The following is a 230,686-nucleotide window of genomic DNA, read 5'->3' as shown; positions in this document are numbered from 1 at the left end:
CCAATATCGTTGGTTTGCTCAAAACCTAACCTAAAAGATGGTAAAATGTTTGTTTCTGAAGATTTCTTAGATGCTTTTCCTTTAAAAAAAACAGAGTTACTACCATCCTCTACCTGAAAAGCTCTCATCGAATTATTCATTACCACTGTCGCCGAACCGGGTACACCAGATTCATTTGCGTTTACGAAAAAACCTTGCCCCACTGCAATGTATTGCCCCGGTACATCACCCGAACTACTGCCCAAACCACCTATACCTGATGGAGCAACTGCTGCAACACCGCCTCCAATATTCCTAACTGCATACCCTCCTTGATAATTGGATTTATAGTGACCTTCATTTCCCTCAGCGGAGACCTCTCCATTATGTTCCCAGAAATAGATACTACCATCAATATATGGATTTGTAATGCTATTATAAGTAATAAAGGCATCTGCATCTAATGCCGATGGATACGGGTTTCCTAAGAGAAAAACATCACCATTTGACACTGCAAAACTATACTCACCATCATTAGGTGACCCTACAAAAGTATAATTTTGAATCGCTCCAGGACCTTTCATCGTATAACCTTCTCCTACATTTAAAGTTCCACTACTGCCGGCATGGCTCCAACTATTATTAAACTTATACAACCAATAATTAGGAACTGTAATTGGACTTGTAGTATGATCACCATCATAACCAGAAGAAAAATTAATTGAAGGTGGAGCTGAACTTGCCGAAGTTACTGTAGTACCATCTTTCATAACTGCCCCAACGGTATATGTTCCACTTCCAGAAGAAACAGGTGACGACCAATAATTATATCGATATTTACTCGAATTTGTTCCTTGCTGATCCATGTACAAACTTCCTACCCCCGAATTAGCACCAAGACCTGTATGGGTTTGAACCAATTGAGAAGTACCAATCATTCGAATATCTCCATTGTTTTCAATTCCATCAGTCACTTGTAATCTAATGCCAGAATTCACTACCAGCTTACCACCACTTTCTACCTCAACTTCCCTTACGTCGGCATTTTCTGTAAGAGTCGGACTACCATCTGCAGAATTTTTAACTAACAACTTATAACAATCATCTGTGGTATCCGGAACATTACCTGCACCTGAACCATTATAAAACTGCGTTGCATCAACCACAATTTTCTCTTTGTATTGTAGTGTAAAATAATAGTTATTTCTAATATTGATATCCTCTATTCTATAAAGTCCTCCTCCAATACCAGTAAGAGAATATGTTCTCCAAGGACTTGAGAAATCACTATTATCATCAATTATTAATTCGATATTCTCACAAGATGGCAACCCTGAAAGATCCACTCCTGAAAGATCAAATGTTACATCTATTCTTCCTGGATTATTTCTTCTACTAGCTCTAAATGTTGTATTTAAACGCTCCAAATAAACGCTTTCATCTGTTTCAAAGGCTATGTCTAACTTATTATTTCTTCCCCAAAATAGATATTCATCGTTTGCCAATCCTCTAGGGTTGTTTATCCTTACAATACCCGTTCCTTGAGAATCGGTATGATTAGAACCATCTGTCGCCTGACCGATACCTGCCACATCATAATCGAAATCTCCATTTGCTGAATTATCTTCATCATAAAAATCATTTAATGATAACGTTCCATCGAATTTTGCTTGTAGATAATTTTCAATAATAATTTTTTGTGCCAAATTGATGTTTTTTGAAAAATAAATAACCTCACCGTAATCCCCTATCGTATATTTATTTTCTGTAATTCTTTTCCCTATACCTATGAGATCAAAATTAAAAGATTCTGTAGAGGAAACACTCGTTCCTGCAACACCATCCAATCGAATCGTATTTTCCACACCATCATATTCAGAATTCATAATTTTAACATCATCTCCGGCTAATCCATTAGTTACAACAGACATCACTCCATTCCTATGAGATTCAATATCATCAGTTCCATCATTTCTATTTAAGAACACCACATGATCGGTAGTATTCCAATCTAATACCCCACTCTTTGAGCCAGATAATATACCTGCCCATGTAGCACTATAACCCGTAATCTTACCCGTAAAAAAAGCAGATGCCGTTGTTCCTGTATTACTAGTTACAGCACTTTGAAAATAATCATTTCCATCTAAAGAAATTACCCCATTACCATTAATCGCAGCCGTATAAGTAGGATCTCCGCCGATCAAGGAAACGTCATTTCCGTTTCCACTTTCATCCAACCATGCCGTCACTACATCACTTCCATCACTTGTTACGTTAGAATCTCCACGTAACCATAACTCAAGTGCTGTACTACCATCTGTATTTCCTACACCTCCTGGCCCCAAATATCCAATAACATCAGATGATTCGGTTCCTCCAAGTAAAAATTCTTGATTGACTCCAGTATTTCCAGTTTCAGTTAGGGTATTATTACTAACATTGAGCGTTGATGATAATAAACTCCATGAAGTTGATGTATTATCAGTTCTATTATACATTTCTACATTCGGTTCAGCTGCCGCTGCAACAGCATATAGACCATAATCATAAACCGTAGTATAGGTTGCTGAAGCATCCCCCGCAAGAAACACTCCATAGTAGATATCATTGCCCCCTAAACTATTGGAAATCCCCGAAACAAAATTTGGAGTTTCATCTACTCTATAAATATGCACTCCATCAGGTGTACCAGATATTGTATTAATTTCAATATCTCCTTTATTTACCGAACTTAAAACTAACTGTTCACCAGACCAACTCCCTGTATACAAAAAACTAGAGGCGTCACCTATTGGTGCTCCAGAAATAACCCAATCAGAAGCCGAATCCATATTCGTTAAAGTTCCATCAACATTATTAGAAGTTTCATCCGTTGCGGTGGTACCTGAATTATCATTAAATTTCCAATATCCTTCTAAGCCTGTTTCAGAACCCGTTAATTTTTGACACATATAGGTTTTCAATTCTGTCTCTGACCTTGTTGTAGACCAAATCCGAACCTCATCAATTTTCCCTCTAAAATAATTATCCACACGACCAATCCAACGTACAGGATCAATAGGTGAACCAGAAACACCCGTTTTGGTTGTTACTAATACCCCATTAACATAGATTTTTATCTCAGAACCTTGATAAGTCATTGCAACATGATTCCATTGATCAAGAGTAAGGGTATTAGAATCTGTATTTCCTGATTGCCAAGAGGAACCATTACCGAACCCGAAATGTACCCTTGAATTATTAAGAACCCACATTCCAGGAGCCCTATTTGATGTAGCACCTGCTTGATTTCCTATAAAACCGTTCCAAGAAGAATTTCCTTGATCTACAGGATAAATCCAAGTTTCTAAAGTAAAATTAGTCCCTAATGCAATTCCAGTACTTCCTAAATCCACATAATTAACAGCCCCATCAAAATCCAAAGAACTCTCTGAACCTTGCGAAAAAACAGTTGTTATTGAGAAAACAACCATACATGCTATTTTGTAAAAAATATTTTTCATTATTTATGTGGATAATTTAAATGTAGCAATTTTACCAGAATTCTTACAAAAAGAGATAAAATTATAAACGAATGTTAAAAAAGAAGTATATATAAGACTAAGAACAGAAGTCTTTTATCTAATTATCAATATTTTTTTTGAAATAACACCTGCGCTCGTTTCAAGTTGAACAATATGAACACCTGGTTGTAAACTTTGTATATTAATATTGTGTTCTGTAGTTCCATTTTCAAATTCAACCACTGAATAATGTAGATTTCCATAAACATCAAATATTTTCATCTGTAACAATTCAACAGAACTATTACTGTTGATTACCAATTGTTCTTCGGAATTATTAACATACACTAGTAATCTATCTTTTAAAGTTATTTCATCATCAATATCAAGCGTAGAATCTTCTTTAAAAGTCAAATAAAATCTATTAGAGTGTACCCCTTTCTCTAGCAACAAAGAAATTTTGTTTCCATTCAAACCATAATATATATCGTTCACCTTATCATGTAAATAAACTTTATGATTGATCGCATACTTTTCTAACACTTCAAACGATACAACAGCCTGTTTATCCATTGACACTTCTATTGCTAGTTCTTTATCTACAGAAAATTCACTTCTACCAGTAATCACATATTTATCTGTGTCATTCGTTACCCAATAGGCGTCATTTTTCTGCGTATCATACAAACTACTATCATAACCATTATCATAATCTTCTGTAAGTCCTTCTTTAAAAACAGCCAACAACTGACGTCTTAACAAAACCCCATCTTCATTCTCTTGATCAAAACCTAATCTCACTGATGGCAATCTATGATCCTTCTCATCCGTTTGATTTTTTTTCTTTTTTCCATTTTTAAAGAATACAGACTCAGAACCCTCTTCTTTAAATGCACGCATGGAATTATTAAAAACAACCTCTCCATCCTTCAAGGCATTTACAAAGAAACCTTGACCGACTGCTATATATTGACCTGGTTTAACTCCAGAACCATTCCCTATTCCGTTGACTCCTGGTGGGGCAACCGCAGCAACACCACCTCCTTTATTCCGAATCGCATAGCCACCTTGGTAATTAGACTTATAATGTCCTTCATTCCCATTAATGGAAACCTCTCCATTATGCTCCCAGAAATAAATACTACCATCAATAACTCCATTAGTCTCATTATTTAGCGCAAGAAAAGCATCTGCATCTATGGCTGATGGGTAAGGATTTCCAACTAAAGTAGAATTATCTTTAGTAACATTAATTTTGTATTCTCCATCATTTGGCACCCCAACAAAAGTGTACCTCTGAATTGCCCCAGGGCCCTTCATGGAATACCCTAGACCTGGATCAATTTCTCCATTAACCCCTAATTGAGCCCAACTTGCATTAAACTGATAAATCCAATAGCTAGATATCGTAATTGGACTTGTAGTTGCATCTCCATCGTATCCATTAGTAAAATTAACTGAAGACGGCTGTGTATCCTTAGAGGTCGGAGTTGACCCATCTTTTAAGACAGCTCCAACACTATATTTAGAATTTCCAACTGGAACTACAGGAGACGACCAGTAATTATATCGATATTTACTCGCGTTTGTCCCTTGTTGATCTACATATAAACCCCCCGAGTTACCTGAATTTTTTGTTGTTCCTGAATGAATTTGTAGCAACTGAGAAGTACCCATCAATCTGATTTCTCCACTATTGTCAATCCCCTCTGCTACCTGCAATCTTGTTCCTGTTGAAACTACTAATTTCCCTCCAGACTCAATTTCAACCTCTCTTACATCTGCATTTTCACTAATTGTTAAATCCCCAGTTGCTGAGCTTTTCACTAATAACTTGTAACAATCATCTGTTATATCAGGAACACCACTAGCACCTGACCCATTGTAAAATTGCACCCCATCAACTACAATTAAATCATGATATTCTAGTGTAAAATAATCTCCATCGTTAAAAACCACATCAGAAGCCGTATAAACACCACCCATCAAAGATAAATCATAGCTGGTTTTATTTGAAAAATCAGAAGAATTACTCACTATTAATTTAGGATTATTACATCCATCTGATGCGTTAAAGACTATATCCGAAGCATTGACAGAAAAAGCAACCGTACCAACGGATCCACTTTTAGAAACACGCCAATTTGTATTCAAACGGGACAAATAATTGGTTGCAACTGAAGCTTCTAAAAACTCATAAGTAGCATTTATCTGATCTTCTCCCCAAAACAAAAAACTATTGGAACTAAGTGATGATGGAGTATTAATCCTCACGATACCTGTTCCCTGAGAATCTGTGTGCTGACTGTTATCTGAAGCTTTTCCTATTCCAGCAACATGATAATCAAAATCACCATTCGCACTATCATCTTGTGTATAAAAATCGTTTGCTACAAGTGAAATTCCATATTTTGCAGCCAAATAATTTTGAACGATAATTCTTTCCGCCAAATTTAAAGTTTCGTCAAAAGCAATTATCTCAGCTATTTCACCTGTAAAACTTCTTCCAGCATAATAGCCACCCACATACAAATTATTTGTGTAAGAAGTTGGTCTGTCTTGCTGAATAATATGAAGAGAATTATTATGAGTCCCCCCATTATTTGTGGATCCATTTACATAAGAACCTCCTGAAGTACCAGACCATGTATCATTATTTACACCATCGCCTCCTCCAGCATATTGCCATACATTATCAGTTGCACTTGGTCTTCTAATACCTTTATCCCCCTCAAACCCAATCAAACCACTAAAATTAGTTCTTTGACTAGGTATATTTACTGCAATCAACGTTTGAGCTTCTACAGCGCTAGAAGTCACAAAATCCCGATCTAATGCCACAGCATTTAAAACTGGGTTTCCATTCACCAAACTGGAAGCATCTGCTTCATAGGTAGCTGAACCTGAATTTGATATTGTTTTACCATTCCCTGAATTATCCAACCACGTAGCAATTGTATTCCCATCATTAGGAGAAATATCACCACTCGCTCTTAGCATCGTTGGTAAATACCAAGCTGACAAATTTGAGACACCATCAGTATTCCCTACCCCCCCAGGTCCTAAATATCCTGACGTAGTATTTGGTGCTGAAGTTCCAGTTACTTGAATATTATCCAAAGCCCACCACCAGTCCCAATCTCCTGTATAAGTAAATCTAATCTTTGCATTTGAACTATTTCCGACCTCCGTTGTGATATCTATAACTACATTTGAAGCCCCATTAAAATTGTCACCAGAATTTGTTGTATAATTTGCAACAGTTGTCCATACAGAACCATTATACACCTCAACAGTACATGATTCCGGTGATCTGTAATCACGATACTGATAATCATACACTAAGGTAACTGCATCAAAATTTGAAGTATTAAAACTAGAAGTTTCTAAGGTAGCATTTTGAGAATTATTTCTACCGTAATGATCACTATCTAGAATGGCGTAATTTCCGTTAAAATTTCCAGCGGAAATATTTCTATTCCCTGGATCATCAAAACTCCATACATCACCCGCGGGACTACTACCATTATCAATATTGGACCATCCTGAAGGTAACCCTCCTGAAAAATCCTCATCAATAAGAATTGTTTGCCCATATTGTTGGTTTATAAAAACCAAACAAAAAATCACCGATATGTATGTAAATTTCTTCATCACAACTACTTAGCAATTATAAAAGTAGTAATCAGAACACAAAACTTACAAAATACACCTCATCCCTAAACAATAGTTAACACATCAAACAACAATACGTTAAGTACTTAACATATATTTACAAAAAAACCTCTTATGAAATCATAAGAGGTTTGTTATTTACTATTTGTTTTTTTTAATATGCTCTTTTATTTTTTCCTTCATAGAAATTAATAAAAGCCTCATTTACAACTCTTTTTCCACCATTGGTTGGATAATCACCACTAAAATACCAATCTCCTGTATGATCAGGACAAGCTTCATGCAGACCTTCAATTGTTTGGAAAATCACCTCTACATCTGCTTTTACAGAAGATGTTTTTAACATTTCAGCAATCTTATCAGAAATTTGCACTGCAGTAAAAGGAGCATAAATTTCTTTTACAAAATTTTCTATACCTGCATCCTCCTTAACGCGTTGCTTCATACATTTTTTATATACGTCCGTTACGATATGATATTGATCTGTATCTTTTAATAACTCTAACGCCGCTCTAAAAGCAATAAAGTCACCAATTTTTGCCATATCAATTCCATAACAATCAGGATATCTAATTTGTGGAGCTGAAGAAACTATCACAATTTTCTTAGGGTTTAACCTATCTAAAATTTTAATAATACTCTTTTTTAACGTTGTTCCTCTTACGATACTATCATCAATAATAACAAGGTTATCATTCTTCTTAACCACACCATAAGTAATGTCATAAACATGCTCAACAAGATCATCACGACTATTATCATCTGCAATAAATGTTCTAAGCTTTACATCTTTTACAGCTATTTTTTCAACACGAGGTCTTTCTGATAAAATTTCATTCAATTTTTCAGGTGAAATTTCTCTTTTCCCCTTTAAAATTTTAGACAACTTCTGTTGGTTTAAAAAATCTTCTGCAGCCTCTCTCATCCCATAAAAAGAAGTTTCCGCTGTATTTGGAATGTAAGAAAAAACAGTATTCGAAATATTATTATCAATCTTTTTCAAGATCTCTGGAAAAACAATTTTCCCTAAATTTTTACGCTCAGTATAAATATCAGCATCACTTCCTCTAGAGAAATAAATGCGCTCAAAAGAACATGATTTTTTTGGTAATTGCTCTAATATAGGAGCTACTGTAATTTTACCTGATTTCTTAGCAATAATCGCATGCCCTCTATCCAATTCCTTTACTGACTCTAATGGCACATTAAATACCGTTTGAATCACTGGACGCTCAGATGCGACAACTAAAACTTCATCATCTTGATAATAAAATGTAGGTCTAATTCCTGCAGGATCTCTCATTACAAAAGCATCTCCATGTCCTAATAAACCGGCCATTGCATAACCACCATCAAAACTTTTAGTTGCTCTTTTTAATATTCTTTGAATATCAACTCTTTCTGCAATTAAAGGAGAAGCATCTTTTTTACTTACCCCACCTTTCATGTCTTGGTATAAGCTTTCCACTTCGTTATCTAGGAAGTGTCCAATCTTTTCCATTACGGTAACCGTATCAGTATTTTCTTTTGGATGCTGTCCTAATTCTATCAATTCTTCTAACAACTGAGAAGAATTAGTCATGTTGAAGTTACCCGCAACAATTAAATTTTTATGTCTCCAGTTACTTTGACGTAAAAATGGATGCACATTTTCAATACTATTTCCACCAGAAGTACCATAACGTACATGTCCTAAAAACAAGTTACCGATGTATGGTAAATTTTCTTCTTGCCAAGCAACATCATCTACCTTATCTGGGTTTTCAACTAAACCTTGATTCAAACGATCATTAATTTGACCAAAAATATCTTGAATAGGTTGTGATTGATTAGATCTCACCCTACTGATATAACGAGTACCCGGACTCGCATTAAATTTTAAACTTGCAAAACCAGCACCATCTTGTCCACGGTTGTGTTGCTTCTCCATTAACAAGTACATCTTGTTAATTCCGTAAAATGCAGATCCATATTTTTCTTTGTAAAACTCAAGAGGTTTTAACAAACGAACCATTGCGATTCCACATTCATGTTTAATAGCATCACTCATAATATAATTCTCTTTTGGTGTTATTAACTAACTACCGTTTGTACTAATGATTTATTTTTTTGAAGGAATTTCCATTTCATATTTTGTTAAATTTCTAAAACTTAACAAACGTTCATTAATCTCAGTTTCTGTTACATTTTGCATGCGCTCTGTACCAAATTTCTCTACACAGAAAGAAGCTAAGTTTGAACCGTGAATCAAAGCATTTTTCATATTTTCAAAAGACACATCATCGGTTTTTGCTAAATACCCAGAGAATCCACCCGCAAACGTATCTCCCGCTCCCGTTGGATCAAAAACTTCTTCTAATGGTAATGCTGGTGCAAAGAATACCTGGTCTTTATGAAACAATAAAGCTCCATGCTCTCCTTTTTTAATCACAACATATTTAGGCCCCATTGCTTGGATTTTTTCTGCTGCAACTAATAAAGAATACTCTCCACTTAATTGGCGCGCCTCTTCGTCATTAATAGTAATTACATCTACTTTTTTAATCACTGCTTTTAATTCTGGCATTGCAATATCCATCCAAAAATTCATAGTATCTAGAACTACTAATTTTGGTTTTTCTGTCATTTGCTCTAATACTGCATTTTGAACCAAAGGATGTAAATTTCCTAACATTACTATTCCTGCATCCTTATATTCAGCTGGCACTACAGGGTTAAAGTTTTCTAAAACATTCAACTCTGTAGCCAAAGTATCTCTAGTATTCATATCGTTGTGGTACTTTCCTGACCAAAAGAATGTTTTTCCTTCTTTAACGATTTCAACACCAGTAGTATCTACTTTTCTGTCATTCAACATATCTAAGTACTCTTGAGGAAAATCTCCCCCTACAACAGATACGATCCCTGAATCTACATTAAAGTTAGCAGCAGACAAACCAATATATGTTGCAGCTCCTCCTAAAATTTTATCAGTTTTCCCAAAAGGTGTTTGTATTGCATCAAATGCAACGGTACCAACGATCAATAATTTACTCATTTACTTAATTTTTAGTCATTTAAAAAGTTAGAATCTTTTGTATAAAATTCTTTAAACCTCAGCGTGATTCAATAACTTTGCAAAAATAAGTTTAAAATATGACTATCAAAGAAATACAAGAAGAAATTATTGATGAGTTTTCTATGTTTGAAGATTGGATGGAGCGCTATGAGCACATAATTGATCTTGGAAAATCATTACCTATTATAGATGAAGCATTTAAAAAAGATGAGAATTTAATTAAAGGCTGTCAATCTAAAGTTTGGTTACATTCTGAATTGAAAAATGACACTTTATTTTTTACTGCAGAGAGTGATGCCATTTTAACTGCTGGTATTGTAGGACTTCTTTTACGAGTTTTTAACAATCAAAAACCTGAAGATATTATCAATGCAGATATGTCCTTTATTGATCAAATTGAATTAAAAGAACATCTATCTCCAACAAGAGCTAATGGTTTGGTATCAATGATCAAACAAATCAAACTATACGCATTAGCTTTTCAAAGCAAATCAAACTCGTAAGGTTCAGAATTAATTACGAACAAAGCACTGAGAAGTATAATTAGTATCTTTGTCATCAGAAAAATAAAACATAATAAAATGGAAGAATCTCAAATTACAGATATAGGAGAAAAAATTGTTCAGGTATTGAAAACAATATTTGATCCTGAAATCCCAGTAGATATTTACGAATTAGGTTTGATCTATGACGTAATGGTTAACGACCATAAAGAGGCTAAAATTTTAATGACCTTAACTTCACCAAACTGTCCGGTTGCAGAAACACTTCCTAAAGAAGTTGAAAATAAAATAGAACAGCTTGAAGAAATTGATAGTGCAGAGGTTGAGATTACCTTTGACCCTACATGGACTCAAGACATGATGAGTGAAGAAGCCAAACTAGAACTAGGTTTTCTATAATTCATTAACTAAAAAAATGGGAGAAATTGTAAATAAAGTTGCCAATAGCAAGTTGGTTACTATTGACCTAGAAGACTACTATCCTGCTGGAGAACGAGTTTTATTTGACATAAAAAAGTGGCTTTTTCAAGAACTTATTTTAAAAGAAAAAGACTTTCGAGCTTCTATTGAATCTTTTGATTGGTCAACATTGCAAGGTAGTTATGTTGCCTTGACTTGCTCTGTAGATGCTATTATTCCCTCATGGGCCTATTTATTAATCACCACAAAAGCAGCTCCTTTTGCTAAAAAAATAGTAGTTGGAGATTTGACTCTTTTAGAGACAACTCTTTATCAAGATATTATTAAAAACATAGACACAAGCAGTATTGAAAATAGACCAGTTATAATAAAAGGCTGTGCTAATAAACCGATACCTGCAAGTGCATATACGCAATTGATTGAAAAAATACTACCAATTGCAAACTCAGTCATGTATGGTGAAGCCTGTTCTACAGTTCCATTATACAAAAAACCTAAATAACATTATCTTTGACACTTTTAAAAACCTAATTATGAAAAAAGTATTACTCTTTGCTGCTTTCCTAACAAGCACAATTTTATTTGCTCAAGAAAAAGAAAAAGAAGGAAACTGGAAAACAACTGGAAAAATCAGTTTCTTAATGAATCAATCTTCATTTTCTAACTGGCAACCAGGTGGTGACAACGCCTTCTCAGGAAATGTTAGTTTGAACTACGACTTTAACTACTCTAAAAACGGATGGGTATTTGACAACAAATTAATTGCAAGTTTAGGTGTAAATGCCATTGAAGGAGAAGACACTAAGAAAACCGATGATAGATTTGAGTTTAACTCCATTTTAGGTAAACAGTTTACTAAAACATGGAATTTCTCATTCTTCGCAAACTTCAAAACGCAATTCGTTAATGGTTATGATTATGATGATGACTTTTTAGGTGACAACTTAGCCTTTCCTACTTCTGGTTTCATGAAACCTGGTTACTTAAGTTTTGGTCCCGGTTTCTTCTGGAAAAAGAGCGACAATCTATCTGTGAATATCGCTCCAATTACTTCTAAATTCACATTCTTAACAGGAGAAGTATTTACTTTAAATGATGACAAAACGCAATACGAATCTAGTAACGACATTGAAACATACGGTGTAAAGCCAGGAGAATCTGTACGTTATGAATTTGGTTTGAATATGCGTGGTTACTATAGAGTAGACTTAATGAAAAACATCAATATGGAGAACATCCTTACTATTTTCTCTGACTATATTGAAAAACCTCAAAACGTAGATTTTGACTACACCATGAACTTAGTAATGAAAATTAATGATGTATTCTCTACAAACCTAACAGTACAAACTGTTTATGATGATAATGCATATAGCGCATTACAAGTAAGACAAACTTTTGGTGTTGGAATTAGCTACAACTTCTAATACAACACACTAAAATTAAAAAAGCCCTTTGAGATTCTCAAAGGGCTTTTTTAGTATTTATTCTTTCTTAGCTTTCTTCCGTATACTCCTCGTATAAAAAACTGTTGTAAGGAAAACGTTTGATATGAATTTTCTTTACCTCTTCATATACTTTAGATTTAAAGTCCTCTAAATTCTGTTTGTGAAGAGCAGAAATAAACACACAGTTATTTTCCATCTTAGACATCCATGATTTCTTTAACTCCTCCAGCGTATAATGCGCTTTGGTTTTTTCAGTCACCAAATCATCATCGTCTATGGTCTCGTGTTCATAAGCATCAATCATATTAAAAACCATCATTACAGGCTTGTTTGAACTTTCAATTTCAGCTAAAATATTATTTACAGAATCTATATGATCCTCAAAATTTTTATGTGAAATATCCACTACATGCAATAACAAATCCGCCTCACGAACCTCATCTAAAGTAGATTTAAACGACTCTACCAACTGGGTTGGTAATTTTCTAATAAACCCAACAGTATCAGTCATTAAAAAAGGCAAATTCTTAATAACCACCTTCCTAACCGTAGTATCTAGTGTTGCAAACAATTTATTTTCTGCAAAAACATCAGACTTACTGACAACATTCATCAAAGTAGATTTCCCTACATTGGTATAACCAACTAAAGCAACACGAACTAATTGCCCTCTGTTTTTTCTTTGAATCGCCATCTGCTTATCAATCGTTACGAGTCTTTTCTTTAATACACTGATTTGATCTCGTACGATACGTCTATCCGTTTCAATTTCAGTTTCCCCAGGTCCACGAAGTCCAATACCTCCTTTTTGTTTATCAAGGTGGGTCCACAACTTAGTTAACCTTGGCAGTAAATATTGACATTGGGCCAAAGCCACTTGTGTTCTTGCATAACTTGTTTGTGCACGCTGGGCGAAAATATCAAGAATTAAATTTGTTCTATCCAAAATCTTACAATCCAACACTTTCTCGATATTACGCAATTGTGCTGGCGACAACTCATCATCAAAAACTGCTGTTCCTATATGATGTGTATCTATATACCTTTTTACTTCCTCTAACTTACCACTACCAATAAAGGTTTTAGGGTGTGGTTTTTCTACATTCTGCACGAATCTCTTAACAGAAACTCCTCCAGCAGTTTTTACCAAAAATTCTAGCTCATCTAAAAATTCTTTCGCTTTAGCATCATTTTGATGTTGCGTAACAACCCCTATAAGAACCGTTTTTTCAGATGTAACTTTTTTCTTATCAATCATGCTACAAATGTACGATTTTTGTTAAAGAGCATAACCAAATAACAACGACTTCCTTTCTATTGATTTAATTCACAATTAAACACCCCTGCTTGATTTAATTATGTACTTTAGATTTTTACTCACAATACTACTTAATGACCATATCTCCCCTTTCAATAGCCTTTTATAATGTTGAAAATTTATTTGATACAGAAGACAGTCCTCACACCCTAGATAGAGAATTTACACCCAAGGGTAAAAAGAAATGGGGACCTTATCGCTATCAATTAAAAATAGAAAAGTTGGGAAAAGCTATTACGCGAATTGGAGAGGATTACTCCCAACTTCCGCCTATTTTTATTGGGCTTGCCGAAGTAGAAAACAGCATGGTGCTTGACAACCTACTGAAATCTGATGCCTTACAGTATTTACCATATGATTATGTGCATTATGATTCTCCTGATGAAAGAGGCATAGACACTGCTTTTTTATTCAATAAAGAACAATTTCAACTATTAGACTCCAAAGCAATTCCGATCATTGTTTATGACTCCAACAACGTTAGAGACTACACAAGAGACATCTTATATGTTAAAGGAAAACTGGACAATGAAATTATTCATATCTATGTAAATCACTGGCCTTCTAAAAGATCTGGTTTTGATGAAACCCGTAAAAAAAGAATAGAGATAGCCTCCATATTGCATCAAGAGATGGCAAATATTGACGAAATAGATCCTAAAATTGTTATTATGGGTGATTTCAACGACAACCCGGATGATGATAGTATTCAAAAACATTTGGTGACGTCTAACTTTAGAAACCCAAGTTTAAAATTATATCAAAACAATCAAGGAGCTTCTAAATTTTACGGTAAATGGATGCTGTTTGATCAAATAATTCTTTCTGAAAATTTTTTCGAAAATACACCAAACAATTACTCCTATCAAGCAGCCCATATTTTTAATGCTCCTTTTCTGACAAACCCGAGAGGCAGACACAAATCAGAACCTTTTAGAACCTATTCAGGAAAATACTATCAAGGTGGTTATAGCGACCATTTCCCTGTGTTTGTATTACTCGCAAAAACTAAAAATGCATAAAAAAACCCGAACTTTATTTTTAGTTCGGGTTTTATGCGTTATTAACTTTTTTTACTTTTTTATTACCTTAACCGGTATAGAAAACTTCTTATTTTTCAACTCATCAGACGCTTTTACTACTGACTGGTAATTCAACCTTGATTTGATAAAATTTATAATTTTCTCATCTTGTGAATCAACCATAAGGACCACTATTTCCCCTCGCTGATTTACTAAAAATTCAACTTTCGCTGAAATAATTCTTTCATTTTCTAAAAAATCAGGATGATCTAATAATCTTTCGATTTCACTTCTTAATTTTTCATTGATTGTCATTGTTTCTGGATTTGCTGCAATCGTTGCAACGGTTCCTAAAACTAGGGCGAACATTACTAAAATGATTTTTTTCATAATTTCTAATTTCTATTACAAAGATACTTTCAATGCAAAAATAAAATTGAAAAAAACACTTCAACAAAACCTCTTCTTTTGGTTAACACAACATCAAACAAGGATTCTATTAACCAAATATTCACATTGAGAATTTTATAAAAATCAAACTCTCTTTTCACTATTATCTATAAATAAACTCCTTTTTTTGACAGTTTAAAAGAGTCATAAAGATTAATCATCAATACCATAAATCAGAAGCTTTTTAAATGTTACCTAAATGTAAATTTAATGCAAAAACAATAAACCTGCCCTCTAAATTCTATGAGATCTTACAGCATAAAAAAGAATTCCAATTCTCAATAATTTCTATTTTTAGTCATTACTTTTACATTAACAAAATTCAAATCATTCGAGCATTCATCATTAAAAATGATTATGCATTACGCTAAATAATTATTACCCATAATAAGTGGAATCTAGTATACAAAAATCATTGAACCGAAAAAAAAACATAATTATATTAGTCACACTAATCTTCCTGCTCATGCTACCTAATATATTATTTATTTATTATGGTGAAGACTCTGCAGTAGTGACAAACCTAAAAAAAATAGTTTTTTTCAACTACACAACGGCATTACTATTACTACCCTTATCTTTTTTAAAACCTAAATCATATTTCCTATTTTTAACAATTACGATTCCGTTTGCAATTACTGATTTATTTGTACTTACCTTAAGCAAAACGCAATCTACAACAATGCATCTCCTTGCACTCTATGAAACACACACAAATGAAGCTTTAGAACTAATTTCAGGAAATGTTTGCTATGTTAGCATAGCAATAATATACATTACTCTCTACATATATCTTTCCAAAAAACTAAATTCTCACTTCTCAATAGGAAAAAACGGAAAAAAAGTAATAGCAATTTTTTCTTTATCCTTTATATTACTAATATTAGCAAGAGATATAAAGATTGCCTATACTTTCTCAAAAGGTCAGATAATAGAAGCAACATTAAACCAAACAACGGTAAAATTAAAAAAAACTTTTCCTGTAGGCTCTTTTCTCAAACTAAAAGAAACTATTAAACAAACTCATCAAAAAAATAGTTTTGACAAAAAAAACCAGTATTTCACTTACAAAAACAAAACCCTAAACGAAAACGAAGATCAGACTATTATCCTTGTTATAGGAGAAACTGCAAGAAGAAAGAATTTCCAAATTTACGGTTACGAAAGACAAACAACACCTTTTCTTGTAAAAGAAACCAACCTCATACCATTCTCCCAATTTACCTCTTGTGCAAATTTTACACTTGCAAGCTTTACACAAATACTTTCCAGCATTAGTCCTAGTACACATAAAAATGCTCATGATGAGCTAGGACTCATACATGCTTTTAAAGAAAACAGTTATAAAACCTACTGGATTACTAACCAACCTTACTCTATAGCCTCAACATATAACTTATACTCAAAGCAATCAGATTATATATTTAATACATCTACTAGTTTCGACATGGAAAACAACGACTTGGTAGTTCTTCCTAATCTAAAAAGTATTCTTAAAAAAAACCATTGCACAAAAAAACTTATTGTTATTCATTGTATAGGCAGTCACTATAGATACAACTTAAGATACCCTAAAAAGTTTGCGGTTTACCAACCAGAACTAAAAAACTCCCTTTCCCTATCTGAGAACAATATTTCTCATAGGCAAGAGTACCTAAACTCTTACGATAACTCTATTTTGTTAACGGACTATTTACTACATAATATAATCTCACTCTTAAAAGAAACAAAAGAGAAATCATTAATGCTTTATGTATCTGACCATGGAGAAAATCTTTTCGATGATGATCGCGAACTATTCCTCCACGGAACAGCAACTCCAAGCAAATACGAATTAGAGATACCTATGCTAATTTGGCATTCGGACAACTACAACAAAAAACGTGTCGAAATTCTAAATTCAAAAAAAGACGAAAAACTTTCTTCTGAAATAATATTCCACACACTATCAACTCTTGGTGGATTCAGAACAAAACTCCACAATCCAAAACATGATTTATTTTCAGACAGCCTATTAGTTGGCAATAGAACCGCTATCAAACCAGATGGTACAGTTATGAGAATCGACAAATAAAAATCATCTTATCCAAGGAGAAAAATTTTGTGGGGAAAGCTGTTTATGACCACTAGTTTTAGATAATATTTCCCATTCCGATAAATCAAAATGATTACTTGCTGAATCTACTTCTAATTTCCTAACTGCCTTCCCATCCAAATACTCCCAATTGGTGCTGGAACCATCTTCTCCCCTTACACCATAAACATCATGCACTTGCCCATCTGAATCTTCTAATTCATATACATCGTCTCCATTACCAGATATATAATTCGTTACAAAATCTGCAGTCATATCAAAATCTACTTCGAAACCTTCATTAGCAATGATAAAGAATTCTTTTGCCTCCATTATATAACCTGATAAATCCACACCTCCAGAACTAGCATTACTAGAACCGTTTAAATATTTCTTTAATTTCCAACCACTTAAAGACACTGCTGAATCTCCGGCATTATATAGCTCCACAAACCTTGACCCAATATTGTTTTCAGGATCAGCCACTTCGGTTATTAGTATATTTATTTCAACCTCCTCACATGTTTCATAATCCTGATCAAACTCAACATCTTCTAAAGAACGTATTTGCATTTTTAATTGCTCCCCTTTGCGATACAATACCCCAGTAATTTCACCTTTCTTAATCGGAACTTTATTATTTGCAAAAGAAGCACTCCCTAAAGTTTCTAGCTCAATAAAATGAGATTCTTCACATGCTGAAAATTTCCTAGAAGCACTTTCAGTGCCTGAAAAATAGGCAAATGCTTTGCCTATTTCATTTTCTTTTAACTGAACCCCTTGAACCGTTACCAACGTATTTTGATATTTTTCTAAAGTCAATTCATCTAACCTCCTTTCTATCGGAATCATTTCATAATTTTCAGCAACCGTTTGTATATACCTATCTAAATTTTCCCCTTTAATAGGTCCAACGGTACCATCATCAAAAATTCCTATTGAAAATTGTCCATTTACCTTATCCAGGTACAAATAATTTAATTCCAAATAGACCTTATCCCCAACAGAAAATTTTTCAAAAAGATTCTCTTCGTCTATCAAAATTTTAAACCCTCCTTCAGGACTTTCAAATTCATCCTGTATGTAAAGTGTATTTGCAAAATTACCCTCTTGATCTGACGATATAACATATCCTTCAAAAACAAGATTTTTATCAACCCCAAATTCTACCACCTCATCTGTATACTTTGAAATAATTTCTTGATAAGATATTGTTGCAGCTGTTGATCTTATAATAGAGCAACGTTCATCGGTTAATTTCACATCATTTTCATCTCGCAAAGACAATTGAAACTCAGAATAATATTTTGTTAGCACCCCCTGTACATTACCTTTCCTATTTGGGATTTCAAAATTTTTAAAATCTGAAAAACCACTAATATTTATTTTTATTTTTCCGACAACATCACAACCATCGTTCACTTGGTATAATTGTCTCTCTTTATTTTTAGTTGAGGTGACATCTCCAAAGGACTTCCCAATATCTTCCTCTCCGAATTGTACTTTCTCCAACACTACCAATTTCTGAAGATGACTTTCGTTAATTTGTGATATCTGAATCGGCTGAGGCTCCACACTTTCAACCTCACAACTCCTTGTAAAATGATTAAATATTTCAGAAGACGGTATTCTCTCTATTTCACCAGCCACTGCTTTTCCTATTTGTAAAACACCTCTTCCATATCCAATAGAAAGGCCTTTTAATTTCACAAACACCTTTCTACCAACAGGGTAATGAGCATATAGGTTGCTTTTATCAATAGAGAATTGAATCCCGACCATGGGATTTCTTGGCGCATCTTGAATAGATAAAATTTTATACATATTTCCGGAAGCATCACTACTCACAACATAACCTGCCACAATTATTTCCGATTCGAATGTTGTTATCCCATATCCGGCCATCTCTAAAACCTGTATCATCGTATGTGTTTCTTTTATATTTTGATTTTCGCAAATAATATCCGGAACCTCGTGATGAACATCACAACTAATCAATAACAAACTAAAAATAAACACATATTTTATCATAACTAATAATTTTAGAACCTAACACTCAATATCATATAGTAACCTGTTCCGTTTTGTACCCAATACTTAGAACCAAACTGAGGCTGTTTCAACAAACTATCCTCCTTTAACTCTTGATAATTGGCTTTTCTGGCCTGCTCATAACCTCCCGTTTTATATAACTCCCCTAAAACATTTGTTAGACTCACAAAAAGTCCAATATATTTGTCTTTCAATTTCCAAGATTTCCCTCCCACCAAATTCAACAAGAATAAATCATCAAATTTCTCTTGTTCTAACAATTCAGAAATTTCGTCTTTTGTGATTTGCTCAGCATTATCACCCTCTGTAAACGGCACTCCATCTCCATCTAAATAAAAATTAGAAGTTCTTAACAAAGGCGAAATGGACAAGTAATGATTTTGTAAAAAATTTCCATTTACCGCTACCCACCAATAATCTGGGTTCCTATAATTGATGCCTAAAGAAAAAGCCTTTTCTGGAGTTCCTCCAATATGATATCCTTTCAAATAAGCACTCCCTAGATCCCCTTCATGAGAATCAAATAAATCCGTTTCAATTTTTAAATTCGGATTATTAGCATAAGTAAAACTCCCTATCGCTGAAACTATGTTTAAAGAAACCTCACTTGACAATTCTAAATCAATTCCTAATTCTAATCCAACATGACGTTTAGAAATATTGGCTAGAGACTGTCCAACAAAATCAGAATTATCTCCCTTCAAACCTTCAGCAAACAGAAATGAATTTTCAGTTCCCTGTGAGAAATAACTATAATATGCTGTTATTCTTGATTTAATTCTAGGAGCCCTATATTGATAATTAACATCCAACGTATTAATTTTTTCACTGGATAGATCACTGGTTATTTGGTTGCTTACCCTTACATTCGCATATACATTTTTTAAAGTTGGCGCTCTAGAAATAAAGGCAATATTGGAATACAACAAATGCCTACCTGAAAACTTATAAAGTGTGTTTAATTTTACGCTAAAATCATCAAAAAATATTTTACCTCCTGTTCCGTAAGACGAATTGGGATACTTTCCATTTTTAAAAAAACCCGTTCGCTCAAAACCAGTCTTAGCATAATTAACTGCCCCAACGAATTCAATTTTCTCTAATTTATAAGACGATTGCAAAAAAAGCTCTAACTCAGAAAAATTCACTTTGTAATTGTAGGAAAAAGAGTCTCCTAAAACGACTCTTCTATTGCTACTATTTAAATTATTTTGTGCCTTATCTCCCTGTTCAAAAGCATCTACATCCAAAAAACCACCACCCCCTAAATCATCAATTACTTTCGCATAATTAAAACTTACCAAAGATCGATAACCAACCCCTCCTTCGATTTTACCTTGCTCGCTAATCGTTTTTTTAAAAACAGAACGAAAATAAAATTGCTTGTCCTCTGTTCTATCCTCATACAAATAATAACTTGAATTTTGTACGGTTTGGTTTACACTATACAATTCAGACCAGTTTACTTGCCCATCTTCAACAAAGGTTTCTGACAGCCGATATGCCTCACCAAAATCACCAAAGCTCAGTGCAGCACTTGGTAAATATTTATAATAAGAAGGATCTGGACTGTTGACATTTGCATACCCCAGCCTACTAGCACTTACATAACCAAACTGATAAGAAATACTTGTATCCCATTGTGTGGTATTATTCACTTTATAACGGTGGGTACCTATTATAAGAGGCTCATTTACTTTCTGAATTCTAGAATTCCTAACTTCACCTTGTTGTCCTCCCCAATAAGAATTATATCTTCCTCCCTTTAAACCTATTACCTCCTGAGTATTTGCAGAAGACCTACCCCTTTGATTAAAAGCACTGATAAGGGTAAGCCCAACATAATGTGCAGCATTTATTTTTTTATCAATACTAACAAAGGCTGAATACGCAGAATAATTTGTACCCTCTATAGCCCCGCTATTGGCCGAGCGTGTGGAAAAAGAAAAAGCAAAAGACCAATTATTTTTCAAAAGCCCAGTGGCATGAGAAACCATAAATCTATTTTTATAACTACCATTACTCGTTGCATAAGACAATGAACTACTTGGTCTATACTCAGAAGCATTTGTTTTGAAATTCGTGACCCCTAAAACAGAACCAAAACTAACAGCTGAAGGCGCTACACCATAACTGAAACTAAAATTTCTTAGCACATCATTCAAGCCACCCCAATTACTCCAGTTAGGCCTACCTGTTTGAATTTTATTCATTTTTATTCCGTTGATCAAAACCGTCCCCTCACGACTGTCATATCCGCGAATTTTAAAACGAGCTTGTCCAAAATTAAAGGCGGCTGTGCGAACAAATACGTCTTTTGAAGACTGCAACAAACCTGTAATAATATTTGCCCCTCCAATATCATTATCTAACAAATCATCTTCTGATAGCTCCAATGTATTAGAATAGACAAACTCTTCCTCTTTAGGGATCAATGCAATAGTCCCTAAATACAGCTTGGAAGTCTGTGTGTTTTTTAATGAAAAATACTGAGTTTCAAAACCCTTTAGGATGAATTCTAAAACCAAATCACTCCGATCTTCAAGCTCCATAGAAAACTTACCTGAAACATCAGAATAAACATATATCCCTTGATTTGAAGCCAAGCGAATCAAAACAGAATCTGCGGCCGTATTGGAACGTGATTTTACAACAACTCCTTCAATTAATATTTTTTTTTGAGCATGAAAAACAGACACAAAACAAAATAAAAAGCAACAACAAAACACCTCACAACAAGATGAAGACCTTATCTTTTTCATATATTTTTTTAAATCATAGCTTATTTAAGTTACGAAAAAAAAATCCTAACTTTAATAGAAAAGCCAATGAGAAAAAAAATTTTATTCTTGATTTTTATACTATCGACTCAAATAAATTTTGGTCAAAAAAAGAAATACACCGTCCACACCATCGCTTTTTATAATCTAGAAAACTTATTTGACACCATTAATAATCCTTTAACCAATGATGAAGCGAGCCCGATAATGGAAATCAAAAGAAACCGGTCAAAAATTTATTTCAAAAAAATAAAAAATCTACAAAAAGTAATTTTAGAAATAGGTTATGAGAACACTAAAGCACCGCCAACTCTTTTAGGTGTTGCAGAAATAGAAACAAATTCTGTTTTGCATGATTTGATAAACACAAACCAAACCCTAAAAAACCAATACAACTATATTCACTATGACTCCCCTGACAAAAGAGGAATTGACGTTGCTTTAGTTTACAACAAAGAAAAATTTATTCCCATACATCATCATTCGTATGAATTAAAATTGTGGTCAAACAACGGATATAGAATCTACACAAGAGACCAGTTATTAGTTTCTGGCTACCTTGAAAACGAACTTACCCATATCATTGTAAATCATTGGCCCTCTAGAAGAGGTGGTGAAAAAAAAAGCAGAATTTTAAGAGAAAAAGCGGCCTTGCTAAACAAAAAAATATGTGATAGTATTTTCTCAAGTCACCCCAACTCAAAAATTATTTTAATGGGAGATCTCAACGACAATCCAACCAACTCAAGTTTAAAAGAAGTTTTAAAAACCAAAGAAATTAGCAAAACACCTAATGATACCCTTTTCTACAACCCTTATGAAACTCTTTATAAAAAAGGATTCGGAACTCTTGGATACAGAGACAACATACATCTATTTGACCAAATTATCATAAACGGTAAATTCCTATCAAAAAAATTCAAAACGCTAAACTTCTACCAGGCCCATATTTTCAATCCAAGTTACCTCACACAGCAAACCGGTAAATACAAAGGATATCCTTTTCGAAGTTTTGGCAATGGGAATTTTACAGAGGGTTATAGTGATCACTATCCTGTTTACATTTATTTAATCAAAGAACTAGAATAAAAACGCTAGTTTTACAAAAAAAGCTATGATAAAATACCTTTACAAAATCGCGTTTTTCGCGTTACTTATTGTTTCTTGTAACAATGATGAAAACTCTGGGAATGAAAACAACCTAATCGAAATTAGTAAAAAAATAAATGCCTTAGACCCTTCCGTTATTGGAGAGAATAACAATTCGCAAACCGCAGAGAAACTAAGACTACAAAAAACATCAATTGATTGTCAGCATACAGAAACTTATACTGAGAACCATAACGGTGTGACATATTCTTCCTCAATTTCTTATTTTGATGAAAACATGAATACCGCAACTAATTGCATCCAATACAACCAAGGTTCATTTTTACTATATTACACAAAAGAGAGTCACATAACTACGGGTCCAGACTTTGAATATAAATTCAACAGCACTAAAGAACGTAGACAGGAAATCAACACCAATTTGATCGAAATAACATCTAATGAAAACTTAACAGGAACACTAAACTTTGATGGAAGTATTTTTAACATCCTTGAAGGAAGCTATTTACACCTGTTCTACTCATTTAACCTAACTGATGTTTCTGAAGAGTTTGATCCACAAATAAACATCAAGTACCTCTTTGAATTTGAAGCAAAAAACTCTACATATCATTTTGAAATGATAGTGAATTATCAAGACTTTTTAGAAATTGAAACTTCTGAAGAATTAGAGCTTACAATGGACTACCCCTTATATGATAGAACAAATACTCAAATCGGAGTTATCACCTATGTATCAGATTTTGAAACTGAAAAAGAATACTTCAGACTTTACGATTTAGACGGAAATTTAGTAGAATAGTTTTACTCCTGAAACCATCATTAAAAAGCCTTTTCTAAACACAGAAGAGGCTTTTCTGTTTTTTGTTATTCAAGCCCACTGTTATCGTGCAAATTTGTACTTTTGTAACTTCATTTTTTAAATGAACCTAAAAAATATGGATACCGCAAAAAAAATATTAATTAAAATTGGCTCTAATGTGCTTACACTTGCCTCTGGCTTGCCAGACAAGGAACGTATTGCTCATATTGTAACACAAGTAGCTGATTTAAAAAAAGCGGGATTTCAGGTTATTTTAGTTTCTTCTGGAGCGGTAGCCGCGGGGAGGAGTATTGCAAATGTAAAAAGCTCAAATGCCGTTAGCCAACGTCAGGTTTTAGCATCCATCGGCCAAATAGAGTTAATGGGAATTTACAACAAAGAGTTTATTCATCATAACCTTCTATGTTCTCAGGTATTGGTTACTAAAGAATCTTTTAGAACGCGCCAGCATTATCTGAACATCAAAAACTGTTTGGATGCTTTGTTAGAAAATAACATCACTCCAATTATCAATGAAAACGACGTGGTTTCTGTTACAGAATTAATGTTTACAGATAATGATGAGTTATCTGGACTGGTAGCTTCTATGATTTCTGCTGAGAGTTTGATATTGCTGTCTAATGTAGATGGAATTTTTACTGCTCACCCTAATGAACCTGGAGCTGAACTCATCAAAGAATACAAAGATGAAACCGTTGATTTAGAAAATGCAGTATCAGATATCAAATCGGAATTTGGACGTGGAGGAATGCTTACCAAAGCGAATACCGCTAAACAAATAGCAAGTCTTGGTATCGATGTTTATATTGGAAATGGTAACAAAAACAATATTGTAAACGCCTTATTACAAAAAGAAACAGGTACTTTTTTCAAAGCCTCAGAATCAAACACTTCTCCAATAAAAAAATGGGTAGCCCAAGCCGGAGACTTTAGTGAAGCTAAAATTATCATTAACAAAGGAGCCAAAGAAGCCTTATTATCTTCCAATGCAAGTAGTGTTCTTCCCGTTGGGGTAGTAGCAATTGAAGGCTCTTTTAAAAAAGGAGACGTTATCAACATTGTTGATGAGGACAAAAATAATATTGGCCTAGGAAAAGTAGCATACGATTCCGAAGAAGCTAATGCATACATTGGACAAAGAGATCATAATGCACTTGTACATTACAATTATCTTTTCCTGAATTAAAACCGAGTTCTATAACTCAAATGCAATTTATTGCAGTAAAAAAACATTAAGATGAACACACAAGATACATTTAAAGCCGTAAAAAAAGCCAGTAGAGAGTTGGTTTCATTATCTACGGAAACTATCAATACAGTTCTACAAGAACTTGCCGAATTAGCAGTTGCTAGGACTGAAGAAATTTTAACAGAAAACAAAAAAGATTTAGACAGAATGGATAAAAACGATCCTAAATACGATCGTTTATTGTTATCTGAAGAAAGAATAAAGGGAATCTCTCAAGACATTATCAATGTTTCTAACTTGACTAGTTCTGTAGGAGAGATTTTATCTAAAAAAGAACTTGAAAACGGTCTGAAAATCTCAAAGGTAAGAGTTCCTATGGGAGTTATCGGAATCATTTATGAAGCGCGTCCAAATGTTTCTTTTGATGTTTTCTCACTTTGCTTTAAAACACAGAATGCATGTATTTTAAAAGGAGGTAGCGATGCAGAATTTTCTAACAAAGTAATTGTTGGCATCATAAAAGAAGTTTTAGAAAAACACAATATAAACACAGATGTGGTTACGTTGTTACCAACAGACAGAAAGGCTACTGCAGAAATGCTTGAAGCTACTGAATATGTTGATTTGATTATTCCAAGAGGAAGTCAAGGTTTGATCAACTTTGTAAGAGATAACGCAAAAGTACCGGTTATTGAAACGGGAGCAGGAATCGTTCATACTTATTTTGACGCGAGTGGAGATATTGAAAAAGGTAAAAATATTGTTGTAAACGCGAAAACCAGAAGAGTGAGTGTTTGTAACGCCTTAGATTGCCTTTTGATTCATGAAAACAGATTGGAAGACCTAACTACCATCACCAATGCACTGATTGAAAAGGAAACAGAAATCTATGCTGACGCAAAAGCCTTCGAAAGCATTAAAGGATCATACCCAGAAAATTTATTACATATTGCTGATGAAACCCATTTTGGTACAGAATTTTTGTCGAATAAAATGTCTATCAAAACCGTAGCGGATTTAAATGAAGCTGTGAGTCATATTGCTGACTATAGCTCTAAGCACAGTGAAGCTATTGTTGCCGAAGATGAAGCCGTAATAGAAACCTATCTAAACAATGTGGATGCGGCAGCAGTGTATGCAAATAGTTCAACCGCATTTACTGATGGTGCTCAGTTTGGACTCGGTGCAGAAATTGGAATCAGTACACAAAAATTACACGCACGTGGACCAATGGCATTAGAGGAAATTACAACCTACAAATGGATTGTAAGAGGCGACGGTCAAATAAGAAGCTAAGAAGTATAATTTAAAATACCCGCAATTCTGTTGCGGGTATTTTTTTTGATGTTTATCTTTACTTAAAAAAGATGCATTTTTTCTTAGACCATCATGAATCAAAATTACCGGATGTAAAAACAACTATTTTTACAACCATGAGCCAGCTGGCTAAAGAAAATAATGCCATCAACTTATCTCAAGGGTTCCCTGATTTTGATTGCCCTAAACTACTTCTTGAAGAAACACAAAAGGCTCTCATGTCAAATCACGATCAATATGCCCCGATGGCAGGATCTATGGCCTTAAGAGAAGAAATTTCAAAAAAAACAGAAACCTGTTATCAGCAATCCTATTGCCCAGATTCTGAAATAACCATTACGGCAGGTGCCACTCAAGCACTCTACACTGCCATTTCTGCTTTTATAAAACCAAAGGACGAGGTAATTGTCATAAAACCGTCTTACGACTGTTATGAGCCAGCTATTCAAGTAAATGGTGGTATTACCATAAAATTTCAACTTTCAGCCCCGAACTACAAGGTAAACTGGACAGAGTTTTCAAAAAAAATAACAGCACAAACAAAAATGATCATTCTAAATAGTCCCAACAACCCCAGTGGTACTATTCTTGAAAAATCTGATCTGTTAGCTTTAGAGAAAATCGTAAAAAACACCTCCATTCTTTTACTTTGTGATGATGTTTACGAACATATTATTTATGACGGAAATCAACATCAAAGTGCTTGCATGTTTCAAGAGCTAAAAAAAAGAGCGATTATATGCTCCTCATTTGGGAAAACCTACCATATCACTGGTTGGAAAATTGGATATTGCATGGCTCCCAAAGAACTGATGCAAGAATTCAGGAAAGTACACCAATACAATGTTTTTAGTGTGCATCACCCCTCTCAAGTAGCTTTGACAAATTTTTTAAATAAATCTGACGATTATCTATACCTTCATGAGTTTTACCAAGAGAAAAGAGATTTCTTTTTAAATCTCATCCAAGGATCAAATTTTGAGTTCACGCCAACAGAGGGAACTTATTTTCAATTATTAAATTACTCTAAAATCACAGATGAAAATGATATGGAATACGCACAGCGGCTTGTAAAAGAGCATAAAATTGCAGCCATACCATTTTCTCCTTTCAATACAGTATCAAACCATAAAGTGTTACGATTTTGCTTTGCTAAAAAAAATGACACTTTAGAAAAAGCGGCAGAAATATTATGCAAGATCAATTAAAAGTACATCTTATCCAATCCGACACAATTTGGAAAAACATAACAGAAAATCTAGAAAACATTAGCCAAAAAATCAGTCAGATTACAGAACCTACTGATATTATTATACTACCTGAAATGTTTAGCACTGGGTTCGTTATGAACCCTTCGGAAGTTGCAGAACCCATGGATGGCATTGCCGTTACTTGGATGATTGATACTGCAAAATCAAAAGATTGCGCAATTGCAGGAAGTTTAAGCATCAAAGAAAAAAACAAATTTTACAACCGTTTCGTTTTTGTTTTCCCTTCAGGAAAAATTGAATACTACGACAAAAAACACTTGTTCTCTCATGCCGGAGAAAACAAGATATACACCGCTGGAACGGAAAGAAAAATAATTGAATACAAAGGATGGAAAATTGCGCCTTTTATTTGTTATGATTTACGATTCCCAGTTTGGTCTAGAAATACCGAAAATTATGATATTGCAATTTATGTAGCAAACTGGCCTAAACCGAGAATTAATGCATGGGACCTATTATTAAAAGCAAGAGCCATTGAAAATATTTGTTACACTATTGGCGTAAACAGAATTGGTACAGATGCAAATCACCTTGAATATATTGGACATTCCCAAATAATAAACCCTCTAGGGAACCACATAAAAAAATCTAGCATTCCTGTAGAGGAAATCATATGTACCACTCTGTATAAAGCTGAAATTTTAAAATGCAGAAAGGATTTCAAATTTTTGGAAGATAGAGATCAGTTTCAATTAAAAGAATAGCATATGTACCAATTAAGCAATAATAATATTCAGATCAAGATTAACAAAACGGGAGCCGAATTATCCAGTATTGTATCTTTAAAAAACAACAAAGAATACCTTTGGAGAGGTGATGCAAAATTTTGGGGAGGACAAGCACCTATTCTTTTTCCTTTTGTTGGAAGGTTAAAAGAAGATACTTTTATTGAAAACAACCGAAAATACTACCAAAAACAACACGGATTTTTTAGAAGAAGTGATGCTATAGAATTCATTGACAAAACAGATTCAAAAATAACATTCTCTTTAAAACATTCAGAAAAAACCCTAGAGGTTTACCCCTATGAATTTGAATTTAAAACAAGCTATCATCTTGTAGAAAACAAAATCCAGATTCAGCATACGGTTACAAACCTTGGAAACAAAAACATGTATTTTTCTATCGGAGAGCACCCAGCTTTTAACTGCTCTCTACAAAATTCAGATGAAAGTTATGAAAACTGCTTTTTAGAATTTGAACATCCTGAAACAGACAGTACATGGAACATAAATGAAGATGGCCTTTTAGATGGAACTACCAGGAAATTTTTAAACGACACAAAGATATTACACCTTAATAAAAATACTTTTGATAAGGATGCGCTCGTTTTTAAAAACTTAAGATCAAACAAAGTAACTATAGGGAATAATGCAGAAGGCGCATTAATTACAGTTGAATTTAATGACTTCCCTTATCTTGGAATTTGGTCTAAGCCCAATGCTCCTTTTGTGTGTATTGAACCTTGGCAAGGTTACGCAGATTCTAGTCAAAGCAATCAAAAAATTGAAGATAAAGAAGCCATAACTATGCTAGAACCAGGAAAAGAACATATTGCCCGCTTCTCGATAGAAATTCACATTTAAAGCAATAAAAAACCCTTACTAAATCAGTAAGGGTTTTTATGTATTATTTTACAACCAATGGATTCATCCACTTGAATTTGTAATCCGTATCAGGCACCGTTATTCTTTGTGCTATTCTCATCATTCTCTCAGGCAAACGCATTAAATAAGTTCTAGCTTTATCAGCCTCTGGAGTCAACCCAGTAAACTTATCGATTTCCCAAGCTTTTAATAATTTCTCCAAAATATCAATATAATCAAATGCTGAATAAACACCTGAACGTTGTGCTACATCAGAAAACTTATCAAACAAAGAGGCTTTTTGACCATAAGATTCTCTTAAGTACATTGCCGGCATTTCAATCTTATGTTTCATCATATCACAAAATGCAATCATCATTTCTGATGGATCCACTGCAAATATTTGGCGGATAAATTCAACATAAGCCAAATGATGTCTCATTTCATCTCCTGCGATAATTTTTGACATTTTTGCCAAACCTTTCATTCCCGCTTTACGAGCAATTTTTGCCACATTGTTATGAGAAACATATGTTGCTAATTCTTGAAAACTTGTATAAACAAAAGTTTTATAAGGATCTCTTGCAGTACCAATATCAAAACCATCTGCTACTAAATGCTGTGTTGTAATTTCAACTTCACGCATATTTACACGACCTGAAAGATAAATGTATTTATTCAAAACATCTCCATGTCGATTCTCTTCAGCAGTCCATCTACGAATCCAACTAGACCAACCTTTTTGTTCTCCATGCTGATCTATACCGTCCAAATCTAACAACCATGACTCGTACGTTGGTAACGCCTCTTCCGTAATCATATCTCCAACCAAAGACACCCAAAAATCATCATCTAAATCCTTAGATAACTCTCTAATTTCCTTTACTTCATCAATAAAAGTATCTGATTGAGGGTTTGGTAAAAAATCTGTAGGCTGCCATATCTCTTCCGGAGAAATCAAAAACTTACCAAAAGTAGTTTCGATATCTTTTTCCAGAGTTAACATAACCTCTTTACGAACGTTGTTTATTGACATAATATTCTTTTAAATCTGCTTATAGCTTACAAAGTTACTGAGTTTTTTATAGTTTCCTCTACTTTTTGAAATAAATCATTAAATTCCATAGATTTCACAGCAATAGGCTCATGAGTTTCCAAGGTCATATGAACCCCAATACCTAATGGAAATGCTCCGTTTCTAACCAACTTCCAAGAATTATTTATGGTTAAAGGTACTACATATGCAGAGGGAGCATACTTGCTAATTATTTTCAAACCATTGACCGAAAATGGCTTTGGTGTTCCGTCTTTACTCCTAGTACCTTCAGGAAAAATAACACCCGCCCAATTATTCGCTTCCAGTTTTTTTCCGAATTTAGCTAATGCAGTAAGTGCTTGTTTAGGATCGTCTCGATCAATCAACACAGATCCACCATTTCTTAAGTTAAAAGACACACTCGGAATTTTTGCACCTAATTCTTTTTTAGAAACAAATTTTGTGTGGTATTTTCTGAAGTACCATGATATTGGTGAAATTTCATGTGCACTTTGATGATTAGAAACAATGATCAAAGGAACTCCTTCAGGAATTTCTGCCTTTTTAGTAAAAGTAATCCTTGTACCCAAGACGTATAAAGTCCACAATAAAAAATAATTTAGCAGATCTACTGATTTTTTATGTGCAGTATATCCAAATACATTCAAACAAAACCATTGAATGGGATGAAATATACAGATAATAAAACCGAACAGTAAATAATGTATTACTGAAAGGGGATATGCAACTATTTTTTTCATTCTAATCTAATTTATTCCACATCTATTAGAACCACTGGCCCCATGGAATTCTCGTTAAAATCAAGACTAAAGCCACCCCATAAAATATTACAAAGGTTTTGAATTTAGAAGCGTCTTCTGTTTGTTTCTTATGCTTAGACCAACCTACTGTTATCAAAGCAATCGCTAAAATCATTGTAATTGGATGCTCTACAGCTAACAATCTAGTTTCAGCATTTTTCATAATCGTACCCATACCAGTAACTTTCATTGCTTTATATACAGGAGACATAAAATACCACCCTAAACCAATTAATAATTGAATGTGTGAGACGATTAATGTAAACAAACCTAAACGAAGGTCTTTGTCTTTAAATTCCTTTTTAGAAGTGTAACCAATTATTGCATTTACAACTGCTACAACTAAAATTAACAATACTAAATAAGCCCAATAAGAATGTACTTGTTTCATAATTTTTTTAAATTTTTCTGATTACAAATGTACTAAAAAGTAGTTTGCTATATTTTTAATTTAACTGAAACATTTTTTTAAAAAAACACTTGTAAAAAAGGCTCAAAAGGTGATGCATAAATGTTTGTATTTTCATTATACAAAACATCATAACGCACCCCTAAAATTACATTTCCCATACGATAACCTGCACCAAAGAACAAAGCTTGATAGTTATAATTATCTTTGAATTCCTTGCCAGCAAAGTTTCTTGTTTGAGTTACAAAAACCTGTTCCAACTCTGTTGACAATTGAATTTGACGAATCGGAGTATAAAACGCTAACAGTGAACCTCCATAATTTATCAAACTAACATCCACTTCTTTGTAATCTACAAATCCAAAACTAATTGCGGCACCTGCAGCAAATTTCTCATTGAATTGATAAATCGCGGCTGGCGCAACCGTAATACTAGTGGCATTGCTTGAAAACTCTAAACCTAACCTACCTCCATATCGCATATTATCCCATGAAAAATCATTACTTGATTTATTTTGGGCCATGCTTACAGTAGCTACCATTAAAAACAAAACTCCTAGAAAAACTTTCTTTTTTACAAACATCTCTTTTTTTTTGCGCAATATCAACATTCTTAACCTTACAGAAAAACGATTTCAAATTTAAAATGTATCTTTAGTAGACACAATAAAAAAGCTACCATGAAAATATTCTACACAAACTTTTTTTACATTTCCCTACTGATCCTTTCATTTGGCTGCTCAAAAGACTCTACTGAAACTGACCCTCCAGAAATAGTTTATGAAACCGCCACATTGCATACTCATAACTTTATCAATTCAGATATAAATATTGACTGGCATCAAGACTCAAAACTTTTGGTCGAGAATCAAGCCTACGCATTTGGTGGTACAACAGACATTAAATGGGAAGAAAATAAAAATAGTTTTTCTATTGCCACATATAACAATGCAGACGAATCCGTAGTTGCAACTGTACAAGCTACAGTTTCCGAAGGAAATAGCTATTCTTGTTATGCATATGGAACGGCAGGAAACGAATCTATTTTGTTCAGTGAAAATAACACTACACAACCACAATCCGGAAGTGTTCGCGTACAATTCATGAACCTTTACCATAATTTAGGTGGTGTAGATATTTATATTGGAGGAGAAACTACAAATCACAAAGTAGTGACCAATTTGACCTATGGTGGTAAAAGTGATTATTTTGAATTTACGAAAGCCACAATAGATGCTAGAATTATAGTTACAAACACGGGAGTTGCACCAAACACAGATACCAATTTAATCAATATTGTCAATAATGATGGCCACACAGTTGATAAAATATATATTGATGTCTTGGCAGGAATAAATTTTGACAGTACTTCAAAACTCAGTTTTTTTGAAACACCACAAAACTAAAAACAAAAAGGCTTTCAAATAAATGAAAGCCTTTTTTTAATTCTTTAATTTATTAAGAATTGTATTTTTCAGCATAAATTTTATTTGCTAAAACCTTACCTAATTCTACTCCCCATTGGTCGTAGCTATAGATATTCCAAACAATCCCTTGCACAAATATTTTATGCTCATACATAGAGATTAATTTCCCTAAAGATGCTGGAGTCAATTTTTTGATCAAAATTGAATTACTTGGTTTGTTTCCTGCAAATACTTTAAATGGTACTACTGCATCCGCTGTTTTACCTTCTGCTACAACTTCTTCTTTGGTCTTACCATTACACAAAGCTTCTTGCTGTCCGTAGTAATTAGACATTAATTTGTTATGGTGTTCCGTTTTACCGTATAAAGACTCTTCATATCCAATAAAATCACAAGGAATTAATTTAGTCCCTTGGTGTACCAATTGCATAAAGGCATGTTGCATATTTGTACCTGTACTTCCCCAAACAATAGTTCCTGTTTGGTAATCTATGGTGTCTCCATTTCTATCAACACTTTTTCCATTACTTTCCATGATCGCTTGTTGCAAGTATGGAGTTAATTTTTCTAAATATTGAGAATATGGTAAAATCGCTTCTGACTCTGCTCCGTAAAAATTATTATACCAAACGCTTAATAAAGCTAATACCACTGGTATATTTTCTTCAAAATCTGCAGTTTCAAAATGAGTATCCATCTCTTCAGCACCTTCCAATAACGATTTAAAGTTATCAAAACCGATCGCCAAACTGATAGACAATCCTACGGCACTCCATAGAGAAAAACGACCTCCTACCCAGTTCCACATTGTGAAAACATTAGAAGCATCAATACCAAAATCAGCAACTGCTTGCGCATTTGTAGAAACTGCAGCAAAATGTTTTGCAACATCTGCCTCGGTTGCAGACTCTAAGAACCAGCTTTTGATTGTTTGAGCGTTCGTTATTGTTTCTTGTGTTGTAAACGTTTTAGAAACTATTAAAAATAATGTTGTTTCTGGATTTAAGTTTTTGATCACTTCAGAAACATGATCCCCATCTACATTAGATACAAAATGTACATCCAATGGAGTTTTATAATATTTCAAAGCATCTACAACCATTTGAGGTCCTAAATCAGATCCTCCGATACCAATGTTCACAACATCTGTAATCGATTTTCCAGTATACCCTTTCCAGTCACCAGAGACTACAGTATTTGTAAAGTCTTTTATTTTAGACAAAGTTTCTTGTACATCTTCAACAACATTCTCACCTTCAACAACAACTGCTTTATCTGCTTTGCATCTTAATGCCGTATGCAATACTTCTCTACCTTCTGTTGCATTGATTTTTGCACCACCAAAATAGCTAGAAATGGCACCTTTTAAATCAACCTCATCTGCCAACTCTACTAACAATTTCATTGTTGTAGCGTCAATTCTATTCTTTGAGAAATCAACATTGAAATCATTGTTCTCAATAGAAAATTCTTCTTTCCTGTTACTGTTCGCAGCAAACAGCTCTCTCAAATGAACATCTTTGGTGTCATTATAGTGTTTTGCTAATTTTTCCCATGCTTGGGTTTTCGATGGATTTACATTTTTTAATGCCATAATTTCGAATGTTTACTTTGTTTTGATTTTTTATTCCTCAAATTTCATATCATCCAATTCTTCTTTTATTGACTCGATGAATTCTAAATAATGAGGTTTTATTGATTTTTTCATTGGCTCTGCAGCCGGTAATTTTTGTTTCAAAGGATCAACTTGTACGCCATTTTTCCAAAAACGATAACACACATGCGGTCCTGAAGTACTTCCTGTCATTCCTACAGTTCCAATAACCTGTCCTTGTTTCACATAATCCCCAACCTTCACTTTTCGTTGTTTCATATGCAAATATTGGGTTGAATAGGTTGAATTATGTCTTATTTTCACATAATTACCATTGGCACCCTTGTATCGAGATTCAATAACCCTACCATTTGCTGTACTCATAATTGGACTTCCAACTGGAGCTGCAAAATCAGTCCCTTTATGCGCCTTAACTCTTCCGTAATGCGCTATTTTTCTTTTTAAATTATACCTTGAAGATATTCTACTAAATTTTAAAGGAGCCTTTAAAAACGCGCGTCTCAAGTGATGTGCCTCTTCATCGTAATATTCTTCAATTTGCATGATAGAATCCGCCACATAGCTAAATGCATAAAAAGGTTTCCCGACATGTTCAAAATATGCTGCTTTGATATTCCCTATTCCAGCAGGAATTGTATCATCTATAAATTTTTGTTCATAAATTACTTTAAACTTATCATTCTTTTGCAACCTGAAAAAGTCAATCGTCCAAGCATAAATCTCCGACAAATCATTAGCAAGAACAGGGTTTACACCTTGAGAATCTAAAGATTGTGACAAAGAACTTGTGATGACTCCTTGTCCCTTTTTTATAATCGTGGTAACTTTTCTTTTTCCTTTTTCGGCTGTTATCACAGAATCTTTAAAATCTACTACTGTATAGTTTATCAAATCATTTTGATAAATAAACACCTGCGCTTTTTCTGTAGAGTCTTTTTTTGCTAAAATTGTATAAGGTTTCCCTGCTCTCAAACGACGTACATCGAAAGTGCTTTTAATTTTTTTAGAAATTTCTAGAATTTTAGGATACCAAATATGATGACGATCTAATATTTCTCCAAAGCTTTCACCATGGTTGATCGTATCATGAATTACCTTATAATTATCTAGATTGTACCCAAATTTAATCGTTGGTTTTTTAACTTCTTGAGCAACCTCAGGATCTTTGGAACTAGAAGTCTCATCAGAACATGAAATAAAAAAAATTGCGGCGATTAAAAATAAATACGAAAATCTCAAAAGGTAACTTTTTAGTAAGGCGCAAATTTACGTTTTTTCTATTTATTTTTCAGGAAAAGAATGACTCAATCCTTTGTAACTTGTTAAATCCATTTTCGCTGAACCAACTGCTAAAGAGGCTTTCATTCTAATCGGAATTTTATTCTTATCTGCCGATATCCAAATAGTTAAACTTTCGTTCTCTTTAAATATTCTTCCCTTCTGCACATAAGGTCTAAATTTATAACAAGGTATTTTTCCATATTTTGAAGAAACAACCTCATTGCCCAATAATTTTAATTTAAAAGCAAACATCTCTCCATCAATAAAAATTTTCAACTTGATGGATTCGCCCACCTTCATCGTATCAATTTTAGTGGCCCTCATTTTATAAAATGCCGATAATATATCTTGCACATCCGCAATAGGATAATTTTTTGTGGTATTGTATTTATGATCCTCAACCCTAGCGCTGTCTTTTTCATAATCAAAATAGATATCTCTACTTAACTTATAACCGCCCTCTTTTACTCTTCGCACAAAATGATCCGGTGCAAGTGTCTTTTTATTCACAAAAGACTCGTACTGATCTCTTACCTTAAAGAACATGTTTGTGACACCAACAGTCCATCCTTTTCCTACAAAATGATAAGCATCATCCTTCTCAGAAACCGCCAAAGTAGCATAGCCTGCATTTACAAAACCATAGTGTACACGATATTTTAACTCTTCTCCATCCTGAAAAACTTTTTCTTTGTTTTGAGAACGAGCAAAAACAGCCAAGAACAAGAATATGGTAACTATAAATTTCTGCATAATGATTTCATTTTCCATAACTATGGCAATTTCAATGCCAAAATTAAAAAGGCTTAACGAAGTTATCGCTAAGCCTTATAAATATATAATTTTTGTTTTTAAGAAAATCTTAAAATTACATTATGCTACTAATATCAATTACTTTTTCTATTTGAGGTGCATGCTTTTTAACAGAAGCCTCCACTCCATTTCTAAGTGTCATTTGATTGATTGAACATCCAACACATGCTCCTTCTAACTTCACAGTTACTATATTATCCTCTATAGAAACTAGAGATATATTCCCTCCATCAGAAATTAAAAAAGGACGAATTTCTTCCAATGCTTTTTCAACCGTTGCTGTTAATTCTTGTGTTTCCATTTTTATATTTTGATTTATATCTAATTATTTTTTCGGAGAACACCCGCTCATTGTTGTAATTTTCACAACTTCTGTTTCAGGTAACTCTTCATTTCTTATCAATAACTGAGATAACATATTCTTTGTAATCTCATTGAAAGCTGTTTCTAAAACTGTATTTTCTTGCAATGCAACTGGACGTCCTACATCTCCCGCCTCTCTAATGCTTTGCACTAAAGGTACCTCACCGATAAATGCAGTATCAATATCCTCTGCTAAGTTTTTAGCTCCATCTTGTCCAAAGATATAATATTTATTTTCAGGAAGCTCCGCTGGAGTAAAATAACTCATATTCTCAACAATTCCCAAAACGGGTACTTTGATATTTTTTTGTTGAAACATTGCAACCCCTTTTTTCGCATCTGCCAACGCAATATTTTGAGGTGTGCTCACTACAACAGCTCCTGTAATTGGTAATGCTTGAACAATTGATAAATGGATATCCCCTGTTCCTGGAGGCAAATCAATTAACAAAAAATCTAATTCTCCCCAAGCAGCATCAAAAATCATTTGATTCAACGCCTTGGAAGCCATAGGACCTCTCCAAATAACTGCTTCATTTGGATTTGTAAAAAACCCTAGAGAAAGTAGTTTTACTCCGTAGTTTTCAACAGGTTTCATTTTAGAACGACCATCAACGTTTACAGAAATCGGCTTCTCTTGGGCCACATCAAACATTAAGTGCATAGAAGGCCCATAAACATCGGCATCTAAAACACCTACTTTGAATCCCATTTTTGCTAAAGAAATAGCTGTATTTGCAGTAATCGTAGATTTACCTACTCCACCTTTACCTGATGCTATTGCGATGATATTTTGAATACCTGGTAATTTTTTACCTTTAATTAAATTCGGATTTTCCTGTTCCTCTTTTGTTTTTTCAACGGCTTTTGTTGCAACATTCACTTTTACAACCGCCTTTTCTGAAACATTTTCAACAATTACTTTCGTAATTTCTGACTCAATTTTCTTCTTTGCTTGTAAGGTAGGATTTCCAATTTCTACATCTACTACTACCTCTTCTCCAAAAATAACAATGTTCTTAACATTATTATTCTCTATCAAACTTTTCCCCTCACCAGGTGCAGTGATTGTTTCTAATACCTTTTGTATATCTTCTTTAAGAATGCTCATATTTCTGAAAATTTATGAGTGCAAAGATAGCTTGAAAACTTTAAAAATGAATACTCACATGCAACTATTCTTACCCTACTAAAACCTGGTCGTTGTAGAAATAAAAATAACTAGCTATTCAATAAACAAGTCAGGTAACTCTTCTGACGGATCCCAAAATACTTCTTTGAAGTTTTGAATTTGCAATTCCTTCACTTCTATTCCTTCACTTTCCAATAGCTGTTGCATCAGATTCGTTCCCTCAAAATGATGTTTCCCTGTAAGCACTCCTTTTCTATTTACAACTCTGTGTGCTGGAATAGAAATATCCCCGTGAGAAGCATTCATAGCCCAACCAACCATTCTAGCCGATCTTGCAGCTCCCAAATATTTGGCTATAGCCCCATAACTTGTAACCCTACCAAAAGGCACTTTCTTTGCAACGAAGTAACATTTTTCAAAAAAATTTAAATCCTTCATCTATTCTGCAAATACTAGTTCATGATCAACCAACAAAGGCTCATTGTTAAAGCGTAAAAATAATTGAGCTACAGCAATCGTATCTTTTTCACAGTATTTAGCAATCCTCTCAAGGTTCTTCTCTTGATAATATACATTTGCAACCTGACTGCCATCAATATCATCTTTAGGTGATGGAATTTCTAAAATCGTAGTTAATAGTTTCAGGGAGGTATAATGTTTAAAATCCCCAAACTTCCACATTTCCAAGGTATCTAGATGAGGAACTTCCCATGGTTTTTTTCCAAATAAATTCAATTTAACAGGAAGTTCTATACCCTTAATTATCATGCGTCTTGCAATAAAGGGAAAATCAAATTCTTTACCATTATGACCACATAACAAATGTTTTGGCCCATTGAAATGATGCTCTAACAACTCTTTAAAATCTTTGAGCAGTACCTCCTCATCATTTCCGTAAAAAGACTTTACCCTAAAAGAACGCTCAGAATTTTGACTGACGAAATAACCAACCGAAATACATACAATTTTACCAAACTCCGCCCAAACTCCAGCTTTCTCATAAAATTCCTCCACCGGAATTTCTGTCTCTAAAGAAGTTTTAGGCTTCCTTTGATAATTAGTTTTAAGAGCAAATAATTCTTTTTTGATATCGGACAGATCAGAGAACTTCTCTACCTCTGGAACAGTTTCGATGTCTAAAAAAAGTATATTTTCTTTGGATACAGGAAGATTCATAGCACGTTTTCTATTAAAGCTACAAATTTACATTGTTTAAACAAAACACCTCTTGCTACAAAAGAGAATTTATTTTTTCCCTCCTAACATTAAAAGTTCATTTACAACAACCTCAGAAATAAATCTTTTATTCCCTTCTTTATCATCATAACTCCTGTTTGTCAACTTGCCTTCTATTGCTATTTCATCACCTTTCTGAACATAATTTTCTACCACATTGGTAAGCTTACTCCAAACGACTAAATTATGCCACTGTGTATCTTCCACCTTATCCCCATTAGCATTCGTGTATTTTTCATTTGTTGCCATGGTTAACTTCACTAACTTTTTACCAGATTCTAAATTAATTACTTCTGGTGCGTTTCCTACATGTCCGATTAACTGTACTTTGTTTCTTAAATTACTCATAACGTTTCGTTTTAATTACATCAAAAATCATTAGTTCTTTTCGACATTGCAAAGTAAACCCACATTGAAATGGCTAATTGGTTCGAAAACGGTTACTTTCGTATGTAATCAATTGTAGTCGTTTACATTCAATTAAAACACAACGCAAAAAAAAGCCTGACACTCAAAAGCATCAGGCTTATTTATACGTTATCTATGTTCTACTCGGCAGCGTCTTCTGACGCTTTATTCGCTTCATAATACTCTTGTAACAAGTTCATCGTACCCGTTAACAAATCTTTTGTTTCTAGCAATAGCCCGAAATATAAGGTAGTATTTTTTGGACTCGACTCTTCAGTACGCGTTCTTTCAATTTGACTTTGAATTTTATCGGACAAAATATCAAAAGCCGTTTTGTCATTTAAAATATCAGCAATTTTATCGAAAGATCTCTCTTCAAAAGCATCTTGTGTTGCATTAAACACAACTAACAAAGCAGCCTCTACTTCTTTCAATTCTTTTATCTGACTTAATTTTAATTTTTTATGATTGTTATTTACGTGTTTATTTGTTGCACGTACTATAAATTCTAAAGACTGTGTTATATCTTGTAAATAAGACAACAAGTTGATATAAAAACTACTTGCTGTAACACTAGACTCATCTAAATTTTTAATAAAATAAAAAATATTATCTCTTAGCTCATCAATCTCATTCGATAATTTTTCTATGGTTTTCTTATTCTTTTTAAGCAATAGTAAATCTTGCTTTGCTAATCCTTTTACAGAAGCTCCATAAATTTTACCACCACGTTTTACAACAGAAGCAATTGTAGCAGCACTTTCTTGAATCACCCCTTGAACCGAAGTACTCTCTGCTTTATTCAATACATCGTCTACTTTTTCTTCTTGAGCTTTTTTTCTATGTATTAAAAAGTTTCTCAACAATAATCCTATGGCTAAAACAAGCAACAAAGGAAACATTACCTTGAGATTCAAGTTCAACAAAAACGCTACTAAAGCGGCAGCAGTAAATGCACTAAAGGCAGTAAAAAACCATCCTCCAATTACATTAATTACCCCAGCAACTCTATACACTGCACTTTCCGCTCCCCAGGCTCTATCTGCCAACGAAGTACCCATTGCCACCATAAAAGTTACATAGGTTGTAGATAGCGGTAATTTATAAGAGGTTGCTATGGAAATTAAAACAGCTGCAACCATTAAATTCACCGCAGCTCTCACCATATCAAAAGCAGGTAATTCATGCACCTTTTCCTTTGATAATGCGATTACAGGAGGTGTAAACTGCTTTTCAATTTTTGTTGACCAAGATTTTGGAGTTACCATTGAAAACCCTTCTGAAATAGCCATGGCTGCTCTTACAATTCCTCTTGATAAAAAGTTTGGTTGAAAACGTTCCTTTGTAGCACCTTGACTTGATAAATCTAAAGACGTTTGTACCACATTCTTCGCTTTGCTTGAAAACCATAAGGTAATTACCATGATCAAACCAGCAAGCACTAATAATAAATTATTTGTTGGTACTTTCTTCGCTAAAATATTCATACTAAATTCTTGTGCCGCCATTCCCGACTCAGACCAAGCTTCATAAGAATTCCAAGCTGCAATTGGAACTCCAATAAAATTCACCAAATCATTTCCTGAAAAGGCCAATGCTAAAGCAAAAGTACCTACCACAATCACTAATCTGTAAATATTGGTTTTTACAAAATTGATCAATACAAACGAAATAGCAGACCAAACAATAAAGCTTACCCAAATAATCCCTAAAACTTCATTCTCTAAGAATTCTTTCATAGTTCTACCTCCAAGAATCTCAAAAGATTCCTTGGCATATGAAGTTCCTTTCAAACCCTTCATAAAAATAAAATAGGTAATCGCTGTCAAAGCAAAGCCTCCAAACAAAGCACCTACCCAATTGGCTTTTGCTTCAAACTTGTATGATAATAATAAACGAGTAATCCATTGTACCAAAGCACCAATTGAAAAAGCGACTAGTACAGATAATATAATTCCGAATATAATTTTAGTAGCTGTTTCAGTATTTATATAAGTAATCAAATCTGAAATCTGCTCTGTACCTCCGTCAGTATTAAATATTTTCAACAAAGCCATAGCAACTGCGGCACCAAGCAATTCAAAAACAATGGAAACCGTGGTGGATGTAGGCATACCAATGGTATTGAAAAAATCTAGCAACAGAATATCAGTAATCATCACAGCCATAAAAATGATCATGATTTCATTAAAATAAAACTCTCCCGGATTGAATATACCTTTACGAGCAACTTCCATCATTCCGCTAGAGAAAACTGCCCCAACCAGAACACCAACACTGGCTACAATCATAATTGTTTTAAAACTAATAGCCTTAGAGCCAATTGCAGAATTTAAAAAATTAACCGCATCATTACTAACTCCTACTACTAAATCTGCAATTGCCAAAAGAGCAAGTGCAACAATCATTAGCATATAAATATTATCCATAATTTAATTTTAAAATCTAAATACCTCATTTTAAAGGTCGACAAATATCCTAATAAATGAAGGTTCGAACGTTACCGAATTGTTATATCTAATTTTAGAACCTTCATTTCCGATGTCAAAAATAGATTTTTAAATTGATACAAATTCAGATATAACAAAAAAAAAGGCTACCATAATGGTAGCCTTTTTTAATAATTCTATAAAAGATTATTCGTTTCCGATGATCTTTGCATCAGCACCGTGAATCTGTACATTAGAAAAAGCACCTTCGTCTTTGAAGTCAATCTCTAAATCATGACCCTCTAAATACAAGTTCGTAATAGTAGCTCCAGATTCCTTTTTAAATTGCAAAGCAGTACCTCCAGTTTCTGATATCGCAGTTACATTCGTAAAAGTAGGATTTGCATTATCTTTATCTCCTTCAAACACTGTTGAGAACCCTTGTACATCATGGAATATATATACATTTTCGATTCCACCATCCCAAGCTTCAGTCCAGTCAACTGCATCATCAAGATTATTTTTCAAATAAACATTTGTAGCCTCAACTGAACCTCCGTAAAACTCAACACCATCATCTCCACCATTTGTAACAGAGATATTGTTAATTGTTGTTCCTGAACCGACAGCACAGAAAGAAATTCCATTTGTTTGAGACTCAGCATCAATTTGAGCTCCTGAACCTTTTAACACTAAGTACGAAATTGATCCTGAATTGTCAGCAGCATCTGTTCCTCCATATAAATAATTTCCTACTTCAAACTCTACATCAACACCTGCAGAAGTAATTCCATTTCCACAAATGATCAAACCACCCCAATCAGCAGCCTCTGCATTAACAGAAGATAAAATCACTGGCTCAGCAGCAGTACCGTTTACAACAATCTTACCACCTTTTTGTATTACAATATTGGTTTCAAAAGCAGAAACTCCTTGACCTGGGATTGCAACAATCTCAGTCCCTGCCTCAATAGTTAATGTAGCACCATCAGCAACAACATATGTTCCTGTTAATTCATAATCACCATTTAAAGTTACATCAGAAGTTATTGTTCCAACAAGTTTATTTGTACTTGAAGTAATTGTTAAAGAAGCATCTTTCCAAGTCCAACCTGAAACATCTAATGCAGTACCAATAGTGTAATCCAATTTACCTTTATAAAGAATATCAGCAGGTGGATCAACTACTTCTCCATCATCATCAGTACAGCTTGCAAAAATTGATAATGCTGCGATAAAAGTTACTTTTAAAATTGAGTTTTTCATTTTTATTAAAATTTAATTAATTGTTTCGATTATTTTTCTTCGGCAAAGAAAGCACATTTACTTCATCGGTATATTACGATAGTGTTAATGAATTATCACCAATAAGTGAAGTGTACAGCAATACTAGTAACATAGATTTAACAAACAAAAAAGGGATAACAACTAAGTCACCCCTTTATCATATAAAATTAAAAATCTCTCTTAAAAAGCATACTTTACAGAAAAACTAACGGTGGCACCTTTTCTATAACTACTCACAACGTAATTCGTTTCAACACCTCTAGAATTTACAACCTTTTGTGTTTGTTTAATTTCTGCATCTAATAAGTTTTTACCAACCAATTTTAGAGACAAATTTTCTGAAAGTTTTTTACTTAAAACCATATCCAAAGTCCAGAATCCAATTTCAACGATTTCATCGTTATAGTTTTCTAAACTATTTTCAAAATCTTCCGGAGAACCAAGATAAGCCAATTTATCTGAAGCATAATTTACCGCAACAGTAGAAATAAATTCCTTTTCTTCAATCGTACTAAAACTAAAAGCAGAATTGAAAATTAAATCTGACGCCCCTTGTAGTTTAGATTCTGTTCTTCCTTTAAACTGAAACTCTGGCAATAAATCTTGGTTAGTCGTCATAGCTGTCACATTAAATGTAGCATCTAATTTTGATTTTTCTACTTCAAAAACATTCATTTTCCCTTCAACTTCAATCCCTAATACATCTGCTTGATTTCCTGAATTAGAATACGTAAAATATCCTGAAGACCCTCTTTTTAATGTTCTATTAATTGGGTTTAAAATTTGTTTATAAAAACTTGTAACAGATATCAACTCACCAGCATCTGGAAAGAACTCCCATTTTAAATCTAAATTATAATTATCCGATTTTTGTAATTCTGGATTACCTGTTGTTACACGACCCGTTGGGGCAACATAGTTAAATGGTGCCAACTCCTTAAATTCAGGTAAAGTAATAGTTTTACTTGCTGCAAAACGAATTGCATGCTCCTCAGCAACCTCATATTTTAAATTCACACTTGGTAAAAAGTTTTTGTACTCATTTGACAAATCTCCAATTCTAGGAACATTTGTAACAGGGTTTTGATAATTCTTTACATCCCAATCAACATCAATATTATCAACCTCGTATCGCAATCCAATATTTCCACTTATTTTATTTTTAGAAAAAGTTACATCCGCATAACCCCCAATAGAATTTAAATCACCATTGTACAAGTCAGGTCGTTGCTCAACTAAGTCGAAAATTCCATCTTCAAAGTTCTTTAAAACAAAAGCGTCCGATAAATTATCTACAGAACTTACTGTATATCCACGATTCGCAGTTGTCAAAGCAGCTGCAACAAACAATGAGTTAAATTTTCTTTGTTTATTTCTATAATTCAAACCAACATTTAACTTCAAAATATCATCTGAAAGATCATCATTAAAAGTAATTTGATCCTCTAGAAAACCACTTATTTCAGAATCCTCGATATATTGTTCTGTTTTCCTTTGATCAAACCCACCAACGTTAATTATCTCAACATCCGTTCCTGGAGTTAAAATATTTACCTCATTTCTAATTCTATTTGGCTCTTTGGCATCTACTAAGTTAAATCCTGTACCCCAAATCAACTTATTTGCATCTGTCAAATGATGTTTCCCTAACAATTGATTCACCAAAATAGTAGTTTGTTTCAAGTTCTGATCTCTAACAAAAGCACCCTTATCTTCTTGATCCGGAGGAGTAATTCCTGAAGGAGGTCTTTGATCACGAACCTCACCTAAACCATTTCTACCTTGCTCAAACAAGTCATCTCTTGTTTTGTTGATATAAAGTAAATTATAGCTTATACTGTTCCCATTTCCAAAATTATAATTTAGATTAAGTAATCCAGTTGTATTCACTTTAACACTATAAACCTCTGTATCAGAAAATGAATTATTCAACGTGTTATTTCTAAAACTTTTAAATGATCCCGTTAAATAATCAAATTTTGAAGAATGAGATAACGACGCGAACATAGAAAGAGTATTATCTCCAACATCAAACCTCTTTCCTCCAGAAAAAGCAACCCCGTAATTAGCAAACACATTTTTCTTATGTGAATCCCATCCTTGATTTTCAGAAATAATATTCTCTTGAATACTTCTCTTTTTCTTGTAATAACCAAAAGTCATGTCCTGATTATTCTCAGAAACCCTAAAATCACGACCTACAACATTAGTTGATATACCTGTTCCTAACTCAACTTCAAACTCATCTTTAGAATACTTCTTAGAAGAAACATCTACACTTCCTGAAGCTTGATCCCCTGAACCGTTAGCTGAATATGTTTTACTAATACCAACATTTTCAATTATGCTAGTAGAAAACAAGTTCAAATCAATATTTTTATTTTCAATATCATCAGACGGTACTGGCAACCTATTTAAAGTTGTTGACAAATATCTATCACCTAAACCACGAATAAAAATCGCAGAAGAACTTTCACTTTTTGTAACTCCCGCTATTTTTGTAGTAGCACCAGCCGCGTCAGAAACACCAACCTTTGATAAAGTTGTTGCACCAATACTTTCTTTTATAACAACCGCTTTTTTCTGTTCAACCAACAAAGCAGTAGCAGATTCTTTTGAAACAGAAGCCTTTACAATAACTTCATCCATTAAAACTCCCTCACTAGCTCCTACTGCTTGGTTTACTGTATAATTCATACCTGCCTCTACAGTTATAGTTTGTTCTGCAGGAGAGTACCCAACAAAACTAAAAACGATTACATGCTCTCCTTCTTCTAAAGACAACGTGTAATTTCCATCAAAATCGGTTGTAGTACCAATTGTTGTTCCTTTTACAAATACATTTGCAAAGGGAAGCGACTCATTATTCATCTCCTTGTCTGTCACCTTTCCTGTTACCGTTGCACGTTCCTGAGCACCAACCGATAAACTAAACACTAGTACGAATAAAACTAATAAATTTCTCATTATATTTATATCTTGTTTTGAGCTGCAAAAGTCCATATAAAGAGTGAGCAAGAAGTTACCAATAGTTTACTGTTATGTGAACTTAATGTTAAGATTAAACAAAAAAGTTAAAAGATTGTAAAGTAAATCACAGCATCCTTTATATTGATTAGCTTTGTTCCACAAGAAAATTGATTCTTTATGAAAACAAATGATATAAAAATACTTCTAGTAGACGATGAGCCAGACATTTTAGAAATTGTAGGTTACAATTTAAAAAACGAAGGTTATACGATTCACACAGCAAATAACGGTTTAAAAGCTATTGAAAAAGCAATCAAGCATAAACCGCATTTAATTCTATTAGATATCATGATGCCAGAGATGGATGGAATAGAAGCTTGTGAAAAAATAAGAAACACAGAAGGATTAGAAAACACTATTATTTCATTTTTAACAGCTCGTGGAGAAGACTACTCTCAAGTAGCTGGTTTTGACGCCGGTGCAGATGATTACATCACAAAACCTGTAAAACCAAAAATTTTAGTTAGTAAAGTAAAATCTTTATTAAGACGTGTAAAAGAAAGTTCTGCTGAAACTGATCAAACAACACTTGGTGATATCACTATTGATAGAGAAGCATATTTGGTTATTAAAAATGGCGAAAAAATTGTTTTGCCTAGAAAAGAATTTGAATTGTTCTCACTTTTAACCTCTAAACCAGACAAAGTATTCAAAAGAGAAACTATATTAGATAGGGTTTGGGGTAATGAAGTTGTTGTAGGAGGAAGAACAATCGACGTACATATCAGAAAACTTAGAGAAAAGTTAGGAGATAACCTATTCAAAACCGTTAAGGGTGTGGGTTACAAATTTGTATTGAATGAAAATTAAAAAAACATACGCATTTGCATTTATAACTTCCGTTCTGTTTACTTTGTTAACAGTCGGGGGTTTTTCTTTTTTATTATATTTTAAATATGATATTATTGACATAAAATCTATGTTATACGGAACAGCAATTGTTTTTGCTGTTTTATTTATTATCCTTCAAAAAAGGGTGGAGCAGTTTATCTATAAAAGAGTTCTAAAAATTTATGAAGATGTCTCACTACTAGACCTCAACAATTTTAACAAAACCAGTGTTACACCAGATATCGAGTCGTTGTCTAAAGAAATGCAAAAATTTGCGGAAGACAAACAGTTAGAAATAGAATCTTTAAACGAACGTGAAACCTACAGAAGAGAGTTTCTTGGAAATGTATCCCACGAGTTAAAAACCCCTCTTTTTACAGTTCAAGGTTATATTTTAACCCTAATGGAAGGAGCTGCTGACGACAAAAAAATTAGAGAACGCTATCTAGAAAGAGCCAATATTGGAGTAGAAAGACTTGCGGCGATCGTGAAAGATTTAGACATGATTTCTAAACTAGAAAGCAACGATTTAAACCTTACCATACAACCTTTTAACTGCTTGGAAATGATTCAAAACGTATTTGAGTTATTTGACATGAAAGTTAAAAAGAAAAACATGACGTTGAGATTTGACAAATTATATGAATTCCCAATATTTGTTATGGGAGATGCCGCAAAAATTGAGCAAGTTCTAATCAACCTTATAGAAAACTCCATAAAGTATGGAAAAATAGGCGGAATTATTATGGTGAGCGTCGTGTCTTCAGGAAAGAACAAAATTGCCATTAAAGTCAAAGACAACGGAGAAGGAATCAAAAAAGAAAATATTCACCGAATTTTTGAACGCTTTTACAGAGTTGACAAAAGTAGATCCAGAGATCAAGGTGGTTCTGGTTTAGGATTATCAATTGTAAAACACATCATTGAAGCTCACAAACAAACCATTACCCTAGAAAGTGAATATGGAGAAGGGTCTGAATTTAAATTCACATTGGAAAGAGCTTAAACACGTTTAAATAACACTAACAATTCAGGTTTCAAATCAATTTTATAATCCACCTGAAATCCTGAATAATCTTTTACTTTTAAAATATCAGCCATACTAAATTGCTCTTGTTGACAAAACGGAGCAATTTTTTTTTGCTTCAAATATTCAGCTAAATATTGCTGCTCTGACTGCCCAGGAGTAGGAATAAAAAATGCTTTTTTACGCAATTTAGCTACATCCATAATGGTACTATATCCAGATCTAGCAACAATCAAATCCGACGCATTTATAGCATCTTGCAACAGACTGGTAGTTAAAAAATTTACAACATCAATCCCTGAAACCACCTCTCTTATTATTTTATCTTGTACAATTCCTCTCACCAAAAGAACGCTACCTTCAAAACCGGCAAACTCCTTAAAAAAAATAGACTCTAAAACGCTTCTTTGCGGCTCCGGACCAGAAATCAACAATACTACATCATATTGTTTTTCCTTTTTTTCATAGCTTAGCCTACTTAAATTTCCCAAATACTTCAAAGGTATGTCAATCCCATTTGTATGTGACAAACCTCCCGACAAAGCATTCAGACCAACTGTATCCGGAATCCAACATGCTTTAAATTTTGATATAATTTTTTGATGAATTATAGAAGTAAAGAAAGTAGTTAAACCTGAAAAAACCTGAAGTTGATGGGTGATATACACAGAAGGTATTCGTTTACTGATAACACCAAATCTATTATCAGAGATAACCCCGATGAAAGAAGTATCTAATATTTTATCGACTACGGCCCTCTCTTCTTTTACTGCTTTCATTATTGAAAAGACAGAAAACAACAAGCTCCATTTGGTCCAAAAACCATATTTAGAGTACTTAATATTATAAGAAGGCAGCTCAATGGTTTCTACTTCGGGAAACTCTTCTTTCAACAAAGAAAGTGCCATGCCATCGCTTGCGATAACGGGAGTGCAATTCTGCTCAATTAAAAAATGAATGATTGGAATACAGCGCGAAGCATGTCCTAAGCCCCAATTTAATGGGGCTATTAGAACTTTATTTTTACCTGTCTCGCTATCGGAGACATGGAAAGGTAATTTAATTGTAGTCATTAGTATAGAGTAAGATATAACTTAACATCTATAAAATGAAATTTATAAGTTTTTTAAATCGAATCCGATATCTTTTCGGTAATTCATATCTTCAAAACTTACTTTAGCGATACTTTTATAAGATTTCTCAAGAGCTTCCTCCATTGAATCACCTAAAGAAGTAAACGCCATTACGCGCCCTCCATTGGTCTCAATTTTATCACCATTGATTTTTGTACCTGCATGAAAAACAGTAGTTCCTTCAACAGCATCCAATCCTGTAATCACCTTTCCTTTTTCATAAGCTTCTGGATACCCTCCAGCAACAGTCATAACCGTTGTCGCAGTTTTTGAAGTAAGTTCAAAAGATTTTTGATCTAAAGTTTGTGTTGCAACACCCTCAAACAAATCTAACAAATCAGATTCGATACGCGGGATAACAACTTCTGTTTCTGGATCGCCCATTCTAACATTATATTCAATTACAAAAGGATTCCCATCAATATTCATCAAACCAATAAAGATAAATCCTCTATAATCAATACCATCTTTTTGCAACCCTTCAACCGTTGGAATTACAACTCTTTCTTCCACTTTTGAAAGAAAATCTTGATCAGCAAAAGGCACTGGAGAGATTGCTCCCATTCCCCCTGTATTTAAACCTGTATCTCCTTCTCCAATTCTTTTATAATCTTTTGCAGAAGGCAACACTTTATAGCTCTTACCATCAGTCAATACAAAAACTGACAATTCAATACCATCTAAAAACTCTTCAATAACAACCTTAGAAGATGCTTCTCCAAATTTATTGTTTGTTAACATATCTGCAAGTTCAGCTTTCGCTTCCTCCAATGTTTCTAAAATCAAAACACCTTTTCCTGCAGCCAATCCATCAGCTTTCAAAACGTAAGGAGCTTTTAAGGTCTCTAAAAAAGCTTGCCCCTCAGCTAACGTTTCTTTTGTAAAAGCATCATAACCTGCAGTAGGAACATTATGACGTTTCATAAATTTTTTCGAAAACTCTTTACTACCCTCTAATTCTGCTCCATCCTTTTTTGGACCTACAACTGGAATAGATTTTAGATCAGCATCCTGCAAGAAAAAATCATGCACACCAGCAACTAAAGGAGCTTCTGGGCCAACAATTACCATTTCAATATTGTTATTTAACACAGCTGCCTTTACTGCAGTAAAATCAACAGGATCAATATCTAGGTTTGTTGCGCAATTCGCCGTACCAGCATTTCCTGGAGCAACGAAAAGATTTGATAATTTTTCACTTTGTGAAAGTTTCAATGCAAACGCATGCTCTCTTCCACCAGAGCCTAAAATAAGAATATTCATGGTGTAATTATTTATTTTCCTTTTCCTTTGATCACGACAATTATCGTGTAAAGAATAATTTTAATATCAGTTAGCAAAGATACGTTATCTATATAAACTAAATCATATCTTGCTCTTAATTTCATTTGATCAATACTGTCCGCATAGCCATATCTAATTTGACCTAACGAGGTAATTCCAGGTCTCAGTTTTTGCAGTTCTTTATACCTAGGAATATGTGATATAATAGTATCTAAAAAAAATTGTCTCTCAGGTCTTGGACCAACAATACTCATTTCACCCATCAACACATTAAAAAACTGAGGAAACTCATCTATTCTATATTTCCTTAAAAATCGTCCAAAATGTGTTATTCTAAAACTTTCTTCATCTGATAGCAAAGGATCATTAACCGGAGGAACCCCTTTCATACTTCTAAATTTATAGATCTTAAAAAGTTTTCCGTTCATCCCAACTCTTTCTTGACGATAAAAAGGTCTTTCTCCTGTGGTTACAAAAATAATTATTGCCACAACAGGAACCAACCATATCAATATCGTTAGGATTACAATGAATGAAAAAATAATATCACCTCCTCTTTTGAGCATCTTTTTCTTTTTTGTAAAAAATTAATTTTCAGCAATTTTTTCATGAAACTTTTCCGCTAGCTTTTTCATTTTAGAAGCTAACTTTTCTTGAGTCCATTCTTTCCCATCTAAATATAAAAACATCGCAATATATTTGTCCTCAACCCCCTCAGAAAACTCAAACTTATTAAACCTATACACCTCTCTAAGAATCCTTTTTACACGGTTCCTATCCACCGCACTATGAATACGTTTTTTAGGGATAGAAATCCCTAATTGAATAGGAAACTCTCCTTGATGCTCCTTTTTTAAAAACACCATTCTTAAGGGATAAGAAGACACAGAAACTCCTTCAATAAACAATTGTTCAATTGCTTTTTTGCTTTTCAATTTGTCTTGTTTTCCGTAGGTAAATTTCATTCCGACAAAAATAGAAATAATAGTTGGAATGATAAGAAAGGAATTGAAAATCTAATTCTTATAGCTTTTCAAATATTTTTTTAAAATAAATATCGTACTGATGCCGAAAAATTTCTGCCCGGAGCACTAATTCCTGAAGCGAACTCTTTATAATGTCGATCAAAAATATTTGTTGTTCTAAACTGTAATTCTAAATCTCTAGACACCTCATAGAAAACCGAAAAATTAAACAACTCCCAACTTGGCGTTCCCGCATATTTATTTATTTCAGAATCCGCATTTTCATTAATTATAGGAGTTTGATCTATGTTATCTATCCCTTCATCAATATTATAATCACCCGGCTTTTTAGCTCCATTGAATTCATACTCAACATCAAAATCAAACTTCTTTATTTTGTAAGTAACACCCAAATTCCCAAACAACGGAGGAATTGAAGACATATTTTCTCTTGTGTCATATGTTTTTCCTTTGGTATAATTTACACCTCCCCTTATCAGCCAATGCTCATTAAACTCACCTCTAAAATTAACTGCGCCTCCATAAATGTAGGCTTTCCCTCTATTTACATTCGCAAAAACTTTGGCCATTTCTCCATCGTATTCAATTTCAGAATCCCCTTCTTCTTGAGTATTGATATCGTATGGAGCTCTTATGATATAGTTATTCAGGAAAGTATAATAAATATTTGCACCAACACTAAAGAGCCTATTATTAAAAAATTGCAAAACACCTATTTCAGAATTATAGGCAAACTCTGGCTTCAGAACAACATTTGGCACAGTAACATTACCTGCTTTTTCTCTAATCTTCCCTACATCATCTACATTTGGAGACCTAAACCCAGAAGACAAAACAGCACTAAACTTCGTGTTTCTTGTCGGCTTATACACGTGACCTAAAGTAGCGGTTAATGCTGCATTTTTCAGAGAAATATCAGAGTCTGGCAGCGTAATAAATGAATCATCAATCCATTTTGCATTTAACTGTGTACCTGTAAATCTCAAACCTGTATTTAAGGTATTCTTATTATTTAAATCTTGTCGATATTCTGCATAAACTGCTTGGGTAGAATAATCTGAACCACCATCGGGATACCTTGATTGCACGTTATAATTACTTGCAATCCCTGTAATTAGATTCGTATTTGGATCAATTATCAAATTATCTCCTTTCGATTTACTATGAACTTTATTATACACTAATTCAAATCCATATGAAAATATCCTATCTTTTCTTGCCGTAAGGCCCACAGAAAAATCTCCATTAATACTGAATACATCAACATTTTCGTTTCTATAAGACCTTTGGTCAATCTCACTAAATTTTCTTTGAATTCTTGATTCTGAAATATCCTGATAAGCCGCCGTAATAGTTCCACTATCAATCCAACTATTGATTTCAGACAACAGAACCTGACTTGAAATCATAAATCTCTTTTGAGGTCCGTATGACCATTCTGCGAATTTTAAACTCCCAGAATCCGTATATTCTGTAAGCCTATCAAACCTTGGAATATTTGATGACTCAGAATACTGAACGTTAAACAACAATTCTAAATCATTAGAAATAGGAATAAATATTTTCTGAAGTACATCTAACTGAGAAAAACCCGTATTTTTTTGCAAAGTAGGATCCTCATTAATCACCGAATTTGAATTTGCGATAGTCTTTGAATTATTTGAATACTCAAAAACCTTACCCCAATCTTCATAGCCATGTTTTCTATTCTTCCCCATTTTTAAATCTCCAAATTTGCTATAGGAAACACTGGTATAAGATGCCCACTTTTGAAAACTCAATTCAGTACCTAAACTTGTAGTTATTTCATTATTCACAGAACTATATCTAGAAAAAATCGAAGATTCTACATCGTTAAACTCAGAGGTTTTTAAGGATTTTGTATAATAATGTATCACACCTCCCAAAGCATCAGAACCATACATAACCGCTGAGGGCCCAAATAATACCTCAACCCTGTCTAAGATAGAAGGCGAAACTGTGATACCATTTTGTAAATGCCCCTTACGATAAATAGCATTGTTCATTCTAACCCCATCTACAACCAATAAGACTCGATTGGCTTCCATCCCTCTAAGTACAGGACTCCCTCCACCAAATTGGGATTTTTGCACCTTAATACTTGGTATTTTAGCTAATAAATCTGCAGAAGACTGTGGTGCAATATTTTTAATATCCCTAGAACTAACCACTTCTATTTGTTCGGCAATTCTATTCTTCTTTTGTTTACTTCTTGTTACAGAAACGACAACCTCTTTTAAAGCCTCCGTCAATCGATCTAAAATGATCTCATCGGTTTTCTTAAAATTTGATTTTGATACTTTTTCTTTTAGGTACAAATGATGATAAAAAAACAAATCTACCCCTTCTTGAAAAATGGAAACATCAACTTGCCCATTCTTATCAGAATACAAAACAATTGATTTATCCTTATTTGAAACCGAAACCCCTTTGATTGGCAATGCAGAGTCACTACCCAAAACAGTCAAACTTTGAGAAGTTAACTGAGCGGAACTCAAAAACAAAAGAACAAGAACAAAAATTCTATTCATTACACAAACAAGTTTTTCAAAACTTCTATAGATTTAGGTCTCCTAAAATTAACTAAATGCAATTCGTAATATTTCAACAAAACGTCCAATAAGGCCTGTCTAGAACTTACATTGAAGGATAACATATGTGCCTTATCAAATTTTATGCCTAAAACTTGCCTGAACAAGTCTAAATCCTCTCCAACCAAAGAAGGTCCTAAAAAGGCCTGATTTGTAAAAACTCCATCCATTAAATTAAAAGAAGTAGCATCGATAAATGTTTCATCAGGATAAAAGCCTAAATAACGAGTAAGGTTCATCAAGAAAACCAAATGAAAATTAGATACTTTATCGTGAATATCCAACCAATTTATCGAAGTCTCTATAAACGTGTACAGATCGGCATTCTGTTCCTCTTCTTTTACTACATTATACAGCATTTCAGAAATAAAAAATACGATAGATTGCTTTACAAAATCAGAATGAAGGCTTGAATAATTATGGTAAACTGTTGCATCTTTGATAGAGTTTAACGTCCCCTTGTTAGAGTGACTTGCAACTAGGTCTAATTGTGTCAATGGCAGAAAGTAAGCAGGTCTTAATTTTCCTTTTTTTGACTTCAACAAACCTCTGAGCATATAGCTTTTCATCCCAGATTGAAGCGTAAAACAATGCACGATTAAACCTGTATCCCCATATTTTAAGGAAGCCAAAACGATTGCTTTTGTTTGTACTTGCATTAATTTACAATCGCAATTTTTGTAGAAGAAGTTTGCTGTCCTTCTACATTGTAAAGCAACACAATATAAACGCCTGAAGCCACTTTAGACCCTGCTAGATTTCTTTTATCCCATACAAATTTCCCTCCATATTCAGATTGCTCTGATACTGCGTTTGTTTCGAAAACCAAATTCCCAGCAACATCTAATATTTTTATATTGGTTCCTTCAGGTAAATTCTCTCCTTTTCCAACAATTGTCACTTTACTATGGTTTTTTAATACAGGATTTGGATAAGCATACACCTCTGTCAATTCAGAACCATACCCTACTACTCCTGCCGTGTAGGAAACTATTCCATTTTCAGTACCAAAATAAACCTCACCAGCTTCATCATCTATTCCAATTGACAATACGTTATTTGAAGGCAATGGCGAATTATCCGTATTAAAACCTCTTAATGTATTTTTTCCTGTAGCATCCGTTTGCAAAACCCCTCCTGAACCAGTTGCAAACCATACATTTCCGGCTCCGTCTACTTTGATATCATTTATCAAAAGCCCATCTAATAATTTAGAGGCACCATCCGCCGCATCAATAATAACGGGCTCCGGATACACAACTTCATTCTCAAATACATTATCTACATCAGAAAACAAGACAACACCAGACCCTGTACCTATCCAAACATTATCATCTAACCCAACACCAACACATCTAACATTATCATTAGGAATACCCTGTACCTCTCCAACAAAAGATACGCGTTTATCTTTAATTTCATTATAGACATAAACACCTGTCTGACGAGAAGAAATCCAAATATTATCAAATCGATCAATATCAATACTTGAAAAATTTAAATACTCATTAACCGGACTATGACTAGTCCAAACACCATCAGTTGATAGCTTTTTCAAAATTCCAGTCCCATCATTAACCAACGAGTTTACAATCCAAAAATTCCCATTAGAATCAAACGAAGAACCATAAACTCTTGTTGTTGTATAATTTGGTGGGTTACCTAGCGTAACATTAGTCAATCCACTATTCAATCCCTCATTCGTATTCACTGCATTCCAAAAATCAAAATATGTATCATCCTTTAAAACTAACACGCCCCCCGCCTCATTCGTATCAACAACACCTGTGCCTTTCGATGCCCATGAACTAACGTATACCAAGTCTTTATCATTTGGATCGACCGTAACATGCAATAACCCTGCCGCTTTATCTACACCTGTTTCAACTCCATATGGAACCTCAACCCAACTGGATCCATTAAAATGACTGATGCCTTGACGAGTATTCAACGGAGCAAAAGAACCAGCAATTCCACCATAAACCGCCCAAACTTGATTATTCTCAACCGTTATTGAAAATAACTTATTAGAAATAGGCCCATCAGGAGAAATTTCCTCATAATCATTAATTAAAGAAAATGAGCTAGAAAGCACCCCGTTTTCTTGACTTCCAATATAGACATCACTGTTATGCAAAATCAAAGAGGTAAAATTATAAGTTACAGCATCAGAAGATGTCACTAAATTTAAATCAACATCATAAATAAAAGATTGTTTACTTGTAGCAAGAGCTATGTTTACATCTGTATGAGCGACATCAATGATATCAGAACCCAAAGTATTTTTGGCCACTAACGAATTATCAACTAAAACTTCATAAAGTATCTTTCCCTTTGTTACGAATATCTTGTCATTAAAATTAGTTAGATTAGAAAAAGCTCCGTCCGAAAATTTCAACCAATTCTTAGAATCATTTAAATTATCCTCAAGATTGGCAATATAGATTCCGTCTAGTGAAGTTGCATAAATCTTATTATCAACTACTAAAACATCGGTTACATTAACGGAAGTAGAATTTTCACCAATAAAATAGGTGTCTCCAAACTCTAAACCCAACAAATCGTATACTACAATACCGAACTCTAAAGCTAACAACAAAGTGTTGTTATAACTTACAATTCCATTTACTCGTTTTTCTAAAGAGATATCGGAAATCTCAATGTCAACAATTTTTTTAACGCCTCCATCATTAGAAATCAACTCTAACAGTCCGCTCTCGTAACCTATTGCAAGTACATCATTGGCATCATCATAATTAATTGCAGAAGTATTCTGACCTGATAATCCATTTACTGAGGATATTTTGTCTAATTCATCGGTACCAAATTCATAGGTAAAAACAGCGTTTTCAGTCAAAGCATAGATAGAAGTAGCACTTTTATCCAAAGCCAACACCTGGTTATAAGAAAACAAATCTTTCCACTCAGAAGAATAATCCACCTGAGCATTAGATAAAACGACAGAAAACAATGCAACTAGCCAACAAACAACTCTCATACTTCTAGATAATTAAAAATAATTATGATAATTTAAAATCTCTTTCTTTTCCTAATTTACATAAGATTTGTCAAAGATAACACTAACTAAATGATTTTATATATATTTACCCTTAGACTTAACAAAATTCGACGAAATGCCCATTGAAATTGAACGTAAATTCCTAGTAAAAAGCAAAACTTTTATAACAGATTCATTTCAAAAAAAATATATCAAACAAGGTTTTTTAAATACCGATAAGAAAAGAACTGTCCGAGTTCGCATCAGTGATGACAAAGGGTATATTACAATTAAGGGAATCACAAATAGCACGGGTATGAGCCGCTTTGAATGGGAAAAACAAATCACTAAAGAAGAGGCTAGTAAATTATTAATGTTATGTGAAGAACCCCCTATCGAAAAACACAGGTATTTAATTAGAAATGAAGACTACATTTTTGAAGTTGACGTGTTTTCAGGTGTTAACAAAGGCCTTATCATTGCAGAGATCGAATTAACCTCTGAAAAAGATAAATTTGACAAACCTGAATGGCTAGGAAAAGAAGTTACCGGAGAAACTAAATATTATAATTCTATGCTAAGCAAAACCCCTTACAATAAATGGTAAAAAAAGCTTAGGCCCACAAATTAATGTGAGCCTAAGGAATAAATAAATCCTACCCCTAAGATTTATATTATAAATATTTTACTGTAATTTACTTTTTATTTTCTTATCGACAAAACATTTTCACCAAAAAACACTAGTAAAAACGTAACTATCTAACTTTTAGACTGCAAATATACACAAAGCTTACATTTTATCATTTAAATTTTATTTTTTTTTGGGTTATTAAAACGAATTGTAACATACTAACAATAAACGGGATTAATTATTAGTTTAAAGGAAATACAATCGTAACCCTTGTCCCTGAATCTGTGTTTGACAAAATATTACATGTTGAAATATGAACCGAATTCTTCGGGTGCATCAATTTTATTCGTTTTTCAGTCGCATAAGAACCAAAAAACTTTCTTTTTGAAGAAACTCTGTTTTGCTCCTTAACGGCACTATTAATACCAATACCATTATCCTCAACAAGTATTACTAGATCTAGACTTTCCTTTCTAATTTTTATAACAATTTTCTTCTCGCCTACTTTACTTGCTAAACCATGCCAAATTGAATTTTCTATAAAGGGCTGTAAAAAAAGAGGTGGCACCATAATTTCATGTAAATTCAATTCTTCATCTATTTCTTTAACATACTCGAAACCTCCTTGCAATCTAGTTTTCTCCAAGGAAACATACATCTCCAACACCTCCAACTCTTCTGCCAAAGAAATCTCTATACTTTCTGAATTTTTTAAAATTTTTCGAACCAACTTTGAAAAAGAAGTAATATAATCAGAAGCTTCCTCTTTTTCGTTTTTTAGAATAAAATTATTTATTGAGTTCAGGGAATTAAATAAAAAATGCGGGTTCATTTGACTTTGTAACGCCGTCATTTTTAACTCTGCTGCCTCCTTTTGTTTCAACGCATACTGCACTTTTAAATTGGACTTTTTTTCTAAGATTTGCTTGAATATTTTACCCATTATATTTGTAAACACAAGTGCTTCAATCATTACACCGATATACACAAATAAAAGAGGATCAAAATTAATTGTATCCAAACGATTTCTAAAAGCAATATTAAAATAAGATCCAATATTGGCTAACAACAAAAATGAGGCGGACCCAAAAATAAAAAAATGAACACTTCTTTCTTTTATTTTGGAAATAACAAAATAAGTTCGCACAACAAAAAGACTCAAGCAACTTGAGAAGAAAAATACCTCAACAGAAAGAACATCCTTCCCAAAGAAATAATACACAATGGGAAAACTAATGGAAAAAAATAAAACTGCGTATTTTTTAATAATAAAATAACGATCCCAATCAGGAATCGTATACCTACTAGACAACAATACTCTTTCGAACTCGGCATAGAAAACAAAGCCAATAAAGAACACTGAAAACTCAAAATACTCGTAAAAAGAATCCCAGGCTCCAGACACAACTGGCTTGAGAAAAAAGACGAACATGCAAAACAAATAAAGACTATAATTTAAAAAAAGTCTTTTCTTATTCTGAAAATAAAGTCCAAAATTAATTAGAAAAAGCAACAGAATCGCACCTCTAATCCATGAAAAGAACTCAGAATTTAAATCATTAAACATTCAATTGAAGCTTTTCTATCAATTCGCTTTTTTTATTTCTACTTACACTTGCGGTAAGTTCATTTGTCAAAATCAATTCACCTCCATCTCTTTTCAAATATTCTTTAACATGATCTAAATTTACCAAGTAAGAATTATGAACACGATAAAAGGAATTCATATAAAACTTTTTCTCTACCTCTTTTAGTGTTTTTGAAACCACTATTTTTTTATTTGTTACTAGATAAATTGTAGTATAACTTTTATCTGATTGTAACATTACTACATCTTGCGCTTCTAAAAAATAAATTTTCCCATCTGCAGATATATTAATTTTAGGTGTTGAGGGTTTCATTGAATACAGCATAGCATCAACTTTCATTGCTAAACTATCTCGGTATACATTATTCCTCGCCTTTTCAACAGCCGCAATTAACTCCGCTTTATCAATAGGTTTCAATAAATATGCTATTGCATTTTCTTTTATTGCCTGTAAAGCAAACTCATCGAAAGCTGTTGTAAATATCAACTCAAAATTTCTGGCAGGTAATTTTTCAAGAAAACTAAATCCATTCATTTCTGGCATCTGAATATCTAAAAAAACAATATGCGGATTAATTTCTGAAATCAATCCAACGGCTTTTTTTGCACTGGAACAAGTAGTAATTGATATATTAGATACATACGTTTTAAGCTTCCATTCTAAAACTTCCAACGCATCTGGCTCATCATCAACAATTAAAATCTTTAACATTTTTTTCAATTTTTAAATACGAAAATACGGAATATTTCAAAATATCTCTATCAAAAAACACATCTATATAACCATGTTAATATTCTCACAGAATATAAAAATAAATTCCGAGAAAATGGAACAGACTTCCGAACAGAACAAACCCATGAAAAACAGCATGATTATAGGGCACTTTTTTAAACGAGAAAAACAAAGCTCCGATAGAATAAGAAACGCCTCCATAAACAAAAAGCATTAACCCAAGTGAATCAAATTTTTCTACTAAAGGTTTAATTGCAAAGACAACCATCCATCCCATAGCAATATAAGTTCCGATAGAAATCAATTTAAAACGACCAATGAAATACACTTTAAATAAAACCCCTAAAAGTGCTAGTACCCACGACAAACCAAAAATAATCCAACCTATTCTACCCTGCAGCACCACTAAAGCTATGGGAGCATAAGTTCCTGCTATTAAAATATATATTGCGGAATGATCGAAAATATTTAAATAGTATCTAATTTTCCTTTCATATGTAGCATGGTATAAAGTAGAAGCGGAATACAGTAGAATCAAACTCAAACCATATATCACAACACTTAAAACAACAATTGGATTCTGTGAATAGGATGCTTTTATTACTAAAAAAGGAAATGCAATGATGCTTAATGCAGCACCAAGACCATGAGAAATTATATTCAAGCGCTCCTCTAGTTTTGGATAATATGTCACCTCATATTTCATAAGAATCTTATTTATCGATTCTATATAAAATACAAAAGAAGCATCACTTTATGAAGGATTTGAATAATTAATTAAATCCTTTTCTATCAGATCAAAGCAACGATCTTTTAATTGTGTAACAGCTCCTAAATCCAAATCAACAACAGGAACAAAAGAATGCACTTTTACACGTAACACCCCAGGAGATCCGCTAAAAAAAGTATAAGAAAATCTTTTTTTACAATCATAAAAGCTCATAGGCACCAAGGGAAGTTTATGTTCAATAGCCAACCGGAAAGCACCTTTTTTAAATTCAGACAAAACTATAGACTCGTCCTCTGGTACCAAGCCCTCCGGAAAAATACAAATACTCAAGCCTAAATTTATTCTTCTTTGCGCTTCTTTAAAAACCTTTTGTTTGCTTTTAGAATCTCCTCTATCTACAAGTATACAGGTTCTCTTATAAAAAAAACCAAACACAGGCACTTTTGCTAATTCCTTCTTTCCTACAAATACAAAAGGGTTCTTTACAATAGAAAGCATCAACAAAACATCTAAAATAGACGTATGGTTTGCAATAAACATATAACTACCCTCCTTTTCTGTTTTTTGTAATTCATTTTTTCGCACCCAAAATCCTGTAAAAAAAAGCGTTGTTTTAGCCCAAAACCTAGCGAGCTTAAAAAATATAGGATACCAATCTTCTCTAGAAGTTACCAACAACAATATAGGAGCGAACAAAAATACCATTCCTGCAAAAAGAATATAAAACCAAATTCTCCATAGCAACCGGAGCACATTTTTCAAAAAGTCAATCATGCATCAAATTTACCCAAATTAAATTCAAAAGCAGTTGCATTCAGTATCTTAACAAAACTTTCTAATTTTTAAAGCAAGAACCGAAATAAAATCATTATGCTTTCCTTATTTTTGCTTTTCAAAACAAACAAAATGTCAAGAATATTAACAGGAGTTCAAAGTACGGGAACGCCACATTTAGGAAATTTACTTGGGGCTATAATACCGGCTATTGAATTGGCAAACGACCCAGCAAATGAGTCTTTTTTATTTATTGCTGATATGCATTCGCTTACACAAATAAAAGACGGAAAAACATTAAAAGAAAACACATATAGCACAGCTGCTGCTTGGTTGGCCTTTGGTCTAGATGTAAATAAAACTGTTTTTTATAGACAAAGTGATATCCCAGAAACAACTGAATTGACTTGGTATTTAAATTGTTTTTATCCTTATCAAAGATTAACCTTAGCACATTCCTTTAAAGACAAAGCAGACCGTTTAGAGGATGTAAATGCCGGATTATTTGATTATCCAATGTTGATGGCCGCAGATATATTATTATATGATGCCGAAATTGTACCGGTTGGAAAAGACCAACTACAGCACCTTGAAATGACAAGAGATGTAGCAGGTAGATTTAACCATCAAATGGGCGAAACTTTTATTTTGCCTGATGCAAAAATTCAAGAAGGAACCATGTATGTTCCGGGAACCAACGGCGGAAAAATGAGTAAGTCACAAGGGAATATTATTGATTTATTCCAAACAGATAAAAAACTCCGCAAACAGGTAATGAAAATCCAAACGGACAGTACTCCTATGGAAGATCCTAAAGATCCCGATACATGTAATCTTTTCGCACTTTACAAATTAATTGCTTCGGATGAACAAATTGCTACAATGAGAGCAAATTACGAAGGCGGTAATTACGGTTACGGTCATGCCAAGCAAGCCTACTACGAATTATTAGTAGAAAAGTATGCGGTTGAAAGAGAGCGTTACAATCACTACATCAATAATCTTGATGAAATAGACAAAGCACTAGCTATTGGAGCAGAAAAAGCTAAAAAAGTGGCCACAGCCGTTTTACAAAGAACGCGAGCAAAACTAGGTTACTAAAAAAAGAAATTACGATAAATCCAACCTCTTTAAATTTTATTTAAAGAGTTTTTTTTATTGCTGTGTATAGGTGTGAACACTGGTTTGAGCTACAGGTAAATAATTTACACCAAACCAACACACCAACAACACCACAAAGGCCAAAGCTAAAATACTCAAAGACTGTTTGGTTTTATGTGTATGGAAATAACGATAATGAATATAAGTCAAATATCCCATCCAGGTTAAAAACGCCCATATCTCCTTAGGATCCCAAGTCCAATAATGTCCCCAAGCCTCTTTAGCCCACATGGCTCCAAAAAGCAAACCAAGTGTTAAAAAAGCAAAACCTATATAGACTAAGTTGTCTGCTAATTTTAAAGTTTCTGACGATAAAACCCCTTTAGAATAATCATAAATCCCTTTCATTGCAACTATACTTGAAGCCGCTAATACCGCATATGAAAATAAGTAAACCAACACATGAGGCACAAACCAAGGACTTTGCAACGCTGGCATTAATGTTTTAGAATAAGTTTCTGGGTTTAAATAATTAATGATCAAAAAAACCGAAGATAATATCACACTATAGGCTAAAAACCATTTGTACCTCCATCTAAAATAGGTTACAAATCCAACAAAAGGCAAAAATGTAGCATACCAAAGTCTTGTTTCTCCCAAGGTTCTCATTGGGGGTCTATCTAACTCTACCCAAAGTTTAGCCACAAATAACAAAAGCACACCCCAACCTAAAAACAAAATCGGCAAAGCAACTTTAATGTAGGATTGTTTTGTGTATGCAAGAAATAGAAACACAAGTCCTATCAACCAAATAGAACCAATAATTCCACTATATAAAGGAAAATCTATCCAAGTCATCTCAATCTTCTTTATTTATTTTATTCCCCAACCAGAACATATTCATAGCACCTATGATCATCATAAAAATCCCTGAATAAATCACTGGTAGCCATGGATCTCTTACCAACTCCACCACACTCAAATCAGACCATTTACCCATTTTTTCATCATAACTTAACTGATAAATATCCCAACCTTTGTAGTAATAAGCCTCATTCACTAGTAAGGTTGTATTGATACGTTCTCCTTCTTTTGTTAAAATATCTATATCAGAGCTAAACTCCTTAGGTTCTGGAATAGTCATAACAATTGAAAAATCATCACTAATCTTTAAAGACTGATATGGATATCTAAAACTCCCACTACTAATCCAACCTTTCACAATGCTCCCATCTTCATTGTTTGTAACGGTTACTTTAGCTGCCGGAGGTGAGCCAACTTCATTGACGAAAAAATAATTAACACCATGTTTTCCTGCATTTTCAAGATAATCATCAATATGTACTTGATAATTCTTAAAATAGTAGGTTTCCTCTTTTTCTACTAAATATAAATTCTTACCATTATTATGTGCGATGCTTCCAGTTTTATTATCTACCAAAGCCAACTTAGGGTTGTATTCTTTAATAATAAAGTCGTTCAAATAAATAGCAAAAGGCAACTCAACCTCCTCCTCATTATCATTATAAGCCATAATACTTGGCTTACCTTCATATACATTTAGAGACAAACGCTCTAAATCTCCACTTCCAAGTACTCCAGCAACGATTGCAATAAACAGCCCTAGGTGACTTACTACGAAACCAAAATTAGACCAAGAAAACTGCATGATTCGCTTTACAGTAACCAAACCCAAACAAGTTAAAAACTGTAAAAGAATCAATAAAAATGCCCAATGCGTAGTGATATGATTCAACCCTAGTTTAGAAATCGTTGCATTCTCCGATGGTATTTGTGGAACTATCCCCATTATCATTACCATAAAAGTAACCAATACTATAGAAGATATGGACGCCGGAACTTTTGTCAACCAACGGATTAATTGAATATCAGAAAACTTGAAATACGCAATAAATAGGATACCTATATATCCTAATAAAAAAATAACATTATATGGATAAGATATAAGAAACTCTTCTTTAGACGGAAAGAAAATCTCCATCATAAAACCAGTTAGGAGCAACCCTATGCCAATGAAAAATGATTCCATATAGCTCCAAGGATGCTCCCAAAAGTCTCTTCTTTTTTTCTTTAAAGATTGTTGTGTCATAAACAAGATCTAAGCAAAGCCAATATACTAATATTTAGCTTCTCTTTGCTTAGCTTCTTCATCCCATTTAGGTAAAACATTCTTTCTAAACTCAGCTTTTTCTTGCTCTAGTTTTTCCATTGGCAATCCAATATATTTCTGAGCAGCAGCCTTCGTTTCAATTGGTGGATATGCTACTTCTCCATCAAAACCTAACTTCATCAACAATTTTCCTAATTTGATACGTGTTTCTTGCGTAATATCAATTCCTTTCCCTATTACTCTTCCTAATTCTACAGGGGCATGGAAAGAACCTCCATGAGAAGCCGCAGCATAATCCCATCTCCATTGTCCTAATCTAATTCCATGTAAAATATCTTTCATTTGCGCCTCTGTAGCACCTAAATCCCAACACTTTTTAGCCTCAACATGTGCTCTCACCAACAATCTTTCTAATTGATCTCTGTTTTCAAGAATTCTATCTTGATTGTCATATACATTCTTTACCAATACATCCTTTTCTTCACGGTGACATACCTGACAAGAATTTGCTACATTATTTAATGGAGATTGAATATGGTGATCTGTAAATTTCTGTCCTCCTTCTGTTTTATAAGGCATATGGCAATCCGCACAAGAAACACCTCTTTGACCATGAATTCCCATTTTGTACACTTCGTAACCTGGGTGTTGTGCTTTCAACATAGGTGCTCTACTTAACTTATGCACCCAGTCAACATGCCCCACTCTGTCGTAATATACTTCCATATCTTCTACAGTTTGTCCATCATCCCAAGGAAAAACTAAATAAGGGGTTCCTTCTTTGCCAGGTAAATTTTTGTTGAAATAATATTCAACGTGACATTGTGCGCATACCAAAGAACGCATTTCATTATGGGTTGCTTTTTTGATGTCTTTCCCTTGTCTTTCAAAAGCTTCAATTAAAGCGGGTCTTGTAACCTTTAAATTCATTGTTTCAGAATCGTGGCAATCTGCACAACCAATAGGATTCACAATTTCAGCACCTAATTTCCCCCATTTACCTTTATAAAACTCTTCTACACCTTGTTCATTCATAATTCTTGGAACATCTGGTGATTTACAAGTCCAACACGTAGAAGGCATCGGTCCGTCATCTTTACCCGTTGGGCCACCTGTTCTTAAAGAGTTTCTTAAATCTTCTACTGCATAATAATGACCACGTCCTTGATTGTAGTCTTTAGAAAAACCATATCCTGCCCAAAGAACAACCAAGCGAGGATCTACCTCTAACATATCTATATTGGCATTACCATTATGTTTAGATTTAAAAGTAGAATCGGCAGTTCTATAATACGATTCAAATTCTCTCGGAAAATTTTCACCCCAAACTTCATTTCTAGGCTCACCTGGTTTTATTTTATTTACAGGTGTGTATGCGTATTTAGCTTCTGTTTTTCTTTCTGTAATTGTTGAAACTAGAAGTCCTAGTAAAAAAACAAGTACCATAGATGCTAAAAATAACACCCAATTTTTCCAAGGTTCTCTTTTTGTGCTCATAATTATTCTTTTGGTTTTGTATCTAAATCTTTCATATATTTTTTAAGCCAACCCGGAACGGTTTCTTGATGTTCCTGAGGGACTTTCCCGTAATATTTTACTGATGACAAACTGTGTATTTTACCATGAGGTACTTCTTTATGGCATTCCCAACATTTTCTATCGGTCATATTTGCTTTATGATTATCAACAGTACTAGCTAATTTAGCATCTACTACTTGATCTTGATGGCAACGAATACAATTATTATGCACCACCTCTACTCCAGCTTCCTTCATTCTAATTACTTCAGGTTCACCACGGGTAGTAAATACGTATCCATGATACATTCCGTCTTTGGCCTTAAAAAAATATTTATTGAAAACATTGTCCTGCGGAACATGACAATCATTACAAGTAGCCCACTCTCTATGGGAACTATTCAACCAAGTTGTATATTGTGGAGTCATCACATGACAATTCACGCAGGTTTTAGGATCATCAGACAAGTAAGAAACCGCTTTGGACTCAATCATTGCATACAATGTAAGTCCAAAAATTGCACCTAACAAAATAACTACTGGCGTGCGCCATTCTTTAGGTGGAATAATTAATCTAAGCAACTTACTCATGATTCGCAATTTTTAAGTTCTGTCCTATTCGTTAAATTTAACACAAATTTATGGTTCTCCACAAATAAAAATATGACCGTTGTCATTTTTTTAAGATTTAATAAAAAAAAGCCGTGCTAAAAAACACGGTTCCAAGTCGTTCTAAATCCTTTTATGGCGCAGGGTTGGGCTGCAAATTATGTATTTGATCTATCTCTAAAAGTAATTCTTCTGTTAAGTTTACGTCAATTGTTGCAATATTTTGTTTTAACTGCTCCATAGTAGTTGCGCCAATAATAGTTGAAGTCAGAAAAGGTTGTGCTTCGATAAAGGCTAAAGACAACTCAACCAGACTTAAATTATTATTCTTTGCAAGTTCATTATATTTCTCAGCTAAAAACATAGCTTGTTTATTACTGTATCTAGAGTAATTTGGAAACAACTTTAGTCTTGATTTCTCAGGTAAGTTATCATCAAAATATTTTCCGCTTAACACCCCAAAACCTAACGGTGAATACGCTAATAAACCTACATTTTCTCTCATAGAAACCTCAGCCATTCCAATCTCATATGACCTGTTCAATAAAGAATAAGGATTCTGAATAGTTTTACAGCGAGTTAAATTATTTTTATCAGCTTCATTAAGATGCCTCATTGTTCCCCAAGGTACTTCATTCGACAATCCATAATGACGAATTTTACCAGCTTTTACAAGTTCATCCATAGCCTCCACTAATTCAGCTATTTTATCCTCCCATTTTTCTTCGCTATTATGCTTATAGTTTAACTTACCGAAAAAATTAACATTCCTATCCGGCCAATGCAATTGATACACATCAATATAATCCGTATTTAACCTTTGTAAGTTTTTCTCAACGGTTTCTAACACCAATTTTTTAGTGAATTGTTGAGGCTCTCGAATATAAGATAAACCAGGATTTGGTCCTGCAATTTTACTTGCAATTACAAAATCTTCTCTCTTTTTATTTTGCAACCAAGAACCAATAATTCTCTCTGAATTACCTTGTGTTTCTTTTCTTCCTGGAATAGAATACATCTCAGCAGTATCTATAAAATTAACACCTTTTTCAGCAGCATAATCGAGTTGTTCATGCCCTTCTGCTTCCGTATTTTGCTCTCCCCATGTCATGCTCCCTAGACAAAGTTTTGAAACTTTAATGTCTGTATTAGGTATCTTCGTGTACTTCATTATTCTATAATTTTTTGGAAAATAAAAGTACAAAAAAAAGCTTTCCCATAATTTCAATAATCCGTCAAAAAAAGGATTTATTCAAATATTGAATCATCTAGTGTGAATATCAATTTTAGTAGCTCAAATTTATCATGAAAAACAAAAAAGCCTTACTAAAATTAGTAAGGCTTTTTAAATATTATTTATAAGTATTAAGCTTTCAAAGCTGCAATACCAGGTAATTCTTTACCTTCCATATATTCTAATAAAGCACCTCCACCTGTTGAAACATATGATACATCATCACCAAAACCTAAATTGTTGATTGCTGCGGCAGAATCTCCTCCTCCAATTAAAGAGAAAGCACCATTTTCTGTTGCTGCTTTTACTGCTTTGGCAACTTCAATAGTTCCTGTTGCATACAAAGGAATTTCAGAAACTCCCATTGGTCCATTCCAAATTACAGTCTTAGAATCTTTAATGATTCCTGAAAATAAATCAATAGTTTGTGGTCCAATATCAAATCCTTCCCACTCGTCAGGAATTTGTCCTCTTAAAACAACTTGTGTATTTGCTGTATTAGAGAAGTCGTCACCTAGTAGATTATCAATAGGGAAAATCAACTTAACTCCTTTCGCTTTTGCTTTTTCTTCTAATTCAAGAACGTACTCTAATAAATCATTTTGACATAAAGATTTTCCGATATTTCCACCTTCTGCTTTTGCAAAAGTATAAGACATACCACCACCAATAATAATATTATCAGCAACATCTAATAATTTCTCAATGATTAAAATTTTATCAGAAACCTTTGCACCACCCATAATAGCAGTAACTGGCTTGTCTCCTCCTTTTAAAACTTTATCAGCATTTACTAATTCTGCTTCAATCACATAACCCGCAACTTTTTCTTCAAAAAATTGAGCTACAATTGTAGTAGAAGCATGTGCTCTATGCGCAGTACCAAATGCATCATTTACATAAACATCACCTAATTTAGACAACTGCTTAGAGAACTCAAGATCACCTGCAGTTTCTTCTTTATGAAAACGTAAATTTTCTAAAATCAAAACTTCTCCTGGTTTCAAATCTGCAACTGCTGCTTCAGCATCTGCTCCAACACAAGAATCTACAAATTTTGCTTGTACTCCTAATACTTCACTTACTTTTTCAACAATATGACCTAATGAAAACTTAGACTCTACTCCTTTTGGACGACCTAAATGCGACATTAAAACTGCTGCTCCACCATCTTCTAAGATTTTGATAATCGTTGGTTTTGCTGCTTTAATTCTGGTAATATCAGTTACATTAAAATCTGCATCTAAAGGCACATTAAAATCAACACGAACTAAGGCTTTTTTACCTTCAAAATTGATGTCTTTAATTGTTTTCATTGTTTGTTTAATTAAAATTTGTAAGCAAATATACTTAATTTAAATACTCGTTTTTAAAAATCTAAAAAAAGCTACTACAACGTTTTTGTTAGCGCCAATAAAAGTTCCTTTTCATCAATTTCTCAATTTTAAGAAATTTTCCTGTGTTTCTCTTTTTTGATATCCCTATATTTGTCCATGCTTTTTTCAGATATAATAGGTCAAGAACACATCATCAATCATTTAAAAACCTCTGCCGACAATGGACGCATTCCGCATGCGCAGTTGTTTATTGGAAAAGAAGGTTCAGGTACTTTACCAACAGCAATAGCCTATGCACAATATTTGCTATGTAGCAAAAATGAAGATGCCTCTTCTTGTAATATAAAATGTGAAAATTTAGCACACCCTGATCTTCATTTTGCTTTTCCTGTAGCAACAAATGACAAGGTGAAAAAACATCCTGTAAGCAATCTGTTTTTAGATGATTGGAGAACTTTTATTAAAGAACAACCTTATGGTAGTTTGTTCAATTGGTTTCAGCAAATTGGTATTGAAAATAAACAAGGGCAAATTGGTGTTGATGAAGCGGAGCAAGTTGTAAAATCTCTTCAATTAAAATCTTACGAAGGTGGTTACAAAATCATGATCATATGGATGGCTGAAAAAATGAACATTTCCGCAGCAAACAAACTTTTGAAACTCATAGAAGAGCCGCCTGAAAACACCATTTTTATTTTAATCGCCGAGGATCAAGAACAGATTATTAATACTATTCTATCTAGATGTCAAGTATTAACATTCCCAATTTTAAGTGAAGCCGATATTGCAGACGCTTTAATTAGTAGAAACAATTCTTTTCCTGCGGAAGCTTCTAAAATAGCTCACCAATCTGAAGGTAATTTTAACAAGGCGGTTCATATTTTAAAACACGATTCCAATGACATCATTTTTGAACAATGGTTTGTTACTTGGGTAAGAACTGCATTTAAAGCCAAAGGAAATGCGGCTGTGATTCAGAATTTAATTGAATGGAGTGAAACCATTGCCAAATCTGGTAGAGAAACCCAAAAAAGTTTTCTTCACTATTGTTTGCAATTTTTTAGACAAGCACTTCTACAAAACTATGGTGCCCAAGAATTAGTGTTTTTAGAGACAGAAACTCAAGGGTTTTCTCTGGCGAAGTTTGCACCTTTTATTCACGGAGGCAATATTATGGAAATTGAAAAAGAAGTAGGAGATGCATTATACCACATTGAAAGAAACGGTAATGCAAAAATTATTCTTTTAGATTTATCTATTAAATTAACACGACTTCTGCATGCTAAAGAAAATGTTTAAAAATCTACTCTAAAAACCAAGTTCGGAGTAAATCCTATTGATATTTGATCTGTTTCTACCAAGGTACGTTCTGCAGCTGGACCACGCCCATCTAATTTAATTTCATATCCTCTATCCAAAATATTTTTGGTGTTGAAAATATTCATCAATGACAATCCCAATTTACCCTGTGCTTTTCCTTTCTTAGAGAATTTAAACTTATAGGTTGCCGAGAGATCTACTTTTTTATAAATCGGTAATCTATTTGCATTTACTTCATCTTCATAAACAATTCTATAGTTACCTCTTGGGGTTTGCTCGATAGACAATCCTTTGGTATAAGGTGTACCAGATCTCAATTTAAAACCAAGTGAAAATTCAAATCTTTTAACACCGTAAGTATGTGACCAAACTAAAGAATGTGGAATATCGTATTCTCCATCAAATTTCTCACCTTCATTTAACTCATCGTACTGAAATTTTGTTTTAGATAAGGTATAGCTAACCCAAGTTCTATAATTTCCAAAACGTTTTTTTAATAAAAAATCAACCCCATTTGTTGTGCTAATTCCTGCTAAATATTGCGGAACTTGATTTGCTACATCTTCTGTAAGTAAAGTAATTCCATTTATTTTTCTGTTATAAAAATCTACATCTAAATTCCATCCCATATGCTGAACTAAAAACCCTGCGGAAATTTGATAATTTTTTAAAACAGGAATTCTTTGACCATCAGACAAGGCCCAAATATCATTTTCTAAACCGAAACCATTATTTCTAAATTCAATTAACTGACTGATGACTTGATTTTTTATTTCTGCAGAAAACTTCAACTGAAAAGCCTCCGTTATTTGATTTGACAAAAAGAATCTAGGTTCCAAATAAAACTCCTCTACTACGGTAAAATAATTTACACGTAATCCAAAATTCATGTTCCATTTCTCATCCGTATGTACCGCATATTCAGAAAAAAAAGAGTGGGTCGTATTTTCTGAATTATCTGATTCAAAAACCTGATCTACACTATTGTCATTACTATTATCAAAAATATAACTCACATTTTTTTTGGATAGTTGATAACCATGCGACCATGAAACAAAATCATTAATATCATTTTTAATCTCTACTTTTAATCCAAGGTCATCAACATTGTTGTGCTTTTCAAAGGTTTCAGTAACATTATTCTCAGGGTTTCTTCTTGTAATGGTGCGAATTCCTTGGTAATCTAATAAATACTCAGATTGGTTGAATTCTATATTCCCAGAAAATTTATCACTCCAATACCGCGACCATTTTAAATTTGACCCTCTATTTTTAATTTGTAGATTATCAGTATTAGTCTCACTAAAACGTTCATTTTCTGAATAGTACTCTAAATTATTTTTATTATATAAATTACTAAATACTAACTTATCTTTTTTAGAAATATCTGCTATGACTTTTAAATTATAATCATGGAAAAAGAAACTATTATTTACGTTAGTTATATCGTTTGCTCCCTCTGTTTCGTCCTGAACGATACGTGTATTTTGGAACACACTTTCTGAAAATTTTTGATAAGTTATGGTATTCCAAAAATCCGTTAAAGAACGTCTTCCTGACAAAATAACACCTACTTTATTATTAAACAAAGGAGCTTTTATATAAGCATCGGCATGTAATAAATTCAATCCAAAACCAGCCTTAAATTCCGGTACAGCCTCACCTGAGCTAATATCCAACACCCCTCCTATTCTTTCTCCATACCTAGCACTCGTTCCACTTCTATAAAACTCAATTTTTTTAGTGATGTAGGGATTAAACGAAGAAATCAACCCAAAAAAATGACCGCTCTCATACATTTTTATTCCATCAAATAATATCAAGTTTTGATCTGGTGTACCTCCTCTTACATGTAAATCAGAAGCTGTTTCTCCTGGACTTTGTACTCCTGGAAGCATTTGTAAACTTTGCAGTACATCTGGCTCTGTTAATCCTGGTAAGATTCCTAGATTATTTGGAGAAACACGAATCGCTCCGTCTCTTTTTTTAGACATTCCTTGTGTAAGGTAATCACTTATCAATACCTCTTGTAGTTCTTCATTTGTTTCAGAAAGCTTTATTTTTTTACAGTTATCATGCTGCATTTTAAAAACGGAACTTTCTACACTGTAATACCCCAAATAATCTACTCTTACAATCCAATCTGATTGTAATTTTTTCAATTCGAAATACCCTTCGGAATTTGAGGAAACCCCTATATTTTTGTCTTCCACCCAAATTGTGGCATTGGCAATAGGCATCCCAGAGTTTTCATCAACAAGAAAACCACAAACAACATTGTCTGTGGTAATTTCTTTTTGTTTTATAATGATATACCTATCGTCTAGGTTTTCAAAAATTAAATTGGTTTCTTCTTCGAGATATAATAGTACCTCTTTTAGGTTTTGATTCCCTTTTTCCGGGAATATGGTAAATTCCTCAATCAAACTAGCATCATAAGAAAAACGAACTTTATATTCCGTTTCCAAGGAAACTAAAATTTCTTTTAGCGCTTTGGTTTCATTCTTATTGTCTGGAATTTGCTGTTGTGCTTTTCCAATAGTTATGAGTACAAAAAAAAGTATTAAAAAATAATATGTTTTACTTTTCACTAAGCGTTATTTTACCTGATTCACCAATCGTATATGCGATTTGTAAAGGTATAAAAACTGTTTGTAAAGCAATTTCTTTATTTTTATTTGTAAAACTTCCAGAGTATAACTGATTCTGATTCACTTTTTCAGAATCGATCGTAATATGATACTGTTTTTCTAATTCCTTTAAAACGTATTTTAAGGGAGTACTCACAAAAGAACTTTCTCCTGAAACCCAAGCCGGTTGTTGTAACTCAAAAGTGGTATTCTGTGCTGCTTGTCCCTTTATTTTTGTAAAACCTTTTCCGGGAGTTAAAATAGCTTCATCAGCATTGCTTACTACCTTTACTCTTCCTTCAAAACATTTTACATCAAAGAAATCCTGTGTTCTTTTTACATTGAATTGCGTCCCTAAAACGCTCACAGATCCTAAATCTGTAGCTACAGTAAATTTTGAACCCTTTTGTACTTTAAAATATCCTTCACCATTTAAATTTAGGTTTCTTTTTCCTTGTTCCCAATCTTTCTCATTCAAAGTAAGCTTTGACTTTGCATTTAATTGAACTTCAGATCCATCAGGTAATACAATCGCAAGTTGTTCTCCATAAGAGGTTTGGTAAACTGTTTCTTTATCTACAAAATAAAAGATACCAAACAACAAAGTTATGGATGCAGCTACTGCATAAAACCAACTAGGTACCATTTTTCTAACTTTTTGCTTCGGCTGTTGTATTTTATTCTGTATTGCCTTTAAAGTCGCTTCTTGATTAAACTCTGGGGCTTTAAAAAGCTCCATTTTTTTTACAATTTTTGAGTACTCTTTAAAATCTTCGGTTTTTTCAAAAGCAATGCGTTCCTCTTCATTGAGGTCTTTATTTAGCCATCTTGCTAAAAAAGTATCGTCTGTGTATTTTTGCTCCATAATTATATCCTTTATTAGTAAAACAGTTTTATTTTAAACTACCCTACCTCTTTTTTATTTTATTAACATTTGATAACAAAAAATGTTATAAACATGATTCTTAATTTATTACCTATATCACAGACTTAAAATTTTCCGCTGATTTTTTCACGCATTTTTAAAAGTGCTCCGTGCATTCTTTTTTCTACAGCTTTGACAGATATATTTAACAACTCAGCTATTTCTTTGTAACTTTTTTTATCAATTCTACTCATTAAAAAAACCTCTCTTTGACCGTCAGTTAAATCAGAAATCGCGTTTTGAAGCTTCACCATAAATTCTTTTTCTTCCAAAATAAACTCAGGGTCTTCATTAGTAGCATCTGTTGTTGGAATCTGATTATACTTTAAAACCACTTTTTTATGCGCTACTTCGTTTAGAAACATATTGTTTGCTACCGTGTATAAAAAGGATTTTGCTTTTTCAAAAATAACCTTAGCACAATTGTTCCACATTTTTATAAAAGCTTCTTGCACCAAATCTTCAGCTTGATCTTGGTTACCGCATTTATAATAAATAAAGTTATATAGAGATTTGGAATGGCTAGAGTAAAGGCTTTCAAACACCTTAGACTCACATACCGATTTTTCTTCAGACATATTTTGTGCTCATTTTATATTCAAAAATAACCATTTTTTTTATGTATATCACATCAAAAAAAACATGTATTAATAGTAAGAAACAGAATTAATTTTCAACAAATTATCATGTATCTTTGATTTTACCTAACATCAATAAAACTATGAAAAATTATTACTTCCTAGCCTTACTAAGTTTTCTTTTTATCTCAAGTTTTAACGCCTCTTCTCAGGACTTAAAATTGGCTTCTGATATTTGGCCTCCTTTTACAAACGCTGCAAAGGAAAAATCTATTGCTTTAGAAATTGTACAACAAGCACTTTCTCAATCCAATATAAAAAGTAACACCTCTATTTTAAATTTTAAAGAGGTTATCGATGGAATAAAAACAAATACTTATGATGGTAGTGCTGCATTGTGGAAAACTAAAAAAAGGGAAGAGACCATGTTATTTTCGGACCCCTATCTGCAAAACCAACTTGTATTGGTTTCTAATAAAAACCAAAACGTAAACAACCCTAATTTAAATGGCAAAAAATTAGGACTGATAGAGGGTTACGCTTACGGAGATGAAATTACGGAGAACAAAAAAATTGAATTTGTATTCAGTAAAAACAATCAAGAAAATTTAGAAAAATTACTTTCAGGAGAAATAGATTATTTTTTAGTAGATAATTTATTAATTCAATACCTGCTGGAATACCAAGTAAATGATGTCAATAAATATTTAGAAATTTCTCAAAAGCCATATTCAAAAAAATCATTGCATTTTGCTATTCATAAAAATGTTCCCAATGCTAAAAAAATAATGGCCGATTTCAATATGCAAATAAAAAAAATGATGAAGGATGGTAGTTATAATGACATTATGCAATTAGATCGAATAAAAATTGATGTTGATAACGATGGAGTTTCTGAAATTATTTTAAGTTCAAATCTAGTTGTAGAAAAAAACTCAAATCGGGCTTATTCACTTTTCTACGACGAAACAAAAACAGAAGGTTTTTATTTCAACAACAAACATTATCCAGATTGGGAAAGCTTACCAGAAGTTTATAAAAATAATATTCCTGCTCAAAAAAATGAACTACCAAAACCAATTGGATTACAAATAAAAATTTAATAATTTTTATCTTCAGGATATTTAGCCATAAACTCTTCTGCTTTCTCCACCATTTTAGTGGTTCCACAAAAAATAGGAACTCTTTGATGTAACTCTGTAGGCTTTAAATCCATGATTCTCACATACCCATCTGTAGCTTTCCCATTGGCTTGTTCTGCTAAAAAAGCAATGGGGTTACATTCATACAACAATCTTAATTTTCCTTGTGGCGATTTTGAACTTGTAGGATATAGATAAATTCCTCCTTTAATCATATTTCTATGAAAATCAGAAACCAAAGAACCTATATACCTAGAAGTATATGGTCTGTCTTCTTTTTCTTCTTGACAATATTTTAAATAATCTTTAACTCCTTGTGGGAAATGAACATAATTTCCTTCGTTTATAGAATATATTTTACCTGAATCAGGAAATTTCAAATCGGGATGTGACAAATAAAATGTTCCTAAAGCAGGATTTAAAGTAAAACCATTAACCCCATGGCCTGTTGTATACACTAACATTGTTGAAGTACCATACACAATATATCCTGCAGCAACTTGTTCATTTCCTTTTTGCAAAAAATCTTCAATCTGAACTGGTGTTCCCTCTGGGGTAACCCTTCTATAAATTGAAAAAATGGTTCCTACAGATACATTAACATCTATATTAGAAGACCCATCCAAGGGGTCAATCAAAACAACATATTTATTTGAATGACTATTTTCTTTTCCTTCAATAGTCACAAAATCATCTTCCTCTTCACTGGCAATACCACAAACAATTTCTCTGTTAATCAAGGCCGATTTAAAAACATCATTTGCATATACATCCAACTTTTGCTGATCTTCTCCTTGAATATTTCTTTCTCCAGCCTCGCCAAGGATATCCACCAAGCCTGCTTTATTAACTTCGTGGTTCACAATTTTAGCAGCCAATCGAATGGAATTGATCAACCTAGATAACTCTCCAGAAGAATATTTAAACTGTTTTTGATTTTCAATAATAAACTCTCCTAAGGTAGTATGTTGTAAATTTTCCATGATATAGAATTTTTAAGTCTAATTTACATATTTATTTCTTTTAAAAACCTACATAAGCACAGGCAAATACTTTTTTTAAAAAAAAATTAAATTTTTAGGTAGGGTTATTTAAAAGATGCTTGTTTTATATACAGAGACCATAAATATTAAACTTAAAAATTCTATATCATGAAAAAATTCACCAACACGGTTGCAGCATTATTTATCGCAATGGGAGTATTTACTTCTTGTGACCAAAGCCTAACTGAAGAGATCATTGCATCTGAAAATTCAACTGAATTATCAAATGAAGACATCAAATCTGCCGTTGAAACACTTTCATTTAAGTATTCAATTACTGCAGTAAACGACGACGATACGGAAGTAGTTATTTCTAATGATGAAGAATTAACTGAATATGGAAACAAAAATGCAAGAGCTAAAATTGTTTATCCAATAGATATTACAGTTGATGGAGAAACCATCACTGTAAATAACAAAGAAGAAATGAAAGCCTTGATTGGTAAAAAGAAAGGAAAACACAGAAGACCTCCTTTTGAATTAGTATTTCCTGTAAATGTTGCCACTTCGGAAGGTGAACTTGCTATAGACGATAAAGAAGCTTTTAAAGCTTATAGAGAATCATTAGAAGAAGGTGTGAAACCAGCTTTTGTATATCCTATATCTGTAATTATGGATGAGGAAACAATCGTTGTGAATAGCGAAGAAGAATTAGAGGCTTTGAAACCAGAAAGAGGTGAAAGACCTGCAAGACCTGAATTGGTATTCCCTGTTTCTGTGGTAACTGCAGATGGTGATTTGGAAATTGCAGATGCTGATGCCATGAAAGCATATAAAGAAACTTTAGAAGAAGGAACTCGTCCAGAATTTGTATATCCAATTTCTGTAATTATTGACGAAGAAACAATCGTTGTAAACAATGCTGATGAGTTACAAGCCCTAAAACCAGAAAGACCAAGCAAACCACAATTGGTATTTCCAGTTTCTGTAGTAACTGCGGATGGTGATTTAGAAATTGCAGATGCTGATGCCATGAAAGCATATAAAGAAACTTTAGAAGAAGGAACTCGTCCGGAATTGGTATTCCCTGTTTCTGTAATTGTTGAAGAAGAAACAATTGTAGTAAATAATGAAGATGAACTTAAAGCTTTAATGCCTAAAAAAGGTAGAAAAAAATAAATTACCCCTAAGTACCTAGCTCTATAGCATCTTTAAAATAGAGCTAGTAACACATACCTTACATTACGAAGGTTAAAATTAGTAGTAGTAGTAATAGGGTTAAAACCTCTGAAGGCATCGTGCTGACAGGGGTTTTATATTTTATAACATCAATTTTTAGGTTTCATTTAAAACACAAAACCCACAATGAGAACATTGTGGGTTTTGCTAAAATTTTAATCATATATTCTTTAAAACTACATTGGCTTATACACTCGAATCCAATCTACTTTCATTTTATTTTTATTTGGGTTTTTTAGATCCTCATCAGAAGGAGTTCTACCTGCTTTTACATGCCAGTCTTGGGATTCTAAATTGATAATAATATTCAACGGTTTGGTATACCCCTTACCATGTTGATATTCATACGGATCAATAATACTTACTTTAGAAATGGCATTTGCCTTTTCTAATTCTTCAAACGAATATTCAGTACTAGTATTTGTTATTGTAATTTTTTGTTTTCCCTTGGTAACATCCAATTTTCCATTTGTCATCGTTGGATAACCATATTCCCAAATACCTTTCACCTTTGTGGCTAGTGCTTTATCATGTAACACACGAATCAACTCCCCATCAATATAATGCTCAAAATGGAATGGGCTTTTCCAATAAACCCCAGTTCTTACATCTCTTCTTTCTCCGTTATTATAGCAATATTCTCCCCATCCGGTAACCCCTTCTCTTTGGTACCATGCTCCTTTGTCTCTTGGCTGATAATCTGTAAAAGGTTTTCTAATAAATGAATGATGACTTACATGAATAGATTTTGCGAAATAAGAATTCCCTGGTTCTTTACCTCCATAACATTCCATGATATCAATTTCTTGTGTTGCATCTGGACTTAAAAGCCAAACATCAGAAGCCAAAACTATATTTGCAACATTCGACTTAGACTCAATAAAAACGGGATACACAACCTTATCTATTGAAGAAATACACCCAGCATTGATTCCTCCATTAGGTTTATTCATTTTATTGGGTTTGGAAGAAACAGGATTGAACTCTCCTTTTGCTTGCCACCTTGAAGACTTAATTACCAAATCAGAACCATCTACAGCTACATGATTGTATTTCCAATAGGTGGTACCGGGTCCGTCCCAATTGCTATGATAAAAATTTACCCACTTCCCACTTTTTCCAAATTTTGCTTTTTTATTTTGCGCTTCGAAGTTATAATTAAACTCATCAGAAACACTTTCTTGCAATTTCCAGTCGTTTACATTCTTAATTGCTAACGGTAAATCATGGTTGATTTCACTTTTTTCTACAGGTAACTTTAATGCCGAAATTTTTTCTTCTTTTGCAGATTCTTGTGGTTTCTCTTTTAAATTACCAGTACCACAAGAAACTAAAATTCCCGCCACTATAACACCTACATATTTTACTTGTTTCATCGATCTATATTTTATTTCTAACAAAAATAAAACATAGAAAAGAGCGGTTAAATTTTTTACACTATACTTAAACTGTACAAAAAAAACTCAAAAAAAAACCTACAACCCCCTGTAAAGTCTCATAAAAACATCAAAAAATCAAGTTTTAATCTATTTTAATAAAGCTCTAAAAATTATTCGTTTTTAGAGCTTTATGTAATATTTTTTAATTGAGTAAAAATTTTACCGTAATGTTAGTTTCAATTAGAATCTTTTCAAATTCAAAAGTTTCAGGACTAGATTCCTTTTTTGCTGAGCCATATCCTATCACCACAACTTCATCTAGATTATTTGCTCTATACCTATTATGCTGTTGATTTCTATCCATTATATAAATAGCCTTTCCTATTTCTTGCCCCAATGGTAGTGTTAAATATTTTGCTTGTTTTTTTGCTTTTTGAATAGCTTTTGTTTTTAAAACAAGTTCTAATTCATCCATTTTTGAATATTCAGTTTTCTCTAAATAAACATTTGAAATGCCAACCTTTTCTAATGCTAATAATACATTTTGAGCAGTTGAAGCGTCATGTAACAATAACGAATAAGATTTACTTTTGTGAATATCTTTATCCTTTAAAAAGTATTTTTTAAAATTACTAGACATATCTCTTAACTCTAAATCTTCCTTTAAATTAACATTAGAATTTTCCAGTACTTTTTGCATTTTTTGCTCCAAATTCTCTAAAGATATTTTCCCTTTTGAATCTTCTTCTTGTAAAATAATCGTTAGATAAATTCGATCTGGCACCACCAACGTATCCACTTTTGCCGAAGTATCAATATAAGGTTGATCAATAAAATTTTTAGTCTGTGCATTTCCTAACCATACACTAAGCATAATCATAATAATTCCAAGTTTTTTCATAATGTTCTAATTTTAATTTCTAATTATAATAATGAGGCCATTTCTACCAATCTGATAAACTCTGCTCGGTATCCATTGGCATCAATCCCTTTTGATTTTTTTGCTATTTTTTCAATTTCTTTAAACGTTATCTCCTCAAAATAATCTGAATTTTTTAACAACATTCCAAAACCAGCCACAGCACTAGAAAACTGAAAATTGTCGGAAGTTTTTCCAAAACTCGTAACTTCATTTTTTATAGGCATTTCAATCAACTTACTTTTTATTCCCATTGGGTTTTTATACCTAAACTTTACTGTCGCTACTTCTAAATCAAAAGCTGTTTTAGAAACTTTTGAAACCTTCTGATATTTTAAATCTGTATCTAATTTTTTAGTACTTGATGTTGGGATGATTTCATACAAAGCTGTTACGGTATGACCTGCTCCTAACTCACCAGCATCTTTTTTATCATTTTGAAAATCCTCATCATTTAATAATCTATTTTCATAACCAACCAGTCTATATCTTTTTACAAGAGCTGGATTGAATTCTACTTGAATCTTTACATCCTTAGCAATGGTAAATAGCGTTCCTCCAAACTCGTTTACAAATACTTTTTTAGCTTCTAGAATATTATCTATGTAACTATAATTCCCATTCCCTTTATCGGCTATTATTTCCATTTTTTTGTCTTTATAATTCCCCATTCCAAAACCAGTAACTGAAATAAATATTCCTTTGTCTCTATTTTGAATAATCATTTTTTCTAAATCACTGTCACTAGATTGACCTACATTAAAATCTCCATCTGTGGCCATAATTATTCTATTATTTCCTCCGTCAATAAAATTTTCTTCAGCTATTTGATACGCCAATTTTAAACCTTGTGCACCCGCAGTGCTTCCTCCTGAATTTAATTTTTCTATCGCATTTATTATTTCTTTTTTTCTGTCTCCAGTTGTTGAAGGTAACACCACTCCTGAACTTCCCGCATACACCACAATTGCTACTTTATCTGTTTCTCTTAATTGTTCAACCAACAAGGCATAGGCTTTTTTTAGAAGGGGTAATTTATTTGAACTCGACATAGAACCAGAAACATCAATTAAAAAAACTAGGTTGCTAGACGGTGCATTTTTTATATCCAACTGCTTTCCTTGCAAGCCTACATGCAATAATTGGTTTTCAGAATTCCATGGACAGTCAGAAAGTTCATAGTTGATTGCAAAAGGATCTTTTGATTTTGGTTGTTGGTAATCATAATCAAAATAATTGATCATCTCTTCTACTCTAACGGCATCTGCAGGTGGCAAAGTTCCATTGTTGATAAACCTTCTTACATTGCTATACGATGCAGCATCTACATCAATTGAAAAAGTAGATAACGGATTTTGAGTTGGGTTTTTAAAACCATTTTCTTGTACAGAGGCGTAACTTTCATCATTTATAAGTTCATATTGGTCTTGTACAGCTATTCCTGAAACTCTTCCCATCAATGCTTCTTCTACAGTAACAGAATGCATAGCACCCGTTAGATTTTTCTTTTTCTGGGTACCGTAACCTATTACCACAATCTCTTCTAAACAATCTTGACTTGCAATTAATTGAATTGTGATCCTATTGGATTTTCCAACTTTATTTTCAGAAGTGAGATAACCAATATAAGTAGTGACCAAGATATCTCCAGACTTTGCTTGAATATTAAAAGCTCCGTCAAAATCGGTAATACAACCTATTTGGCTTCCTTTCACTAAGATTGAAGCGCCTGGCAAGGGATCACCATTTTCATCAATTACTTTTCCGGTTATAGTTTTGGCTGATGCAAACATTGATACTAATAAAATACAAAGTGTAATTAGGTTTAATTTTTTCATGATTTTTTTATTTAAATGAAACATTGTTTTCTAATAAGATGCAGATGTCACTAATATTCCATAAAAGTTTTTTGTTTTTTTTTTAATGTGTACTTTAGACTTGTGATATTTTCCTCTCAAAAGTCTGATAAACTAGGCGATTCCGACTTAGTAAAAAAATTTCAAAAAAATCATGATTTAGAAATTTTAGGCGTGTTATTTAATAGATATACACATCTTGTTTATGGCGTTTGTTTGAAATATTTAAAGCAACGAGAGGATAGTCAAGATGCCGTTATTCAAATTTTTGAAATACTTGTTCATGAAATTCAAAAACATGAAATCCGAGAGTTTAAAAGTTGGTTACATGGTGTAACTCGCAATTATTGTTTGATGGAATTGCGCAAAAAATCTTCTCAGAAAAAGCATATAGAAAAATATAGTTCCGATTTTTTTATGGAAACTGTTCAAGAAATGCACCCTATAGATAGAGAAGACAATACTATGGTAAATGGTGCTTTAGAAAAATGCTTGCAAAAGTTGAAGGAAGAACAAAAACAATGCATCTCTTTATTCTATTATCATGATAAATGTTATAAAGAAATTGCCATAGCATTAAACTTAGAAGAAAAAAAAGTGAAAAGTTATATTCAAAACGGAAAAAGAAATTTAAAAATCTGTCTTGAAAATTAGATTGAATTATGAAAAAATCTACAAACACATATTCAATTTTTAAAAATTATCTGTTAGATAAATTAACAAATAAGGAAAGGCATGTCTTTGAAAAAAATGCTACGAAAAGTAATTTCGAAACTGAGGCTTTAGAAGGATTAGACATATTAGAGGAACATGAATATTTAACAGATGTAGAAAAATTAAAGACACAAATTTCTAACAAGAAAAATAAGAAAAGTATTGTGGTGCTTTTGAGAAAATACAACGCTGCAGCCTCCTTAGTTTTAATTATCGGAATGGCGAGTTATTTTTATCTTACCAATAGACCAGATCTACCGAAAGAAAATATCTTTCAACCACCTCCATTTCAAGAATTAAAACTGCAAGAAAATAAACTTCAATTAGAAAAAAAAGAACCAATTATCCTTGAGCGAGAAATCCCTATAACACCAGAAGAATCTGTAAAAAATGTTCCTGAGATATCTGTAGAAGAGGAAATTATTATGGAAGAAGTTGTCACAACCCAACCACAAATAAAAGGACCATCGAAGCAAAATTTAAGACTTAAAAAAAACGTTGTTCCGGAATCCAACTTAAATGAAACTATCATCATATCCATCGCCGAAGAAGAAGATGATGATGATGAAATTTCAAACAGTATCATCGGTACTGTTTTAGGGGAAGATGGGAACCCCTTACCTGGTGTTAATGTACTCGTTGAAGGAAGTAATACTGGAAGTATTACAGATTTTGATGGAAACTTTAAAATAGAAGGAGATAGCACCGCAACCCTGGTTTTTGATTATTTAGGCTTTGAGCAAGCAGTAAAACCTGCCACAGATTCTATGCTTGTTGTGATGCAAGAAGATCAAGAAAGTCTTGAAGAGGTTGTGGTAATAGGTTATGGTACTCAGAAAAAAAAGGAAGTAACAGGTTCTGTTACTCGTATTAAATCTAAAGACCTAGAAAAAAATATACATCCAGATTTAGCAACAGCACTCTCTGGAATTGTGGCGGGAGTATCCATACATAAAGACTCTATTGGATCTATTTTATCTCTGCCTCCACAAGGAGATTTAGAAGACTTTACGGATTGGATTATTGATTCTTTTGATGAAAGTCTTGTATCTGATGATGAAACCGTCAGAGTTTATTTGGAATTCAAAATTCAGGAAAACGGAAAAATTTCTAACATAAAATTTAGAAATAAAGTCAGAAGAAAAATTAGAAAGGAGATTACCCGCATCCTAAAAACATCAGAAAATTGGGAACCTTCTAAGTTTGATAATTTACCTATAGACGAAAAAATTCTAATTAAATTTGAGGTCTACTAAACTGTTACTTTATGAACATCCATCATCCTTATTTACCACAGCTGTTAATACTTTTATTTTTACTGATCACATTCGTCATTTCTGTAATTGAAAAATTCAGTGATTGGCAAGGGACCATTTCCTATATCTCCGAAACTTTTAAAAACACTTTTATTAAAAGCTTTATAAAACCATTGATCGCATTTTTGGTTTTACTTGAAGTTTTAACGGTCTATTTTATTAGTGTCGGGATATACCAACTATTTATAGATCAAGAAAAAGAAACTGCCTTATTGGGCTCAACATTTTCGTGTATTTCAATTTTATACATGTTGATAGGACAACGAATTGCAAAAGATTACCCTGGTGCTACTTCCTTAACCGTATATTTTATTTTAAGTGTGTTTGGCGTTTATCTATTGAACTAAACTACTTATAATTAAAATCTATCAAAACAAACAAACCTCATAAACAAGATTTATTAAAAACAAACCTCTTAAAATGGGTTTAAATCGCTTTTTTAAAACCCTTAACCCAAATCTATAATTAAAACCTATTAACTCTCTTAAAAAGGTTTTAAATGCGTTTTGAGAGGTTTAGCAAACTCATTTTTGAATTTCAACGCTAATTTTCAATCTAAGAGATAGATTGGCATAAAAAAAAATTCAGTCTTGCATAAAAAGAACGATTTTTTTCCAAAAATGTATTATTTAATAAAAAATGAAAGCTTTATACTCTCAATTAAATTTCTCTATATTTTAAGAAACATACATCTTTTTAAATTACCTGCTCGCAAAAGGAGCAAATAATAAATCAATGGGAGTATCTACATCATACAAATAAGTAAAACTTTTCGATTCCTTTTTACAAAAAGGTTCTAGAAGAGTAATCATTTCTTTAAAACCTTCGTTTGTTAAAATACAAAAGAAAGTTTCTTTGTCTTTAGTTAAAATTCCTTCATCGGATTTAAACAAACCAAAAATCAAATTACAACTATGCCTCGATATAAAATCTACTTGTGACAAGTCTAATTTTTCTCTTTTCTCTACAATCGTTTTCTGCAATAAATCTCGAAACAAAATAGCCTCTGCCATATCGAAATTAAAAAGACGCACAATATGTTCGTCCAAGCCATTTACATTTTCTACAAAGTCTAATTCCATACTACAAACGATCTACAATATTTTAAAAATTAACCCATAAAAAAAGGCCTCAAATAAATACGGTTTAAGCCCTTTTCTTAAAAAAAACAACACTTTATATCAAACCACTATTAAACACCGTTAAAACCATCTTTAAGCCAGTTTTTCGTGTTTTTAATCACATAAATTAATGATGAATACTCATTTGTTTTTTTTGCCCTTAAATTAGATTTCAATCCTATTCTAAAAGCATTCAAGAAATTCATTTTTTTTGTTTTATTTTTTTCACTTAACAACGAAACATAAAAAGAATCAAATTTCATAGGTAAGGTTTTTACAACTTCCATTCCTTGAAAAAAGAACAACCGTCTAATAGCTGTTTGTGAAAAATGCCACAAATGTCGTGGCACATCATAGGCCGCCCAAAACTCTTTATAATAATCAGCATCGTAACTTTTAAAATTTGGAACTGCAATTATCAAAACACCTTCTGGTTTAAGTAATTTTTTAAGATTAAAAATGGTTTCATCTAAATTAGGTACATGTTCTAAAACATGCCACATCGTAATCACATCATATCCTAGAAAAACACTTTCCTCCTTTTTAAGAGTATCTACAGAATCAAAAAAAACACCGTTGTTACTTTCTGATTTTTTATACGCAATTTCTCTTGCTCCTTCATTCGGCTCAACTCCGGTAACCTTCCAATTATTATCTGAACATATTTTTAAAAAATCTCCTGTACCAGCACCAATATCTAAAATTTTTTTTCCTTCTGTTTGGAAAGAATTGATCAAATTCAATTTCTTTTTTAGGGTATAATTACGCACCAGCTGATACACTACATCTACCATAGATTTTTTCCCATCCGTATGAGAAATATATTCTTCACTTTCGTAATACTTTCCTAATTGATCTTCTTCAGGTTTAGGATTCGTCATTAACAGATCTAAACTATCATCTAATAATAGATCAAATTTTTCTCCTGAAACCAAATGATCTTTACAAGAAACATAGGTTTCAAAACTATTAATTTTAGGGGGCGTATTTACAGCTCTTGCAGACATATTATTTCTATATATTTTTTTATTACTTATTTCTAAAAATGAAACACAATTCTCGATACAATTTTCCCTCGAAAATTATTAGAACTGACATTTCTAATTATTTAAAAATAACCTCAAACTATTTCTATTGTGATATTCAGCCAAACTTAGCTGATTATTGCTTTTCTAACAAATCATACAACTCATGCATGCTATAAAATAATTTTGCTCCTGTTTCTTTCAACAAAGCTTCACTTCTTTTATTCGCAAAACCAAAAACATCAAATCCTCCTGCAATAGCTGCCTGCACTCCTACCGTACTGTCTTCAATAACGACACACTCTTCTGGTTTAAAACCTAAAGTGGCTGCTGCATGAATAAACAAAGATGGATCTGGTTTGAATTTATTTATTTGATAGGCACTAAACATATTCTTTCCAAAATAAGTATCTAAGCCAACCGTCTTTAAATTCAATTGCATTTTATTTAATGGACCATTGGATGCAACACAAAAAGGAACTTTTAAGTTTTTTATAACCTCTTCTACTCCATCAATTGCTTGCAGTTCTTTTTGAAATTTCTCAAAACTAATTGCTCTATATTGCTTTTCAAAATCTTTCGGAAAAGGTTCTGTACATCGCTTTTCAATATATTCAAAACAATACTCCAAAGACTTCCCAAGAAAATTAACCATGGCAAATTCAAAGTCGATATTAGCTCCCAATTTATTTCCCATCTCCACAAAGGTACCTATTGATATATGCTCAGTATCTACCAAAACACCGTCACAATCAAAAATCACACACTTGTATTTCATACCATTTTATTTATAATACTCTATTAAAAAAAATACGTTCACCATTTTTAAAGCAGCACCTAATTCCAACACCTCAAAACTAAAACCACCCTTAAAAAAGAAAAAGTTCCACGTGGAACTTTTCTTTTTTTATCTTCCCATATACACCAAGAGTACCGAAATATCACTTGGTGAAACACCACTTATTCGACTCGCTTGTGATATTGTTACCGGTTTAATTTTTGATAATTTTTGTCTCGCTTCAGTAGACAACGATTTTACTTTATGATAATCAAAACTATCAGGAATAGAAACATTCTCCAAACGAGATAATTTATCCGCATTGCGTTTTTCTTTATCTATATAACCTGCATATTTAACATGAACTTCAGTCTGTTCAATGATCTCATCATCGATTCCATTCGCATCAATAAAGTCTTGAACTTTCGGAAACTTTTTTACATCCTCAAAATTCAATTGTGGACGTGCTGCCAACTTAAACATCTTCATCGATTGATTCACTGGAGCAGAATTATTAGCTTCTAAAATAGGATTTACATCTTTATGACTCACACTCGTCTCTCTTAAAAAAGCTACAAATAAATCCGTTTTTTCTTGTTTCTCTCTAACACGATCTAAACGTTCTTGAGAAACCATTCCTAATTCAAATGCCTTAGGGGTCAATCTCAAATCCGCATTATCTTGACGCAACAAAGTTCTATATTCCGCCCTTGAAGTAAACATACGATAAGGTTCTTCCGTACCTTTAGTTATCAAATCATCAATCAAAACTCCAATATAAGCTTCATGACGTTTCAAAATAAAAGGCTCTTTATCTTGAATTTTTAGCGCAGCATTTATCCCAGCCATCAATCCTTGTGATGCTGCTTCTTCGTAACCCGTAGTCCCGTTAATCTGACCAGCAAAAAACAAATTTTCAACCAACTTTGTTTCTAAAGTATGCTTTAATTGAGTAGGCGGAAAAAAGTCATATTCAATAGCATATCCAAAACGCAAAAATTTTACATTCTCAAATCCAGCAACTTTACGCAAGGCTTTATCCTGAACATCTTCTGGTAACGACGTAGAAAATCCATTCACATAAATTTCATTAGTATTCCACCCCTCCGGTTCTACAAAAATTTGATGTTTATCTTTAGTTGCAAAACGATCAATTTTATCCTCAATAGACGGACAATATCTTGGTCCTGTACTTTGAATTCTACCATTAAACATTGGAGACCTATCAAAGCCCTCACGCAACAAATCATGCACTTCTTGCGAAGTATAAGACATATAACAAGAACGTTGCTCCGAAAGCTTCGTTGTAGTTTTAGAATATGAAAACTTTTCAGGTTTCGCATCACCTGGCTGCTCAATCATTTTAGAAAAATCTAAAGATCTAGCATCCACCCTAGGAGGTGTACCTGTCTTCATACGACCCGCTTCAAAACCTTCTTTCACCAAATCCTCAGTAATCCCAGTAGAAGCACTTTCTCCTGCTCTACCGCCACCAAAAGTTTTCTCACCAATATGAATCAAACCATTAAGAAAAGTACCCGCAGTTATCACTACCGTTTTAGCTTTGATCACAAATCCTAACCCAGTTCTGACACCGGTTATCTTTTTATTTTCAATAACCAAACCAGAAATCATATCTTGATAACAATCTAAGTTTTCAGTATTCTCAAGCATATTTCTCCACTTCTCGGCAAATCGCATACGATCACTTTGAGCACGTGGACTCCACATCGCAGGCCCTTTTGATTTATTCAACATTTTAAATTGAATCGCAGTTTCATCAGTCACTATACCTGAATAACCACCTAAAGCATCTATTTCACGTACAATTTGTCCTTTTGCAATACCACCCATCGCCGGATTACAACTCATTTGAGCGATATTCTGTAAACTCATTGTAACCAACAAGGTTTTCGCTCCCATATTCGCAGCAGCCGCAGCCGCCTCAGACCCAGCATGACCACCACCAACAACAATTACATCGTATGTTTCTGTAAATAAACTCATAATTTCAAAGTTCCACGTGGAACAAAATATTTATTATACTGATTATCAATTATTTAAATAAAGATATCGATTTATCCTCTTCATTTCTCATCTCCTTCTTCTCCTGTTCGGATTTATCTTTATAACCCATATAGTGTAAAACCCCATGAATCATCACCCTTTTCAATTCCTCTTCAAAATTATGTGAAAATTCAAGTGCGTTTTCCTTCACACGTTCTAACGAAATAAAAATATCACCTCCAACCAACTTCCCCATGGTATAATCAAAACTTATAATATCCGTTAAGGTATCATGTTCTAAAAACTCCACGTTCAATTTTAAAAGGTATGCGTCATCACAAAAAATATAATTTAATTCTCCTAAAGAAAATTCATAACCTAGAATCACTTCCTCTATCCATTTGGAATATAAAAGTTCATCACTAAGCTTAAAATCTATTTCGTAATTAAATTCTATCATCTTGAAAATTTCTGCAAAGATACCAATTACTTTTGAGTTCTAGCTTTTCCAGAAAAAGTGGAAAACTAAACATTAACACGAACCTCTGACCCATCTCTAAACCGAAAAAAATATCCAACAAACTAAATCTCAAGAATAGATAACTCCTCACTACTTTTTGTATTTTTGCATTTTAAAATTCAAAAAAAATGAACAACGTAAGAGTAAGATTCGCACCAAGTCCAACCGGACCTTTACATATAGGAGGCGTTAGAACCGCATTGTACAATTATCTATTTGCAAAAAAACACAATGGAACTTTTGTTCTAAGAATAGAAGATACAGATCAAACTCGATACGTTGCTAATGCAGAACAATATATCGTGGATGCCATGGAATGGTGTGGAATACCTTTTGATGAAGCCCCAGGTAAGAATGAAAAATTTGGTCCCTACCGTCAATCTGAACGAAAAGATATATACAAGCAGTATGCAGATCAATTAATAGAAAGTGGACATGCATATTATGCTTTTGATACGGCAGAAGCATTAGATGAAGAAAGAAAAAAAGCGGAAGCAAATAAAGAACCTTTTATTTATAACCATACCTCCCGTCAAAATTTAAACAACTCTTTCACTTTAACTAAAGACGAAGTTGCCGCAAAAATTGAAGCAGGAGAAAAATATGTTGTACGTTTTAAAATGTATGACCCAAATTTTGAAAATGATATTTTAACCGCAACCGATCTAATTCGTAAAGACGTTTCCTTTAAACTATTTTTATTAGATGATAAAGTACTTTATAAAAGTGATGGTATGCCAACGTATCATTTAGCAAACATTGTTGATGATCATTTGATGGAAATTTCTCATGTTATTAGAGGTGAAGAATGGTTGCCTTCTTTACCATTGCATATTGCACTTTACAATGCTTTAGGTTGGGACACCCCTGAATTTGCACACCTACCCTTAATTCTTAAACCTGTAGGAAAAGGAAAATTAAGCAAACGTGATGGCGATAAATTAGGATTCCCAGTATTTCCATTAGAATACACCAACGAAAAAGACGGTGAGGTTTCTAGAGGTTACAGAGAGGATGGTTATTTACCAGATGCTTTTGTAAACATGTTAGCTATGTTGGGATGGAACCCAGGAACGGAACAAGAACTTTTTTCTTTAGAAGAATTAGCGAAAGAATTTTCTTTGGACCGTGTAAGTAAATCCGGAGCTAAATTCAGTCCAGAAAAAACTTATTGGTTCAATCAACAATACTTACAACAAAAGTCATCAGCAGAGGTAGCTGCTCTTTTTACACCAATTTTAGAGGAAAAAGGAATTTCTTCTGAAAATTCATATGTAGAAACCGTAATTGAATTGGTAAAAGAACGTGCTGTTTTTGTAAAAGATCTATGGGATTTAAGTGACTATTTCTTTAAAAACCCATCAGATTTTGATGCCAAAGCTTCTAAAAAACAATGGAAGGAGACAACATCTCCATTAATGAAAGAAGTACAAAATGTTTTAGCTTCAATTGAAAATTTCTCTTCTGAAAATGTAGAAACTATTTTAAAAGAATGGATTACTTCTCAAGAAATCGGTTTTGGAAAAGTGATGCAACCTTTACGTTTAAGTTTGGTAGGTGCTTTAAAAGGACCTCACCTATTTGATATTGCTGCTATGATCGGAAAAAAAGAAACCTTAGAGAGAATTGAATATGCTATTGAAACACTAGGATAAGATTTCTATTATTGATATCACATAAAAAAAGCACCTTTGAACATTCAAAGGTGCTTTTCTATTTTTAATTAGCTTTTTATAAATCGTCGTGGAGACTTTTTTTATTCTGTTTTATCTCATCCACTTTTTCAACATCTATCACAAAATACTTGGTATCTCCCCACCAAGCAAAAGTACTATAACGCTCCTTAAAACGAAGTCTTACATTGCTTCCTTGATAGTCTTGCAATAGTTTGATTACCCTTTCCTCTTTATCCTCTATAGAGAATCTAAAAACTTGGCCATCAGAAACTCCTTGACTTAACTGTCCTTCCCAAGTTTTAAAAACCAAACCTTTATAACTTACTTTAACCAACTGCCCCGATCTATAACCTTCACTATAGGTTAAATAATACACAACCGTAAAATATAATGCGATGGCAGCGACAAGAATTCCGATGAATCCAAAAAGAAACTTTTTCATTTTTTAAAAATTTTAAATACAAATATACTAATTATCCCATAGGATTTACTTACTGTATTTTTTCTACAAGCAACATACCAACACTACTTCAGATAAAAACCAAGCTTCTTTATAATGCACATAGTACAACCCTAAGTAAAACATTATAATGAAACTAAATATATTTTTATTCTAGGGATTAATTCTAAGTCGAATTTTCCTACCTTTAACCAACTAAAAAAAAAAAATACTATGCAGCTCTCTTTATCAATTTATATTGTACCTATTGTCATTATCTTATTTCTTGGATTTTTTGTTGTAAAACAACAAACAACAGCCATTGTAGAAAGGTTTGGAAAATTTGTTGGTATCAGACAATCTGGACTACAATTTAAAATACCCGTAGTAGATAAAATTGCAGGAAGAGTAAGTTTAAAAATCCAACAACTAGATGTCATTGTAGAAACAAAAACTAAAGATGATGTTTTTGTACAATTAAAAATTTCCGTTCAGTTCCAAATTTTACGTGAAAAAGTATATGATGCTTTTTATAAATTACAGAATCCGCACGATCAAATTACAGCCTATATTTTTGATACAGTTAGAGCCGAAGTTCCGAAAATGAAACTAGATGACGTTTTTGAAAAAAAGGATGACATCGCACTAGCCATTCAAAGAGAATTAAAACAAGCCATGTTAGATTATGGATATGATATTGTAAAAGCTTTAGTAACTGATATCGACCCAGATGCCCAGGTTAAAGAAGCAATGAACAGAATTAATGCAGCCGAACGTGAAAAATTAGCGGCTCAATTTGAGGGTGATGCACAAAGAATCTTAATCGTTGAACGTGCCAAAGCAGAAGCAGAAAGCAAACGTTTACAAGGAATGGGTATTGCTGATCAACGTAGAGAAATTGCGCGTGGTTTAGAGGAGTCTGTTGATGTGCTAAATAAAGCAGGAATTAATTCTCAAGAAGCCTCTGCCCTAATTGTAATTACGCAACATTATGATACACTACAATCTATTGGATCTGACACAAATAGTAATTTGATCCTATTACCTAACAATCCAAATGCGGCAAGTTCTATGTTAAATGATATGGTTACCAGTTTGGTAGCAGCAAATAAAATAAACGAAAGTTCCAATAAATCAAAAGACGAATTGAAAAAGGAATAATGCTATACAACCAACTTAAAACCTCTTTCTTAACTGAAAGAGGTTTTTTTATAACTCAATTTTACCCATATCAAACAAACAAAAGAGAGAATAAAACCAACTAGCAAGCTTTCATCAATTATTTAATTATCATTGTAGTTCGATTAATTTCACTATACAATGAAACACCTCTCCTCCATATTATATTCTTGCTTTTTTGCCTTGTTAATTTTTAATGCGTCCAATGTTAACGCACAACTAACACCACATTTAGATACAGAATATTTTGGTTTTGAACTTGATGGTTGGTGGAAACCTGCAGATGAATCTTTCTGGAATATAACTGACACAAAAGCCAATACAGGTAATAACTCACTATACTTCAATTGTGAAGATAAAACCTTGGTAACCGCAGAACCAAAGATACATACAAGTGATGTGCAACTTAATTTTAATAGTGGTACCAAAACAATCACAATGTATATCTGGAAGGATGCGAATTGTGAGAGTACTAGTTTAAAAACCACCATCAAATCGCCATGGCAAGTTATCAACTGGGACATAGCATCTATTGAAACCGATACTTGGGTTTTATTAAGCCAAGAGGTAATTATTGATGCAGATGTAATAAATTCAAACATGTTCTTTTCAATTCCATTAAATTCTTTAGGAAATGGTTTTTTATATATAGACGACTTTCAAATCTCAGCACCAGAAACTAAAAGAACCAGTACTATCAGTACAAATGAAGAAGGTCTCTTAAATTTAGACCAAGGTTTGTACACCATCACAGCAGAAGTATTTGTAGAAGAAGAAACAGATATAGAAGCTTTTTACACACAAATTACCAATCCTTGGCTTTCTACAAAATGGGATATTTCAACTATTGAAAAAAATACTTGGGTCGCTATTACTCAAGAAATTGAATTGAAAGCAAATGTTGTCAATGCAGATTTAAATATTCAAGTTTTAAATGATCCTGATTATGGCGGTGGAACCGGTAAATTTTACATCGATGCCATTCATTTTTCGTTAAAAGATGAATTATCAATAGATACTACCATCTTAACCAGAAATAAAATTTATCCAAATCCAACCAAAGAATATTTATTTATTGAATCTGAAAAAAATACAAGTTACATCTTATACACCATTTCTGGAATTCCTGTTGCCACAAGTTTGCAAGAAAAATTAAAACACAAAATAAATGTTTCAGAATTAGCTGTTGGAATTTATATTCTTAAAACAACAACCTCAGGAAAAACAGAAACAAAAAAGGTAATTATTCAATAATTATAGATAATAATAAAAAACTATATTTTTTCAATTCTGTATATTTTTTTTCTATCTAAAACAACTCCATTTAAGGCTATTTCCTGCGTTTTTGGAATATTTAAAGGATAACTTGCATCTATAAATATTACTGCTACTGACGGGCCTTGAATTGGACTTTCATTAGAAAATTCACCATTAGCTCCCAAAGTATGATTTACATCTGCCTCGTTCCTAACAAAATTAGGTGGGTGGTATAAATATTTCATACTTTCTGGTACATATTTAAAATTTTTAAAAGACATAGAAGCAGTATCATCTGTTGATGTCATACTAATATTTTTAAAAGTAGAACTCGCATCAAAAGAACCTTTGGCTCTTCTTTTAGAATCTTTCGCAACAAAACCTTCTTTCAAAAATAGGGTCCAAGAACTACCAATTGAATTTGCTACATCAACCATTACCCTTCCATTTACAACAGAATGTGGTTGTAACAAAACTGCTGCCTTTCCATTTTTACTCACTACATTTTTAATAATGATATTATAAACTCCGATATCTAAATGCCTCCCAGTATGCGCTTCTATTCTACAGGTCATTCCCCCCTCACAAACTAAATTTTTTAAGAGTATATTTCTACCTGTATTTGTTTGCGCCAATCCATATCCTATAGAGGCTCCCGTCATACTAATATTAGCAATGGTAACATTTTCTGGAATATGCGCATTTTCTTCATCTATTAGAACTGGATTAAAGGCAATAGCAGTTCCTTTAGTATATTCATCATAAATGGAAAAATTTTCAACAATTACATTTTTTGCATAACCGAAAGCTACAGCTCTCCTAAAAGCATTTCCTTGCCTATCCAAATATAATTTAGGTCGGTTTTCACGAGTTCCCAAACCTATAAGTTGTACGTTTTCTACCATAGGTTGGTTTGGAGTAACACCTACATTAAACAAAAAACCCTTCCCTCCTAGATTTACATCCATATGAATGATAACACCCGATTCAAAAGTAATAAAGACATTAGATTTTAATTCAATATTCTTAAAAAAATACTTCCCTGATGGAATGCGTATATGCCCACCACCACTAGCACTCACCTGATCAATTATTGATTCTAAAACCGCACTATCTGTTATCCCACCAACTTTTTGATAGGTTATCCATGTACTCTCTTGAGCTGCATTAAACTCTTTTCCTTTATAGCCAGCTCCGTCTTGTAAATAAGGTTTCGAAGGATATAAAGAAATATCAGAAACATCACCAACTGGAATCATGGGATCTACAAAAGTTTCTTCAATACTATCTGTTTCAGAATCCTTTTCTATTTCATTAAATTTTTCTGAAGCTGCACAAGCAAAAAAAGAAAAAATCAACAAGGACAAACATATATTCTTCATGTAAAATATCTTTAGAAATCAAATTTCTGAAAAACTACTAAGAAAGGCTAAGTCATTTTATCCCAATAATTTGATTCTATTAACCAAAAAAACCTCTGTTGCTCTAGCAACAGAGGTTTTAATCAAACCAGACAGCGTCTATTATTTAAAATGCTCTTCCGCAGAAGCTTTTTTAGCTTTCTTAGATTTTAATTTATTAAAAGTATACGTAACTCCTAATTCAACAATAGGACCATTTCTGTGGTACTCTGTTTCTTGGTAGAATATTTGTTGATTTTTATTGTTAAAGGCATTGGTATCTAATCCTTGTAAGTTAGTACTTAATAAATCCAACCCTCTCAAACTAAAATCCCATCCTGGTAATTTTTCTGGAGCATAATTAAAAGCAATATTCGCCATTTGGAAATAATCATTAGAACCTTGAGAAGTTACCGTTGCCGACTGGAAATTATAATCAAATGTAGTACTTAATTCCTTTGTTAAATCTACATTCATATTTCCTTTCAAACTCCAGTTAGTACTCTCTTGATCCACTGCATAACCAAATACATCTCCTGTAATTTTAAAGTTATACAAAGAACCACCTACTAACATTTTTGCCCAAGAATTGATAAATAAATTAGCTGTTAACTCTCCTCCAATTGCTGCCGAATTTCCTGCATTTGTATAAGAACGAATCAATACATCTTCCTTTAAAATAGCATTCATTTCAGGGTTTTCTAATGCTGTAGTAGTCGTATTTACTCTAAACACCGCATTTTCAGTACCTCTATAAAATCCTGTTACATTGATATTTTGTTTTCCTATGTTTGTTTCATATGAAAATTCTACATTGTTAAGGTATTCTGACTCTAGGGTTGGATCTCCAATAACATATACTTCAAAATGACGACGGTATAAAAAAGGAGCCATTTTAGTTAAAGAAGGTCTATTGATACGTCTACTAGCTGCTAATAAATATTTAGTATTATCGCTTTTTTGGTAGCTAATATGAGCTGATGGGAAAAAATCTAATTTATTTTGTTCGTAATCATTCTCTTCAGACAAACCAAAATCTCCTAAATAAGATGTATTTGAGATGAATGTATTTTGTTGTCCGTATTCCGTACGCAACCCAAAATTATAGCTGATTTTATCACCAGAACCTGAATAATCAATATAGGCAGCAGTAACCGTTCTATCTAAATCTATGGAATTGTTCAAATCATCCGTTACATAATCATTCTGAAATTCAAAATCTCCTTTAATTCCGATGTATTGCACTTGTGCACCAACCCCTATTTCTGAACCGTTGTCTAATGTTTTGGCATAATCTACAGAACCTCTATACCCTTTTAAAGGAGTATTGTCCGACATTCCATATTTACTAGTATTAATAGCTCCACTATATCCATTATCTACATCAGCATCTAAGTCTTCTCTAGTATTATAGAAATAATTGGTATTTGATAACTCTCTACTTAATCCTGAACTTTCATAAGTACCTGACAATTTTAAGTTAGATCCTTCTTCAAAATCTACTGTATAATCAATACTCGCTGTATTATAATCTCCATATCTATTATCAATATTTGGATTGTAAATATAATTTTCATCTAAAGGTACACTTGCAATTTCATTTCCATCGGCATCGGCGTCAAACGTATTATAAATATAATAAGCAGCTCTACCATTATTTCTGTTACCATAGAAATAAGACAAAGACAATTCTTTATTCTTTGCTATATGAAAATCTACCCCAACATTAGCAGAATAATATTTATACCATTCTGGACGTTCTCCTTGGGCATTCATATGAAAATAAGTGTACGGATCCGTAGTATCATCAACTAAAACTCTAGCACGACCAATACGCATTCCGTTTACGTTCTTTTCATTATAGTTAAAAGAACCATGCAAAGATATTTTTTCGGTGTTGTACATTAAATTAACACCTGCTACATAACGATCATCTCTCATGCTATGATTGCTATACACATCTCTATCATTTGCCCATGGTGCACCTCCTACAGTACCGGTTGCAGTTGCTGCAAAACCTTGCAATCCACTAGATTTTGTTTTAATGTTGATAATTCCACCCTTTCCCTGTGCATCGTAACGTGCCGTTGGAACTGAAATAATATCTATTTTATCAATATCATTACTAGAAATTTGATTCAATAAAGTTGAAGCATCAATATTTGTAGGTTTCCCATTTAAATACACCATAAAATCAGAAGTTCCACGCACAGAAACATTTCCATCAGGCTGTACTGTTACAGAAGGAAGTTTTCCTAAAACATCTGCTGCATTTCCACCTTTTGCAGTTTCAAAATCCTTGGCAGAATAGGTTTTTCTATCAATTTTAGTTACTTGCGTTTTATTTACTCCAGTAACCTCTACCTCACTTAAAGCTTCCGTATTTACGGATAAGAAAATTTCACCAAGATTGATGTTTTGATTTTTATCTTCTATTTCAACATTTTCAATCACCGTATCTTCAAAACCTATATACGAAACCGTTACTGTATACTTACCCGGAACTAAATTTTCAAAATCAAATTTTCCATTATCATCGGTACTTGTACCATCTCTTTTTACATCTGATTTGATAATTACGGTTGCAAAAGGTACAGACTCATTTGATACTTTGTCAATAATCTTTCCTTTAACATTTGCGTCTTGTGCAACTAGTGCTGTAGTTCCAAAAATGAACAATACTAGCATCGTCAGGGCAGTTTTTACTATGTTTTTCATGGTTTTGTTTTGATAAAAATTAAATTGATTCAAATGTATAATCAATTATTTTTTTTGGGTAAAATTAGAATATTTAATGGTTCTATAAAACTTTGAAACTAGTCCAAATGGGTGTTTCACTACCACATTTGTTTCCTAACACATTTCAATCTTGTGCCTTATTAGCAATAGTTATGCCAAAAAAAATCGAAGCTGCGCAAACAACTTCGATTTATATAACTTAAAATTAAAAAGCCTAAGCTTTATCTTCTTTTTCTATTTCTTTTGGTTCATCTTCTTTAGAGGCTTTTTTGAATTCTTTGATTCCTCCACCAAGACCTTTCATTAGTTCTGGAATCTTACGACCTCCAAAAAGTAATAATACAACAACAACAATTAATATTACTTGTGGTGGACCTATCATCCCTAAAAAAATACTCTGTAAATTCATTTCTAATAATTTTATGTGACAAATATAATAACTTTGAATTACATATGCCTATTTTTCTACAAATCAGATAATTTTAAGCTCCCTCAGAAGTTACCTGTTGCTTCTCAGCAACATCTATTTCTTTAATTTCTTCCGCTTTTTTTATTTTCCCACCCATAGATTCAGTGGTACTAACAGACTCTGGTCTACCTGCAAATTCAATAGTACCTCCTAATTTTGCCTTGGCATCTAACGCTTTACTCACTTGTATCTGAGCAGAAGATCCAGTAGAAACATACATTGTAGCTAACTTAGATTCTAGATAAAATGCTTCATAACTAGACCCCGAAACAACACTCACATTCTGAGTTTCCGTAATTCCTTTAAGTTGAAAATGCCCTCCGGTAATTCCTTTTGCAGTTAAATAATCTACATCCATATTTAACTTGATATACGCACCTTCTTGCGAACTAATTGATAATTGTGTTTGTTTAAAAACATCCGAAGATCTAATAACAGCCCCTTGTTTTGCTTCCATTTCAGCAATATTCTCACTGTAAAATAAATTAATAACCACTTTTTGATGATTGAAAGAATTCAATAAATCAAGTGAAATTTTAAGCGTACCTTTTTTATTTTTTACAATAATTTCATCAGCTCTATCACCACTAATTTCTACTTTTTGTTGATCTGATTTGATCAGATTAACATTCAATCCATTATACACTTTTAATTTATCAAAATTTTCTAAATCAATTTCAATTACTTCTTGTGCAGCTACTGAGGCTACTACAAAAAACAACAACGCTACTATTATTTTTTTCATTCTATTGTAATTTATTCTTTTCTGTCTAAACAAATTTAATGCCACAGGATTTAAGAATCCTGAATTAAAGTAAAATCTAAATGTTTTCTATCTAAGTCAGTGTTTTTAACCTTTACAGTTACCTCATCTCCCAATTGATACATATTGTTCGTTGCTTGACCAACCAGGGCATATTGTTTTTCATCAAAGGTGTAATAATCGTCTCTAATATCACGAGTTCTTACCATACCTTCACACTTATTTTCAATGATTTCAACATAAATTCCCCATTCGGTAACCCCAGAAATAACGCCTAAAAATTCTTGATCTTCATGATCTTGCATGTATTTTATTTGCATGTATTTTATAGAATCTCTTTCTGCTTTGGTTGCTAAATACTCCATTTCAGAAGAATGCTTGCATTTCTCTTCGTACTCTTCCTGCTTTGGAGAAGGTTTTCCATCAAGATAATTTTGTAACAAGCGATGTGCCATTACATCTGGATATCTTCTAATTGGCGAAGTAAAATGCGAATAATGTTCAAAAGCCAATCCATAATGACCGATATTATCAGTAGTATATTCCGCCTTACTCATAGAACGAATCGCTAGCGTTTCAATCATATTAGACTCTCCTTTTCCATGGACATCTTCTAGCAATTTATTCAAACTATCCGAAGTAGATTGTCTCGATTTTAAATCAATACTATATCCAAATTTATGAATGATTCCTTGCAATGCCGTTAATTTATCTACATTTGGTTCATCATGTACTCGATACACAAAGGTATTTTTAGTAGGTCGTCCTTTTTTACGACTTACAAATTCAGAAACTTTACGATTTGCTAATAACATAAACTCTTCAATCAATTTATTAGCATCTTTAGATTCCTTAAAAAATACCCCCAATGGAACGGCATTTTCATCCAAATTAAATTTCACTTCCACTTTATCAAAAGTAATGGCACCGTCTTTTAAACGTTTTTTACGCATTATTTTAGCTAAAGTATCTAATTGTAGCACAGCATTCACAACATTCTCAGAAACATCATAAGAACCCTCTCTAATGGAAATTTCTTCTGGTATCGTTGCTTTGGTATTTTCTTTTCCTTCTTCAATAATTACTTGTGCTTCTTCATAAGCAAAACGTTCATCAGAATAAGTAACTGTTCTACCATACCATTCATTTACCAATTGTGCTTTATCATTCAATTCAAAAACAGCAGAAAACGTAAGTTTTTCTTCATGTGGACGCAAAGAACAAACCCCATTGGATAATTTTTCTGGCAACATAGGTACTACCCTATCTACTAAATATACAGAAGTTGCTCTCTCATAAGCTTCTTTTTCCATTTCAGAATCCAACGCTAAATAATGCGAAACATCTGCAATATGAATTCCGATTTCAAAGTTTCCGTTTTCTAAAACTGTAAACGATAAAGCATCATCAAAATCTTTAGCATCTTTAGGGTCAATTGTAAAAGTTAAATCTTTACGCATATCTCTACGCTTAGAAATTTCCTCTTCTGTAATCGTAGTATCTAATTCTTCTGCTTCTCTTTCTACATGCGCCGGAAATTCATATGGCAAACCATATTCTGCCAAAATACTATGGATTTCTGTATTATGATCCCCAGGCATTCCAAGAACTTGAGTGATTTTTCCGAATGGATTTTTAGAGTTATCTGGCCAATCTGTTAGCTCAGCAATTACTTTTTCTCCATTAACGGCATCTCCCAATTCATCTTTTGGAATAAAAATATCAGCATACATTTTGTTATTATCAGGTACCACAAAACCGAAATTTTTACTCACCTGCAATACCCCAACAAACTCAGTTTTTGCACGCTCTACAACCTCAACAACATCTCCTTCTTTTTTAGAACTTCTACGTTTGTTATATACATAAACTTTTACGGTGTCTTTATCCAATCCTCTATTTACATTGATGGACGGAATAAACACATCATTTTCAAAATCATCGCAAATAAAATATGCGTTTCCGTTAGAAGTTAAATCTAAGGTTCCGATATGATAATTTTTATTCTGATTTAAGATATATTTTCCTCTATCAACTTCTTCTAATTTTCCTTGCCCCTTTAGATCTGCAATCTTTTTTATTACTTGGTCTCTACCGTTAGCATCTTCAATTTTCAATTTAGAACATACTTGTTTGTAGTTCAGTATTTTACTAGAATCTTTATTGAAAACACCTAATATTTTTCGGGTCAAATCTTTAATAACTCTTCCCTTTTTTTTATATATTTTTTTCTTTCCTCTTGACATTCTATCTTTTTGTTTTTTTAAAAATACGAATTAAGTTATCGTATTTGTTATTCCTGTAGATTAAATAAAGTGAAAATATTACAGGAACTCAACCCTACTTGCTAGGAGTCCTTTTTCAAGGTAGTAAGGTTATTTAATTATTTGCTGCAAAGCTACGCTAATTTATGCGAAGAAAAATTGAAACGCGTTAAGGAATTCATAATAGTTTGTAACAAACGTAAAAAAGCGGACTAGTAATAAAACCAGTCCGCTTAAAATATTCAATTATTATAAATCTATAAATAAACTTTTTCTACTCTAATGTTATTATTTGCATCTGTTATTTTTACAATAAACATTCCATGCAAATTTTGATTGACTACTTGATTTCCTAAGAAATTAAACACCACAATTTTAACAGAATTAGAATTGACATTAATCTGATTATTTTCAGTTGATATTATCAAACTATCTAAATAATAATTCGCTAATGAAGCTGTTGAACAATCTTCACTATAAACTGTTCCACCATCTATTGATGAAGCAAAATTAGAATCCATAAAAGATTTAGAATCTACTTGTACACAAGCCAAACCAACATTTGATTTTGCATCAAAACTAACTAAATTAGCGTTATTGGTATTTTTAATATTCAAACTTGTTAATGTATTTGAAGAAACATCTAATGAAGTCAATTTTGTGTTAGCTGTTAAATCTAACGAAATAATTACATTATTAGAACAATCTAAAGTTGTTAATTCTGTTTGATTCGCTACACTAAAATTACTAATACTATTTGATGCACAGTTGATTACTTCTAAATCTGTATTCGCTGTAAGAGATAGTTGACTAATTGTAGTAGACTCACAATTTAAATTTACCAAAGCAGTATTCGAGCTCAATTGCAAATAGTTTAGAGCATTTGAAGAACAATTTAAAGTTTCTAAGGCAGTAAAAGCATTGATTCCGGTAACATCACCAATAGATAAATTAGAGATATTTAAACTTGAAACTTTTTTTGCTTTGGATGCAAAAATTGCTTGATCGCCTGCAACACCATTCCCCATACTAGATGCATCACCTAAGGTTACCACATTACCATCTTTATCATGAGTTTCAAGATAATTTTCAAAATTAGCATCTGCTATATATGTAGTAATTACAAAATCATTACAATCTTCACTAAAAGAACTAACATTGTCAATCTTATCCGAATAATTGGTGTTCATGTAATCTTCATCATCTACCTGAATACAGATCAAACTGCTATTAGTTGTAGCATCAAAGACAGTAAGATTATTATTATTTGTATTTTTTATATTCAAATTAGTCAAGGAATTATCAGAGCAATCTAAACTTACCAATGCCGTATTCGAACTCAAGTCAAGTGTTGGAATGCTATTGTCAGAACAATCCAAAGTTTGTAACAAAGTATTATACTGAAAGTTTAAACCTCCCTGAATGTTATTAGATGCTAGATTAACTGACGTCAAACCCGTATTACTGTCAAAATTAAGAAAAGTTAAATCATTATTATTTGCTGTTAACGTTTCTAAAGTTGCAATATTTCCAATTCCTAAAATAGAAACTGTATTATTAGAGATATTTAAATTCTCTAATGCTAGGTTAGCGTAAAGCTGCACTGATGACAAAGATGCAGAAGAACAATCAAAATCAGTCATAGCAACAAACTGCTCTATTCCTTGTAAATTACTAATGCTCAAACCAGAAATATCTAAGTTTGTCACAGTCTCAACTCTTTCTTTAAAGAAAAAATTATCTGCTGCTATACCATTCCCCATACTCGAAGCATCACCTACAGAAACCACATTTCCATCTTTATCATGAGTCTCAAGATAATTTTCAAATACGGCATCAGCTACATAAATACTCGTACAATTTGCACTGTAAGTAGCTCCTACATCCTTATTACCTGAAAAATTTGTATTCATATGAGAAACTGAATTTACCTGAATACAGGTTAAATTTGAATTTGTTACAGCTGAGAAAGTTGTAAAATCAACATCGTTATCAATATCTAATGCGTATAAATTATTATTAGAACAATCTAAAGAAACTAAACTTGTTAAACCTCCAAGATACAAAGCATTTAAATCATTATCTGAACAATCTAATGTTGTAACGTCTGTGAGTCTCTCTACGAAAATATTTTTTAAGGAATTACCATCACATTTGATACTTGTCAAAGTTGTATTATTTGTTAAATCTAGAGTTTCCAAATTATTATTAGAACAATCTAAGGTTTCAAGTCCTGTAAAATATTTAATGACTCCTAATTTTGAAATAGATAAATTCGTGATTGTAAGGTTTGTAACAGCTTCTATTCTAGATTTTAAAATTTTTCCATCTCCATCTGTACCATTTCCCAGACTGTTCACGGATCCTATTGCCACAACATTTCCATCTTTATCATGCGTTTCTAAATAAGATTCTAAAGCCGAATCTCCAACGGCAACGGTTTGTCCGTACCCAACATAAATAGTAACCAAAGCTACTATCAAAAAAGTAATTTTATTCTTCATAATCTTTTATTAAATAGTTCCGCAAAAATAAAACATTTATAAACGTATCTATTACATTTAAGATTAAACTAAGTTTATAAATAGAAAGACTTAATCGTATTTACAATTGTTATAAACATATATATATATTAATATATTTTATTTTGAAATTTAAAAAAAAGAATAATGATCTATTATTGTCTGTTAATAGACCCAATAACTTTTTTAAGTTTTTCTTGTTTTATTTAAAAATGGATTCTTTTTTTAGGTTGTTAATACGTTATAAACATGTTAAGTTTTTGTTTATCAGTTAAAGTAGTGTATTTATTAACAAGTTGTCTCAGATAGAATATTCTGTACAATTGAGGATATGTTTTTAGTTTTTGGATGCTCATAACTGCCAAAATTAATGTTGATAACTGTAAATTATTTTTCTGAAAATAAATTTGCATATATGATACCCTTCACTGTATTGTTTTTTTAATTTTAAAATCCAAATTTACTTGTTCTTTTTTAAGCGATATTTGTTAACATTTGAATAACATAGCTAAAGTGTTTAAAATTAGATAGTTTTACAAAAGTTGTTAGAAACCCTGTTAATAGCGGCAAAAAATGAAATTTTTTAGAACATTTTAAATGTTACTTTAATGTTAAGTAGTTAGAAATAAAACAGTTAACATTTGTTAATTGTTAACAACCTATCCTTTTTTAAAAAGATTACTTTTTACCCACGATTTTAAAAGAACATTCTTTTTTAGTTACATCCTAAAAAGGAAATAAAAACCGTAAAATTAAATCATAAAAGAAGGTATTGAAAGATTAGATATATAAGTTAATGAACAGTAGTTATAAACTTTGTTGATAAACTAAATTTCAATGGTTAAGAATTTTAAGGTTGCTTTTGATTCCTTTTCTTATTTAATGTATTTTTGCAGAAATAATTATTATACAATAAAAATGACAATAGCAATTGGGAATGATCATGCTGGACCAGATTACAAAGCAGCAATCGTAGAATTATTAGAAGGTAAAGGAATTACTGTAACTAATTACGGTACAGATAGTTTTGATAGTGTTGATTATCCTGATTTTGCACATAAAGTTGCTGGAGCAGTGGACACTAAAGCTGTTGATTTAGGAATTTTAATTTGTGGTAGTGCCAATGGTGTTGCTATGACGGCAAATAAATATGTTAATGTAAGAGCAGGATTATGCTGGACTAAAGAAATAGTTGAGTTGATCAAACAACATAATAACGCAAATGTATTATGTATTCCTGCTAGATTTACTTCTATTCCGCAAGCTTTAGCAATGGTTGAAACTTTTTTAAATACTGAATTTGAAGGTGGTCGTCATCAAAATAGAGTGGATAAAATTTCTTGTAGCTAGCCAACTAGTTACATTCATAAAAAAAGCGAAGGTTAATTCCCTTCGCTTTTTTTGTGATTTTTTTTAACTGATTTAAGACAATTAGATCAAATTATTGTTTGATAATTTTTATGACTTTCTGATTATCTGTTAGGATTTTAGCAATATAAATTCCAGAAGATAAATGGCTAAGGTCAAGAGATATTTTACCTGATTTTATTGCATAGTTTTTTTCAGAAATTAACTGCATTTTACTGTTGTATATAGCAATCGGAATGGAGCCATCATTTCCTTGAAATTCAATTGTAAATTTAGTGTTTGTAGGATTGGGATAACTAGCAATAATCTTTGAAAAGTTAATTATATCTACTAATTCTCCCTCACATTCTTTGCTAGATTTTAAAGAAATTTTGTCTCCTTTTTTTATAGGAATCTCAAATTCAGATTTATTTGTTTTTAAATAAAAGCTATCATTTATGGAAATTTCATAAGGAGCCGTTCCTTGTTCTATTTTATAATAGGCTAGGTTATTTTTTAATAGTGTTTTGCTTGCTATTTGAGATGCCTCATTAATGGTTAAACTAAAGCATTGCTGGTCGTTATTTCCATCAACAGAGATACATAAATCATAAGAACCTGGCGTTATATTTTCTATATTGACAACATCATTAAAAGTATAGTTAGTACCATTAAAGGCAACTTTATAATTTTCGTAAAAGTTGGCTGTTATAGATATTTTTCCATCGTTTTGATCTGGGCAAGATTCTGAATTTGAGAAAATCGTAAATGTAGTATCGTAGATAGACCATGGATCCCCCTCCCCAGTATCCTCAATAGCATTGATTCCTGCAGTCCATCGAGTACCTCCTAGCTCATAAGCACCAATATCAGGTGAGGCACCCTTAAAGGGCTTGTCAAATCCCGAAATAACAGGAGCTTTATCTACAATCTTGCTACCTACTGTTGGGTAAAAATTTTGATTAGCTGCATCCTCAAAAGGCGAATTAGGATCTATCAGATTATTTTTGATGTCAAATTCATTCCCATTGGTTCCCGCAAACCAATCAGGGTGGCTAGAATAATTATTGTAAACTTTATTATTTTCTTGTGGATAACCGTTTACCCAAGACCCCATTGCTTCATATGGATTCCATAAAGTATTATGAAAAAAATCTAAGTCGGTATTGTTCCAGTTTATTTGATATCCAGTCCAAGATACATTCCAAACAACATTATGATGTACGGTAAAACCTTTGCTATCATTATCTAAATAAATCCCTGCAGCTTTTCCGGGTTTACCTGGTTGATGAGAATACGCTGGAGCGGTAGCATCATGAAACCAATTGTGGTGAATTTCAGCATTTCTTAAATTTTCATTTCCAACGGTATAGTAGATACCCGAATCGCTATTGACAAGCTGTGAGTGTGAGACATCATTATAGGCCACTTCAAAATTTACTCCTGTAACGTACATTCCATCTCTGGCGGCATTTTCAATAGTATTTTTTAAAACTTTTGAATTATTTGCGCTGCAACGTATTGGAGAAGCATGAATCCCTACATAATCAATATTTTTTATGGTATTTTTTTCTATGGTACAATTTGTTGCAGCCCAACCAGAAACAACAATTCCACTCACAGAAGAATGATTGATGGTACATCCAGTAATAACGGTATTATCTCCTAATATTTCTAAGGCAGCCTCTCCTACTTGGGCAGAGGTATTTGTTAAGGAATCATGCCCTTCACTACCATGAATGATACTACAATTATCAAGGGTGTTATTATCTGCTTTATTATGGATTTTAACACTACCTCCAAAAATATGTAAGCCTTCTAATTTTATATAATCTCCTTTTAATTCAACAGCAAATTGATGGGTTGCGTACTCTACAGAGTTATCTAAGGGAATGTTACCATCTTCTGTTTGTAGGTATAATGTTTGAGAACCAGCATCATAATACCATTCATTAGCATAATCTAAAGCTTCTAATTTTCCGAACAAATAAAGTTGTCCTCTTCGGTTATCTGGGCTCCCTTCTAACCAGGTTGGATTGTGGTTAGAAAATGGCCATTTGTTAATATCAACACCCGTATGATTGATTCTAGTGCTCGTATTTGAGGTAATAGATCTTGTCCAACTTGTTCCGGAATGTGCTCCTAAATAATACACCATTCCGCCGGTCCAATCAATATCTGGCATGGCATTGATTAGAAAATGTGAGCCATCTCCACCTGTAACAGGAGTACAATCTACCGTCCACCTATTCTGATCTGCGTTATTTGGCCATCTTGCTAGGTCCATATAAGCAGCATTATGATACACGGCTCTAAATCTGCTATTGATATTCATAGCAACGCTCGCTTTAAAGATGTTACCATTATGGTTTTGCCATCCCGTAATTGTTGAGGTTGCTTTTATTTCAACATGTTCACCTTCAGCAGCTTTAAATGTTAAATAATTGGATGCATTTCCATTTTTGTTGATTACCAAGGATTGTTCATAAATACCTCCTTTGATAATACAAACATCACCTGCGCTCATTACAGAAACTGCTTTTGAAAATGTTTTGTATGGATTATTTTCAGATCCATCATTGGTGTCGTTCCCAGTTGTGGAAACATAAATATCTTTTGCACTTACTATTTGGGTACATAGTAATAACAATAAAATAAATAATTGTTGGTTTAGCTTTGTCATAGTTTTAGTTACTCATTATAGGTTGCTCAAAAATAAAAGATTAGCATCCTATTTAGGAATACTCAGCGCTTTTTTTGAAGGCCATATTGCTTGTTTTACATAGAAATAAACTTGACCAAAGTGAATCTATTACTTTGGTATATGTCTGAAACTAGACTAAAAGGAAAATCCGATCGAAATAGCTCGATCGGATTTTAAATTAATTTAAAACCTAACAAAAATTAATTATGTTATATAAAATCTAATTTTGAAAACGATTTATTCAGAATTTTTTTATCGTCTACTTGCATCCAATTATTTAAAATGGTGGCATATACTTCTCTAAAATCAACTGAATATTTTAAATCTCCATTGGAGTCTAAATCTGCTAAATCCGGTAATTCATTATAAAAACCAGCTTTCTTTAAATTTTTTCCAATTAAGAAAATATTATTTGCGGTTCCATGATCAGTACCTTTAGAACCGTTTTCTTTTACACGTCTACCAAATTCAGAAAATGTTAGAATCAAGGTATCTTCAAAGGTGTTGTTTTGCTCTAAATCTTTTACAAAAACTTCCATAGATTTACTGTAAACATCTAGTAATTGGTTTTGTCTTTGTTCTTGGTTGAAATGTGTATCAAACCCTCCCATAGAAACATAGTACACTTTAGAATCTAAACCAGAATTTATCAATTCGGCTGTAGTTTTCAATTGTTTTCCAAAAGGATTCCCAGGATATTCTAATTTTGTTTTAAACGTCTTAGAAGTATCATAAATATGTTTAGCAGATGAATTTGCTTCAATCATTGTTTTGTATAAATACCCTAAATTATGTTCACTCAAATGAGTATCTGTCTGTTCTTTTACTATTTTTTTGAAGTAGGGAGTTTGAGTGGTGTTAAAAAGTATTTTAGGATCTTGGGTAGCAATACCATTGATATCTTCTCCTTTCATGATTAAGGATAAACTATCATCTACCTCAATTCCGGCATAAGGTTTTTTACCATAAGTATCTATATATCTACCCAACCAACCAGTATCTAAATATTCATTCGATCCACTTGCGGTATGCCAAATATCTGTAGATCTAAAGTGAGATCTATTAGGGTTTGGGTATCCAACATTATTGATGATCGATACATATCCTTGATCGTATAAATTTTTCAAAGGTGCCATGTTTTTATGAAAACCTAAATCTTCATTAATTTTTAAAACAGCTTCTTTTTTTATAGATAACCTTGGTCGTTCCCGATAATAAATATCATTGTTATAGGGAACAACTGTATTCAAACCATCGTTACCACCCGCTAATTGAACAATTACTAATTTTTTAAAACCTAAAGAATTTTTGGCAACATCTTCAAAAGCTTTTACGAAACTAGGAACCATAAACAAGCTACTTGCTAGGGCACTATTTTTTATAAATTCTCTTCTTTTCATCTTTTTAGTTTTAACAAAGTTGGTATTCTGGAATAGACATCAATTGCACACAATATTCCTTGTTGGAATTAATTTTTAAACCATCAATGATCTCTTTAGTTTTGGGGTTAATGGTACTTAAAATTAAAATTTCTCTTAGCTCTGCTGGGGCGATATTGTTATATTGTTTTTCAAAAACATCCCAAGAAACCTTGGTATTAAAATAATTTTGTCGTCTTTTCTTTTTCTTATAAAAGTCTTTAAAGTCAGCTTCTATATCTCCTTTTTCTTCCAAACTAATTTTAGCATTGTTTAAAATTACAGAAGGTAATTTTAAGCGAAACATTAGAGTATTAGAATCAATCCAATTGGTATTTCCTTTCCAACCGGCAACATTTACGGGATTTAATAATATTTGACCCATCATTTTTTGGAAATACATTTGTGTTCTCACTTTTTGAAAACTTACCGGTACTACCCTATTAATTCCAACTAATAATTCAATGGGAGATTTTATTTTGACCCCAATATTTTCTTCAGAATAAAACCAATCTGATGAAAAAATATGGAACATTAAGTTTTCAATATTATAGTCTTTATAAAAAATAGCTGTGATTTCTTCAAGGTGCTCTTGATTTACGGTAGGGTTTACAAAATATCGATACACTTTATCACAAATAAAACGGGCGCATTGTTCCTGTTCTAAAATGATATCTATGATGTCATTCCCATCAAAATTACCGGTTTTTCCAAAAAAAGTTTTTTGACCAAAGTCATGATTCTTTTTTTGAAAAATAAATTCTCCTCTTTTATTGGTATTCCATCCTGTAAAAGCTCTGGCAGATTCTTTGATATCTTTTTCCGTATAATTGCCAGCTCCTAAAGTGAATAATTCCATCAATTCACGCGCAAAATTTTCATTGGGTTTACCCTTTTTATTTTGTTTGTTATTCAGGTATTTAATCATGGATGCTTCATGAGCAATTGCTTTGGTAAAATCTCCAAAATTACCCAATGCATTTTTTCTTAAAACATTGTTGTAATGTTGAATATCGTAGATATTATTGTCTTTACACACAAAAACATTTGCCCAGAAGAGCGTCATTTTTTCTCTTAAAATTTCTTGATCCATTGCCAATCGATCGATCCAAGCGGCATTTAATTCAGTCGTTTTTTTTCTAGAAATTTGTTGCAATTTCTTGCGTTCATCAGGCCCTATTTCTTTTACAAGCTGTCGGTAATCTTTTTGCCTTAGAACATCCAATTCACTAAGGTCAACTTCTAAAGGTGTGTAGTTTTTAGAATCTTTGAATAAGGCTTTTAAAACTTTTTTGGTAGATTTATTTTTATGATCTACAATTGTATCATATCCCACTCCAAAACCAGCTCTCCAATATAAATGTTGTAATTGTAATCGTTTCATAAAAAGGGCTTTATCGAATTCTTATATTTAGACTTTTATTTTATTCAAAGGTTTAATTTTGAATAAAATAAAAGTAGAATTCTCTAAAGATACTTGTTTCTTATTAGAATAAAAACAAATTTTCCTTTCTCTAAAACTAGTTTAATTGCTGTAAAAAAGTAAAATATTGAGAATTATTAGGAAATAATTCTACCAACTGAAGTGCAATATTTTTTGCTTTTTCTTTTTGATTATTATTTGCGTAATGGTATGCTAATAAATATAATAAACTTTCATTTTGTGGCAAGGCTTTTAAACCTCTAAGGATGGTGGATTCAGCTTTCTGTTTATTTTGAATACCATCATATAAGAGACTTAAATTGTAGTATGCCCTTGGATTATCAGACATATGAATTGTTGCTAACTCAAGCTGTTCTATGGCGTCTTCCGTTCTTTTTAACTCTGCAAGTAGTAAGCCATAAGAGTAATAGGTTGCACCATATTCTGGTTCTTGTTTGATAATAGTTTTAAAAGCATTTTCTGCCTTTTCTAGTTCGCCATTTTGGTAATATAAATTGGCGAGGTTGGTTCTGGCTAAATTATTGATATCATCAATTTCCAACGCACTTTCATATCCTTTAATAGCTCCTTGTAAGTCTCCTTTTTTAAGGATATAATTGGCTCTATTGATTCTACCTCCCACAAAATCTGAAATTCCATCTAAATAAGTAAAGTATTCTTTTTTTACAATATCAAAAGCTGCTTTGTATTTTGTAGGAACTTTGGTTTCATCCATAATAGCTAAGGCACCAAAAGCTTTTATTCTAACCGCTCTTTTCTCGTCTTTTAATAAAGGCAATAAGTAATTTACATTAGCAGGGTCAGATATTTCATTCAAGGCATCTGCCGTGCTAGCTCTTACTAAAGGAGATTCATCATTTAAAAAAGAAAGTAATTGTTTTCTAACAATTGCATGATCTCTATAGTTTGGCAATTCTACTATAGCCGAAGCTCTTGCAATTTCTGGATAAACGGTATCTTTTGCTAATTGCAATAATTTGGTATGGGCATCACGTACTCTTTTTAAACCTGGTACTAATAAATCAGAAAAATGATTTTCTTTAGGGGCTCCTTTTCTCTTTAAAATTTCGTCTGCTGCCCATTGGTCGGTTTTGTCTTTATGACATCCTACACATGCATTAGGTGTTCCATGTTTTACAGATAAATCAGGTCTTGGAATTCTAAAACTATGGTCTCGTCTAAAATCGTTACCCATATAAAATTTACCGGGCATATGACAATTGATACATAAGGCACCCTCTGTTCCTAGTTTATGAAATGAATGTTCTTCGGTGTCATATTTTTGAGGTTCATGGCATTGAGCACATAGTTTATTCCCCTCAAATTTTCTTTTTAAGGTATGCGGATCATGACAGTTTGTGCAGGTAACATTGTTATGATACATTTTACTTTGAACAAAAGAACCATACACATAATCTTCATCTAGAATTTGACCATCAGCATGATAAGTAGGTTCTGTAATCAGTTGAGGATAGTAATGATCTAACATGGTTCCCTCAAAGTTGAATCGATTTGTTAGCATTTCTCTACGCATATGACATCGAGCACATTGATCTACTAATTCCTTAGGAGACGTTTCTAAAGTCATTTGCATGGTTCCAGAATCTCTATAATTCTCACCTTGTTCTTTTACATCTTCTACGTGTTCCTTTCCCGGACCATGACATGCTTCACAACTTACATTGATCAAGGCAAATTTGGTGTCATAACTATGATCTGCTTGTTTGTATTGCTTTCGAACATTTGTAGAATGACAATCCGCACACATATTGTTCCAATTCAAACCACCCCTAGACCAATGCAACCACTCAGAGTGTACTACTTTAAAATCTGGATATAAATCAAACCATTTGTTCTTTTTGGAATCCCAAGCTTGTCTCAAACATTGGTAATGACCATTAGGAAATTTTACAATGTATTGTTGTAAGGGTGTAATTCCAAAAACATATTCAATTTTGTAGTCATGGTTTTTACCATCAGGTCCTTCTGTATTGGCATAAAATTCTCCATTTTTTTTGAAAAATGTAGAAGTTACACCTTGACTTTTAAATACTTCTCCTTTAAAATTTGCCAAAATGGTTTCTCTAGTTGCTACATCCATGGATTTATCATGATGAGAACCTTGCCATTTTTCAAATTGATCTTGATGACATTCTTTACAGGTTTTATCTCCTAAAAAATGCGCATCAGGAATAGAATCTGTTGAAGCATATATGGTTTTATGGTTTGCTGTAGTAACTTTTTTGTAAGCTTCTTTTTTTTCTTTACCACAAGAAAATAAGAATAACGCAATACTCATTAATAAAGATACTTGTAAAGTGTGTATGCTATTGATTTTGTTCATTTTTACGATCTTAAAAAAGAGTATTGTTATTAATTACTTAGCACATCTAAAGCCCATGTTAAAGATAGAGGTATCGATAGAGTTTTTCGCTCTAAAAGTTGTAGTAAAACTTTTATCTCCCGCTTGATCAAACATAAAAGCACCACCTCTGGTAGCTCTAACTTTAGGATCTTCAGGTTGTTGATTTGGGTTTCCTGGGTAACTTTTGTAAACATCCGCAGTCCATTGCCAAACATTACCAACCATATCAGTTAATCCTGCTGGTGATTCCCCATAATGTCCGATAGGAGATGTTAATAAAAATCCATCTTTAGCATCTGTATCTTGCACAGAAGCCCCTTGCCAAGTATTGGCCATATATTTTCCGTCTTTCAAAACAGTGTTTCCCCATGGATATATATTAGAACCTCCATTTTTGGCAGCAAATTCGTATTCTATTTCTGTAGGTAAACGCTTACCTGCCCAACTCGCATAGGCTTGAGCATCATTCCAACTTACATGTGTTACCGGATGATCATCCAAAGCTTTTGGTTTTGTTTCTCCTAGTGGGTATAACCAATTTGCTCCTTTTAAAAGTTGCCATTGGCCTGTTTCAAACATAAAAACACCAGAATCTCCAAACTTATCTGCTTCCGTAATGTAATTTGTTGCTTCGATAAATTTTCTAAAATCAGCCACAGAAACTAAATTTTTATCCATGTAAAAAGGAGCTACTCGAGTTTCAAAAGAAGGCCCTTCATTTGCAGGTCCGTTATCAGTTCCTATAGTTATAGTTCCTCCTGAAAAATGAACCATATTACTAGTATCAGCTTCATTTTGTATTACGGGTGCAGTTTCAATTTTTTGTTTAGGTGTAGTTGTTTTTTTAGTTGTTTCTGGTTTGTTTTTACAAGAAAAAATTAAAAATAGAATACTAAAAAAAGGAATACTAAGTTTCATAAGTGTATAGGTGCTTTATATTGTTATGCAATATTAATTTATTTATTTCAGATGTTTGAATTTTCAATCATTTATATAGACATATTTCAAAATAAGGTAACCATCCGTTATAAGTTTTTTACATTTGAGCAAAAATAATACCATGAATGACTTTTTATTTTATTTAGAATTAGGATGCACCCACGTATTGGATATTAATGCTTACGACCATATATTATTTTTAATAGTATTAGTGGTTTCTTTTTCCTTTAAACAATGGAAAAATATGTTGTGGTTGGTATCTTTATTTACCTTAGGTCACACGGCAAGTTTGGCTTTATCGGCATATAAAATTATTTATATAGCAGGGGATTTAGTTGAATTTTTAATTCCAACAACAATTTTTATTACTGCTGTGAATAATATTTTTTCTGGGGCTAAAAACAACTCAAATTCAAAGCTATTATTGTTTTTATCTTTTTGTTTTGGTTGGATTCATGGATTAGGTTTTTCTAACTATTTTAAAATGTTGATTTCTGGGTTAGATTCTAAATTATTACCGTTGATTGAATTTTCACTTGGGATTGAATTGGCACAAGTAATTATTGTAATTGTAATTGTTGCGCTGTATCATTTAATAACACCTATATTTAAAATTTCTAAAAAAGATTGGATTGTTGTCATCTCTGCTATTGTTTTAGGGATAACCATCCCGATGCTCATGGAAAGATATGATGGGTTTATAAAACATTTATTATAAATTTATTACCTCCTTGTTTTTTGGCGCTTTCCTTAAGATTCACGACTTTTGATTGTTCTTAACACGAGGTATGTGTTGACACAATTATTTGACGAGTGAATTAGTATCAGTTATGACCAAGAAAAAGCAATTAAAATATGATAAAGCCTATATAAATATGGCTTTTGAATGGGGAAAATTATCTCACTGTAAAAGAAAACAAGTTGGAGCTTTAATAGTGAAAGGCAGAATGATTATTTCTGATGGTTTCAATGGTGCTCCCACAGGTTTTGATAATTGTTGTGAAAATGAAAATGGGGACACCAAATGGATGGTTTTACACGCGGAAGCCAATGCCATTTTAAAAGTAGCAGCTTCTACACAATCTTCTAAAGGTGCTACTTTATATATAACACTATCTCCTTGTAAAGATTGTAGTAAATTAATTTTACAAGCAGGAATCAAGAGAGTTGTTTATGCGAATGCCTATAAAGATTTGTCTGGGGTAGCATTTTTAAAACAAGCCGGAATTGAAGTTGAACATATAGAGGGATATGAGGAATAAAAATAATTTTCCTCTATTTCTAGGGATCGCAATTGCCTTTGGTATTTTAGTAGGGGCAAGCTTAAATTTTCCAACAGAATCTGGTTTTTTTAAGGGGAGCAGTAGTGAGCAAAAAATAAAAAAACTATTGCAATTTATAGAGCAAGATTATGTTGATAAAGTGGATACCGATGGAATTCTAGACAATGTTATAACCGATATAATTTCTAACCTTGATCCGCATTCGGTTTATTTTCCGAAAGATATTTATGCTGCGAGTCAAGAAAATTTACAGGGAAATTTTGAAGGAATCGGGGTGCAGTTTTTTATGTATCAGGATTCTTTAGTGGTAACTCATATTTTATCGGGTGGACCAAGTGAATCTGCTGGAATATTGGCTGGAGATAGAATTTTAATAGCTGATAAAGATACTTTGTATGGTAAAAATATGCGAAGTAGAGATATTGTTAAAATTTTAAAAGGACCTTCTAACACCACTGTTGATTTACAAATTTTTAGAAAAGGCTCAGAAAATTTAATTCCAATTACCATTAGAAGAAATAAAGTTGCAATTCAAAGTGCAGAGGTTGCTTATATGATTAATGATAGTCTAGGTTATTTAAAGTTAGAAAGATTTGCAGCAACATCATATCATGAGGTGAACAAGAAATTGCAAGATTTAAAATCTAAAGGTGCTAAAAATTTAGTTTTTGATTTGCGTCAAAATGGAGGAGGATTTATACATGTTGCGAATGCCATTATTGATGAGTTTTTAAGTGACGGAAAATTGATTGTTTTCACAGAAAATAACAAAGGTCGTAAGGAAGAATTTTATGCTTCTAAAGAAGGTGTATTTGAAAAAGGAAATGTATATGTGTTAATTGATGAAGGATCTGCTTCTGCAAGTGAAATTTTTGCAGGTGCATTGCAAGATAATGATCAAGGAACTATTGTTGGTAGACGTTCTTTCGGAAAAGGATTGGTTCAACAAGAAATGAAATTGGGTGACGGTTCTGCGGTAAGACTTACCATTGCACGCTATTATACACCTACAGGTCGTTCTATTCAAAAACCATATAAATTGAACGATGGTGAAAATTACGCACACGATTATCAAGATAGAATTTTGAGTGGTGAATTGTTGTCTAAAGACAGTATCAAAGTGATAGATTCTTTAAAATATACAACTCCAAAAGGAAAGGTTGTGTATGGAGGAGGTGGTATTATACCAGATGTTTTTGTAGCTGTTGATACCACGTCCTATTTAGAAAACGGATATTTTTCTAAATTAAGTTCATTCACTTTTAAATATGCTGATGATCATAGAAATGAATTGTTAGAGCAAGGTTTTGAAAACTATGATTTGGATACAAAACAACAGGAAAAATTAGTAGAAGTATTTTTAGAAGACGCAAACCTAGAAAGAAATGTTTCTGCAACTAAAAAATCAGTATTGAGTCATTATTTGAAAGCGTTGATAGCCCGTCAAATTTTTGATGAGACTGCTTTTTCTAAAATACACGACAGAAGAGATCCAATGCTTTTAAAAGTAATAGAATTGGATAGTTTACAGAATAAATAATCAAAGTTGAATTTACCTATCTTTGCTAAAATTTTAAAATTTGACCCAACAAAAGAAAATATATTTTGCTTCAGATCAACATTTTGGAGCACCTACTGCTGAAAAAAGTAAACTAAGAGAACAAAAGTTTGTACAATGGTTAGATATTGTAAAGAAAGATGCTGAGGTTATTTTTTTATTAGGAGATTTATTTGATTTCTGGTTTGAATATAAAAAAGTGGTTCCTAAGGGGTTTGTTAGAGTTTTAGGAAAACTGGCAGAAATTAGAGATAGCGGAATACCCATTCATTTTTTTGTTGGAAATCATGATTTATGGATGGAAGATTATTTTGAAAAAGAATTGAACATTCCCGTTTACCATGAACCCAAGGAATTTACCTTTCACAACACTACTTTTTTAATTGGTCATGGTGATGGATTAGGACCTGGTGACTTTGGCTACAAAAGGATGAAAAAAGTGTTTACAAACCCACTTTGTAAATGGCTTTTTAGATGGTTACATCCAGATATTGGAGTTGGGTTGGCTACGTACCTTTCGGTTAAAAATAAATTAATTTCAGGGGATGAGGATGTTGTTTTCTTAGGAGAGGAAAACGAATGGTTGGTACAATACTGCAAAGAGGTTTTAAAAACAAAACACTTTAATTATTTTGTTTTTGGTCATCGTCATTTACCTATGACTTTAGAGGTCGGTGAAAAAGCAACATATGTAAATCTTGGTGATTGGATTTCTTACTTTACCTATGGTGTTTTTGATGGTGAGAAAATGCGAGTTGAAAAGTTTGAGAATTGAGAGTAATATTTCTCAAAATTTTCAAAAAAAAAGCGACATTTGCCTTTTAAATACACCTCATGAAGTATGTAATGTTAATAGGTTTGTTTTTTTGCAGCCTAACAAGTTTTGCTCAAGAAATTATTATCTCTGGGAAAATTGTTGACCAGCAAAATGAAGAAGTCTTACCATTTTCTACAATTTCATTAATTGAAAAAAAATCAGAAAAGTTAATTACAGGAGCCGTTTCCGATGGAGAGGGTCGTTTTGAAATTTCTGGCGATTTAAAAGGTAAATATATCCTTAAAGTTGGATTTGTTGGGTATAGTGATTATACAAAAGATATTCTAATAGGTGAGTTAAATACTTATTTTGACATTGGTACGGTATTATTAGTTCCTACTTCAGAACAAATGGATGAGGTTAGTATAAAAGCCAAAAAAGCAACAATTTCTTCAGGAATGGAAAGTAAGTCTTTCTCTATGGATGAGAATATTGCACAATCTGGTGGTTCTGTATTGGATGCAATGAAAGCCATGCCAGGGGTTTCTGTGGATCAAGAGGGGAAAATTATTTTGAGAGGTAGTGATAAGGTTGTGGTTTTAGTAGACGGAAAACAATCAAGTCTTACTGGTTTTGGTAACCAAAAAGGATTGGATAATATTCCAGTTGCCAATATTGAAAGAATCGATATCATCAACAATCCATCTGCAAAGTATGATGCGAACGGTATGGCAGGGATCATTAACATTATTTATAAAGATGAGGTTGATGCTGGATTTAATGGAGATGTTAGTTTTACAACTGGTTTAGGGGCTATATCAAAACGTAAGGATGATTTACCAACAGAATTAGGTAGTTACTCCTCTAATCCTAGTGGAATTTTGGGCCTTAACTTAAACTATAAAAAAGAGAAAGTGAATTTCTTTTTTCAATCAGAGGCTATGTTGCTGCAGAAGTTGCCAAATAATGAGTTTACTACAAGGTATTATGATGATGGTACCGTGACTGCATCTCAGGTTCCTGAAAATAGAAAACAACACCGTTTTATTTTAAAAGGGGGGATGGATTATAATTTTGATGAAGATAATATAGTAACGATTTCTGCAATGTTTGATCGTGAACATCACATTGATACCGCTCAGGTTCCCTATATTGACGTATCTACAGGTGAAAGATATAGGTATATAGCTTGGAACGAAGATGAAACTACAGGGTATATGAATTACCTAGCAAATTTTAGTCATAATTTTGCTCAAAAAGGACATAAACTTGAAGTCTCTGCACAGTATACAAAAGGCTGGGAAGATGAAACGTATTATCTTAATGATAGTTCAGCAGTCCGTATAGGAAGGGATGTCACAAACATTTTAGCAACGGAACACACAACTTCTATTCAAACAGATTATGTGAAGCCTTTGAGTAAAGGTCGTATGGAATTAGGAGCGAAAGCTAGATTTAGAAATCTACCAGTCGAATATACAGTAGATAGAGGAGAAAATAGTGTTATTTATCCCGGGTTAGGAGATTGGTCTGATTGGGGAGAAACGATATATGCGGCTTATGGTAATTTTATTTTAGAAAAGAATGCCTATGATATTGAAGCCGGTTTGCGTTTGGAACACACCTCAGTGTTTTATAAAATAGACCCAGATAATATTTATTACAATCAAAATGATGCCTACAACTATCTAGAGTTATTTCCGAATCTTAGATTTAGTTATAAGCTAAACGACTATAATAAAATTTCTTTGTTTTATAATAGAAGAATCGACAGACCTGGGGAGCCAGAACTTAGAATTTTTCCTAAATCTGACGATCAAGAATTGTTAAAAATTGGAAACCCATATTTAAGACCTCAGTTTACCCAATCTTTTGAAGTAGCTTATAAATCAAGCTGGGATTTGGGATCTGTGTATGTATCTGCTTATCATCGTATCATACAAAATCCTTATATGCGAGTGTATACTAAAGATGAAACAAATCCACTGTATGATGTAATTATAAAATCGTATGCCAATACAGGTAGCGCTACAAACTCGGGTGTAGAGTTGGTATTTAGCCAACAATTATTGGAATTTTGGAAAATTTCAGGGAATGGTAATCTTTATAACAATGCTATAGCTGCTTATCAGGGTACGCTCTTGTTTCCGTATCAACATACTTTTGATGTTTTAGCTTCTTCAGAATATACTTGGGATGTGAAAGTAAATAATCAGTTTGAATTTAAAAATGATTTAAGCTTGCAAGCGACGGCTATTTATATGGCGGATAAAAACATACCACAAGGAAAACAATATTCGAGAGCTTCGATTGATTTGGGTGCTAAAAAGAAAATATGGGACGGAAGAGGAGAAATAAATTTTGCAGCCACTGATGTTTTGAATACCTATGGTATTCGTCAACAAATAAATGGTGATGGTTTTACGGCTGACTATGAGAATTATTATCAAACACAAACGTTTCGTTTAGGTTTGAAATATAAATTCTAGTTATCAAATTAGAGTTTCTTAGTTTTTAACTAAAAAATAGCGCTTTGATATGTTTGGTTATGAATTTAAAAATTAACGTCTTCCAAATTTTCATAGGTGTTTTGTGCTTTTTGAAAACCTAAAGCAATCATTTCAGCAGCTTTATCAAATTCTAAAGTACCACAGGCATTTCTTGTTATTTCTATTTCAATATCGGGCGGATATGCGGCTATTTTTTGTCTTGCAATAGTACTTTGCATTGTATCAAAAGCCCTATCAGCAACTTCGTATATACTTAAACTTTTTGCAGGGTCACTTGCCGTGGTGATATTGTTAGTTTCTAAGAAATTTTTGATTTGATTTTGGATTTTTGAAATATTGAAATCGTTATCAATTCCATCAAACTGTTCTGGTTTTATTTTAAGGGGAGCACCACCAAGGTTAACCGCAATAGTAATATCTGTATCATCGTTAAAAGTAGGAGCAATCGGAACAGGGTTTAGTACGCCTCCATCAATGAGTACAGCCTCTCCATAGGGAACTGGAGTAAAAAAAAGAGGTAATGATATAGAAGCCCTGATTGCTTCAAATAGAGAACCAGAATTAATCCAGACTTCTTTTTCTGTAATGATATCCGTAGCAACAGCCGTAAATGGAATGCTTAATTGTTCTATTTGAATATCTTCTAAAAAGCCGATCAGCGTATTGATTATTTTGTCTCCTTTAAAAATACCACCGCTATTTCCCCAAGAAAAATCTAATAAAGAAGCAATATCCGTTTTATTCAAGGCAAGCATCCACTCAGTAAGTTGTTTCAGTTTTCCGGCTGCATATACTCCTCCAATTAAAGATCCAATAGAGCATCCTGATATAGATTTAATTTCGAAATTATTTTTTTCTAACCACTGGATAACACCGATATGTGCTAAACCTCTAGCACCACCACTTCCTAAAATTAGGGATACACTTTTTTTCTTTGAATCTTTCATAAATGGCAATTTTAATCGTTGATTATAGACTGAAAAATAGGTCAATTAAATTTACTTGTCCCTATTTTTATTTAAAAGTTGAATTTCTTCTAATTCAGAAGATTTTAAAAATAGACAATTTTAAGTTTTAATTAGCACAAATTAGCGGAGTTAGCAACGAATAAAATAATAATTAAACCTGCGATTAGGTAGCTTAAAACCTGGGTTTGTTTAGGTATAAACGCAAAAAAAGGAGACTGTATCAGCCTCCTTTTTCATGTTAGTTTGGTTTAGTTAATTTTTGTTGGTTGTCACAAATATTGTGAAATATAATGATACTACAAAGAAAAAGATAACATTTTTTTAACACAAGTCCTTAGAAATGAATGATTTTAGTTTTTTCTTAGGTTAAGAAGTCTAGGTTTTACGCGGTTCTTTAACCAAATTTTAACAGTGTCATTGGAATAAAATATTAGTTTTGTCAAACTCAGAATAAATTGAATTTGATAGTAAATTATATTTAATAAAATGGAAGATCAAAACACCAACGTTGATATTAGAGCAATCAATGAAAAAATTGAAAAGGAAAGTGCTTTTATAGATTTGTTAAAATCTGAAATGAATAAAGTAATTGTCGGTCAAAAACACATGATTGATCGTCTGTTGATTGGTTTGTTAGGAAATGGACATATTTTGTTAGAAGGGGTTCCTGGATTGGCAAAAACACTTGCCATAAACACTTTATCAAAAGCTGTTGATGGAGGTTTTAGTAGAATTCAATTTACGCCAGATTTATTACCTGCAGATGTTGTGGGTACTATGATTTATAATATGAAGGAAAATAAGTTCGAAATTAAAAAGGGACCTATTTTTGCAAACTTTGTATTGGCAGATGAGATAAACAGAGCACCGGCAAAAGTTCAGTCTGCTTTGTTAGAGGCGATGCAAGAGAGACAGGTAACTATTGGAGAAGAAACATTTCCATTACAAGAGCCATTTTTGGTAATGGCAACACAAAACCCAGTTGAGCAAGAAGGAACATATACTTTGCCAGAGGCGCAGGTAGACCGTTTTATGTTAAAAGTTGTAATTGATTACCCAAAGTTAGAGGATGAGCAGTTAATAATGCGTCAGAATTTATCAGGAGGTTTTTCTAAGGTGAACCCAGTAGTTTCTTTAGAACAAATTGTAAAAGCAAGAGCTTCTGTAAAAGAAGTGTATATGGATGAGAAAATTGAGAAATATATTCTTGATATTATCTTTGCAACACGTTATCCAGAAAAATATAATTTATCGGATTTAAAACCATTGATCAGCTTTGGAGCGTCTCCTCGTGGAAGTATTAGTTTGGCTCAAGCAGCCAAGTGTTATGCTTTTATCAAAAGAAGAGGTTATGTAATTCCTGAAGATGTTAGAGCGGTTGTTTACGATATTTTACGTCATAGAATAGGGATTACCTATGAAGCGGAAGCAGAAAATGTAACTTCTGTAGACATTATCAACAAGATTGTAAACGAAATTGAAGTGCCTTAAAATTTTGTTTTGTACAGGATTTATGCATTGAGTGGTTCAAGATTTAAACAATTACATACCTAAAATTGGAAACAAAAGAGATACTTAAAAAAGTCCGCAAAATAGAAATCAAAACGCGTCGACTTTCAGATCATATTTTTTCAGGGGAATATCATAGTTCTTTCAAAGGGCGTGGTATGACTTTTAGTGAAGTACGTGAGTATCAGTTTGGGGATGATGTTCGAAATATTGATTGGAATGTTACCGCAAGGTACAATCAACCCTATATAAAAGTATTTGAAGAAGAGCGAGAGCTTACCATGATGTTGGTGGTTGATATTAGTGGATCTCAATTATTTGGTACAACTTCTCAGTTTAAAAAAGATACAATTACTGAAATAGCCGCTACTTTGGCTTTTTCTGCAATTCAAAACAATGATAAAGTAGGATTGATTTTATTTTCAGACTCTGTTGAATTATTTATTCCTCCTAAAAAAGGAAAAAGTCATGTTTTAAGAATTATTAGAGAATTGATAGAGTTTCAACCTCAAAGTAAAAAAACGAATATTGATGAAGCTTTAAAGTATTTGTCGAATGTCATGACTAAAAAAGCCATTGTTTTTGTTTTGTCTGATTTTATGGATAATTCCTATGAGCAAACTTTAAAAATTTTAGGTAAAAAACATGATGTAACAGGAGTTCGTGTGTATGATAAACACGATACAGAAATCCCAAACCTTGGACTGGTTCCAATGTTAGATTCAGAAACAGGAGAAAAGGTAATCGTAAATACAGGCTCAAAAGCGGTAAGAAATGCTTACAAGGCTAACTTTATTGAGCTGACAAAATTTTATGAAACTACTTTTAGTAAAAGTGGAGCAGGTACCATTAGTACTCAAGTTGACGAAAGTTACGTGAAAAAATTGTTGGGGTATTTCAAACAAAAAGGAAAGTAATAAGTAGTATTATTTAAAATGAAAAAAAGCATAATATATTTATTTTTATTCAGCGTCTTTTTGGGCTTCTCGCAACAAGAACCTAAAATTTTGGTTGCCATTGATACAACGCAAATCAGAATTGGAGAACAGTTTGAATATAAGATATCGGTTGATAAAAAAACAGATATAACATTTCCTATTCTTTCAAATTTAGGATTGATAGAAGTTGTAGGATCTGAAAAAATAGATACGCTTAAAAATAAGCTTGTCAAGAAGTATGTATTAACCGGGTTTGATAGTGGAAGTTTTTATATTCCAAAACAACAGGTTTTTATAAAAAATAAAACGTATTTCACAGATTCCTTATTGATCAATGTTGCAAATGTAGCAGTAGATACTGTAAAACAAAAAGCATTTCCAATTAAAACCATAGCCGAAGAACCTATGGTTTTTGATGATTTTAAACCCTATTTCAATTGGTTTTATTTGATAGTGGGTTGTTTAATTTTGTTGGCTAGTTTGTATTTCTTATTTCAGAAAAAAGCTAAGAAAACAAAGGCTAAGAAAAAAAGCATTCCGGCTTATCAAGAAGCAATTCAAAAGTTCAGTCATTTGGATGAAAAAGATCTATTAGAAAATAATCAGATTAAGGAATATTATATAGAACTTACAGAAATTATTAGAGTTTATCTAGGAAAAGAAGTAAATGTTCATACGTTAGAAGCTACTACAGATGAGTTGATTACTTTGTTAAAGGATCAAAATAGTGCTAAAAATATTGGAATCACGAAAGAATCAATAACACAGCTTCAAGCATTTTTACAGCATGCTGACTTTGTGAAGTTTGCTAAGTTAAGACCGAGCTCTGGTGAAATTAAAAACGACAGAAATGTTGCAGCTTCATTGATTGATGAAATGAAACCATTGCTAGATTCTTATGCTGAAGAGCAAAGAAAAATTGAAGAAAGTATTGCAAAAGAAAGCAAGCCGAAAAAAGAATTCTCATTGAAAAATTTAAGTAAGCGATCTAAGATATTTATTGCAATTATAATATTTGCTGCCGTGGTTGTAGGCTTTTTTGGCTACCAAATTTATCAAACGGCTCAAATTAAAAAAGGTGCAAATACGTTGCCTACTGAAGAGGTTGCGTCTGATGGATGGAGTCGTCAATCTTTTGGTTCTCCCGCATTAATATTGACAGCTCCGGGAACAATTGGATTAAAGTCTGATGAGGTGCCTGCTCAAATTCAGAGTGTCATGTCTGAGTTGAAAATTTATAGTTATGAAGATCCTTCTCAAAATTCTGAAATATCGGTAACCACCTTAGTTTATGCGGAACAGATAAACCCAGATGTAGAACAAGTAGTACAGAGTACAATAGGCAATCTAGAAAAGACTCAAAAAATAGAAGACCTTGAATTTGAAAGACAACCAGCCTCTTTTGGAGAAGAAGTGCATGGAGTTTATTTAAAGGGAAGTTATGTGAGTAATGGTCTAAAGAAAGGTTTTAATTTATTAGGTTTTTCTCAAGAAAATAAAATTTGGCAAGTATTTACCAATGGTAATTTTGAGGATACCGATGTGCAAACAACGATGGAAACTGTGATTCAATCCATAAAATTTGAAAACGAATAATGATGGGGAATTGGACAAATTTTGAATTTGAAACACCTCTATTTTTATGGGGTTTATTGATCATACCATTTTTGATCTTGTGGTTTTATTTAAGTCATAAAAAAAGCACTGCTTCTTTAACGGTCACTACAGTTTCTGGTTTTAAATTAAAAAAATCAATTTTAGCGCAATTGAAGCCATTGTTATATGTTTTAAAAATTGTTGCTGTAGCGTTGTTGTTTATTGCATTGGCCAGACCAAGGAATGTTGAGGTTAGCAGAAAAACAAAATCAAATAAAGGAATTGATATTGTTATGGCTATTGATGTTTCTGGTAGTATGTTGGCAAAGGATTTAAAGCCGAATAGGCTAGAGGCATTAAAGGAGGTTGCAGCTGACTTTGTTGAAAAACGACCTAATGATAGAATAGGAATAGTTGTTTATGCCGGAGAGAGTTTTACCCAAACTCCTATTACAAGTGATAAAGGGATTGTGGCAAGAACTATTTCTGAAATCCAATACGGACAAATAGAAGATGGAACAGCTATTGGGATGGGATTAGGGTCTGCTATCAATAGATTAAAGGATAGCAAGGCGAAAAGCAAGGTTGTCATTTTGTTAACAGATGGAGTAAATACAGCTGGATTTATTGATCCTAGAACCGCAACAGAATTAGCAACAGAATTAAACATTAAGGTGTACACCATTGGAATAGGAACCAACGGAATGGCTCCTTTTCCATACGCAAAGGATAGAGCTGGAAATTTATTATACCGTCGTCAAAAAGTTGAAATTGATGAAGATTTATTGAGACATATTGCTTCGGAAACCAATGGAAAATATTTTAGAGCGACAAATAATTTGAAGTTAGAATCTATCTATGAAGAAATTAACAAATTAGAAAAAACTAAAATAGAAGAGTTTAAATATTACAATTACCAAGAGGAGTACAGAATCTATGTGATTGCTGCTTTGGTGTTGTTTTTATTGGAATACGTTTTAAGAGACACCTTGTTTAAAAGTTTTATTTAGACATAAGTTGAATAGTTGAAATGTTTAAAAAAGTGTAATCGTATGTATGTTTTTTCATTTGAAAAATTAGAAGTTTGGAAGGAGGCTATTCGGCTTTCTAAAAATATTTATAAAATAACTTCTACATTTTCTAATGAAGAAAAATTTGGATTGACAAGTCAGTTACGTAGGGCAAGTGTTTCTATTTCTTCCAATTTGGCAGAAGGAACTTCGAGAGTAACGAATAAAGATAAAGCTCATTTTACGGTTATAGCTTACAGCTCTTGTATGGAGGTTTTGAATCAATTAATTATAGCAAAAGAATTAAATTATATAAATGAAGATGTATTTTTAGAATTGAGATATCAAATTGAGAAAATATCTAATATGTTAAACGCATTAAGAAAAACACAAGTATAATTTAACGTATAAACAATTAAACAAAAAACAGTTCAAATTAAGAAATGTACAAGTTAGAAGAACCTATATATTTTTATCTTTTTGCAATTATACCCGTGGTAATTGTAATTTTCGTCATGGCACTATGGTGGAAAAAGCGTACGCAAAAGAAATTCGCTTCTTTAGATTTATTAGAAAAAATAGCTCCAAATTATTCTTTCTTTAAGGCGACCTTAAAGTTGGTTTTTTTATTGATTGGTGTTTCTTTTTTAATCCTTTCATTGGTAAACCCAAAAATGGGAATCAAATTAAAAACGGTTAAGAGAGAAGGTGTTGATATTGTGTTTGCATTGGATGTATCTAAAAGTATGTTGGCGGAAGATATTGCTCCAAATAGATTAGAAAAGTCTAAACAAATTATTTCTAAAACCATTGAGAAATTAGGAAGTGATAGAGTAGGAATTATCGTGTATGCAGGGAACTCTTATCCTTTATTGCCAATTACTACCGACCACGCATCTGCTAATATGTTTTTACAAAATGCAAACCCTGATATGGTATCTAGTCAAGGAACCGCAATTAATGAGGCTTTAGATTTGGCAAAAACCTATTATAATAATGATGAACAAACCAATAAGTTTTTAGTTATTATTTCTGATGGAGAAGATCATGAAAAAAATACCATAGCAAAGGCAGAAGATTTAGCACGAGAAGGAATCAAAGTGTATACAGTAGGGGTTGGAACAGAGAAAGGAGGTCCTATACCATTACGTAGTAAAGGAAGCTTGGTTGGTTATAAAAAGGACAGAAAAGGAGAAGTGGTTATTACACATAGAGTACCTAATGTTTTAAAAGAAATTGCAAATAAGGCAGATGGACTTTATGTAGATGGAAACCTGACGGCAAAACCTGTAGAAAGTTTAATCGATGTAGTATCGAATGCACAAAAACATGAATTTGAAACGAAACAATTTTCTGATTATAAAGACCAATTTCAATGGTTTGTTGGTATCGGATTGTTGTTTTTTATCATTGATATTTTCTTTTTAGAAAAGAAAACGAAATGGCTTCAAAAAGTTGATTTATTTAAAGAAAAGGAATTTAAAAAATAATATTTATGAAAATTCTACAATGGGTTGTTTTATGCTTGGTGTGCTTTTCTATGAAAGCGCAACAGGATTCTATTGTACAGCAAAGATTGGCAAGGAGTTTTGTAAGAGAAGGTAATGCTTTATATGCAGCTGAAAAATATGCTGATGCCGCAATTGCCTATAAAAAAGCTACTGCTCAGGCAGGTACTTATTTTAAAAGTTCATTTAACTTAGGGAATACCTTGTACGCTCAAAAGAATTATAAAGAAGCCATTCCACAGTACGAATTAGCTGCGACAGGTACTGAAAATAAATTTGAAAAGGCGGCAGCATATCATAATATTGGAAATGCGCATTTAAAGGAAAAAGAATATAGCAAAGCCATTGAGGCGTATAAAAAAAGTTTACGCAACAATCCTTCTGATGATGAGACTAGGTACAACTTGGCTTTTGCTCGTGAAAAATTAAAACAGCAGCAAGAAGACGATAAAAAGAACAACCCTCCACCGCCATCGGATTATGCCAAAAGAATTAAGAAACAGGCGGATAAATTAATTGAAGCCTATCAGTTTGATAAGGCCTTGAAATTATTGGATGGTGCATTAGAAAAAGATCCAACAGTGGCAAACTACAAGGATTTTATGAAGAAAATCGAATCTGTAATTCAAATAGAAACTAAGTAATGAAAGCGATTGTAACATTATTTTTTATGATGATTGGTTTGGTAGTTAATTCGCAAACAAATGCTCAGGGTTATTTTAATTCAGGGGCAAAAGATTTTATTCATAGTGATATAGAAAAAGCTATGGCTACGATTGATCAAGGGTTGAAAAAATTTCCAAATGATGAAAAACTGAACCAGTTGAAGAAAAAATTGGTGGAGGAAAAGAAGAAAAAAGATCAAAAAGAAGATCAGAACGGCGATAAAAAGAAAAATAAAGAGGACAAGGAAAACAACGACAAAAAAGAAAACGAACAAGATCAAAATAAACAGGATAACCAGAATAAAGATCAAAATAAAGACGATCAAAACAAGGATTCTGAAAACAAAAAGAAAGAAGAACAAAAGCAGCAGGCACAGCCGCAACAAGGTCAGATGACTCCTCAACAAATAAAGCAGTTGCTAGAAACCATGAATAATGAGGAGGCTAAAACTCAGAAAAAAGTAAATGCTCAGAAAGTAAAAGGTAAAAAAGTTCAGCAAGAAAAAGACTGGTAGTTTTTATCAAAAAAGAATTGGAGTTTAGAAATGAAATTTAAATTAACATATATATTTTTATTAGTACTTACACAAAGCGTGTTGGCTCAAATTGAGTTAACTACTAAAGTGAGTAAAAATAAACTTGGGTTAAATCAGCGTTTAAGAGTTGAGTTTACGGTGAATAAACAGGGTGCGGATAATTTTTCTCCGCCTAGTTTTAATGGCTTTGAAGTTGTTGGAGGGCCTAGTCAATCTGTCAATCAATCTTGGATTAACGGGAAGGTTACCTATTCTCAATCTTATAGTTATATAGTGGCCCCGAAAAGGAAAGGAAAGTTAACTATTTCTGGAGCAACTATTGAGTACAGAGGGGAACTTATAAAATCAAACCCAGTAGATGTTTTAGTGGTTGATGCCATTGAAATGCCTAAGGATCCAAATGATCCGAATTACATTGCAGATAAAAATGTACACTTAGAGGTAATGGTTTCCAATGCGAGTCCCTATTTAGGAGAAGGAATCTATGTAGAATACAGATTGTATTTTAGTAACAATATTGCTATTAGTGATTTTGATATTAAAGAGTTACCAGAGTTTAAGGGATTCTGGAATCAAGATATAAAAATAGATCAGATTCAGGTTAAAAACGGAAAATTTAAAGGGGAAGATTATAGATACTTTACGATTAAAAAAGCAGTTTTAATTCCGCAAAAATCAGGAAAGCTAGCTTTAGAACCTTTAAGTTCAGATCTGATAATTGGAGTGCCTACTGGTAGAGGAGACTTTTTTGGGAATCCTATTACTAGAAATATCAGAAAGAATTTTAAAACTTTTAAAAAGACGATTAAAGTTAAAGAGTTACCAATTGAAGGAAAACCAGCCGATTTTAATGGCGCTGTTGGAGATTTTGATATGTCGGTAACAACGAGTAAAGAAAGTTTAAAAGCCAATGAATCTACGCAATTAAAAGTAGTTGTTTCTGGGAAGGGAAATTTAAAATTATTTGAAATTCCAAAAGTTGTTACACCTCAAGAGTTGGAAGTGTATACACCAGAGCATGGTGAAAACTTGAGGATTTCAGTTTCAGGTACCAAAGGTTTACGTGGGGATATTTCTGATGCTTATACCGTAGTTCCACAATTTAAAGGGAAGTATAAAATACCCCCAGTTTCGTTCTCATACTTTAATCCAAAAGATAAAAAATACCATAGTATAATTTCTGATAATTTATTTGTAAACGTAACAGAAGGAAAAAGTTTGGTTACCAATTCAGATCAAGGTCAGCAAGCTGATAATAGCATCAACAAACAGGTTGTTACGGCTAATAGTTCCTTTAAATACATACAGCAAAAAACGGATTTAGCAAGGATAGAAAAAAAGGATTTCTTTAAGTCTAATTTATTTTACTTATTGTTGTTTTTACCGTTTTTAGCCATTCCAATTGCTATTGTTATTGGTAAAAAACAAAAAGAAAGAGCCAATGACCTCATAGGAAACAGAACAAGAAAGGCAGATAAACTTGCAAGAAAGTTCCTTTCTCAAGCGAAAAAATTATTGGGTCAAAAAGAAGCCTTTTATATTGCTTTGGAAAAAGCATTGCATAATTATTTGAAAGCTAAATTACAAATTGAAACCAATGAAATTAGCAAAGAACGAATTTCTGAGTTGTTGATGAGTAAAGGAGTTGATCAAGAAATAATTAAAAGCTTTATTGCTGTCTTAGACGATTGTGATTTTGCAAGATATGCACCTGTTACAAGTGTAATGATGGAGGAGGAGTACCATAAGGCGAAAGAGGTAATTACCAAAATGGATAAACAATTATAAGATTATGATTGGTTTTTTAAAAGAAATAGGGAAAGCAAAAGCTACTTTGAAAAAGTATGCTTTACCGCTGGTTGGGTTTAAAATAATAAAAATATGTTTGGTTTTATTTTTTGCATTTTCGAATTCATTTGCTCAAAGCGATTCAGAATTATTCAAACAAGCGAATGAGTTATACAGAAATGAGAAATATGTTGAGGCTATAGGTCTGTATGAGCAAATAGAAGCTAGCGGGATGGTTTCTTCAGAATTGTATTACAACCTGGGTAATGCGTACTATAAAATAAATAAAGTAGCACCTACCATTTATAATTTAGAAAAAGCTTTGTTGTTAAATCCTCAAAATAGTGATGCAGCAAATAATTTGGTGTTTGCTAATAGGATGACTATTGATGCAATTGAAGTTTTGCCAAAAACGTTTTTTCAGAACTTAGAAGAAAATATAATTCAGCAATTGTCTTTTGATCAATGGGCATATATTGCCACGTCTGCTTCTATATTGACCTGTTTGTTCTTCTTGTTTTTCTATTTTTCTTACATCCCTACGAGAAAAAGAGCCTATTTTATTACCAGTATTTTAAGCTGTTTGATATTAATTTTTAGTTTGCTGTTTACTTTTAAGCAATACGATACAAGTATTTCTACAATAGAAGCGATCGTTTTTGATGAAAAAACGAGTGTTAAAGATGCTCCTTTGACATCTGGGCAAGAGGTGTTTGAGATTCATGAAGGGTTAAAAGTTAAGGTTTTAGATGAGGTAGATATTTGGAAAAAAATCAAATTATCTGATGGTAAAACCGGTTGGATTTTAGCAGAAAGTTTAAAGATTTTATAATGTTATTTTTTGCGAATTTTTGATTCTAAGTTTATTTTTTTCCTATATTCGTGTTGTTATTAACTAATATTTAACAAACATGAAAAAATTACTAAGAATTACTTTATTTTGTGTCTTCGCTTTTGGAGCATCATCTACTATGTCTGCTCAAGAATCTTACGGAGGAGCGTTGAACCTTTTTGCTACTTTTGGAAATAACTCATCGGTTACAGGTAACTATGAGATTCCATTGGCTAAGAACTGGACAATTTCTCCTGAAGCAACTATTCCTTTTGACTTTGATTATATTAAAGCAGGAGCAAGAGTGGATTACTACTTTGATTCTTTATTAAAATTAAATGAGCCTTGGGATATCTGGGGTGGTGTAGGAGCTGGTTTTAACATTGGTATTGCGAATGACTACAATAGTGATTTGTCGTGGAACCTACATATTGGTGGTGAATATAAATTCAACCAAACATGGGGTATCATTTTAGAAGCTGGAAACAGTGGAGGAAGCCTAGGTGTAGGTATTCACATGTAAGATGCTTTATAAAATTACAAAAAGCCTTGCTCGTTTGAGCAAGGCTTTTTTTATGTCGTTATGTTAGTTTTTATAGAAGACAATGTTTTGAGACATGCACAGCTAAACGCCGAATTTAAAGCTGTTTTAGACTTTTTTATGAAAAGTATTACCCACATGATTCTTTAGGAAATAAACCGTTTTAAAAGCAATAAAAAAGCCTTAAGATAATTTAAGGCTTTTATATATGGTTCCTCTTTTTAAAATAAGGAGGATAGGTTGTTCTTATTAGCTCTTGTGAACATGTACATCCATTTGTGGATAAGGAATATTTAATCCTTCTTTATTGAACGTGTTGTAAACATTTTCATTCATGTCAAAAAATACTCCCCAATAGTCTTCTGCTTTTACCCATACACGAACTACAAAATCAACAGAACTATCACCTAATCCTGAAACAGCAACAAATGAATCATGATCTCCACCAGATAAAATTCTTTTGTCTGCAGCAATTAAACCATTCAATACTTCTTTTGTTTTTTCTGTACTATCACCATAGCCAACTCCAAAAGTAAAATCAACTCTTCTAAAAGCTTCTACTGAATAATTCGTCATAGAAGAAGTAGATAAACCACCGTTTGGAATAATGATCGTTTTGTTATCTAAAGTTTTCAGAATTGTATTGAAAATCTGAATTTCAGAAACAACACCTGTATATCCTTGTGCATCAATAAAATCACCAACCTTAAAAGGTTTGAAAATTAAAATCATAACACCTCCAGCAAAATTTTGCAAAGTACCAGACAAAGCCATACCAACAGCTAAACCAGCGGCTCCCAAAATAGCAACAAAAGAAGTCATTTCAATACCAAGCATCGTTAATACTGTAATAACAAGTAGCGCTTTTAGCAATACTCCTACAATACTTTTCAAGAAAGGTTTTAAAGAAGGATCCGTTTTTGATTTGTCTAAAACCTTATCAAAAGCGTTCACCATTGATTTAACAATCATAGATCCAATGATCCAAACAGCGATGGCACCAATTAATTTTAAACCATACTCACTTACGATTTCTACAGTTTGTGTTTTGATACTTTCAAACGTAGTGTTCATTTCTTCTATATCCATAATAAATTTTTAAGTTGAAATACAAATATAAATGAATTATTCAAACAAATTATGTTATCAAATCCTAACATATGTTCATAAATTTCAGCTTGGAGTTTATTACATTTACCTAATGATGAATCGAGTGTTAATTACTGGAGGAACGGGTTTTGTTGGGCAATACTTAACTAAACACCTACTTTCTAAAGGTTATAGAGTTTCAATATTGTCTAGAAGTATCAGAGAAAATACGAAAGATGTTTCTTATTTTTTGTGGGATATTGAAAACAAACTCATCGATAGAACATGTCTCTTCAAAGTTCAAACAATTATTCATCTTTCAGGTGAGAATGTTGCAGCATCAAAATGGACGAGTTCTAGAAAAGATAAAATTTTACAAAGTAGAGTAAAATCTACAGAGTTACTTTATGATTTACTAAGTAAAGAAAGTCATAATGTTAAAAGTTTTATTTCTGCATCCGCAACGGGGATTTATGGAAGTAAAACAACGAGAAATATTTATGCAGAAAACGATGAATCTGATACAGATTTTTTGTCTAATGTATGCTCTGAATGGGAATCTGTAATTTTTCAAATGAATTCAATGGGAATAAGAACTGTGGCTTTGCGTACTGGAATTGTATTTGCCAAAGATCAAGGTGCCATTGCAAAAATGCTTCTTCCTTTTAAATTTGGGTTGGGATCTGCATTAGGTAGCGGAAAGCAATATACACCATGGATCCATATAGATGATCTTTGTAAGATGTATTTGTTTGCTTTAGAAAACTCAAATGTTTCTGGCCCGTACAATGCTGTTGTTGGTGATGATTTAAATAATGAAGAACTTTCCAAATCTTTAGCAAAGGCATTAAATAGACCTTTCTTTATGCCAAAAATTCCTCAATGGGTGTTGAAACTATTTTTTGGAGAGATGGCCGTTATTTTGACTAAAGGAAGCAGAGTTTCCTCAGAAAAGATTAAAAACGTTGGATTTGAATTTAATTTTCCTGATGTAAATAGTGCACTAGAGAATTTATTTAAGAGGTAAGTTTACGGCAAAACATGATTGTCGTATGCAAAACTAATTAAATGAGTTAAACTTTTAACGTTAAAGCGTTTGTACATAGGAATGATTCGTTTTTCAATAGCAGATTGAGAAACTCCTAACTTGTTAGCAATTTCTTTAAAAGCATATCCTTTTGATGCCAATTGAAGGGCTTCTTTTTCTTTTCTTGAGATGGCAAAATGATGAAAAATCTCTTTGCTTAAACTATCTTCAAATTCTTCTTTTTCTGGACCATAGGTTGCAAATTGCATCACTTTTCCAAACTTTAAAGAAGGAACAATTTGAGTAATTCCAATAATTTGATCCACTTTTCCGTTCACGGCTTTATGTACGCCTACTGTAGAAAAAACAGGCACCTCAGATCCGTCTTTATGATATCTTTGGATTTCGTAAGTAAAGCTATATTCTTCTAGTTTTTCTGTTTTTGTACTTAAAAAATACCATGCTTTGTTGTTGAGCTCATTCAATGATTGTGAATATTGAGCAGCGGCAGAATTAACAATAAGCATCATATTGATCTCACTGTCTTCATAGCCTAAAACATCTTTCCATCCGGCAGCAAATACCATTCGTTGTTCTGAAAACGAATAAATATAGACCGCTTGTTTTGGAAAGCGTTGAATTATTTTATCGTAATGTTTGTACTCATCACAATGGATGTCAATCGGCTGTTCAGTAACAACAGATTGTATTGTTGGTTCGTTTTCTTTTTTCATAGTCAAAAAACTTGCGTATTTACACAGTTGCCCGTATAAACCTAATTATATAATTTTACCATTGTTAACGAATGATATTAAGCTTTTACACAAATATGGAAAAAATAATTCGTTTTAGGGGTAAAATTGGATGCTATTGACATTATTAAATTGAAGTTTTTTCAATTATTCGTTATCAAAATCGCTATGAACGAGAATTAAGCGACCTTTTTTAGGTCGCTTTTTTTGTGCTATAAATATTGATAATGAAGGTTTTCAACTTTTTAGAAACGAATCAAAGGAAAGAAGTTTAATCGTTATTTAAATTAAGTAAAAATTAAGTTCACAAATACCATTGATCCTTAGTTTAGAAGGATTTTGGTCTAATGACCGGGTTAGATAAAACCTACTGTCATATGAACAATGAAAAGTTGTACTAGGATAAGCCTATTGTAGTATTCAAATAACACTCAATTATATTTCGTTTGAAATAATTTCCTCTAAAGAAGGGGTTTGCGTGTTATTAAAATAATTAGGAAATATTGTAGGTGCCAAATTTTTAACGGGCTCTATAAATATAGAAGCTTTCAGTTGTTCTTTACTTACAAACGGAATAGTATTATTCATTTTCATAAAAAAGGAGAGAATGACACTTAATATAAAGGCTATTTTTAGAAATCCAAAGATACCTCCTAGAATTCTATTTAGGATTCCTAATGCGGCAAAACTTGCTATTTTGGTAAGTAATTTTCCTGCCAAAGAAACGGCTACAACAATTCCAATAAAAGTAACTGCAAAAGCGGCATAAGAAATATATTGTTCATCCCAATCGAATTGTTTTTTTAGAAAATCGCCTGCATAAAACGAAAAATGCATTGCTCCGTAGACGCCTCCTATGAGCGCTACTAGAGAAGCTATTTCTACAAATAATCCTTTAAAAACTCCTCGGATAAAACCGAAAAGTAATAGGGTAGCAATAATAATATCAAATGTATTCATTGAAATAAAATGATGCGTTTTGGTTTTCAAAGATAAGTTAAAGTTTTCTAGTTTTAGTTCAAACAATTGACAGGAGAATTAATAGTCTTTTGATGTATCTTTGCTTTCAAAATTATTAAGATGTCTAGAGATATAGAATTGAAGGAACAATGGGAGTCTGTAGTGAAATTTCTTTCGGATAAATTTGCGGATGGAGATACGCTAGATTTAGATTCTATCGTTTATTTAATTGGAGTACAAGAGCTGGGAAAAGGGATTCAATCTTTTAAAAAAGATGAAAAAGTAAACCTAATGCATATTGCAATATGTAGATTACTTGAGCCATATGGGTACTATGAGTTTGATTTTATAGATCCAGATGGTTGGCCACATTATAAAGTCTTAGAAGAATTACCTCCGTTAAAACCTGGAGAACAATCGATTTTAATGAAAGAAGCCATCGTAAAATATTTTTCTTCTGAAGAAGAATAGTTTTGGTTTGATATTTGAATTATGTGTGTTATGATGAAAAAAAAATTACTTTTTATTTTAGTTCTGTGTTCTTTGATGTCTTTTGCACAAAAACAATTGAAAGGAACTTTTGAACCTTTTTCTAAAGATATCAAATGGGTGATGCTATACCAGATCAAAGATGGTAGACAACATTATATAAAAAACACAAAAATAGATAATAAGTCGTTTTATTTTGAAATGCCCAAAGAGGCCTCTTCAGGAATGTATAGAATTGTGTACAGGTTAAAAGGAGAAGGATTTTTAGACTTTTTGTATAATAAAGAAGATGTTACTTTAAAATTTAATCCAGATTACCCTGAGGAAAGCGTGGTATATGAGAAGTCTAGAGAAAATATAATGTACCAAGAATATTTGGTGAATATTTTAGGAGCACAACAATATTTAGATTCTTTGCAGATAGCTTATTTTAGAGATCCTAGACAATCTACGGCTACTACCTATCAAGAAACATATTATGAGTTAAAAGACCTTCAAAAGGAGTATCAAAACAAATCAAAAAGTATGTTGGCCTTTAATTTTATTCAGGCTACACAACGATATAATTCAAAAACAGTAGTGGAGGCTCCACAAGCATATTTAGAGAATATAAAAATTAACTTTTTTGAACATATAGATTTTCAAGATCCTATTTTGATTAATTCTTCCTTTTTGGTAGATAGAACGATTGATTATATTTTCAATTTGAATTATTCTCAAGATAAAACGGTCCAACAAAACTTATATAAAGAATCGATAAAAAATGTAATTGAAATTCCTAAAAAAACGAGTCTTCAAAAAGATCTGATTCAAATTATTATCGAGGAGTTTGTAAAAACGGAAGACACTGAAATGGTAAGGTATGTACTTGATAATTACTATAAAAACTTACCCAAAGAATTGCAAAGCGATGGATATATTTCTGAAACGTTAGCTAAAATATCTGTGGTTGTAGGAGCAATAGCACCAGATTTTAAATGGGGTAAAAATAAACAGTTGTCTAGGTTAAACACGCATAAAAACTATGTTGTTGTTTTTTGGAGTACAGGTTGTTCCCATTGTAAAAAACAGTTGCCAGAGTTGTATCGTTTTTTAGAAGACTACAAGGATATTCAAGTGGTTGCCGTAGCCTTAGAAAAAGAAGATACAGATTTTAAAAAATTAGTACCAAATTTTAAAGGTTGGGAGCATGTTTTAGGAATGGGGAAATGGAAAAATGAAATTGCCCAGTCTTACAGTATAGAATCTACACCAACTTTTATTTTATTAAACGCCAACAAGCGAATTATAGCTTTGCCAGATAATTTTTCTGCATTGAAAGAAAATATAAAAGCGCTGCAACAGTAGTTTATTCTAAATTTAAAAACACCGTACATCGAAACATTAAATCATTGTTGGGGGTAGCTTGTCCAGCAATGGTATCGTAGGTTGTGAAAATAATATTAGGATGAATTAAAAAGTAGGAAGTGATTGGGATTTCGGTTCCTACGATAAATAAAGTAGCTTTGGTACTTGGGTCAAATGGAATATAGGAAATGTTGTTTCCATTCGGGCTAGGTTCCATAATTCTATCAATTCTACCAACGGCAGCAATGTTTTTATGAATCTTTTTTACAATAAACCCAGAAAGTAGTTCTAAAGCAGGGTCTAGCTGTCTAAATTGATGAGAATATTGAACTCCCCATCTTAAATCATCGGATTTGAAACCAGAAAATAATTGATAGGTACTTCTGTCTTTTTCTCCTGGTAGACGCTCATAATCGGCATAGAGATCAAAATAATATTTTTGTTTGGTTTTATAAGTAAATCCAACCATTGTTTTGGTTCCATCTCCCGTTTCGTTTCCAAAATCTTGTCCAGTTCCGATCATGAAACGATAAAAAAAGCGGTCTTTTTTATCAATAGCACCATCTAATGCAATACCAAAATCCCTACTCGCAACACCTTGTAAATCCATTGGTGTTCTTAAAAGGTAGCGCAGGCCCCAAATATTCTCTATTAGATCATAGGTTTTGGTAGGAGATAAACCTAAGGTAATTTTATGCCTTTCAGTTTTATAGCCTATAAATAAATCTTTAATATCGGTTTCAAAATTATAAACACCGAAGCTTCCATCTTGGTTGGTTTCAGTTCTAACTCTGGCGAACCATTTGTTTTTTATTTTGGCATCAAAGGTGATATAAGCTCTTCTTAAAACAGCTTCTGTTTTTCCAATATCTTCCTCTAAATGATGTTGAGAAATATGATAGACATCTCCAAATAATAACCCTCCTAATTTGAAAGAATTTTCTTTTTGTTGAGTAAATCCTTGATAGGAAAAAATGAAACAGAGTAGGATGATTAACTTCTGAGAGAAATATTTTTTTTGATCAAATAAATTCATGGTGTCAAAAATTACTTCCACAATTTGTCAAATTTATGGGATTAAATAAATGAAAAATAGAGGAACTCTTGATTAATTTTTTTCAATGTTTTTAAAGCTTTCATATTCAGTTTTGCCTTGCTCTAATTGTTCCACAATTTTTTGTCTAAACTCTTTTAATTCATTGATCAGTTCAGATTTTCTTTTTTTCAAAAATAAATATTTTAACGTTCCTCTTACCTGAAAATATTCTTTAATATAATTTATTGAGAATAGCCCGATAGGGTATAGGGTTAAAAGAAATAAAATTGCCCATCCAAAATTTGTATAAATACCCATAATGATGGTCATAATAACATAGCAAATTAAAAAGATAAACATTCCTAATCCAAGTTTCATAGAACCAACAAAATCTGCTCTTACAGGGATTTTTTTTGCGAGTAATTCTGCTCCTTTAAAAGGAATTAAATTAAAAATACAACCATAAAGGAATAATGGGAATCCTAGAAAAAAATATAAAAAATTAAGACTGTTTTTAAAGTTCAAATTCTCATTTCTAATTTGAGTATCTCGTATTCCAAGTCTTTTTAAGTTGGTTAAATAAGAAGTCATTTTGACTTCTATTTTTTTCAATTGCTCTGGTTTGTTTTCAGAAAAATAAGAAACAGCTTTTACAATATCTTGAGATAGGTAGAAGTCGTTAGGTGCTTTGTCTCCTTCATTAATAAGTTCTCTATGCCTACTTCTGTATAGAATTTCAATTTGTCGGATTATTTTTTCATGATGTTTATCTTCAATATTTACTGTTACATTTTCTAAGCTAGATTTGATGTCTTCTGTTAACTCTAAAACGGTTTGTTTTTTGTTTGAAAAATAACGCTCTTTATAATCTTTTACAGAAATAGGGTCTCCGAATTTTACAAAAACATCACTTTTAAAATGATGAGGATTAGAATAATTAATTCCAATAGGGATGATTACTACTCCTAATTCAAAGTTGTTTCTTTCTTCTGACACTAATGAAATTCTTGAAATTCCAGTTTTTATAGGTCTTAGTCTTCTCACAGTTTCACTAATTCCTTCTGGGAATATCATTACCGTTTTTTTGTTTTCTAAATGTTCAAAACATTTTTCAAATACCTGTTTGTTTTTATGTGTGTCATTCGGAAAAAGATCTGGTCTGTATACCGGAATCATATGAAGTTTAGGGAAAAGCCATCTAGAAAAACCACTTTTAAAAGCATCTCCTCTCGATAAAAAATAAAGCTGTCTTTTGATATGGGTAGCCAATAAAATGGGATCCATAAATGCACTAGTGTGGTTCACAGCAAAAACGACAGGTCCTTTGTCGGGAACTATATTTTTGTTTTTTATATAAAGAGATCTGAAATAAGCTTTGGTGGTGAAGTAAAAAAGAAATTTAAAAACTCTATATAGCATTTTGTGTTAGGTTTTGTAGATTGGGTAAAAATACAAAACAGAAATTTATAAAGTGGAATTGTATCTTTTTGTCTGTATTGTTTCAGAAATGTAAAAAAGCATTTTCAAAATGTTCTAATTCAGTTTTTCCATTTTTTTTTAAAACAGAAATAATGTCAAACCTTACATCAACATCTAAATCATTATAAATTACATAATAGTTGGCAGCCTCTGTTAGAAGTTCAATTTTTTTTGGAGAGATAAAATCTTGTGGATTCCCAAAGCAATCACTAGATCTTGCTTTAACTTCTACAATTATAAGTTCGTTGCCTTTTGTAGCAATCAAGTCAATTTCTGCTTTTCGGTACCTAAAATTTTTTTCTAGAAGGATGTATTTATTCCTTAATAGATAGTCTGCAGCTAATTTTTCTCCTTGCTTTCCAAAATCATTATGGTTGGCCATTTTTAATTTAAGATACGGAAAATCAATGAAATGTATAAAAACAAAAACTCCCACAACTAAGTGGGAGTTTTTAATTTGTTAACCGAATCCTTTGGGGGTAATAGATTCAAAATTCATTTGATTTATTTCGAATCCTATGGGGGTAATAGATTCTCAAAATCCGTTGGATTAATTGTATATTATACAATTGTTCTGCTAATATAATAATATATTCTTAAAATAAAAGAAAAATTATATTTTTTTATAATTATTAATGTTTACTTGATGTTATAGCCTATCGGATAACAATACCCTTACGTTTAGTTAATGTTTACTAGAGTTACGGTTGAAAATTGCTTTTTTTCAACTTATTTAGGAAGTCGGAAAAACATTTTTGAAATAGGGATGAACATAATTCCACAAATAATAAATATGATAAAGGATTTGCGTAAATCAAAGATATAGGCAACATATCCTATCAAGGGTGGACCGATGAGCATGCCGACAATGCTGTACGTGGAGATGATTGAAATAATCATGCCAGGAGCATATTTTTTTGATTCTCCCGATAAAGAAAATGTCATTGGAAATAATGTTGATACACCAAGACCAGTGATACAGAACCCGATAAGTGCAGGCCAAAAAAAGGGAAATAAAATGGTAACGGATATTCCAAATACAATTAGTAAGGCACTTAAAACAAAAGTTTTCTCGATACCGATTTTATCAATAACAAGATCAGAAAAAAATCGAGAAAGAGTCATACAGATCATAAATGATAAATATCCAACAGTGAATAATTCTACGTTTACAACTTCTTTAAAATAGACTCCGTTCCAGTCGTAAATTCCGCCTTCGCACACTGCTGCAAAAAATACGATCAACCCTAAATACATAACAAATGGATCAGGTTTTCCAAAAATTAATTTATTTCCTGTTTTTGGTCGATCGTTTCTAAGCAAGTATGGATAGCCTAATGAAATCATTACAATGGTAAATACTGAAATAGAAGCCAAATGAATTTTAATATCAATATTGTATTTTATCATAACCGTGGAAAATAATAATCCAAAGATTCCACCTAAACTCCAAAACCCATGAAAGGCACCATTGATTTTTTTTGTGAATTTTTTTTGAAGAGTAACTGCTTGCGTATTCATTGCAATATTGATCAACCTTAATGAAAAAGAAAATCCAGTCAAAGAAAGAATTAATATCCAAAGTTCAGAAGCCATTCCGATTCCAAAAAGGGAAATACTAAAGATAAAAAAGGATATAAATAAGGGACCTCTGGTATTATATTTAGAGACAAGCCATCCTGAAAAAGGCAACCCAACTACAGCGGTGATTGGCATAACCATCAATAAATTTCCTAATTGTGCTTCATTCAGCAGAAATAAATCTTTGATTGTTGGGATTCTTGATGCCCAACTAGAAAAACAAACTCCTGTTAGAAAAAAACAAACACCAATTGCAATACGTTGTTTGACTAATAGTTTCATGCTGCAAATATCGAATAGATTTTTGGATTGAAGCAGTGTTTTAGATCATTAAAATAATCTTATCATAAAAAAATATGCAGATTAAAATGGCAACAATTAGCTGTATGAATTTATATAGAAAGCAATGTAATTATCGTTATTTTTGTGAATGTTTAGCTGAGTTTTATGGGTAAGTTTATTTTTCAATTTTCTTTGGTGGTGGTTTTAATGTCTTCTTGCAAGTACCTGATCAACAAAAAAGAAATGGTTTCTGTAAAAAAAGATCCACTAGCGAACGTTAGTACTCAGTTCCCTGAAACCAACATGTCTGCTGAATTTATTGATACACTTGTGTCTGAGTTTTTAAAGGAATATGCAAAAACTCAAGAAAATAGAATTTTTTATAAAATTGAAAACCTAAGGAGTAATAAAGATAGAATTGATGCTTTTGTTTTTAAACGATATGGTGCTGTATCGGCGAGAGCAGCAGAAGCCATAGAGATTCTAATTAATTATAATTTACGGCTAAACCAACAAAACGATTTTCAGACAAAAACTCAAATCGCAGGATATAAATTTATCAAGGACGGCAATTTAACTAAAGGTGTTCAAAATTTGGATGCTATGAATTTATTGCTCGCTTTGAATTATTTGTTAGAGGATAGAGAATTTATTGGGGAGTCTGATAATTTTAGATTGGATATTGTAGATGTTTTGAGAGAAATATTAATATTGACAAATAATAAAAAGTATCATAACCTACAAAAGGACCTGAAATTGAAAAATTCAACATCTTTTTCAAAACATACCGAAGAATTTATGGCAAGCCTTGAGAATTTAGATAATGTTTTAGCTGTAAGAAATGAATTTTCTTTTGGGTTTCTTCTATCTGAGATAAAAAGCCAAGGGAAAACAAGCACAGACAAAAAATTAATCGAACAAAAATTTTCTCAAAAAGTAATAGCCTCCAATTATCAATTGGCAGGAGTAATCCAAACTTTTTATCGGCCTTTATGGAAGACTTATTTTAATTATTTGCATACAGATTTTACTCAGCAAGATATAGAGAATCAAAAAAACTTTAAAAAGGATGTTGCTATTTTTTCAAAAAATTGGATGCGTCAAACAAAAGACCTGTCTAGTTTTTCTCAAGAAGACGAAGTGGATGTTGTTTTAGAGTTTTTAGAAAAATAGCTTGCTCAAGGAAATATTTTAGAAAAAAATAAATTTTTACCTTTAAGCAACTTAATAAAAAAATTAAAATGGCTATTGGAATTGTTCTTGCTTTTGTTTCCGCAATACTTTTAGGGTTATATGCGTTGCCCTCAAAATACGCTAAAAACTATGCTTGGGAAAATACTTGGGGTGGATTTTTCTTTTTTGCAATGATTGTTATTCCATTGATTACAACTTTTACGTTAGTTGATAATCTTTGGGCGATCTATGAGCATATTCCTAGTTGGATTTTCTTTGCCATGTTCGCGTTAAGTTTTTGCTGGGGAATTGGAAATATGTTGTGGGGATTTAGTATTGCATCTATTGGTATGTCTTTAGCTTTTAGTTTGTTCCTTGGAGTGATAACCTCTATTGATACTCTTTTGCCTTTAATATTGCTTCCAGAAGGTCAAGAATCGGTTATAGGGACTGATGTAGGTAATATGATGTTTTTAGGTGTTTTTGTGATTGTTTCAGGGATAGCCTTGAATGGCTACGCAGGTGTATTACGCGATAAAAGCAAAAATATTTCTTTGAAAGCAGATGCAAAAACAATGAAAAAAGGAATTCTTTTATGTGTGTTAGGAGCCATTTGCGCTGCGGGTTTTAATCTATCATATCATGTAGGAAATAATTTAGGTAAAATTGGAGAAGTGGCGCAATTAGATTATGGCAATGCACCTTGGATTGCAAGATTAGCGGTTTTATTACCAATATTTATGGGGGCTGCTATTTCAACAATGCTTTATTTTTCTTTTACAATTACCAAAAGAAAAACCTGGTCAAATTTTACTGGCAATGGAGCATTTAAAGGTCTTGTTTTAATTTTAACGATGGCTGTTTTTCATGATGCAGCCCTGGTGATTTATGGTTTAGGAGCTTATAAACTAGGTGAATTAGGAACCTCTGTAGGGTTTGCTATTCTAGAAACTGGTGCCATTATGGTTGCTAATATTAATGGAATACTTACAAAAGAATGGAAAGGGGCTTCTTCTAAAAGTATCCGCGTTTTAATAATGAGTCTTTCTATTTTAATTTTAGGAGTTCTGTTTATTGCAAAGGCAAATTATATGAAAATAGATCAAGAATCCAAAGTGGCTACAAATTTAGTTAAGAGATATTGAAAATTATTCCTCTTCTAATAAATCATCTATTTTATAAGAGAGTGCCTTGGTAGCAGTTTTAGTAAGTCCACCTGTTTTATAAAAACGGATGTTACCTTTTTTGTCAATTATAATATTAGTTGGGTAGGCAGGCACGTTAAACATATTGGCTTCATATCTTCCATCAGATACTAGCTTGTAAGTAAAAGGGTGTTCCGCAACAAAGTTTTCTAATTTCAATTTATCATCTAATGCAATTCCTAAAAATACCACATCAGGGTTATCTGCAAATTCTTCTTGTAAATCATTTAAATGAGGAATTTCAGACTTACATGGCGGGCATGTTGTAAACCAAAAATTAAGTACCACTATTTTATTTTCATTCGTTTTAGTACTAAACTTTTCACCTTCTGTAGTTCTAAATCTGTATTTTGGAGTTTTAGATCCAATCATTTTTTCATAAAGAGCTTTGTATTTTTCGCCCGGTTTTTTCCTGCTTTTTTCATATTGCTCCTTTGTGATTTTGATAAATTTATCTAAAGAATAATAGGATGCTGGTAACTTGGCATAGTTTATTTTTTTGGCAACAACTCTATATTTTCCAAGGTACTTGTCATAACCAGGGTAGTCCAAAAGAAAACCAGCGATGTCGTATTGATGAATAAATTTTAGCCCAAACTTTTGTGTACTGTAAATTTTTGTAGGAACTCCTTTGACAATTGTAATATATTCTTCACAGGGCATTCCAATAATTTTTTTTGTTTTTCCTTTTTGTAAAGTAGCTTCTTTGTAAGGTTTTTTAAAACTATTTGAAATAGCTAGTTTAGAGGAGCTACTTTCAGTACATTGATAAAAAACATCATTATTGTAATCTAAAAAATTGAATTTTTGAAGACCGCTAGAAGAGCCAAAAGATGTTTCCTTTAAGCTGTTTTTGTTAAAAGCAACTACTATTTCACTTTTGTAGAGAGAGGATTTTTTTTGCCTTTCGGATAATTCATTTTCATAGATGACGGAATAGGTAATGATAACATCATTTACAATTTTTTCGGCGGCTGCAGTTTTCCATTGTGCAGCTAAAAAGTTAAAATTTAGAAACAGTATTATAGAAAATATTTTCATAGAATTTTTAGCAATCATTTCATTTTTTTTGGATGAAGATAATGAATATTAGATTTTGTAATCAAAAAGGGTTAAAAATTAAATTTTGTTTTTTCAGTATAACTAGTTGTAATTCAGATTAAAAATTCTAATATTTGTAACACAAATGAAAACAAATAATCTACATACATCAGTTTTAGTTGCTTTTTGTAAGCATATGATTCGATTGAACATGGTAAAAAACCACGTATCAAGGACGAAATTGTATCATAGTATGTAATAAAATATATCTATCTAATACAAAAAGCGTCCATTTATATGGGCGCTTTTTTTATGTAATAATAGTAACTATAAATTTTTAATTATGAACAGACAAGTACGCAAATCAACAGTAAAATCAATCAAAATGGTAAAAGTCACAATGCTACGCCATAAGCATTTTGTATGTCCACCTACAAGCCTTTATAATACCAATTAGAAATAATATCAATTTCTTATGAATTGTAGAGGCGCTTATTTAGCGTCTTTTTTTATGAGAAAAAATTAAATTAATTATGAAAACAATTAGAAGAATTGCAACCGAAATAGATAATTACTTAGAGAAAAATTTGTTAAGTTATTTTGACAAAGTTACCAATACCCTTTACCCAAAACCACACTTAAAAGATGATGTAATAGAGGAGGACGATGATGACCCAATTTTATTCATTTAAATAGGTACTACGGTCATCTCTAACAGATGGCCGTATTTTAATTTTCAAAAGAAATTCTTGTTGTCGCTTTTGTAACCGTAAGTTCTATCGTGTTGCCAAAAAACAAGGCTCTATTTTCAGGGTCATGTCCAGCCGGAAAATCAAATACTACAGGTATATTTTTATTAGGTAAAGCATCTAAGATAATGGCTTCAATAGTTTGACCATAGGCAGGGGTGTTTTTTTTGATGTGACTCATTCCACCAATTATTATTCCTGCACAATTATCAAAATATCCATTTCTTTTAAGTCCCTGTAATAGTCTGTCAATATGGTATTTATATTCACCTATTTCTTCAAAAAACAAAATTTTATTCTCGGTGTTGATAGAGGATTGGGTGCCTAATAGATTTTCCAATAAGGTCAAGTTCCCTCCAACTAAAATTCCTTTGGCAGTTCCTTCAATATTATATTTGGAAGAGGAAATGGTGTAGTTTTTTAATTCCCCAAATAACGCTTGCTGCAGCGTCTTTACACTTTCTATGGTTTTTTCTTTCGGAAATTCAACGTTCACAGGCATCATACCATGTATGGTTTCAATTCCCATATTATGAATATGATTGTGAAATACAGTAATGTCTGAGTAGCCAATAATCCATTTTGGATTTTTTTTAAATTCAGTAAAATCTATATCGTCGATAATTCTAACAGCTCCATAACCACCTCTTGCACACCAAATGGCTTTTATGGAAGGATTGTCTAAGGCTTTTTGAAAATCAGCGCATCTATTTTTATCTGTTGCAGAGAAATGATGATACCTATCAAAAACATGATCTCCGATAAGCACATGTAAACCCCATGATTTGGCCAAATCAGCGGCTTCATAAATACTAGCGTTTTTTTTGATAATTCCAGAAGGGGCCACAATAGAAATTGTATCTCCAGGTTTTAAAAAATCAGGTTTTTTCATGATTTGATGTTGCGCGAGCAGTATTTGAAAACTGCAAAAAATTATAAATATAAATTTCACCGTTGAGGTCTTAGAATTGTTACAATATTACAATTTATTTAAAGAATTTTACTCAAGTCACAAGACCTAAATTGATCCGTATTTTTTTTAATCTCTTATAAAACACGTAGTTTTGCCGCTCATAGAAACTTTCATATTAATCGAACTAAATTAAAAATTATGAAGAAAAAATTATCGTTGTTATCTATTTTGTTGCTTGGAGGCTCAACGCTTTCCGCATCAGCAGCAAATAATATTGATACAGGAGATACTGCTTGGATGTTAATGTCAACGGCTCTTGTAATGATGATGACTCCAGCCGGATTAGCCTTATTTTATTCTGGGTTAACACAAAACAAATCTGTATTGAATACAATCGGAATGTCGTTTGTTTCATTTTGTACAGGAATTATTGCATGGGTAATCGTAGGATACAGTTTTGCTTTCTCTGAAGGAAATGCTTTTATTGGTGGCTTTGATTACCTTTTGTTACACGGAATTAAGCCAACAGATGGAGATGGAATTCCATTATTGTTAGATGTGATGTTCCAGGGGACTTTCGCGGCTATTGCCGTTGCAATTGTTTCAGGATCTATTATTGAAAGAGTAAAATTTTCTACTTGGACTATCTTTTCGTTTGTTTGGGTGATTGTTGTATACGCTCCAATTTGCCACTGGGTATGGGGATCTGATGGGTTTTTGCATGGTGATTTAGATTTTGCAGGAGGTACTGTAATTCACGTAAATGCCGGAGTTGCTGGTTTGGTTTTATCTCTATTGTTAGGTAAAAGATTGCATTTAGACGAAGAAAGAAAACCATCTTCAATAAAGTTGATGATTTTAGGAGCTGCTTTATTGTGGTTCGGATGGCACGGATTTAACGGAGGATCTGCTTATGCAGCCAATGGAATTGCTGCGAATGCAATTTTAACAACAAACGTTGCTGCTTGTTTTGGTGGTTTGGTATGGTTGATTATAGAATGGAAAATAGTTAAAAAACCAACGTTGATTGGTATTGCTTCTGGAGCAGTATCCGGACTAGTTGCTATTACGCCAGCGGCTGGTTTTGTTGATGTTACCGGTGCTTTGGTTATTGGAGGAATTGGTAGTATTGTTGGGTACTGGGGTGTTGTAAAATTCAAATCATTTACTGGACATGATGATACTTTAGATGCTTTTGGAATGCACGGTTTAGTTGGTATTGTTGGTGCAATTTTAACAGGAGTTTTTGCTACTTCAGTAGTAAACCCTGATGGAGCTGGATTGATTGACGGAAACCCTTGGCAAGTACTTTTACAGTTGAAATCTGTAGGAGCAACAATCATTTACTCTGCAGTAGCAACGTATATTGTATTTGTGGTTGTAGCTAAAATTACGGGAGGTGCACGTATCCATGAGAAACATGAATTAGAAGGAATGGATATCAGTTACCATGGTGAGTCTCAAATTAACATTGACAAGCATGTAATTGACGATTTAGAAGACTAAAATAAGAAGTCTTAAAAACTAAAAAAGCACCCTAAGTTCATAGGGTGCTTTTTTTTTAGGGTAAAAATTAATAATTAAAAAGGGAATTTTTACAAACATAGAATGCGGTCAGATTCCACATAGTAATAATCAACATTAATATGTAACTTTGCAGCCATTAAAATATTACGATGAACGATCCAAAGAGAATTACCATTACAGCAGCTTTACCTTATACAAATGGACCTGTCCATATTGGACATTTAGCCGGGGTGTATGTGCCTGCTGATATCTACGCACGTTATTTAAGAGGAAAAGGAAAAGATGTTGCTTTTGTTTGTGGTTCTGATGAGCACGGTGTGCCTATTACCATTACAGCAAAAAAAGAAGGGGTTACACCTCAAGATGTTGTAGATAAGTACAATGGAATCATAAAAAAATCGTTTCAAGATTTTGGGATTACGTTTGATAATTATTCTCGAACTTCAGCTCCAATCCATCACGAAACGGCTTCTGAATTTTTTAAAGATTTAGATGCAAAAGGGGAGTTTGTTGAGAAAGTTGAAGAACAATTATACGATGCTGAGGCTAAACAATTTTTGGCAGATCGATTTGTAATAGGTACTTGTCCTAAATGTGGGAATGAAGAAAGCTATGGAGATCAATGTGAGAAATGTGGTACATCTCATAATGCTACAGATTTGATCAATCCAAAATCTGCAATAACAGGAAATGTGCCTGCCTTAAAAGAAACCAAACACTGGTTTTTGCCTTTAGACAAACACGAAGCCTTTTTAAAAGAATGGATTTTAGAAGGTCATAAAAGTGATTGGAAGTCTAACGTATATGGTCAAGTAAAATCTTGGATTGATGACGGTTTAAGACCAAGAGCAGTAACACGTGATTTAGATTGGGGAATTCCGGTACCTGCAGAAGGCGGAGAAGGAAAAGTATTGTATGTTTGGTTTGATGCTCCTATTGGTTATATATCTTCTACCAAAGAATGGGCAGCGAGAGAAGGTAAAGATTGGGAACCTTATTGGAAAGATAAGGACACCAAATTGGTACATTTTATTGGAAAAGATAATATTGTATTTCACTGTATCATTTTCCCTGCGATGTTAAAAGCACAAGGAGATTATATTTTACCAGATAATGTTCCTGCAAATGAGTTTTTAAATTTAGAAGGAAATAAATTATCTACTTCTAAAAACTGGGCAGTTTGGTTGCATGAATATTTAGAAGAATTTCCAGACAAACAGGATGTACTGCGTTATGCATTAACAGCAAGTGCACCAGAAACAAAAGACAACGATTTTACTTGGAAAGATTTTCAAGCACGTAACAATAACGAATTGGTTGCGATTTTTGGAAATTTTATCAATCGAGTAGTAGTTCTTACCAATAAATATTACAGTGGTGTGGTTCCATCTCCAAAGGAGTTTACTGAGTTAGATGAGCAGACTTTGGAACAACTAAAAGCATATCCACAGATTATTTCTAAATCAATTGAACGATACAGATTTAGAGAAGCCTTGAGCGAACTGATGAATTTTGCTCGTTTAGGGAATAAGTATTTGGCAGATGAAGAGCCATGGAAACAAGTTAAAACAGATCCAGAAAGAGTGCAAACAATTATGTATGTTGCCTTGCAAATTGCGGCAGGATTATCTGTGTTATCTGAGCCATTTTTGCCTTTTACTTCTGAAAAGCTAAAAAACATTCTGAATGTCGGTTCGAGTGATTCGACAAAGGAGAACTGTATCGAGAATTCATGGTCAGATGTTGGTTCAAAAGAAGTGCTACTTCCGGGAGGACATACTATTGGAAAAGCAGAATTGTTATTTGCGAAAATTGAAGATGCAGAGGTGCAGAAGCAATTGGATAAATTAGAGGCTACAAAATTGGCAAATGAGGCTGAATCTAAGGTGGTAGAACCTCAAAAAGAAACAGCAACGTTTGATGATTTCACAAAAATGGATATCCGAATCGGGACCATTGTTGAAGCAGAAAAAATGCCTAAAACCAAAAAGTTATTGGTGTTAAAAGTAGATACTGGAATTGATGTAAGAACCATAGTATCTGGAATTGCAGAAAGCTTTAAGCCAGAAGATATTATTGGTCAAAAAGTATCTGTTTTGGTGAATCTTGCGCCAAGAAAATTAAGAGGAGTAGAAAGTCAAGGAATGATTTTGATGACAGATACTAAAGAGGGTAAATTAGCATTTGTGCAACCTTCAACAGAAAATGTTGCGAATGGAGCTCAAGTGAGTTAAATCTTTCGAGACAATTTTATAAAGATTAAAACCTACCTAGTTTAAACTAGGTAGGTTTTTTATGAGATAAAGAAATTAAAGAATCTATTGACTTTATACAATAGAGTATCTACATGCGAACTACTAATTTTTCTAATGTAGTTTTATTATTGTATTTTATCTTAACAACATATATTCCAGGTGAAAGTGTTGTAACCTCAAAGGAGTTGTTTGTAGTTTCTAATACTTTATTACCTGACATTGAATACACTTCAATATTATCTGTTTTTTCTTTAATATAAACGGTACCCGAAGAAGGATTAGGATATATTGTAGGGGTAACATATTCTATCATCTCCGGTTTATCAGTTGATAAAACAGAAGCACAATTACTGTTTTTACTTAATACAACACCGTTATCAATATTGCTAAATGAATCAGATGTTTCATCATCTACAACAATACATGTTAAGTTGTTATTTATGGCAGTAAAAAGTGTTATTATATCATTGTTTCCGTTCGCTACGTTAAGACTGGTCAATGCACAGTTATCCAATTCTATCTCCTTCAAGCCTGTATGCAATGAGAGGTCTAAACTAGTTAGTTTTGTTCCATTTAATACCAATTCATCTAAAATTATATTGTTACTTAAATCTAGACTTGTGATGAGGGTGTTTTCTAAGGCTAATTCATCTAAGTTTGGTGCATTGGTTAGGTTTATGGTAGTTAGGTTGTTGTCTCCGAAATTTACATCATCTAAATGCACCAGCATGGTTACATCTATTTCTGTTAATTCGTTTTCTTGAATGTATAAATCATCTATGGATAGGTTGTAACTAAAGTCAATTGATTCTAAGTTATTTCCTTGTAATCGAATGTCTTCTAAGTTTTCTAGTGCGCTTAAATTGATAGCATCTAGGTTGTTAAAAGCAAAATCTACTTCCTTTAAAGCAATGTTTTTACTTAGGTCGATCGTATTTATATTATTGTTTTCGAAATCAATTTCTTCCAATAAAACGTTTTGAGTTAGGTTTATTGAGTTTAAAGAATTGTCATCTAGATCTAGAATTTCTAACAATACTAAATCGGACACATCAATACTATTCAGTCCACAATTGTCTAAATAAAGTTCTGTTAACTGCACTAATGTAGAAACGTCTATGCTGGTCAATGAATTATCATCTAGAGTTAATGTTTCTAATGATGTAAAATTTTCTAAACCAGTTACGTCAGTTATGTCTAAACCTGATAGATCTAAAGTTGTAATTATTGAAATGTCACTAGTTTGAGTATAATTATCAAGTATATCGTCATGTCCTTTATCTATCAAGGCTTGTTCAAAGTTGTCGTCAGGTACATATGTTTCAAAATAATGACAATCTGTACTGTATTCAATTCCTGAATCAACACTAAATGCATTGTTATTTTCAGCAGCATCCACATCGTCTACTTCCAAACAGGTTAGTTCGCTATTATTGGTGGCATTCATCAAAGAAAATGCTGCGTTGTTACCGTTTGCAATATTTAGGGCTATCAAGTTATTGTTGCTGATATTTAGGGATGTAAGCTTTTCAAGATCGTTCGCTTCTAGTTGAGTCAAGCTGTTGTAGCTAATATTGATGGTTGTTAAAGATTCTAATTCATTAATATCCAATGTCGTTAAACTGTTTTGAGAGGCATCTAATGTTTGAAGTCTGTTTAAGTTTTGGATTTCTAATTCTGCAAGGTTGTTGTTGCTAATATTTAAGCTAGTTAGATAAGGAAAAGACTGGATCCCTGTTAAATCGCTTATTGATTTCCCAGAAAGATCTAATGTAGTTATGTCTATAATGTTAGCGAGACTTACAACTCCATCTACGTCACCACTATCATAACCTAAATCTATCAAGACTTGTTCAAAATTTTCATCAGGTATAGAAACGGCATCGCAACTCGTTTCAGAAAAAACAACTCCATTGTCAACATCATCAGAGAAGTTTGTTGTTGCTGCAGTTGCATCATCCACTAGTATACAGTTTAATCCTGGATTTCCTGTAGCTTCTAAATACGTCAACGCAGTGGTAGTTTGTAAATTTAACTGAACCAAATTGTTATCCTGAATATTTGCTCTTAAAAGTGAAGTTCGGTTTGATAAATCCAATGAGGTAAAATTGGCACCTTGTGCATAGAAATATTCTAAACTAGAATTGTTAGTTAGGTCGATTTCTTCTAAATTAGAGTCTTCGACATTAACTGTGGTTACTAATGGGTTGTTAGATAAATCTAACAAGGTAAAATTTGTACCTGATACCGTTACACTTGTTAAAGAAGTATTGTGAGTTAGATCTAGACCGGTTAGCAATGTGTTTGCTACATTGATTGAAGTTAAATTAATATTGTTAGAAACGGATATAGTCTCTATATCATTATTAGTTAGATTTAAACTTTCTAAAGCTGTATTGGTAGAAAGGTTAACGCTAGTAATATTGGTTCCTGACACACTTAAATTTTTCAAGTTTGTTAGAGTAGGAACCTCCAATGTAGACAGTCCTCCGCCAGAAATTGTTATATTCGTTAAGTTGGTATTATAAGTGAAATCTATGCTTGAAATAAATTCGTTATTTGAAGCATATAACTGTTTTAAAGCAGTATTGTATGTAAGATCTATGGTAGATAGTTGACTTGACCCTAAATCTAGAATAGTTAAGTTAGTGTTTTTAGAAAGGTCTAAAGTTGTAAAGGGGTTACCACCTGCATATAATTGTTTTAAATTGACCAAGGCGGAAATATTTAATTCCGTTAATTCGGCTCCACATAATAATTGTATCAAAGCGGTGTTTTTAGAAAGATCAATCCCTGAAATGTTTGTAGAATGGAATGTTAGTTTTTCAAGCAAAGTTAATTTAGTGATATCAATATTAATTAGGTTCTCGTTATTGTCAATACTAAGATCTGTTAGATTGACAAGAGTGCTTAAGTTTAGTGTGCTAAAGTCATTATCGCCCAAATCTAATGTCGTTAAAGCTTGAAAATCCTGAATACCGGTTAAGTCTGTAATTCCTTGGTAACTTAAATTTAAACTTGTTTCACCGGAGATATTTGCTGTAGTAACATAGTCGTCTAAAACATCGTCATAACCCAAGTTAATTAATGCTTGTTCGAAGTTGTCATCAGGTATGTACGTGGTTTGTGCTTGTGTAAATAAACTTGTCAAGAATAAAAGGAATACAAAGTAGTTCTTTGTGATTGCAGTAGTAGAATACATAATAATAGGTGTTTTGTTGTTTGTTTAATAGTTATAGGTGGGTGTTGTAGTTGTTCATAGCCATAGTAACAGCAGCGGTTTCAATCAAGTCAAAATATCTAATTGCTTTTGTTTTATGAATAGCTGACGTTAGTAGATGTTTATTGTTGCTGTTTTAAGGTTATACATGTTTGTTAATAAAACATGTTTGCCTCATTGTACCCTACCAATAATTATTTATTTTTTTAACTACAATTCCTATTTCTGTATTGTCTTTGTGTTTAACAGTATTATGTTAGAATAGAGGTGTGGTTACAGAATAACATTTTGTATATATCTATCCATAGGTCATGCGTTATTTTTTACTTTCTACGCTTGGCATTAGATAGATTAAGAACTAGTTGTATCTTTATGAAAAAAATGGAAACTAAAGACAGGGTATTGATCAGTTCTGGATCAACGTTTGAAAATGAAATAGGGTATTCGCGTGCCGTTATTCAAGATAAATGGGTTTTTATTTCTGGAACCACAGGATATGATTATGCAAAAATGACAATATCAAATGATATTGTTGAGCAGTGCGAACAGTGTATGTTAAATATCGTAAAAACATTGCAGAAAGCAGACGCTAGTTTGGATGATATAATTCGTGTTACGTATATTGTTCCGGTAGCAGAAGATTTTGAAAAATGTTGGCCCATTTTGAAAAAATATTTTGGAAAAATTAAACCCGCAGCTACTATGATTTCTGCTGGTTTAGCGAATAAAGAAATGAAAATTGAAATAGAAGTTACTGCTTTAAAAAAATAAGAAATGAAAATAGAAGATTTAAATTTTATGCCAGAGTTTTTTGACAGATATATCAATTTGGCTTATTCTGAAATCCCATTGTTAGAACAATTAGAATCTTCTTTAGATATTTTTGAAACTTTAAAAGAGGAGTTGCTGCAGTATCAAGGATATTCTTATGCACCTGGAAAGTGGACTCCAAAAGATTTGTTACAGCATTGCATCGATACTGAGAGGGTGCAAGCTTATAGAGCTTTGGCATTTGCAAGAGGTGACAAAAATACGATGCCGGGGTTTGATGAAAATGGCTATGCTGCAAATGCATCAAGTTCTGCGAGAACTATTGAGGATCTATTACAAGAATTTGTTGAGGTAAGAAAAGCTACCATTTCCCTTTTTAAAAGTTTTTCTGACGAAATGCTGTTAAGAGAAGGAATGAGTTTTATGAAAATTTCTGTTTTGGCTCTTGGTTTTGTTATTGTTGGTCACCCCATACATCATATCAATGTTTTGAAAGAAAGGTATTTTAATTCAAATTAATTTAGAGAGAAACTGTATTCCATTCTTTTCATAATATTCACCTTTAAGGGTTTTAAATTGAATAAATCTTTTAGTTCTCTTAGCTCATTGTAGGTAAGTGTTAGTTTTAAACTATCATTTCCAGTAGGGATTTCCATTTCCTGGCAACCGCATGAGTTTTCAGTTCTATGATCATCAAAGATGTCCTTCAAATCAAGGATATAATTGGTAAAGGTTTCATACCCTTTTAAGGTAAATGTAAAATTAAGATTCTTATATACAATATGATACTCGTCGAAATATTGTTTTTTTGAAATGATACCATTTGTTGTCATGTTTAAAATTGTAATATCAGATGTCATAGTAAAATGTTTTAAACAAATATAATATTATTTTTATTAAGTCTAAATAAAAGTTTTATTTTGTTCATTATTGTAGGTAAAGACTAATTCCTGTCGTATTTTTGCAGTTCAAATTAGTAGTCCTATGATTGATATTCAAAAAATAAGAGCGGATTTTCCTATTTTAAATGAAAAAGTAAACGGAAAACCTTTAGTGTATTTTGATAATGCTGCAACAAGTCAAAAGCCACAAGTAGTGATTGATGCGATAGTAGATTATTACACTAAGATAAATGCAAATATTCATCGTGGTGTACATACTTTAAGTCAAGTTGCAACTGATGCTTATGAGCAAGCTAGGTTAACTGTTCAGAAACATTTCAACGCTAAAAAATCTTACGAGATTATTTTAACAGCGGGTACCACACATAGTATCAATATAGTGGCAACAGGTTTTACGGATTTGTTAAAGGAAGGTGATGAAATTATAGTTTCTGCTTTAGAGCATCATTCTAATATTGTGCCTTGGCAGATGTTGTGCGAACGTACAGGAGCAATTTTAAAAGTAATTCCGTTTAATGATGCCGGTGAATTGCAAATGGATGTGTACGATTCATTATTATCAGACAAAACAAAATTGGTTTTTAGCAATCATATCTCTAATGCTCTTGGAACGATCAACCCTGTGCAAGAAATAATTGACAAAGCACATGCTGTAGGAGCGGCAGTTTTGATTGATGGAGCTCAGGCATGTCCTCATATAAAACCTGATGTTCAGGCCATGGGGGTAGATTTTTATGTTGCTTCTGCTCATAAACTATGTGGACCAACTGGTGTTGGTGTTCTATATGGTAAGGAAGAGTGGTTGGATAAATTACCACCATATCAAGGAGGTGGTGAGATGATTGAAACCGTAACATTTGAAAAGACTACTTATGCTGGATTGCCTCATAAATTTGAAGCAGGAACTCCAAATATTGCAGGTGGAATTGCTTTTGGTGTAGCGCTTGATTATATGAATGTTATTGGTTTTGAAAATATTGCTGCTTATGAAGATGAATTGCTACAATACGGTACGGAAAAATTACTTGAAATAGGAGGCATAAAAATATACGGAACGTCAGAAAAAAAAGCTGCTGTGATTTCCTTTAATTTAGAGGGGGTACATCCTTTTGATGTAGGTAGTATTTTAGATAAACTTGGAGTAGCAGTTAGAACCGGGCATCATTGTGCACAACCTATTATGAATTATTTTGAGATTCCAGGTACGGTGAGAGCTTCCTTTGCTTTTTACAATACCAAGGAAGAAATAGACGTGTTTATTGACGCTGTTAAAAAAGCAAAAATGATGCTTTCGTAGCAATTGAATTTCTATTTGAAAGAAATCAAAATATTTCTGTTTGAAGGTTTCCTAAAAATATGAAATCTACCTTTTGAGAAGAATGCCTATAAACGGGCGACTAAAATAGTTTTTCATCCGAGTGAGATACTTAAACGATGACTTTGTCATCATTTACGACCAAAATCTGCTGGAATTTCACCCCATGCTTTGGTTTCCCATTTTAGTATAGGATTTTGAAAAGGATTGTTTTTCAACCATAATTCGGCTCTTTTTATCAAGTCAAATAAAATTTCAGTGTCTTTATTGATTGGGAGTTTTGTTTTGCATTTGCGTTGTTTCACCCATGAAATCGCAATTCTAGAATCAGAATAGATAGGCATGGTAGGTTGTTTTTTTTGTTGCAACCAAGCTAAGCCATGCACGAGGGCTAAAAATTCACCAACATTGTTGGTTCCAGATTTATAAGGACCTTGAATAAAGAGTTGCGTAGAGGTGCTGGTAGCAACACCTCTATATTCCATTAGTCCCGGGTTACCGCTACAGGCAGCATCCACGGCAATTGTATTTAATAAAGGTTTGCCAAAAGCTTTTTTCTCCTCAGCAGAAAGCTCTTTTTTCTTCGTACTAACACCTTTATATTCTTCATAAGTTCCCTTAAAAGCTTTTTCAGCTAATTCTTTATCAGCAAAGGATTTGTATTTCGCTCCTGGATAGCCGTCAATATTTTTTTTGCAGACATTCCAAGAAGTGAAGACACCTCTTTTTTTTCCTTCCCAAACGACGTAGTATTTTTTTGCCATAACTTAGAAATATTAACTTCTTTTAGGGATGTTTATTTTCTATGAATATATTAAAGTATTTTAATTGGTGTGCTATAAAAGCGTTTCTTCAATAACTTTAGGAAAATGCGCGTACTCTAATTGGTGAATATTATGTGCAATGTCTTCTGGAGAGTCAGAGGCTAGGACTTCAGTTTTTGCCTGAAATATGATAGCTCCTTCATCATAGTTTTCGTTTACAAAATGAATTGTAATTCCGGTTTCTGTTTCACCTTGTTCTTTGACTGCAGTGTGTACATGCATTCCATACATTCCTTTTCCTCCAAATTTTGGCAGTAATGCTGGGTGAATATTTATGATTTTATCTGGGTAAGCGTCCACAATATTTTGCGGTATTTTTAATAAAAATCCTGCTAAGATGACGTAATCAGCGTTTTTCTTTAGATGATCAAGTACGGTTTCCTCGTCAAAAAAGGCTTTTTTTGGGAAATATTCGGCTGGAATATTTAATTTTTTTGCTCGGTCAAGAACTTTTGCTTCTTTTCTGTTGGTAACGATAGAAGTTACTTTAATAGACTTGTGGTTTTGAAAGTAACGAATTATGTTTTCTGCGTTGCTACCTGACCCCGATGCTAATATTGCTAATCTTTTCATGATATTTTGTAAAGGAAATTCAACTGCAAAAGAAACAATAAATATTAATATTAGAACAAGATAATCAAAATATTAAAGATAATTTTTTATTTTAGTGAGCACATTTTTCGGGTAAAATGCTTTTTTAATTGAAAGTTTATTATTTTTGCCCCGATTTAAAATTTAAAATAAAAAATTATGTCAGACATTGCATCAAGAGTAAAAGCGATCATCGTTGATAAATTAGGCGTTGACGAAAACGAAGTAACTAACGAAGCGAGCTTCACTAACGATTTAGGAGCTGATTCATTAGATACAGTAGAATTAATCATGGAATTTGAAAAAGAATTTTCAATTCAAATCCCAGATGATCAAGCAGAAAACATTGGAACTGTTGGACAAGCAGTAAGCTATATAGAAGAAGCAAAAAAGTAAGACTTTTATGGAATTAAAGCGAGTAGTAGTAACTGGACTTGGTGCATTGACGCCAATCGGAAATAATATTGAAGAATATTGGAATGGACTAGTGAATGGTGTTAGCGGAGCTGCGCCTATAACTAATTTTGATGCTGCCAAGTTCAAGACTCGTTTTGCTTGCGAATTAAAAGACTTCAATGTCAACGATTTTATTCACAGGAAAGAGGCTAGAAAAATGGATAAGTTTACGCAGTATGCAATGGTTGCATCTGACGAAGCTATCGCTGACGCTGGTTTGACACCTGAGAATATTGATGTTGATAGAGTAGGAGTAATTTGGGGTGCAGGAATTGGTGGTATTGACACATTTGAACAACAAGTGTTAGAATTTGCTGCTGGTGACGGAACACCTAAATTTAATCCTTTTTTCATTCCTAAAATGATTGCTGATATAGCACCAGGAATGATTTCAATTAAACACGGTTATAGAGGACCAAACTTTACAACTGTTTCTGCATGTGCCTCTTCGGCAAATGCAATTATTGATGCATTAAATTATATTCGTTTAGGATATGCCGATGTTATTGTTTCAGGAGGTTCTGAAGCAGCAATTACGCAATCTGGAATGGGAGGTTTTAATGCTTTACATGCATTATCTCAGAGAAATGATGATCCACAGTCAGCTTCAAGACCATTTGATAAAGACCGTGATGGTTTTGTAATGGGAGAAGGTGCGGGAGCATTGATTCTTGAAGAATACGAACACGCTAAAGCACGTGGTGCAAAAATTTATGCTGAAATTGGTGGTGCAGGACTTTCTGCAGATGCACATCACTTAACAGCGCCGCATCCAGAAGGATTAGGGGCTAAAAATGTAATGTTAAACTGTATCAAAGATGCTGGTGTATCTCTAGATGAAATTGATGCAATTAACGTACACGGAACATCTACTCCGTTAGGAGATATTGCTGAAACAAAAGCGATCAAAGATGTGTTTGGTGAAAAAGCATACAACATCAATATCAATTCTACTAAATCTATGACAGGGCACTTATTAGGTGCTGCTGGGGCAATTGAAGCAATTGCTACAATTTTGTCTATGAAACATGGAATTGTACCTCCAACAATCAATCACGTAACGAATGACGAGCGTATTGATGAAAAGTTGAATCTTACTTTGAACAAACCTCAGAAAAGAGATATCAAAGTGGCGATGAGTAACACTTTCGGGTTTGGTGGGCACAACGCATGTGTATTGATAAAAAAAATAGACTAAGTAGCCTTTGAAATTTATTCGTAACATAATAAATCCTCAGGATAAAGATGATGAGGAGTTTTATGTTGCGCTTAAAAAACTTTTAGGTTTTCGTCCTAAGAACATCAATTATTACAAAACAGCTTTTATACATAGATCTATAAAAGTATTGGATGAGAATGGAAATCCTATCAATTATGAAAGGATGGAATTTCTTGGCGATGCTATGTTAGGATCTGTTATAGCGGCTTTTTTGTTTAAGACAGTTCCTGATGGAAATGAAGGGTACCTTACCCAAATGCGTTCAAAGATTGTAAGTAGAAATCAATTGAACACTTTAGGTAAAGAGCTCGATTTAATACGTTTTGTGAAGAGTACCATCTCTAAAAATAGAATGGGTCAGAATATTTATGGTAATATTTTTGAGGCTCTAATTGGTGCTATTTATTTGGATAGGGGATATCGCTATTGTGAGAAATTTATTGATAAGCGGGTAATCAACGCCTTTGTTGATATACCGTCCTTAGAAAATAAAATTACTAGTTACAAAGGTTTGGTGATCGAATGGTGCCAAAAAACGAAAAAGAATCTTGAATTTCAAACCTATGAAGATTCTGGTAACGAAAATATCAGACATTACAGTGTAAGATTGATGATCGATGATAAGGTAGTCTCTAAAGGTAGATCAACTTCAAAAAAGAAAGCTGAAGAAATTGCATCTAAAAGAATATATTTTGTCTACCAAGATGAAATCAAGAATATCCTCTAAATCGCTACAACGTTTTCGTATGTTTTTTTTAGGTTGCTCTAAATTATAAGTAACTTAGCCGAAGTTTTGTTCTGAAAAAACCTGCGTTTTTCGCATGTTTTTAAAATTTGAAATCTAATAAGAGAATTTGTTTTTATGCAAGTACATTCGTTGGAAATAGATGATTTTGAAGATTCAAATTTTACACTAATTGGTATTCATACAAGTTTACCAGACTATAAATTGGCATATCTATTGAATAGGAACTTGAATACTTCCTTTCAAAAATCAAAAGATACGTTGGTTGTAGAAGAAGGTGTACAGGATGCTTGTTTTTCTGTGTTCAACTATTTAGACGAGTCGATAGATGTAGATTGGTTTTTAATAGCAAACAAATTTCATGGTGTCTCACAGGTGCCAATTGAAAATGGTTTGTTTGGAACAATTAATGAAACAGTAAACAGAACGAGCTATTTGATCCCTGAGAAAAAACAGACGGATTATTTAGTTAAAATTGAAGGTGATTTCGAAGAGTATCTTGTATACGAAACGATTCAGGAAATAAAGAAAATGGAGCAAGTTATGACCTCCTATATTATAGACATAGCAACACTAAAGTCGAAAGATTTTTTAATTATTTAGAATTATGTTAAAATCAAAAAAAACCAAAATTGTAGCAACCCTTGGACCTGCTATCAATAACAGAGAAACTTTAAAAGAGTTAATGATCTCTGGTGTGAACGTTTTTAGAATTAACTTTTCTCATGCTGATTACACTGAGGTAACGAAAATTGTTAAGATTATTAGAGAGTTAAACGAGGAAATGGGATACCATGTTGCTTGTTTGGCAGATTTACAAGGTCCAAAACTTCGTGTTGGAGTTATGACGGAAGGAGTTGAATTAGCAAAAGGAGATGTATTTACATTTACAACTGCTGATCTTCCAATAGGAACTCAAGAAAAAGCTTTCATGACGTACAAAAACTTTCCAGTGGATGTAAAAGTTGGAGAGCAGATTTTAGTAGACGATGGTAAGTTGCTTTTTGAAGTAACAGCTACTGATGGAAAAGAAAATGTAACGACGAAAGTATTGCGTGGTGGACCATTGAAGTCTAAAAAAGGTGTAAACTTGCCTAATACTGCTATTTCTTTACCTGCATTGACAGAGAAAGATGTAAAGGATGCAATTTTTGCATTGTCATTAGAAGTAGATTGGATGGCTTTATCATTTGTTCGTAACCCTGCAGATTTAGCGGATATTCATAAGCTAATCGAAGAGAATTCTGATACTTCAGTATATAGAACAAGAGTAATCTCTAAAATTGAAAAACCAGAAGCTTTAGAGAATATCGACGCAATTATTGCTAATACAGATGCCTTAATGGTAGCGCGTGGTGATTTAGGTGTTGAGATTCCAATGGCTGAGGTTCCTTTGGTTCAAAAGATGTTAGTAAGAAAAGCAAAAGAAGCGAAGATACCAGTTATTATTGCTACGCAAATGATGGAAACGATGATCGAGAATCAGGTTCCAACAAGAGCTGAAGTAAATGATGTTGCCAACTCTATTATGGATGGTGCAGATGCAGTAATGTTATCTGGTGAAACGTCTGTTGGTGCTTTCCCAGTAGAGGTAATTAGAAAAATGCGTGATATCATTACTAGTTGTGAGCATTCTCCATTGATTGAAGTGCCTAGAGTAGTGCCTGTATTGAAAGATCCAAAACGTTTTATTTCTAATGGAATTTGTTACCAGGCAGCTTTATTGGCTGAGAATATAGATGCTAAAGCTATTTCTACAGTAACATATTCAGGGTATACGGCAGTTCAAATTTCTGCATTGAGACCGAATACGCATATTTTAGCTTATTCTCCAAATAAAAGAGTTTTGGCAATGTTGAACTTGTATTACGGAGTGAAAGCGAAGTATTACAGTAGTGATGCTTCTACTTTAGAAACAATTAAAGATGTAAACGAAATTGCAATTAAATACGGATTCTTAAAAACGGGTGATCACGTAATTAATTTAAATGCATCTCCTGTTGAAGAGCAAGGAATGACAAATAATATTAGAGTTAGTCAAGTGCAATAGGTTAATTCTGAACATAGAAATTGAAAAGCGTCTTTAAATTATATTTGAAGACGCTTTTTTTTTATGAATAAATTTATATATTAGGGAAGCTAACAAAAAGCAAAAGAAATTGTTAACTACTTAAAATAATAACCACATGGCAATAAAGAATTTTAAAGCACCAACTACAAAGGAGGAAAAGGACTACACGGATAAAATTTTTGTGTCAAAATATATGACTACTAAATTAATCACGTTTAGAGCAGATCAATCGGTTTTAGAAGTAATGGAGTTGTTGATTAAAAATAAAATTTCTGGTGGACCGGTGGTAAATGATACAAATCAGTTGCTAGGAATTATTTCTGAGGGGGATTGTATGAAGCAAATCGCGGAAAGTGGCTATTACAATGTTCCAATGAATGACGTAAAGGTAGAGGACCATATGGTAAAAGATGTGGAAACAATAACTTCTGACATGTCAATTTTTGAAGTTGCTACGTTGTTTTATAAGTCAAAAAGAAAACGTTTTCCTGTGATAGATAATGGTGAGTTAGTAGGGCAAATAAGTCGTAGAGATGTTCTAAAAGCAGCTTTGGCCTTAAAAGATATTTAAGATTCCTTTCGTACTAAAAGATAAAAGTCATTGTCTAAAGGAAGATAGCCTTGATCATAGACATAAAAATAAGTATTACCTGTTTTAGTGGTGTAAATACTTGTAAAATATTGAAAATAAAATCCCTCATCTATCATTTTAGACTTAGGGATTTTTGTTTTTCCGGAAGGATTTAGTTTGTTGAGTACTTTGTAGTTTTTTTTAAGTCGATTGTTGATGTTACGAATTAAATTTTTCGCCTCTGAGTCAACTTTGTTGTTGTATGAGTTTCTGCAATAATCCGAACAGAACTTTTTATCTGATCTACCGATAAACTCATCTCCACATTCAAGGCATTGTTTTTTCATAGTGTTATTATATTCCTCTAAGTTACAAAATCCTTTTCAGGTATATAACAAGGTTATTTTAGCTTTTTGTAGCCTTTTAATTTTTTTGTTGGCTCTATGATGTCATATCCTTTCCAAAGCTCTTGATCAAATTGGTCAATGTGGATTACATTAAATGTTTTGTTTTCTTGAAAGTTATCAAAATCCTTTTTTGTTATGGTTGCTGTTTTTATAGCAAAATATTCAATAGCTTCTTGAATTTGCAAATTTAAATTCAAGCCAATTTTTAATTCTTTTAATGTTTTATCAAAAAGGAAGCGGTTTTTCTTTTTTTGCAAGGCAATTTTTCGATTGATTCGTATGTTGTAATTTTTGTTGAAAGAAAAATATTTTAATAGGTAAGTGTTGTTTTCTTTTTCAAAGTAAATAGAGCCCTTAAAACCATTTTCTGTATAGCCTATTCCTAATAAATTGAAGTTTTTCCCTCGTTTACCTTCGGCGTATTGATAATTTGCTTTTAAGAGGGCAAAAGATTCAGTGGTGATGAATAGTTTACCAATAAATTTTCCTTTCTTTTTTGGGGTAAAGCTGATGATATAAACGGATTCACCGTTCACAGAGGTGCTTCCTTCTAACTCAAAATTATAACGTCCGGTTTTGTGTAAAAACTCCCAAAAATTTTTGTCTTCTAGGGTAACGTAATTTGATTTTTCTTTGATTTGTGCTTTAAAGTACGAAAGAGGTCTACTATCTGCATTTTCAGGCACCTCTGTAGTGTCTTGTTCGTAATCTATTTTTTCTCCAAACATCCCGCTTTTTATCTTCCAATATTCTTTGTCTTTTGTGTCGGCGAAAAGAGCGTTAAAAACGTCTTCATAGTTTGCAAGTTCAGCCAAGTCTTTAGAGATAAGTTCTACTGCTTGGATAGGTGCGATTTTAAAATCAGAGTTTTGTCCGTTAAAATAGAAATCCGCTAAAAAATCAAAATATGAAGTAGAGGTTTTAGGCATTTTTTCTTCAAAATTTCGAATGGTATCTTCACTTAATTCTTCAATAGTACTTTTTTTATAATCGAGTTCTATTTTATTTACATCGGTTATGTAGCGCTCTCTAGAGAATATTTGCGTCTTTTGAAAATTTGTATTGTAGTTGAGGTCCTTGTTTTTGAGAACATTTTTTACAATATCTTCTATCTTTAGTTGTTTGTTCGTAATTACAACTTCCTCAATAGACATAACATCGTTCGTTAATAGTATCGTAGGATTTTTTGATAAGCTTTGGAAAGTTGTATTTACGGTTTTAAATCCAATAAATTGAAAAGAAATCGTGTCCGTTTCTTGTAGTCCTTTAATGTTTAAAGAATAGGTTCCAGATTCATTGGTGATCGTTCCTCTGTTATTTTTTTTAATGAATATGTTTACATAGGGTAATGGCGTGTTTTTTCCGGTTTCCAAAACGGTTCCTTCTATCGTTTGGGCAGCAGATTTGAAGGTTGAAAACATTAATAAGCTTGAAATAAGTGCGAAACAAAGTTTTTGGAATTGGCTCGCAGAAGGCATTTTGTAAAAGAACATTGTTAATGTTTTTATATTTTATTTTGGTTGGATTTTTTAAAGATACTCATTTCCTTATATAAAGAAAATGAATTCGTTACAACGAATTTGTAAATGGTTAGATTTTGTATATATTTGTAAAAAGGATAAATTAGTCTCTTATTAAAATAGTAGAATATGTTAACGATAACCAAAGAGTGTACTGTAGCAGATGTAGTTTCTAATAATATTAAAACCGCTGATGTTTTCAAAAAGCATGGCATAGATTTTTGTTGCGGTGGAGGAGTTTCATTGGATAAAGTTTGCAATAAAAAAGGGGTTTTGTATGATGATTTGTTGAAAGATTTGCAAAATGTGGATCAAATAACAAATAGAGCAGAAAACTATGATAGCTGGAATTTAAATTTTTTAATTGATCATATTGTAAACATTCATCATAAATATGTTTTAGATAGTGTGGCTGTTTTGAATCAATATATTAACAAAGTGACTAAAGTTCATGGGCACCATTATACAGAATTGTTAGAAATTCAATCTTTGTTTAGGGAGGTGGCTCAAGAATTAAATTTCCATATGCAAAAGGAAGAGAAAATTCTCTTTCCATATATCAAGTATTTGGTTCAAATAGAAAATGGATTGGAGGAGTATGCTAAACCTCATTTTCAATCGGTTCAAAACCCTATTCAAGTGATGGAAGAGGAGCATGAATCTGCAGGTGAAATTTTTAAAAGAATTGCCGAATTAACTAATAATTATACCACTCCAAAGGAGGCGTGCAATACATTTAAAGCGATGTATTCTAAATTGCAAGAGTTTGAAGAGGATTTGCATCAACACATTCATTTAGAAAATAATATTTTACACCCAAAAGCAAAAAAAATAGAGAAAAATATATGGAGTGAGTTATAACAAATGAAAATTTATGCCTGGCGCATTTAAGGAAATTTTCATAGCTATATTTTTTTTGGCACAAACTTTGAAAAGTCTTAATTAATTAAACCTAATGCCTATGAGACTTTTAAAAATTACATTTTCGTTAGCAATTTCATTGTTGCTGGTTAGTTCTTGTGTGATCAATGAGTATTCAGATGAATATATTGAGGAGTCCATTGGCGATCCGGGGTTTGTGGAGGCTTATGATTTGTGGTATTTAGACTACCATGCAACTAAAGGATCTGATGAAATACCGTATTTGCAGTTGGCCTTTACCTTGTCTTTTAATAGGGGTAATTTGTATGCAAATAATAATATCTCAGGTATTGGTTTCCAAGTAAACGGTTATGGAATTCAAATTGGGAATTATGATTTAAATAGAGGTGTGCTCGTGGCGAATCATGATTTAGATGGACAAGATTCTTTTGAGGTGCATCAGTTATCTGAGAATGAAATTGAGTTGTACCATGTGGCTTCAGAAACCAGTTATTTTTTAATAGGGTATGATGTAGAAGAATTTGATTACGATAAATTATTTTATGAGAATATAGAGTACCTTCTTCAAGACTTTGAGATATGGAGAAAATATGAGACAAGCATGGCGGGAAGTAGGAATGAATTTGATTATGAGAACTTTTTACGCTTTACTGCAGAAAAAAATAATACATTTTATTCTTCAGAATCAAAAGTTGGCACGGATATTGATTTAGTGTTTTGGAATTACGAAGGTAATTATGAAATCTTTGACATTGATGGATATGACGATTTGAAAGTTTTAACACTGGGTTATGATAGTATTAACACTGAAACTTTTGAGTTAACTGTAGTAAGTGATACTATTGTAGAGTTATTTCATATCAATTCTGGGACAACATATAAATTTGAAGGAGATTATTTTATTCAATATTTAAAGGATGGAAAAATTTCTAATAAAAATAAAATTGAGCGGAAACGCTCCAAAATAAAAAGACAAAAAATAAATAAAATTTCATATTAAGTTTGGTTAGTTGATTTTGGTTGGTTGTGGTTATCCAATCAAAAATAAGAAAGCCGTCACCGCTTGGAGACGGTTTTTTTTATACCTTTAACTTAAATATTTTAAAGTGAAAAAAACAGCCTTTATTACAGGAGCTACGTCAGGTATAGGAAAAGCAACAGCAGAGATATTTGCAAAGAATAATATAAGATTAATTTTATGTGGAAGAAGATTGGATCGATTGAAATTATTGCAAAAAGAACTTTCTGCAACTACTGATGTTTGTATTTTAAATTTTGATGTAAGTGATAAAAATGCAGTTTTTCAAGCTGTTGAATCCTTGCCTGAAAATTTTCGGGATATTGATGTTTTGATAAATAATGCAGGTAATGCACATGGATTACATCCAATTCATGAGGGAGATACAAATGATTGGGATGCAATGATTGATATCAATATCAAGGGGTTGTTGTATATAACCAAAGCGATTAGTCCAAGAATGGTTTCTCAGAAAAAGGGGCAAATCATCAATATCGGTTCTATTTCAGCAAAAGGAGTGTATGAGGGAGGAAATGTGTATTGCGCAACAAAACATGCTGTGGATGCTTTGAATAAAGGGATGCGAATGGATTTAAGTAAATATGGAATTCGAGTGTCGGCTGTGCATCCTGGTTTAGTAGATACTGAATTTTCTACTGTTAGATTCAAGGGAGATGTGGAACGTGCGGATAATGTTTATAAAGGATTTGACGCCTTAACAGCAGAAGATATTGCAGATTTGATTCATTTTGTAGTTACAAGACCGTATCATGTAAATATTTCAGATATTTTAATATTGCCAAACGCGCAAGCATCCGGAACTCAAATTCACAAAGAATTTTAAAATGATCAACAAACGTCTTCTTATCAGGAATCTATTAAATCATAATGATGAAAATAGTTTCTATGATAACAAGCGAAAAATTGATTTAGACTCTAAGGAAGGGAAGGCAAAATTTTTAAAACATATTTGTGCACTCTCAAATTCAAATCCAGAGAACAATTCCTATATTGTGATTGGTGTTGATGATGGGACAAATAAAATTGTTGGAGTAGATTTTTTCGATGACAGTCGAATTCAAGATTTAGTAAATTCTTGTTTGGTGAACCCGCCGTTCATAAAATATGAGAATATTTCTTTTCCAAAATTACCACGTCATAAGGTTTTAGGATTGGTAACCATTATGCCTACCAATAAATTATCATCATTAAAGAAAAATTATTGGAAATACGATAAAGGGATGGCTTTTTTTAGAAAAGGAAGCGCATCTACACCTACTAGTGATGGGTTTGTGTTGAGGAATAACAACAAAGAACTTGTAGAGAAACTGGAAAAATCATCTAGTGACACTATTGAGTTGACACTAAATGGAGTGTTTGATTTTATCAAACAACATCCTGTCAAATACAATCCAACATATTTAGTTTTTAAGGAATATTTTGTACTCTGTTGGGCAGGAGAGAAAAAGTATATCGATGGGGAGTTGTATTATACAAGAGTAGATATTGAGTTGATCAAAGAGCAGGTCAGGTTGTTTTTTTCTTCTTTAGATATAGTAACCATTGAAATTGGTAAAGAGTCTTTTGTGATTACGGAGTATGTTTATTTGGGGATTTTGAAAGATTTAAAAAAGTATCCATTAGAAAAAACAGTCATTCATTTCAGAGACAATGGAACGTATAATATTGCCACTGAGTTTCTTTTTGAAACTCCAAAATTTGATCAAAATAATCTGCAAGCAGTATATGATGAAAATAATGTTGTTTTAGAAAAAATACTTGGGAATTCAGTGTTAACAACATTTGAAAAAGAGGTTTTTAAAGATTTTCCAATCACATATTTGATTTGTTATTTAAATGGCTTTAACGAGGCAAAGGCTAAGTTGCAATCTGCACGTTTATATTTAAAGAAATTAGAGGATAAAAAAAGTTATGTCCAGTATAAAGAAGCAATTCGTTTGCTTAGAAAAGTGAAATATCAACTTCAAAATAAATTTTGAGGTAAATCTACTGTAAGTGTTCATTTTTAGCTTTTTAGCGCATGTTTTCTTAACATAAAAATGCTTGTAAAATCTCATAGAAAATATGTATTTTCGCAACTCAATTGAATTCAAGGAAAAATGAGTGCTAAATTTAGAGAATACAAAGGCTTAAGTTTAACAAATGTCGCTGATGAGACGTTGAAATTTTGGAAAGAAAATGATATTTTCCAAAAGAGTATTAGCAGCAGGGAAGGAAAAGAACCATATGTGTTTTTTGAAGGACCACCATCTGCAAACGGATTGCCTGGTATTCATCATGTTATCGGACGTACTATAAAAGATATTTTTCCAAGGTACAAAACCATGAAAGGTTTTAAAGTTCAGCGTAAAGCTGGGTGGGACACTCATGGGTTGCCTGTTGAATTAGGAGTTGAAAAAGAATTAGGAATTACCAAAGAGGATATCGGAACAAAAATTTCGATCGAAGAATACAACGATGCTTGTAGGAAAGCGGTAATGAAATACACTGATGTTTGGAATAACCTTACAGAAAGAATTGGGTACTGGGTTGATATGGAAGATCCATATGTAACCTACAAGCCAAAATACATGGAGAGTGTTTGGTGGTTGTTATCTCAGATGTACAAAAAAGATTTATTGTACAAAGGGTATACTATTCAGCCATATTCTCCAAAAGCTGGTACAGGATTGAGTTCGCATGAAATCAACCAGCCAGGAGCCTATCAAGATGTTACAGATACAACTATTGTAGCGCAATTCAAGGCGGTAAAAGATACGTTGCCAACGAAATTACAAGAGTTAGAAGGAGATGTACATTTTTTAGCTTGGACAACAACTCCTTGGACCTTGCCTTCAAATACAGCTTTAACGGTTGGACCAAAAATTGATTACGTTGCAGTAAAATCTTTCAATCAATATACTTTTGAACCAATCACAGTCGTGTTAGCAAAAGCATTGGTAGGAAAGCAGTTCGGTAAAAAGTTTGTGGCTGTTGAGGCAGAGTCAGATTTGGCAGCATACAAACAAGGAAATAAAAAAATTCCTTTTATCATTGTTGATGAATACAAAGGGGCTGAATTGGTAGGTTCTAAATTTGAACAATTATTACCATTCGCATTGCCATATGAAAACCCGGAAAATGCCTTTAGAGTAATCTCTGGTGATTTTGTTACCACAGAAGATGGTACCGGTATTGTGCATACGGCACCTACTTTTGGTGCAGACGATGCTTTGGTGGCAAAACAAGCTACACCAGAAGTACCACCTATGTTGGTATTGGATGAAAATGACAATCCAATTCCATTGGTTGATTTGCAAGGTAAGTTTACCTCACATGTTGGTCCGTACGCAGGGAAGTATGTGAAAAATGAATATTATAATGATGGTGAGGCGCCAGAAAGGTCTGTAGATGTTGAAATAGCAATTCAATTAAAAGAAGAAAATAAAGCTTTTAATGTTGAGAAATATAAGCACAGTTACCCACATTGTTGGAGAACTGATAAGCCTATCTTGTATTACCCATTGGATTCTTGGTTTGTAAAAGTAACTGAGAAAAGAGACCAGATGTTTGATCTTAATGAGACAATCAATTGGAAGCCAAAATCAACAGGAGAGGGGCGTTTCGGAAACTGGTTAAAAAACGCCAATGACTGGAATTTATCTCGTTCTCGTTATTGGGGAATCCCTTTGCCAATCTGGAGAACAGATGATGGTGTTGAGGAAATATTGATAGGATCTGTTGAAGAGTTAAAAGCAGAGATTTCGAAAGCGATTGAAGCCGGAGTGGAGTCAAAAGATATTTTCGCTGATTTTGTGGTGGGAGATATGTCTGATGAGAATTATGATAATATTGATTTGCATAAAAATATTGTGGACCAGATTACTTTAGTTTCTCCTTCAGGTAAACCAATGAAACGTGAATCCGATTTGATTGATGTTTGGTTTGATTCAGGGTCTATGCCTTATGCACAGTGGCATTATCCTTTTGAAAATAAAGAATTGATTGATGATAATAAATTTTATCCGGCTGATTTTATTGCAGAGGGAGTAGATCAAACACGTGGATGGTTTTATACCTTGCATGCTATCAGTTCTATGGTTTTTGGCTCAGTAGCTTATAAAAATGTGGTTTCTAACGGATTGGTGTTAGATAAACATGGTAAAAAAATGTCTAAACGTTTAGGAAACGGTATCGATCCATTTGCTACTATGGATAAATTCGGTCCAGATGCTACACGTTGGTACATGATTGCAAATGCAAATCCTTGGGATAACTTAAAATTCGATTTGGATGGTGTAGATGAAGTGAGAAGAAAATTCTTCGGAACTTTATATAACACGTATTCATTCTTCTCACTATACGCAAACTTGGATAACTTTAGTTATGCAGAAGCGGACATTGAGATTTCTAAAAGGCCAGAAATTGATAGATGGGTGCTTTCAGAACTGAATACCCTGATAAATAAAGTAGATAAGTTTTACGCAGAGTATGAGCCAACCAAAGCTGCTCGAGCAATTCAGGATTTTGTTACTGAGAATTTAAGTAACTGGTATGTTCGTTTGTGTAGAAGACGTTTTTGGAAAGGAGAATATGAGCATGATAAAATCTCAGCGTACCAAACATTATTTACATGTATGATTACGGTTGCAAAGTTAGGAGCGCCAATTGCCCCTTTCTTTATGGATAATTTATATAAAGACTTGACAAATGCAGTGGAGGGTAATGCACAAGAATCAATTCATTTAGAGGATTTCCCTGTTGCAAATGAAACATGTATTGACGCTTCATTAGAACGCAAAATGCAAAAAGCGCAGCAAATTTCTTCAATGGTATTGTCGTTGCGTAAAAAAGAAATGATCAAAGTAAGACAACCGTTACAACGTGTAATGATTCCTATTTTGGACGAAAGAGATCGTGAGGATATATTGGCAATACAGGATTTGATTATTTCGGAGGTGAATGTCAAAGAAATTGAGTTGATTGATGATGCTTCTGGAATCTTGGTAAAAAATATCAAACCTAACTTTAAGGTGCTAGGACCAAAGTACGGTAAAGAGATGCGATTTGTTGGGGCTGCAGTGCAGAAATTCACTCAAGATGATATTGCTACCTTGGAAAAAGATGGAAAAATTTCTTTAGAAATAAATGGAAAATTTGTAGATTTAACAACTGATGAAGTGGAGATTTCTTCCCAAGATATCGAAGGTTGGTTAGTTGCAAATCAGGCAGGTTTAACAGTTGCTTTGGATGTTACTATAAATGAGCAACTTAGGAAAGAGGGAGTCGCTAGAGAGTTGATCAATCGTATTCAAAATATCCGTAAGGATTCAGGGTTTGAAGTAACAGATAAAATACAATTGACAATCGAAGACAATGCTATTTTAAAAGAGGCAGTATTGGAAAACGAAGCTTATATCAAAACAGAAACGCTAACTAATTCATTAGAGTTTACGGCATCAATTTCTGACGGAGTAGAAGTAGAATTTGATGATATAAAAAGTAAACTTCTGATAAGTAAAAACTAAAACTATGGAAGAAAGTATCAGACCCCAATACGGAGAAAGTGATTTGAATGAATTCAAAGAAATCATTCAAGCTAAAATTCAAAGAGCGCAAGAAGATTTAGATATTCTAAATGCGGCTTATAAAAACGATAGTACGAATGGTACAGACGATACGTCTCCTACTTTTAAAGCATTTGAGGAAGGGGCTGAAACAATGGCAAAAGAAGCAAATGTTCAGTTGGCTATTCGTCAGGAGAAGTTTATTCGTGATTTGAAAAACGCTTTATTGCGTATTGAGAATAAAACTTATGGTGTTTGTAGAGAAACTGGGAAATTAATTCAAAAAGAACGTTTGAAATTAGTTCCTCATGCAACATTGAGTATTGAAGCGAAAAAGAAGCAATCATAATTTTTTCGTTCTAAATTATATAAGAAACAACTTCTTTATTTGATTATAAAGAAGTTGTTTTGTGTAAAAGAGATCCCATTTTGAAAAAAGCAATTTTAATAATTATCGCCGTTTTAGCTATTGACCAAATCAGTAAAATTTGGATAAAAACTAATTTTATGTTAGGTGAAGAAGTATATGTTTTTGATTGGTTTCGAATTCATTTTATTGAAAACAACGGTGCTGCTTGGGGTGCGGAAATAGGTGGAAAGACTGGGAAGTTAGCCTTGACCTTATTTCGTTTGTGTGCCATTGTTGGAATTGGCTACTGGTTGTATTCAACAGTGCAAAAAAAGGGGCATCAATTACTTGTGATTTCCATTGCCTTGATTTTTTCAGGGGCTTTGGGGAATATTTTAGATTCTGTTTTCTATGGTGTTATTTTTGATCACTCCAATTATCAAATAGCAACTTGGTTTGCATCAGAACCTTATGGAACTGTTTTTCATGGTAAGGTTGTAGATATGCTTTATTTCCCAATGTGGAAAGGTGTGCTACCTACTTGGATTCCAAAATTTGGTGGTCAGAACTTTACTTTTTTTAATGCGATATTTAATATTGCTGATTCTGCTATAACTATAGGTGTTGGGATATTAATTGTTTTCGGTAATAAAATTTTTCCTAAAGAGGTTTAGATGTATTATGAAAGGTTAGCTAAATGTTAATGTTTCTAAGTCTTTAGATAGTTTTTTTTATGAAAGTCTTTTTATTTCACTAGCTTTTATATCTTCGCAAAAAAAAAGCTATGGAAAAAAAGAATTTTGTTTTCTCTAAAGGAAAACTATTGTCTAAACTTGTCTTGTTGTGTTTTGTTGTTGTCGTAAGTTCGTGTTCGGAAAATGATACTGCTGCTGATATACAGGGAGATATTGAAGAAAGAATTGTTACGGTTTTAGGAACTTTTGAGTCTCGACCTTCTCAGGTAAATATTACTTCCAATCCATCTGAGATTATTTCATTTGATGTTGTTGAGGATTCCTTTATTAAAGGGGATTCTTTAAAATTAAGAATTAATCGAGATGGTGTTCGAGTAGATGAGTATGATATTTTGTTTGATGGAGTTTATGAGGCAGGTGGAGAGCGTTTGGTTTTTTGTAAAACGCTCGACGGATTGGTAATTGGTCAAGGGGATAGTGGTTCCCCTGTGTTAGATAAAAATGGAAAAGTAATCGCTATTTTGTGTTACGGTTTTTCGTATGCAAATCATCAATTTGCAGCTCGTGCCATTGAAGATGTTCAAGGTGTTGGTTCGGAGGAAACTTCAGCGGCTAAATCAAATTTTAACAGCTTAAACTTAAGTTACTCGGTGACTGGTGTTGATAGTGAGTCGTTTTCGTCTTATATGTCTAATGATAGTACAGGAGTGTTTGATGTTTATAAAAATGCCAAGATAGAAGAGCAGAATGCTAGGGTCGGAAAAGAACTAGTATCTGTGAAGTCAATGAGTCAGGATGATGTTATCCCAGGAAATTCTATTTCTTTAATTGAATTACAAGGAACCTATATGAATTTCTATGCAACAGGTACGGCATCTTTTGTAGATGAGAATAATGTTTATGGTTTTGGGCATTCTACATCTATTGCTACAGGAGTTCCTGTGTTTTTGTCGAAGATGGTTACAATGATAGAGTCCGAGGAGATAGGCTATAAATTATCGTTACCAACAGATGTGTATTTGGGTAGGTTTGTAGGTAATGAACATGAAGGTATTTTAGTTGATAAAACTGTCGAAGAGGTAAATAGTGTTTGTGAAATTCTTACTTCTATTGCTATCGATGGAAATGATCCGGTAATTGATGTTCATAAATCAGCAAAATTTGAAGATGATGCGTATAGAACAGAGTATCATGTTAGAAATTTACCTCCTTTTTTGATGAGTCAATATATGTATGCTGTTTTTGTTAGTTCTTATACTTATGTAAAAGCACAAGGTCTTTTAAAGATGGTTTTTGATAATGGAGATAAAATAGAGCTTAATTTTGATAGTTATGAGGAAAGAGGTTATGATTATTATCAGGTTTATGATATTGATAATTATATTTATGGAAAAATCACAGTTGGTTTAAATTCCTCTTCTTCAACCATTAATAGTATTTCATTAGATGTGAATATTATAGATTATAAAGATACTGGTAACTAGTTCTTTACTTAATTATTTCGAGAATTTTATTGGAAACCGATGCAGGTTCAATAGTTCTCATAGCATCCTCATATCCTTCAAGCATTTTGTTTCCGTAAACAGTGTAAGGGATATGAGGATATTTTTTTAAATCTGGAATAAATGAATTTTCGTTTGGCTGATTAAAAGGTCTGAAGCCGGCATATGGATGAGTTCCTCCCCAGAGAGTTACCGTTGGGATTCCGTATAAAGCTGAGAAATGTCCATTACCAGAGTCCATACTTAACATGCAGTCTAGGTTAGATATAAGAGATAATTCATCGGTAAGTTTTATTTTTCCTGCAATAGAGATAGTATTCTCATGTTTGTTTGCGATTGCGTTGAGTTGTGAAACCTCTTTTTCTCCGCCTCCAAATAAAAGAAGTGTAGTGTTGGGGTTTTTAGAAAGTGTTTCAATAATATTCTCCATTAAGTCAAGTGGGTACCATTTGCTTTCATGTTGTGCGAATGGGGCAATTCCAATGAGTTTTTTAGTAGGGTCTCCAATAATGTCGATTAGATTTTGGTTTAGAGCTTGGGGTTTCTCTAGCTTTATATTGGAAAGATCAATAGTATAACCTAATTCTCGAAACACATCTGCATAGCGTTCATGTGTAGATTTGAGTTGTTTGAAAACTTTGTTTTCTATGGCTACCAAGGCTTTTTTTTCGGCTCTTCCTTTGTCTAATGTTGCGGAAGGAGTATTCCCAAAAAAGAAATTCAGAAGTTTAGACCTCATAACGTTGTGGAGATCTGCAATGGCATGTATGTCAAGATTTTTTAACTCTTTGTAAAGTCTATAGATTCCAAAAATTCCTTTGTGTCTCCCTTTGGTTTCAGCTGCAAAAAACGTAACATTTGGGATGTCTGCAAAAATAGGTTTTAAAAAACTTCTAGATAGTAGTGTTATTCTAATGTTGTCGTTTTGATTCAGTAAAGCTTTTATAACAACAGCAGTCATAGCAACATCGCCCATGGCTGATAGGCGGATAACTAAGATGTTTTTTTTGTTTCCCATATTATAATATTTCTGAGGGTAAATGTACAGTATTTGTGTGAAAGAATAGTGGAATCTATCAGTGTGAGACAAAAAATAGCCGCATATTTGCAGTTCAAAACAGGTCTAATGAATTTAAGAACCATCGCCTTACTTGCTGCATTTTCAACTGCTATTATTTATGGGGTGTCCTATACGGTAGCGAAAGATGTAATGCCTAATTTTGTACAACCGTTTGCTTTGATTTTTTTCAGAGTAATAGGTTCTGCTCTGTTGTTTTGGTTGTTTGGTTTATTTATAAAAGCAGAAACAATAGAAAAGCAAGATTATCTTAGACTAGGAGTTTGTGCTTTGTTGGGAACGAGTGTAAATATGTTATTTTTCTACAAAGGATTGAACACAGCTTTGCCAATTGTGGCTTCCGCAATAGCAGTAGTAACTCCACTGATGGTTTTTGTTTTTTCAATAATCCTACTCAAAGAAAAGTTGGTAAAGTCCAGAATTATCGGACTTTTTATTGGGTTACTTGGGGCTTTTATTTTGATTACTCACAAGCAGGATCTTGCCGGAGGTGCAGGTTCTGTTATTGGAAATTTTTATGTGTTTTTAAATGCAGCTTTTTATGGTTTGTATTTGGTAGTAGTGAAAAAATTATTGGCTAAATACAACCCTATCCATATCATTAAATGGATGTATACCATTAGTATTCCAATAGTTTTGCCTTTTGCTTATGAGGAGCTTTTGTTGATTGATTGGGTCACTATGCCTAGGCATATTTATTTTGAGTTATTTTTTATCGTTGTTTTTACAACCTTTATTAATTACTTATTTAATCTTTTTGCGCTTACTAAGTTGAAACCAACCACTGTAAGTGTTTTTGTTTATTTGCATCCTGTGTTTGCCTCAATGTATGCTTTATTTGTGGGGAGCGATTCTCTTTCTTTGGTAAAAGTATCAACTACATTGCTTATTTGTCTTGGGGTGTATTTGGTTACAAAGCCAGTTAACAAGGTGTCTTCTGTGAAATAACAAGCTGTTTGTTTTAATAAATGATTGGTTAGATATCTTAGAGAATCGTTGGAGATAGTCTAGTTTAAAATCAGTAAATTTGCATAATTTTTAGATTCAATCGATGATACAATCCATGACTGGTTATGGTAAGGCTGTTTTGCAGTTACCAACCAAAAAAATAACAATTGAAGTAAAATCTCTAAATAGTAAAAATTTAGATTTAAACACCAGAATGCCTTCTTATTACCGTGAAAAGGAATTAGGGATTCGTAAGCAGCTTGCTTCTAGTTTGGTAAGAGGAAAAGTTGATTTTTCTATTTATGTTGAAATGACGGGAGAGGAAACTCAAACAGTGATCAATAAACAGGTAGTAGGTAAGTATATACAAGAATTAAGAGGTTTGTCTGAGGGGACAGATATTCAGTTTTTGGAAATTGCCATGAGGTTGCCAGATGCTTTACAGTCGGTTAGAGAAGAAATCGATGAAACGGAGTGGGAACAAATAGCTGCAGGGATAGATTCTGCAATTGCTGAGATAGTGCAATATAGAAAAGACGAGGCACATTCTTTAGAGGCTGATTTTAGAGAACGAATCAAGAATATTCAAGTAGCTTTAGAAGAAATAGAAAGACTTGATGAAGAACGATTGAATCATGTAAAAGAGCGTTTGAGAAAAGCTATAGATGAATTGAGCGTTACCATTGACGAAAATAGGTTTGAACAAGAGCTTATTTACTATCTAGAAAAATTAGATATCAACGAGGAAAAAGTTCGTTTAGCAAATCACTTAGAATATTTTCTTGAAGAATTAAATAATGAGAAATCTGATGGAAAAAAATTAGGTTTTATTGTACAAGAAATAGGAAGAGAAATCAATACCACTGGTTCTAAATCTAACTACGCGACGATGCAGCAAGTCGTGGTTCAGATGAAGAATGAGTTGGAAAAAATTAAAGAACAAGTATTGAATATTTTATAATTCAAACGGATAAGTAAAAAATAATGGCAAAAGGGAAATTAATTGTTTTTTCGGCACCATCAGGTTCTGGTAAAACTACCATAGTAAGGCATTTGTTAGCAGAAGAGGCATTAGGTTTAGATTTTTCTATTTCAGCTACCTCCAGAGAAGCTAGAGGTCAAGAAGAACATGGGAAAGATTATTATTTTTTAAGTCCAGAAGAGTTTAAAAAGCAAGCAGAAGCAGATGCATTCTTGGAATGGGAAGAGGTGTATACAGACAATTGCTATGGAACCCTAAAATCTGAATTGGATAGAATTTGGAGCATGGGGAAACATGTAGTTTTTGATATAGATGTGATCGGAGGATTGAATATCAAAAAGCAATTTCCTGAAGAAACTTTGGCTGTTTTTGTAAAGCCGCCTTCTGTAGAGGAGATGGAGAAGCGTTTGCGTTTGCGTCAAACAGATAGTGAAGAGAAAATATTAGAGCGTGTTGCAAAAGCAGAGAAAGAAATTAGCTATGCCAAAGATTTTGATGTGATTTTAATCAATGACGATTTGGAGGTTGCTAAAAAAGATGCATTCAATCTTGTAAATAATTTTATTCAAAAGTAAGGGCCATGAATATCGGTTTGTATTTTGGAACATTTAACCCTATTCATGTAGGTCATTTGATTATAGCCAATCATATGGTTGAGAATTCAGATTTAGATGAAGTTTGGATGGTGGTGACACCGCATAACCCATTTAAAAAGAAAGCTACTTTATTAGATAACTATCAAAGATATGAAATGGTGTATCAGGCGGCAGAAGCGTATCCTAAAATTAAACCAACAGATATTGAGTTTCAATTGCCTCAGCCTTCTTATACGATTAACACCCTAGTTCACATTCAAGAAAAGTATCCTAAATATCAATTTAGTTTGATTATGGGAGAGGATAATTTACAGAATCTACATAAATGGAAAAACTATACTGAAATTGTGGAAAATCACAATATCTATGTATATCCTAGAGTGTATGAGCAAAAAAAAGAAGTTTCATTTGATAATAATAGGATTCATAAAATAGATGCTCCTATTGTTGAAATCTCATCAACTCATATTAGAAAATCAATCAAAGCAGGTAAAAATGTAAAGCCTCTATTACCACCAAAAGTATGGGAGTATGTGGAACAAATGAATTTTTATAAAAAATAAATTTTGAGAGCCATACTTATTATATTTGTGTAGCTAAATGAAGACGACAAAGAATAATTTAAAGAAAAAATTAACCAAAAAGTTTAGACTTGTGGTTTTAAATGAGGCTTCTTTTGAAGAGAGGTTTTCGTTTAAATTAACACGTTTGAATGTATTTGTATTTGGTGGACTTTTCAGTATTTTATTGGTCTTAATCACTGTATTTATAATAGCTTTTACACCCATCAAAGAGTATATACCGGGTTATTCTTCAACAGCCTTAAAAAAACAAGCCACTTCTTTGTTTTATAAAGTAGATTCTTTACAGTCGGAGGTAGATGTGCTTACAAAATTTACAGCCGCTATTCGTCCAATTTTAATAGGAGAAGATACGCTAGTAGATGTAACCCTACCTTACAAAAATGTTGAGGTTGACAAAAGTAAGCTTCTTAAATTTCCGGTTAGAAATGATTCTATTGCTGCGCTTATTGAAAGGGTGAGGAAAGAAATGGATAGTACTTATAAGGCATTGTACAAAGGACAAACCGATTTGTTACAGAAAAAACATCAAGAAACGGAAGGTTCTTTGCAGGATTTAAATAAAAAGAATTTAGATCAGTTAAAAGAGGATTATGTACTTACCATTGAAAAACAGCAAGATTCACTTCAGGAATTGAAATTGAATATTCTTTCCTTTACTAAGGAAAATTCAGAATTGAAAAAACAAATAGCCTTAAAGGATATTGAGTCGAAACATAATTTGCAGTCCTTATCTAAAGAAAAACAGGCCTCTATAGCGCTTCAGAATAAAAATGCTGAAAAAGTAAGAAAAGAAGTTAGAGAGTTATTGCAAAAGGAGTACAAAGAAAATGAGGGGAAATTGTTAGCCTCACACCAGAAAGAATTAACTAGTTTAAATGCTTCTTTGTTTGAGAAAGATGCTATTATTGATAGTTTAACTTTTCAAGTTTTAGACCAAAGACAAAAAAAAATTGGCGAAATCGCGGATGAAAAGCCTTTCAAAGAAGTAGATGAAACAGAAGAAAAATTATTGGTTAGATCTTCTAAAGATTCTATTTTTCGAGAGGATGTTGAAAGAGAGGATCGTTATAGTTTGTTTGATTTTGAAACGAGCCGAACCGATGAAGTGGTGTTTTTTGCACCAGTAAAAGGCATTGTTACAGATGGATACAGTGTGAAAGATAAACACTTTGCTGTTGATGTTGCAGTAACCAAAGGAACAGGAGTAAAAGCAGTCGCAGATGGTACAATTGTTTTTGCAGAATGGACAGTAGAAACAGGCTATGTGGTAATAATAGAGCATGCAAATAAATATATATCTGTTTATAAGCATAATGAGGTATTGTATAGAGATCAAGGAGATTTGGTGAAATCTGGAGAAGTGATTTCTATGGCAGGGTCAAGCGGAGAATATAGCACGGGACCGCATTTACATTTTGAAATGTGGTATCAAGGGTATTCCGTAAACCCAATAAATTTTATTGAATTCGAATAAATGAGTATAAAAGCAGCATTTGCAATTCCGTTTGCAAAATTCATTGAGAAGAGAGTATATAGATGGGCTAAAAAGCCTATTGAGACCCAGGAAAAAGTACTTCAGAATTTAATTTCTGGGGCTAAGCATACAGCGTTTGGAAAAGATCATAATTTTGAAAAGATCAAAACTTATGAAGATTTTAAAGCAAATGTTCCTGTAGTGGATTATGAAGGGTTACGTGCTTATGTGGATCGTGTAGTAGAAGGGGAGAGTGATGTTTTGTGGAAAGGAAAGCCATTGTATTTTGCAAAAACTTCAGGGACTACTTCTGGTGCAAAGTATATTCCAATTACAAAAGAGTCTATGCCAACGCATATCAAGGCCGCTAGAAATGCGTTATTGCATTATATTGCACAAACCAATGACGCTTCTTTCGTTGATGGAAAGATGATGTTTTTACAAGGAAGCCCCATCTTAGAAGATAAAAATGGGGTAAGTTTAGGTAGGTTAAGTGGTATTGTAGCACACTATGTGCCTAAATACTTGCAAAAAAATAGAATGCCTAGTTGGGAAACAAATTGTATTGAAGATTGGGATACAAAAGTAAATGCTATTGTTGATGAAACCATCAACGAAGATATGACTGTAATAAGTGGAATTCCATCTTGGGTTCAGATGTACTTTGAGAAGCTACAAGAAAAAACAGGGAAAACTGTGTCAGAGCTTTTTCCAAAATTTAATTTTTTTATTTACGGTGGAGTAAACTTTGAGCCTTATAAAAATAAGTTCGAGGCTTTGATAGGGAAGAAGATTGATTATATTGAATTGTACCCCGCTTCTGAGGGGTTTATTGCCTATCAAGACAGTCAGATTCATAAAGGAATGTTGCTGCAATTAGATAGTGGTATGTTTTATGAATTTATTCCTGCGGATGAGTTTTTTAACGAAAATCCGACACGTCTTTCGTTAAAGGATGTGAAATTAGGGGTAAATTATGTGATTATTTTGAATACTTCGGCTGGATTATGGGGGTATAATATTGGTGATACTGTTGAATTCACAACTTTAAATCCATATAGAATAAGAGTAACAGGACGAATTAAGCATTTTATATCCGCCTTTGGTGAACATGTAATCGGGAAAGAAGTAGAACAAGCTTTAAGAGATGCAATGGAAGGAACTGAAGTTAATATTAGTGAATTTACCGTGGCACCACAGGTAAATCCTGAAAGCGGACTTCCGTATCATCAATGGTTTATTGAGTTTGAAAAAGCTCCGAAAGATTTACAGGTTTTTGCCGACAAAATAGATGCTTCTATGCAATCTCAAAACATATATTATTTTGATCTGATTGAAGGAAAGGTGTTAAGGCCTCTAGAAATTAGTAAGGTTAAAAAAGGTGGTTTCCATGAATACATGAAATCTATTGGTAAGTTTGGAGGCCAAAATAAAATACCACAGTTATCAGATAATAGAAAGGTGGCTGATGTATTAGAGAATTTTGTGGTAGAATAAAAATGAAAAATACAGTTGTAGCTGTTTTATAATATTTAAAAGAATTTAAGATGACACATAATGTAGAGTTAAGTTGGAAAGGAAAAATGCACTTTGAGTCGGAAGGACCAGGTGGAAAAGTGTTGATTGATGGAGCCGAAGAATTTGGAGGTGAAGGGAAAGGAGTTCGTCCGAAAGCAATGATGTTATCTGCTTTAGCAGGTTGTGCAGGGATGGATATATCTTCACTATTAAAAAAAATGCGTGCTGAGGTAGCAGATTTTTCTATTGATGTTGCTGGTGAGTTAACGGATGTTGATCCTAAATTTTACAAAAAAGTACACGTAACTTTTAAGTTTTATGGTAGTGATTTTGCGACCGCTAAAATTGAAAAGGCAGTGAAGTTATCTGTTGAAAAATATTGTGGAGTTATGGAGATGTTTCGTCAGTTTGCTGAGGTTACTGTCTCAACGGAATATATCGAACAATAAATATTTAGGTTCGTTGGGATTTCTAACGACTAAAAATAAAACGAAAACCAATTCTTACTAGGATTGGTTTTTTTATATCTAAGTGAATTTGTAACTTGAGTAAACTCGGGTTTTAAAAGAAAATACTATGCGCTGGAAATTAAAAACAGCTCCAAATTCTGAAAAAGTAACTTCGTTGGCAAAGGCTTTGGGGGTCGCTAGTCCGATTGCTAAATTATTAGTGCAGCGTGGGATTGAAACTTTTGAAGAGGCCAAATGTTTTTTTAGACCTAATCTAGAAGACTTGCATGATCCTTTTTTAATGAAGGATATGGAGCTCGCCGTGGAGCGAATAGAACAGGCTATTCATAATGGTGAAAATATTATGGTTTATGGAGACTACGATGTCGACGGTACTACTTCTGTGGCTTTAATGTCTTCTTATCTTTTGTCAGATTATGAACAAGTGACCACCTATATACCCGATAGGTATAAGGAGGGATACGGGGTGTCGTATATGGGAATAGACTATGCCTCTGATAATGATATTTCATTGATTATTGCTCTGGATTGCGGTATCAAAGCCATCGATAAAGTTGCCTATGCTAAGGAAAAAGGAGTTGATTTTATTATTTGTGATCATCATAGACCGGGAGATTCCATTCCTAAGGCAGTAGCTGTATTAGACCCTAAAAGAAAAGATTGTACTTATCCATATGACGAGTTGTGTGGTTGTGGTGTTGGGTTTAAGTTGATTCAGGCTTTGTCCCAAAGAAAAGGGCAGTCTTTTGATGAGTTAGTACCTTATTTAGATTTAGTGGCAACAGCTATTGCCGCTGATATTGTTCCCATGACAGGTGAAAATAGAATTTTGGCGTTTCAAGGCTTGAAGGTGATTAATTCGAATCCCCGAGCAGGAATTAAAGCAATTATCCAACAGTTGGATAAAAAAGAGTTGACTATTACCGATGTGGTATTTGTAATAGCTCCTAGAATAAATGCAGCCGGAAGAATGAAACATGGTTTGTATGCTGTAGAGTTACTTTCTGAAAAAGATCTAGCTAAAGCTGAGGTGTTTGCTGCAGCTATTGAAACCAATAATGCCGATAGAAAAGAACTAGATAAAAAAATTACAGAAGAAGCACTTGCTCAAATAAGAGAAAATAAGGAAGAAGAATATTATACGAGTGTCGTGTATCAAGAAGATTGGCATAAAGGAGTTATTGGTATCGTCGCTTCCAGAGTGATTGAAACTTATTACCGTCCTACATTGGTTTTTACAAAATCTGGAGATAAGCTAGCAGCTTCAGCAAGATCAGTAAAGGGTTTTGATGTATATGATGCTTTGCATGAGTGTAGTGAGTTTATAGAGCAGTTTGGAGGTCATAAATATGCAGCTGGCTTAACTTTAAGGCCAGAAAAATACGAGCAGTTTAAAGCAAAGTTTGAAGAGGTTGTAAAAAAGAGTATTCCTGAAGAATTAAGAACTCCGGAAGTACAAATAGATAATGAAGTATTCTTGTCTGATATAACGCCTCAGTTTTATCGAATTTTGAGTCAAATGGCTCCTTTTGGACCGCAAAATATGCACCCTGTATTTATGGCAAATGGTTTGAGAGATAACGGTTATGGAAAACCTGTTGGCTCCGATAAGTCGCATTTGAAATTGAATATACTTTCAGGTGCTGATAACAAAACCTATAATGCTATTGGTTTTGGTTTAGGAGATAAATATGAATTGACAAAATCTGGAAATGCTTTTAAGGCAGCTTTTACTGTTGGTGAAAATCATTGGCAAGGGACTACTTCGTTGCAATTGATGTTAAAAGATATTAAAGCAGAGGAATTGTGAATTATCCTTGATAAATTAGTGTTTCTATTTTGTAACTTTGAATTGATCAAATTATTATGGCGCAAAAAACAGCAAAAGAATCTTTAGCAATTACAACAGATTTAGTATTACCAAGTGATACCAATGCACTAAATGGTATGTTTGGTGGTGAATTGTTGGCAAGAGTAGATCGAATTTGTTGTATTTCTGCGCAACGTCATTCTAATGCTATTGCGGTAACCGTTTCTGTAAATCATGTTGTTTTTACAAAGCCGGTTCCTGTTGGAAGTACCGTAACGATTGAATCTAAAGTTTCAAGAGCTTTTGGTTCTTCTATGGAGATCTATGCAGATGTATGGCTAGAAGATAGAATTTCTAGAGAGCGAACAAAGGTGAATGAATGCATTTATACTTTTGTAGCTGTAGACGAAAAAGGGAATAAAATAAAAGTTCCAGAATTGGTTCCTGAAACGAAGTTAGAAAAACAACGATTTACAGCTGCCTTACGTCGTCGACAATTAAGCCTGCTTATGTCTGGAAAAATGAAGCCGAATGAGGCAACAGAGTTAAAGGCTTTGTTTGAATAACGACGCAGAGAAAATCTGAAAAACTAAGTTTATTCTAGCGGTGATCTTCTTTCTTTTAATAGAAAAAAATCACAATTTTAAAAGCCAATAACTAGGATTTTCTGTTTTAGTATCTTTCCAAATTTGGAGCTTTAAAATAGTTTTACCCGTTACTTTATCCGTGTGTATTTCACCAATACTTTGTTGTAGTTTTACTTTATCACCTTTTTGCAATGCTACTGTAGCAAGGTTGCTGTATAAGGAAATATAATTACCATGTTGGATGTAGACTGTTTTGATACCGTTTGAGCTTACTTGAATGGCAAGCACAGTACCTTCAAAAATTGCCTTAGCTCTGGCTTTTTTATTTGTGGCAATATGAATTCCATTACTTTGAATAGTGATTCCTCTTAAAGTCTCATGAGGTATTTTTCCGTATTTTCTAACCACAAGGGCATTGGTAACAGGCCAAGGTAATTTACCTTTGTTTGTAGCGAATTTAGAGGCTAAAATTTTAGCTTCTGGTGTAAGAATAAAATTAGAGGATTTTTTTGATGAGTTTTTCTTGTTTGCTGCAGCAATTGCATCTCTAATTATTTTCTCAATTTGCTTGTCAATTTTTCGCTCTTCATCTTGTTTCTTTTTTATTTGAGCGGTGTATTTTTTCTTTTCAGCAGTAACTTCTTTTGCTAATACTTCCTGTTCTTTTTTCTCTATTTCAATTTTAGCTTGTTCTTCTTTTTGAGCTGCAATTAAATTTTGTTTTTCAATTTTCTGAATTTTTAAATCATCATTGAGTGCTGTTATTTTTTTAGTTTGAGACACAATCTCTTCACCTTGTTCTTTTCTGTACTCTGTGTACTGAGTCATGTATTGGAATCTTTTGTAGGCTTGATGAAAGCTATCTGCAGATAAAATAAATAGCAACCTGCTTTGTATAGACTTGCTTTTATAGGACATGTAAATCATGTCAGCATAATCGTCTTTTAAAACTTGTAGTTCTTTTTCAAGAGTAGCAATTTGATTTTTATTTTTTTTAATCTTTGAATTTAAAACAGATTCTTCTTGATTGATAGTTCTAATCAATCTAGAACGAACAGCGATTTTTCTATTTAAGTTGGCAATATCTTGAAGGATATCTTTTTCTTCTGCTTTAGATTCAAATAGCAGAGAATTCATTTTTTTTATTTCTAATTGTAGTCGAGCTCTTTTTGCTTCTAGAGATTTTTGAGTTGGGGCTTGGGCAGTAACTGAAAAATTGATAAGTAGAAGACAAAAAATAAAAAGAACACGAAACATGAATTTTTTAAGGTTTTTGTTTTTCAAAGCAATAGAGGGTTGACGCAACATTATTTAATGATTCTTTTATAGCCACTTGGTATTTTGTATGGAAAAGTTAATTCTTCATCCAATTTTACAGATTTAAAATCAAAACGAATAGAGGCATTGTTTTTGTCGTCTTTTGCAACAATTTCAACACGTCCAGGAATCGGAGTAGCATCAATTTCAGTATAGTTTGAATATCCTACGGATAAAAATCTGTTGCTTTCAAAAGTACGAATTTCTTGCTTTTCAATTTTATAGTTTAAAGGATGAATCCAAAATAATAAATCAACGAGTTCGTTGCCCTGAACAGGTGATAAAAGATGAGCCTGTTGGTCAATAGAAGCCTGGTAGTTTTTTGGTTTCATTTCAAATAAAGCATCACCCAACAAAAGATTTTGTAGCATAGTGAAATCTAAATTCGCACCTAATAAACGGTTGATCTCTGAAAAATCACCATCAAAATAGGTTTTGTTTATTTTTACATAATAACTAACACGTTCTGGTGTAATCAATGCCTTTGCAACAGGAAAACCAAATACGTTTGCACTCATCCATATTTGCTTGTCTTTTTCAATTTTTAATTTGACGTTTACATTTTGTGATCTGCCTTTTCTATTAAAGTTAAGTTTTAGATCAGCACTCAGCGTGTTTTTATCAAACTTACTTTTTGAGTGATTTTTTAATATCTTTTTTGGAGTTTCGATTTTAATATCTGCTCTGTTGGTAATGGTTTTACCACCGCCACAAGACATTAAAAAAAAGGGAATGATAAACAGAAAATGCTGTAGTTTCATGATTAAAACTTAAGAATATTATTGTTGTAAATGCTAATTGGGGCAAGATACAATTTTATGAAGTTTGACTTTCTTTTTATTTCATAAAAGTTCCTTAACCTTATAAATTACTCCATCATTTCTAAAACTTTTGTAAGTTCTTTTCTTTTGATCGTGTTAAAAATACTGTTCAGAATTTTTTCTTTAGTGTCGTATACAAAAGGGTCTATTTTAATGGTTCTGCTCGTTATGTATAGTTTTTGATTTGATACACTATTTAGCTTCGTATTCACTAGGAAAGAGGTTGCATCAACGGGATTGATTTCTATCCATAATTTATATGATAGGTCAGACTTTTTTAAGGGTTTGTAAATTCCTTTTTTATCAAAAAAACTCGCTGTTTTGAGTGATATTCTTTGTAGGTCTAAGGCCCTGTTTTTTGTGGTTAATTTTACATCAATAAATGGTTGGGTGACCTCAATTTTAAAAGAAGCGTTTATAGGTTTGGGTACAGAATTTGTTAATATTTTTCTAAGGATGAGGTCTGTAGTAAGTTGTTTTAAAATTTCTTTACCATCTATTGTAACAGTTAATGTTTCTTGTTGGTTTTTACTAGCAACGATTGTTGGTAATACTGTGATTTCTCCTTGTTTTCGGGTGAATAATTGTTTAGACTTTTCTAAAGTGAAAGAAGTAGATATAGTATAAGGAAAATGTTCTATGGCGCCGTATGAATCATGGGTCAAAATAGCAACAGGTTTCATGTTATTCAATTGGTCTCCTCTAGCTACTTTTATTGTTTGGATGTTTTTTGTAACCTCTAAATTTTTAAATAGAGAATGAAGTTCATCTATATTAGCTATGGTGAGATCAATATTTTCGCCGTTGTTTTTTGTGAAAATTGTTTTTTCTCCCCAATATGGTTTTAAGGTCTCAAGTGATTTTACAAAAAACGAAGTAGCATCATAAATATCTTTTTTATCTAATTTAATTTGTGCGGCTTTAAAAAATCCATAGGCTTTTTCTAAGGTTGTGTTTTTTCTTTTTATTCTAAGTTCTTCATACTTTGTTTTAGAAATTTCAATTAAATTCCAATAGTAATCCTCGTTTTCGTAAGTTTTAGAAATAGTATAGCCTTCTATGAATTTGGAACTCTCAATTTTCTGCTTATTCATGTAAAAGTCACTTTTTTCATTATCAATATCAAATTGATATAAAAGAGAATTTGTATTTACATTTACAGAAATGTGTTCTGCTAAATCAGCAAGTGCTTGTCTTTCTGCCGTTTTTATATATCTGTCGGGGAATCCCGACTTTGCCGCTTTACCAACACCATAATAAGTAAGTTCGTTTTGCGGTTTTTGTTTTACCCATATGGGTAGGTCTTCAAACTGTTGTGCTGCTTTTCTTGAGCTGCCACAGCTAGATAAGATACCTAATAGAAGTATAAAAGAAAGTTTTATAATTTTAATTTGGGTCATAGTCAGCAATTGGTTGAGTGAAATCATTGCTCATCTTTTTTAAGAGATCGTTGTATAAAACTGAGGAAGATTTTAAAGATGATCTAGTTTTGAAATAAGATTGTAATTGTCTTACATCTGATGAATAATCTCTAATTTTATCTGAAATATGGGCCTTGTTTTGGTGCTCCCAATACCCAGGGACCAATTGTTCGTAGTCTCCATTATAGCGCATGTATTGTATTTGATCAGATATTTGATCTCTCAATACTTTGTTGATAAGTACACTTCTGTCTATGGTAGAGATAAGTTTATATTCTAGGTTGATACTTGCTTGTTCTGATTGACTATAGAGATTTGTTGTGATCTTATTGTATGCAATCTTTGTTTTGGTGTCTCCGGCTTCGTCTTTGTAAGAGGTTTTAACTTTTTGGTAAGCTTTGTAAGGCTCACTTGTAAGTCGCGATTTGTGAAACGAAACATTGTCAATATTTAATGAAAACAAGGCTTTTGCTCCAGATTTTTTCGCGAGATTTAGTTGTGTGTCCAAAGGCTGTCCTGCTTTTAAAGAAGGAACTTCAATGATTTTATAAAAAGGAGAAGGAATCTCGTTAAGATTTGAAATAAAATATTGTCTAAATTCTTGTTTAGTTTTACTGTAATTTCTGTTTGCAACAAGGGGCCTGATAGCGATTTTTATGGTAGCTTTTTCTAACGCCTCATTTTTTAATTGCAAGGCATCTTTGTAGTCATTTTGTTTTAAAATGTCATTAAATTGATAATATGCCTTTCTGTTAGCATTTGTCTCTAAGTATTTTATACCATCTAGATAAAGGGGCTCTAAAGTTGCTTTTTTCAATTGGTATTTAGCATCTTTGAAAATTTCATTAAAGTGAACAATTTCATTAAAAATTGTTTTTGCAGCATTGAAATTCTCCAGAGTTAAATATTGTATGCCTTTGTTGTATTGTTTTTCCAAATAATGGTCAAGTGCTTCGTTGTAATATACACTATAATCATTTAGTTTCTGAAGTTTAACATCAACTCTATTTGCTTTTGCTTTTAGTTGTTCTGCATCATCGTAAAGATAAATAGCCGATTTGTAATCTGCGTTTTTAAAGGCAGTGTAAAACTCTTCATAAATGTTATCTAAAACAATTTGTGTGTTTTTTTTGTATCCAACAATAGCATCAACGTTGTTGTTGTCAATTTGTAAGGATTTATAATAATAGTCAGAAGCCTGTTCAAAAGCTCCGTGTTGTTCGAATTGATAAGCTTGTTTTCTTAGTTTTTTGGCTTTACATGAAACCAAGAGAACCGCTGCCATCAATAGGTATAGGCAGTTTTTCATAGAGAGATGCTTTTTTAAAAAAAATCACAATAAAATAGTGGAACTCTCTTATTGTGATTTTAGTATTAGGATTAGAAAAGCTTATTTGTTTTTGCTTAGCGCGTCTTCAAAATTTTTCTTGAATTTTTCGTAGTTGTAGTCAATTTTTAGAACTTCATCCTGAGAAATTTTAGCACTTAAAGGTTTGATCAAAGCATCAACCTCTATTTCGTAGGCTAAATAAGAACGATATTTTCCATCTTTAGTTTTTGTAAGTTTTTCACATGATGTAGTGTAGTTACTTAATTCAACATCCACAACCTCTCTTGTTAAAGCTTCAAAACGTTTAGAGATATTTTCTCCGTCTTGTGTTCCTGTAGAGTTTTGATAGTTATCTACCACAGATTGAATTGTGGTTTGAACCTTACCTGCTAATTCTTGTAAGGTATTGTTTTTTGCTTTCTTTTTTGCGATGGTCATATCTTGACTCTCTCCCATTGAGCTAGCTCGGATGTATTTTTTGTCTGATCTAAAATCTTCTCCAGAGCAAGGAATAATTATTTCTTCTTCTCCTGGTCCAGCAGAAACTGTTTGCTGTTTAGATTTACATGCTGTAAAGTTTATTGCTAAAGCAATAATCAAAAGGGTTTGTGTAATTTTTTTCATGTTTTTCATAATTTTTTATTTGTTGATTGTATTTTCAAGAACTGTACCATGTTTTTTAAAATTTTCTTAAAAAATGTTTGGAGTGGCTTTTCGAAAATGTTTTTAAATATGCAAGTTGTTTAAATTCAGAGCAGTATGTTGCGTGTCTTTTTTTTAGCAATTTACATTTTTTTTTAAGTCCTTTTATAGGTTTTTACGCTTTTGGAATCGATAAAATTAGTTTTTGAGTATAAGTTGATGTTGGGTTTTGGTAAATTTCATCTGCATCTCCAAGTTCTTCAATTTTACCTTTATTCATTACAACAAGTTGATCGGACATATATTTTACTACAGAAAGATCATGTGAAATAAAGATATAGGTAAATCCAAAATCTTTTTTCAAATCGTTTAGTAGGTTTAATACCTGTGCTTGCACAGATACATCTAAGGCAGATACAGATTCATCACAAATAATTAGTTTAGGTTGTAGAGCTATGGTTCTAGCAATTCCAATACGTTGTCTTTGCCCTCCAGAGAATTCATGTGGATAGCGATTGAAATGCTCTGGCAGCAGCCCCACTTTTTCTAGAATCGATAGTACTTTTTCTTTTCGTTCTTTATGATTTTTATAAAGCTTATGAACTTTCATAGGTTCTAAGATGGCTTCTCCTACTGTTATTCTTGGGTTCAAGGAAGAGAAAGGGTCTTGAAAAATGATTTGAATATCCTTTCTTAGTTTTTTTATGTCTTTTTTAGAGAGTTGGGTTAGGTCTTTTCCTTGGTACAAAACCGATCCAGAAGTTGCCTTTTCTAAATGCATTAAAGTTCTTCCTAGTGTAGATTTACCGCAGCCAGACTCTCCAACCAAACCAAGAGTTTCTCCGGGGTATAATTTAAACGACACATTGTTTACGGCTTTGACATAAGTGTCTTTTTGAAACCACCATTTTTTATTTCCTAGATAATATTTTTTTAGATCGATGATTTCTAAAAGTGGTTTTTGAGCATAGGTTGATTCATGGAAAAGTGCTCTCTCTTCTGATGAATATATTTCTGTTTCTACGGTGTTTTCAATAAAATCTTTTACAGAAGGAAGTTTTTTTAAGCGGACCTCAATACTTGGTTTCGATTGAATAAGCGCTTTTGTATAATTGTTTTGAGGATTTTTAAATATCGCATTAGCATTACCTTGTTCTACAATATTTCCTTGATACATTACCACAACCCGATCGCAAATTTCTGAAACTAAAGAAAGATCATGAGAGATAAATAAAATGCTCATCCCTGTTTCTTGTTGTAGTTCTTTTAAAAGAGAGATAATGTTTTTTTGAACCGTAACATCCAATGCCGTTGTTGGTTCGTCAGCAATTAATAATTTTGGTTTGCAGGCTATTGCCATGGCAATCATAACACGTTGCATTTGTCCACCGGAAATTTGATGTGGATACAAATCAAACATTTCCGTTGCTCTTGGCAGTTTTACTTTTTCAAACAAACGAACGACTTCTGCTCGTCCTTCTTTTTTAGAAATTTTTTGATGTTGTTGTAAAATTTCTATGACTTGAGCACCACAGGTAATGCTTGGGTTTAGAGAACTCATGGGTTCTTGAAAAATCATCGAAATTTCAGAGCCTCTAAGAGCTCTAAATTCTTTTTCTCTTAAGCTTAACAAATTTTCATTTTCAAAAAGAATTTCTCCTTCTAAAAAGCTGTTTTTTTTATCTAATAACCCTAAAATGGCTAATGATGAAATTGATTTACCACTACCAGACTCTCCTACAATTCCTACAATTTCATTTTCTTGAATTTGAAAATCAATACCATGAACCATTTCGTTTCGTTCATTTTTTGAAGGAAAGGAGATTTTTAGGTTTTTGACTTCCAGTAGATTGTTTTTTGTCATCTTGTTCATTTGCCCTCTAAATAGGTGCTGTTTTAGTGGAGTGTTTTTCTTTTTTAAGAAAGATAAAAGTACCTAAAAAAAGTGGTTTTCTATTTTATTTTAATTTGTAAAATTTTTGAAATGTATCTTTTTACTGGATAGTATTAATATTGCCTTGAGTCTCTGTATCTTTGCCAACCTAATAGCAAAGACTTCATGAATTACCTATCTGTAGAAAATATCTCCAAAGCTTATGGAGAGCGCGTATTGTTTGATAAATTATCTTTTGGAATTAATAAAGATCAAAAAATTGCCTTTGTTGCAAAAAACGGTACAGGAAAAACATCCATCTTAAACATTATTGCAGGAAGAGATACCTCTGATACAGGTCAGGTGGTAATCCGAAAGGATATTCAAGTTGCTTATTTGGCTCAGGATGATAAGTTTGATCCGAAGCTGACGATAGAAGAGGTGATTTTTGCCTCAGAAAATCCGGTTTTAAAAGTAATTCAACAATATGAAAATGCTTTAGAAAACCCAGAAGATACCGATGCTTATCAAAAAGCTTTTGATTTAATGGATCAGTATAATGCATGGGATTTTGAAACGCAATACAAACAAATTTTATCTAAGTTGAAATTTGATGATATTCATCAAAAGATAGAAGGTTTGTCAGGAGGTCAAAAAAAGCGTTTGGGCCTGGCAACAGTATTGATTAATAAACCAGATCTGTTGATTTTAGATGAGCCAACCAATCACCTAGATTTAGAGATGATTGAGTGGTTGGAGTCCTTTTTTGCGAAAGAAAAAATCACCTTGTTTATGGTAACCCATGATCGTTACTTTTTAGAGCGTGTTTGTAACGAAATTATTGAATTGGATGGAGGGGAATTGTATAGTTACAAAGGAAATTATTCTTACTATCTTCAGAAAAAAGAGGAGCGAATTGCCTTAGCACAAGTAGTACAAGAAAAAGCGAAGAATTTATTCAAAAAAGAGTTGGATTGGATGCGAAGACAGCCGAAGGCGAGAACCACAAAATCTAAATCTAGAATTGATGATTTTTTTGAGATTAAGAAAAAAGCACACAATAGAAGAATAGAGCACAAAGTGCAGCTTGAGATTAATATGGAGCGTTTGGGAAGTAAAATTCTTGAAATGCATAAAGTGTATAAGTCCTATGGCGACTTAAAAATTATGGATGGTTTTGAGTATGTTTTTAAAAGAGGAGAGCGTATTGGGATTATCGGTAAAAATGGAACTGGTAAGTCGAGTTTTCTAAATTTAATTACTCAGAAAGAGCCTGTGGATCAAGGTAAAATAATTTTGGGTGAAACTGTAAAATATGGTTATTATACGCAAAGTGGAATTACCGTTAAAGAAGGTCAGAAAGTAATTGAGGTTATCAAAGAGTTTGGAGAATATATTCCGTTGGCAAAAGGGAATAAAATTTCTGCAAGTCAACTTTTAGAACGTTTTTTATTCGATAGAAAACGTCAGTATGATTTCGTAGAAAAATTAAGTGGAGGAGAACGCAAGCGATTGTTTTTATGTGCTGTGTTGATTCAGAATCCTAATTTTTTGATTTTGGATGAGCCTACAAATGATTTAGATATTGTAACCTTAAATGTTTTGGAAGCTTTTTTACTAGATTTTCCAGGGAACTTATTAGTCGTTTCTCACGATCGATATTTTATGGATAAAATAGTAGATTCTTTATTTGTTTTTAGAGGAGAAGGAGTGGTTGAGAATTTTCCAGGTAATTACTCTGATTATAGAGCTTACGAAGATTCTAAACCAAAAGAGACAAAAGAGGTCAAGGTTAAGGTAGAAATAGCCCAGCCAAAAGAAAAAGAGGTTTCAAAACCAAAAGTAAAATTGAGCTATAATGAAAAACGTGAATTTGGTACTTTGGAATCAGATATAGCAAAACTAGAAAAGCAAAAAGAAAAAATAGAAGCTCAATTTGCTAATGGAGAAGTTGCACCGAATGAGGTAAATGAAATTTCGATTAAGCTTCAAAAAATTATTGACGAGATTGAGCAAAAAGAAGAGCGTTGGTTTGATTTGTCTGCAAAAATGGAGGGTTAAACCTTTATTTTTTTAGAGCTCAAAAATAATTTATAAGATTCTTGTTTTTAGGGTTCTAATTTACTAAATTAGTTATCCGCCCCCTATTATACGTTAGTTTAAAAAAATTAATGTTATGAAAAAGGGTGTTCTAAAAATATGGGTATTGAGCTTTATGCTAAGTTGTTTTAGTATAGCAAGTTCTAGTGCACAAAGTCAAGGTTTGGTTTCTATCTCTTTGGATCCTAAAATGGCAATTGAAGGGCCTTATGAAACGAGTGAGCATGGTGAATTGGATATGACCATACGTGTCGCTTGTCATCACTTAAGATATGAAATAGGTGCTTTTACTGAGTTGTTTCCTGCTATTGAATACTATGGTTTTGGATTGTTTTTTAAATATAAATTTTTACTAGAAAAAGATCCCAAGAAATTTCATAGATGGGTTTTGCCTGTTGGTGCTGATGTTGGTTTCATAAAAAGAAATCAGGATTTTGAAGAAAAAGTTCTGATGTTTAATTTTGCGATCGATAGTAGTATTAGATTTTTTATGACTAAAAATATCGGTTTAGAGTTAGGTGTCAATTATAGGTATAGAAGTGATTTAGAGGAGATTTATCAAGACAACTTTCAAATGCGCTATAATGTATATTCAGGTTTGGTATTTGTGTGGAATTGAAAGAAGGTTAATTTCCAAAAGAGGGGTAGGGTAATGTTAAAGTGACTTGTTATATATATAACCTATTGTATTTAACTAAATTATTACTACCATGAGAAAACTTTTTTATTCAATTCTGTTTTTGTTTTTGCCTTTTTTTGTTGCCTGTTCTGATGCTCTTGTTGAAGAAGAACAACAGGAGGTTGTTATAGAAGAGGAGGAGGAAGAGGAAACAGAAGATCCGGTAAATGATGTTCAAACAGACCATCCAAATATTTTGTTAATCATTGCTGATGATGTTAGTGTTGATGCGACTCCGAACTATTTGGAGGATTTGAACGCAGTAAAACCAGAGATGCCTAACCTCGAAAAGTTGATGGATAATGGTTTGGTTTTCGACAATGCATGGGCTTATGCTAGATGTTCACCTACGAGAGCTTCTATCATTACAGGGAAGCATGGTGTTCAAAATGGCATTAAGGCGCCTGGAGGAAATGTATCTTTGTCAAGTTCTCATAAATCGTTGCAATCTTATATCAATGAAAATACAAGCAATGCTTACGCAACGGCAGTTTTTGGAAAATGGCATCTAGGGCACGATGTAGATCATCCTACAAGCGTTACAAACGTGGGTACTTTTAGTGGAAATTTATCTTCAGGCGTTCCTGATTATTGGTCGTATGATCTAATAGAAAATGAAATTCTTACAACGCTATCGTCTACCACGGATGCTGAGCGAATGGAAAATTATTCAACAACAAAATATACGCAACTTGCAATGGATTGGCGTGATGAACAAACCAAGCCTTGGTTTATTTGGTTAGCCTATAATGCTGCGCATAGTCCTATCCATATGCCAGATGATTATTTGATTTCTGAGGCTTCACAGTCTAGAGCTGGTACCAGTTTAAATATGTATTTAGCAATGTTAGAGGCTATGGATTATGAAATGGGAAGGTTTATAGACTCAATGTCTGAAGAAGAAAAAGAAAATACCATCATTATATATATTGGAGATAACGGTACTCCAATAAGAGTATCTCAATACGCAGATAAAACCAAACATTGTAAAGGTTCTATTTATCAAGGGGGGGTCAATGTGCCATTTGTAGTTTCTGGTTTAGGGACGCGTTTAGGCCGTGAGTCTGAAGCGTTGGTGCATACAGTAGATTTGTACGCAACTATTGCAGAATTGGCTGGGGTAGATGTTTCTGAAATTAACCAGAGTAAAAGTATAAAAAGCTTGTTGAAAGATGCGAATGCTACTTCGAAAGAATATATCTATACGGAGGTTCCTGGAGATGGGAATGATAATGGTCACTATGCCGTAAGAAATGCTACTTATAAGTTGATTTATGAAATAGATACAGATGTAAAAGAATTATACGATTTGTCTGCCGATCCATATGAAGCAACGAATTTGTTATCAGGAGACTTGTCGACTACTCAGCAAGAAAATTATAACAATCTTTTATCGGAAGGGAAGAGAGTAAGAGGGGAGTAGATAGAGAAAATAGTTCATAAAAAAAGTACCCTCAGCTTGTCGAAGGGTACTTTTTGTTTTTTTATAAATGAAAAAAGTGTACTATTCTTTTTCTTTTTTCAACATAGCATCCCAGCCTTGTGCTGTCAGTTCTAGTTTTTGATTTGCTCTTGTTACTAGATTGATTCCGTCATTCTGGTCTGTCATATGACCTATAATAGAGAAGTGTGGGTTTCCTTTTATTTTTTCAAAATCATCTTGCGATATGGTGAATAATAGTTCGTAGTCTTCTCCCCCATTCAAAGCAATCATTGTGCTGTCCATGTTAAACTCTTCTGCTGTAGAGATAACTTGTGGGTCTAGTGGTAATTTGTCTTCGAATACATTTGCTCCTACTTGAGAGTTTTTACATAAGTGTATTACCTCAGAAGATAAACCGTCACTAATGTCGATCATACTAGTTGGTGAAATATTTAATTCACGTAAAAGTTTAGGAACATCTTTTCGTGCTTCTGGTTTTAGTTGTCTTTCTACCAGGTACGTGTATTGATCTAAATCTGGTTGAGCGTTTGGATTCACTTCAAAAACTTTACGTTCTCTTTCTAAAACTTGTAAGCCTAAGTAGGCAGCACCTAAATCTCCAGAAACAACTAATAAATCATTAGGTTTTGCTCCGTTTCTATAAACGATATCTTTTTGTTCTGCTGTACCAAGTGCTGTTACACTAATAAGCAAGCCTGTTTGAGAGGAGGTGGTGTCACCTCCAATTAAATCTACATTGTAAGTGTTACATGCCAATTGAATTCCTGCATATAATTCTTCCAAAGCCTCAAGAGGGAACCTGTTAGAAACTGCAATGGAAACGGTAATTTGTTTTGCTTCACCGTTCATAGCATATACGTCAGATAAATTTACCATTACTGATTTGTATCCTAGGTGTTTCAATGGCATGTACATTAAATTGAAATGTACTCCTTCCACAAGTAAATCTGTTGTAACAAGTGTTTTAAGTCCTTTGTGGTTTAAAACTGCAGCATCATCTCCAACTCCTTTCTCCGTAGAGTCTTGAGCGATTTTGAAATGTTCAGTCAAGTGATTGATCAAACCAAATTCTCCTAATTCAGCTAAGCTTGTTTTGTTTGGTGTTTTATCTTCTAACATTATTCTTGAATTTCGAATTGCAAAAATCTTTCTTTTTTCTGAGTTTACCCAATTTTATGTCATAAATGAATGTTATACTACCTTTTATTGATTGCTAAATACGGTGTTTTGTGTTGTTAGAATTTATCTCTAAATTGAAATGAAATTACAAAACTTGTTTTGTGATAGAGTTAATTCCCCCAAAAAAATAAAATATGAAAATCTTATTTAAGTTTAGTCTGATCTTATGTGTAGTGTTCTTTTTTTCTAATTCGAGTTTTGGTCAGGCAGAAAAAGGCTTTAGAACCTCCTTGTTGTATGATGTTAAAATGAAGGCCGTAGGTCCTTATGAGACAAGTGAGACTGGAGAGTGGAATTTGTTGTTTCGTTTTGCCTACAAACATAAAAATTTGGAGTATCATTTTTTTCTAGAAAATTTCAAGGCAATAAGTTATGGTGCTATTGGTGTGGGGGTAAACTATTTGTTGTGTTTCGAGGATTCTAAAAATAGATTCAATAGGTGGGAGATTGCAGCAGGGCCTGGCGTAGGAATTATTGTAAGAAGAGAATTGGGTGTTGAAGAGCCTTTTTTTGAATTAAATGGAGAATTTCGATATTTTTTCACAAAAAAATGGGGTGCTACATTGTTAGGAAACATGAAACATAGATCTGACTTGGTAGAACGTTATGGTGAAGAGGATCCTTGGCGCTTAAGTGGTTTTGTTGGGGTGATGTACAGATGGTAGGCCTGTTTTTTTAGGGAGTAGATGCGAATTTACATGACACATTTTTTTTCTTTTTACTGTAAGGAGCATGTATAAATAACCTCTATTAACACATAAAGAAATACAGGTTAGATTTGTTCTAAATACAGGATACATGTTGTATCTTTGCAAACACTTAATAAAGTAAGGAGTTTAATTATGATAAAAGTTTCAGACATAGCAAAAAAGAAAGTTATCGAATTGATGACGGATGATGGGTATGATTCTGCTACAGATTTTGTTCGTGTAGGTGTTAAAAGTGGAGGTTGCTCAGGTTTGTCCTACGATCTTGATTTTGACAAGAACTCTAGTGAAGAAGATAAGATTTTTGAAGACAATGGAGTTAAAATTATTGTTGATAAAAAGAGTTTTCTATATCTAGTAGGTACTACTTTAGAATATTCTGGTGGATTGAATGGAACCGGTTTTGTTTTTAACAATCCAAATGCAAGTAGAACTTGTGGATGTGGAGAGTCGTTTTCTCTTTAATTTATTAACTCTTTTAATTTTAAATTAATTATGTCAAAGTATACTGAAGACGACTTAAAAAAAGAACTGGAAACTCAAGAGTATGAGTACGGTTTTTATACAGATATAGAGTCGGATACCTTTCCTAAAGGATTGAATGAAGATGTTGTTCGTGCAATTTCTAAAAAGAAAAATGAGCCAGAATGGATGACTGAATGGCGTTTAGATGCTTTTAGAATTTGGGAACAAATGGAAGAGCCTGAATGGGCAAACGTAAATTATGAAAAACCTAATTTTCAAGAAATAAGTTATTATTCTGCACCTAAAAAAGCAGATCCAAATAAGACTTTAGATGATGTAGATCCTGATTTATTAGAGATGTACAAAAAATTAGGAATTTCAGTTGATGAGCAAAAGAAACTGCAAGGAGTAGCAGTAGATATTGTTGTAGATTCAGTTTCTGTAGCAACTACTTTTAAAAAGACTTTAGCAGAGAAAGGGATTATTTTTATGCCAATTTCTGAAGCAATTCAAGAACATCCTGAATTGGTGAAAAAGTATATGGGGACAGTAGTTCCAAAAACGGATAACTTTTATGCAGCATTAAATTCAGCAGTCTTTACTGATGGATCTTTCTGTTATATTCCTAAAGGAGTAAAGTGTCCAATGGAATTGTCTACATATTTTAGAATTAACGAAGGGGGTACAGGTCAGTTTGAGCGTACGTTGTTGATTGCAGATGAAAGTAGTTATGTAAGTTATTTAGAAGGTTGTACAGCTCCTGCAAGAGATGAAAACCAATTGCATGCTGCAGTTGTAGAGTTGATTGCGATGGATGATGCAGAAATAAAATATTCTACTGTCCAAAACTGGTTCCCTGGGGACAAAGAAGGTACAGGTGGAGTTTATAATTTTGTGACAAAAAGAGGAATTTGCGAGAAAAATGCAAAGATTTCTTGGACGCAAGTTGAAACAGGTTCTGCAGTAACATGGAAATATCCATCTTGCATCCTTAAAGGAAATAATTCCGTAGGTGAGTTTTATTCGATTGCTGTTACAAACAATTTCCAACAAGCAGATACTGGTACAAAGATGATTCACCTTGGGAAAAATACCAAGAGTACAATCATTTCAAAAGGTATCTCTGCAGGGAAATCTCAAAATAGTTACCGAGGATTGGTGCAAATCAATGCAAGGGCAGAAAATGCACGTAACTTCTCTCAATGTGATTCATTGTTGATGGGAGATCAATGTGGAGCACATACTTTCCCGTATATAGAAGCTAAAAATACGACAGCTCAAGTAGAGCATGAGGCAACTACAAGTAAAATTGGAGAAGATCAATTGTTCTATTGTAATCAAAGAGGGATCGATACTGAAAAAGCTATTGCGTTAATCGTAAATGGTTTTAGTAAAGATGTTTTGAATAAGTTACCAATGGAGTTTGCTGTTGAAGCTCAAAAATTATTAGAAATTAGTTTAGAAGGATCCGTAGGATAAAAAAATATTACGATGTTAAAAATAGAAAATCTACAAGCTAAAATAGAAGATAAAGATATCCTTAAGGGATTAAATATCGAAGTAAAAGCAGGTGAAGTACATGCTATTATGGGGCCAAACGGTGCCGGTAAAAGTACGATGGCTTCTGTAATTGCAGGAAAAGAAGAGTACGAAGTAACAGGGGGTTCAATTGAATTGAACGGTGAAGACATTAGTGAAATGGCTCCTGAAGAAAGAGCTCATGCAGGTGTGTTTTTATCTTTTCAATACCCAGTAGAGATTCCTGGTGTTACGGTTACTAACTTTATCAAATCTTCTATCAATGAATCAAGAAAAGCGCAGGGGTTAGAAGAAATGCCGGCGAAAGATTTATTGAAAAAAATTCGTGAAAAATCTGAATTGTTAGAAATTGATAGAAAATTCTTATCTCGTTCATTGAATGAAGGATTCTCAGGAGGTGAAAAGAAAAGAAATGAGATTTTTCAAATGGCTATGTTAGAGCCTAAATTAGCGATTTTAGATGAGACTGATTCTGGATTGGATATTGATGCTTTGCGTATTGTAGCGAATGGAGTAAATAAATTAAAATCCAAAGACAATGCTGTAATTGTAATTACGCATTACCAACGTTTGTTAGATTATATCGTTCCTGATTTTGTTCATGTATTATACGACGGAAAAATCGTGAAATCTGGTACTAAAGAATTGGCTTTAGAATTAGAAGAAAAGGGATACGACTGGATCAAAGAAGAGTTGAACGCATAATTTCAAATAAAATGGAATTAAAAGAAAAATTAGTATCCTCTTTTTTGGCTTTTGAAAACAAGGTTGAGGTAGATATAGATTCAAATGTTCATGACATTCGTTCGAAGGCATTCAGCGATTTTGAGAACAAGGGATTTCCTACAAAAAAAGATGAGGAATGGAAATACACAAGCTTAAACGCTGTGTTAAAACATGATTATAATGTGTTTCCAAAGAGTGAAGCATCTTTGGCTTATAAGGATGTGAAAAAATATTTTATCAATGAAACAGATTGTTATAATTTGGTTTTTATTGATGGGAAATTCAGTTCTTTTTTATCAAACACCACACATGATGGTTTGGATATTTGTGTAATGTCTTCTGCATTGACAAAGCCAAAATATAAAATGGTGATCGATGCTTATTTTAATAAATTGGCAGGTGAAAAGAATAGTTTATCTGATTTGAATACGGCTTTTTCTCATGAGGGTGCGTATATCAATATCCCTAAAAACAAAGTGGTTCCTAAGCCTATTCAAATTATTAACTTTTCTACCGGTACAGAGCAAGAAATTCTTATTCAACCAAGAAATTTAGTAATTGTTGGAGAGAATGCACATGTTCAAATTATTGAACGTCATCAAAGCTTGACTTCAAATACAACATTAACAAATGCTGTCACTGAGATTTTTGTGAACAAAAGAGGTATTGTTGATTTTTACAAAATGCAAAATGATCTAGAAACAGCTTCTTTAGTAGACGGTACTTATGTTTCTCAGCAAAGAGATAGTGTTGCTTCAGTGCATACTTTTTCTTTTGGGGGTAAACTTACTCGTAACAACCTAGAGTTTTATCAAAATGGTGAGCACTGTGTATCTCATATGAATGGTATTTCTATTTTGAATGGAAAACAGCATGTGGACAATCATACATTAGTAGAACACAAAGCACCAAATTGTGAATCTCACGAAATGTATAAAGGAATTTATGAAGGTAACTCTACAGGTGTCTTTAATGGTAAGGTAATCGTAGAGCAAGCGGCTCAAAAAATTAATGCTTATCAGCAAAATAACAATGTTATTGTGGGGGCAAAAGCTTCAGTGAATTCTAAACCACAATTAGAAATTTTTGCAGATGATGTAAAGTGTTCTCATGGTTGTACAATAGGACAACTTGATGAGAGTGCATTGTTTTACATGCAGCAACGCGGAATTCCTAAGAAAGAAGCAAAAGCATTGTTGATGTATGCTTTCTCTAATGACGCTTTAAAAGATGTAAAAATACCTGAATTGAAAACAAAAATCAATGCAATTATAGCTAAGAAATTAGATGTAAATATTGGTTTTGATTTGTAAGATTCTTATATAATATAAATAAAGCCGACTAATTTTAGTCGGCTTTTTTTATTCTTAAACGTGAATCTCTCCAGTCATATAGAGAGTACATTTTCCTGAAATTTTTACTCGTTTCCCCTCTAACTGACAGGTTAAGTCTCCTCCTCTTTTAGAAACTTGTTTTGCGATTAAGGTGTTTTTTCCTAGTTTCTTATTCCAGTATGGAGTTAAGGTACAATGAGCGGATCCGGTTACAGGGTCTTCATTAATGCCAGATGCTGGTGCGAAAAATCTAGATACAAAATCTACTTCGTCTCCTGGTGCCGTTACGATGACTCCTCTTGTTTTGATTTGTGAAAGAGCTGATAGTTCTGGTTGTAACGCTTCAATTTCTTTTTGTGATTCATAGAGAAGCATGTAATCGGATTTGCTTCTGTAGGTGGCTAATGGTGTCTTTCCCATTGCTTTGTTAAGACTTAGATTTGTTTCAGCTTTATTGGGTTTGTCTATCGGAAAGTCCAAAACCATATTTCCGTCCTTTTCGAGTTTTACATGTAGACTGCCGCTTCTATGAGAGTAAAATTCTATCGCGGTTGCTTCGGTGTTGAAATAGTTAAAAAGAACAAATGCTGTCGCTAAAGTTGCATGCCCGCATAAGTCTATTTCAACAGTAGGTGTAAACCATCGAATTTCATAAATATTTTGTTTTCTGACGGCAAAAGCAGTTTCAGACAAGTTGTTTTCGGCAGCAATGTCTTGCATTAAAGAGGGTTCCAGCCAACGGTCAAGGATGCATATTGCCGCAGGGTTTCCTCCAAATAGTTTTAGAGTAAAGGCGTCTACTTGGTAAAGTGTGATTTTCATAAAAGCTATTTTTTATCCAAATATAGTTTATTGGATGTTGATTTTATATGTTCACACAGTTTAATACAGCTTTGTAGTAAGTTTTGAGGAGTGTTTTTAAATGCGTCTTTAAGGTTTTCTTCTTCTTTTGAGATTGCTTCTGTGTAGTCTAATTGTAGTTTGCTTTTACTATGATTGTCTAGGTGTATAGAGCCACATAGCGCGGCTACCTTTATGTTTTGTTTTTTAGCGGACTGAATTATTCCTAAAATTGTTTTACCAGCTGAGGTTTGGTTGTCTAGTTTACCTTCTCCTGTGATGATCCAATCGGTATTTTTGATGGATTGATTAAAATGGGTTAGGCTTTTTACAAGTTCAATGCCTGGGGTGAGTTTTGCATTTAGAAAAAGACAGGCACCACCGCCAAATCCACCTGCTGAACCTGACCCAGGGATGCTTTGTAAGTTGATTGAAAATTGGTCTTGCACCAGGGTTGAAAATTGTTTCAAACCTTTGTCTAAAAGTAAAACTTGTTTCTCGTTGGCGCCTTTTTGTGGTGCATAGATATAGGCCGCTCCATTTGTTCCATGAAAAGGGTTGGTAACATCGCAGGCTGCTTCAAATTGAATGTTTTGCAGTCTTGGATCTATGTTTGAATCTTCTATATGATGAATTTCACAGAGGTTTTTGCCTGTGGGATGGAGGATTGTTTTGTTTTGCTTGTCTTTAAATCGGAAACCCAAGGCTTCGGCCATACCAATTCCAGCATCATTGGTTGCGCTTCCTCCTAAGGTGAGGATAATTTTTTTAGCCCCTTTTTCAATAGCATGTATTATGAGTTCGCCAACTCCATAGGTAGTTGCTTTGGCGCAATCTAGTTTGTGTGTTCCAAGTCTTTTAATTCCGCAGGCCTCTGCAATTTCAATAATGGCAGTTTGAGAGGTTTTGATATAAAGATAGTTGCTTTTTATAGGTTGATAGAATGCATTTTTTACGGTTGTAGAGATTCGTTGAGCCTGTAAGTTGTGTCTTAGGGCTTCAAGGGTACCATCACCTCCATCTGCCATGGGGTGTTTGATTATTTTGGCATCTGGAAAAATTCTTAAAATTCCTTTTTCAGCAATATTACAGAATTCAAAACTAGTAAGTGAACCTTTGAATTTGTCAGGAGCAATTACAAATTTCACTAGTTATTGTTTTATTGCTGCTAGAACGTCTCTTACTAAGGTATTCATAATATCATAAGAGCCTGTTCTTTTAGTGTGTGTTAATCCGGTTCTAACAATTACAAGATCACTAGACGGAATGATAAAAATCCGTTGTCCATGATATCCATCTGCATAGTACATGTCTTTTGGAGCATCTGGCATATAGCCGTCTGTATTGGTCCAAAATTGAGCACCGTATTCGTTTTTAGACTCCTTTGTAGGAAGCGCAGCATAATCGGCCCAAGATTCTTTAAAGATTTGTGTGCCATTCCAGTTTCCTTTGTGTAAGTATAATAAACCTAATTTAGCCCAATCTCTTGTAGTTGCCCAAGCGTAAGACGAACCGACATAGTTTCCTTCCATGTCAGTTTCAAAAAGCATGGAGTTCATTCCTATTTTATCAATTAGTTCTGTATATGGGAAATCAAGATACTCTTGTTGACTTTTAAATTGTGATCGCAGTACACCAGAGATAAGGTTTGTGGTTCCTGAAGAATAGTTGAAATGAGTGCCTGGTGCGTATTCAAGTTCCTTTAAGGCTTGTGTTTTTGTCATGTCCCTTTCTAAAAAGAGCATTTTTGTTACATCCGATATTTTGGTGTAATCTTCTTCCCATTCTAGTCCGCTTACCATTTTCAAAAGATGAGCGGTGGTTATATTTTTACGTTCGTCTGTTTTCCAGTTTTTAAGATTCATGAAATTAACAAGCGGTTCTTGAATATCAAAACCTTGCTTGTATTCAAGTGTTCCCATTACAGTGGCAAGTAAACTTTTGGCCATAGACCATCCTAAAAATTCGGTTTCTTTGTTAAATTGATCTGCATAACGTTCTGCAATGATTTGATCTTTGTAGAGTACTAGAACGGATCTTGTGTTTTTTAAAAATTCCTTGCTATCTTCATTAAAAGCACTGTCAATTGCGATGTTTAATTTATGATAATCTATGTTTGAGAAAACAGAGTCTAAAGGCTCTCCTGTTCCGTAAGGGTAAGGAAGTGCGCTTGTGTTCTTTGTTCTTTTCGGTTTTAGAAATTTTTGGTTGACGTCAAAATCCTTATCGATTACAACCGCTCCTTGTCCATCTCTATAGAGTGTTTTTCGGGATAAAATTCCCAGTACACTAGAGGTGGTTATTTTTGTGTCAAAGTCAACAGAAGTTTTAGCAATCTTAATAGACGGAACATTATTGTCTGAATTGTGCACATGTTCTATGTTTCTCTGCGCATGAAATACATTTGAACTCATGTTTTTAGAGGCGTAACCTGCAATTATATTTAGTTTTGGGTATTGTGTGTATATTACAATAGCCAAAATAATTACGAGTAGGATACCTACGATTTTAAAAATTTTCATAGTAAGATCTTTATGCTCTCTAATTTAGATAAATTATTTGGAATGCAGGTTCGGTTATATTCCTGTACTTCCAAAACCGCCGGTTCCTCTTTCCGTTTCGTTTAATTCCTCCACAGTTAGCCATTCTGCGCGTTCATGTTTAGCAATAACCAATTGCGCAATGCGCTCTCCATCATTAATAGTGAAATTTTCATTTGATAAGTTTACCAGAATTACACCTATCTCTCCTCTATAATCAGCATCAATGGTACCCGGGCTATTTAAAACTGTGATTCCTTTCTTAGCAGCTAATCCGCTTCTTGGTCTTACTTGGGCTTCTGTTCCGATTGGCAAGGCAATGAAAAGGCCCGTTTTAATAATGGCTCTTTCAAGAGGCTTTAGAACAATTGGTTCGTTTAGGTTTGCTTTTAAATCCATTCCAGCCGAGGCAATGGTTTCATAGTGAGGTAGGTCGTGTTTGGATTTGTTTATGATTTGAATTTCCATATGATTTAGTTGTGTTTTTTATAATTCTGAATTAAAATATACCTTGTAAAAATGCATTTGTTTTTCTTCGTCGAATCCTTTTTCAAGATATTCTTTTGAAGAGCTTGGGTTTTCGAGGTCTAATTTTATTTGTATGTGTGTATCTAGTTTGATGTCGCTTTTTATCTTTTTCTTTTGAGATTCAAATACAGAATTTGAAACTTCAAACTCATCCCAAAAGTCTATTTGTTTCTTTTCTTCAAATAATTCTTTGTATTCGATAAATGCATTTCTAATACTGTCGTTGTGTTCGAAAATTTGTTCTTCAAATTCCTTTGGACTTGCAATGTCTTTTTCTGCAAAATACCCCAGCGTGGTACTTAAAAAATCAGCTTGTTCTTGTTTTCCAAGTTTCTCTTGTACAACCGTATTTGAGAAAGATTTGCACATGTCAAGAAAGTGTTTTGTTTGTGCATTGTCATCATCGGCAAAGTCAATGCCTAAAAAATGTTGTTTCCAATAGGCAGCATCATAGTTGTTGTTGTCTATAGTTAATACTGTAAATCCGTTCTCTTTTTCTGTGTTTAAAATAAGGCAACCCTTATCTAATTTTCCCGGGTTGATTCCTTTATCGATTCCTAGAACTATTTCTTTACCTTCTTTGAAGGTTTGAAAAAAAGGTGTTCTCTTTTCAATTTTTAGAACACCAATAGCATCGACTAATTCACCTTTGATAAAAATATCAGAAAAATAAGAAACAATTAAATCTCCAGTTTTTATTTGCGGATAAGAAGATTGCTCAAAGAGATGTTTTGCTATGTGTTTACTATTGTCAATAAAGGTATTCGGATCTGAAAACGTTTCAGCACAATAAGTAAACATTTCATTCATGGAGAGGTGTGTAGCATGTTTGAAATTGAAAAACTCATTAATTCTTCCAAAAGGTTTTAGGCTCATTGAAAAGAGTAGTTTGTATAATTCTTCATCTTCTGTGTTTAAAAGATTCTCTGAGTATACATTGTCAATATCCGTGTTTTTATTCCCTATTTTATGAAGTATGGTCTGACTAATAAAAGTTTCTTCGGTTTGAATCATAAAGTTTGGTTTAAATAAAAAATGCAGTATTTCTACTGCATTTAATTTTATAATGAATTCTCTAGCAATCCTTTTACATAAGGGTTTTGTTCCTGTTCTTTTAGGGTTTGTAGTAAATTGTTGAATTGCTCTTTTAAGTTGTTATGCGATAGAAGGTATTTTACAATTTCCACTTTAATAGCTGCATTTTTCATCTTCAAGGTCTCTTCAATGAATTTTGTAAAAGCTTGATTTAATTCAGTTTTAATACCTGTTTCCAATACAAGCAAACAAGCTAAGACTTCTTTATTTGATTTTGCAGTTTCAAAAGGAGTAAGCAAAGCTTCAAAAGGAATACTGTTGCTTAATTCTTTAACAGTGGCTTTCAATTCGTTTCTTTCTTCATCACTTCTAGCCTTCAGGAATTTTCCAGCAAGCGGGCCCACTTTTTCAAATGCTTCGTTTTTAACAGGAGCATTGCTCTTTTTTTCTTGCTTAGCCCATGAGTCGGTAAGTCCAACCGTTTTATTGAAGATTAATTTTTTTTCCGTACTCTCTGTATCTGTACAGAAATAACCTTTACGTTGGAATTGGTATTTGTCTCCCGGTTTGGTGGCTTCTAAACTTGGTTCAACAAAAGCAGTTCCTATATTTAATGAGTTTGGATTTAAAAACTCTTTAAAATCTTTGTCTTTATGGCCATCAGGAGCTTCGTCAGTAAATAGTCTGTCGTATAGACGAACTTCTGCTTTTATTGCATGCGCAATCGAAACCCAGTGAAGCGTTCCTTTTACTCTTCGCTTGCTTGCTTCGGTTCCGCTTCCACTTTTGGAGTCTTCGTCATAAGTACAGTGTACTTCTGTAATATTCCCTTCAGCGTCTTTTACAACCTCATTAGCTTTAATGATATAAGTGTTTTTTAAACGTACTTCACCACCTAGCTTTAAACGAAAGAATTTTTTGTTAGCTTGTTCCCTAAAATCCTCTTTTTCAATGTAAATTTCTTTTGAGAAAGGAACTTGTCTTGATCCTGCGTTTTCGTCTTCGGGATTGTTCTCTGCTGTTACCCATTCTTCTTTGTTTTCTGGGTAATTCGTGATAACAAGTTTTAAAGGGTCAAGAACAGCCATTACTCTTGGTGCTGTTTTGTTCAAGTCGTCTTTTATACAGTACTCTAATAAGGCAACGTCTGTTACGTTATCTCTCTTAGAAATCCCTGCCGTTTCACTGAATTTTCTAATAGACTCTGGTGTGTATCCTCTTCTTCGCAAACCAGATATAGTAGGCATACGTGGGTCATCCCAGCCATTGACAACTCCTTCTTCTACAATTTGAAGAAGTTTACGTTTACTCATAACGGTATAACTTAAGTTTCTCCTTGCAAATTCACGTTGTTTAGGTCGTAGGTTTTTAGGGTCAATCACTTGATCAACATACCATTCATAAAGATCTCTATGACTTTTGAATTCTAAAGTGCAGATTGAATGAGATACTTGTTCTAGGTAGTCAGATTCACCATGAGTCCAATCGTACATAGGGTATATGCACCAATCGTTTCCTGTTCTATGGTGTTCTTTTTTAAGAATACGGTACATAATTGGATCACGCATATGCATGTTTACATGCTGCATGTCTATTTTTGCTCTTAAGATATGAGAACCTTCTTCAAATTCACCATTCTTCATTTTTAAAAACAAATCAAGATTTTCTTCTACAGATCTATCTCTATTAGGTCCGTTAACACCCGGTTCGGTGGGAGTTCCTTTTTGAGAAGCCATTTCTTCAGAAGACTGGTTGTCTACATAAGCTTTTCCTTCTTTTATAAGTTGGATAGCCCAGTCATAAAGTTGTTGAAAGTAATCAGATGAGAAAAACTCTTGATCCCATTGGAAGCCTAGCCACTTTACATCTTTACGGATGGCATCTACATATTCCTGCTCTTCTTTTGCAGGATTTGTATCGTCAAAACGCAAGTTTACAGGGGCATTGTATTTCAATCCTAATCCAAAATTTAAACATATAGATGCGGCATGACCGATATGTAAATAACCATTTGGTTCTGGTGGAAATCTGAAACGTAGCTTCTCTTGTGGTAAACCATTGTTTAAATCTTCTTCAATGATTTGCTCTAGAAAGTTCAAAGACTTTTTTTCTTCTGTCATCTTCAACAAGTTGAAATGTTAATTAAAGGCACAAATTTAAAGAAAATAGGGGGAATAGAGGAGTATTTATATGTCGAACTTTAAAAAATACTTGGACAAATATATGGAGAATTCAGATTTTTTTCGTATACTATAGAATGCGTTTTTTGATGCCTAGTACCTATTGTTTCACCTTAAATTTATGTATTATGATGGACCAAACTTTAGATTCTAGTATGTCTAATGGTGATTTAGGAAAATTAAAATCACCTACAGGATGGGGAAGACAGCATTATGCAGGAAAGAGAATTCGTAAAATAAAAAATTATCGAACAGATCTTTTTAGACCAAATGAATTAAAGCGTATGTCTTTTATTCAGCGTTTTGTTGCCCAGCATATTAGTGGATTAAAATTGCGAAAAAGAGATGGAACCCTATAGTGGTTTTGAAAATGTCGAAGTAAATAATTTACTTCGACATTTTTAGAAAATAAGACTTTCTGATTTCAATTTCTTTAGTGTGAATTGCTAAATTTGCATTCAAATTAAGATCATGGGAATTATAAAAGTTGAGAATATTCGTACCTACTCATATCATGGGTGTTTAGAGGAAGAAGCAAAAATTGGTTCTGATTACAGGGTTGATATTGAGGTGAAAGCTGATTTGAAAAAATCTAGTAAATCTGATAAATTAGGTGATACTGTTGATTATGTACATTTAAATTTAATTGTTAAGGAAGAAATGGATATTCGTTCTGAGCTGTTAGAGCATGTAGCAAAACGAATTCAAGATAGGGTATTAGATGAGATTCCAATGGTTTCAAAAGTAAAAACGGCGGTTTCTAAGATTAATCCACCTATTGGAGGTGATGTAGAGCAGGTAACAATTGTGCTTAAAAAGAAACGGAAATAAAGCCTTTGTTGTTGATTTATAATGGGTTTACTTGTCAGGGTAAGAAAAAAATAATATTTCAATAAAAAAATCTTGTGCAAATTAGAAAAATAACTAAATTTGCAGCCTTAATGGCGTTGTGGCCGAGTGGCTAGGCAGTGGTCTGCAAAACCATCTACAGCGGTTCGAATCCGCTCGACGCCTCCAGTTTAAACCATCTATCATTTCGATAGGTGGTTTTTTGTTTTCTTTAACATGGTGAGATTTATTTATTCCTCATTTTTGTAGGGTTTTTGCAAGGAAACTTCCACATTAAATTGTATTTTGGTTTTTCCTTTCTAAATAAATTTTATGAAAATTTACCCGATTGAAACTGGAAACATCAAATTAGACGGAGGAGCTATGTTTGGAGTGGTGCCTAAAAGTATTTGGCAGCGTACTAATCCAGCAGATGCAAACAACATGATTGATTTAACGATGCGTTGTTTGTTGATTGAAGATGGAAATCGATTGATGCTGGTAGATACGGGAATCGGGAATAAGCAATCAGTTACTTTTTTTGGATATTTTTATCTTTCGGGAGATTTTTCTTTGGATAGTTCATTGGCTAAATTAGGGTTTCATAGAGATCAAATAACGGATGTTTTTTTAACTCACTTGCATTTTGATCATTGTGGAGGTGCGATTGAGTGGAACAAAAATAAAACAGGGTATCAGCCTGCTTTCAAAAATGCAGTTTATTGGTCTAATGAAGCACATTGGAAATGGGCAACAGTTCCCAACCCAAGAGAAAAAGCCTCTTTTTTAAAAGAAAATATTTTACCCATCCAAGATTCTGGTCAGTTGCAGTTTGTTGATTTGAAAGGAGAAAGTTTTCAGTCAGATTCTGAATTGAATTTTGGCATATTGAGTGTTGATGGTCATACAGAGAAACAAATGATTCCTCATATTCAATATAAAGGAAAAACTCTTGTTTTTGCAGCAGATCTATTGCCAACCGTTGGGCATTTGCCGTTGCCATATGTGATGGGGTATGATACAAGACCATTACTTACAATGGATGAGAAAGCCCTTTTTTTAAATGAGGCAGCAGATAAAGAATTTATTTTGTTTTTAGAACACGATGCTCATCATGAGTTGTGTACTGTAAAACATACCGATAAAGGAGTGCGTCTCCAAAATAGTTATACTTTTAACGAAGTGTTCAGTTGATTTATTAAAATATAGAATATGAAATTATTAAAACCGCTTTATGTAACCTCATTAATTACAGCAACCCTTGTTAGTTGTAAGTCAATTCATAAAATTCCTGTTCCAGTTGCTGTGCAAAATGGGATTAATATTAGCGCCAAAAATATTGCGTTAACAGAGGATGAGAAGCAAAGATGGGGGCATGCAGATATTGCTACAGATACTATTCCAGGTATGAGTGTGTTGCAAGCATACGAGTTTTTAAAGGGGAAAGAATCTACACAGGTAATTGTGGCGGTCAATGATTCTGGGATTGATTTAGAGCATGAGGATTTAAAAGATGTATTGTGGACAAACCCTAAGGAAGTAGCTGGAAATGGAATTGATGATGATAAAAATGGATATATAGATGATGTTCATGGATGGAACTTTTTAGGAGATATTTATGATGAAAATCTTGAGATTACCAGAATCATCAAACTAAAGTCTCAGAAATTTGATGGGAAAACAGAAAGTCAAATTGAAGATAAAGACAAAGCGGAGTATGATGAATATATGGAGCTGAAAGAGATTTTTGATAAGAAATTGGGAGAAGCTGCCTCTGAAAAAGAAAAATACGCTTTCTATTTAAATATGTTTGAAACATCTCATAATGCAATGGTAGCTAATACAGGAAAAGAAGCTTATTCGCTTTCGGATGTAGAGGCTATTGTTACAGAAGATCCAATGGTGTTAAAGCAAAGAGAACTAGCGATGAATGTTTTAAAAGGAGGGACTACCATTCCGGCTGAAATGAAACAGATCAAAAGAGGTGTAGAGCATTATACATCTTCTGTGGATAGTCATTATAATCTTGACTTTAATCCAAGGAAAGATTTGTTAGGGGATGATGAAAATGATATGAGTACGAAGTATTATGGAGATGGAAACCCGAAAAATCATCAAGACGATGAAATTCACGGAACCCATGTCGCTGGAATTATTTTAGCCTCGAATGATAATGGAAAAGGTGTTGATGGAGTAGCAAAAAATGTAAAATTGATGTCGGTTCGTTGCGTTCCTAATGGTGATGAATATGATAAAGATGTTGCTTTGGCATTTAGGTATGCTGTAGATAATGGGGCTAAGGTTATCAATACAAGTTTTGGAAAAGGGTATTCTATGCATGCGGATTGGGTACACGATGCAATAAAGTATGCAGAAAAGCACGATGTTTTAATTGTAAATGCAGCCGGAAATGATGCAGATAATATTGATGAAGTTCCATCTTATCCTAATGATGCACCCGATATGAAGGAAGAAATTTCTGATAATATGATTACGATTGGTGCAATGAGTTCTAGTTATGATGAGCATATGTTGGCTACTTTTTCTAATTATGGTCAAATTAATGTAGATGTGTTTGCACCTGGTGTAGATGTGTATGCAACTGTCCCAAATAGTGAATATCAGTATTTAAGTGGTACGTCTATGGCGTCTCCTTCTACTGCTGGAGTTGCGGCAATGATTCGCTCTTACTATCCAGAATTATCGGCAAGTCAAGTCAAGCATATTTTAATGAATTCTGGTACGGTAATTAACTTTAAGGTCATCAAACCAGGAACTCAAGACGAACTGGTTGATTTATCTGATTTGTGCGTGTCTGGTAGAATTGTCAATGCATATAATGCAGTAAAAATGGCGGAAGAAATGACTGCTAAGAAAAAGAAAAAATAAATTTTTAGGTTCCTAGTCTTATGAGAATAGCTCTATCCTTGTTTAGTATTTGTTTTTCAATAGTTGCTTTTGCTCAGAATACAACCTATTGGCAGCAACATGTTTCCTATAAAATGGATATTGATATGGATGTAAAATCGTATCAATATAAAGGAAAGCAAAAGCTAACCTATAAAAATAACTCTCCTGATGTGTTAAATAAGGTGTATTACCATTTGTATTTTAATGCATTTCAGCCAGGTAGTGAGATGGATATTCGTTTGCAGAATATTCAAGACCCTGATGGGAGAATGGTTGAAAAATCAGGTACAGAAGAAAATCCTATTGTAACAAGTAGAATTTCTGTTTTAAAACCCGATGAAATAGGGTTTATTAAGGTGTTGTCATTGGTTCAAGATGACAAGAAAGTGGAGACGCATCTAGATGGAACGATATTAGAGGTAGTTTTAAATACTCCGATCCAGTCAGGAGAAACAACTGTTTTTGATATGGAATTTTTAGGTCAAGTTCCATTGCAAATTAGACGAGCAGGAAGAGATAATAAGGAAGGAGTTGCGCTTTCAATGGCGCAATGGTATCCAAAATTAGCAGAATATGATTTTGAGGGATGGCATGCGAATGCATACATAGCAAGAGAATTTCACGGAGTTTGGGGTGATTTTGATGTGACGCTACATATTGACAAAAAATATATCGTTGGAGGATCTGGATATGTTGAAAATGCAAATGAGGTAGGCTATGGTTATGAGAAGAAGGGTGTCAAAGTAAAAAAGCAGAAAGGGAAAAAATTGACATGGCATTTTATTGCTCCAAGAGTTCATGATTTTACATGGGCTGCTGATCCAAAATTTAAACATGATGTTTTGAATACTGAAAGTGGGACGGAGTTGCATTTTCTGTATAAGAAAAAAATGGATCAAGAATATTTGAAAAATTGGAGGGGCTTACAGGCTAAGACTGCTGAGTTACTTGCATACTATAATGAAAATATTGGAGCTTATCCGTATAAACAATATTCTGTTATTCAAGGAGGTGACGGAGGAATGGAGTATGCAATGTGTACTTTGGTTACCGGCGAACGATCTTTTGGGAGTTTGGTAGGTGTAGTTGCACATGAAATGGCCCATTCTTGGTTCCAATTTGTGTTGGCAACAAATGAGTCTAAACATCCTTGGATGGACGAAGGGTTTACTACATATATTTCAAGTCATGCTGAGAATATGGTTTTAAAGGAAGGAAAAACCAATCCTTTAGAAGGTTCATATAAGGGATATTATAATTTATTGAATTATAATATAGAGGAACCACTGACCACACATGCAGATGCTTATCATTATAATTTTGCTTATGGAATTGCTGCATATAGTAAAGGGTCTATTTTTCTTTCTCAATTGGAATATGTGATTGGCAAAGAAAATGTAGAGAAAACTTTAAAGAAATATTACGAAGATTTTAAATTCAAGCATCCAACACCCAATGATATAAAAAGAACGGCTGAGAAAATTTCTGGAATTCAGTTGGATTGGTATTTAAATTATTGGACTCAAACTAAACACACTATCGATTATTCTGTTTCGGTAGAAAACTCAAATAAGGTTGTTCTAAATAGAATTGGAAGAATGCCAATGCCTATCGATGTATCCGTGACCTATGATGATGGTTCGGTTGAGGATTTTTATATTCCATTAAAAATGATGAGGGGTGTAAAACCAACTTCAGCTACTAGTTTGGAAAGTTGGTCGTGGGTTGCTCCAGGTTATGAATTTGTGACTACTAAAAACATTCAGTCAGTTCAGATTGATCCTTCTGGATTGATGGCAGACACGGATCCGGAGAATAATGTTTTTCCAAGAATAAAGATTGACTAACAGCAAAATAATATACTTTTATGGTTGATTCTTTGTTGTTGTATTTTAATAAGATACTCACTTTGAATAAGGAGGAGGAACGTGCAGTGACTTCTTTGTTTAAGCTTAGAACGGTTAAACGGCGACATTTTTTGTTAGAGCAAGGACAGGTATGCAAATTCAATACGTTTGTTGTAAAAGGGTGTTTTAAAATGTATTTTGTTGATGAAAAAGGCAAGCAACATAATTTGCAGTTTGCAATTGAAAATTGGTGGATTGGTGATATAGGGAGTTTTCATAGTGAAGAGCCTAGTATGTTGTATATTGAAGCCCTAGAGGATTCTGTAGTATTAGAAATTAGTAAAAAGGGGCAGCTCAGTCTTTTTGTAGATTATCCAAAATTTAATAGGATATTTAGAGTTTTCACAGAGAATGCTTTGGTGAGTTCACAACGAAGAATTCTTCAAAATATCAGTTCCACTGCAGAGGAGCGGTATTTGGATTTTTTAAAGCGATATCCTTATTTTTTTGAACGTATTTCTAACGTTCAAATTGCTTCTTATTTAGGAGTGACTCCAGAGTTTTTAAGTACTATTCGAAAAAAAATTGCAACAATTTAGTTATTTCAAATGTTTTCTTAAGATACCTTATAGGTAGCGAAGTTTTCTTTTCAGGAAATTTGTATCAGCAAAAAAAGATACAATATGAAGAAAAGAATAATCATTGTGGCTTCAGCAATTTTGTTGGTAGCCTTTGGTAAGAATTCAATTCCTGAAAAAGAAAACATTAACACTAAAAAAACAGAAATTATGAAAAGTGAAAACAGAAAACAAATAGAGACTTTGTTGGCAGAATATCAAAAAGCATTGGTGAATTCAGATGCAAAGTTGGCGCAATCTCTTTATACTAAAGATGGAATATTTATGCCAACAGAAGCACCTAGTGGAATTGGTGAAGAACAGATTTTAAAATCGTATCAATTTGTGTTTTCTCAAATACAATTGGATATTGTTTTTGATATCAAAGAAATAGAAATTGAAGGGGATATGGCATTTGCTGTTACTAGTTCGGAAGGAACGGTTCATATTCTGGCTAATGGAGTAAAAGCACCCGAGTCGAATAGAGAGTTGTTTGTGTTTAAAAAAGTTTTAGGACAGTGGAAGATAGCAAGATATATGTTTAATAAGACAAGCGCGAAATAATTGTGCTTGCAGTTATTTATATAAAAAAAAGCCGACTAAATATTTAGTCGGCTTTTTTTTTATGTAGAAATTTCTTGTTTTTTAAACGTCGTCAAAATCAACAGCAATTTTTGCCGTAGTTGGGTGAGCTTGGCAAGCTAGTACCAACCCTTCTTCTATTTCATCGTCTGTTAGAATACTGTTAGAGGTCATGATAGCTTTTCCTTCCGTTACTTTACACATACAGCTACTACAAACACCGCCTTGACAAGAATAAGGAGCATCTAAGTTGTGACGTAGTGATGCTGCTAAAATAGTGTCTTTTTGATCCATGGTAAACGTTGTTTCTTCATCGTCTACAAGTACTGTGATTTCTGAAACACCATCAGCAGAACTTACATCTTTAGTGTCTGCAGAAGATACAAATAATTCAAAGTTGATATTTTCCTTTAAAAAACCATCTTCTTTAAGAGTTGTGCTTACTTCGTTGATCATTTCTTCAGGTCCGCAAAGAAAAACATCGTCAAAATTTAAGTGATTGAATTTTTCTCTAACGATATAATTGGTAGCTTTTTTGTCGATTCTACCTTGTATAGTTCCTGAGCTTTGTTCTTGTGAAAAAGCATATTTAATATTAAAACGAGCAATAAACTTTTTAGCCAATGCATCGAGTTCACTTTTGAAGATAGTGCTATTTGCTGTTTTGTTACCGTAAATTAAAGTAAATGTTGATTTGGGTTCGTCTTCTAGAACTGTTTTTATCATGGATAAAACAGGGGTAATTCCACTTCCTGCAGCAAAAGCAAGGTAGTTTTTTAGTTGGTCACTTTTTGTGTCAATTGTAAAGTTTCCTTCAGGAGGAGCAACTTCTAAAGAGTCACCTGAATTTAATGAATTGTATGCGTAATTTGAAAACTTACCATTTTCAATAGCCTTTACTGCGATTTTTACATCGCCACTTTTTTCTGATGAGCATATTGAGTAAGCACGTCTTAATTCTTCTCCGTCTACTGTTGTGCGAACTGTAAGATATTGTCCTGCTTTAAAAGCAAAAACCTTTTTTAGATCCTCTGGGATATTGAAAAGAATAGAGACAGCAGAGCTTGTTTCTTTTACAATTTCTTTAATTTTTAATGTGTGAAAATGAGGCATAAGTAATGTGTAATAAAATGTGCTGCAAAAATAAGAAACTTATTAGTAGTGCTTAGAAGATTTTAAAAAAAATACCTATAAATCTTTAATTAACATTTGTTACCGTGATAAGCACTATTAAATCCTTATCTTTATTTACTGCTTCAGTGTTAGCTTATGGAAGATGGAAAACAAACTTTAGAGGAATTATTAAATATTGCTCATCCAATTATTGTAGCGCCAATGTTTTTGGTGTCTAATGTGGCTATGGTAAAAGCTGCAATGGAAAAAAATGTGGCTGCTTGCATACCCGCTTTGAATTTCCGAACCACCGATAAGCTAAGAGTTGCTATTCAGGAATTAAAAAAAGTGAAGCCGGAAAAAGGGGCATTTGGGATCAATATCATAGTGAATAAATCTAACTTAAAATATAAAGATCAGCTTAGAATATGTTGTGAGGAAGGGGTTGATTTTATTATAACGTCTTTGGGAAACCCGAAACTTATCATTGATGAAGCGCATAAAAAAGGTATCAAGGTTTTTTGTGATGTTGTAAATTTAAATCATGGAATAAAGGTTGCAAATATGGGGTGTGATGCTTTGATTGCGGTAAATAATAAAGCCGGTGGACATCGTGGGGATTTTGGTCCTGAAGAGTTGATAACTCAATTGAATGCTCATTGTTCTATTCCCATAATTTCGGCAGGAGGTGTTGGAAGTAAGCAAGAGTTAGATAAGGTGCTTTCATATGGTGCTGTTGGTGTTTCTATTGGGAGTCCTTTTATAGCTTCAGAGGAAGCTGGTGTATCGCAAGAGTATAAAGAAGCTTGCGTTTCTTATGGGGCTGATGATATTGTGGTTACTCAAAAAATTTCTGGAACCCCTTGTACTGTTATCAATACACCGTATGTGAAAAAAATAGGAACTCATGAAACTTGGATTGAGTGTGTGCTAAATAGAAACAAAAAACTTAAAAAGTGGGTAAAGTTATTACGTTATTTGAAAGGAACAAATGATGTGGAGAATGCCGCCATGAAAGCAACCTATAAAACGGTTTGGGTAGCAGGTCCCACCATTGAATATACAACCAAAATCGAATCGGTAAAAACTATTATTGATAGGTTTATTTGATGGATTTAAATCAATGTCCCTTACCTCTTATCTTTCCTTTTGAATACTAGATTTTTTAATTAGTTTGTCTCTATCTTAATCAGCTGATATGAATGAGTAATATTATTTGTAGTTTTGCGTTATTAGGTTTGAGTAAAAAAATACTTGAATAGAATTCTAATCCTATTAATCTTGGTTAAAAAACTTCCTTTTTTGTGTATTGGACTTGTGTTGTTGCTTTTTAGTTGCAGTACTAAAAAAGACAGCTTCGTAAATAGAAAGTACCATGCTATGACGACAGAGTACAATATATTGTACAATGGTGAGATTGCATTTCAGGCTGGTTTGAATGAGATCAACGAGAAATATCAAGATAATTATTGGGAAATACTACCTATTGAGCCTTTGAATATTGAGGAGGGTAAAATCGATATTCCTGATTACAAAAAGAAGTCAAAAGCTTCTAAGAAGAATAAAAAGAAAAAGGAGGAAGATAAAAATTTAACTTCTTTTGAATTGGCAGAGGAGAAAGCTGTGAAGGCTGTTCAGAAGCATTCCATGAATATTGGAGGGAAGGAGAAAAATAGCCGAATTGATGAGGCGTATCTGTTGTTGGGGAAATCTCGTTATTATACAAGTCGTTTTGTTCCGGCCATGGAAGCTTTTAATTATGTTATTAAAAATTATCCAGAAGCAAGTTTGATAGATGAAACTATTGTTTGGAAAGCTAAAGCGGATATTAGAATGCAAAATGAAGATGTTGCGATTGCTTCCTTAGAAGTGTTTTTAGAAAAGGATGCGATAGATCAAAAAAACTTGGAAGATGCCTATATTACTATGGCCATGGCCTATAGTCAGATAGATAGTACAGAGATGATTATTCGTAGTTTGCATAGTGCTGTTGAGGAAAGTAAAAACCCAACTAAAAAATCTAGAAACCTTTTCATATTAGGACAGTTGTATCGTCAAGAGAATGATTTAAATAATTCTCAAACTGCTTTTCAGGAAATAATAGATTTTAAAAAAGCACCCTATGATTATAAGATTCATGCAGAAATCGAGAAAGTTAAAAACTTTCAGTTAGGAGGCGTACCTGAGGAAGCAATACCACAACTAGAAAAACTAATTAAAATTAGAGAGAATAGGCCTTATTTAGATGAGCTCTATTATCATTTGGCATTGTTACAAAGTAATAATGGAGACAAAGAATTGGCGCTGCAGAACTATCAAAATTCCGTACATGCTAAGAATGCCAAAAGTTTTCAAAAAGGGTTGTCTTATGAGGCTTCTGGAGATATTTATTTTGACGACACGGATTATGCTACGGCAAGTAGTTTTTATGATAGTGTATTGCAAGTTTCAGGGAATATCGATTCAAAAAGAATAAGGAAACTGAAAAGAAAGAAACAGGGCCTAGAGTCTGTTTTGGTTTTTGAAGATGTGATAAAAAGGAATGATAGTATATGGAATGTACTTGCCATGAATAAGGAAGAGCAAGTAGAGCATTTTACAGTATATATAGAGAATTTAAAAAAGGAGGAGCAAGAAGCAAAAGAAAAGGCAGAGTTTTTAGAGGATTTAAAAAAATATGAAGAAACAGGACTTGCTAGTGCTCAAACAGCTGTAAAGGCTTCTAATAAAAATGGTGATTGGTATTTTTACAGTGATCAAACAGTAAGTTTTGGGAAGCAGGAGTTTAAACGTTTATGGGGATCAAGGAAGCTTACGGATAATTGGAGATGGTCTGATAACACTCGATTGAGAGATGATCAGTTGATTGTTGTGAATACAGATAATGCAACTGGAGAAGAGGAAATGCCAGAAAAGTATAAGGTTGCTTACTATGTAGATCAGTTGCCGTCTACCTTGAAAGAGATAGATAGTATTTCTAATTTAAGAAGCAGTACTTATTATCAACTAGGTTTAATCTATAAAGAGCAGTTTAAGGAATATGAACTTGCGGCTGAGACTTTAGAAACATTAATCGAAATTTTTCCTGAGGATAAATTGGTTTTAGGGACAAATTACCATTTATTTAGGATATATGAAGCGATGGGGAATCAAGAAAAAGCTGATTATTATAGTGGTATTGTGGTAAGACGTTTTCCTAATTCGGTATTTGCTCAAATGATTTTAAATCCAGAAGAGGTAATCGACAGCAAGAGTGATAAAACGCCTGAGGGTGCTTATAGAGAAATCTATTATACCTATAAATCTAGAGACTATTTACAAACGATTTATGATATTTCAAAAGCGTTGCGTACCTTTGAAGGAACGCCGATAGTACCAAAACTTGAATTATTAAAAGCTTATGCCTTAGCAAAAACAAAAGGTAAAAAAGCATTTATGGAGGCTCTCGACTATATTGTCTTAAATTATTCTAATACAGAAGAAGGCAAAAGAGCGAAGGAGTTGATGAGAAAATTGAAATAAAGTACCCCTTAATATGTTTAAAGAAAAAAAGATGAAAGAAAGTCCTGTTCTAGAAAGAAATGTAATTGGTAAGAAAACTTCAATTGTTGGAGATATTCATTCTGAAGGAGATTTTAGAATAGATGGTTCTGTAGAAGGAAGTATTCGTGCGGATGGTAGAGTCATTATTGGGAGAGAAGGAAATGTAAAAGGCTTAATAGAATGTACTAATGCAGATATAGAAGGGGAGGTATCCGGAAATATTTCTGTAAGTGATATGTTAACCTTAAAATCAACAGCTGTGATACATGGTGATGTTGTGATTGGTAAATTAACCGTTGAGCCTGGTGCTTCTTTCAATGCAACATGTAGTATGAAAGGCATGATTAAAGAATTAAATAAAGATGGTTCAAAAAAATCCTCAGAAAAAACCGCTTCATAAATTTATTAGATTTTCCGGAATAGGGATTCAACTAGGTGTAACCATTTATTTGGCAGCTTATCTAGGGAAAAAATTGGATGTTTATTTTGGATTTGAAAAAACACTGACGTTATTGTTGGTGCTTTTTGCTTTTGTAATTTCTATGTATAGTATGTTGCAACAGTTAAAAAATATGGAAGACAAAGAATAACAATGTCAAAAAAAACAGTTCTCTTTTCTGTCAGACTGGTAATAATTGCAGGTCTTATTTTTTATATTCATACTGAGTTGTTGAGGTTTTTAGGTTATTCACCCTATGAAAACATGATAATTCAGGGGTATTATGCAAATGTAATTTTAGCAATTTTTATAATTTCAAGTTTGAGTTTTTTACAAAAAAAATTCAGTGATCAGTTAGGGTTTTTGTTCATGGCAGGAAGCCTGTTGAAATTTGCTGTGTTTTTTATTTTTTTCTCACCTGAATTTAGACAGGATGGAGATATTTCTAGATTAGAGTTTTTGTCTTTCTTTGTTCCGTATCTATTGTGCTTGTTTTTAGAGACTTTGGGTGTTGTTAAGATTTTGAATTTCTCAAAAAAATAAGGAATAAATTGCCTGAGATTTTAGGAAAAAAAATAATCTGAAAATTAATTTTTCCATTACGTTTAAAAATATATCTTTGCAGCGTTTTTAAGACACGTTTATTTATAGATTATGCGAAGAGATTTTTTAATCAAAAAGATTACGTTTTTATTGTTTTTAGTTTCGTTTATTTCGGTAGCGCAACACCACAATGATGAACATACTCAACATTCAACTAGCCATACTGAAGAAGCTGAGGCTTCTTTAGGGGAGGAAATTAAAGCATTTATCAACCATCACTTGTTGGATTCTCATGATTTTGGTCTGTTTTCTTACGAAGATGAGCACGGGAAAGAGAATCATGTAGGGATGCCTTTGCCGGTTATTTTGTATGATGCAGAGTCTGGATTAAACGTTTTTTCTTCTTCAAAATTTCATCACGGTGAAACAGTTGCAGAGAATAATGGAAACTTCTTTAAACTTTACCACGGTAAAATTTATAAAACGGATGCAGCAGGGACTATCTCTTATGATGATCACCACCATGCAACAAACATAAAGCCAGTTGATTTTTCTATCACAAAGAATGTTACTTTCATCTTTTTGGTTTCTTTGTTTATGTTTTTGGTTTTTACTGGAATGGCAAAAAATTACAAAACAAGTGCTTTGCCTAAAGGTTTTGGTAGATTGTTAGAGCCTTTGATTTTATATGTTAGAGATGAGATTGCTATCCCTAATATTGGAAAAAAGCACTACAGAAAATACATGAGCTACTTGTTAACTGTGTTTTTCTTTATCTGGATTGTGAACTTATTAGGTTTGACACCTGTAGGGATTAATGTAACAAACAATATTGCTGTTACTTTGTCTTTAGCATTGATAACTTATCTTTTGACAACATTTACGGCTAATAAAAATTACTGGGGACACATCTTTTGGATGCCAGGAGTACCAACACCAATGAAGATTTTGTTAATTCCAATTGAATTGTTAGGTACAATCATTAAGCCATTTTCATTGATGATTCGTTTGTATGCAAATATTACTGCAGGACATATCGTATTGATGAGTATTATTGGAATGATGTTCATCTTTAAAAACTGGATTGGTAGTCCATTGTCATTTGGATTGGCATTTGCTTTATCATTATTAGAGTTATTAGTAGCGGCGCTACAAGCTTATATTTTCACTATGCTTTCTGCGTTGTACTTCGGTTCTGCAGTTGAAGAGCATGATGATCACTAAAAATTGAATGTTTAATAATTAAATATATATATCATGGAAGGATTAAATTACATTGGAGCAGGATTGATCGTAATCGGTGCAGCTGTTGGAATTGGAAGAATTGGTGGTTCAGCAATGGACGCTATTGCTCGTCAACCAGAAGCATCAGGAAAGATTCAAACTGCTATGTTGATTGCAGCAGCCTTAATCGAGGGTATCGGTTTCGCAGCTTTATTCGCAGCATAAGACAAAACAAACAAATAGCTACAACGGTTGGTTGTAGCTATTGTTTATCCTAAAATTAATTAAAAAACACAAAACACACGATGGAAAAATTAATAGAACAATTTTCATTAGGTTTATTTTTCTGGCAATCAGTATTATTTGTAGCATTGGTTCTTTTGTTAAAGAAGTTTGCATGGAAACCAATTTTAGAAGCAGTAAACGATAGAGAAGAAGGTATCAAGAATGCATTGGAATCAGCAGAAGAAGCTAAGAAAGAAATGCAATCTTTGAATGCTGATAACGAAAGAATTTTAAAAGAAGCTAGAGCAGAGAGAGATGCTTTGTTAAAAGATGCTCGTGAAATAAAAGAAAAAATTATTTCTGACGCTAAAGAGGAAGCTCAAGAACAAGCAAGTGGAATTATTGATGCTGCAAAATCTGCGATTGAAGTAGAAAAGCAAGCTGCAATTGCACATTTAAAGTCTCAAGTTGCTCATTTATCAATTGACATTGCTGAAAAAGTTGTTCAAAAAGAATTAGCGGCTAAAGAGGATCAACTGGCATTGGTTGACAAAATGTTAGGTGATGTTACTTTAAACTAAGATAATATGAAAGGAACTAGAGCAGCACTTAGATATGCAAAAGCAGTATTGAATCTTGCAAAAGATTCTAAGAAAGAAACAGAAGTGAATAACTCTATGCAGTTGATCGCTAAAACTCTTTCTGAAAGCGAAGAACTTGCTCTTGTATTAAGTAGCCCAGTAATCAAAGCAGAACTTAAGATTAATGCTTTGAATGCTATCTTTTCTGAAGCAGTAGATCAAATCACTTTAGGTGCGATCAAATTGTTGGGAGAGAATAAAAGATTGCCATTGTTGGCAATGGTTGCGAAGCAGTATACAATTTTGTTTGACCATGACAAACTTATTGATGTTGCCAGAGTAACAACTGCAGTGCCATTAACAGCGGCATTAAACAAGAAAGTACTAGCGAAAATTAAAGAACTAACAGGTCATGAAGCCATTGTTGAGAACGTGGTGGATGCTGATATTTTAGGAGGATTTATTTTACGTGTTGGTGATATTCAGTACGACGCAAGTATTTCAAATAATTTTAACGAATTGAAAAGACAATTTGACAATAGTCATTTTGTTGCAAAAATTTAATTATACATCAAAATAATTCAAGATGGCAGAAATTAAAGCAGCTGAAGTTTCAGCAATTTTAAAAGAACAATTGACAAATTTTGAAGCATCAGCTTCATTGAGTGAAGTTGGGACGGTTTTACAAGTTGGAGATGGTATTGCTCGTGTATACGGTTTATCTAACGTACAGTACGGAGAATTGGTTCAGTTTGAATCAGGTTTAGAAGGTATTGTATTGAACTTGGAAGAAGATAATGTTGGGGTTGTACTTTTAGGTGCATCTACTTCAGTAATTGAAGGATCTACTGTAAAACGTACAGAGCGTATCGCATCTTTAAATGTAGGTGAAGGTATTGTTGGACGTGTTGTAGATACTTTAGGAAACCCGATTGATGGTAAAGGACCAATTGAAGGTGAAACTTTTGAGATGCCTTTAGAGCGTAAAGCTCCTGGTGTAATCTTTAGAGAGCCAGTAACTGAGCCTTTGCAAACTGGAATTAAATCTATTGATGCAATGATTCCTGTGGGTCGTGGACAGCGTGAGTTGATCATTGGTGACCGTCAGACTGGAAAGTCTACTGTAGCTTTGGATACGATCTTGAATCAAAAAGAATTTTATGATGCAGGAAACCCAGTTTACTGTATTTATGTTGCTATTGGTCAAAAAGCTTCTACTGTTGCTGGTATTGTAAACTTATTGGAAGAAAAAGGTGCTTTAGCTTATACAACTGTTGTTGCAGCTAGTGCTTCTGAACCGGCTCCAATGCAAGTATACGCTCCTTTTGCAGGTGCTGCAATTGGTGAGTACTTTAGAGATACTGGTAGACCAGCATTGATTATTTATGATGATTTATCAAAACAAGCGGTAGCTTACCGTGAGGTTTCTTTGTTGTTAAGAAGACCACCGGGACGTGAGGCTTACCCAGGAGATGTATTCTTCTTACACTCTAGATTATTAGAGCGTGCGGCAAAAGTAATCAACAATGATGCTATTGCTCAAAAAATGAATGATGTACCACCTTCATTAGTTGGTAAAATCAAAGGAGGAGGATCTTTAACTGCATTGCCAATTATTGAGACGCAAGCGGGAGATGTCTCTGCTTATATTCCTACGAACGTAATTTCTATTACTGATGGGCAAATTTTCTTGGATGGAGATTTATTCAACTCAGGGGTTCGTCCAGCGATTAACGTAGGTATTTCTGTATCTCGTGTAGGAGGTTCTGCACAGATCAAGTCTATGAAAAAAGTATCTGGAACATTAAAGTTAGATCAAGCACAGTATCGTGAGCTAGAAGCTTTCGCAAAGTTTGGTTCTGATTTAGATGCTGCAACAATGAATGTAATTTCTAAAGGTGAAAGAAATGTTGAGATCTTAAAGCAAGGTCAAAACGATCCTTACACAGTAGAAGATCAAGTTGCTATTATCTATGCAGGTTCTAAGAACTTATTGAAAGATGTACCAGTAAATAAAGTAAAAGAATTTGAGGCTGATTTCATTTCTTACTTGAATACTAAGCATAGAGATACTTTAGATTCTTTGAAATCTGGAAAATTAGAAAAAGCATCTTTAGATGTATTAGAAGCTGCTGCTGCTGAAATTTCAGCGAAATACGCTTCATAAATTATTAGTTAATATAGAGTAGTTGATTGACTACTCTATATTAATTTGAGTCATTGTAAAGTTTAAGTAGTTTACTACTTGACATAATCGACAAAATATTAAATAAGAAATGGCAAACTTAAAAGAAATTAGAAACAGAATTACTTCTATTGGTTCGACGATGAAAATCACGAAAGCAATGAAGATGGTTTCTGCTGCTAAATTGAAAAAAGCTCAGGATGCAATTACTGCTATGCGTCCTTATTCAAATAAACTTACCGAGTTGTTGCAAAACTTAAGTGCAACTTTAGATGCTGATGCAGGTGGAGTTTATTCAGAGCAAAGAAATGTTTCTAAAGTGTTGATGGTTGTCGTAACTTCTAACAGAGGTTTGTGTGGAGGTTTCAACTCTAATGTTATCAAAGAAACAAGAAAAGTAGTTGCTGAAAAGTACCAAGGTAAGCAAATTGATTTGTTAACTATTGGTAAAAAAGGAAATGATATTTTGGGGAAAGATTTTACTGTTATTGAGAATAAGAGTGAAGTTTTTGATGATTTATCTTTTGGAAATGTAGCTGCAATTGCAGACAATCTAATGGAGCTTTTTGTAGCTGGATCTTATGATAAGATTGAAATAGTTTATAATAGTTTCAAAAATGCTGCAACTCAATTGGTTCAAGTAGAGCAATTTTTGCCTATCAAACCGGTAGAAAGTGATGTTAATGTTTCTTCAGATTATATTTTTGAACCTCAAAAAGAAGAAATAATTTCAGCATTAATTCCAAAATCTTTGAAAACACAATTGTTTAAAGCTTTACGTGATTCTTTTGCATCTGAGCATGGAGCTCGTATGACTGCAATGCACAAAGCAACAGATAATGCAAATGCGTTGAGAGATGAATTATTGTTGACATACAATAAAGCACGTCAAGCTGCTATTACAAATGAAATTTTAGAAATTGTGGGTGGTGCGGAAGCATTGAATGCATAGTTTTAAAACACATATTTTTAGAAAGCCGTAACATTTTTGTTACGGCTTTTTTATTTTAATGATATTGGCTAATTACTTTATTCCATTTTGTTGTTTAATGGGGTGGAGTTGTAGATAGATTTCTTTTTTACAGTATTTAATTTTTCTTATATAGTAGAATTTCGTCTATTCATCTATGGTTTCTTTTGCTTAGTCGAAATATTTCAACGAAGGGGATCGATTGATTTAATTTTGGTTAAAACCAAAAATTTTACATTATGAAAACAAAATACTTATTTATGTTGTCCTTGTTTTTTGTACTAGGTATGTACGCTCAAACAACGTTTATCGGTGGACAAACTGGCAATTTATGGTCAGATGCTTTGAATTGGTCAGCGGGACTTCCGGATGCTATGACTTTAGAAGAAATTACTGTTCAGCAAGAGATTTCTAATTTAGATACTGATATCTATGGGAATAAATTAATTTCTGATACTGCCTCCGGAAACTATGAAATCAATGAAACGAATTCTGGTACGTTACATTTACAAATTGATGTTGCAACTTCTTCTTATTGGGATGCTGCAAATATTGTATTTGATAATGTTATAACGGGTACTTCTTCATTTTCATTCTACAATGATTTTGTAATTGACAACGATTTGTTTGTACCGGATAAAACCTTTAAAGGTTCCTTAGCGTTTAGAAATTTTAAAACCGATGCTACGCTAAATTTTGAAGCAACGTGTTCTGTGTTATTTGACTGTGTTATGGTTATTAATAATAAGGGGATTGTAAATATGAAAGGTGATTTTGTATCAACTGAGTTGGTTAGTCCTGGTACTCCAGATTGGAGGTTTACTTTTTCTCAGGTAGGAGCTTATAATTTATTGGGTAATGCAACCATTTCAGCGAAGGAGATTTATATGAATTCAAATACGAATATTTTTATCGCAACAGATGCCTCACACGTAGTTACAGATGATGTTTGGATATCAAGTGGACAAGGTGTATCTAATAATCTTACGATAAATACTGCAGATTGTCTTGAAAGTACTATTAAAATGAATAATGGTAATACTTTAAATATGAATGTAAATGCAAACTTAAGTAACCTAGGAGCTCTGAATATGAAAAGTACTAGTTGTGTATTTAATTTAAATATAGATGATGCAGTAACGGCAATTAATTTTGATGCCTCAGATGGTTTTACTTTTGATGTTGGTGCTGTGGTAAATATTACTGGGTTTAAAGAAAATGTAATCCGTTTTGGTACAGATGATAGCGGATTAACAACTACCCAGTTATCCCAGTTTGTTGCTGATGGTGCGGGATTAGGTA

Annotated in this window: 201 protein-coding genes and 1 tRNA gene (2 of these 202 only partly in view); 107 read left to right on the top strand and 95 right to left on the bottom strand. The window is 33.0% G+C overall.

The window, feature by feature from the left end; translation table 11 throughout:
• From AC2DZ0_RS11400 to AC2DZ0_RS11385, 4 genes are all read right to left on the bottom strand, one after another.
• Positions 1–3,485, bottom strand: partial view of a LamG-like jellyroll fold domain-containing protein gene (locus AC2DZ0_RS11400; protein WP_484641867.1) — the 5' portion only. The gene continues 652 nt to the left of window position 1, outside the view; the window shows 3,485 of its 4,137 coding nt (coding positions 1–3,485); the start codon lies at positions 3,483–3,485; its stop codon lies beyond the left edge, outside the window.
• A gap of 114 nt (positions 3,486–3,599) precedes the next feature.
• Positions 3,600–7,139 carry a DUF8202 domain-containing protein gene (locus AC2DZ0_RS11395; protein ID WP_484641865.1) on the bottom strand — a complete coding sequence of 1,180 codons (3,540 nt, stop codon included), beginning with the start codon at positions 7,137–7,139 and terminating at the stop codon, positions 3,600–3,602.
• A gap of 175 nt (positions 7,140–7,314) precedes the next feature.
• Positions 7,315–9,210 (bottom strand): amidophosphoribosyltransferase, encoded by a 1,896-nt coding sequence (locus AC2DZ0_RS11390; RefSeq protein WP_484490184.1) that lies wholly within the window; start codon positions 9,208–9,210, stop codon positions 7,315–7,317.
• Positions 9,211–9,261: 51 nt separating this feature from the next.
• The gene (locus AC2DZ0_RS11385; RefSeq protein ID WP_484641864.1) at positions 9,262–10,197 is read right to left on the bottom strand and encodes a PfkB family carbohydrate kinase; all 936 of its coding nucleotides are present in this window, start codon (positions 10,195–10,197) and stop codon (positions 9,262–9,264) included.
• Between the two features lie 98 nt (positions 10,198–10,295).
• Here AC2DZ0_RS11385 and AC2DZ0_RS11380 point away from each other — a divergent pair, with 98 nt between their 5' ends.
• The 4 genes from AC2DZ0_RS11380 to AC2DZ0_RS11365 all read left to right on the top strand — a co-directional run bounded on the left by AC2DZ0_RS11380 (position 10,296) and on the right by AC2DZ0_RS11365 (position 12,568).
• Positions 10,296–10,721 (top strand): SufE family protein, encoded by a 426-nt coding sequence (locus AC2DZ0_RS11380; protein ID WP_484490182.1) that lies wholly within the window; start codon positions 10,296–10,298, stop codon positions 10,719–10,721.
• A 78-nt stretch (positions 10,722–10,799) separates the two neighbouring features.
• Positions 10,800–11,120, top strand: a complete 321-nt coding sequence (locus AC2DZ0_RS11375) for a DUF59 domain-containing protein (RefSeq protein WP_484490181.1) — start codon at positions 10,800–10,802, stop codon at positions 11,118–11,120.
• Positions 11,121–11,136: 16 nt separating this feature from the next.
• Positions 11,137–11,643 (top strand): DUF2480 family protein, encoded by a 507-nt coding sequence (locus AC2DZ0_RS11370; RefSeq protein ID WP_484490180.1) that lies wholly within the window; start codon positions 11,137–11,139, stop codon positions 11,641–11,643.
• 31 nt (positions 11,644–11,674) lie between these two features.
• Positions 11,675–12,568, top strand: a complete 894-nt coding sequence (locus AC2DZ0_RS11365; RefSeq protein ID WP_484641863.1) for a DUF3078 domain-containing protein — start codon at positions 11,675–11,677, stop codon at positions 12,566–12,568.
• 67 nt (positions 12,569–12,635) lie between these two features.
• Here the strand turns inward: AC2DZ0_RS11365 and hflX are convergent, their stop codons facing one another.
• Entirely contained in the window at positions 12,636–13,847 is a 1,212-nt protein-coding gene (gene hflX / locus AC2DZ0_RS11360; protein ID WP_484641861.1) for a GTPase HflX, read from the bottom strand.
• 134 nt (positions 13,848–13,981) lie between these two features.
• Between hflX and AC2DZ0_RS11355 the strand changes: the two genes are divergently transcribed.
• Positions 13,982–14,929, top strand: a complete 948-nt coding sequence (locus AC2DZ0_RS11355; protein WP_484641860.1) for an endonuclease/exonuclease/phosphatase family protein — start codon at positions 13,982–13,984, stop codon at positions 14,927–14,929.
• A 51-nt stretch (positions 14,930–14,980) separates the two neighbouring features.
• Here the strand turns inward: AC2DZ0_RS11355 and AC2DZ0_RS11350 are convergent, their stop codons facing one another.
• The gene (locus AC2DZ0_RS11350) at positions 14,981–15,319 is read right to left on the bottom strand and encodes a hypothetical protein (RefSeq protein WP_484641858.1); all 339 of its coding nucleotides are present in this window, start codon (positions 15,317–15,319) and stop codon (positions 14,981–14,983) included.
• Between the two features lie 451 nt (positions 15,320–15,770).
• Here AC2DZ0_RS11350 and AC2DZ0_RS11345 point away from each other — a divergent pair, with 451 nt between their 5' ends.
• Positions 15,771–17,453, top strand: coding sequence for a phosphoethanolamine transferase (locus AC2DZ0_RS11345; protein WP_484641857.1), 1,683 nt, complete (start codon positions 15,771–15,773; stop codon positions 17,451–17,453).
• 3 nt (positions 17,454–17,456) lie between these two features.
• Here the strand turns inward: AC2DZ0_RS11345 and AC2DZ0_RS11340 are convergent, their stop codons facing one another.
• Together AC2DZ0_RS11340 and AC2DZ0_RS11335 are read right to left on the bottom strand one after the other, a co-directional pair.
• On the bottom strand, positions 17,457–19,484 hold the full coding sequence (locus AC2DZ0_RS11340) for a DUF5689 domain-containing protein (RefSeq protein WP_484641856.1): 2,028 nt from the start codon (positions 19,482–19,484) through the stop codon (positions 17,457–17,459).
• A gap of 11 nt (positions 19,485–19,495) precedes the next feature.
• Entirely contained in the window at positions 19,496–22,111 is a 2,616-nt protein-coding gene (locus AC2DZ0_RS11335) for a TonB-dependent receptor (protein WP_484641855.1), read from the bottom strand.
• Between AC2DZ0_RS11335 and AC2DZ0_RS11330 the strand changes: the two genes are divergently transcribed.
• From AC2DZ0_RS11330 to AC2DZ0_RS11295, 8 genes are all read left to right on the top strand, one after another.
• A complete protein-coding gene (locus AC2DZ0_RS11330; RefSeq protein WP_484641853.1) occupies positions 22,102–22,431 on the top strand; it encodes a hypothetical protein in 330 nt (109 codons plus the stop codon). The genes AC2DZ0_RS11335 and AC2DZ0_RS11330 overlap by 10 nt on opposite strands.
• Positions 22,334–23,374 carry an endonuclease/exonuclease/phosphatase family protein gene (locus tag AC2DZ0_RS11325; RefSeq protein WP_484641852.1) on the top strand — a complete coding sequence of 347 codons (1,041 nt, stop codon included), beginning with the start codon at positions 22,334–22,336 and terminating at the stop codon, positions 23,372–23,374. Before AC2DZ0_RS11330 ends, AC2DZ0_RS11325 begins: the two co-directional genes overlap by 98 nt.
• Positions 23,375–23,399: 25 nt before the next feature.
• Positions 23,400–24,197: a hypothetical protein gene (locus AC2DZ0_RS11320; protein WP_484641850.1), complete on the top strand. Its 798-nt coding sequence runs from the start codon at positions 23,400–23,402 to the stop codon at positions 24,195–24,197.
• A gap of 136 nt (positions 24,198–24,333) precedes the next feature.
• Entirely contained in the window at positions 24,334–25,404 is a 1,071-nt protein-coding gene (proB, locus tag AC2DZ0_RS11315) for a glutamate 5-kinase (protein WP_484490169.1), read from the top strand.
• A 51-nt stretch (positions 25,405–25,455) separates the two neighbouring features.
• The gene (locus AC2DZ0_RS11310; RefSeq protein WP_484641849.1) at positions 25,456–26,703 is read left to right on the top strand and encodes a glutamate-5-semialdehyde dehydrogenase; all 1,248 of its coding nucleotides are present in this window, start codon (positions 25,456–25,458) and stop codon (positions 26,701–26,703) included.
• A 71-nt stretch (positions 26,704–26,774) separates the two neighbouring features.
• Positions 26,775–27,932, top strand: coding sequence for a methionine aminotransferase (locus AC2DZ0_RS11305; protein WP_484641848.1), 1,158 nt, complete (start codon positions 26,775–26,777; stop codon positions 27,930–27,932).
• Positions 27,917–28,699: an amidohydrolase gene (locus AC2DZ0_RS11300; protein ID WP_484641847.1), complete on the top strand. Its 783-nt coding sequence runs from the start codon at positions 27,917–27,919 to the stop codon at positions 28,697–28,699. Before AC2DZ0_RS11305 ends, AC2DZ0_RS11300 begins: the two co-directional genes overlap by 16 nt.
• A gap of 3 nt (positions 28,700–28,702) precedes the next feature.
• Positions 28,703–29,581, top strand: a complete 879-nt coding sequence (locus tag AC2DZ0_RS11295) for an aldose 1-epimerase family protein (RefSeq protein ID WP_484641845.1) — start codon at positions 28,703–28,705, stop codon at positions 29,579–29,581.
• 43 nt (positions 29,582–29,624) lie between these two features.
• Here the strand turns inward: AC2DZ0_RS11295 and AC2DZ0_RS11290 are convergent, their stop codons facing one another.
• From AC2DZ0_RS11290 to AC2DZ0_RS11275, 4 genes are all read right to left on the bottom strand, one after another.
• Entirely contained in the window at positions 29,625–30,617 is a 993-nt protein-coding gene (locus tag AC2DZ0_RS11290; protein ID WP_484490164.1) for an acyl-ACP desaturase, read from the bottom strand.
• A gap of 26 nt (positions 30,618–30,643) precedes the next feature.
• Positions 30,644–31,378: a lysophospholipid acyltransferase family protein gene (locus tag AC2DZ0_RS11285; protein WP_484641844.1), complete on the bottom strand. Its 735-nt coding sequence runs from the start codon at positions 31,376–31,378 to the stop codon at positions 30,644–30,646.
• Positions 31,379–31,403: 25 nt separating this feature from the next.
• Positions 31,404–31,829 carry a hypothetical protein gene (locus AC2DZ0_RS11280; RefSeq protein WP_484490162.1) on the bottom strand — a complete coding sequence of 142 codons (426 nt, stop codon included), beginning with the start codon at positions 31,827–31,829 and terminating at the stop codon, positions 31,404–31,406.
• 77 nt (positions 31,830–31,906) lie between these two features.
• Positions 31,907–32,431 carry a hypothetical protein gene (locus AC2DZ0_RS11275; protein ID WP_484641843.1) on the bottom strand — a complete coding sequence of 175 codons (525 nt, stop codon included), beginning with the start codon at positions 32,429–32,431 and terminating at the stop codon, positions 31,907–31,909.
• A gap of 96 nt (positions 32,432–32,527) precedes the next feature.
• Between AC2DZ0_RS11275 and AC2DZ0_RS11270 the strand changes: the two genes are divergently transcribed.
• The gene (locus AC2DZ0_RS11270) at positions 32,528–33,253 is read left to right on the top strand and encodes a DUF4397 domain-containing protein (protein ID WP_484641841.1); all 726 of its coding nucleotides are present in this window, start codon (positions 32,528–32,530) and stop codon (positions 33,251–33,253) included.
• Between the two features lie 52 nt (positions 33,254–33,305).
• Here AC2DZ0_RS11270 and pgi read toward each other — a convergent pair whose 3' ends face one another.
• The 11 genes from pgi to AC2DZ0_RS11215 form a co-directional block, all read right to left on the bottom strand.
• Positions 33,306–34,868, bottom strand: coding sequence for a glucose-6-phosphate isomerase (gene pgi / locus AC2DZ0_RS11265; protein ID WP_484641840.1), 1,563 nt, complete (start codon positions 34,866–34,868; stop codon positions 33,306–33,308).
• Positions 34,869–34,898: 30 nt separating this feature from the next.
• On the bottom strand, positions 34,899–36,128 hold the full coding sequence (locus AC2DZ0_RS11260) for a peptidoglycan DD-metalloendopeptidase family protein (protein ID WP_484641839.1): 1,230 nt from the start codon (positions 36,126–36,128) through the stop codon (positions 34,899–34,901).
• 42 nt (positions 36,129–36,170) lie between these two features.
• A complete protein-coding gene (locus tag AC2DZ0_RS11255) occupies positions 36,171–36,923 on the bottom strand; it encodes a DUF3108 domain-containing protein (protein ID WP_484641838.1) in 753 nt (250 codons plus the stop codon).
• Between the two features lie 115 nt (positions 36,924–37,038).
• The gene (locus AC2DZ0_RS11250; protein ID WP_484641836.1) at positions 37,039–37,284 is read right to left on the bottom strand and encodes a NifU family protein; all 246 of its coding nucleotides are present in this window, start codon (positions 37,282–37,284) and stop codon (positions 37,039–37,041) included.
• Between the two features lie 24 nt (positions 37,285–37,308).
• On the bottom strand, positions 37,309–38,457 hold the full coding sequence (locus AC2DZ0_RS11245) for an Mrp/NBP35 family ATP-binding protein (RefSeq protein WP_300325549.1): 1,149 nt from the start codon (positions 38,455–38,457) through the stop codon (positions 37,309–37,311).
• A 114-nt stretch (positions 38,458–38,571) separates the two neighbouring features.
• Positions 38,572–38,916 (bottom strand): MGMT family protein, encoded by a 345-nt coding sequence (locus AC2DZ0_RS11240; RefSeq protein WP_484641835.1) that lies wholly within the window; start codon positions 38,914–38,916, stop codon positions 38,572–38,574.
• On the bottom strand, positions 38,917–39,654 hold the full coding sequence (locus AC2DZ0_RS11235; protein ID WP_484641834.1) for a 3'-5' exonuclease: 738 nt from the start codon (positions 39,652–39,654) through the stop codon (positions 38,917–38,919).
• A gap of 69 nt (positions 39,655–39,723) precedes the next feature.
• Entirely contained in the window at positions 39,724–40,062 is a 339-nt protein-coding gene (locus tag AC2DZ0_RS11230; RefSeq protein ID WP_484490152.1) for a single-stranded DNA-binding protein, read from the bottom strand.
• A 200-nt stretch (positions 40,063–40,262) separates the two neighbouring features.
• Positions 40,263–42,551 (bottom strand): anion permease, encoded by a 2,289-nt coding sequence (locus AC2DZ0_RS11225; RefSeq protein ID WP_484490151.1) that lies wholly within the window; start codon positions 42,549–42,551, stop codon positions 40,263–40,265.
• 207 nt (positions 42,552–42,758) lie between these two features.
• Positions 42,759–43,817 (bottom strand): hypothetical protein, encoded by a 1,059-nt coding sequence (locus AC2DZ0_RS11220; protein WP_484641832.1) that lies wholly within the window; start codon positions 43,815–43,817, stop codon positions 42,759–42,761.
• Positions 43,818–44,018: 201 nt separating this feature from the next.
• On the bottom strand, positions 44,019–46,805 hold the full coding sequence (locus AC2DZ0_RS11215) for a TonB-dependent receptor (RefSeq protein ID WP_484641831.1): 2,787 nt from the start codon (positions 46,803–46,805) through the stop codon (positions 44,019–44,021).
• A gap of 180 nt (positions 46,806–46,985) precedes the next feature.
• Here AC2DZ0_RS11215 and AC2DZ0_RS11210 point away from each other — a divergent pair, with 180 nt between their 5' ends.
• Positions 46,986–47,678, top strand: a complete 693-nt coding sequence (locus AC2DZ0_RS11210; protein WP_484490148.1) for a response regulator transcription factor — start codon at positions 46,986–46,988, stop codon at positions 47,676–47,678.
• On the top strand, positions 47,668–48,705 hold the full coding sequence (locus AC2DZ0_RS11205; RefSeq protein WP_484641830.1) for a sensor histidine kinase: 1,038 nt from the start codon (positions 47,668–47,670) through the stop codon (positions 48,703–48,705). Before AC2DZ0_RS11210 ends, AC2DZ0_RS11205 begins: the two co-directional genes overlap by 11 nt.
• On the opposite strand, the gene AC2DZ0_RS11200 is transcribed toward AC2DZ0_RS11205, so the two are convergent.
• From AC2DZ0_RS11200 to porZ, 7 genes are all read right to left on the bottom strand, one after another.
• A complete protein-coding gene (locus AC2DZ0_RS11200; protein ID WP_484641829.1) occupies positions 48,702–49,799 on the bottom strand; it encodes a glycosyltransferase in 1,098 nt (365 codons plus the stop codon). The two genes, AC2DZ0_RS11205 and AC2DZ0_RS11200, sit on opposite strands and share 4 nt — an antisense overlap.
• Positions 49,800–49,841: 42 nt before the next feature.
• Positions 49,842–51,122 (bottom strand): phosphoribosylamine--glycine ligase, encoded by a 1,281-nt coding sequence (gene purD, locus AC2DZ0_RS11195; RefSeq protein ID WP_484490145.1) that lies wholly within the window; start codon positions 51,120–51,122, stop codon positions 49,842–49,844.
• Between the two features lie 11 nt (positions 51,123–51,133).
• Complete coding sequence (locus AC2DZ0_RS11190; RefSeq protein ID WP_484641827.1) at positions 51,134–51,709, bottom strand: sugar transferase; 576 nt, start codon at positions 51,707–51,709, stop codon at positions 51,134–51,136.
• Positions 51,710–51,730: 21 nt separating this feature from the next.
• A complete protein-coding gene (gene rnpA, locus AC2DZ0_RS11185; protein WP_484641826.1) occupies positions 51,731–52,108 on the bottom strand; it encodes a ribonuclease P protein component in 378 nt (125 codons plus the stop codon).
• An 80-nt stretch (positions 52,109–52,188) separates the two neighbouring features.
• Entirely contained in the window at positions 52,189–54,681 is a 2,493-nt protein-coding gene (locus AC2DZ0_RS11180; protein WP_484641825.1) for a TonB-dependent receptor plug domain-containing protein, read from the bottom strand.
• A complete protein-coding gene (gene recO / locus AC2DZ0_RS11175; protein ID WP_484641824.1) occupies positions 54,681–55,400 on the bottom strand; it encodes a DNA repair protein RecO in 720 nt (239 codons plus the stop codon). The genes AC2DZ0_RS11180 and recO overlap by 1 nt, the downstream gene beginning before the upstream one ends.
• Positions 55,400–57,739, bottom strand: a complete 2,340-nt coding sequence (porZ, locus tag AC2DZ0_RS11170; protein WP_484641822.1) for a type IX secretion system anionic LPS delivery protein PorZ — start codon at positions 57,737–57,739, stop codon at positions 55,400–55,402. Before porZ ends, recO begins: the two co-directional genes overlap by 1 nt.
• Before the next feature lie 136 nt (positions 57,740–57,875).
• Between porZ and AC2DZ0_RS11165 the strand changes: the two genes are divergently transcribed.
• Positions 57,876–58,346 carry a CYTH domain-containing protein gene (locus AC2DZ0_RS11165; protein ID WP_484641821.1) on the top strand — a complete coding sequence of 157 codons (471 nt, stop codon included), beginning with the start codon at positions 57,876–57,878 and terminating at the stop codon, positions 58,344–58,346.
• A 265-nt stretch (positions 58,347–58,611) separates the two neighbouring features.
• On the opposite strand, the gene AC2DZ0_RS11160 is transcribed toward AC2DZ0_RS11165, so the two are convergent.
• From AC2DZ0_RS11160 to AC2DZ0_RS11145, 4 genes are all read right to left on the bottom strand, one after another.
• The gene (locus AC2DZ0_RS11160; protein WP_484641820.1) at positions 58,612–59,937 is read right to left on the bottom strand and encodes a sensor histidine kinase; all 1,326 of its coding nucleotides are present in this window, start codon (positions 59,935–59,937) and stop codon (positions 58,612–58,614) included.
• Positions 59,930–60,670, bottom strand: coding sequence for a LytR/AlgR family response regulator transcription factor (locus tag AC2DZ0_RS11155; protein WP_484490137.1), 741 nt, complete (start codon positions 60,668–60,670; stop codon positions 59,930–59,932). The genes AC2DZ0_RS11160 and AC2DZ0_RS11155 overlap by 8 nt, the downstream gene beginning before the upstream one ends.
• A gap of 85 nt (positions 60,671–60,755) precedes the next feature.
• A complete protein-coding gene (trhA, locus tag AC2DZ0_RS11150; protein ID WP_484641819.1) occupies positions 60,756–61,397 on the bottom strand; it encodes a PAQR family membrane homeostasis protein TrhA in 642 nt (213 codons plus the stop codon).
• Between the two features lie 48 nt (positions 61,398–61,445).
• Positions 61,446–62,195, bottom strand: a complete 750-nt coding sequence (locus tag AC2DZ0_RS11145) for a lysophospholipid acyltransferase family protein (RefSeq protein ID WP_484641817.1) — start codon at positions 62,193–62,195, stop codon at positions 61,446–61,448.
• Between the two features lie 132 nt (positions 62,196–62,327).
• On the opposite strand from AC2DZ0_RS11145, the gene trpS reads away from it, so the two are divergent.
• Entirely contained in the window at positions 62,328–63,296 is a 969-nt protein-coding gene (gene trpS / locus AC2DZ0_RS11140; RefSeq protein ID WP_484641816.1) for a tryptophan--tRNA ligase, read from the top strand.
• Positions 63,297–63,350: 54 nt separating this feature from the next.
• On the opposite strand, the gene ccsA is transcribed toward trpS, so the two are convergent.
• The 6 genes from ccsA to AC2DZ0_RS11110 form a co-directional block, all read right to left on the bottom strand.
• Positions 63,351–64,154 carry a cytochrome c biogenesis protein CcsA gene (gene ccsA / locus AC2DZ0_RS11135; RefSeq protein ID WP_484490133.1) on the bottom strand — a complete coding sequence of 268 codons (804 nt, stop codon included), beginning with the start codon at positions 64,152–64,154 and terminating at the stop codon, positions 63,351–63,353.
• A 1-nt stretch (position 64,155) separates the two neighbouring features.
• Positions 64,156–65,406 carry a hypothetical protein gene (locus AC2DZ0_RS11130; protein WP_484641815.1) on the bottom strand — a complete coding sequence of 417 codons (1,251 nt, stop codon included), beginning with the start codon at positions 65,404–65,406 and terminating at the stop codon, positions 64,156–64,158.
• Between the two features lie 27 nt (positions 65,407–65,433).
• Positions 65,434–66,924, bottom strand: coding sequence for an ammonia-forming cytochrome c nitrite reductase (nrfA, locus tag AC2DZ0_RS11125; protein WP_484490131.1), 1,491 nt, complete (start codon positions 66,922–66,924; stop codon positions 65,434–65,436).
• A gap of 2 nt (positions 66,925–66,926) precedes the next feature.
• A complete protein-coding gene (gene nrfH, locus AC2DZ0_RS11120; protein WP_484490130.1) occupies positions 66,927–67,535 on the bottom strand; it encodes a cytochrome c nitrite reductase small subunit in 609 nt (202 codons plus the stop codon).
• 151 nt (positions 67,536–67,686) lie between these two features.
• Positions 67,687–68,724, bottom strand: coding sequence for an aldo/keto reductase (locus tag AC2DZ0_RS11115; RefSeq protein ID WP_484490129.1), 1,038 nt, complete (start codon positions 68,722–68,724; stop codon positions 67,687–67,689).
• A gap of 194 nt (positions 68,725–68,918) precedes the next feature.
• Entirely contained in the window at positions 68,919–70,103 is a 1,185-nt protein-coding gene (locus tag AC2DZ0_RS11110; protein WP_484490128.1) for a phosphoglycerate kinase, read from the bottom strand.
• A gap of 177 nt (positions 70,104–70,280) precedes the next feature.
• Here AC2DZ0_RS11110 and AC2DZ0_RS11105 point away from each other — a divergent pair, with 177 nt between their 5' ends.
• Positions 70,281–71,423, top strand: coding sequence for a DNA polymerase III subunit (locus tag AC2DZ0_RS11105; protein WP_484641813.1), 1,143 nt, complete (start codon positions 70,281–70,283; stop codon positions 71,421–71,423).
• On the opposite strand, the gene AC2DZ0_RS11100 is transcribed toward AC2DZ0_RS11105, so the two are convergent.
• The 3 genes from AC2DZ0_RS11100 to AC2DZ0_RS11090 all read right to left on the bottom strand — a co-directional run bounded on the left by AC2DZ0_RS11100 (position 71,420) and on the right by AC2DZ0_RS11090 (position 75,577).
• Positions 71,420–74,035, bottom strand: a complete 2,616-nt coding sequence (locus AC2DZ0_RS11100) for a TonB-dependent receptor (RefSeq protein WP_484641812.1) — start codon at positions 74,033–74,035, stop codon at positions 71,420–71,422. The two genes, AC2DZ0_RS11105 and AC2DZ0_RS11100, sit on opposite strands and share 4 nt — an antisense overlap.
• The gene (locus AC2DZ0_RS11095; RefSeq protein ID WP_484641811.1) at positions 74,025–74,939 is read right to left on the bottom strand and encodes a FecR family protein; all 915 of its coding nucleotides are present in this window, start codon (positions 74,937–74,939) and stop codon (positions 74,025–74,027) included. The genes AC2DZ0_RS11100 and AC2DZ0_RS11095 overlap by 11 nt, the downstream gene beginning before the upstream one ends.
• Before the next feature lie 125 nt (positions 74,940–75,064).
• Complete coding sequence (locus tag AC2DZ0_RS11090; protein ID WP_484490124.1) at positions 75,065–75,577, bottom strand: RNA polymerase sigma factor; 513 nt, start codon at positions 75,575–75,577, stop codon at positions 75,065–75,067.
• Positions 75,578–75,720: 143 nt separating this feature from the next.
• Between AC2DZ0_RS11090 and AC2DZ0_RS11085 the strand changes: the two genes are divergently transcribed.
• Complete coding sequence (locus AC2DZ0_RS11085; RefSeq protein WP_484641810.1) at positions 75,721–76,680, top strand: substrate-binding periplasmic protein; 960 nt, start codon at positions 75,721–75,723, stop codon at positions 76,678–76,680.
• Here the strand turns inward: AC2DZ0_RS11085 and fbp are convergent.
• Positions 76,677–77,702 (bottom strand): class 1 fructose-bisphosphatase, encoded by a 1,026-nt coding sequence (gene fbp / locus AC2DZ0_RS11080; RefSeq protein WP_484490122.1) that lies wholly within the window; start codon positions 77,700–77,702, stop codon positions 76,677–76,679. The genes AC2DZ0_RS11085 and fbp overlap by 4 nt on opposite strands.
• Before the next feature lie 168 nt (positions 77,703–77,870).
• Here fbp and AC2DZ0_RS11075 point away from each other — a divergent pair, with 168 nt between their 5' ends.
• On the top strand, positions 77,871–78,881 hold the full coding sequence (locus tag AC2DZ0_RS11075; RefSeq protein WP_484641808.1) for a hypothetical protein: 1,011 nt from the start codon (positions 77,871–77,873) through the stop codon (positions 78,879–78,881).
• Positions 78,882–79,117: 236 nt separating this feature from the next.
• Here the strand turns inward: AC2DZ0_RS11075 and AC2DZ0_RS11070 are convergent, their stop codons facing one another.
• The 3 genes from AC2DZ0_RS11070 to AC2DZ0_RS11060 all read right to left on the bottom strand — a co-directional run bounded on the left by AC2DZ0_RS11070 (position 79,118) and on the right by AC2DZ0_RS11060 (position 83,077).
• Positions 79,118–80,317 carry a LamG domain-containing protein gene (locus tag AC2DZ0_RS11070; RefSeq protein WP_484641807.1) on the bottom strand — a complete coding sequence of 400 codons (1,200 nt, stop codon included), beginning with the start codon at positions 80,315–80,317 and terminating at the stop codon, positions 79,118–79,120.
• Positions 80,318–80,522: 205 nt separating this feature from the next.
• Positions 80,523–81,221, bottom strand: a complete 699-nt coding sequence (locus AC2DZ0_RS11065) for an SIMPL domain-containing protein (protein WP_484641806.1) — start codon at positions 81,219–81,221, stop codon at positions 80,523–80,525.
• Between the two features lie 23 nt (positions 81,222–81,244).
• Positions 81,245–83,077, bottom strand: a complete 1,833-nt coding sequence (locus tag AC2DZ0_RS11060; RefSeq protein ID WP_484641805.1) for a vWA domain-containing protein — start codon at positions 83,075–83,077, stop codon at positions 81,245–81,247.
• Positions 83,078–83,179: 102 nt separating this feature from the next.
• Between AC2DZ0_RS11060 and AC2DZ0_RS11055 the strand changes: the two genes are divergently transcribed.
• From AC2DZ0_RS11055 to AC2DZ0_RS11045, 3 genes are read left to right on the top strand one after another with little or no spacing between them, the layout of a single operon-like run.
• Positions 83,180–83,749, top strand: a complete 570-nt coding sequence (locus tag AC2DZ0_RS11055) for an RNA polymerase sigma factor (RefSeq protein WP_484641803.1) — start codon at positions 83,180–83,182, stop codon at positions 83,747–83,749.
• Positions 83,750–83,757: 8 nt separating this feature from the next.
• Complete coding sequence (locus AC2DZ0_RS11050) at positions 83,758–85,065, top strand: carboxypeptidase-like regulatory domain-containing protein (protein ID WP_484641802.1); 1,308 nt, start codon at positions 83,758–83,760, stop codon at positions 85,063–85,065.
• Positions 85,066–85,076: 11 nt separating this feature from the next.
• A complete protein-coding gene (locus AC2DZ0_RS11045; RefSeq protein WP_484641801.1) occupies positions 85,077–85,472 on the top strand; it encodes a DoxX family protein in 396 nt (131 codons plus the stop codon).
• Positions 85,473–85,826: 354 nt separating this feature from the next.
• Here the strand turns inward: AC2DZ0_RS11045 and AC2DZ0_RS11040 are convergent, their stop codons facing one another.
• The 5 genes from AC2DZ0_RS11040 to ybeY form a co-directional block, all read right to left on the bottom strand.
• Positions 85,827–86,207 (bottom strand): hypothetical protein, encoded by a 381-nt coding sequence (locus tag AC2DZ0_RS11040; RefSeq protein ID WP_484641800.1) that lies wholly within the window; start codon positions 86,205–86,207, stop codon positions 85,827–85,829.
• Positions 86,208–86,317: 110 nt separating this feature from the next.
• A complete protein-coding gene (locus AC2DZ0_RS11035; protein ID WP_484641798.1) occupies positions 86,318–87,253 on the bottom strand; it encodes a class I SAM-dependent methyltransferase in 936 nt (311 codons plus the stop codon).
• Positions 87,254–87,407: 154 nt separating this feature from the next.
• A complete protein-coding gene (locus AC2DZ0_RS11030; RefSeq protein ID WP_484641797.1) occupies positions 87,408–88,049 on the bottom strand; it encodes an HAD family hydrolase in 642 nt (213 codons plus the stop codon).
• Between the two features lie 129 nt (positions 88,050–88,178).
• On the bottom strand, positions 88,179–90,056 hold the full coding sequence (gene mnmG, locus AC2DZ0_RS11025) for a tRNA uridine-5-carboxymethylaminomethyl(34) synthesis enzyme MnmG (RefSeq protein ID WP_484641796.1): 1,878 nt from the start codon (positions 90,054–90,056) through the stop codon (positions 88,179–88,181).
• 49 nt (positions 90,057–90,105) lie between these two features.
• Positions 90,106–90,516, bottom strand: a complete 411-nt coding sequence (gene ybeY, locus AC2DZ0_RS11020) for an rRNA maturation RNase YbeY (RefSeq protein WP_484641794.1) — start codon at positions 90,514–90,516, stop codon at positions 90,106–90,108.
• Between the two features lie 188 nt (positions 90,517–90,704).
• On the opposite strand from ybeY, the gene gltX reads away from it, so the two are divergent.
• A complete protein-coding gene (gltX, locus tag AC2DZ0_RS11015) occupies positions 90,705–92,231 on the top strand; it encodes a glutamate--tRNA ligase (RefSeq protein WP_484641793.1) in 1,527 nt (508 codons plus the stop codon).
• Between the two features lie 76 nt (positions 92,232–92,307).
• Here the strand turns inward: gltX and AC2DZ0_RS11010 are convergent, their stop codons facing one another.
• A complete protein-coding gene (locus AC2DZ0_RS11010) occupies positions 92,308–92,694 on the bottom strand; it encodes a 6-phosphogluconate dehydrogenase (RefSeq protein WP_484490108.1) in 387 nt (128 codons plus the stop codon).
• A gap of 231 nt (positions 92,695–92,925) precedes the next feature.
• Here AC2DZ0_RS11010 and AC2DZ0_RS11005 point away from each other — a divergent pair, with 231 nt between their 5' ends.
• Both AC2DZ0_RS11005 and AC2DZ0_RS11000 read left to right on the top strand, forming a co-directional pair.
• A complete protein-coding gene (locus AC2DZ0_RS11005) occupies positions 92,926–93,852 on the top strand; it encodes an SPFH domain-containing protein (RefSeq protein ID WP_484490107.1) in 927 nt (308 codons plus the stop codon).
• A 159-nt stretch (positions 93,853–94,011) separates the two neighbouring features.
• Positions 94,012–95,124: a T9SS type A sorting domain-containing protein gene (locus AC2DZ0_RS11000; RefSeq protein WP_484641792.1), complete on the top strand. Its 1,113-nt coding sequence runs from the start codon at positions 94,012–94,014 to the stop codon at positions 95,122–95,124.
• 20 nt (positions 95,125–95,144) lie between these two features.
• On the opposite strand, the gene AC2DZ0_RS10995 is transcribed toward AC2DZ0_RS11000, so the two are convergent.
• The 6 genes from AC2DZ0_RS10995 to AC2DZ0_RS10970 form a co-directional block, all read right to left on the bottom strand.
• Positions 95,145–96,509, bottom strand: a complete 1,365-nt coding sequence (locus AC2DZ0_RS10995; protein WP_484641791.1) for a hypothetical protein — start codon at positions 96,507–96,509, stop codon at positions 95,145–95,147.
• Positions 96,510–96,650: 141 nt separating this feature from the next.
• Positions 96,651–99,245, bottom strand: coding sequence for a TonB-dependent receptor (locus tag AC2DZ0_RS10990; RefSeq protein WP_484641789.1), 2,595 nt, complete (start codon positions 99,243–99,245; stop codon positions 96,651–96,653).
• 235 nt (positions 99,246–99,480) lie between these two features.
• Positions 99,481–99,675, bottom strand: a complete 195-nt coding sequence (tatA, locus tag AC2DZ0_RS10985) for a twin-arginine translocase TatA/TatE family subunit (RefSeq protein ID WP_484641788.1) — start codon at positions 99,673–99,675, stop codon at positions 99,481–99,483.
• Between the two features lie 73 nt (positions 99,676–99,748).
• Positions 99,749–100,480, bottom strand: a complete 732-nt coding sequence (locus tag AC2DZ0_RS10980; RefSeq protein WP_484641787.1) for a head GIN domain-containing protein — start codon at positions 100,478–100,480, stop codon at positions 99,749–99,751.
• A gap of 50 nt (positions 100,481–100,530) precedes the next feature.
• On the bottom strand, positions 100,531–102,744 hold the full coding sequence (gene rnr / locus AC2DZ0_RS10975) for a ribonuclease R (protein ID WP_484641785.1): 2,214 nt from the start codon (positions 102,742–102,744) through the stop codon (positions 100,531–100,533).
• 275 nt (positions 102,745–103,019) lie between these two features.
• Positions 103,020–105,266, bottom strand: coding sequence for a leucine-rich repeat domain-containing protein (locus AC2DZ0_RS10970; protein WP_484641784.1), 2,247 nt, complete (start codon positions 105,264–105,266; stop codon positions 103,020–103,022).
• A 936-nt stretch (positions 105,267–106,202) separates the two neighbouring features.
• Here AC2DZ0_RS10970 and rpiB point away from each other — a divergent pair.
• Complete coding sequence (gene rpiB, locus AC2DZ0_RS10965; RefSeq protein WP_484641783.1) at positions 106,203–106,634, top strand: ribose 5-phosphate isomerase B; 432 nt, start codon at positions 106,203–106,205, stop codon at positions 106,632–106,634.
• A gap of 91 nt (positions 106,635–106,725) precedes the next feature.
• On the opposite strand, the gene AC2DZ0_RS10960 is transcribed toward rpiB, so the two are convergent.
• The 5 genes from AC2DZ0_RS10960 to AC2DZ0_RS10940 form a co-directional block, all read right to left on the bottom strand.
• On the bottom strand, positions 106,726–109,314 hold the full coding sequence (locus AC2DZ0_RS10960; protein WP_484641782.1) for a T9SS type A sorting domain-containing protein: 2,589 nt from the start codon (positions 109,312–109,314) through the stop codon (positions 106,726–106,728).
• 230 nt (positions 109,315–109,544) lie between these two features.
• On the bottom strand, positions 109,545–110,735 hold the full coding sequence (locus AC2DZ0_RS10955) for a DUF1501 domain-containing protein (RefSeq protein WP_484641780.1): 1,191 nt from the start codon (positions 110,733–110,735) through the stop codon (positions 109,545–109,547).
• Between the two features lie 10 nt (positions 110,736–110,745).
• Positions 110,746–112,137, bottom strand: a complete 1,392-nt coding sequence (locus AC2DZ0_RS10950; protein WP_484641779.1) for a DUF1800 domain-containing protein — start codon at positions 112,135–112,137, stop codon at positions 110,746–110,748.
• A gap of 136 nt (positions 112,138–112,273) precedes the next feature.
• Positions 112,274–114,541 carry a tetratricopeptide repeat protein gene (locus AC2DZ0_RS10945; RefSeq protein WP_484641777.1) on the bottom strand — a complete coding sequence of 756 codons (2,268 nt, stop codon included), beginning with the start codon at positions 114,539–114,541 and terminating at the stop codon, positions 112,274–112,276.
• Between the two features lie 33 nt (positions 114,542–114,574).
• The gene (locus AC2DZ0_RS10940) at positions 114,575–115,480 is read right to left on the bottom strand and encodes a formylglycine-generating enzyme family protein (protein ID WP_484641776.1); all 906 of its coding nucleotides are present in this window, start codon (positions 115,478–115,480) and stop codon (positions 114,575–114,577) included.
• Between the two features lie 142 nt (positions 115,481–115,622).
• On the opposite strand from AC2DZ0_RS10940, the gene AC2DZ0_RS10935 reads away from it, so the two are divergent.
• The 5 genes from AC2DZ0_RS10935 (at position 115,623) to AC2DZ0_RS10915 (ending at position 121,588) form a co-directional block, all read left to right on the top strand.
• Positions 115,623–116,219, top strand: a complete 597-nt coding sequence (locus tag AC2DZ0_RS10935; RefSeq protein WP_484641775.1) for a HupE/UreJ family protein — start codon at positions 115,623–115,625, stop codon at positions 116,217–116,219.
• A gap of 112 nt (positions 116,220–116,331) precedes the next feature.
• Positions 116,332–116,763, top strand: coding sequence for a deoxycytidylate deaminase (locus tag AC2DZ0_RS10930; protein ID WP_484490090.1), 432 nt, complete (start codon positions 116,332–116,334; stop codon positions 116,761–116,763).
• Positions 116,753–118,324: a S41 family peptidase gene (locus tag AC2DZ0_RS10925; protein WP_484641773.1), complete on the top strand. Its 1,572-nt coding sequence runs from the start codon at positions 116,753–116,755 to the stop codon at positions 118,322–118,324. Before AC2DZ0_RS10930 ends, AC2DZ0_RS10925 begins: the two co-directional genes overlap by 11 nt.
• 40 nt (positions 118,325–118,364) lie before the next feature.
• Entirely contained in the window at positions 118,365–119,117 is a 753-nt protein-coding gene (locus AC2DZ0_RS10920) for a UDP-2,3-diacylglucosamine diphosphatase (RefSeq protein WP_484641772.1), read from the top strand.
• 59 nt (positions 119,118–119,176) lie between these two features.
• Complete coding sequence (locus tag AC2DZ0_RS10915; RefSeq protein WP_484641771.1) at positions 119,177–121,588, top strand: TonB-dependent receptor; 2,412 nt, start codon at positions 119,177–119,179, stop codon at positions 121,586–121,588.
• Between the two features lie 65 nt (positions 121,589–121,653).
• Here AC2DZ0_RS10915 and AC2DZ0_RS10910 read toward each other — a convergent pair whose 3' ends face one another.
• Entirely contained in the window at positions 121,654–122,556 is a 903-nt protein-coding gene (locus AC2DZ0_RS10910; protein WP_484641770.1) for a patatin-like phospholipase family protein, read from the bottom strand.
• Positions 122,557–123,063: 507 nt separating this feature from the next.
• Between AC2DZ0_RS10910 and AC2DZ0_RS10905 the strand changes: the two genes are divergently transcribed.
• From AC2DZ0_RS10905 to AC2DZ0_RS10855, 11 genes are all read left to right on the top strand, one after another.
• Positions 123,064–124,068, top strand: coding sequence for an AAA family ATPase (locus tag AC2DZ0_RS10905; protein ID WP_484490085.1), 1,005 nt, complete (start codon positions 123,064–123,066; stop codon positions 124,066–124,068).
• A gap of 65 nt (positions 124,069–124,133) precedes the next feature.
• On the top strand, positions 124,134–125,003 hold the full coding sequence (locus AC2DZ0_RS10900) for a DUF58 domain-containing protein (protein WP_484490084.1): 870 nt from the start codon (positions 124,134–124,136) through the stop codon (positions 125,001–125,003).
• Positions 125,004–125,021: 18 nt separating this feature from the next.
• Positions 125,022–126,620 (top strand): hypothetical protein, encoded by a 1,599-nt coding sequence (locus AC2DZ0_RS10895; RefSeq protein WP_484641768.1) that lies wholly within the window; start codon positions 125,022–125,024, stop codon positions 126,618–126,620.
• Positions 126,621–126,622: 2 nt separating this feature from the next.
• Complete coding sequence (locus AC2DZ0_RS10890) at positions 126,623–127,630, top strand: vWA domain-containing protein (RefSeq protein WP_484644837.1); 1,008 nt, start codon at positions 126,623–126,625, stop codon at positions 127,628–127,630.
• Between the two features lie 42 nt (positions 127,631–127,672).
• Positions 127,673–128,029, top strand: a complete 357-nt coding sequence (locus tag AC2DZ0_RS10885; protein ID WP_484641767.1) for a four helix bundle protein — start codon at positions 127,673–127,675, stop codon at positions 128,027–128,029.
• A 44-nt stretch (positions 128,030–128,073) separates the two neighbouring features.
• Positions 128,074–129,120 carry a VWA domain-containing protein gene (locus tag AC2DZ0_RS10880; protein ID WP_484490081.1) on the top strand — a complete coding sequence of 349 codons (1,047 nt, stop codon included), beginning with the start codon at positions 128,074–128,076 and terminating at the stop codon, positions 129,118–129,120.
• Positions 129,121–129,125: 5 nt separating this feature from the next.
• Positions 129,126–129,782: a tetratricopeptide repeat protein gene (locus tag AC2DZ0_RS10875; RefSeq protein ID WP_484641766.1), complete on the top strand. Its 657-nt coding sequence runs from the start codon at positions 129,126–129,128 to the stop codon at positions 129,780–129,782.
• Positions 129,782–130,318: a hypothetical protein gene (locus AC2DZ0_RS10870; RefSeq protein ID WP_484641764.1), complete on the top strand. Its 537-nt coding sequence runs from the start codon at positions 129,782–129,784 to the stop codon at positions 130,316–130,318. The genes AC2DZ0_RS10875 and AC2DZ0_RS10870 overlap by 1 nt, the downstream gene beginning before the upstream one ends.
• A 30-nt stretch (positions 130,319–130,348) precedes the next feature.
• Positions 130,349–132,127 carry a BatD family protein gene (locus AC2DZ0_RS10865; RefSeq protein ID WP_484641763.1) on the top strand — a complete coding sequence of 593 codons (1,779 nt, stop codon included), beginning with the start codon at positions 130,349–130,351 and terminating at the stop codon, positions 132,125–132,127.
• Positions 132,128–132,131: 4 nt separating this feature from the next.
• Positions 132,132–132,959 (top strand): SH3 domain-containing protein, encoded by an 828-nt coding sequence (locus tag AC2DZ0_RS10860; RefSeq protein WP_484641762.1) that lies wholly within the window; start codon positions 132,132–132,134, stop codon positions 132,957–132,959.
• Between the two features lie 79 nt (positions 132,960–133,038).
• Positions 133,039–133,482, top strand: coding sequence for a hypothetical protein (locus tag AC2DZ0_RS10855; protein WP_484490076.1), 444 nt, complete (start codon positions 133,039–133,041; stop codon positions 133,480–133,482).
• 267 nt (positions 133,483–133,749) lie between these two features.
• Here AC2DZ0_RS10855 and AC2DZ0_RS10850 read toward each other — a convergent pair whose 3' ends face one another.
• Complete coding sequence (locus AC2DZ0_RS10850; protein WP_484490075.1) at positions 133,750–134,589, bottom strand: mechanosensitive ion channel family protein; 840 nt, start codon at positions 134,587–134,589, stop codon at positions 133,750–133,752.
• A gap of 112 nt (positions 134,590–134,701) precedes the next feature.
• Here AC2DZ0_RS10850 and AC2DZ0_RS10845 point away from each other — a divergent pair, with 112 nt between their 5' ends.
• A complete protein-coding gene (locus tag AC2DZ0_RS10845) occupies positions 134,702–135,616 on the top strand; it encodes a TIGR01777 family oxidoreductase (protein ID WP_484641760.1) in 915 nt (304 codons plus the stop codon).
• 2 nt (positions 135,617–135,618) lie between these two features.
• On the opposite strand, the gene AC2DZ0_RS10840 is transcribed toward AC2DZ0_RS10845, so the two are convergent.
• Positions 135,619–136,350: a LuxR C-terminal-related transcriptional regulator gene (locus tag AC2DZ0_RS10840; RefSeq protein ID WP_484490073.1), complete on the bottom strand. Its 732-nt coding sequence runs from the start codon at positions 136,348–136,350 to the stop codon at positions 135,619–135,621.
• 453 nt (positions 136,351–136,803) lie between these two features.
• The gene (locus AC2DZ0_RS10835) at positions 136,804–137,328 is read right to left on the bottom strand and encodes a CvpA family protein (protein ID WP_484490072.1); all 525 of its coding nucleotides are present in this window, start codon (positions 137,326–137,328) and stop codon (positions 136,804–136,806) included.
• A gap of 120 nt (positions 137,329–137,448) precedes the next feature.
• Between AC2DZ0_RS10835 and AC2DZ0_RS10830 the strand changes: the two genes are divergently transcribed.
• Positions 137,449–137,799, top strand: a complete 351-nt coding sequence (locus AC2DZ0_RS10830; RefSeq protein WP_484641759.1) for a hypothetical protein — start codon at positions 137,449–137,451, stop codon at positions 137,797–137,799.
• 30 nt (positions 137,800–137,829) lie between these two features.
• Positions 137,830–139,164 carry a TlpA family protein disulfide reductase gene (locus tag AC2DZ0_RS10825; RefSeq protein WP_484641758.1) on the top strand — a complete coding sequence of 445 codons (1,335 nt, stop codon included), beginning with the start codon at positions 137,830–137,832 and terminating at the stop codon, positions 139,162–139,164.
• 1 nt (position 139,165) lies between these two features.
• On the opposite strand, the gene AC2DZ0_RS10820 is transcribed toward AC2DZ0_RS10825, so the two are convergent.
• From AC2DZ0_RS10820 to AC2DZ0_RS10805, 4 genes are all read right to left on the bottom strand, one after another.
• Positions 139,166–140,221 (bottom strand): hypothetical protein, encoded by a 1,056-nt coding sequence (locus AC2DZ0_RS10820; protein WP_484641756.1) that lies wholly within the window; start codon positions 140,219–140,221, stop codon positions 139,166–139,168.
• Between the two features lie 51 nt (positions 140,222–140,272).
• Positions 140,273–141,619, bottom strand: a complete 1,347-nt coding sequence (locus tag AC2DZ0_RS10815; protein ID WP_484641755.1) for a 1-acyl-sn-glycerol-3-phosphate acyltransferase — start codon at positions 141,617–141,619, stop codon at positions 140,273–140,275.
• Positions 141,620–141,701: 82 nt separating this feature from the next.
• Positions 141,702–142,061, bottom strand: a complete 360-nt coding sequence (locus AC2DZ0_RS10810) for a YraN family protein (protein ID WP_484641754.1) — start codon at positions 142,059–142,061, stop codon at positions 141,702–141,704.
• Positions 142,062–142,408: 347 nt separating this feature from the next.
• Positions 142,409–143,542 carry an MFS transporter gene (locus AC2DZ0_RS10805; RefSeq protein ID WP_484641753.1) on the bottom strand — a complete coding sequence of 378 codons (1,134 nt, stop codon included), beginning with the start codon at positions 143,540–143,542 and terminating at the stop codon, positions 142,409–142,411.
• A 165-nt stretch (positions 143,543–143,707) separates the two neighbouring features.
• Here AC2DZ0_RS10805 and AC2DZ0_RS10800 point away from each other — a divergent pair, with 165 nt between their 5' ends.
• The gene (locus AC2DZ0_RS10800; RefSeq protein WP_484641751.1) at positions 143,708–144,715 is read left to right on the top strand and encodes an alpha-N-acetylglucosaminidase C-terminal domain-containing protein; all 1,008 of its coding nucleotides are present in this window, start codon (positions 143,708–143,710) and stop codon (positions 144,713–144,715) included.
• A 68-nt stretch (positions 144,716–144,783) separates the two neighbouring features.
• Positions 144,784–145,860: an L-rhamnose/proton symporter RhaT gene (locus tag AC2DZ0_RS10795; protein WP_484641750.1), complete on the top strand. Its 1,077-nt coding sequence runs from the start codon at positions 144,784–144,786 to the stop codon at positions 145,858–145,860.
• A 3-nt stretch (positions 145,861–145,863) separates the two neighbouring features.
• Here the strand turns inward: AC2DZ0_RS10795 and AC2DZ0_RS10790 are convergent, their stop codons facing one another.
• The gene (locus tag AC2DZ0_RS10790) at positions 145,864–146,979 is read right to left on the bottom strand and encodes a TlpA family protein disulfide reductase (RefSeq protein WP_484641749.1); all 1,116 of its coding nucleotides are present in this window, start codon (positions 146,977–146,979) and stop codon (positions 145,864–145,866) included.
• Between the two features lie 515 nt (positions 146,980–147,494).
• Here AC2DZ0_RS10790 and AC2DZ0_RS10785 point away from each other — a divergent pair.
• A complete protein-coding gene (locus tag AC2DZ0_RS10785; RefSeq protein WP_484641748.1) occupies positions 147,495–147,653 on the top strand; it encodes a hypothetical protein in 159 nt (52 codons plus the stop codon).
• Positions 147,654–147,690: 37 nt separating this feature from the next.
• Here the strand turns inward: AC2DZ0_RS10785 and AC2DZ0_RS10780 are convergent, their stop codons facing one another.
• The gene (locus AC2DZ0_RS10780; RefSeq protein WP_484641746.1) at positions 147,691–148,602 is read right to left on the bottom strand and encodes a S66 peptidase family protein; all 912 of its coding nucleotides are present in this window, start codon (positions 148,600–148,602) and stop codon (positions 147,691–147,693) included.
• A gap of 219 nt (positions 148,603–148,821) precedes the next feature.
• On the opposite strand from AC2DZ0_RS10780, the gene AC2DZ0_RS10775 reads away from it, so the two are divergent.
• Both AC2DZ0_RS10775 and metG read left to right on the top strand, forming a co-directional pair.
• Positions 148,822–150,129, top strand: a complete 1,308-nt coding sequence (locus AC2DZ0_RS10775) for an ammonium transporter (RefSeq protein WP_484490060.1) — start codon at positions 148,822–148,824, stop codon at positions 150,127–150,129.
• 170 nt (positions 150,130–150,299) lie between these two features.
• Positions 150,300–152,384 (top strand): methionine--tRNA ligase, encoded by a 2,085-nt coding sequence (gene metG, locus AC2DZ0_RS10770; RefSeq protein ID WP_484641745.1) that lies wholly within the window; start codon positions 150,300–150,302, stop codon positions 152,382–152,384.
• A gap of 109 nt (positions 152,385–152,493) precedes the next feature.
• Here metG and AC2DZ0_RS10765 read toward each other — a convergent pair whose 3' ends face one another.
• Positions 152,494–155,607, bottom strand: a complete 3,114-nt coding sequence (locus tag AC2DZ0_RS10765) for a T9SS type A sorting domain-containing protein (RefSeq protein ID WP_484641743.1) — start codon at positions 155,605–155,607, stop codon at positions 152,494–152,496.
• A gap of 399 nt (positions 155,608–156,006) precedes the next feature.
• On the opposite strand from AC2DZ0_RS10765, the gene AC2DZ0_RS10760 reads away from it, so the two are divergent.
• Positions 156,007–156,396: a RidA family protein gene (locus tag AC2DZ0_RS10760; RefSeq protein ID WP_484641741.1), complete on the top strand. Its 390-nt coding sequence runs from the start codon at positions 156,007–156,009 to the stop codon at positions 156,394–156,396.
• Positions 156,397–156,399: 3 nt separating this feature from the next.
• On the top strand, positions 156,400–156,915 hold the full coding sequence (locus AC2DZ0_RS10755) for a DinB family protein (RefSeq protein WP_484641740.1): 516 nt from the start codon (positions 156,400–156,402) through the stop codon (positions 156,913–156,915).
• Here AC2DZ0_RS10755 and AC2DZ0_RS10750 read toward each other — a convergent pair.
• Entirely contained in the window at positions 156,912–157,256 is a 345-nt protein-coding gene (locus tag AC2DZ0_RS10750; protein ID WP_484490056.1) for a DUF6686 family protein, read from the bottom strand. The genes AC2DZ0_RS10755 and AC2DZ0_RS10750 overlap by 4 nt on opposite strands.
• Before the next feature lie 124 nt (positions 157,257–157,380).
• Here AC2DZ0_RS10750 and AC2DZ0_RS10745 point away from each other — a divergent pair, with 124 nt between their 5' ends.
• A complete protein-coding gene (locus tag AC2DZ0_RS10745; RefSeq protein WP_484641738.1) occupies positions 157,381–158,595 on the top strand; it encodes an aminotransferase class V-fold PLP-dependent enzyme in 1,215 nt (404 codons plus the stop codon).
• 149 nt (positions 158,596–158,744) lie between these two features.
• Here the strand turns inward: AC2DZ0_RS10745 and AC2DZ0_RS10740 are convergent, their stop codons facing one another.
• Both AC2DZ0_RS10740 and purN read right to left on the bottom strand, forming a co-directional pair.
• The gene (locus AC2DZ0_RS10740) at positions 158,745–159,377 is read right to left on the bottom strand and encodes a ribonuclease H1 domain-containing protein (protein WP_484641737.1); all 633 of its coding nucleotides are present in this window, start codon (positions 159,375–159,377) and stop codon (positions 158,745–158,747) included.
• A 72-nt stretch (positions 159,378–159,449) separates the two neighbouring features.
• A complete protein-coding gene (purN, locus tag AC2DZ0_RS10735; protein ID WP_484490053.1) occupies positions 159,450–160,010 on the bottom strand; it encodes a phosphoribosylglycinamide formyltransferase in 561 nt (186 codons plus the stop codon).
• Positions 160,011–160,187: 177 nt separating this feature from the next.
• On the opposite strand from purN, the gene AC2DZ0_RS10730 reads away from it, so the two are divergent.
• The 6 genes from AC2DZ0_RS10730 to AC2DZ0_RS10705 all read left to right on the top strand — a co-directional run bounded on the left by AC2DZ0_RS10730 (position 160,188) and on the right by AC2DZ0_RS10705 (position 165,090).
• Positions 160,188–160,424, top strand: coding sequence for an acyl carrier protein (locus AC2DZ0_RS10730; RefSeq protein ID WP_152286074.1), 237 nt, complete (start codon positions 160,188–160,190; stop codon positions 160,422–160,424).
• Positions 160,425–160,431: 7 nt separating this feature from the next.
• The gene (gene fabF / locus AC2DZ0_RS10725; protein ID WP_484490052.1) at positions 160,432–161,682 is read left to right on the top strand and encodes a beta-ketoacyl-ACP synthase II; all 1,251 of its coding nucleotides are present in this window, start codon (positions 160,432–160,434) and stop codon (positions 161,680–161,682) included.
• Positions 161,683–161,689: 7 nt separating this feature from the next.
• Complete coding sequence (gene rnc / locus AC2DZ0_RS10720; RefSeq protein WP_484490051.1) at positions 161,690–162,430, top strand: ribonuclease III; 741 nt, start codon at positions 161,690–161,692, stop codon at positions 162,428–162,430.
• Between the two features lie 135 nt (positions 162,431–162,565).
• Positions 162,566–163,051 (top strand): IPExxxVDY family protein, encoded by a 486-nt coding sequence (locus tag AC2DZ0_RS10715; RefSeq protein ID WP_300323349.1) that lies wholly within the window; start codon positions 162,566–162,568, stop codon positions 163,049–163,051.
• Positions 163,052–163,055: 4 nt separating this feature from the next.
• The gene (gene pyk / locus AC2DZ0_RS10710; protein ID WP_484490050.1) at positions 163,056–164,498 is read left to right on the top strand and encodes a pyruvate kinase; all 1,443 of its coding nucleotides are present in this window, start codon (positions 163,056–163,058) and stop codon (positions 164,496–164,498) included.
• 136 nt (positions 164,499–164,634) lie between these two features.
• Entirely contained in the window at positions 164,635–165,090 is a 456-nt protein-coding gene (locus tag AC2DZ0_RS10705) for a CBS domain-containing protein (protein WP_484641736.1), read from the top strand.
• Here AC2DZ0_RS10705 and AC2DZ0_RS10700 read toward each other — a convergent pair.
• Positions 165,087–165,437: a hypothetical protein gene (locus AC2DZ0_RS10700; RefSeq protein WP_484641734.1), complete on the bottom strand. Its 351-nt coding sequence runs from the start codon at positions 165,435–165,437 to the stop codon at positions 165,087–165,089. The two genes, AC2DZ0_RS10705 and AC2DZ0_RS10700, sit on opposite strands and share 4 nt — an antisense overlap.
• Before the next feature lie 53 nt (positions 165,438–165,490).
• Positions 165,491–166,990, bottom strand: a complete 1,500-nt coding sequence (locus tag AC2DZ0_RS10695; RefSeq protein WP_484641733.1) for a carboxypeptidase-like regulatory domain-containing protein — start codon at positions 166,988–166,990, stop codon at positions 165,491–165,493.
• A gap of 156 nt (positions 166,991–167,146) precedes the next feature.
• Between AC2DZ0_RS10695 and ric the strand changes: the two genes are divergently transcribed.
• The 8 genes from ric to AC2DZ0_RS10655 all read left to right on the top strand — a co-directional run bounded on the left by ric (position 167,147) and on the right by AC2DZ0_RS10655 (position 177,012).
• On the top strand, positions 167,147–167,878 hold the full coding sequence (gene ric, locus AC2DZ0_RS10690; protein WP_484641732.1) for an iron-sulfur cluster repair di-iron protein: 732 nt from the start codon (positions 167,147–167,149) through the stop codon (positions 167,876–167,878).
• 100 nt (positions 167,879–167,978) lie between these two features.
• On the top strand, positions 167,979–168,899 hold the full coding sequence (locus tag AC2DZ0_RS10685) for a hypothetical protein (RefSeq protein ID WP_484641731.1): 921 nt from the start codon (positions 167,979–167,981) through the stop codon (positions 168,897–168,899).
• 106 nt (positions 168,900–169,005) lie between these two features.
• A complete protein-coding gene (locus AC2DZ0_RS10680; RefSeq protein WP_484641729.1) occupies positions 169,006–169,761 on the top strand; it encodes an SDR family NAD(P)-dependent oxidoreductase in 756 nt (251 codons plus the stop codon).
• 1 nt (position 169,762) lies between these two features.
• Complete coding sequence (locus tag AC2DZ0_RS10675; protein ID WP_484490043.1) at positions 169,763–170,917, top strand: DUF5929 domain-containing protein; 1,155 nt, start codon at positions 169,763–169,765, stop codon at positions 170,915–170,917.
• A gap of 120 nt (positions 170,918–171,037) precedes the next feature.
• Positions 171,038–174,445 (top strand): isoleucine--tRNA ligase, encoded by a 3,408-nt coding sequence (gene ileS, locus AC2DZ0_RS10670; protein WP_484641728.1) that lies wholly within the window; start codon positions 171,038–171,040, stop codon positions 174,443–174,445.
• A gap of 4 nt (positions 174,446–174,449) precedes the next feature.
• Positions 174,450–174,833, top strand: coding sequence for a TraR/DksA family transcriptional regulator (locus AC2DZ0_RS10665; RefSeq protein ID WP_484490041.1), 384 nt, complete (start codon positions 174,450–174,452; stop codon positions 174,831–174,833).
• 77 nt (positions 174,834–174,910) lie between these two features.
• Complete coding sequence (locus AC2DZ0_RS10660; protein ID WP_484644836.1) at positions 174,911–175,507, top strand: lipoprotein signal peptidase; 597 nt, start codon at positions 174,911–174,913, stop codon at positions 175,505–175,507.
• 110 nt (positions 175,508–175,617) lie between these two features.
• Positions 175,618–177,012 carry a hypothetical protein gene (locus tag AC2DZ0_RS10655; protein WP_484641727.1) on the top strand — a complete coding sequence of 465 codons (1,395 nt, stop codon included), beginning with the start codon at positions 175,618–175,620 and terminating at the stop codon, positions 177,010–177,012.
• A gap of 4 nt (positions 177,013–177,016) precedes the next feature.
• Here AC2DZ0_RS10655 and AC2DZ0_RS10650 read toward each other — a convergent pair whose 3' ends face one another.
• The gene (locus tag AC2DZ0_RS10650; protein ID WP_484641725.1) at positions 177,017–178,048 is read right to left on the bottom strand and encodes a glycosyltransferase family 9 protein; all 1,032 of its coding nucleotides are present in this window, start codon (positions 178,046–178,048) and stop codon (positions 177,017–177,019) included.
• Positions 178,049–178,156: 108 nt separating this feature from the next.
• Between AC2DZ0_RS10650 and AC2DZ0_RS10645 the strand changes: the two genes are divergently transcribed.
• The 9 genes from AC2DZ0_RS10645 (at position 178,157) to AC2DZ0_RS10605 (ending at position 187,056) form a co-directional block, all read left to right on the top strand.
• Positions 178,157–179,056, top strand: coding sequence for a DMT family transporter (locus tag AC2DZ0_RS10645; RefSeq protein ID WP_484641724.1), 900 nt, complete (start codon positions 178,157–178,159; stop codon positions 179,054–179,056).
• A 103-nt stretch (positions 179,057–179,159) separates the two neighbouring features.
• The gene (locus tag AC2DZ0_RS10640) at positions 179,160–180,017 is read left to right on the top strand and encodes a YicC family protein (RefSeq protein WP_484490037.1); all 858 of its coding nucleotides are present in this window, start codon (positions 179,160–179,162) and stop codon (positions 180,015–180,017) included.
• A gap of 23 nt (positions 180,018–180,040) precedes the next feature.
• Positions 180,041–180,613, top strand: a complete 573-nt coding sequence (gene gmk, locus AC2DZ0_RS10635; RefSeq protein WP_484641722.1) for a guanylate kinase — start codon at positions 180,041–180,043, stop codon at positions 180,611–180,613.
• A 5-nt stretch (positions 180,614–180,618) separates the two neighbouring features.
• A complete protein-coding gene (gene nadD / locus AC2DZ0_RS10630) occupies positions 180,619–181,197 on the top strand; it encodes a nicotinate (nicotinamide) nucleotide adenylyltransferase (protein ID WP_484490035.1) in 579 nt (192 codons plus the stop codon).
• A gap of 37 nt (positions 181,198–181,234) precedes the next feature.
• Positions 181,235–182,692: a murein hydrolase activator EnvC family protein gene (locus AC2DZ0_RS10625; RefSeq protein WP_484490034.1), complete on the top strand. Its 1,458-nt coding sequence runs from the start codon at positions 181,235–181,237 to the stop codon at positions 182,690–182,692.
• Positions 182,693–184,189 (top strand): GH3 auxin-responsive promoter family protein, encoded by a 1,497-nt coding sequence (locus AC2DZ0_RS10620; RefSeq protein WP_484490033.1) that lies wholly within the window; start codon positions 182,693–182,695, stop codon positions 184,187–184,189.
• Positions 184,190–184,239: 50 nt separating this feature from the next.
• Positions 184,240–184,659, top strand: coding sequence for an OsmC family protein (locus tag AC2DZ0_RS10615; RefSeq protein ID WP_484490032.1), 420 nt, complete (start codon positions 184,240–184,242; stop codon positions 184,657–184,659).
• A gap of 127 nt (positions 184,660–184,786) precedes the next feature.
• Positions 184,787–186,490 carry a single-stranded-DNA-specific exonuclease RecJ gene (recJ, locus tag AC2DZ0_RS10610; protein ID WP_484641721.1) on the top strand — a complete coding sequence of 568 codons (1,704 nt, stop codon included), beginning with the start codon at positions 184,787–184,789 and terminating at the stop codon, positions 186,488–186,490.
• Positions 186,491–186,546: 56 nt separating this feature from the next.
• Positions 186,547–187,056, top strand: a complete 510-nt coding sequence (locus tag AC2DZ0_RS10605; RefSeq protein WP_484641720.1) for an acyl-CoA thioesterase — start codon at positions 186,547–186,549, stop codon at positions 187,054–187,056.
• 69 nt (positions 187,057–187,125) lie between these two features.
• On the opposite strand, the gene AC2DZ0_RS10600 is transcribed toward AC2DZ0_RS10605, so the two are convergent.
• The 6 genes from AC2DZ0_RS10600 to AC2DZ0_RS10575 form a co-directional block, all read right to left on the bottom strand.
• Positions 187,126–188,214: a murein hydrolase activator EnvC family protein gene (locus AC2DZ0_RS10600; protein WP_484641718.1), complete on the bottom strand. Its 1,089-nt coding sequence runs from the start codon at positions 188,212–188,214 to the stop codon at positions 187,126–187,128.
• A 170-nt stretch (positions 188,215–188,384) separates the two neighbouring features.
• Positions 188,385–189,155 (bottom strand): lipoprotein insertase outer membrane protein LolB1, encoded by a 771-nt coding sequence (gene lolB1 / locus AC2DZ0_RS10595; RefSeq protein ID WP_484641717.1) that lies wholly within the window; start codon positions 189,153–189,155, stop codon positions 188,385–188,387.
• Positions 189,156–189,262: 107 nt separating this feature from the next.
• The gene (locus AC2DZ0_RS10590) at positions 189,263–190,615 is read right to left on the bottom strand and encodes an LPP20 family lipoprotein (RefSeq protein ID WP_484641716.1); all 1,353 of its coding nucleotides are present in this window, start codon (positions 190,613–190,615) and stop codon (positions 189,263–189,265) included.
• A complete protein-coding gene (locus AC2DZ0_RS10585) occupies positions 190,602–191,945 on the bottom strand; it encodes a hypothetical protein (RefSeq protein WP_484641715.1) in 1,344 nt (447 codons plus the stop codon). The genes AC2DZ0_RS10590 and AC2DZ0_RS10585 overlap by 14 nt, the downstream gene beginning before the upstream one ends.
• Before the next feature lie 81 nt (positions 191,946–192,026).
• Positions 192,027–192,590, bottom strand: a complete 564-nt coding sequence (locus AC2DZ0_RS10580; protein WP_484641713.1) for a hypothetical protein — start codon at positions 192,588–192,590, stop codon at positions 192,027–192,029.
• Positions 192,591–192,783: 193 nt separating this feature from the next.
• Positions 192,784–194,472 carry an ABC transporter ATP-binding protein gene (locus AC2DZ0_RS10575; protein WP_484641711.1) on the bottom strand — a complete coding sequence of 563 codons (1,689 nt, stop codon included), beginning with the start codon at positions 194,470–194,472 and terminating at the stop codon, positions 192,784–192,786.
• 195 nt (positions 194,473–194,667) lie between these two features.
• On the opposite strand from AC2DZ0_RS10575, the gene AC2DZ0_RS10570 reads away from it, so the two are divergent.
• The 3 genes from AC2DZ0_RS10570 (at position 194,668) to AC2DZ0_RS10560 (ending at position 198,683) form a co-directional block, all read left to right on the top strand.
• A complete protein-coding gene (locus AC2DZ0_RS10570) occupies positions 194,668–196,542 on the top strand; it encodes an ABC-F family ATP-binding cassette domain-containing protein (RefSeq protein ID WP_484641710.1) in 1,875 nt (624 codons plus the stop codon).
• 115 nt (positions 196,543–196,657) lie between these two features.
• Positions 196,658–197,200 carry a hypothetical protein gene (locus AC2DZ0_RS10565; protein WP_484641709.1) on the top strand — a complete coding sequence of 181 codons (543 nt, stop codon included), beginning with the start codon at positions 196,658–196,660 and terminating at the stop codon, positions 197,198–197,200.
• A 91-nt stretch (positions 197,201–197,291) separates the two neighbouring features.
• Positions 197,292–198,683 (top strand): sulfatase-like hydrolase/transferase, encoded by a 1,392-nt coding sequence (locus AC2DZ0_RS10560; RefSeq protein WP_484641708.1) that lies wholly within the window; start codon positions 197,292–197,294, stop codon positions 198,681–198,683.
• Positions 198,684–198,764: 81 nt separating this feature from the next.
• On the opposite strand, the gene thiL is transcribed toward AC2DZ0_RS10560, so the two are convergent.
• Positions 198,765–199,823 (bottom strand): thiamine-phosphate kinase, encoded by a 1,059-nt coding sequence (gene thiL, locus AC2DZ0_RS10555; RefSeq protein WP_484641706.1) that lies wholly within the window; start codon positions 199,821–199,823, stop codon positions 198,765–198,767.
• Positions 199,824–200,017: 194 nt separating this feature from the next.
• Between thiL and AC2DZ0_RS10550 the strand changes: the two genes are divergently transcribed.
• The 5 genes from AC2DZ0_RS10550 (at position 200,018) to sufD (ending at position 204,633) form a co-directional block, all read left to right on the top strand.
• The gene (locus AC2DZ0_RS10550; RefSeq protein ID WP_484641705.1) at positions 200,018–200,548 is read left to right on the top strand and encodes a hypothetical protein; all 531 of its coding nucleotides are present in this window, start codon (positions 200,018–200,020) and stop codon (positions 200,546–200,548) included.
• Positions 200,549–200,725: 177 nt separating this feature from the next.
• A complete protein-coding gene (locus AC2DZ0_RS10545; RefSeq protein WP_484641704.1) occupies positions 200,726–201,055 on the top strand; it encodes a HesB/IscA family protein in 330 nt (109 codons plus the stop codon).
• Between the two features lie 30 nt (positions 201,056–201,085).
• The gene (gene sufB, locus AC2DZ0_RS10540) at positions 201,086–202,534 is read left to right on the top strand and encodes a Fe-S cluster assembly protein SufB (RefSeq protein ID WP_484490018.1); all 1,449 of its coding nucleotides are present in this window, start codon (positions 201,086–201,088) and stop codon (positions 202,532–202,534) included.
• A gap of 12 nt (positions 202,535–202,546) precedes the next feature.
• A complete protein-coding gene (sufC, locus tag AC2DZ0_RS10535; protein WP_484641703.1) occupies positions 202,547–203,299 on the top strand; it encodes a Fe-S cluster assembly ATPase SufC in 753 nt (250 codons plus the stop codon).
• 11 nt (positions 203,300–203,310) lie between these two features.
• The gene (gene sufD, locus AC2DZ0_RS10530; RefSeq protein WP_484641702.1) at positions 203,311–204,633 is read left to right on the top strand and encodes a Fe-S cluster assembly protein SufD; all 1,323 of its coding nucleotides are present in this window, start codon (positions 203,311–203,313) and stop codon (positions 204,631–204,633) included.
• A gap of 54 nt (positions 204,634–204,687) precedes the next feature.
• Here the strand turns inward: sufD and AC2DZ0_RS10525 are convergent, their stop codons facing one another.
• Genes AC2DZ0_RS10525 through AC2DZ0_RS10500 form a run of 6 tightly spaced genes read right to left on the bottom strand, consistent with a single transcriptional unit; the run spans position 204,688 to position 211,717 of the window.
• Positions 204,688–205,476 carry a PhzF family phenazine biosynthesis protein gene (locus AC2DZ0_RS10525; protein WP_484641700.1) on the bottom strand — a complete coding sequence of 263 codons (789 nt, stop codon included), beginning with the start codon at positions 205,474–205,476 and terminating at the stop codon, positions 204,688–204,690.
• Between the two features lie 5 nt (positions 205,477–205,481).
• Positions 205,482–206,642, bottom strand: a complete 1,161-nt coding sequence (locus AC2DZ0_RS10520; RefSeq protein WP_484641699.1) for a glycerate kinase — start codon at positions 206,640–206,642, stop codon at positions 205,482–205,484.
• Positions 206,643–206,645: 3 nt separating this feature from the next.
• Positions 206,646–208,016, bottom strand: coding sequence for a serine hydrolase domain-containing protein (locus AC2DZ0_RS10515; RefSeq protein WP_484641698.1), 1,371 nt, complete (start codon positions 208,014–208,016; stop codon positions 206,646–206,648).
• Between the two features lie 54 nt (positions 208,017–208,070).
• Positions 208,071–208,502 carry a dUTP diphosphatase gene (gene dut, locus AC2DZ0_RS10510; protein WP_484490012.1) on the bottom strand — a complete coding sequence of 144 codons (432 nt, stop codon included), beginning with the start codon at positions 208,500–208,502 and terminating at the stop codon, positions 208,071–208,073.
• Positions 208,503–208,520: 18 nt separating this feature from the next.
• The gene (locus AC2DZ0_RS10505; protein WP_484490011.1) at positions 208,521–209,576 is read right to left on the bottom strand and encodes a nucleoid-associated protein; all 1,056 of its coding nucleotides are present in this window, start codon (positions 209,574–209,576) and stop codon (positions 208,521–208,523) included.
• A gap of 47 nt (positions 209,577–209,623) precedes the next feature.
• Positions 209,624–211,717: a glutamine--tRNA ligase/YqeY domain fusion protein gene (locus AC2DZ0_RS10500; protein WP_484641695.1), complete on the bottom strand. Its 2,094-nt coding sequence runs from the start codon at positions 211,715–211,717 to the stop codon at positions 209,624–209,626.
• 188 nt (positions 211,718–211,905) lie between these two features.
• On the opposite strand from AC2DZ0_RS10500, the gene AC2DZ0_RS10495 reads away from it, so the two are divergent.
• The 8 genes from AC2DZ0_RS10495 (at position 211,906) to AC2DZ0_RS10460 (ending at position 218,543) form a co-directional block, all read left to right on the top strand.
• On the top strand, positions 211,906–212,136 hold the full coding sequence (locus AC2DZ0_RS10495; RefSeq protein ID WP_484490008.1) for a hypothetical protein: 231 nt from the start codon (positions 211,906–211,908) through the stop codon (positions 212,134–212,136).
• Between the two features lie 112 nt (positions 212,137–212,248).
• On the top strand, positions 212,249–212,608 hold the full coding sequence (gene folB / locus AC2DZ0_RS10490; RefSeq protein WP_484490007.1) for a dihydroneopterin aldolase: 360 nt from the start codon (positions 212,249–212,251) through the stop codon (positions 212,606–212,608).
• A 112-nt stretch (positions 212,609–212,720) separates the two neighbouring features.
• Positions 212,721–212,794 (top strand) — tRNA-Cys (locus AC2DZ0_RS10485).
• A gap of 144 nt (positions 212,795–212,938) precedes the next feature.
• Complete coding sequence (locus tag AC2DZ0_RS10480; RefSeq protein WP_484641694.1) at positions 212,939–213,799, top strand: MBL fold metallo-hydrolase; 861 nt, start codon at positions 212,939–212,941, stop codon at positions 213,797–213,799.
• Positions 213,800–213,817: 18 nt separating this feature from the next.
• Complete coding sequence (locus AC2DZ0_RS10475; RefSeq protein WP_484641692.1) at positions 213,818–215,494, top strand: S8 family peptidase; 1,677 nt, start codon at positions 213,818–213,820, stop codon at positions 215,492–215,494.
• Positions 215,495–215,514: 20 nt separating this feature from the next.
• Positions 215,515–217,362 carry a M1 family metallopeptidase gene (locus tag AC2DZ0_RS10470; RefSeq protein WP_484641691.1) on the top strand — a complete coding sequence of 616 codons (1,848 nt, stop codon included), beginning with the start codon at positions 215,515–215,517 and terminating at the stop codon, positions 217,360–217,362.
• Positions 217,363–217,382: 20 nt separating this feature from the next.
• On the top strand, positions 217,383–217,961 hold the full coding sequence (locus tag AC2DZ0_RS10465) for a Crp/Fnr family transcriptional regulator (protein WP_484490003.1): 579 nt from the start codon (positions 217,383–217,385) through the stop codon (positions 217,959–217,961).
• Between the two features lie 84 nt (positions 217,962–218,045).
• Positions 218,046–218,543, top strand: coding sequence for a YybH family protein (locus tag AC2DZ0_RS10460; RefSeq protein WP_484641690.1), 498 nt, complete (start codon positions 218,046–218,048; stop codon positions 218,541–218,543).
• A gap of 81 nt (positions 218,544–218,624) precedes the next feature.
• Here the strand turns inward: AC2DZ0_RS10460 and AC2DZ0_RS10455 are convergent, their stop codons facing one another.
• On the bottom strand, positions 218,625–219,674 hold the full coding sequence (locus AC2DZ0_RS10455) for a 2Fe-2S iron-sulfur cluster-binding protein (protein WP_484641688.1): 1,050 nt from the start codon (positions 219,672–219,674) through the stop codon (positions 218,625–218,627).
• Between the two features lie 156 nt (positions 219,675–219,830).
• On the opposite strand from AC2DZ0_RS10455, the gene AC2DZ0_RS10450 reads away from it, so the two are divergent.
• The 12 genes from AC2DZ0_RS10450 to AC2DZ0_RS10395 form a co-directional block, all read left to right on the top strand.
• The gene (locus AC2DZ0_RS10450; protein WP_484490000.1) at positions 219,831–220,784 is read left to right on the top strand and encodes an NAD(P)H-dependent flavin oxidoreductase; all 954 of its coding nucleotides are present in this window, start codon (positions 219,831–219,833) and stop codon (positions 220,782–220,784) included.
• A 207-nt stretch (positions 220,785–220,991) separates the two neighbouring features.
• Positions 220,992–223,196: a type IX secretion system periplasmic lipoprotein PorW/SprE gene (porW, locus tag AC2DZ0_RS10445; protein ID WP_484644834.1), complete on the top strand. Its 2,205-nt coding sequence runs from the start codon at positions 220,992–220,994 to the stop codon at positions 223,194–223,196.
• 31 nt (positions 223,197–223,227) lie between these two features.
• On the top strand, positions 223,228–223,617 hold the full coding sequence (locus tag AC2DZ0_RS10440) for a bactofilin family protein (RefSeq protein WP_484489999.1): 390 nt from the start codon (positions 223,228–223,230) through the stop codon (positions 223,615–223,617).
• Entirely contained in the window at positions 223,580–223,807 is a 228-nt protein-coding gene (locus AC2DZ0_RS10435) for an AtpZ/AtpI family protein (RefSeq protein WP_484489998.1), read from the top strand. Before AC2DZ0_RS10440 ends, AC2DZ0_RS10435 begins: the two co-directional genes overlap by 38 nt.
• Before the next feature lie 2 nt (positions 223,808–223,809).
• Complete coding sequence (locus AC2DZ0_RS10430; RefSeq protein ID WP_484489997.1) at positions 223,810–224,199, top strand: DUF6168 family protein; 390 nt, start codon at positions 223,810–223,812, stop codon at positions 224,197–224,199.
• Positions 224,200–224,310: 111 nt separating this feature from the next.
• Positions 224,311–225,423, top strand: coding sequence for a F0F1 ATP synthase subunit A (gene atpB / locus AC2DZ0_RS10425; RefSeq protein ID WP_484489996.1), 1,113 nt, complete (start codon positions 224,311–224,313; stop codon positions 225,421–225,423).
• Between the two features lie 33 nt (positions 225,424–225,456).
• Positions 225,457–225,648: an ATP synthase F0 subunit C gene (gene atpE / locus AC2DZ0_RS10420; protein WP_139957468.1), complete on the top strand. Its 192-nt coding sequence runs from the start codon at positions 225,457–225,459 to the stop codon at positions 225,646–225,648.
• Positions 225,649–225,728: 80 nt separating this feature from the next.
• Complete coding sequence (locus AC2DZ0_RS10415; RefSeq protein ID WP_484489995.1) at positions 225,729–226,229, top strand: F0F1 ATP synthase subunit B; 501 nt, start codon at positions 225,729–225,731, stop codon at positions 226,227–226,229.
• A 6-nt stretch (positions 226,230–226,235) separates the two neighbouring features.
• Entirely contained in the window at positions 226,236–226,793 is a 558-nt protein-coding gene (gene atpH, locus AC2DZ0_RS10410) for an ATP synthase F1 subunit delta (RefSeq protein ID WP_484489994.1), read from the top strand.
• Positions 226,794–226,815: 22 nt separating this feature from the next.
• Positions 226,816–228,396, top strand: coding sequence for a F0F1 ATP synthase subunit alpha (gene atpA, locus AC2DZ0_RS10405; RefSeq protein WP_484489993.1), 1,581 nt, complete (start codon positions 226,816–226,818; stop codon positions 228,394–228,396).
• Between the two features lie 109 nt (positions 228,397–228,505).
• Positions 228,506–229,366 carry an ATP synthase F1 subunit gamma gene (gene atpG / locus AC2DZ0_RS10400; protein ID WP_484489992.1) on the top strand — a complete coding sequence of 287 codons (861 nt, stop codon included), beginning with the start codon at positions 228,506–228,508 and terminating at the stop codon, positions 229,364–229,366.
• A 257-nt stretch (positions 229,367–229,623) separates the two neighbouring features.
• Positions 229,624–230,686: the 5' portion of a T9SS type A sorting domain-containing protein gene (locus tag AC2DZ0_RS10395; RefSeq protein ID WP_484641686.1), read on the top strand. Its footprint extends 293 nt past the window's final position; the window shows 1,063 of its 1,356 coding nt (coding positions 1–1,063); the start codon lies at positions 229,624–229,626; its stop codon lies beyond the right edge, outside the window.

Source organism: Flavicella sp. IMCC45668, from assembly GCF_057219105.1.
This window is presented reverse-complemented; position numbering and strand designations above follow the sequence as displayed.

What these genes read in the sequence shown, in the direction of transcription:
- AC2DZ0_RS11365 (WP_484641863.1), top strand. Translation starts at nt 11,675, where the DNA reads ATGAAAAAAGTATTACTCTTTGCTGCTTTCCTAACAAGCACAATTTTA.
- AC2DZ0_RS10935 (WP_484641775.1), top strand. Translation starts at nt 115,623, where the DNA reads ATGAATGACTTTTTATTTTATTTAGAATTAGGATGCACCCACGTATTG.
- dut (WP_484490012.1), bottom strand. Translation starts at nt 208,502, where the DNA reads ATGGAAATTCAAATCATAAACAAATCCAAACACGACCTACCTCACTAT.
- AC2DZ0_RS10890 (WP_484644837.1), top strand. Translation starts at nt 126,623, where the DNA reads ATGGGGAATTGGACAAATTTTGAATTTGAAACACCTCTATTTTTATGG.
- ric (WP_484641732.1), top strand. Translation starts at nt 167,147, where the DNA reads ATGTTAACGATAACCAAAGAGTGTACTGTAGCAGATGTAGTTTCTAAT.
- AC2DZ0_RS10895 (WP_484641768.1), top strand. Translation starts at nt 125,022, where the DNA reads ATGAAAAAAAGCATAATATATTTATTTTTATTCAGCGTCTTTTTGGGC.
- AC2DZ0_RS10885 (WP_484641767.1), top strand. Translation starts at nt 127,673, where the DNA reads ATGTATGTTTTTTCATTTGAAAAATTAGAAGTTTGGAAGGAGGCTATT.
- AC2DZ0_RS10440 (WP_484489999.1), top strand. Translation starts at nt 223,228, where the DNA reads ATGAAAGAAAGTCCTGTTCTAGAAAGAAATGTAATTGGTAAGAAAACT.
- AC2DZ0_RS11110 (WP_484490128.1), bottom strand. Translation starts at nt 70,103, where the DNA reads ATGAAAACAATTAAAGACATCAATTTTGAAGGTAAAAAAGCCTTAGTT.
- AC2DZ0_RS11290 (WP_484490164.1), bottom strand. Translation starts at nt 30,617, where the DNA reads ATGTCAATAAACAACGTTCGTAAAGAGGTTATGTTAACTCTGGAAAAA.
- AC2DZ0_RS10845 (WP_484641760.1), top strand. Translation starts at nt 134,702, where the DNA reads ATGATGAATCGAGTGTTAATTACTGGAGGAACGGGTTTTGTTGGGCAA.
- AC2DZ0_RS10470 (WP_484641691.1), top strand. Translation starts at nt 215,515, where the DNA reads ATGAGAATAGCTCTATCCTTGTTTAGTATTTGTTTTTCAATAGTTGCT.
- AC2DZ0_RS10665 (WP_484490041.1), top strand. Translation starts at nt 174,450, where the DNA reads ATGGAAGAAAGTATCAGACCCCAATACGGAGAAAGTGATTTGAATGAA.
- purN (WP_484490053.1), bottom strand. Translation starts at nt 160,010, where the DNA reads ATGAAAAGATTAGCAATATTAGCATCGGGGTCAGGTAGCAACGCAGAA.
- AC2DZ0_RS11075 (WP_484641808.1), top strand. Translation starts at nt 77,871, where the DNA reads ATGAAAAAATTCACCAACACGGTTGCAGCATTATTTATCGCAATGGGA.
- AC2DZ0_RS11205 (WP_484641830.1), top strand. Translation starts at nt 47,668, where the DNA reads ATGAAAATTAAAAAAACATACGCATTTGCATTTATAACTTCCGTTCTG.
- AC2DZ0_RS10825 (WP_484641758.1), top strand. Translation starts at nt 137,830, where the DNA reads ATGATGAAAAAAAAATTACTTTTTATTTTAGTTCTGTGTTCTTTGATG.
- folB (WP_484490007.1), top strand. Translation starts at nt 212,249, where the DNA reads ATGGGAATTATAAAAGTTGAGAATATTCGTACCTACTCATATCATGGG.
- AC2DZ0_RS11130 (WP_484641815.1), bottom strand. Translation starts at nt 65,406, where the DNA reads ATGACACAACAATCTTTAAAGAAAAAAAGAAGAGACTTTTGGGAGCAT.
- AC2DZ0_RS10600 (WP_484641718.1), bottom strand. Translation starts at nt 188,214, where the DNA reads ATGAATTCTCTGCTATTTGAATCTAAAGCAGAAGAAAAAGATATCCTT.
- atpA (WP_484489993.1), top strand. Translation starts at nt 226,816, where the DNA reads ATGGCAGAAATTAAAGCAGCTGAAGTTTCAGCAATTTTAAAAGAACAA.
- nadD (WP_484490035.1), top strand. Translation starts at nt 180,619, where the DNA reads ATGAATATCGGTTTGTATTTTGGAACATTTAACCCTATTCATGTAGGT.
- AC2DZ0_RS10910 (WP_484641770.1), bottom strand. Translation starts at nt 122,556, where the DNA reads ATGAAAGATTCAAAGAAAAAAAGTGTATCCCTAATTTTAGGAAGTGGT.
- AC2DZ0_RS10700 (WP_484641734.1), bottom strand. Translation starts at nt 165,437, where the DNA reads ATGAAAAAACAATGCCTTGAATGTGGAGATGAGTTTATCGGTAGATCA.
- AC2DZ0_RS11310 (WP_484641849.1), top strand. Translation starts at nt 25,456, where the DNA reads ATGAACACACAAGATACATTTAAAGCCGTAAAAAAAGCCAGTAGAGAG.
- AC2DZ0_RS10875 (WP_484641766.1), top strand. Translation starts at nt 129,126, where the DNA reads ATGAAAATTCTACAATGGGTTGTTTTATGCTTGGTGTGCTTTTCTATG.
- AC2DZ0_RS10570 (WP_484641710.1), top strand. Translation starts at nt 194,668, where the DNA reads ATGAATTACCTATCTGTAGAAAATATCTCCAAAGCTTATGGAGAGCGC.
- AC2DZ0_RS10925 (WP_484641773.1), top strand. Translation starts at nt 116,753, where the DNA reads ATGAGGAATAAAAATAATTTTCCTCTATTTCTAGGGATCGCAATTGCC.
- hflX (WP_484641861.1), bottom strand. Translation starts at nt 13,847, where the DNA reads ATGATTGATAAGAAAAAAGTTACATCTGAAAAAACGGTTCTTATAGGG.
- AC2DZ0_RS11115 (WP_484490129.1), bottom strand. Translation starts at nt 68,724, where the DNA reads ATGAAGTACACGAAGATACCTAATACAGACATTAAAGTTTCAAAACTT.
- ileS (WP_484641728.1), top strand. Translation starts at nt 171,038, where the DNA reads ATGAGTGCTAAATTTAGAGAATACAAAGGCTTAAGTTTAACAAATGTC.
- AC2DZ0_RS10755 (WP_484641740.1), top strand. Translation starts at nt 156,400, where the DNA reads ATGAAAATAGAAGATTTAAATTTTATGCCAGAGTTTTTTGACAGATAT.
- AC2DZ0_RS11050 (WP_484641802.1), top strand. Translation starts at nt 83,758, where the DNA reads ATGAAAAAATCTACAAACACATATTCAATTTTTAAAAATTATCTGTTA.
- AC2DZ0_RS11005 (WP_484490107.1), top strand. Translation starts at nt 92,926, where the DNA reads ATGCAGCTCTCTTTATCAATTTATATTGTACCTATTGTCATTATCTTA.
- AC2DZ0_RS10450 (WP_484490000.1), top strand. Translation starts at nt 219,831, where the DNA reads ATGGAAGATGGAAAACAAACTTTAGAGGAATTATTAAATATTGCTCAT.
- AC2DZ0_RS10945 (WP_484641777.1), bottom strand. Translation starts at nt 114,541, where the DNA reads ATGAACAAAATCAATAGCATACACACTTTACAAGTATCTTTATTAATG.
- AC2DZ0_RS10805 (WP_484641753.1), bottom strand. Translation starts at nt 143,542, where the DNA reads ATGAAACTATTAGTCAAACAACGTATTGCAATTGGTGTTTGTTTTTTT.
- AC2DZ0_RS10550 (WP_484641705.1), top strand. Translation starts at nt 200,018, where the DNA reads ATGAAAATCTTATTTAAGTTTAGTCTGATCTTATGTGTAGTGTTCTTT.
- AC2DZ0_RS11355 (WP_484641860.1), top strand. Translation starts at nt 13,982, where the DNA reads ATGACCATATCTCCCCTTTCAATAGCCTTTTATAATGTTGAAAATTTA.
- AC2DZ0_RS11215 (WP_484641831.1), bottom strand. Translation starts at nt 46,805, where the DNA reads ATGAGAAATTTATTAGTTTTATTCGTACTAGTGTTTAGTTTATCGGTT.
- AC2DZ0_RS10880 (WP_484490081.1), top strand. Translation starts at nt 128,074, where the DNA reads ATGTACAAGTTAGAAGAACCTATATATTTTTATCTTTTTGCAATTATA.
- sufD (WP_484641702.1), top strand. Translation starts at nt 203,311, where the DNA reads ATGGAATTAAAAGAAAAATTAGTATCCTCTTTTTTGGCTTTTGAAAAC.
- nrfA (WP_484490131.1), bottom strand. Translation starts at nt 66,924, where the DNA reads ATGAGCACAAAAAGAGAACCTTGGAAAAATTGGGTGTTATTTTTAGCA.
- AC2DZ0_RS11285 (WP_484641844.1), bottom strand. Translation starts at nt 31,378, where the DNA reads ATGAAAAAAATAGTTGCATATCCCCTTTCAGTAATACATTATTTACTG.
- AC2DZ0_RS11030 (WP_484641797.1), bottom strand. Translation starts at nt 88,049, where the DNA reads ATGAAATACAAGTGTGTGATTTTTGATTGTGACGGTGTTTTGGTAGAT.
- purD (WP_484490145.1), bottom strand. Translation starts at nt 51,122, where the DNA reads ATGAATATTCTTATTTTAGGCTCTGGTGGAAGAGAGCATGCGTTTGCA.
- AC2DZ0_RS11270 (WP_484641841.1), top strand. Translation starts at nt 32,528, where the DNA reads ATGAAAATATTCTACACAAACTTTTTTTACATTTCCCTACTGATCCTT.
- AC2DZ0_RS10790 (WP_484641749.1), bottom strand. Translation starts at nt 146,979, where the DNA reads ATGATTGCTAAAAATTCTATGAAAATATTTTCTATAATACTGTTTCTA.
- AC2DZ0_RS10640 (WP_484490037.1), top strand. Translation starts at nt 179,160, where the DNA reads ATGATACAATCCATGACTGGTTATGGTAAGGCTGTTTTGCAGTTACCA.
- AC2DZ0_RS10565 (WP_484641709.1), top strand. Translation starts at nt 196,658, where the DNA reads ATGAAAAAGGGTGTTCTAAAAATATGGGTATTGAGCTTTATGCTAAGT.
- AC2DZ0_RS10590 (WP_484641716.1), bottom strand. Translation starts at nt 190,615, where the DNA reads ATGACCCAAATTAAAATTATAAAACTTTCTTTTATACTTCTATTAGGT.
- AC2DZ0_RS11160 (WP_484641820.1), bottom strand. Translation starts at nt 59,937, where the DNA reads ATGTTTAATGATTTAAATTCTGAGTTCTTTTCATGGATTAGAGGTGCG.
- AC2DZ0_RS10615 (WP_484490032.1), top strand. Translation starts at nt 184,240, where the DNA reads ATGACACATAATGTAGAGTTAAGTTGGAAAGGAAAAATGCACTTTGAG.
- ccsA (WP_484490133.1), bottom strand. Translation starts at nt 64,154, where the DNA reads ATGACTTGGATAGATTTTCCTTTATATAGTGGAATTATTGGTTCTATT.
- AC2DZ0_RS11000 (WP_484641792.1), top strand. Translation starts at nt 94,012, where the DNA reads ATGAAACACCTCTCCTCCATATTATATTCTTGCTTTTTTGCCTTGTTA.
- atpG (WP_484489992.1), top strand. Translation starts at nt 228,506, where the DNA reads ATGGCAAACTTAAAAGAAATTAGAAACAGAATTACTTCTATTGGTTCG.
- rnpA (WP_484641826.1), bottom strand. Translation starts at nt 52,108, where the DNA reads ATGAAATTTACCTACGGAAAACAAGACAAATTGAAAAGCAAAAAAGCA.
- AC2DZ0_RS10860 (WP_484641762.1), top strand. Translation starts at nt 132,132, where the DNA reads ATGATTGGTTTTTTAAAAGAAATAGGGAAAGCAAAAGCTACTTTGAAA.
- AC2DZ0_RS11180 (WP_484641825.1), bottom strand. Translation starts at nt 54,681, where the DNA reads ATGAATAGAATTTTTGTTCTTGTTCTTTTGTTTTTGAGTTCCGCTCAG.
- AC2DZ0_RS10955 (WP_484641780.1), bottom strand. Translation starts at nt 110,735, where the DNA reads ATGAAAAGAAGAGAATTTATAAAAAATAGTGCCCTAGCAAGTAGCTTG.
- fbp (WP_484490122.1), bottom strand. Translation starts at nt 77,702, where the DNA reads ATGGAAAATTTACAACATACTACCTTAGGAGAGTTTATTATTGAAAAT.
- AC2DZ0_RS10850 (WP_484490075.1), bottom strand. Translation starts at nt 134,589, where the DNA reads ATGGATATAGAAGAAATGAACACTACGTTTGAAAGTATCAAAACACAA.
- AC2DZ0_RS10835 (WP_484490072.1), bottom strand. Translation starts at nt 137,328, where the DNA reads ATGAATACATTTGATATTATTATTGCTACCCTATTACTTTTCGGTTTT.
- AC2DZ0_RS10995 (WP_484641791.1), bottom strand. Translation starts at nt 96,509, where the DNA reads ATGAAGAATATATGTTTGTCCTTGTTGATTTTTTCTTTTTTTGCTTGT.
- AC2DZ0_RS11380 (WP_484490182.1), top strand. Translation starts at nt 10,296, where the DNA reads ATGACTATCAAAGAAATACAAGAAGAAATTATTGATGAGTTTTCTATG.
- AC2DZ0_RS11255 (WP_484641838.1), bottom strand. Translation starts at nt 36,923, where the DNA reads ATGCAGAAATTTATAGTTACCATATTCTTGTTCTTGGCTGTTTTTGCT.
- AC2DZ0_RS10460 (WP_484641690.1), top strand. Translation starts at nt 218,046, where the DNA reads ATGAAGAAAAGAATAATCATTGTGGCTTCAGCAATTTTGTTGGTAGCC.
- AC2DZ0_RS11190 (WP_484641827.1), bottom strand. Translation starts at nt 51,709, where the DNA reads ATGCTCAAAAGAGGAGGTGATATTATTTTTTCATTCATTGTAATCCTA.
- AC2DZ0_RS10495 (WP_484490008.1), top strand. Translation starts at nt 211,906, where the DNA reads ATGATGGACCAAACTTTAGATTCTAGTATGTCTAATGGTGATTTAGGA.
- AC2DZ0_RS10745 (WP_484641738.1), top strand. Translation starts at nt 157,381, where the DNA reads ATGATTGATATTCAAAAAATAAGAGCGGATTTTCCTATTTTAAATGAA.
- sufB (WP_484490018.1), top strand. Translation starts at nt 201,086, where the DNA reads ATGTCAAAGTATACTGAAGACGACTTAAAAAAAGAACTGGAAACTCAA.
- pgi (WP_484641840.1), bottom strand. Translation starts at nt 34,868, where the DNA reads ATGGCATTAAAAAATGTAAATCCATCGAAAACCCAAGCATGGGAAAAA.
- AC2DZ0_RS10480 (WP_484641694.1), top strand. Translation starts at nt 212,939, where the DNA reads ATGAAAATTTACCCGATTGAAACTGGAAACATCAAATTAGACGGAGGA.
- recO (WP_484641824.1), bottom strand. Translation starts at nt 55,400, where the DNA reads ATGCAAGTACAAACAAAAGCAATCGTTTTGGCTTCCTTAAAATATGGG.
- ybeY (WP_484641794.1), bottom strand. Translation starts at nt 90,516, where the DNA reads ATGATAGAATTTAATTACGAAATAGATTTTAAGCTTAGTGATGAACTT.
- AC2DZ0_RS11145 (WP_484641817.1), bottom strand. Translation starts at nt 62,195, where the DNA reads ATGATTGACTTTTTGAAAAATGTGCTCCGGTTGCTATGGAGAATTTGG.
- proB (WP_484490169.1), top strand. Translation starts at nt 24,334, where the DNA reads ATGGATACCGCAAAAAAAATATTAATTAAAATTGGCTCTAATGTGCTT.
- atpH (WP_484489994.1), top strand. Translation starts at nt 226,236, where the DNA reads ATGAAAGGAACTAGAGCAGCACTTAGATATGCAAAAGCAGTATTGAAT.
- AC2DZ0_RS10685 (WP_484641731.1), top strand. Translation starts at nt 167,979, where the DNA reads ATGAGACTTTTAAAAATTACATTTTCGTTAGCAATTTCATTGTTGCTG.
- AC2DZ0_RS10905 (WP_484490085.1), top strand. Translation starts at nt 123,064, where the DNA reads ATGGAAGATCAAAACACCAACGTTGATATTAGAGCAATCAATGAAAAA.
- AC2DZ0_RS11220 (WP_484641832.1), bottom strand. Translation starts at nt 43,817, where the DNA reads ATGAAAAACTCAATTTTAAAAGTAACTTTTATCGCAGCATTATCAATT.
- AC2DZ0_RS10500 (WP_484641695.1), bottom strand. Translation starts at nt 211,717, where the DNA reads ATGACAGAAGAAAAAAAGTCTTTGAACTTTCTAGAGCAAATCATTGAA.
- AC2DZ0_RS11070 (WP_484641807.1), bottom strand. Translation starts at nt 80,317, where the DNA reads ATGAAACAAGTAAAATATGTAGGTGTTATAGTGGCGGGAATTTTAGTT.
- AC2DZ0_RS11165 (WP_484641821.1), top strand. Translation starts at nt 57,876, where the DNA reads ATGCCCATTGAAATTGAACGTAAATTCCTAGTAAAAAGCAAAACTTTT.
- AC2DZ0_RS10950 (WP_484641779.1), bottom strand. Translation starts at nt 112,137, where the DNA reads ATGAAACGATTACAATTACAACATTTATATTGGAGAGCTGGTTTTGGA.
- gmk (WP_484641722.1), top strand. Translation starts at nt 180,041, where the DNA reads ATGGCAAAAGGGAAATTAATTGTTTTTTCGGCACCATCAGGTTCTGGT.
- AC2DZ0_RS10940 (WP_484641776.1), bottom strand. Translation starts at nt 115,480, where the DNA reads ATGAAACTTAGTATTCCTTTTTTTAGTATTCTATTTTTAATTTTTTCT.
- AC2DZ0_RS10775 (WP_484490060.1), top strand. Translation starts at nt 148,822, where the DNA reads ATGAAGAAAAAATTATCGTTGTTATCTATTTTGTTGCTTGGAGGCTCA.
- atpB (WP_484489996.1), top strand. Translation starts at nt 224,311, where the DNA reads ATGCGAAGAGATTTTTTAATCAAAAAGATTACGTTTTTATTGTTTTTA.
- gltX (WP_484641793.1), top strand. Translation starts at nt 90,705, where the DNA reads ATGAACAACGTAAGAGTAAGATTCGCACCAAGTCCAACCGGACCTTTA.
- AC2DZ0_RS11245 (WP_300325549.1), bottom strand. Translation starts at nt 38,457, where the DNA reads ATGAGCATTCTTAAAGAAGATATACAAAAGGTATTAGAAACAATCACT.
- lolB1 (WP_484641717.1), bottom strand. Translation starts at nt 189,155, where the DNA reads ATGAAACTACAGCATTTTCTGTTTATCATTCCCTTTTTTTTAATGTCT.
- AC2DZ0_RS11045 (WP_484641801.1), top strand. Translation starts at nt 85,077, where the DNA reads ATGAACATCCATCATCCTTATTTACCACAGCTGTTAATACTTTTATTT.
- AC2DZ0_RS10815 (WP_484641755.1), bottom strand. Translation starts at nt 141,619, where the DNA reads ATGCTATATAGAGTTTTTAAATTTCTTTTTTACTTCACCACCAAAGCT.
- sufC (WP_484641703.1), top strand. Translation starts at nt 202,547, where the DNA reads ATGTTAAAAATAGAAAATCTACAAGCTAAAATAGAAGATAAAGATATC.
- AC2DZ0_RS10840 (WP_484490073.1), bottom strand. Translation starts at nt 136,350, where the DNA reads ATGAAAAAAGAAAACGAACCAACAATACAATCTGTTGTTACTGAACAG.
- AC2DZ0_RS10650 (WP_484641725.1), bottom strand. Translation starts at nt 178,048, where the DNA reads ATGGGAAACAAAAAAAACATCTTAGTTATCCGCCTATCAGCCATGGGC.
- AC2DZ0_RS10765 (WP_484641743.1), bottom strand. Translation starts at nt 155,607, where the DNA reads ATGTATTCTACTACTGCAATCACAAAGAACTACTTTGTATTCCTTTTA.
- pyk (WP_484490050.1), top strand. Translation starts at nt 163,056, where the DNA reads ATGTTAAAATCAAAAAAAACCAAAATTGTAGCAACCCTTGGACCTGCT.
- AC2DZ0_RS11395 (WP_484641865.1), bottom strand. Translation starts at nt 7,139, where the DNA reads ATGAAGAAATTTACATACATATCGGTGATTTTTTGTTTGGTTTTTATA.
- AC2DZ0_RS11060 (WP_484641805.1), bottom strand. Translation starts at nt 83,077, where the DNA reads ATGAAAAAATTAAACCTAATTACACTTTGTATTTTATTAGTATCAATG.
- AC2DZ0_RS10780 (WP_484641746.1), bottom strand. Translation starts at nt 148,602, where the DNA reads ATGAAAAAACCTGATTTTTTAAAACCTGGAGATACAATTTCTATTGTG.
- AC2DZ0_RS11230 (WP_484490152.1), bottom strand. Translation starts at nt 40,062, where the DNA reads ATGAGTAATTTAAGAAACAAAGTACAGTTAATCGGACATGTAGGAAAC.
- AC2DZ0_RS10785 (WP_484641748.1), top strand. Translation starts at nt 147,495, where the DNA reads ATGAAAACAATTAGAAGAATTGCAACCGAAATAGATAATTACTTAGAG.
- AC2DZ0_RS10585 (WP_484641715.1), bottom strand. Translation starts at nt 191,945, where the DNA reads ATGAAAAACTGCCTATACCTATTGATGGCAGCGGTTCTCTTGGTTTCA.
- AC2DZ0_RS10545 (WP_484641704.1), top strand. Translation starts at nt 200,726, where the DNA reads ATGATAAAAGTTTCAGACATAGCAAAAAAGAAAGTTATCGAATTGATG.
- AC2DZ0_RS11035 (WP_484641798.1), bottom strand. Translation starts at nt 87,253, where the DNA reads ATGTCTGCAAGAGCTGTAAATACGCCCCCTAAAATTAATAGTTTTGAA.
- AC2DZ0_RS10915 (WP_484641771.1), top strand. Translation starts at nt 119,177, where the DNA reads ATGAAGTATGTAATGTTAATAGGTTTGTTTTTTTGCAGCCTAACAAGT.
- AC2DZ0_RS11105 (WP_484641813.1), top strand. Translation starts at nt 70,281, where the DNA reads ATGCTTTTTTCAGATATAATAGGTCAAGAACACATCATCAATCATTTA.
- rpiB (WP_484641783.1), top strand. Translation starts at nt 106,203, where the DNA reads ATGACAATAGCAATTGGGAATGATCATGCTGGACCAGATTACAAAGCA.
- nrfH (WP_484490130.1), bottom strand. Translation starts at nt 67,535, where the DNA reads ATGAGTAAGTTGCTTAGATTAATTATTCCACCTAAAGAATGGCGCACG.
- AC2DZ0_RS10475 (WP_484641692.1), top strand. Translation starts at nt 213,818, where the DNA reads ATGAAATTATTAAAACCGCTTTATGTAACCTCATTAATTACAGCAACC.
- AC2DZ0_RS11250 (WP_484641836.1), bottom strand. Translation starts at nt 37,284, where the DNA reads ATGGAAACACAAGAATTAACAGCAACGGTTGAAAAAGCATTGGAAGAA.
- mnmG (WP_484641796.1), bottom strand. Translation starts at nt 90,056, where the DNA reads ATGAGTTTATTTACAGAAACATACGATGTAATTGTTGTTGGTGGTGGT.
- AC2DZ0_RS11390 (WP_484490184.1), bottom strand. Translation starts at nt 9,210, where the DNA reads ATGAGTGATGCTATTAAACATGAATGTGGAATCGCAATGGTTCGTTTG.
- AC2DZ0_RS10515 (WP_484641698.1), bottom strand. Translation starts at nt 208,016, where the DNA reads ATGAAAATTTTTAAAATCGTAGGTATCCTACTCGTAATTATTTTGGCT.
- AC2DZ0_RS11090 (WP_484490124.1), bottom strand. Translation starts at nt 75,577, where the DNA reads ATGTCTGAAGAAAAATCGGTATGTGAGTCTAAGGTGTTTGAAAGCCTT.
- AC2DZ0_RS10800 (WP_484641751.1), top strand. Translation starts at nt 143,708, where the DNA reads ATGGGTAAGTTTATTTTTCAATTTTCTTTGGTGGTGGTTTTAATGTCT.
- AC2DZ0_RS11095 (WP_484641811.1), bottom strand. Translation starts at nt 74,939, where the DNA reads ATGGAGCAAAAATACACAGACGATACTTTTTTAGCAAGATGGCTAAAT.
- AC2DZ0_RS10960 (WP_484641782.1), bottom strand. Translation starts at nt 109,314, where the DNA reads ATGACAAAGCTAAACCAACAATTATTTATTTTATTGTTATTACTATGT.
- AC2DZ0_RS10655 (WP_484641727.1), top strand. Translation starts at nt 175,618, where the DNA reads ATGGAAAAAAAGAATTTTGTTTTCTCTAAAGGAAAACTATTGTCTAAA.
- AC2DZ0_RS11155 (WP_484490137.1), bottom strand. Translation starts at nt 60,670, where the DNA reads ATGTTAAAGATTTTAATTGTTGATGATGAGCCAGATGCGTTGGAAGTT.
- AC2DZ0_RS10675 (WP_484490043.1), top strand. Translation starts at nt 169,763, where the DNA reads ATGATCAACAAACGTCTTCTTATCAGGAATCTATTAAATCATAATGAT.
- AC2DZ0_RS10465 (WP_484490003.1), top strand. Translation starts at nt 217,383, where the DNA reads ATGGTTGATTCTTTGTTGTTGTATTTTAATAAGATACTCACTTTGAAT.
- AC2DZ0_RS11200 (WP_484641829.1), bottom strand. Translation starts at nt 49,799, where the DNA reads ATGACTACAATTAAATTACCTTTCCATGTCTCCGATAGCGAGACAGGT.
- AC2DZ0_RS10695 (WP_484641733.1), bottom strand. Translation starts at nt 166,990, where the DNA reads ATGTTCTTTTACAAAATGCCTTCTGCGAGCCAATTCCAAAAACTTTGT.
- AC2DZ0_RS10715 (WP_300323349.1), top strand. Translation starts at nt 162,566, where the DNA reads ATGCAAGTACATTCGTTGGAAATAGATGATTTTGAAGATTCAAATTTT.
- AC2DZ0_RS10525 (WP_484641700.1), bottom strand. Translation starts at nt 205,476, where the DNA reads ATGAAAATCACACTTTACCAAGTAGACGCCTTTACTCTAAAACTATTT.
- AC2DZ0_RS10605 (WP_484641720.1), top strand. Translation starts at nt 186,547, where the DNA reads ATGGCGCAAAAAACAGCAAAAGAATCTTTAGCAATTACAACAGATTTA.
- thiL (WP_484641706.1), bottom strand. Translation starts at nt 199,823, where the DNA reads ATGTTAGAAGATAAAACACCAAACAAAACAAGCTTAGCTGAATTAGGA.
- porZ (WP_484641822.1), bottom strand. Translation starts at nt 57,739, where the DNA reads ATGAGAGTTGTTTGTTGGCTAGTTGCATTGTTTTCTGTCGTTTTATCT.
- AC2DZ0_RS10580 (WP_484641713.1), bottom strand. Translation starts at nt 192,590, where the DNA reads ATGAAAAAAATTACACAAACCCTTTTGATTATTGCTTTAGCAATAAAC.
- AC2DZ0_RS11295 (WP_484641845.1), top strand. Translation starts at nt 28,703, where the DNA reads ATGTACCAATTAAGCAATAATAATATTCAGATCAAGATTAACAAAACG.
- AC2DZ0_RS11350 (WP_484641858.1), bottom strand. Translation starts at nt 15,319, where the DNA reads ATGAAAAAAATCATTTTAGTAATGTTCGCCCTAGTTTTAGGAACCGTT.
- AC2DZ0_RS10970 (WP_484641784.1), bottom strand. Translation starts at nt 105,266, where the DNA reads ATGAAGAATAAAATTACTTTTTTGATAGTAGCTTTGGTTACTATTTAT.
- AC2DZ0_RS11305 (WP_484641848.1), top strand. Translation starts at nt 26,775, where the DNA reads ATGCATTTTTTCTTAGACCATCATGAATCAAAATTACCGGATGTAAAA.
- AC2DZ0_RS10980 (WP_484641787.1), bottom strand. Translation starts at nt 100,480, where the DNA reads ATGAAAAAAATAATAGTAGCGTTGTTGTTTTTTGTAGTAGCCTCAGTA.
- AC2DZ0_RS10795 (WP_484641750.1), top strand. Translation starts at nt 144,784, where the DNA reads ATGGCTATTGGAATTGTTCTTGCTTTTGTTTCCGCAATACTTTTAGGG.
- AC2DZ0_RS10620 (WP_484490033.1), top strand. Translation starts at nt 182,693, where the DNA reads ATGAGTATAAAAGCAGCATTTGCAATTCCGTTTGCAAAATTCATTGAG.
- AC2DZ0_RS10740 (WP_484641737.1), bottom strand. Translation starts at nt 159,377, where the DNA reads ATGGCAAAAAAATACTACGTCGTTTGGGAAGGAAAAAAAAGAGGTGTC.
- AC2DZ0_RS11065 (WP_484641806.1), bottom strand. Translation starts at nt 81,221, where the DNA reads ATGAAAAAACTTGGAATTATTATGATTATGCTTAGTGTATGGTTAGGA.
- AC2DZ0_RS11240 (WP_484641835.1), bottom strand. Translation starts at nt 38,916, where the DNA reads ATGAAGGATTTAAATTTTTTTGAAAAATGTTACTTCGTTGCAAAGAAA.
- AC2DZ0_RS10560 (WP_484641708.1), top strand. Translation starts at nt 197,292, where the DNA reads ATGAGAAAACTTTTTTATTCAATTCTGTTTTTGTTTTTGCCTTTTTTT.
- AC2DZ0_RS11210 (WP_484490148.1), top strand. Translation starts at nt 46,986, where the DNA reads ATGAAAACAAATGATATAAAAATACTTCTAGTAGACGATGAGCCAGAC.
- metG (WP_484641745.1), top strand. Translation starts at nt 150,300, where the DNA reads ATGAACGATCCAAAGAGAATTACCATTACAGCAGCTTTACCTTATACA.
- AC2DZ0_RS11010 (WP_484490108.1), bottom strand. Translation starts at nt 92,694, where the DNA reads ATGAAAAAGTTTCTTTTTGGATTCATCGGAATTCTTGTCGCTGCCATC.
- AC2DZ0_RS10760 (WP_484641741.1), top strand. Translation starts at nt 156,007, where the DNA reads ATGGAAACTAAAGACAGGGTATTGATCAGTTCTGGATCAACGTTTGAA.
- AC2DZ0_RS11085 (WP_484641810.1), top strand. Translation starts at nt 75,721, where the DNA reads ATGAAAAATTATTACTTCCTAGCCTTACTAAGTTTTCTTTTTATCTCA.
- AC2DZ0_RS11325 (WP_484641852.1), top strand. Translation starts at nt 22,334, where the DNA reads ATGAGAAAAAAAATTTTATTCTTGATTTTTATACTATCGACTCAAATA.
- trhA (WP_484641819.1), bottom strand. Translation starts at nt 61,397, where the DNA reads ATGAAATATGAGGTGACATATTATCCAAAACTAGAGGAGCGCTTGAAT.
- recJ (WP_484641721.1), top strand. Translation starts at nt 184,787, where the DNA reads ATGCGCTGGAAATTAAAAACAGCTCCAAATTCTGAAAAAGTAACTTCG.
- AC2DZ0_RS10865 (WP_484641763.1), top strand. Translation starts at nt 130,349, where the DNA reads ATGAAATTTAAATTAACATATATATTTTTATTAGTACTTACACAAAGC.
- AC2DZ0_RS11320 (WP_484641850.1), top strand. Translation starts at nt 23,400, where the DNA reads ATGATAAAATACCTTTACAAAATCGCGTTTTTCGCGTTACTTATTGTT.
- tatA (WP_484641788.1), bottom strand. Translation starts at nt 99,675, where the DNA reads ATGAATTTACAGAGTATTTTTTTAGGGATGATAGGTCCACCACAAGTA.
- AC2DZ0_RS11235 (WP_484641834.1), bottom strand. Translation starts at nt 39,654, where the DNA reads ATGAATCTTCCTGTATCCAAAGAAAATATACTTTTTTTAGACATCGAA.
- AC2DZ0_RS10705 (WP_484641736.1), top strand. Translation starts at nt 164,635, where the DNA reads ATGGCAATAAAGAATTTTAAAGCACCAACTACAAAGGAGGAAAAGGAC.
- AC2DZ0_RS11275 (WP_484641843.1), bottom strand. Translation starts at nt 32,431, where the DNA reads ATGTTTGTAAAAAAGAAAGTTTTTCTAGGAGTTTTGTTTTTAATGGTA.
- fabF (WP_484490052.1), top strand. Translation starts at nt 160,432, where the DNA reads ATGGAATTAAAGCGAGTAGTAGTAACTGGACTTGGTGCATTGACGCCA.
- AC2DZ0_RS10830 (WP_484641759.1), top strand. Translation starts at nt 137,449, where the DNA reads ATGTCTAGAGATATAGAATTGAAGGAACAATGGGAGTCTGTAGTGAAA.
- AC2DZ0_RS11300 (WP_484641847.1), top strand. Translation starts at nt 27,917, where the DNA reads ATGCAAGATCAATTAAAAGTACATCTTATCCAATCCGACACAATTTGG.
- AC2DZ0_RS10625 (WP_484490034.1), top strand. Translation starts at nt 181,235, where the DNA reads ATGAAGACGACAAAGAATAATTTAAAGAAAAAATTAACCAAAAAGTTT.
- AC2DZ0_RS11385 (WP_484641864.1), bottom strand. Translation starts at nt 10,197, where the DNA reads ATGAGTAAATTATTGATCGTTGGTACCGTTGCATTTGATGCAATACAA.
- AC2DZ0_RS10990 (WP_484641789.1), bottom strand. Translation starts at nt 99,245, where the DNA reads ATGAAAAACATAGTAAAAACTGCCCTGACGATGCTAGTATTGTTCATT.
- AC2DZ0_RS10810 (WP_484641754.1), bottom strand. Translation starts at nt 142,061, where the DNA reads ATGGCCAACCATAATGATTTTGGAAAGCAAGGAGAAAAATTAGCTGCA.
- AC2DZ0_RS11040 (WP_484641800.1), bottom strand. Translation starts at nt 86,207, where the DNA reads ATGGAATTAGACTTTGTAGAAAATGTAAATGGCTTGGACGAACATATT.
- AC2DZ0_RS10870 (WP_484641764.1), top strand. Translation starts at nt 129,782, where the DNA reads ATGAAAGCGATTGTAACATTATTTTTTATGATGATTGGTTTGGTAGTT.
- AC2DZ0_RS10855 (WP_484490076.1), top strand. Translation starts at nt 133,039, where the DNA reads ATGAAAAAATTACTAAGAATTACTTTATTTTGTGTCTTCGCTTTTGGA.
- AC2DZ0_RS11375 (WP_484490181.1), top strand. Translation starts at nt 10,800, where the DNA reads ATGGAAGAATCTCAAATTACAGATATAGGAGAAAAAATTGTTCAGGTA.
- AC2DZ0_RS11370 (WP_484490180.1), top strand. Translation starts at nt 11,137, where the DNA reads ATGGGAGAAATTGTAAATAAAGTTGCCAATAGCAAGTTGGTTACTATT.
- AC2DZ0_RS10430 (WP_484489997.1), top strand. Translation starts at nt 223,810, where the DNA reads ATGTCAAAAAAAACAGTTCTCTTTTCTGTCAGACTGGTAATAATTGCA.
- AC2DZ0_RS11225 (WP_484490151.1), bottom strand. Translation starts at nt 42,551, where the DNA reads ATGGATAATATTTATATGCTAATGATTGTTGCACTTGCTCTTTTGGCA.
- AC2DZ0_RS10435 (WP_484489998.1), top strand. Translation starts at nt 223,580, where the DNA reads ATGGTTCAAAAAAATCCTCAGAAAAAACCGCTTCATAAATTTATTAGA.
- AC2DZ0_RS10415 (WP_484489995.1), top strand. Translation starts at nt 225,729, where the DNA reads ATGGAAAAATTAATAGAACAATTTTCATTAGGTTTATTTTTCTGGCAA.
- AC2DZ0_RS10455 (WP_484641688.1), bottom strand. Translation starts at nt 219,674, where the DNA reads ATGCCTCATTTTCACACATTAAAAATTAAAGAAATTGTAAAAGAAACA.
- AC2DZ0_RS10930 (WP_484490090.1), top strand. Translation starts at nt 116,332, where the DNA reads ATGACCAAGAAAAAGCAATTAAAATATGATAAAGCCTATATAAATATG.
- AC2DZ0_RS10730 (WP_152286074.1), top strand. Translation starts at nt 160,188, where the DNA reads ATGTCAGACATTGCATCAAGAGTAAAAGCGATCATCGTTGATAAATTA.
- AC2DZ0_RS10645 (WP_484641724.1), top strand. Translation starts at nt 178,157, where the DNA reads ATGAATTTAAGAACCATCGCCTTACTTGCTGCATTTTCAACTGCTATT.
- AC2DZ0_RS11340 (WP_484641856.1), bottom strand. Translation starts at nt 19,484, where the DNA reads ATGATAAAATATGTGTTTATTTTTAGTTTGTTATTGATTAGTTGTGAT.
- AC2DZ0_RS10505 (WP_484490011.1), bottom strand. Translation starts at nt 209,576, where the DNA reads ATGATTCAAACCGAAGAAACTTTTATTAGTCAGACCATACTTCATAAA.
- AC2DZ0_RS11280 (WP_484490162.1), bottom strand. Translation starts at nt 31,829, where the DNA reads ATGAAACAAGTACATTCTTATTGGGCTTATTTAGTATTGTTAATTTTA.
- rnr (WP_484641785.1), bottom strand. Translation starts at nt 102,744, where the DNA reads ATGTCAAGAGGAAAGAAAAAAATATATAAAAAAAAGGGAAGAGTTATT.
- trpS (WP_484641816.1), top strand. Translation starts at nt 62,328, where the DNA reads ATGTCAAGAATATTAACAGGAGTTCAAAGTACGGGAACGCCACATTTA.
- AC2DZ0_RS10750 (WP_484490056.1), bottom strand. Translation starts at nt 157,256, where the DNA reads ATGACATCTGATATTACAATTTTAAACATGACAACAAATGGTATCATT.
- AC2DZ0_RS10575 (WP_484641711.1), bottom strand. Translation starts at nt 194,472, where the DNA reads ATGACAAAAAACAATCTACTGGAAGTCAAAAACCTAAAAATCTCCTTT.
- atpE (WP_139957468.1), top strand. Translation starts at nt 225,457, where the DNA reads ATGGAAGGATTAAATTACATTGGAGCAGGATTGATCGTAATCGGTGCA.